The sequence below is a fragment of the Vibrio zhugei genome, assembly GCF_003716875.1.
In the GTDB taxonomy this organism is placed as follows: domain Bacteria; phylum Pseudomonadota; class Gammaproteobacteria; order Enterobacterales; family Vibrionaceae; genus Vibrio; species Vibrio zhugei.
The window spans coordinates 2,364,530-2,595,215 of record NZ_CP033078.1 but is presented as its reverse complement, the minus strand read 5'-3'; the positions used below and the strand labels follow the sequence as shown (position 1 = coordinate 2,595,215).

Sequence of the window (230,686 nt, the reverse complement as noted above, 5' to 3'; positions counted from 1 at the left end):
AGCGTTCATGACGAACGTATCGTTAACAGAAACACAAAGAATGTCATCAACACCGTATTGTTTAAACACGGAATGCAGCTCGTTGTAACGTGGTAGGTGGCTTGATGAACACGTTGGCGTGAAGGCACCCGGTAAGCTAAATACAATAACGGTTTTGTCTTTAAACAGCTCATCGGTGGTAACATTAACCCATGCGTCACCTTGACGAGTTGGGAATGTAACTTGAGGTACAGCTTGGCCTTCTTTAGCGATAGTCATATATTGGTATTCCTATAATGTAGTCTTCGAACGTAGAGCGTATCTTGTGTCGGCTCGTTTTGATGTGACTAATGTAGAACAAATCTTTTGATAGTTATAATCGTTTAATGCTATTGTTTTGATAGGTTTGTTCTATGTGGAGAAGAAATGAATATTCGCGATTTTGAATATCTAGTGGCCTTGGCGGAGCATCAACATTTCCGCAAAGCCGCGGAAGCGTGCTTTGTGAGCCAACCAACGTTGAGTGGGCAAATTCGTAAACTTGAAGATGAGTTGGGCAGCGTTTTATTAGAGCGTAGCAGTCGTCGCGTGCTATTTACTGATTCAGGATTAAAGCTTGTTCATCAAGCCAAACGTATCTTAAATGAAGTCAAAGTGTTTAAGGATATGGCCAGTGAGCAGGGGGGCACCATGAATGGCCCGATTCACATCGGTTTTATTCCCACCTTAGGGCCGTATTTATTACCGAAAGTGGTACCGGAATTAAAGCAACAATTTCCTGAACTGGAGCTTTATCTGCATGAAGCCCAAACACACCAATTGGTCAGCTTACTCGAAGAAGGGAAGCTCGATTGTCTTGTGCTGGCCTCGGTACAAGAAACTGAGCCTTTTAAAGAAATTGAATTTTACATTGAGCCGCTCAGTATTGCGGTTCCAGCAGAACATCAATGGGCAGAGTGTAATGAAATTTCAATGAAAGAATTGAAAGGCCATACGGTGCTATCTCTTGGCGATGGCCACTGTTTACGCGATCAAGCGTTAGGCTTCTGCTTTGCGGCTGGCGCGAAAGACGATGAAAGTTTCAAAGCCACCAGCTTAGAAACACTGCGTAATATGGTAGCAGCAGGGGGCGGCATCACGTTATTACCGGAATTATCGTTGCCTGAAGCCAAGCAAAAAGATGGGGTGGCGTATGTGAAGGCTATCGATCCCGTTCCATCACGACGCTTGGTGGTGGTGTATCGTCCGGGCTCACCATTGAAAGATCGCTTTGAACGCTTAGCGGAAGTGATGGAGCAGCGTTTATATGGTTTGCGAAAGCAAGCCGCGGAGAAATAAAAAAAAGCTGACCCATTAGGTCAGCTTTTTTATGCGGTGCCAATCCGTTAGAACAAGCTTTCACCACCACTCGGTGACGTGTAGATGTTATCTGAGTGGCTATCAGACACATACTGGGTTGGCTGAGTCCCATCAATGAAATACTCGAACATCGACGTGTAGTCAGACTTATTGGTCAATAGCCCCGTCGCTCGGTCAATACGTACACGGACAATGTCGTCGGGTACCTGCTTGTGTTGAGCAGGGACATCGGCAAGCGCTTGCTTCATAAAGCTGATCCAAGCGGGCTGTGCTGTTTTCGCCCCAGACTCACCGCCATGCATATCATCTTTGATATTCGGGTTTGCAGTGGTGTGGCCGAGGTTACGACTATGATCATCGAAGCCAACCCAAGCGGTTGCCACGAGATCCGGTCCAAAGCCGTCATACCACGTATCTTTGGAATCGTTCGTGGTCCCTGTTTTACCACCGATGTCACGGCGATGGAGAGTTTGTGCTCGCCAGCCGGTCCCATTCCAACCCGTGCCATGGCTCCAGTTACCACCACCCCAAATATTGCTGTACATCATTTCGCGAACCAGAAATGCATTTTGTGCTGAAATCACACGAGGGGCATAATGCGTTTCACTATCGGCGTCCTGCTCATCAAAGCCGTCTGTTGAGGCATTTTTCTGGCAATGTTGATTACAGATAATGTTGGGCTTAGCTTCATATTCTGTTTTACCAAATGGTCCTTCGACTTTCTCGATAAAGAAATGGTGAACGTAGTAACCCCCGTTGGCAAACACAGAGTAGCCTTGCGCTAATTTCATCGGCGTTAGGCTACCCGCACCGAGAGCAATCGCTTCTGAGCGTGGCAGTTTATCCAAATCAAATCCGAAACGGGTGAGATAGTGACGCGCTTTGTCTAATCCCACTTCACGTAATGTTCTCACTGCCATGACGTTTTTCGATTGTGCTAAGCCAATGCGAATGCGTGTCGGACCCCGATAACGTGGAGGTGAGTTTTGTGGTCGCCATGCGGTCCCTTGGCTCTTATCCCATCGGTTAATCGGTGCATCATTGACGAGGGTCGCTAGCGTCATACCACTGTCTAATGCTGCCGAATAAATGAAAGGCTTGATACTTGAACCGACTTGACGTACCGATTGCGTTGCGCGGTTAAATTTATTATGGACAAAGTTAAATCCGCCCACTAAGGCCTTAACCCCACCGTTTTCTGGATTCATGGCGATAAATGCCGTGTTGGCACTTGGTACTTGGCTGAGTTTCCAGTGACTGAATTGCTGGCGGTCCAGTTGGCTTGGATCTTCAGACGAGAGATCATCGGGTTGATCTGCGCCAGGAAGCGGTTGCACCCAGATTTGATCGCCTTGGCTTACAATGTCGCTGGCGCTTTGCGGTAATGGTCCTTGGCGATCGTCAGTAATGTAGCGACGTGCCCAGTTCATGTCTTGCCAAGCGATCACTTGTGTTCCGTGATTTTTAACGACGACGGTGGCCGTCTTATCCGCCACTTTCGTGACGACCGCAGGATACAGCTCACCATAGGTTGGAACATCACTGAGGTAATCGTCCAGTTTATCCTTATCCCATGCGTCATCCGGCGTTTTCCAAAGCTGCTTGATTGCACCGCGGAAACCATGGCGCTCATCATATGCCAATAGGTTATTGACGGCGGCCTTGTTAGCGGCTTCTTGCAGTTTGGAGTTGATGGTGGTGTAGACTTTTTTACCCGATGTATACACATCATCACCGTAGTGTTTCACCATCCAAGAACGGGCCATCTCTGCCACGTAAGGAGCATTGAGCTGCACTTCTGCGCCATGATATTTCGCGACAATTTTTTCAGATTTCGCTTCGTCATATTGTTCGCGAGTGATGTAGTGTTCATCCAGCATACGAGCTAAAACGACATTACGACGGTGCGTGGCTCGGCTGAGCGAGTAAATGGGGTTCATGGTTGAGGGCGCTTTCGGTAACCCAGCAATGGTTGCCATCTCACTCAACGTTAAGTCTTTTACTTTTTTACCAAAATAGACTTGTGCTGCGGCACCTACACCGTATGCACGGTAGCCCAAATAGATTTTATTGAGGTATAAATCGAGGATTTCATCTTTCGTTAAGAGTTGCTCAATATGAACTGCGATGAAAATCTCTTTAATTTTGCGAATGATTTTTTTCTCATTCGACAGGAAGAAATTTCGCGCCAATTGCTGAGTAATCGTACTGGCCCCTTGCGAAGCGCTCCCTGAAATCATCACGGCGACCGCTGCACGAGCGATGCCAATCGGATCGAAACCATAGTGTTCGTAAAAGCGCGAATCTTCCGTCGCAATAAAGGCATCGATCAACTCTTTTGGCATTTGATCGATTTTTAAAGGTATGCGCCGTTTTTCACCAAACTGAGCGATCAGTTTGCCGTCTTGGCTGTACACCTGCATTGGAGTTTGTAGTTTTACATCTTTTAATGTTGCGACATCAGGCAGTTCAGGTTTTACGTATAAATAAAAACCGAAAACCGTCGTAGCTCCAAGAACGATGCAAATTAATGAGAATATTAATAAACGCTTTATGAACTTCACCGGAGAATCCCTGTTTAGTAGAGGCTGCTATTGAGCAAACCCTTGTACTCTAGTGTTCTAGTCAGCTTGAAGCAATCATTTGTGTGTAAACTTTCATGCGCAAGCAAGCTGGACACCATAAATCACTGGAGTGGAGCTGCATGGGTATATCATCACGAGTTACAGGTGTCGATTTCAGTCACCATAGTATCAAAGCGGTGACATTAACTCCGTCACACGAGCATACCTATGACATTGTCGCATGCTCTGAGTTACTCGTTAGCAATGACATTTTCGCTGATAATGACATGCTGGATTATCAGAAAATTGTAAAGAAACTCAAAGAACTAAAAAAGACTTTCCCACTATTTAGCCGCAAAGTGGCCGTGACGTTGGCGGATTCATCGATAATTACTAAGGAATTACAAGTAGATAGCTACGAAAATCCCCACCAAATTTTGTCAGCGATGATGAGCGAACAATGTGGTATTAACGTGTCTGAATTGGCGATTGATTATTGTGCACTGCCTTTTGAGCCGTCGGTGACTCATTCTCGACCAACGTATCGAGTGTTTGCGGCTCGGAAAGCCTTGATTACTGAGCGGGTTCGTGTGTTAAAAGCGGCCGGACTTACGCCATTTTTCATGAACAGTCAGGCGCAAGGTCTACTGCAAATTTATGCGCGTCTGATGGCCTGTTCGTCGATGTCTGGCGCATTGCTGTTTCATGTCGATCATAAACAGGCCACGCTCTGTTATAGCACAGGGTCGCAAGCGCCACTTTTCCATACCTTTTCTTATCCCCCGCTTGAGTTGCAGGGCGCGTCGCTTTTTCCCTCAGACTGGATTCGTCGAGTCATGCTCGCGATTCAACGTTTTCAATCACTCTATCTACCATCATCCCCCTCTTGTGTTTGGATGACGGGGATGGGCACTCATGATGCGCAAGCCGTGTCTCAACTGGGTCAACAGCTGGGTTGGCCTTGTCGCGTATTATCGTGGCAAAGCGTGCTAAGTGAAACAGGGGATTCCCAGCCAGAGTGTGATGGGCGTTTTGCGGGCGCGGTCGGTATTGCCATACAAGGATTGATGTGGCGGGAGCAGGGGCATGCATGAAGTGGTCAACCTATTTCCTTGGCGGGACGTCTATCGACGGTTTGCTATCGTCCGCTTAGTCGGAATGCTGATGGCGCTCATCGGGGGGAGTTTGGTGAGTATTTACCTGCCATATGCTTGGTATCAACACACCAGTCAGGATATGGAGAGCCGACAATTGCAGTGGCAGCAAAAGCTCCACCGGCAGCAACCGATTTATGCGAAGTGGCAAAACATCTCTAAACACGATCAGCACGTTGAACGAACATTTAAAACATTATCGCAGCGTATTCGCCGCCATAATCAACCCATGATTCTTATGAACGTCGTGCCAAGTCTATTACCTCAAGAGACTCAGCTTGACAGCATGCGGTGGTTTCAACAGCAAGTAGAGATAGTCGGACGAACAGACAATAAAGCGGCTTTGGGAGCGATAGTGACGGCTTTTCAAACCGTTGAGCCATTGACGAGTATTGCTTTATCTTCCGTTATGGTGACCCAAAAGGAACCGGTAGCGCACATTTTTAAACTGAGTATAGGATTCACCCGTGAGGACGATGATGAGTCACATTAAGCGCAGCCTCGACACTCTGTTAACGTGTTATTCGTGGCGCCAGCAGCTTGCTGGTTTAGTTTTGATTGGGTGCGTTGTTCAGGGGGCGATCGTCGCGCTCGTGTGGCGTCCTGCCTATCAACACATCCATACTCAAAAGCAGTCCTTACATCGCATCCAGCAGCAGTTTCATCAGCAGGCCCGAGACATTGCCACATGGCGACAGGTCCATCAACGCGCGGTGACCATGCAAACCCAACTAGACAGGGTCAGCCGAGTCACCCCTGTCGATGATGCGGTTGCTTGGTTTACTGAGCAAGCTCAGTCCATGGGTCTTGTGGTAGAGCAGGTGATGTGGGCTGGCGAGGGTCATGGTGATAACCGATCCGAGATTCGTTTTAGAGTTCTAGGGTCTTACGCCCAAATCGGCGGATTTCTGAATATATTAAGCCAATATTTATATGACCTGTCTTTGCTCGAACTGCAATGGCAAGCCACTCATGAGCGCGATCACACCATTCGATTCTCTGGCCGTATACACATCGTAGCGAGAGGTGAGGAGATGGAGCATGACTAGGTACATTTTGGTTTTTTTGATGATGTTGGTCATTGCAGAGCGTGGGGGAGCAGCCTCTCTCAAGGTACCTGAAACGTCCGTTACCCCTCAAAACCAGACCGTATTTGATAGGCCGATTCACCTGCCGCGCATCCAGCGTATTGTGACCGAGCGTTCGCCTTTTTCATTAAGAGAGCCAGTAGCGCTCCGCAAGCGCCAGACAGCCGATTGCCTCTCTCATCTTGCCAAATCTGAGCGAGGGTCTTCAGGAATAAGCCGCGTCGCTTTACGAGGAATTGTGCAAGAAAATGGCGAGCACAAAGCGATCGTTAAACTCGCCACTCAGCAGTTACGCTGGGTGAGCGCTGGAGATCGGCTATTACAAGGACGAACTATCATCCATACCGTGACCGCCAAGGGCATTGAAGTGTTTGAACGAACCAATGACGGGCGCTGTTATCGCTCATGGTTGTCCCTCTCAGAGGAGCGTCGTAATGAACAATAAATTACTTGGCTTATTTTTGATAATGGGATGCTGTGCACTTTTTAGTGCTAAGAGTGCCTTCTCTGAGGTAATGAGGACACCAGCCCAAAGAGAGCCGTCATCGTCATCATTGTTGTCGTTACAATTTCAGTCAATTGATGTGCGACGAGTCCTAACACTATTGGCAGAAAAACAAGGTCTAAATGTGGTAATCGATGAACGAGTATCAGGTAGCATTTCTGTCAATTTACAGCAGGTTTCTTGGCAAAACGCACTGGAAGTCATTTTACGCATGAAAGGTCTAGGCTATCAGACGCGTCATAATGTGTTATGGATAGCGCCATTGAGCGTGATTAAGCAGCAACAAGGGGCAGTCAGTTCACTGACGGAAACAATGCATTACCATCGGGTGCCGGTGCATTACGCGAAAGCCACCGAGCTTCTCACCTTGATCACCGCCAAGAATGGGCAGTCCATGCTCTCTGAGCAAGGGAGTGTTCAAGTCGATAAGCGCACCAATTCTTTGTTGGTCTACGATACTGACCAACACACGAAACGTATTAAACAGCTGGTTGCCATTGTGGATGTTCCCATGAAGCAAGTGGTGATAGAGGCACGCATTGTGACTATGAATCAAGGCGAACTCGCGGACATCGGGGTGCGTTGGGGGGCAGTTCAAGGCCCGCGCAGTGCACGGATATCCGGTACGCTCGAAGGGCTGAATGGGAAAGAGGGCGACAGTATTGCAAATGACCTTAGTGTTCAAATCCCCAGTGCCACTCCCCGTGCGGCAAGCTTGGCCTTTCAGGTGGCAACGCTGGGCTCTAATACGTTATTAGATTTGGAATTGTCAGCGTTACAGAGTGAGTCGAAAGCGGAAATTATTTCCAGTCCTCGGTTACTCACCACCGATGAAAAACCGGCTTACATTGAGCAAGGGACCGAAATTCCTTATTTAGAAGCGGCGTCGAGCGGAGCGACCTCAGTGTCATTCCGTAAAGCCGTGTTGAGCTTAAAAGTGACGCCACACATTACGCCAAGTAACCGGTTAATTTTAGATTTGAATGTCACACAAGACCGCCCTGGTAGCTCCGTTGCGATTGGCACGGGAGACGCTGTAGCCATTCAAACTCAACGGATTGGTACTCAGGTCATGGTGAATGATGGAGAAACGATCGTTTTAGGTGGCATTTATCAACATAGCTTAACCAAAGGGGTGGAAAAAGTCCCACTCTTGGGAGACTTGCCGCTCCTTGGGCAACTGTTTCGCCGCAGTTATGAAGAAAAAGGCAAAAATGAATTAGTCATCTTTGTGACTCCAAAGGTTATTATTCAATAACTTAGCAAAATAAATTCAACAATCTTTAAAATTAAAGTTGCATTACTGGAGTCAGATCTAGATAATTTCGGGTCTTATCACGAAATATCTGTGAGGAATAGGTGCCGCAAGCATTCCTATCGTTTTATTCTGTCTGGATTATCTTGCGGCGATGTCATTGAATTAACGTTGTAAATTACTGCTAAACATGGCTGAGAAACGCAATATTTTCCTTGTTGGGCCTATGGGCGCTGGCAAAAGTACAATTGGTAGACACCTTGCTCAACAACTCCATATGGACTTTGTTGACTCAGATACAGTTATCGAAGAGCGCACTGGTGCGGATATCTCTTGGGTATTTGATGTCGAAGGTGAAGAAGGTTTCCGCAAACGCGAAGAAACTGTTATCAACGACCTAACGGAGCAGCAAGGTATTGTGCTCGCAACTGGTGGTGGCTCAGTGATGAGCAAAGAAAACCGCAACCGCCTGTCTGCGCGTGGGATTGTGGTCTACTTAGAAACCACAATAGAAAAACAGTTAGCCCGCACAAACCGAGATAAAAAACGTCCATTGCTGCAAACGGATCAACCACGCGAGGTATTAGAGGCACTAGCGGAAGAACGTAATCCGCAGTATGAAGAAGTCGCAGACATTGTCGTGCGTACTGATGATCAAAGTGCAAAAGTGGTAGCCAACCAGATTGTAAAAATGCTAGAAGAACATTAATAAAGTTCTTTTTTGCACAGGAGTCGATCCCATGGAACGGATTACGGTCAATTTAGGTGAACGTAGTTACCCAATCTCCATCGGCGCTGGATTGTTCAATAATCCAGCGCTACTTTGTTTGTCTGAAAAACAGAAAGTGCTCGTGATCAGTAATGTGACCGTTGCACCCTTATACGCAGATAAAATTGTCTCGATGTTAGATTCATTACAGTGTGAATCTTCCGTGTTAGCCTTACCTGATGGCGAGCAGTACAAAAGCCTCGAAACCTTTAATACCATCATGACGTATTTGCTTGAGCATAACTACAGCAGAGATGTGGTGGTGATTGCCTTAGGCGGTGGTGTGATCGGGGATTTGGTCGGGTTTGCTGCCTCTTGTTATCAGCGTGGTGTCGATTTTATTCAGATCCCAACGACATTATTGTCGCAGGTGGATTCCTCTGTCGGTGGAAAAACCGCGGTGAATCATCCTATGGGCAAGAACATGATTGGTGCTTTTTATCAGCCTCAATCGGTGCTCATTGATACCGAGTGCTTAAAAACCTTACCTCAACGTGAACTTGCTGCGGGCATGGCTGAAGTCATCAAATACGGCATCATTTATGATGGCGAGTTTTTTTCATGGCTAGAAGACAACATGGATGCACTGTATGCGCTTGATGAACAAGCTTTAGCGTATGCAATTGCACGTTGCTGTTCTATTAAAGCGGAAGTGGTTGCCAAAGATGAAAAAGAATCGGGCATTCGTGCTTTATTGAATCTTGGTCATACGTTTGGTCACGCTATTGAAGCCGAGTTGGGCTATGGTAATTGGCTGCATGGCGAAGCCGTTGCTGCCGGCACGGTTATGGCTGCACGTACTGCACAGCTCGAAGGGTTGCTCCTCGCCGAGCACGTTGAGCGAATTATTGCTATCTTTAAGAAAGCGCAACTTCCTGTTGAGACGCCGGCAAGTATGTCATTTGACGATTTTATTAAGCATATGATGCGCGATAAAAAAGTATTGGCAGGAGAACTGCGTTTGGTCCTTCCTACACGCATAGGATGTGCCGAGGTAGTGAAAGGGGTCTCAAATGAGGTAATGGCTAAAGCAATTGAGCTTGGACGTTAACCCAAACTCTGTCATTATTGGTAAGACGCTGTTAAATCAATAGGATGACTCGATGAACTTGGCGCATGAACTGGAATTAGATTCGCAAACCGAATTGTTGGAGCGGTTACAACTGCTCACAAGGTTTGGTTCCAATTTAGTGAATGTCTATGGGAGCCAAGGGGCTGGCAAATCTTGGTTAGCGCAGCGCTATCTTGAAGAGTACGCCGATGATACCAACCAAGCGTTGGTATTATGTCATCCGCAGCAAACCGACGAACAGCGTCGTACTACCATTCTTTCCCAACTCGTCTCAGAACCTCTGTTTAATCCCAAAGACTCTCTTCTTGACAGTTTCTCTGCCCTATTTGCCGACCGTGACTGCAATATTGCGGTGGCGATCGATGACGCCCATTTATTGTCAGAAACCTTAGTGTCTGAGTTGTGGATGTGGATCCTAGAATGTCAGGATAATCCGGCTTGGACGATCAATGTGATTTTATTCGTTGAGTCTAATCGCTTAGAAGCGTTACTGACACGTCTGACCTATGGGCAAGAATTAAAACCGATTGATCTTGAAATTGAGCACTTGAGCGAAGAAGAGGCCGATAGGTTATTTGAAAATAGAGTCATGCGTTTTATTGAGGATGCGATGGAAAAACGCGTCCGTAATGCGTATAAAAAAGTCCAACGCACTCCAGGAGCAATTATGGCATTGGCTGAGAAAAAAACTGAAAAACGCGTCGTGGTACGTTCTATTGTGGGTTCACCGTTCAATATTGCTCTGGTCGTGATCATCATTACTTTACTGATTGGTGCCGGCTATTGGTGGATGCTGTCGCAACCGCAACCCGGTGAACAGAGCGGCGAGCCGACACAACAAGAAGCATCGAGTTCACTAGAGCAAACGGCGATTCCTACGCTACCCACCAACGCTCAGTCTGGTGCGAACGGCGTATCGGATCCCATGACTGCTCAGCCGCAAACACCGCGCTCATCGACCACGGTCGGGACTCATGCACAGCCACAAACTGACGATAGTCTCCCAAATGATGACGCGGCAGCATTGCCCCCTGAAGTGAAGGAAGACATGACTGGGGTTGGTCAAACACCACAAAATAATGAGAACCGTGTTGTGATCAATTCGGATGTGGTGGATGCGCTAGTCGATGATGAAAAACAACCCCAACCGAGTAATATGGCACAAGCGCAACAACAAGCCGAGCAACAGCAGGATGCGCTATCTCAGTCGTTCGATGCCGCTCGAGCGGACCTGAATGCGATGTCACCCCGTAGCTATACATTACAGTTAGCCGCGGTGAAATCGTTAGATGAAGTGCGTAAATTTTTAAATGAGTATCAACTAGATGGCCAAGTTAACGTGTATCCAACTGATCGTAGTGGGACAACGTGGTACATCGTGACGTACGAAAATTATCCGACGATTCAAATGGCTAGAGATGCGGTGAGCACATTACCTGGACGTTTACAATCGTTAGGCCCTTGGGCGAAGTCTCTGCGTCAGGTGCAAAGAGAGCTTACTCGGACGAAATAAACCTGAGCTTCGCGTGAAAATATGTTACATTCCGCCACCTTATTTGGTGGCGATTGAATTAGAGCAGTAGATGAAAAAGCAGCGTGCCTTTCTAAAGTGGGCTGGCGGTAAATTTGGTTTGGTAGAAGATATTCAGCGTAACCTACCAGAGGCTGATCAGTTAGTGGAACCCTTTGTTGGTGCAGGATCTATTTTCCTGAACACAAATTATCAACAATATCTGCTCGCCGATATTAACCCAGATTTAATCAATCTATACAATCTAATCAAAACTGAGCCTGAGCGTTATATCACTGAGGCCAGAAAATGGTTTGTGCCTGAAAATAATCGCAAAGAGGCGTATTTAGAGGTAAGACAAACCTTTAATGCCACCGATGATGTCTTCTACCGCTCATTAGCCTTTCTTTATATGAATCGATTTGGTTTTAATGGTTTATGCCGTTACAACAAGAAAGGGGGCTTTAATGTGCCTTTTGGTTCGTATAAAAAACCGTATTTCCCCGAAAAAGAACTGTGGTTTTTTGCTGAAAAAGCGCAAAAGGCCGAGTTTGTCTGTTCTACGTACGAAAACACGTTTGCTCAAGCTGCTGACAACAGTGTGGTGTATTGTGATCCCCCCTACGCGCCCTTATCAACAACCGCGAATTTTACCTCGTATTCCGGCAATGGTTTTACGCTGGATGACCAAGCCAAGCTTGCCGATGTCGCGGAACGAACGTCATTGGAACGTGGTATTCCCGTTTTAATCTCCAATCATGATACCTTGCTGACACGCCGTCTTTATCATGGTGCTCGGTTAGATGTCGTGAAAGTGAAACGAACCATTAGTCGTAACGGTGGTGGACGGAATAAGGTGGATGAATTACTTGCCTTGTTTGATGCGCCGCTCCACAAGAAATAAACGCCTCATCACCTTGAGCACACCGGTGTGTGTTTGACTAGGATCTTTTCGTTCCGTTATGTAGAATGATCGAACATTGATTGATAAGCGTGCATGATTGCTCGAGAGGTTAGGAATGAAAGATTTCATTATTGCTCCATCCATCTTATCTGCGGATTTAGCCCGACTAGGTGAGGATGTTGAACGGGTTCTTGCTGCAGGAGCCGATGTTATCCATTTTGATGTTATGGATAACCATTATGTTCCCAACCTGACATTCGGCGCTCCTTTATGTAAAGCGTTGCGAGATTACGGAATTACAGCTCCGATTGATGTTCACTTAATGGTGAAACCTGTTGATCGTATTATTCCTGATTTTGCCAAAGCGGGCGCCTCTATGATCACGTTTCATGTGGAAGCGTCAGAGCATGTTGATCGCACATTACAACTGATTAAAGAGCAAGGTTGTAAAGCGGGGGTAGTGATTAATCCCGGCACGCCATTGCATTATCTTGATCATATTATGGATAAACTCGATATGATTTTGCTGATGTCGGTGAACCCCGGTTTTGGCGGTCAATCCTTTATTCCTCATACCTTAGAAAAACTCCGAGCGGTTCGCCAACGTATTATTCATAGTGGTTACAATATTCGTTTAGAAATTGATGGTGGCGTAAAAGTCGATAATATCCGCGAGATTGCCGAAGCAGGCGCGGATGTGTTTGTGGCGGGATCCGCGATTTTTGGCCAACCAGATTACGACTCGGTAATCCAAGCGATGCGTGATGAATTGGCCCATGTGACGAAGTGTAAGCAACAAATATTACCCGAGCGTTCTTAACATCCAGTAAGTAGTAGGATCAATATTGTGACAATTAAGCTGATAGCCTTCGATTTAGACGGTACGCTTTTAGATAGCGTGCCAGATTTAGCTGTGGCAGCGGATCAAACGGTACAAGCCTTGGGGTTTGCAAGTGTCGCGGAAGATCAAGTTCGTGATTATGTGGGAAATGGCGCAGATTTATTGATTGGGCGGGCGCTCAGTCAAAGCATGCAAGTCTCACCAGAGCTCAGTCCTGAATTACTCAAGCAAGCACGTGTGTTATTTGATGATAACTATGGTAAGACTGGCCATAAAAACAGCCATTTGTATCCTAATGTCCGTGACACGTTACACGCGCTGCATCAAGCCGGTTATATCTTAGCGGTGGTCACCAATAAACCGTCGCAATTTGTCCCTGATATTCTTGCTCAACATGATATTGATGGGTTTTTCTCTGAGGTGTTAGGTGGAGATGCGTTTGCGGAGAAAAAGCCGAATCCGATGCCACTGAACTATTTGCTGGATAAATACGAGGTCACCGTTGAGCAGATGTTGATGGTGGGCGACTCTAAGAATGATATCTTGGCCGCCAAAAATGCGGGGTGTGCGTCTTTGGGATTAACCTATGGTTATAACCATGGTGAGCCGATTCAACAGTCACAACCAACGTATGTGGCGGATAACGTGAGTCAGCTGTGTGAGATTCTTAACGTGGGCGCGTAATTTTATACATTCCCCCCCTAGTAAAATACTTGCTAATGAGTACACTGGATAATCGCGTGGAATGTGTTCCATGCGGTTTTATTATTTTTGACTGTCTCTCATTTTTGGTAACAAGGAAATCATTCTCATGAGCAAGCCCATCGTATTTAGTGGTGTTCAACCATCAGGTGAACTTAGTATCGGTAACTACTTGGGTGCACTCCGTCAGTGGCAGCAAATGCAAGATGATTACGATTGCCAATACTGTGTGGTGGATCTGCATGCGATTACGGTTCGTCAGGATGCAAAAGCTCTGCGTGAAGCGACATTGGATGCTTTAGCTATTTGTCTGGCGGTTGGTATTGATCCTAAGAAAAGTACGTTGTTTGTACAATCTCATGTGGCAGAACATACACAACTTGCGTGGATTTTGAATTGTTATACGCAAATGGGTGAGTTAAGTCGTATGACTCAATTTAAAGATAAATCCGCGCGCTTTGCCAATGACGTGAACGTGGGTTTATTTGATTATCCGGTGCTGATGGCGGCGGACATTTTGTTGTACGGTACCAATCAAGTGCCAGTAGGCAGCGATCAAAAACAACACCTTGAATTGGCGCGCGATATCGCAACTCGTTTTAACAATATTTATTGTCCAGACGCGCCGATTTTCACGGTTCCAGAGCCGCACATTGCTAAAGTTAATGCGCGTGTAATGAGTTTACAAGATGCGACTAAGAAAATGTCCAAATCGGACGATAACCGTAAAAATGTGATCACCTTGCTCGAAGATCCGAAATCGATTATTAAGAAAATCAATAAAGCACAAACGGATGCTCAAACACCGCCACGCATTGCTCATGATATTGAGAATAAAGCGGGGATTTCGAATTTAATGGGGCTATATTCTGCCGCAACCGGTAAGAGTTTTGCGGAAATTGAAGCAGACTATGCCGGAGTTGAAATGTATGGCCCATTTAAGAAAGACGTTGGTGAAGCGTTAGTCGCTATGTTAGAGCCTGTACAAGCGGAGTACCACCGTGTTCGTCAAGATCGTGCTTACTTAGAGAGTGTGATGCGTGAAGGTGCGGCTAAAGCCTCTGAAAAAGCGCATAAGACACTGATGAAAGTGAGAGAAGCCGTGGGTTTCTTGCCTTGCCCATAATGCGGTAAGTACAACCTATAGAATGTGAAAAAAGCCTCAGCGTTGCTGAGGCTTTTTTTATTCCGTGGTGTTTGTTGCGCTGCATAAATTTCGTGAATTACATCCAAATTTGGAAGGAAAAGTCGGTTTTTAAAATCTCGGCCGATCGCTTATAAGTCAATGTCTTACCATTGTAACGTGACAATTGTATACCGATGAATACTCTCACTATTACTCAGGAAGAGACAACCATGAATCAACGATATCAATTACTGTTATGGGGTGGATTAGCCACATCGCTCGCCTTTCAGGTTCAGGCCGATGTGCTTATCTCAGAATACATCGAAGGCAGTGGCTATAACAAAGCGATCGAGATAACCAATACGGGCGAGCAGTCCGTCAGTCTTGATGGCTATACATTGCAAAAAGCGACCAATGGTGCGACATCTTGGCGCAATACTCTGTCATTAGCGGGTTATGAACTTGCTTCGAAGCAAACGCTTGTGGTGGTGAACAGCCGTGCAACGGATGAATTGCTGAGCAAAGCCGATATCACCAACAATACGATAACTGGCTTTAATGGCAACGACCCAATAGGCTTATTTTATAACGGTGCTCTGCACGATGTGATTGGCGTGGTTGGCAGTGACAGCTATTGGGGGCAAGACGTCACGTTAGTGCGTCAGACGACACAAGCGAGTCGCGATTATCAGCCCGATCAATGGCAAGAATATGGAAAAGATGAGTTTGCTGATTTAGGCGCATGGACGCCACCTAGTGATGGTGGGACCGATCCTCAGTTTACGTGTCGATTACCGAGTGGTGCGTTCCCGAATTTCACGGCGATTCATGCGATACAAGGTCCGGGGGATCGCTCACCTTTTGTCCCCAGTGGGGCAACTCAGTCACCGGATGACTACTATGTGAAAGGCGTGGTAACGGCGGTTACCGGGAATATAACCAAAGGGTTTTATTTACAATCATTACAAGCCGATAGCGACATGCGTACTTCTGAAGGCTTGTTTGTCTTTACCGATCAAGCGCAAACGAATCTTAACCCCGGAGATGTGGTGTGTGTTCATGGGAAAGTGAGAGAGTATTATCAACTCACTGAATTTGTCCCTAACGAGGACCAGTGGCGCGTGGTTGATCAGCAGCAAGTCCCAGCCGCTCAAGCGGTCCATATCTCGGCCGATGACGCCTCTTTTGCCCAGACATTGGAGCGCTATGAAGGGATGCTTGTCCGATTACCGCGTTCTTTAGACATGCGAGTCACACGAGTGTTTGGGTATGATTACGATGCCTATCGCAACAACATGGCGTTATCGCAAGGGCAAGTGAATTATCATCCCAATCAATTTGATCCGGCAGGATCGGCGCAGAGCAAACAGGTTCAAGCTACGAATCAACAACGTGTGCTGGTGGTGGAAACCGATAAACCGGCGCCAGATGGTGTGATTCCTTATTATCCAGATTTTGCTCGAACCGATGGCAACCAAGATGGCTCCGCGGATGATTATCTGCGTATCAACGACACGCTCTTCAATCTGGAAGGCATCGTGACTTACACATATTCGAATTATCGCTTATTAGCGACCAATACGATTGATGGCCAAGACATTGTTCATAATACGCCGCGTACAGAGTCACCACAGGTAAACGCGGGGGATTTACGTATTGCGTCGTTTAACGTGCTGAACTACTTTAATTCGCCGTTTAATGGCGATGCGAACCGATTTGGTGACAATCGTGGAGCGAGTAGCTATGGTGAGTTTGAATTACAGCAGGAAAAAATTGTGACGGCATTGGATCACTTGGATGCCGATATCGTAGGCTTGATGGAAATCGAAAACAATGGATTTGGTCAAGGTGCGGCCATTCGTCAGTTGGTGGAGCAACTGAATCTACGCCAAAATGAGCAAGACAAATATACGTTTGTGACCATCGACTCGAACCAAGATGGAATGATGGATGAAGACGATTCGGTCGGCACAGATGCGATAGCCGTTGGCTTGATATATCGTCCTAGCAAAGTGGCGCTGCAAACCAAGCGGGTGATTGCGATGCCAGAACAAAAAGCGCCACCGATATACGATGCAAATGGTGAGCTCATTGATAATGGCAAGCATCAACAGCGTGATTCTTTAGCGGCCACTTTCCGAGTCACCACAACGGGTAATGAGTTAACCGTTGCCGTTAATCATTTTAAATCCAAAGGCTCGAAGTGTTGGGAAGATAATGCTCCAGTCAGCCAAGGAGGGCAAGCGGGGCAGGATCCGGATCTACAAGGTTCCTGTGAGGACTTTCGTGTCGCGGCAGCGGTTGCGCTGGGCAAGGCTTTACAAAACATGCCAGGGGATAAAGTCATCCTCGGCGATTTAAACTCGTATGCGAAGGAAGACCCTATTTTGGTTTTAACGGATTACTCTCCTGAGCATTATGACAAGGTGATTCATGCGGCTCGCAACACCTACATTGACGGACAGCTGCAATTTGGCGATGAAGGTGCCCAGATCACGCACAGTTATGGGTATCTGAATGCGGTGCCGATGTTCCATCCTCTCAGTTGGAGTTACTCATATAACAATGAGGTCGGAAACTTGGATCATGTGTTGATTAGTAAGCACTTAGCCCCATTTGTGGTGGATGCCAATGAGTGGCATATCAATGCTGACGAGTCGACCTTGTTTGATTATCGTGATGAGTATAAAGGCAGCAACTTGCCCCGTTACGGTGATCAATTCCGTTCCTCGGATCATAATCCCGCCGTGCTGGAATTGCGCTTTTCCCAGTAGTATCGCGTGAAAGGCTGAGTCATTCTCATAATAAAGGCAAGCGATAGGCTTGCCTTTATCTTTGCCTGCGGCACAATATCCGTTCATTTCAATTGAGCGATTAGGGAATCTCTCCGTGCTATTAATTATCGATAATTACGACTCGTTTACGTATAACCTGTATCAGTATTTTTGTGAGTTAGGTGCAGAAGTGAACGTTGTCCGCAATGACGAGGTAACCCTTGATGACATCGCCGAGCTAGCCCCAACTCACTTGGTGATTTCTCCCGGTCCATGTACGCCTGATGAGGCCGGGATTTCTTTGCAAGCGATTGAACCGTCATTCCGCAGCCAATTTCAGAATTAAAACAATGTGATCCAGTGATCGTTTACAAATGTTAGTGCGACAGACCTCTTGACCGCGATCCCCAGTTTTGATCTATTACTGTTATTTAACGGTCACTTTATTATGTCTGCTGCTCAACCTGTCATTAAACGCCTAGATCACTTAGGGCTGATCGCTGCTTTCTGCCATGAAATCGGTTTACCTGGTATTATTGATCGCATCATTCCCAAGTACTCGGATCACAACGTTTCACATGGCGATGCGGTCTTGGCGATGATTCTCAATGGTCTTGGCTTTCACAGCAGAACGCTGCATATGTTTTCTGACTTCTTCGAGACGAAGCCTGTTGCCAAGTTGCTTGCTAAAGATATTGAAGCTCACCATTTAACGGACGATGTACTCGGACGCACGTTAGATGCTTTATATGAAGCAGATGTCTCCGCACTTTATCAAGCGATAGCAGAGCATGTCGTTGATAAGCTAGGACTTAAAACAGACTCTGTCCACCTTGATATCACTAGCTTCCATGTCGATGGTGAATACGCCCAGGACGAAGATCTTAATGCCATCAAGCTGGTAAAAGGCTACAGCCGAGACCACCGTCCAGAGCTAAATCAAGTGGTCCTTGAGTTGATTTGCGAAAACCAAGCTGGCCTGCCTGTTTACATGCAAGCGCTTAGTGGCAACACCAACGATGCTAAGGCATTCTCAGAGGTCACTAAACGGCATATTCATTGCCTGAAGGCAGCTCAAAACAGTCGCTACTTCATCGCCGATGCCGCTTTGTACACCGAAGAGAGCATTCGTTCACTGGATGAGCAACAACAGAAGTTTATTACGCGTGTTCCAATGACCATTAAATCAGCCAAAGAGGCCTTAATGAACCTTGAGCCCGAGCAGCTGAGCCATATCGGCAATGGCTACTCGGGTTGTTGGGTTGACGCTGATTATGGCTCGGTATCTCAGAAGTGGCTGTTGATTCATAGTGAACAAGCAACCAAGCGAGAACAGGTAACGTTTTATAAGAACTTAGACAAAAATATCACCAAAGAGCTGAAAGCGCTGGGACAACTAAAGAAAAAGCAGTTTGCTTGCGCAGTGGATGCCGAGCAAGCAATGAGCGACTTCGCCAGCCAGTGTCATTTGCTTGGCTTCGCGCAATCAACCATCGTTAAAGAGCCAATTTATTCAGGTCGTGGTCGGCCGAAGAAAGATGAAAAGCCAACGGGATACCACTATTTGATAGATGCTACGCCTTATACCGATCTAGAAAAGGTGAAACTGGCCAAGCTTAAAGTAGGTATGTTTATTCTCGCCACCAACGATACTGACAACACCGACCTAACAATGGCTGCATTGCTTGAACATTACAAGTCTCAGCAAAAGGTCGAGCGCGGCTTTCGCTTTTTGAAAAGCCCTGAGTTCTTAACATCATCAATTTTCCTGAAGAAACCTCAGCGAATCGAGGCACTACTGATGATCATGACGCTGAGCCTACTCGTTTACGCGAGCTTAGAGCACAAAATCCGAGAGAGTCTCACTAAGACCGAGGAATTCTTTCCTAGCATGGTAAAGAACAAGACGACAACTAAACCGACGGCACGTTGGGTATTCTTAAAATTCGAAGGTATCGACACACTCGAATTTGGCGGCCAAAGCTTCATAACGGGTGTTCAAGAGCATCAGACTCGGCTGCTTAAGCTTCTTGGTGTACTGTATGAAGCAGTTTATTCCTAAATTGGCTGCGGAATCTCGGATTGAACGTTTTGCCGGTCAGATACCGATATTGGGTGTGTGTTTGGGACACCAAGCCATTGCTCAGGCTTTTGGGGGTAAGGTGGTGAGAGCCAAAGCGGTGATGCATGGTAAAACATCGCCCATTCGTCATACAGGGACAAGCGTCTTTGTGGGTCTGGCGAATCCATTGACGGTCACGCGCTATCATTCATTGATCGTGGAATCCGCGTCTTTGCCTGAGTGTTTTACTGTGACGGCTTGGACGGAAAATGACCTTGGGGAATGCGATGAAATTATGGGATTTGAACATCGTACCTTACCGATCGCAGCGGTACAGTTTCATCCTGAATCGATTAAAACCCAGCAAGGACATGCTTTATTAAACAACTTCTTAGCTCGTAATAGTTCGGTTTAGTCATCGACGTTGGCGTCATGATCCCGATTGAGATCACTTTTCCTCATCAATCTGTCCCTATTTTTGCGCATAATAGCGAATGCACAATTATGCGCCATATTTTTAACTATGCATATCAAGCTCTCTTACCAACTAAAATTGCCATGATTTAAAAACCATTTCTTAAATTTAAAATAAATATTTTATCATTTTAAGTGAATAAAAAATCAAAAATAGTTAAGGTAGAGCGGTGCGCTTTTGCGATTACAGCAGAAGCTACTATTGAAAACAAAAAATATTTATCAATACAATGTGGATAGTTCTTGAGCGCCATGTGAAATCTTATGGTTGATCTAAACTATAGGTAATTGTTCATGATACCGCATGTGTACCTTAAGGGGATGTGCAATGACAACGGAAATGAAAGTAGATCGTAGTGTATTTGACGAGGTGATGGTGCCTTGTTACAACCCAATGGAGTTTGTTCCCGTTGAAGGTAAGGGCTCTCGCGTATGGGATCAGCAGGGCAACGAATATGTTGATTTCGCAGGCGGAATCGCGGTGAGTTGTCTTGGTCACTGTCATCCAGCGATGGTGAATGCACTGACAGAGCAAAGCAAGAAATTATGGCATTTGAGTAATGTCATGACCAATGAGCCAGCATTACGTTTGGCCAGCAAGTTAACCGAGCATACGTTTGCCGAAAAAGTCTTTTTTGCAAACTCAGGCGCCGAGGCGAACGAGGCCGCGTTGAAATTGGCTCGTCGTTATGCGGCCGATGTTTATGGTCCTGAGAAAACAGAAATCCTCGCGTTTGTGCAAGGGTTTCATGGACGAACATTTTTCACTGTCACCGTGGGCGGACAGGCCTCTTACTCGGATGGTTTTGGTCCGAAACCCGCTGACGTGACGCACATTCCATACAATGATATTGCGGCATTGAAAGCGCATTTGTCGGAAAAAACCTGTGCTGTGATGATGGAACCGTTGCAAGGTGAAGGCGGAATTGTGTCTCCGGATCCGGATTTCGTACAGCAAGTCCGTCAATTGTGTGATGAACACAATGCTCTGCTGATTTTCGATGAAGTGCAGACGGGCAACGGGCGTACGGGTGAGCTGTATGCGTATCAAGGCTTGGGAGTGACACCGGATATTTTGAGCACGGCAAAATCACTGGGCGCGGGGTTCCCGATTGGGGCAATGCTGACGACCACCGAGATTGCGAGCCATTTTAAAGTGGGCGTGCATGGTTCAACCTATGGCGGTAATCCTCTTGGGTGTGCGGTCGCCAACGCCGCGTTGGAGATTATTACTCAACCTGAAACGCTGGCGGGTGTGAAAGCGCGCGAAGCATTATTTAAAGCGGGTTTAGCACGTATTAACGAAAAATATCATATATTTAAAGATATCCGCGGAAAGGGATTATTAATTGGCGCCGAATTAAATGACGCATGGCAGGGACGTGCTCGTGAAATATTGGTGGCATCAGGGAAACAAGGCTTAATGTTACTCGTCGCTGGTGCGAACGTGGTCCGTTTAACGCCTTCATTAATCATTCCAGAGCAAGATATTGAAGAAGGTTTAGCTCGCCTAGATAAAGCAATTGCCACCCTAGTGTGAGTGGGTATTGCCATCTCGTTTGATGCCGAGTGCAGAGCGTGTGGTGATAAATGAAGTAGGGGCCCGCGAAGGGCCCTTAGCATCTGGAGGGAATGTTGATGCTAGTAGTTCGCCCTATCGCAATGTCAGATTATGAAGCACTTCACCGATGTGCCGTCGAATCAGGACATGGGTTTACCTCATTGCCTGTCAATGAAGTGTTATTGAAAAATCGTATTCAACATTCTGAAAACAGTTTTGCGAAAAGCGGTGTTTGCCAACCAGGAGATGAAGGGTATCTCATGGTGGCTGTGGATTCAGAAACCGGTGAGGTAGCCGGAACCACGGGGATTGAAGCGGCCGTAGGCTGGGATGTCCCGTTTTACTCCTATCATATCAGTACCATTGTCCATTCTTCTCGACGCTTGAACGTCAATAATGTGGTCAAGGTGTTAACCTTTGGTAATAACTACACCGGGTGTTCGGAAATTTGCACGCTGTTCTTAAGGCCACAATTTTGTGGTGGTTTGAATGGGCGGCTGTTGTCTAAATGTCGCTTGTTGATGCTTGCCCAGTATCCAGAGCGGTTTTCTCGTACCATTTTCGCTGAAATGCGCGGCGTATCCAATGCAGAAGGGCACTCGCCATTTTGGCAGTGGCTACAGCAGCATTTTTTCTCAATCGATTTTACTATGGCCGACTATCTAACCGGGACGGGTAAGAAAGGCTTCATTGCCGACCTTATGCCCAAGCTGCCAATTTATGTCAATTTATTAAGCCCAGAAGCGCAAGCTGTGATTGGCAAAGTCCATGAAAACACCAAACCAGCTCTACGGTTATTAGAGCAGGAAGGGTTCGTGTGCCGAAATTACATTGATATTTTCGATGGGGGACCAACGGTTGAATGTGATCGAGAGCATATTGAGTCGGTGAGGCAGTCACAGTGTTATTCGGTGGAAGTGGCAGAGCATACCAGTTGTAAAGACTATTTGCTGATCAATACCGAATTTCAACGTTTCCGAGCAACCGCCGCGAAAGCCGCGATCAATGTTGAAAATCACAGTGTGATTTTAGCGCCGGATGTGGCTCAAGCGTTATTGGTGACCACCGGAGATCTCGTCCGTGTATTAGCATGTTAGGTGAATAAGGACATATAAGGGAGACATCATGACACATTGGATTGCAGGAAAATGGCTGAGCGGTGAAGGCGCGTCGCTTTGTTCTAAGACGCCTTACGATGCGAGCATACTATGGGAGGGGAAAGGTGCCACGGCTCAACAAGTGGCGTCCGCGGTGGCGGCCGCGCGCGCGGCATTAGTCGACTGGCGACAATCCACGTTTGCTGAGCGAGAAGCTTATGTCTCGGCGTTTGTTGACGTCGTCAAGCAAAATAAAGAGCACATCGCCCAAACCATTGCTCAAGAGACAGGCAAACCCTTGTGGGAAACGCGCAATGAAGCGGCGGCCATGGTCGGTAAGGCGACCATCTCGGCTCAAGCGTATCATGAGCGCACAGGAGAGCATGCGAAAACCGTGAATGGTAATCAAGTGGTCCTTCGCCATCGCCCTTTGGGAGTCATGGCGGTGTTTGGTCCTTATAACTTCCCTTGTCATCTCCCCAATGGGCATATTATTCCAGCATTATTAGCTGGCAATACCATTGTATTTAAGCCTTCAGAACAAACCCCTTTATGTGGTGAATTAATGGTGCGTCTGTGGCAGCAAGCGGGCTTGCCTGACGGTGTCCTGAATTTGGTGCAGGGCGCGAAAGAAACTGGCATAGCATTGGCCGAGTCGAAAGGGATTGATGGGCTCTTGTTTACTGGCAGCGCGCAGACTGGACAGCTTTTGCATCGACAATTTGCCGGACAGCCGGGGAAAATGTTAGCTCTGGAAATGGGGGGCAACAATCCTTTGGTAGTTTCAAACCATTATGGTGATGTCGAAGCGACGGTTTATACGATTGTTCAATCGGCTTTTTTGAGCGCAGGTCAACGTTGTACCTGTGCACGTCGCTTATATGTACCAGAGGGGGCACATGGTGATGCGTTATTAGAGCGTTTAATTGAGGTGACTCAACGGCTTGTTATGGGCACTCCGTTCGCAGAGCCGGCGCCATTTATGGGGCCGCTGATTTCTCAAGCCGCGGCAAAGCATATCTTGCACGCGCAAGCCAAGCTCCAATCTCAAGGAGCGAGCGCGTTACTTGAGGCGCAGCAAGGAAGCCATGCGTTTGTCTCGCCGGGCATTATTGATGTCACCAAGGTGGCCGATTTACCGGATGAAGAATATTTTGGTCCTCTCTTGCAAGTGATTCGTTACCAAACCTTACCGCAGGCGGTTGATCTTGCAAATGACACTCGCTTTGGCCTGTCTGCCGGATTGATTTCTACTGAGGATAAGGAGTGGGAGTTTTTCATTACACATATTCGAGCGGGCATTGTTAATCGCAACCGAGCACTGACTGGGGCGAGCAGCGATGCGCCATTTGGTGGACCAGGAGATTCCGGTAATTTACGGCCGAGCGCTTATTATGCTGCGGATTATTGTGCGTACCCAATGGCTTCAATGGAAGGTGCGTGTACCGTACTGCCCGAGCAAAAAAGCCCAGGTCTCTCTTTCTAGCGCCGATCTCAACCTAAGGAGGCACCATGCACATCCATGATGTATTTGACGCTTTGTGGCAAGACTATACGACACGCTTATGTCCTTCTGCATTGCAAGTTCATGCTTTGTTACAAGAAGAGTCGCCCTTGATTAATGACCATATTGCTTTGCGTACTTTTGCCCATCGCGACATTGGCTTAGAGGTGCTAGCGAAGCCTTTTTTAGACTTGGGATACCAAGCTGAAGGGGATTATCATTTTGAAGCGAAGCATTTATACGCCAAGCATTTACGTCATCCCGACGCAACGCTACCTAAAGTGTTCATCAGTGAGTTGCATCTCGATGAATGCAGTCAAGCACTGCAGGCTATTGTGGCACGCTTGATTGGGCAGATTGACGATTTGCCTTGGTCAACGCCTGAGTTCTTATGGCAAGGCCGTCCTTGGGATGTGAGCTACTCGGAATACTTCGAGCTTTCTCAGGAGAGTGAGTACGCGGCGTGGGTTGCGGCTCATGGGTATGGGGCGAATCATTTTACTGTGAGTGTTAATCAATTATCGCGTTTTGCCAGCGTGGAGTCGCTTAACGATTACTTGGAGGAACAAGGTTTTACCCTCAATGATATTGGCGGCACAGTGAAAGGAACGCCACAGGTGTTACTCGAACAGTCCTCGACGATGGCGGACGAGGTCGGTGTGATCTTTTCCGACATGGATGCGAGTATTCCCGGAGGATTTTATGAGTTTGCGAAACGCTATCCGCAAGCCGATGGGCAGTTGTATCAAGGGTTTGTCGCCGCGAATGCGGATAAAATTTTCCAAAGTACTGACCGTAAAAGTTAGCGATATTACAGGCATAAAAAAACCACCGTGTAGGTGCGGTGGTTTTGATTCTACGAGATGCGTTAAAACTTAACGAGTCCCGTACACAACAATGGTTTTACCGTGGGCAGAAATCAAGTTCTGCTCTTCTAGCATTTTTAGTATACGGCCCACTGTTTCGCGAGAACACCCGACGATCTGACCGATCTCTTGGCGTGTAATCTTGATTTGCATTCCGTCTGGGTGCGTCATTGCATCAGGTTGTTTTGCTAGGTTAAGTAGCGTTTGCGCAATACGACCGGTCACGTCTAGGAAAGCGAGATCGCCCACTTTCTGACTGGTGACTTGAAGACGACTTGCCATTTGCCCAGATAGACGCATCAGAATGTCAGGGTTAACCTGAATTAACTGACGGAATTTCTTAAATGAAATTTCAGCCACTTCACAAGGTGACTTAGCACGAACCCAAGCGGTACGTTCTTGTCCTTCCTCAAAGAGACCAAGCTCACCAATAAAGTCACCTTGGTTTAAGTAGGAAAGGATCATTTCCTTGCCTTCTTCATCTTTAATCAATACCGCCACTGAACCTTTTACAATGTAGTAAAGAGTTTCAGCCTTCTCACCCGCATGAATTAACGTGCTTTTAGAAGGGTACTTATGAATGTGACAATGTGAAAGAAACCACTCTAAAGTTGGGTCGGTTTGAGGTTTACCTAGAACCATAATATCTCACTTCCTCTGCAGGGTACGCTTGCCGCTATCCATGTTTAATTTAGCGAAGCCTCATGACTTCCTAGAATAAGAAGAGTTTGGATTCACCGCAAGTTTTCTTGTGTTTCCGTTATGAAATAGTATCCTTTTTCACGCGGAATTTCTTGATTTAAATCGCTTACAAAGGGGGATTTACTGCGCAAAAACGTGCTTATGATCACGGTATGAAAAGTAAGCGGCATTTGAACAGAATGAATCACCCAATTTTTCCACTTTCGATTAATTGTTGTAGGATCGGTCGAACAATCAGTTCCATAGCAAAACTCATTTTTCCGCCCGGTACAACAATCGTATTATGCTGTGACATAAATGAACTATCAATCATAGAAAGCAGATAGGGAAAGTCGACGTGTTTGATACCGCGTAGACGAATGACCACAAAACTTTCGTCTAAACTTGGAATCCCTTTGGCATTCAGAGGGTTGGATGTGTCCACCGTCGGAACACGCTGAAAGTTGATGTGTGTACGTGAAAACTGCGGCGTGATGTATTTGAGATAGTCGTCCATAGAGCGGACAATGGAGTCCATCACCGCTTCGCGCGAATGGCCGCGGTCGCGTGTGTCACGCACGTACTTCTGAATCCATTCCAAGTTAACAATGGGGACCATGCCAATCAGAAAGTCGACGTGTTGTGCCACGTTAATATCCCCATCGACTACGCCGCCATGCAGACCTTCATAAAACAGCACATCGGTTTGTTCGGGGATGTCTTGCCATGGGGTAAATGTGCCCGGCATTTGGTTATAGGGAACCGCCTCATCAAAGCTGTGCAAATAGCGACGAATTTGTCCTGAACCATCTTTACCATACTGACGGAAAAAGTCGCCAAGCGCGGCAAAGTTATTGGCTTCAGGGCCAAAGTAACTGATATGACGGCCTTGTTCGCGCGCTTTGCGGATCGCGACGTCCATTTCAGGTCGGGTATAACGATGAAAACTATCACCTTCTACCCATGCGGGTTTCACTGACATCATATTAAACATTTTGCGAAATGCTTCGGATGTCGTTGTTGTGCCGGCTCCTGAGGAACCGGTAACGGCAATGATGGGATGTTTCGCTGACATGACAAACCTTGTCTTTTGATTCCTGATTGATAACGATGCGAATGAATCGCGTTGGATTTACTATAGCACGGAAAAACGCTCTGTCCCTGAGCACTGTTTAGAGGTCGCGTTTGATATCGACCGTTTCATGAAGTTCGGAGTACACCACAACCGCATCACCGGATTGTATTTGCTGCTTCACTTGTTGCACTTTTTGATCGAGCGTCACTTCTTGTGAGCCGTAATCCGTTCCTTCACGTAGGACAAACTCACGGATTAGATTGTCGAGTGTGTCGGCATCGATTTGTTGCCAAGGGATGATCATAATAGCCTCATAGGGAACTGAATATCACGATAGTATGTCACGATGACACACGGTTTTCAGCATCGGCGGATGCCGTGTCGTTAAGGAAATGGGCGTAATAACTCGGTAAATGTTCCTCTAACCAATAACGGGGATGTCGCCAATCACCACTGATGAAGCCAACATGTCCGCCATGCTTGGTCAGACAATAATGCAGATGACTGGGCAAGGCAAATTGCGGAATGACGGCTTCATTCATGAAAGGATCGTCTTTGGCCTGAATAAAATAGGTTGGCACCGTGATCTCGGTTAAACGCTGCATGCCCGAACATTGATGATAATAGTCAGCGGCACTCTCAAAGTGGTGTAATGGCGCCGTAATCAATTCATCAAAGTCACTGAGTTTACGAAGCTGTTTAATCGCGCGCGCCTCAATGCCCAGTCGTGGCCGCAGTAAATCGATTTTTAGCAATGCATTACGCTTTAATGAGCCCATCAGGTAACGGCGATAGACACGAGACATTCCTTGCTCGATACGCTCAGAACAAGCGGCGAGATCCAGAGGCGCTGAAATGACGGTGGCCGCATCGACAATCGGGTCTTCACGAAATCGGGCTAAATAATTGGTCAACATATTGCCCCCTAAAGAGACCCCGGCAGCGATAATGGGGCGATTGGGGCATAATCGCTTCACATGCTCAAGCGTTAATCGAGCATCGTCGGTTTCTCCGGAATGATAGGCTCTTGCCTGTAGATTGGGTCGGCCACTGCAGCCACGAAAATGCATTAGGACGGCGATCCATCCTTGTTGTTGAAAGGCGTGCATCAGTCCGTTGGCATACGGGCTCTCAAAGCTGCCCTCGAGACCGTGGAACAACACAAACACCGGTTTATTCGAGGCGCTGACATGACGATAATCCATGCTCCAAGCGAGATCGAGAAAATCGCCATCCGGTGTGTCGATGGTTTCTCGGTAGGGAGTAAATAGCGGCTGACGGCGGAAATAACGCGGTAATATGGTTTGCAAATGGGGGTTGGTCAGTCCGGCCGCTGGAGTAAACACGTCCATGATATTAAGCACCTTAGGTTAAGGGGTGTGATAATGAGCCTGTACGGGTTGTATAAAAATACGGGCTAAACGTTCTGCACCTAATTGTAGACAATATTGCTCGACGAGTTGTGGCGTCTCACAGGGATTGAGCTCTAACGTATTGATACAGTTGACGAGCGCCGTTTGTTGCTGCTTCTCCAGTTGCAGTTCGAAATGGAGGGTTTCTTTATATAAAGCATCACTCACTTGTGCTTTGAGTTTACGTCTAAGATCACGATAGTCTCGCAGTAACGCGTCAATATGTGTCAAACTGTGGGTCAGTGTGCTCCAATCTTGGGGAGCGAACGTCAACTGTGCTTCATCAAGCCATTTGAGTGTGAGTAGCAAGTTGACGTTACCATGGAAATGATTTTGTAAGTGTAAACAGGCCTCTTTGATCTCTCGCGCACTGTAATATTGCAAGCTGAATTGCCAAAGTTGATCCAGTGTTAAAAGAGGTCGCGTCTGTTTATTCATTACTGATTGTATTCCTTCTCCATGGCCTCAAGGGCTTCTTGTTGCATCATCCACTCCATCTCGACTTCTTCCAGCGCCGATTTACTGGTGGCTTGTTGGGCGAGAATGTCGGTCAATTTGGCTTTATTTGCAACGTCATACAGTTGTGCATCAGACAGCGCTTCTTCAGCGTCCGCTATTTGTGCATTCAATGTATCGAGCTTGCTTTCCAGTTGTGTCAGCTTTTTGCGAATTGGCCCGGTTTGTTTACGAAACTCGGCATCGCGACGTTTCTGCTCTTTTTTCGCCGCGGCGCTATTGCCCGTGTCTTTATCGGGGTTACTGTTGGAATCCGCGACTTCTTTGCGCGCGATTTTTTGTTGGTCGGTGAGCCATTTGTAGTAATCATTCAAGTCCCCATCGAATGGGACCACTTGTTGATCATGGACAAGATAGAGGTCATCCGTAGTGGCTCGCAATAAATAGCGATCATGGCTAACGATCACCATTGCCCCTTCATAACTTTGCAACGCCATCGTAAGAGCTTGACGCATGTCCAAATCTAAGTGGTTAGTCGGTTCATCGAGCAATAATAAGTTGGGTTTTTGCCAGACTAACAAGGCCAAGACTAAACGCGCTTTTTCTCCGCCAGAAAATGGGCCAACCGGGTCTAACGCTTTGTCTCCCTGAAATCCAAAGCTTCCCAGATAATCACGCAATTGCTGCTCGGTGTGATGGCTGGCGATTTGCATCAGGTGCTGTAACGGCGTTTCTTCAGGATGCAATGTTTCCAGTTGATGCTGAGCAAAATAGCCAATTTTGACCCCTTGAGAATAACTCAATTCGCCCGCTTGAGGCGCTAGGTCATTGGAGAGTAACTTGATGAGCGTGGATTTACCGGCGCCATTGCGTCCGAGTAACCCAATTCGGCTTCCTGGGACTAAGTTAAAACGAATATTTTTGAGAATCAGTGTATCGCCATATCCTGCATGCACTTCGTCCATCATGATAATAGGATTTGGCAGCGCATCCGGTTCGCGAAACTCGAAGGTAAAGGGATTATCGAATTGGGCGGGTAACACTTTTTCCATTTTTTCGAGGGCTTTAATACGACTCTGAGCTTGGCGAGCTTTAGACGCTTTATAGCGGAAGCGGTCAATGTAGCTTTGCATATGCGACATTTGCTTCTTTTGTTTCTCGTACATGGCTTGCTGCAGCATCAGTTTTTGCGCACGTTGCGTTTCAAACGACGAGTAGTTACCGGTGTACTCATTGAGTTGTTGGTTCTCGATTTGCACAATACGGTTAACAATGGGGTCAAGAAAATCTCGGTCGTGAGAAATAATGATGAGCGTACCTGGGTAGTTTTGTAGCCAGCGTTCCAGCCACATGACGGCATCCAGATCCAAGTGGTTGGTTGGCTCATCGAGCAAGAGAAGATCCGAGCGACATAACAAGGCTTGTGCGAGGTTGAGTCGCATCCGCCATCCGCCCGAGAATTGAGTTAAATGCCATTGCATTTTCTCTTGGCTAAAACCGAGGCCATCAAGTAATTCGGCTGCGCGGGCATTGATGCTGTAGCCGCCAATGGTTTCCATCTTGCCGTGCAGCTCAGCAACACGGTGGCCGTTATTTTCGAGGTTCGCTTGTTCCAGATCTTGCTCTAGACGACGATATTCGCGATCGCCATCGATCACGTAATCGAGCGCGGTACGTTCTAATGCAGGGGTTTCTTGCGCAACCCAAGCCAGTTCCCATTGTGTAGGTTGGCTTAAGCTCCCGCCATCGAGAGATAATTCATCTTTGAGTAAGGCAAATAATGTGGATTTACCACAACCGTTCTTGCCAACAAGGCCGACTTTGTCGCCGGGATGAATGGTGGCAGATGCCCCATCAAGCAGCGGTTTACCGCCACGAAGTAACTGTATGTCTGAGAAGATAATCATATAGGTTGCTTGTCCTCGAAATTGCGCAAGGAATAGTAGGGGTTCTCAGGATAAATGTCGATCATTATACAAATTGAGTTATGATACAAATGACTTGAAAAACATGTTAGGGAAAGGGAATTAGGTATGACTGAGTCGCACTCTTCGGCAAAACCTTTGCCAAAAATACTGATCATCTATGCTCATCCTGATCCGGATCAGTCTGTTGCGAATAAAATATTGATTCGCAAAGCACGTCAGTTAGAGCATGTCACGATCGTTGATTTGTATGCGACATATCCCGATTTTTTTATTGATGTGCACACCGAGCATCAACGGCTCTTATCTCATGATGTGATTGTGTTCCAACACCCATTGTATATGTACTCATGTCCATCGCTATTGAAAGAATGGATTGATTGTGTCCTTGGTAAAGGGTTTGCGTTTGGTGACTACAGTGCGCTGCAAGGTAAATACTGGCGCCATGTGATCACCACTGGTGGACGGGAAGACGCCTTCAGTACTAGGGGTTATAACCGCTTTACCATCCATGATTTATTACGTCCGTTTGAAATTACCTCTGCATTATGCCGAACTCATTGGATTGAACCTTTTGTTTTATATTGGGCGCGTAATGTCTCCGATCTGGAACGTTACCAACAAGCCGAGCGTTATAAAAGTTGGCTCGATAACCCTGAATTGATCTAGGAGAGAGAATGGCAACATCAACAACAGAGTTGCTCCAAAGCGGCTCGATTTTTTTAGCCGCGGCCGTTATTGCTGTGCCGTTTGCACAGCGCTTGGGGTTAGGTTCGGTCATTGGCTATCTATTGGCTGGAGTGGCGATTGGACCGTGGGGGCTGAGCCTTATCAGTGATGTCGAAGCCATTCTGCATTTTGCTGAATTTGGCGTGGTCTTATTGTTATTTCTCATTGGATTGGAATTAAACCCGAAACAGCTATGGAAAATGCGGATTCCTATTCTTGGGATGGGCGGCGCGCAGGTTGTCATTACGACTGGGGTCTTGTCGAGTATTGCTTACACCGTCGGGTTAGATTGGCGTACCAGTTTAGTGATTGGTATGGGCTTGGCGTTATCCTCGACTGCGATTGCCCTGCGAGTGATTGATGAACAAGAATTATCGCGCACAGAGACCGGACAAACTGGCTTTTCCGTCTTATTGTTTCAAGACATCGCGGTCATCCCGATGCTGGCTTTGATGCCGGCGTTAGCTGGCGTCGAGGGCGGAAGTTGGTTAGATGGTTTGTGGATGATTCTCGGCATTATTGGCTTGATGGTCGGTGGCCATTATCTATTGAGTCCGATTTTTCGCTATATCATCGTGACTGGGGTTCGTGAGCTCTTTACCGTCGCATCGTTATTGTTGGTCATCGGCATTGCGCTCATGATGGAACAACTTGGTTTGTCTATGGCATTAGGCGCCTTTATTGCCGGTGTGCTACTGGCTGAAAGCGAGTTTCGTCACGAGCTTGAAGTCGCGATTGAACCCTTTAAAGGCTTGCTCTTAGGGCTGTTTTTTATCGCGATTGGTATGTCAGTCGATCTCGGGTTGCTATTGGTTCATCCGTGGATGATTGTGTGCTCTGTGCTGCTCTTGGTTGCGATCAAAGGGGGCGTTCTTTATCTTCTGGCTCGAATCGCAGGAACCGGCTCAGGGGCGCGAAGTAAAATGGCCGCGATTTTGAGCCAAGGCGGAGAATTTGCTTTTGTTATCTTTACTGCGGCCCAAGCGAACCATTTGCTCTCGAAAGACCAGGTGGATTATTTGCTCGTGATTGTGAGCCTATCCATGGTTACCACTCCGTTACTGCTCAAAGCTCAACAATATTGGTTATCACGCCAACTCAATCACCAAGATGACAATGATCTCTACCACGATGTGCAAGATAAAGAACCTCGTGTCATCATTGCGGGATTTGGCCGTTTTGGTCAGGTGATTGGTCGTCTATTGTACGCCAATAAAATTAAGCTGACGGTTTTAGAAAGCGATGCTGGGCAGATCAAATTATTACGTAAGTTTGGTTATAAGGTGTTCTATGGGGATGCCTCAAGCTTAGAGTTATTACGTGCGGCGGGGGCCGACAAGGCAGAGGCGATCATTATTTGTACCGATGTGCCTGAAGAGGTACTGAATATCGTCAACTTATGCCAACAACATTTCCCGAACTTAAAAATATTAGCGCGTGCTCGCAGTCGGGTTGAGGCCTATCAGTTGATCAATCGGGATGTCTCTGGATATTCACGAGAGACTTTTCTCGGTGCGCTTGATTTAGGTCGTAAAGCTCTGATTGCATTAGGGATGCACCCATATCAAGCGCGGCGTGCGGAAAATCACTTTGAACGTCTTGATACTGCGATGTTGACTCAATTGTTACCTCATCAGGACGGAGACAAAAAAGTGTCACTACGAGCCAAAGCGGCACGCAAAGAGTTGGAAGAAATTTTTGGGCGTGAAATGGAAAGTGATCGCCGTGCTTTTGGTCAATGGGATGAGGAGTAAAGAGACCATGACATTGAAAAAACGTTTTATTGCTGGTGCTAATTGTCCGAGTTGCCATGCTCAGGATACGCTGCAGTGGTGGATAGAAAATAATATAGAAATGGTTGAATGTGTCGAATGTCACCATCGAGATCAGCGTGTTCCTAAACAAGCACAGGGCTCGAAACACACTCAAGAGCACATGATTGGGATTTTTAAGCCAGAATAATTGAGATTCTTGTGAGGATCTTCATAATACCCTTTATCTAATCTATGCTTTAGCTGACAATGAAGGCTAAACAAAAAATCGACTCTTTGGAGCTGTTATGAAAATTGAAAACGATGTGGTAGCAAGTCTGGCTTACCAAGTAAAACTCGAAGACGGTGTGGTTGTGGATCAATCAACAACGGAAGCTCCATTGGATTACCTACACGGTAAAGGTAATTTAATCGTTGGTCTAGAACGTGAACTTGAAGGTAAACAAGCAGGGGACTCATTCTCTGTCACTATTTCACCTGAAGATGCGTATGGTGAGCACAGCGACATGCTTGTACAACGTGTTCCTGCCGATGTATTCCAAGGCGTTGATGAAATCGAAGTGGGCATGCGTTTCCTAGCTGATACTGACCAAGGTCCAGTGCCTGTTGAAATCACGGAAGTGGATGGTGACGAAGTGGTGGTTGATGGTAACCACATGCTGGCAGGTAAAACACTGACATTTGATGTGGAAGTGGTCGCGGTACGCGCTGCAACAGAAGAAGAAATCGCTCATGGTCATACTCACCAAGATGGTGGCCATGTACACGATGAAAACTGCTCTCACTAATGATTGATAGCGCGCGCCTTCTGGGCCGTGTTGTTATCTGAATGAGTCAGAGATGAAGCGCAAACGAGCTTGGCTTAGTTTGCGCTTTTTTTATAGATAAACCGGATTCGATGAATAGGACGTGATGATGGCAAAACCTTTTTCTATTGCGATTCACGGTGGGGCTGGCACCATCCTTCGCGAAAAAATGACCCAAGCGCTGCACGATGAGTTTCTATTGCAATTGGAAGCCTCGTTGTGTGCGGGCCAAGCGGTATTAGCGCAAGGTGGTAGCGCGGTGGATGCCGTGGTCAGTGCGGTCACTGTATTAGAAGATTCGCCTTTATTTAATGCGGGTAGAGGATCTGTGATGACCAGTCAAGAAATGGTCGAGATGGATGCGGCCATAATGGAAGGACGTGCGCACAATGTTGGTGCCATTGCTGGAGTCAGACATATCAAAAACCCGATACAACTGGCTCGGCAAGTCATGCAAGACAGTGAGCATGTCTTTTTGATAGGGGATGGCGCGGAAGCCTTTGCATTCAAGCAAGGGTATGTCTTTACCGAACAAGATTACTTTTTTACCGAGCGCCGATATGAACAGTTAATGAGAGTGCGGCAGGCCGGTCAATGTGCGCTTTCTGAATCTGAATACCCAGATGATGATAAACATGGCACGGTTGGCGCTGTCGCACTTGATCAGCAAGGCAATTTGGCAGCAGCGACAAGCACGGGCGGTATCACCAATAAACAGTATGGACGGGTGGGGGATTCTCCCCTGATTGGCGCTGGCACTTTTGCAGAAAATGGCAACGTGGCCGTGTCTTGCACGGGAATGGGCGAATTCTTCATACGTAAAATGGTGGCTGGGGATGTGGCCGCCCGCATGCGCTATTTAGGGGAAGATGTGGCGACCGCTTGTGATTCCATCATACACGGTGAATTGAAACGCATGGGGGGGGAAGGGGGCTTAGTGGCGATGGACGCCAATGGCCAGGCACATTTTTCGATGAATAGTTCAGGAATGTATCGTGGCGCAATCGATACCCTTGGAAATATGGTAATAAAAATCTATGCAGATGAATAAGTTACCAAAACATAACCAAAAGTAATAAATAACGTGTTTTTATGACTTATTTTTGCTTAAAAAGTGACTGCATCGCCTATCGATCAGTGCTAGAATCCTTTTTTAACTAGCAATCAGACTGGAAAAATGGGAAATAATGTAGTCGTCCTCGGCACTCAATGGGGTGACGAAGGAAAAGGAAAAATCGTTGATCTTCTCACCGAAGATGCGAAATACGTCGTTCGTTATCAAGGAGGCCACAATGCGGGTCATACACTTGTTATCGATGGTGAAAAAACCGTCCTCCACCTTATTCCATCAGGTATCCTTCATAAAAACGTAAAATGCATTATCGGTAATGGCGTGGTTGTATCGCCAGATGCCATGTTGCATGAAATGAAAGAACTTGAAGAGCGTGGCGTTCCTGTCCGTGAAAACCTTTATATTTCTGAAGCCTGCCCGTTAATACTGCCATATCACATAGCCTTAGATCAGGCTCGTGAAGCGGCGTTAGGTAAGAAAGCGATTGGTACAACTGGACGTGGTATCGGCCCTGCCTACGAAGATAAAGTGGCTCGTCGTGGTTTACGTGTTGGCGATCTGGCTAACAAAGAAACCTTTGCTGAAAAGCTAAAAACGGTGATGGAATATCATAACTTCCAACTTGAACACTTCTATAAAGTGGCGCCAGTGAGTTATGAAGAAGTCCTTGAACAAGCGATGAGCTATGCGGATTTATTGACATCCATGGTTATTGATGTGACCGATGAACTGGATGGTGCTCGTAAACGTGGTGATAAAATCATGTTTGAAGGCGCGCAAGGAACCTTGCTTGATATCGACCACGGTACTTACCCTTATGTAACATCGTCAAATACCACCGCTGGTGGCGTTGCTGCTGGTTCAGGTTTTGGTCCTGCGCATTTAGGTTACATTTGCGGTATCGTAAAAGCGTACTGTACCCGTGTTGGTGCTGGTCCATTCCCAACAGAATTATCCGATGATGTTGGCCATCACTTAGGAACTAAAGGTGCCGAGTTTGGTGCGACAACTGGCCGTCAACGTCGTTGTGGTTGGTTTGATGCGGTAGCACTACGTCGTGCCGTGCAAATTAACTCAGTGACGGGTTTCTGCTTAACTAAGCTTGATGTACTCGATGGTTTAGAAGAAGTGAAAATTTGTACTGGCTACCAACTTGAAGACGGTACGGTGCTGGAAGTGTCTCCACTTGCGGCTGATGCATACGAAAACATTACTCCGATTTATGAAACTCTGCCAGGTTGGTCGGATACTACGTTTGGTGTGACATCTATTGACGGACTTCCTCAAGCAGCGCTAGATTATATCAAGCGCATTGAAGAACTCACTGGCGTTCCTGTAGATATGATTTCTACTGGCCCAGACCGCCGTGAAACCATCATTAAGTTCCACCCATTTGACGCTTAATGAGACGTTCATTTAACAAAAACCGACTTACGAGTCGGTTTTTTTGTCACTATACTTAGGATCATTGGTTACGAATGGCAAAGAATTGCCGCCAAACGACAAGTTTTGCCTAAAGAGATGGCCAGTTTGGTCGATAAAAGTAACAGGTTAGCCAGTATGCCATCGCATACTTTAAATCAAAGGCTAGTTATGAACTAAGAGTGCAGCAATGAAGCTACGATTTGTCGCGGCTTCGCTGATGTTGGGCCTGTACGTCTCATTATCGGGTGCGAAAGCAAACGAAATCGGTGATGTCGGTAAGCCGGTACCAATCTACAGCGAATCTGAGCTCATCAGATTGATTGAGCAGAATAAACACTTACAACGTGTCAAAGCGGATAAATGCCAATTGGTCGAGGATATTATTGCTCGCGCCACGCGCATCAATTTGCCCTCGTATGAGTTCCTGTATGGCGATATGTTGTCGTGGGGAGTATGCGTTGATAAGAATGTCGAACTCGGATTGTATTACATCAAAAGTGCTGCGCATCAAGGTTTGCCTGCGGCATTAGAACGTGTGGGCAGTTATTACGCGCATGGTACGTTTGTGCAGCAAGACCGTGAACGGGCCATCCCCTATTTAAGGGAAGCCGCCGGAATGGGGGATCTCAATGCGAGAATTCAGTTGGCTGAGCTGTTACTGCGTGATTACGGCAGCCCGCTGGACTATGAAGATGCGTATCGTTGGTTATATAACTCAGTGACAGATAATCAGCGTCAACACAAGCGGATTGCTTTACTGCGCCAAGGGTTGGAGCAGCGCATGCCACAGAATATTATTGCCCGCGCGAAACGCGAACAAACCTATTGGTAGTTAGCAGGGATTCGGCCCTGCTAACGACAACATTTCCCATGTTTTTTACTGTGAATTACCCCGCCGCTAACGCGACTTTTTGCTCTTGCTGTTGCAGTTCATACATCGCCCGGTAACGACCGTGTTCAATCGCCATCAAAGCTTGGTGATCCCCTTGTTCAATCAGCTCTCCATCGTCTAATACGAGAATGGTATCCGCATTTCGAATGGTTGACAGGCGATGTGCCACGACAATCATCGTGACGCGACCATACAAATTATTTAACGCCTTTTGTACCACTTGTTCGGTTTCACTATCGACGTTGGCGGTGGCTTCGTCGAGTAATAAAATTTTCGGAGAGGCGACCAGCGCACGTGCGATGATTAACTGTTGTCGCTGACCGGTAGAGAGGCGCGATCCTCCCTCACCAAGATGGGTTTGGTAGCCATCAGGCATGGCGACAATCACCTCATGCAAGTGTGCTTCTCGAGCGGCGACTTCGACTTGTTGCTGAGTAAATTCTCTTCCCATGGAAATATTCTCGAAAATGCTCGCAGAGAGAATAAACGGATCTTGGGGAATAAATCCCACTCCTTGTCTTAGCATGTCATGACTGAATTCTTGCAACGGGTGACCTTCGATTCGAACACTGCCCGTTTGTGGCTGATAAAAATTCAACAACAAGCTAAGTAAGGTACTTTTACCGCTGCCCGTATGCCCGACCACGGCAAAAAATTGCCCAGCAGGAATGTCGATATTGATATCTTTAAGTACGGGCTTATCCGGGTTATAGCCAAAGGACACCTGATTAAGAGTGATGTGTCCCTGAGTCAGTTGAGCATGCGAGTCAGGATTTTCTAGCAGCGTCGGCTCGCTAAGCAGGGTGTTGACACGGCTGCCTGCGACCATCGCTTGTTGATACAAACTGAACTGCTGCGCGATCTCCATCAGAGGTTGAGTAAATCGGCCGAGATAATTGAGATAGGCGTACAACACCCCAATTTCCGTCACTCCTTGCACGACTTTGATACCAAAAAACCAGACAATCGCAGCCGTCACCACCACACTCATGAGGTTGATGGCGGGTCGCAATAAGAAGCTGGCGATGGTCATGGTTTTCAAGCGGGTGCGATAGTGACGATCGTTAATACGATTGAATTGTTTGAGTTTAGGATCTTGTTGATTGGTCGATTGAATCACCGCCATACCGCCAATCGATTCGCTAATGGTCGCGTTGATATCGGAACGGAGTTGACGGCTTTCTGCGACGACGTCCCCACTTAAGCGTTGATAGATATAAATGATCAAAGCCACGGCTGGCATTAACGCTAAAGCAACCAGCATGAGCTGTACATCCAAGATGGCCATGGCAACTAAAATACCAAATAGCATGATGACGTTGGAGACAACGTTGGAGAGAAATTGCACATACACATCTTTGATCGATTCAGTGTCATTGGTGATGCGACTGACTAATTGGCCGGTACGCGCATAATCAAAATAGGCCATCGGCAAACTTAACACGTGATGAAATGCCCGCTTACGAATATCCAATACCGCATTCAGCGCTAAATCGACAAACTTCAGAGTTTGCTGATATTTGAGCAGAGTGGACAGCACAATGCTCAATACATACAGCAGCGTAATGCCAATCACCGGCCATTTGGGGTAGGTGTCGGGGATGATAAAATTATCAATAAATACTTTGGATATCATTGGGCCAACCACATCCAGCGCGGTGGCAAATACCACCAGTGTTAATGCTTTATATAATAGGGGTTTGTCTTGAAACACATAGCCGATCAGTAAGCTAAACGCTCCGGAAGTGTGTTTTCCATGATTATTCTTCGTCATGATAGTCCTTATCTAACGCTTGCTTCATTTGTTGATACGCGACCATTTGAGAATACCAACCATTGCTTTGACTGAGTTGTTGATGGGTGCCCCGTTCGGCAATTCTACCGTGGGAGAGCACGATAATTTCATTGGCGTGTTCAATCGCAGAGAGGCGGTGAGTCACGATGATGACACTTTGCGATTCCCGTTGTTTTAAATGGCGAATAATGGTCTGCTCGGTACCCACATCGACGGCGGATAACGCATCATCCAAAATTAGAATGGCGGCGTCACTGATGAGAGCACGCGCAATCGAGACACGTTGTCTTTGCCCGCCAGATAACGTGACACCTCGTTCGCCGACTAAGGTGTGATAGCCTTCTGGAAACTGCACAATGTCATCATGAATGGCGGCTAGCCTAGCGGCTTCATAGATGTCTTCGTCACTGGCGTCAGGTTTCCCCATCCGAATGTTTTCTAAAATTGAGGTACTGAATAAAAAGGCATCTTGTGGCACGTAGGCAAATTGTTCGCGCAGCGCATGTAACGAGAGTTCTCGCAAAGGGATGTCGTTGAGTGTGATCACGCCGTTTTCGACTTCCCAATAACGCATTAATAATTGTAATAAGGTCGACTTACCTGCTCCGGTTGGCCCCGCAATGCCCAGAACCCGTTGCTCTGGTAGTGTGACATTGATATCGACCAAGCTGGGTTGCCGAGTCTCGGGATAGGTGAATGTCAGCGACTCAATGGCGATTTCATGGCCATGCGGAGTAAGTTGACCAGTATCTTCAATCGTATCGGGCAGTGACAGTAGTTCGTATAAACGGCCGATTGCGGCGTTGCCGCGCTGGAGAATATTCATGAGCCAGCCAAAGGCAAACATCGGCCAAATCAATTGTGATAAATACAAACTAAAACTGGTTAGTTGCCCGACGGTTAACTGATCTTGATGAATCAGCCACCCGCCCATTAGCAGGGTCAGTAGCATTGAGGAGCCCAAGCTGACTTGAATCACGGGATCAAATTTAGCTTCTGAGCGCTCCACATGATAATTGCTGTGTGCCGCTTGCTCAGCGATATGATCAAATTGCTGCTTTTCAATTTCTTCACGACCCATCGCTTTGATCATTCTCACTCCCACGATGGCTTGCTGAGTTTGTTCGTTCAACGTCGAGAATTTATCTAGGGTATCGCGAAATTGATGATGAATCGTGCTGGATAAACGATAGAAGAAAACGCCCATGAAGGGGAAAGGGATCAATGCGACTGTGGCTAAACGCCAATCAATAAAGACAAACATCATAATGACGACGAGAATGAACGTACTCATACCATCAAAACCAGAGAGTATTCCTTCCCCGGCCGCCGACTCCACCGCATCGATATCATTGGTGGCTCGAGCCATTAAATCGCCGGTTGAGTGGGCACTATAAAAGGCTTGGCCTTGCTTGGTTAATCGTTGATAAAACTGCCGACGGAAAAGGTTAGCGAGATGAAAAGAGGTACCAAATAAAAGTCGTCGCCATCCATAGCGCAGTAAGTAGATCGCAATACCACAGAGTAAAAGAATGATGAGGTAGTGTCGGGTATTGTCCATGCTGTGGGTCGCAAGAATTTGATCCACTGAGCGGCCGATGACCCAAGGGATTGCCATATTCAGCAGTCCGACGATAAATAGCATCGTGAGCGCGAGCGAATAGGTATGCCAATAGCGCCGGAAAAACCAGCCTAAGCGTTGGAAAAGTAGCATAAGGTGTCCATTCCTTCGATAAGATGTTATTGTAGTCAGTTAGATGTAGCACCACCATAGATATGAATTTGAGTATTCGCCCACGGGTTTCAACATCATGTTTCGACACCGACATAGGCATTTAAGTGACTATGGTATGCTAGTTAGAGTAACATTTTTTATACAGCTGTATCAGGTTTTTCTATCAGTAACTGTAGCTTAGGCATTGACTCAGATATACTAACAACAGCTTCCTTCCTATCAAGCACAATTAGGCCAATCTATGTCAGAGAAGACCAATCAAGACCCATTTGCTGAGCGCGAATCGCAGAATTACGAGAACCCTATTCCAAGTCGAGAATACATTCTTGAATTCTTAAGACAGGCGAACGTTCCCATGAACCGCAACGATCTCTTTGCCGCATTAGAGCTGCAAGGGGAAGATCATTACGAAGGTTTACGCCGTCGTTTACGCGCCATGGAGCGTGATGGGCAACTGGTGTTCACTCGTCGCCAGTGTTACGTCTTACCAGAAAAACTCGAGCTGGTTAAAGGCTATGTCATCGGACATCGTGATGGTTTTGGCTGGGTACGTCCTGAGGGCAGCATTGGTAAAGACAACGACATTCTACTGCCGCACCACCAAATGAAAACCATTATCCATGGCGATTATGTTTTGGTTCAGCCATCAGGAACGGATAAACGAGGTCGTAAAGAAGGTCGCTTGATTCGAATTTTGGAAGCCAGAAATGGACAAATTGTTGGACGTTTCTTCTTCGAACAAGGCTGCTCATATGTTGTGCCAGATGATTCACGTATCCATCAGGATATTTTGATCCCCGATGAGAAACGCGCGGGTGCGCGTATGGGCAATGTGGTGGTGATAGAGATCACCGATCGTGGTGCACGTAATCGCAGCATGATGGGGAAAGTTGTGGAAGTGCTTGGCGAAAATATGGCGCCAGGGATGGAAACTCAAATTGCGATTCATACCCATCAGATTCCGTGTGAATGGCCCGAGGAAGTGACCAAGCAAATCGCCCATCTTGGTGAAGAGGTTCCGGAAGAGGCGAAGAAAGGCCGAGTAGATTTACGTGATTTACCCTTAGTCACGATTGATGGTGAAGATGCGCGCGATTTTGATGATGCGGTGTATTGTGAAGCGAAAAAAGGCGGTGGCTGGCGCTTATGGGTCGCCATCGCTGACGTGAGTTATTATGTTCGTCCTGGGACGGCACTTGATAAAGAAGCGATCAACCGGGGTAACTCAGTGTATTTCCCTTCACAAGTGGTCCCTATGTTGCCTGAAGTGTTATCCAATGGCTTATGTTCATTGAATCCGCAGGTCGACCGTTTGTGTATGGTGTGCGAAATGACCATCTCTGAAGCGGGCAAACTTTCTGGTTATAAGCATTACGAAGCCGTCATGAATTCTCATGCACGCCTGACGTACAACAAAGTGTCGCACATCTTGCAAGGTGATGAAGACCTGCGTGAGCGCTATCAATCGGTTGTGCCTCACTTAGAAGAGCTCTACCGTATGTACGGTGTGTTGAAAAAAGCCCGAGATGCTCGCGGTGCGATTGAATTTGAAACGGTCGAAACGAAATTTATTTTTAATGCTGAGCGTAAAATTGATCGTATCGAGCCCGTGGTTCGTAACGATGCGCATAAGATCATCGAAGAATGCATGATTTTAGCCAATATCGCGTCTGCCTCTCTCGTCGAAAAAGCCAAAGAACCGGCGTTATATCGAATTCATGAATCTCCCGGAGAGCAACGCTTGGTCGGGTTCCGTGACTTTTTGAGCGAGCTAGGACTGAACTTGGCGGGAGGCTTGGAGCCATCGCCAACCGATTATGCGGACTTAATGCATCAAATTGGCGAACGTCCAGATAAAGAATTGATCCAAACGATGCTGCTGCGCTCAATGAAGCAAGCGGTGTATAATGCCGACAATTGTGGACACTTTGGATTGGCGTTGAAACGGTACGCGCACTTTACTTCGCCGATTCGTCGTTACCCTGATCTCTTATTGCACCGTGCTATCAAATATCTGATTGCCAAGGAAAAGGGACAGAACCAAGACCGTTGGACGCCAACAGGCGGGTATCATTACTCATTTGATGATATGGACTTCTATGGGGAACAGTGTTCAACAACAGAGCGCCGTGCTGACGACGCCACTCGCGATGTGTCCGATTGGCTGAAATGTGAATACATGCAAGACCACGTCGGTGAAGTTCTTGATGGGGTGATTGCCAATGTGACAGGATTTGGCTTTTTCGTCCGTTTGTCTGAACTCCATATTGATGGCTTAGTGCATATCTCGTCACTGGCGAACGATTACTATCATTTTGATCCAGTAGGACAGCGACTAAAAGGTGAGTCATTTGGTGCCATTTATCGCTTAGGGGATAGTGTCAAAGTGAAAGTCCAAGCGGTGAACCTCGATGACCGCCAAATTGATTTCGCGCTGGAAGGCACGGAACGTAAAGCGCGAGGCGAGGGGAAAACCGCGAAGAAACGGGTGGCGGAAGCCAAAGCCAAAGCGAAAAATAAGAAAGTCGCTTCTAAAGGTAAAGCGGTACCGGCAGTCGAGCCACCAAAGCGCCCAGAAGATAACGCCGAACGTAAGCGTAAAAAAACGAAAGCCTCAAAAGCTCGAAAAAATAAAGCCCGCAGTAAGCCGGCAAAGCAAGCAAAGAAATAGGTAAACGATGAGTAACGAACTGATTTATGGTATCCATGCCATTAAAGCGGTATTAGAGCGTGATCCCGCACGTTTTATTGAAGCATATGTTTTAAAAGGCCGTCAGGATGATCGTCTATTACCCGTACTAAATGAGCTCACAAGTATTGGTGTCTCGATTCAAGAAATGAATCGTAAGACACTTGATGATCGTGCCAAAGGCGCGAATCACCAAGGCGTTATTGCAAAAGTGAAGCCGGCGAAGGTATTGAATGAAAACGACTTAGATACCATTCTAGCGACGCAGCCGTCCCCTTTACTGTTAGTTCTCGATGGCGTTACCGATCCACACAACCTCGGTGCTTGCCTGCGTAATGCGGATGCAGCAGGGGTTGCAGCCGTCATTGTACCGAAAGATAAATCAGCGCCATTGAATGCGACCGTCAGCAAAGTTGCCTGTGGCGCAGCTGAGACGGTTCCTTTGATTCGTGTCACCAATCTCGCTCGGACAATGCGCGCCTTACAAGAGCAGGGTGTGTGGTTTGTCGGAACCGCTGGTGAAGCGACACACGATGTGTACCAGACTGACTTAACTGGGTCTTTAGCCATCGTTATGGGGGCAGAAGGCGACGGTATGCGTCGGCTGACTCGTGAAACGTGTGATGACTTGATTAAGATCCCGATGGCGGGCACGGTATCAAGCTTAAATGTCTCCGTTGCCACGGGTGTGTGCTTATTTGAAGCGGTACGTCAACGCTCAGCGTAGCTTATTCGGTCTTTATCGAGCACAAACAGCGCGATGTCTCATCGCGCTGTTTGTGGTTAATAGAAGAGATAACAATAAGATTCGTATATTTTTCACACACCGCTTGCAAGCCAGATCGATATCTGTATAATGCACCGCACTGGCTTAAGTCAGTTGTGAACCAATGAGCGGCGAGGAGCCATATAATCTCAGTATTTATTGGGTAATGTATACTCTGCTTAAGTTCGCAGTTAATAATTACTAGATAACTAACTTATCTTTTTTTGTTAGCTGACAATGTGTCCAATTAGGACGCTACGGTTTCACATAAATCAATCGACATTCTCTCACGCTAAGTGGGTTAGAGTGGCGATATTGTTTGTGTAATTTTTATAAATATTGGAGCTCTGTCTCATGCAGAACCAACGCATCCGTATCCGCTTGAAAGCTTTCGATTACAAACTAATCGACGCTTCTACCGCGGAAATCGTTGAAACAGCTAAACGTACCGGCGCACAGGTTCGTGGTCCTATTCCACTGCCTACTCGTAAAGAGCGTTTCACTGTTCTTACTTCTCCACACGTAAACAAAGATGCGCGTGACCAGTACGAAATCCGTACTCACAAGCGTCTGATCGACATCGTTGAACCGACTGACAAGACTGTTGATGCTCTGATGCGTCTTGATCTTGCTGCTGGTGTAGATGTTCAAATCAGCCTAGGTTAAGGGGAGTTAGAATAATGATTGGTCTAGTCGGACGTAAAGTGGGTATGACCCGCGTATTTACTGAAGAAGGCGTTTCTATCCCAGTAACAGTAGTTGAGGTTGAAGCGAACCGTGTAACTCAAGTGAAATCACTTGAAACAGATGGTTATGCAGCAATCCAAATTACTGCTGGTGATAAGAAAGCTAGCCGCGTATCTAAGCCTGAAGCTGGTCACTTTGCGAAAGCAGGTGTTGAAGCTGGCCGCGGTCTTTGGGAATTCCGTTTAGAAAACGGTGAAGAGTTCGAAGTTGGTGCTGAACTGACTGTTGAACTGTTCAATGAAATTAAAAAAGTAGACGTTACTGGTTCATCTAAAGGTAAAGGTTTCCAAGGCGCTGTTAAGCGTTGGAACTTCCGTACTCAAGATGCGACTCACGGTAACTCCTTGTCTCACCGCGCTCCTGGTTCTATCGGTCAATGTCAGACTCCAGGTCGTGTATTTAAAGGCAAGAAAATGGCAGGTCAAATGGGTAATGAGCGTGTAACGACTCAAAACCTAGAGATCGTACGTGTTGACGCTGAGCGTAACTTACTTCTTATCAGAGGTGCAGTTCCAGGCTCAACAGGCGGTAACGTGATCGTAAAACCAGCTGTAAAAGCATAACGTCTAGGAGTAAGTAATGGAATTGATGGTTAAAGGTGCTGATGCACTAACTGTTTCCGAAACTACTTTCGGACGTGAGTTCAACGAAGCTCTTGTACACCAAGTAGTTGTTGCGTATGCAGCAGGTGCTCGTCAAGGTACTCGTGCTCAAAAGACACGTTCAGAAGTTTCTGGCGGCGGCGCTAAGCCATGGCGTCAAAAAGGTACTGGCCGTGCTCGTGCTGGTACAATCCGTAGCCCGATCTGGCGTACAGGTGGTGTTACTTTTGCTGCGAAACCACAAGATCACAGCCAAAAAGTAAACAAAAAAATGTACCGCGGTGCTATGAAGAGCATTCTTTCTGAGTTGGTTCGTCAAGAGCGTTTAATCGTTGTTGATAACTTCACAGTAGAAGCTCCAAAAACTAAAGAGCTAGTAGCTAAGCTTAAAGAACATGAGCTTAACGACGTTCTTGTCGTTACTGGCGAAGTAGACGAGAATCTATTCTTAGCTGCTCGTAACCTTTACAAAGTTGACGTGCGTGACGTTTCTGGTATCGATCCGGTAAGCCTAATCGCATTTGACAAGGTTCTAATGACTGCGTCTGCAGTTAAGCAAGTTGAGGAGATGCTGGCATGATTCGTGAAGAGCGTCTACTAAAAGTTTTGCGTGCTCCGCACATCTCTGAAAAAGCTACTATGGCTGCAGAGAAAGCGAACACTATCGTTTTCACAGTTGCAATTGACTCCACTAAAAAAGAAATCAAAGCTGCTGTAGAAAAACTATTTGAAGTTGAAGTTAAGTCTGTAAACACTCTTATCACTAAGGGTAAGACCAAACGTCAAGGTCTACGCCAAGGTCGCCGTAGCGACGTTAAAAAAGCGTACGTTACTTTGAATGAAGGTCAGGATCTTGACTTTGTTGGCGGCGCGGAATAACAGGAGTAGTTGAAAAATGGCTATTGTTAAATGTAAGCCGACTTCGGCTGGTCGTCGTCACGTTGTTAAAATCGTAAATGCTGACCTTTACAAAGGTAAGCCTTACGCACCTCTTTTAGAGAAAAACTCTAAAAACGGTGGTCGTAACAACAACGGTCGAATTACAGTTCGTCATATCGGTGGTGGTCACAAGCAACATTACCGTGTGATTGATTTTAAACGTACTAAAGATGGTATCCCTGCAACGGTTGAACGTATTGAATACGATCCAAACCGTAGTGCGAACATCGCTCTAGTACTATATAAAGACGGTGAACGTCGTTACATCATTGCACCTAAAGGCGTAAAAGCTGGTGACCAAGTTCAATCTGGCGTTGATGCACCAATCAAAGCGGGTAACGCTTTGCCAATGCGCAACATCCCAGTAGGTTCAACAGTACATAACGTTGAACTAAAACCTGGTAAAGGTGCACAGATCGCACGTTCAGCTGGTGCCTATGTACAAATCGTTGCTCGCGACGGTGCGTATGTAACACTTCGTCTACGTTCTGGCGAAATGCGTAAAGTTCTGTCTGAATGCCGTGCAACTATCGGTGAAGTAGGCAACCACGAACACATGCTTCGTGAACTTGGTAAAGCTGGTGCTAGCCGCTGGCGCGGTGTTCGTCCTACCGTTCGCGGTGTGGTAATGAACCCTGTTGATCACCCACACGGTGGTGGTGAAGGTCGTACTTCTGGTGGCCGTCATCCAGTATCTCCATGGGGTGTTCCTACTAAAGGCTTTAAGACCCGTAAGAACAAACGCACTGACAAGTACATCGTACGTCGTCGTAATAAGTAATCTATTAAAGAGGATAAGCCATGCCACGTTCTCTCAAGAAAGGTCCATTTATTGACCTACACTTGCTGAAGAAGGTAGAGAAAGCGGTGGAAAGCGGAGACAAGAAGCCTTTAAAGACTTGGTCCCGTCGTTCAATGATCATTCCACAAATGATTGGTTTGACCATCGCTGTCCATAATGGTCGTCAACACGTGCCAGTTTTCGTAACTGACGAGATGATCGGTCACAAACTGGGCGAATTCGCACCTACTCGTACTTACCGCGGTCATGCTGCGGATAAGAAAGCTAAGAAGAAGTAAGGAGTAAATAATGGAAGCTTTAGCTAAACATAACTTTGCTCGCATTTCTCCTCAGAAAGCTCGCTTAGTAGCAGATCTTATTCGCGGTAAAAGCGTAGATCAGGCTCTAGAAACGCTAACTTTCAGCAACAAAAAAGCGGCTGAATTAGTGAAAAAAGTTCTAGAGTCAGCAATCGCTAACGCGGAACACAACGAAGGTGCTGACATTGACGATCTACGTGTCGCTAAAATCTTCGTAGATGAGGGCCCTATCATGAAGCGTATTATGCCTCGTGCTAAAGGTCGTGCGGATCGTATCTTGAAGCGTTCAAGCCACATTACTGTGGTTGTCGCAGATCGCTAAGAGACTAGGAGAGTAAGCAATGGGTCAGAAAGTACATCCAAATGGTATTCGTCTTGGCATCGTTAAGCCTTGGAATGCTACATGGTTTGCTAATACCAATGAGTTCGCTGACAACCTAGACGGCGATTTCAAGGTACGTCAATTCCTCACTAAGGAATTGTCAAAAGCGTCTGTATCACGCATCGTTATCGAGCGTCCTGCGAAGAGCATCCGTGTGACTATTCACACTGCTCGTCCAGGTGTTGTTATCGGTAAGAAAGGCGAAGACGTTGAGAAGCTACGCACAGCTGTAGCTAAAATCGCAGGTGTACCAGCGCAAATTAATATCGCTGAAGTACGTAAGCCTGAATTAGACGGTCAACTAGTTGCTGATGGCATCGCCTCTCAGCTAGAGCGTCGTGTTATGTTCCGTCGTGCTATGAAGCGCGCGGTACAAAATGCAATGCGTCTAGGTGCTAAGGGTATCAAAGTTGAAGTAAGTGGTCGTCTAGGCGGCGCTGAAATCGCACGTACAGAATGGTATCGTGAAGGCCGTGTGCCTCTACATACTCTGCGTGCAGACATTGATTACGCGACTTCTTCTGCTCACACTCAATATGGTGTGATTGGTGTTAAAGTTTGGATCTTCAAAGGTGAGATTCTAGGCGGTATGCCAGTTGCTGAACCTAAGAGTGAAAAGCCTAAGAAGCAGCGTAAAGGCCGTAAGTAAGGAGTCGACAGATGCTACAACCTAAACGTACTAAATTCCGTAAGGTTCAGACTGGTCGTAACCGTGGTCTAGCTAAAGGTACTGAAGTATCATTCGGTACTTTCGGTTTAAAAGCTGTTGGCCGTGGTCGTCTGACTGCTCGTCAAATCGAAGCGGCACGTCGTGCAATGACACGTCACATTAAGCGTCAAGGTCAAATCTGGATCCGTGTGTTCCCAGATAAGCCTATCACAGAAAAACCACTTGAAGTTCGTCAAGGTAAGGGTAAAGGTAACGTTGAGTACTGGGTAGCCCAAATCCAACCTGGAAAGGTTATGTACGAAGTTGATGGTGTACCTGAAGAGTTGGCGCGTGAAGCGTTCCGCCTAGCGGCTCGTAAACTGCCATTCAAAACCACATTTGTAACTAAGCAGGTGATGTGATGAAAGCACTAGATCTACGCGAGAAAAGCGTTGAAGAGCTTAATGCTGAGCTACTGAATTTGTTGAAAGAACAGTTCAACTTGCGTATGCAAGCTGCTACTGGTCAGCTACAACAAACTCACACTCTAAAAGCTGTACGCCGTGATATCGCACGTGTGAAAACTGTTTTGACTGAGAAGGCAGGCGCATAATGAGCGACAAAATTCGTACTCAACAAGGTCGCGTTGTTAGCAACAAAATGGACAAGTCTATTGTTGTTATCATTGAACGTTTCGTAAAACACCCAATTTACGGTAAGTTCATGAAACGCACCACAAAACTGCACGCTCACGATGAAAACAACGAATGTAGCCAAGGCGATATCGTTGAAATCAAAGAGTGTCGTCCACTGTCTAAGACTAAGTCTTGGACATTGGTTAAAGTTGTAGAAAAAGCGAAAATTTAATTTTCTTTTTCTATAAATAAAATAAGCGGCTACGGGAAATTTTTCGAGCCGCTTGTTTTTTGACTACCCTTTCTAAAAAAAGGGTGGTACAATTCGCGTCCCTTTTAAAGAGGCAGCCCGACCCGAGATGGGTCTAGTTTTTTTATATTTAGCGGAGCACTAACATGATCCAAATGCAAAGTATGCTGGACGCAGCTGATAACTCAGGCGCTCGCAGCGTAATGTGTATTAAGGTTCTGGGTGGCTCTCACCGCCGTTACGCTCATGTGGGCGACATCATCAAAGTTACTGTTAAGGAAGCAATTCCTCGCGGTAAAGTAAAAAAAGGTGATGTAATGAAGGCAGTGGTAGTTCGCACCCGTAAAGGCGTACGTCGTCAGGACGGTTCTGTCATTCGCTTCGACCGTAATGCTTGTGTATTGTTAAATAACAATACTGAGCAACCAATCGGTACACGTATCTTTGGTCCAGTGACGCGTGAACTTCGTAATGCGAAATTCATGAAGATCGTTTCACTGGCTCCAGAAGTTCTGTAAGGAGCGGCAAACAATGGCAGCTAAAATCCGTCGTAACGACGAAGTAATCGTTCTTGCTGGTAAAGATAAAGGCAAGAAAGGTAAAGTAAGCAAGGTTCTTGAAACTGGTAAAGTTATCGTTGAAGGTATCAACCTAGTTAAGAAGCATCAAAAACCTGTTCCAGCTCTTGGTACCCAAGGTGGTATTGTTGAGCAAGAAGCAGCAATCGATGCATCTAACGTGGCTATCTTTAACGCAGCTACTGGTAAAGCGGACCGTGTAGGTTTCCGTTTTGAAGAAGGCGCTAAAGTGCGTTTCTTCAAGTCTAACGGTGAAACAATTAAGTAATTTGGAGTTCTACTATGGCGAAACTGCATGATTACTACAAGTCGTCTGTAGTCGCTGAACTGACCAAACAGTTCGGTTACACAAGCGTCATGCAAGTCCCTAGAATTGAGAAGATCACCCTCAATATGGGCGTTGGTGAAGCAATCAACGATAAGAAACTGCTAGAAAATGCAGCATCTGATATGGCTATTATCTCAGGTCAAAAACCTTTGATTACTAAAGCTCGTAAATCTGTTGCAGGTTTCAAAATTCGTGAAGGCTACCCAATTGGTTGTAAAGTAACCTTGCGTGGCGAGCGCATGTGGGATTTCTTTGAGCGTTTGATTTCTATCGCTCTACCACGTGTACGCGATTTCCGCGGTGTTAGCGCTAAGTCTTTTGACGGACGCGGTAACTACAGCATGGGCGTTCGCGAGCAAATCATCTTCCCGGAAATCGACTACGATAAAGTCGATCGAGTACGCGGTCTTGATATCACTATCACGACTACAGGTGCTACCGATGAGGAAGGCCATGCTCTGCTGGCTGCCTTTAACTTCCCATTCCGTAAGTAAGGTGAAGGGTTACTGTTATGGCTAAACAATCAATGAAAGCACGTGACGTTAAACGTGCCAAGCTAGTAGCAAAGTACGCTGAAAAGCGCGCAGCGCTTAAAGCTATCATCAGCGATGTAAACGCATCAGAAGAAGATCGTTGGAATGCAGTACTTAAACTGCAAACTCTTCCACGTGATTCAAGTGCATCACGTCAGCGCAACCGTTGTAACCAAACTGGTCGTCCACACGGTTACCTACGTAAATTCGGTCTGAGCCGTATCAAAGTTCGTGAAGCTTGCATGAAAGGCGAGATTCCTGGACTTCGTAAGGCTAGCTGGTAATTGCCACTTAATCATTTGGAGTAAAGTTTATGAGCATGCAAGATCCGATTTCGGATATGCTGACCCGTATTCGTAACGGTCAGGCAGCACAAAAAGTTGCTGTTACAATGCCTTCTTCAAAGCTTAAAGTTGCAATTGCTGCACTACTTAAAGCTGAAGGTTACATCGTAGACTTCGCAGTAAACAGCGAAGTTAAACCTGAGCTAGAAGTGACTCTTAAGTACTTCCAAGCTAAACCTGTAATTGAGCAAATCCAACGTGTTTCACGTCCTGGTCTGCGCGTCTACAAGAAAAAAGACGAGCTACCATCTGTGATGGGCGGTCTGGGTGTTGCCGTAGTTTCTACTTCCAAGGGTCTTATGTCAGACCGTGCCGCGCGTAAAGCCGGTCTTGGTGGTGAAATCATTTGCTACGTAGCGTAATTTAAGGAGTAGGATATGTCTCGTGTTGCTAAAGCACCTGTCGCTATTCCAGCTGGCGTAGAGGTGAAACTAAACGGCCAAGAGATCACCGTAAAAGGTGCTAAAGGTGAATTGACTCGCGTTCTTAACAACCTAGTTGTTGTTGGACAAGAAGACAATGCCCTTACTTTCGGTCCAGTCAACGAACGTGTTACTAACTCTTGGGCGCAAGCAGGTACTGCTCGTGCACTAGTTAACAACATGATTCTTGGTGTTACTGAAGGCTTCACTAAGAAGCTAACTTTGAAAGGTGTCGGTTACCGTGCTGCTGTTAAAGGCAACGCTGTAGCTCTAACTCTAGGCTTCTCTCACCCTGTTGAGCATGAATTGCCTGCAGGTATTAAGGCTGAATGTCCTAGCCAAACTGAGATCGTTGTAACTGGTTGTGATAAGCAATTAGTTGGTCAAGTTGCGGCAGATATTCGTTCTTACCGTGAACCTGAACCTTATAAAGGTAAAGGTGTTCGTTACGCAGATGAAAATGTGCGTACTAAAGAAGCTAAGAAGAAGTAAGGTAACGCTATGGATAAGAAAGCATCTCGCATCCGTCGTGCCCTTCGTGCACGTCGTAAGATTGCAGAACTGGGTGCAACTCGCCTAGTAGTACACCGTACTCCTCGTCACGTGTACGCACAGGTGATTGCAGCTAATGGCTCTGAGGTTATCGCAGCAGCTTCTACTGTAGAAAAAGCGATCCGTGAGCAGGTTAAAAACACCGGTAACATCGATGCTGCAAAAGCAGTAGGCAAAGCTATTGCTGAGCGTGCGCTTGAAAAAGGCGTGACTGCAGTTGCATTTGATCGTTCTGGTTTCCAATACCACGGTCGAGTAGCGGCGCTAGCAGAAAATGCTCGCGAAGCTGGTCTGAAATTCTAAGGTAGGGTTGGAAGATGGCTAAAGAACAACAACAAGCTAATGATTTGCAAGAAAAGCTAATCGCCGTTAACCGCGTTTCTAAAACGGTTAAAGGTGGTCGAATCATGAGCTTTACTGCACTAACTGTAGTTGGTGACGGTAACGGTCGTGTAGGTTTCGGATACGGTAAAGCCCGTGAAGTACCTGCAGCGATTCAAAAAGCAATGGAAAAAGCGCGTCGTAACATGGTTACTATCGCACTTAACGAAGGCACTCTTCACCATCCGGTGAAAGGTCGTCACTCGGGTTCTAAAGTTTACATGCAGCCTGCTGCAGAAGGTACGGGTGTTATCGCCGGTGGTGCGATGCGTGCTGTACTAGAAGTGGCTGGTGTACATAACGTACTATCAAAAGCGTACGGTTCAACTAACCCAATCAACGTTGTTCGTGCAACAATCGATGCATTGGGTAGCATGAAGTCACCTGAAATGGTTGCTGCTAAACGTGGTCTGACTGTTGAATCTATTTCGGAGTAAGAACACCATGGCAACTATTAAAGTAACTCAAACTAAAAGCTCAATTGGTCGCCTACCTAAGCATAAAGCTACTTTGCGTGGACTAGGCCTTCGTCGCATCAACCATACAGTTGAACTGGAAGACACACCATGTATTCGTGGTATGGTCAATAAAGTTCACTACATGGTTAAAATTGAGGAGTAATCAGAATGCGTTTGAATACTCTATCACCGGCTGCGGGTTCTAAACCTTCGAAGAAGCGTTTAGGCCGTGGTATCGGTTCGGGCCTTGGTAAAACAGGTGGCCGTGGTCACAAAGGTCAAAAATCGCGTTCAGGCGGTTCAGTTCGTCCAGGTTTCGAAGGCGGTCAAATGCCATTGAAACAACGTTTGCCAAAATTCGGCTTCAAATCTCGTAAAGGATTTGTATCTGCTGAAGTTCGCTTAAGCGAATTCGCAAAAGTAACTGGCGAAGTTGTTGATTTAAATAGCCTTAAAGCAGCAAACGTTGTTGCTAAGAACATCGAAAATGTTAAAGTTGTTCTTTCTGGCGAGATCAATAAAGCAGTGACTGTAAAAGGTCTACGCGTGACTAAAGGCGCTAAAGCTGCGATCGAAGCTGCAGGCGGTAAAATCGAGGAATAATCTCGAGGATTGAGGTACAGATGGCTAAGAAATCAGGAAAAGATTTTCGTAGTGCTCAAGGCGGCTCAAGTGAACTAAGGTCGCGCTTATTATTCGTAATATGTGCACTTTTAGTGTTCCGAGCGGGCTCCTTTGTGCCTATTCCTGGGATTGACGCTGCTGTACTCGCCGATTTGTTCGAACAGCAGAAAGGCACCATCATTGAAATGTTTAATATGTTCTCTGGTGGTGCACTTTCGCGTGCATCTATATTCGCGCTGGGCATTATGCCGTATATTTCGGCATCAATTGTTGTTCAGCTGTTGACTGTGGTTCATCCCGCGTTAGCCGAACTCAAGAAAGAGGGTGAGGCAGGCCGAAGAAAAATCAGCCAATATACGCGCTACGGCACGCTTGTACTTGCAATATTCCAAGCTATTGGTATCGCAACTGGCTTACCAAACATGGTCCCTAATCTGGTCGTTATCGACCAAACCATGTTTACGCTAATTGCAACCGTAAGTTTAGTAACCGGCACCATGTTCTTAATGTGGTTAGGTGAACAGATTACAGAGCGAGGAATTGGTAATGGTATTTCATTACTGATTTTTGCAGGTATTGTTGCTGGATTGCCTAAGGCAATCGGACAAACTATCGAGCAAGCGCGTCAAGGTGAATTGCATGTTCTTCTTCTGTTGTTTATTGCAGTAATTGCTTTTGCCACTATCTACTTTGTTGTTTTCATGGAGCGTGGTCAACGTCGTATCGTCGTTAACTATGCAAAACGTCAACAAGGTCGTAAGGTATTTGCTGCGCAGAGTACTCACTTGCCATTGAAAATTAATATGGCCGGTGTTATTCCTGCGATTTTTGCCTCAAGTATAATCCTTTTCCCTGGCACATTAGCTCAGTGGTTTGGTAAGAGCGGTAACCCAGCATTCAGCTGGTTGACCGATGTCTCATTGGCGTTAAGCCCGGGACAGCCGCTTTATGTTATCTTGTATGCAGTTGCAATTATTTTCTTCTGTTTCTTTTATACAGCGTTGGTGTTTAACCCACGTGAAACAGCAGACAACTTGAAGAAGTCAGGTGCGTTCGTACCCGGTATCCGCCCAGGTGAACAGACAGCGATGTATATCGACAAGGTAATGACCCGCCTTACATTGGCAGGAGCGTTATACATTACCTTTATCTGTCTGATTCCCCAGTTCATGATGTCAGCATGGAACGTAAGGTTCTATTTTGGCGGCACCTCACTACTTATCGTAGTAGTTGTAATCATGGACTTTATGGCACAGGTACAGACTCATATGATGTCAAATCAATATGATTCTGTGTTGAAAAAGGCTAATCTTAAGGGTTATGGTCGTTAATAAATACCTCCATACCGTTTTGATTGATTTTACGGAGTTTAGCAATGAAAGTTCGTGCTTCCGTTAAAAAAATCTGCCGTAACTGCAAAGTTATCAAACGCAACGGTGTTGTGCGCGTAATTTGTAGTGAGCCAAAGCACAAGCAGCGCCAAGGCTAATAAGCAGAAATTTTTACTTGAAAAAGAAGGTAGTGTCGAGTATATTTCTCGACCTACCTTTTGCGTGCAAAAGAAGTAGTATACCGCAGCGTATCCTCAACGGGCTCTGCTGCGGATAATTCTTTATATAAAGTACCTAGGAGTGAATAGTGGCCCGTATAGCAGGCATTAACATTCCTGATCAAAAACATGCTGTGATTGCTTTAACATCAATCTACGGCGTTGGTAAAACTCGTTCTAAGTCTATTTTGGCTGAAGTGGGTATTGCTGAGAATGTTAAGATCAGTGAACTAACTGAAGAGCAGATCAATCTACTGCGTGATGGTGTAGCTAAGTACACTGTAGAAGGTGATCTACGTCGTGAAGTTTCCATGAACATCAAGCGTCTTATGGACCTTGGCTGTTACCGTGGTCTTCGTCATCGTCGCAGTCTACCACTACGTGGACAGCGTACTAAAACCAACGCACGTACCCGTAAGGGTCCGAGCAAGCCGATCAAGAAATAGTCGGGAAGGGTAGAGTACAATGGCAAAACAACCAAGTCGCGCACGTAAGCGCGTCCGCAAGCAAATTGCAGATGGTATAGCGCATATCCACGCATCTTTCAACAACACAATCGTGACCATTTCTGACCGTCAAGGTAACGCTCTAGCATGGGCTACTGCAGGTGGTTCAGGTTTCCGTGGTTCTCGTAAATCTACACCGTTCGCAGCACAAGTTGCAGCAGAACGTTGTGCAGAGATGGCTAAAGAATATGGCCTAAAGAACTTGGAAGTTATGGTTAAGGGTCCTGGTCCAGGTCGTGAATCTACTGTTCGCGCACTGAATGCCGCTGGTTTCCGTATCACAAACATCGTTGATGCGACACCAATCCCTCATAACGGTTGTCGTCCACCTAAGAAACGTCGCGTATAACGTTTCTGGGAACATTGGAGAAAGATCATGGCAAGATATTTGGGTCCTAAGCTGAAGCTTAGTCGCCGCGAAGGTACCGACTTATTCCTTAAGTCAGGTGTTCGCGCGATTGATACCAAGTGTAAAATCGATAACGCCCCAGGTGTACACGGCGCACGTCGCGGTCGTCTATCTGAATATGGCGTTCAGCTTCGTGAGAAGCAGAAAGTACGTCGTATGTATGGCGTATTAGAAAAACAATTCCGTAACTACTACAAAGAAGCAGCTCGCCTTAAAGGTAACACTGGTGAGAACTTACTTCAGCTTCTAGAAGGTCGTCTAGATAACGTAGTTTACCGCATGGGCTTTGGTGCAACTCGCGCAGAAGCACGTCAGCTAGTTAGCCACAAAGCTATCCTAGTAAACGGTAAAGTTGTAAACGTTCCTTCTTTCAAAGTTGCGGCAACCGACGTTGTTGCTATCCGTGAGAAAGCTCAAAAGCAATCTCGCATCACAGCGGCTCTAGAAGTTGCTGAACAACGCGAAAAACCAACTTGGATTGAAGTAGATGCTAGCAAGATGGAAGGAACATTCAAGCGTATGCCTGAGCGTTCTGATCTGTCAGCTGACATCAACGAACAATTGATCGTCGAGCTTTACTCTAAGTAAGGTTTAAACTAAAGAGAGGACACAATGCAGGGTTCTGTAACAGAATTTCTTAAGCCACGTCTAGTTGACATCGAACAGATCAATGAGACACACGCAAAAGTAACTCTTGAGCCGTTAGAGCGTGGTTTTGGCCACACTCTGGGTAATGCACTTCGCCGTATTCTTCTATCTTCTATGCCTGGCTGTGCAGTCACGGAAGTAGAGATTGAAGGCGTACTTCACGAATACAGCACCAAAGAAGGTGTTCAAGAAGATATCTTAGAGATTCTTCTTAACCTGAAAGGTTTAGCTGTTCGCGTTGCTGACGGTAAAGATGAAGTGTTCATTACACTGAACAAATCAGGCTCGGGCCCTGTGGTTGCAGGTGACATCACCCATGATGGTGATGTAGAGATCGTAAATCCTGAGCACGTTATTTGTCATCTTACCGATGATAACGCTGAGATCGCTATGCGTATCAAAGTTCAACGTGGTCGTGGTTACGTTCCAGCTTCAGCCCGTATCCATACTGATGAAGATGAGCGTCCAATCGGTCGTTTGCTTGTTGATGCAACCTATAGCCCAGTAGACAAAATTGCCTACTCAGTGGCTGCAGCGCGTGTTGAACAGCGTACAGACTTGGACAAACTTGTTATCGATATGGAAACTAACGGGACTCTAGAACCTGAGGAAGCTATCCGTCGTGCAGCAACAATTCTTGCTGAACAATTGGATGCGTTCGTAGATCTTCGTGATGTACGTGTTCCAGAGGAAAAAGAAGAGAAGCCGGAATTCGATCCTATCCTACTCCGTCCTGTAGACGATCTTGAACTAACAGTTCGCTCTGCTAACTGTCTAAAAGCAGAAGCGATTCACTACATCGGTGATCTTGTGCAACGTACCGAAGTTGAGCTTCTGAAAACGCCGAACTTGGGTAAAAAATCTCTTACAGAGATTAAAGACGTTCTTGCATCACGCGGGCTTTCTCTTGGCATGCGCCTAGAGAATTGGCCACCAGCGTCGATTGCAGAAGATTAATCGATATTAGTTAGAAGGATTAGGTCATGCGCCATCGTAAGAGTGGTCGTCAACTCAACCGCAACAGCAGTCATCGCAAAGCGATGTTCAGCAATATGGCTAGCTCTCTAGTACGTCATGAAATTATCAAGACTACAGTGCCAAAAGCTAAAGAGCTACGTCGCGTCGTTGAGCCTTTGATTACACTAGCTAAGACTGACAGCGTTGCAAACCGTCGTCTAGCATTTGCTCGTACTCGTGATAACGAAGTTGTAGCAAAACTATTTAACGAACTAGGTCCACGTTTCGCTGCACGTCAAGGCGGCTACACTCGTATTCTTAAGTGTGGTTTCCGTGCTGGTGATAAAGCTCCAATGGCTTACATTGAGCTTGTAGAACGTTCAGCAGCTGAAGAAGCCGCTGAATAATCAGTTCGAAATAAGAGAAAAACCGAGCATGTAATGTGCTCGGTTTTTTTGTGCCTATCAGATATTAAGAATTGCTTCCCCATAAGCCACTCAATGAATCAATTAAGCTATTGCTGGCATTGTGCTGAGTTAAATACTGCAGCACAATCGGAACGAACTGGCTGATCATCGCTGGATCCAATCCTAACTTAGTAAAAATGGCATTCACTTGGCTGAGCGAATTGATGTTTGACCCTAATTTAGAGCTTCCACCCAGATTTAAGTTTGTAAGCTTGTCGATACCTGGAACCAGTTGATTGAGTTCCTGTTTGTTTTGCATGCCAAGTTTGTTTTGTGCCAATGCGAGTAATGCGCCAGCACCGCCTGCGGCTTGCTTGGGCTTAACATCCAACTGTTGGCTTATATTCGATGTCAACTGGCTGGTTGCCTTCACTTGGTTTAATGCTCCATTTAAGGTTTTTGTGATGCTGTCATCACTGTTACCAAAGTTGAGAAATGCGTGGCTTGGAGCGCTGATGAGCGTGGCACTGATCGCCAGTACGCTAACTAGGGAGCGTTTCATCATAGATGTATTTCCTCGTAAAGTCGTGTTGGTGTCCTGCCTACTTTAGATCAAAAAAAGCGGCGCAATGCGCCGCTTGATGTTAAATCTTTGCGAATTTTCTTACAGGATATCGAGAAGTTCTACTTCAAATACCAATGCTGCGTAAGGAGGGATCGCTGCACCAGCACCGCGTTCACCGTAGGCCAAGTCTTGTGGCACATACAGTTTCCATTTAGAGCCAGCAGGCATCATTTGTAGGGCTTCAACCCAACCTTGAATCACACCTGTTACTGGGAACTCAACTGGTTCGCCACGTTGTACTGAGCTGTCGAATACCGTGCCATCAGTCAATTGACCATGATAGTGAACACGAACTGTTTTATCTGAAGTTGGAACGTCACCCGCACCTTCGGCGATGATTTCGTATTGTAGGCCAGAGTCCGTTACCGTCACTTCAGGGCGTAGTGCATTGTCTTTTAGAAATGCTTCGCCTTCCGCTGCCGCCGCTTTTGCTAACTCTTGACGAGCTTCTTCAGCACGTTGATGAATGGCTTGCAGTGCTTGGTTGATTTCATCGATAGCAACCGCTGGTTCTTCACCTTTGAGTGCAGTTGCGATACCAGCTGCGATTGCATCGACGTTTAGGCCTTCTAAACCACTACCCGCAAGTTGTTGGCCCATTTGAATACCAATGCCGTAGCTGGCTTTTTTCTCTAATGTTTCGAATGTTACTTCAGACATAAACGTTACTCTTTAGCATAAATAAATAAAGTCGAAAGCATACCAGTTTAGCGCGAGTGATGAAACGGCTCATAGTAAATACCTTTATAAAGGTGTTAAGGTGTGACTAACCGCATTCAATGGTGAGACAATGACTTGAATTTCATTAATAACATTCAGAAATACGGATAATTTCTTATACAATAACTACAGTCACTTTTTCTAGATTAGCCCTAGGTATGGGACGGAAATATGAATCGCCGCAGACGCAAAAAAAGTAAACCTGACAATGATTTTTTACAGAGCTGTCAGCAACGGTTGGCCAGTATTAATTGGTCAGGCGTACCTTCTCGTGCTCAGCATGAGTGGCAAGCGATGCCAAGCAAGCATCGTTTATGGCTAAAGATCTTAACGCCAGTCGTTATTATTGTGGCGCTAGTGCCATTACCGCAACAGACACAGCAGCCTGAGCAGGCTCAATCTGTTAGTGTGAATGTCAATAGTGTGGGATTGAGCCGACAAGTCGGTGATGATCATCGCGCCCCACAAGCTCCGAAAGTTTGGCACCAGTATATCGTGAAGCAAGGGGATACCTTAGCAGCGGTGTTTCGTGAGAATGATCTTTCATTAGCCGACTTACATGCACTCGTGTCGGTTGAAGGTGCGGATAAACCACTAAGCCGCATCCAAAAAGGTCAGATTATTCGTTATAAACTGACCAATAATCAGAAGCTTGATATTCTCCAAGTAGAGAAAAGTGATCAATCGGTTATGTTTTTTCGTATGGCCGATGGGTCATTCGGACGTAGTGACTAGCGGATTGTTGCGCGTAAGGGACGCAAACCGTCCCTATGCAAGTAGCATCTCGATATGAGCAATACCATCGAGGTCAAAGGGGGCAGACTGCGTAACAAAACCGTGGTTTTGATAAAAGCGCTCAAGGTGAGCTTGCGCCTCGATACTGATGGTTTTCCCCAACCAAAAATGCTGATTATATTGAATCGCCATCTTCATTAATTGATCGCCAACGCCTTTCTTCCTGACTACTGGCTTAATTAATACCCGTCCAATACTGCTTGAGTTCGCAAAGCTGCTTCCCGGTGGGAGCAATCGCGCATAAGCGACCAGTTCATCCCCTACATACCCGAGCAAATGTTTGACCCCTTGCATGCGATCTTTATTGTCTAATTCGTTATAAGCACATTCTTGCTCGACAACAAAGACGTCTACCCTGAGTTTCAGCACATCGTATAACTGATCGGTAGAAAGCTGAGTAAAGTCTACGCATAACCATTGGATATCCATTTGGTGGGCCCTTTTGGTGAGTAAATAAAAATCATAACATGGAAAATCTTCGGCGCAAGATCTTACTCCGTTCGATGATTACGCCGCCGACAGCCGGTTTAAATATAACCATTGGATCTATCACCTAACTATATCTCGATAAAACGATAGCTTTGATGAGGTGTAGATGGAGCTTATTATGGTTAATATTTCAATATATTTTAATTTAATTAATATTTTTCAATTAGTTATATTTTATTGTTTAGACTGCATATTCATTTCCCGCTTTATCACGCCGCTTCTTATCAGTTTTTCGCATAAAAAATGAAATTATAGAATTTCATGTAATATTTATGACTCCGCATAATGCGGCCATGAACGAACGTAAAGGACGACACACATGGCTGATGTAATCGATGTGGCAAAATTGGCTGACCGACGAGAGAAAGCTCAGGCTTATCAAGGAACGGATAAAAACATTCAGCATGTTTTTGCCAATATGACCTCTTCGACGCTGCTACCAGGGCAAGTGGCATTGGTTGGCGCTGGACCCGGCGATCCTGAGTTACTGACCATGAAAGCGTTGAGTTTTTTGTTGCAAGCGGATGTGGTGTTGTTCGATTACCTTGTGTCTGAAGACATTATGGCATTAGTGCCGGATGACACCATCTGTGTTTGTGTTGGTAAACGTGCTGGGCATCACAGTGTGCCACAGGAAAAAACCAATCAGTTACTGGTTGATTTTGCCAAGCAAGGTCATCGGGTCGTGCGCATCAAAGGCGGGGATCCCTTTATGTTTGGGCGAGGGGGTGAAGAGCTGGAAGTGCTTTTTCAAGCGGGCGTGTCTTTCCAAGTCATTCCCGGAATTACCGCGGCCGCCGGAGCTACCGCATATGCGGGCATCCCTCTGACCCATCGCGATTACGCTCAATCGGCATTATTTGTGACTGGCCACTGCAAATCCGGTGGCGCTGTACAGGACTGGCAGACATTAGCTCGTGCGCACCAGACATTAGTTATCTATATGGGCTTAATGAATGCCCAGACAATCCGCGATCAGTTAATGGCACACGGTCGCAGTGGAACCACACCTATCGCCATTATCGAACGTGGCACGCAAGCCTCACAACGAGTCAATGTGAGCACGCTAGATCAACTGCCTGTTATCGCCTCTTCTGCTCAGTCTCCGGCTTTAATCGTCGTCGGGGAGGTGGTCGAACTGGCCGATAAACTGCAATGGTTTACTTCTCAATCTCAACATTCCCAACATTATCGTACAGCATAGTGGCGTTAAGCGAACGCTGCTATTTGGACAACGAAAGGACGTGGTGACATGGACCAACAACGCTTAACTCATTTACAACAGCTTGAAGCCGAAAGCATTCACATCATTCGGGAGGTAGCTGCAGAATTTTCCAATCCCGTCATGATGTATTCGATTGGTAAGGACTCTTCTGTCATGTTGCATCTTGCACGCAAAGCTTTCTACCCAGGAAAAATTCCATTCCCACTGTTGCATGTGGATACGAATTGGAAGTTTCAGGAGATGATTCGCTTTCGTGATGACACGGCGAAAAAGTACGACCTTGATTTAATCGTACATAAAAACCCAGAAGGATTGGCGATGGGGATCAGTCCTTTTGAGCATGGTTCTTCCAAACATACCGACATAATGAAGACTCAAGGGTTGAAACAAGCCCTAAATCAACACGGATTTGATGCTGCTTTCGGTGGCGCAAGAAGGGATGAAGAAAAATCTCGTGCCAAGGAACGGGTGTATTCATTTCGAGATCGTCATCATGGATGGGATCCTAAAAATCAGCGTCCTGAATTGTGGCATACCTATAACGGTCAAGTGGATAAAGGCGAAAGTATTCGTGTCTTTCCATTGTCAAACTGGACGGAATTGGATATCTGGCAATACATTTATTTAGAAAATATCGATATTGTTCCTTTGTATTTCGCACAAGAAAGGCCCGTAGTTGAGCGTGATGGCATGTTAATCATGAAAGATGATGACCGAATGCAATTACGCGAGGGGGAAACACTCGAGTATCGAAAAGTGCGTTTTCGTACACTGGGTTGTTATCCACTGACTGGGGCGATTGAATCACAAGCGCAGACACTGCCAGACATTATTGAAGAAATGTTAGTGACGACATCGAGTGAACGACAGGGACGAGCGATCGACCATGATCAGTCAGGATCGATGGAAATGAAAAAACGTCAAGGGTACTTTTAGGGAGCACGACATCGTATGAACAGCGTAGTACAAGCTCAACTCGACGAGCTAGGCATTGAAGGGTATTTACATCAGCATCAGCATAAATCTTTGCTTCGGTTATTAACCTGCGGCTCGGTGGATGATGGTAAAAGTACATTAATCGGACGTTTACTGCATGACTCTCAACAAATTTACGAAGATCAATTAGCGGCTGTTCATACTGACAGCCAGAAAGTGGGAACAACAGGGGACCGCCCAGATCTCGCATTGCTTGTCGACGGTTTACAAGCCGAACGTGAACAAGGCATCACGATCGACGTTGCGTATCGGTATTTTTCGACCAAAAAACGTAAGTTTATTATTGCCGACACGCCAGGACATGAACAGTACACACGGAATATGGCCACGGGGGGCTCCACTTGTGATTTGGCTGTCATCTTGATTGATGCACGTAAAGGCGTTTTGGATCAGACTCGCCGTCATTCCTTTATCGCCAATTTATTGGGCATCAAACATTTTGTTGTGGCCATCAATAAAATGGATTTGGTCGATTACTCTGAACTGAGTTTCCAACAAATCAAACAGCAGTACTTATCGTTCTCGAAACATCTCGATGATGATATTCATATCACGCTGGTCCCGTTATCGGCCCTTGAAGGGGATAATGTGGTGGATGCCAGTCAAAATATGCCTTGGTATCAAGGTCCGGCTTTATTAGATATTTTGGAAAACTCGGAGATTGATGCGCTCAAAGGCAGCGGTGAGTTTCGTTTTCCGGTGCAATACGTGAACCGTCCGCATCTTGATTTTCGCGGATTCGCTGGCACCGTGGCGGCAGGCCAAATTCAAGTGGGTGATACCATCGTCGCGCACCCGTCGGGTAAGTCGTCTACGGTTGAACGCATTGTCACGTTTGATGGTGATTTAGAACGAGCCCAAGCAGGACAAGCGATTACGCTGACACTCACCGATGAAATTGATATCAGTCGTGGTGATTTGATCACAAAAGAGGGCGCCCATATTGCACATACCAGTCAGTTTCTGGCGGATGTCGTGTGGATGGGAGAAGCTTCGTTGGATCCGCTACGCGATTACGATATTAAGATCGCAGAGAAGAAAACCATCGGTCGGGTCGAGAATATTCGTTATCAATACGATATCAATAACTTAGATACCTTTCATACCGAGCAATTACCTCTCAATGGTATTGGTATGTGTGAGTGGTCACTTACCAGCAAGCTTCCGATTGACCACTATCGAGCGTGCGCTGATACCGGCGGGTTCATCATTATTGACCGCCTGACCAATGTCACTGTCGGAGCGGGGTTGATTAGAGAAGCCCTAGAAAGCCGCCAGTCAACTCAGGAGTTTAGTGCTTTTGAGTTAGAATTAAACGAACTCATGCGTCGTCATTTCCCTCATTGGGAAATCAAAGATTTACGCAAGTTGCTCGAATAATGGAGGCAAGTGTGAGCGAACAAGAGACGATTGTATGGCATCAGCATACGGTCACCAAAGCCTCCCGAGCGGCACTGAAACAGCAAAAGCCTGCCGTTCTATGGTTTACGGGGTTATCTGGCGCTGGTAAGTCCACCATTGCCGGAGCGCTAGAAGGGAAACTGGCAGAACTGGGTTATCATACCTATTTATTAGATGGGGATAATGTGCGTCACGGCTTATGCCGTGACTTGGGTTTCTCGCAACAGGATCGCCGAGAAAATATTCGTCGTATTGGTGAGCTGGCGGCCTTGATGGTGGATGCGGGGTTGATTGTACTCACCGCGTTCATATCTCCGCATCGTAGCGAGCGAGACTTGGTGCGACACATGCTTCCTGAAGGCGAATTTATCGAAGTGTTCGTGAATACGGATTTAGCGGTGTGCGAAGCGCGCGATCCGAAGGGGCTCTATCAACGTGCTCGCCGTGGTGAAATCACGCAATTTACAGGGATTGATTCCGTTTACGAAGCGCCGCTCAATCCGGACATTGATTTGCCTGCTGGTGAAGAAACGTTGGACCAGTTGGTGCAACGTTGCTTAGAGGCATTACACCAGCGGGGGATTGTCGCCACATCCTAGGGTTACACCGTATGATGCATACTGCTTGTCGCGTCGGTTTGCACCGTAAACCGCTGACCAAGTAACGCGATCAGTTGGTCGTAGTAGGTCATATTGGGTTTGTTTCCCAATAGACGACACAATTCATGCCCTGTGGGGGTAAAGCGATAGTATAACAATCGCACTCCACGGGCATTGGTTTGTAAGGATAAATGCTTGCCTTGATAATCCAATGTTAAAGGCGGCTCTTGTTCTATTTCCCCTGACTCGAGTTCGGAGCCATGTAACAAGCCCAATTCAATTAATACCAATAAACTGGAGTAGGGCAGATGGAAGTTACCAATGTTAATGGTCGCGGTCATACTGCGTTTGCCAAAACGGAATATACTGCCGTTTTGCATCTTCAATCCAAACAATAGTTTTAAACTAGGGTCACTCCCATAGCTGCACGCCAAAGCAGCAGCACGCTGCATGGTTTGCGCTTCTTTCGGGGTCATATCTTGCAGCACTTTGAGTGCTTTCATGGATGTAAAACCTGGGTTTGTGACTTCCCTTTTGAGTACTTGAGCCCATAAGCGCTGCATTGATGAATTGTGTATATCCTGTGCCATATCAAAAAAGCGATGCAACCAGTCTTGATCGGGATCCCCTGCAATTTCATTATGGCAAGCGCCAAACGCCAGCTTCATGATTTTTTCTAAATTACGTTGGCGCACCTCTTTACGTTGCTGTTCACGTGAAAGGGCTCGTTGCAATAGGGTTGTGTCTGGTTTGGTGTCTGCAAGTAATGCATCTAATCCTTGTTGCCGTGCGATATAGGCAATCCGGCTGGCACTGTCTTTACTCTTTGAGTGCTTCTTTTCATGTGACGATGCTGTGTCATCACTCATAGGAATGACATGATTAATGACTGCAGGCTGTTTGTTCGTAGACATAGGTTCCCTAAAAACGGATGCATATCGATGGTATAAAATGTACTCGTTTATTGAAGTAGGAGCCAGTAAAACTCGACAAAATTTACCTACCGGAAATGATAATTTTTTGTTAAAATTGTTAAATACTGTGGGGGTAACAATGAAAAATATATTCAAAAAGAGAAAGCATTTTTCTGTCGGTGTGCTGGTATTGTCTTATGTGGGTGTGCTCATTTATTTAGCGCGTTATATTGCGTAACGGAGCCGAGTCGGGCTAGAACTCGGATCTTTTTTGGCTATTATTCTCTGCATTTGGGCCTTTCAAACACTCATTTTTCTCACTATTCGGTGTCCTTCCGTTTTTCGTATGTGAGTACTTACTTTCTTCCTGTTGTTTTAAAACCTTGATATTGATTATCAACTAGCGCTGCAGCAACTGTGCGACGATATGTATGAGCACATTGATGTTGTGATAGCTTAGCGTTCCATGTTTGAGGTATCTGACGACCCCCTGTTTGTCGACGACCAGAGTTGCGGGTTGATGATGCGCCAGCTGCCAATGCTGCGCAACTTGCCCATCTTCATCATAGATAATGCTCATCCACGGGTATTGTTTTTTCAGTGCTATCGCGGACGATTTCACAAACATTCCTGTTCCCCAAAACGCATCACTGGCATTGATAATTGCGGTGGTTTGATACTGCGTGCTATCAAAGTCTGCTCGAGCGATCGCATGCAAAAGATGCGGATTCAAGATGCGAGCCTCCGCTTTGCCGGGAACCAATTCAATAATACGGACTTTGCCAAGTAAGATATGACTGGACCAGGGAGAAAATACGCCCTGCTGTTGTTGCAGAGTAATGGCGCCTTTGTCCGTGACCGAGACGAGAGGAATGCGATGTTGAACGGAGACCATCTGCGCTTGCGCAGCACATGATAAGAGAATCAGACTTGCGAGGAGTCCGGCGCGTGCAAGAAGTGAAGCGTTGCCAAGCCAAGTAAACACAGAATCATTATTATCAGTGAAGAGGACGATACCGTTTAGGCAATACCTTGCTGAAAGAGTTCCAGCAAGGTCACGGATTAATTAGTCTTGTCGATTAGGTGGGAAACACACTCCGGTCCCGCCGATCCCGCAGTACCCTTGCGGATTTTTGGCTAGATATTGCTGATGGTAAGTTTCAGCGTAGTAATAAGGCCCAGCCGGTTCGATGGTCGTGGTAATGACATCATAATCATTGGTCGAGAGTAGTGCTTGATAGTCTTGCTTGGTCTTTTCGGCGATCGCGTGTTGCTGTTCATTAAAATAATAAATGGCAGAACGATATTGTGTACCAATATCATTGCCTTGGCGCATACCTTGGGTGGGATCATGACTTTCCCAAAAATGATTCAGTAGCTGCTCGGTGGATATTATCGCCGTATCGTAGATGACGCGCACGGCTTCGGTATGTCCGGTTTGTCCTGAACAGACTTCTTGGTAGGTTGGATTTGGCGTGTAGCCGCCAGTGTAGCCTACCGATGTTGAGACGACGCCGTCCAATTGCCAAAATAGACGCTCAGCTCCCCAAAAACAGCCCATCGCGACGATGATCGCCTCTTGCCCCGCTTTAGGTTGGGCGGTTAATGGGGCTTGATTGACAAAATGAGTATTACCCACGTCTAAAGGTTCAGAACGCCCAGGAAGCGCATTGTCAGCCGTGATCATCATAAGTTTTTCCCGCATGTTATATATCCTCAGTTGTTGACGTGTCTCTAAGCCTGAGCCCGTAATAAAGTAAGATTCTTGACTGTTTTCATACAGACTGATTTAGTGTTTATCGGTATGATGACAAACACCTATTTGGAATCCAATTAATTACGGTGCCCTTAATTAAGCATGAGAAGCCCATCTTTTCCAGCGTTAATCTTACTCGCGCTTTTTTCTGCGCCCTCCCTGGCCGATGTGGAGCTTGAACTCCAAGGCTTAGATGGCCCATTAAAAAAAAATGTCGATACTTATCTGGCGTCAATTCCAGAAAAAGACTATGCCACGACACTCAGGTTCCAGTCTCGCGTCAAAAAAGAGGTGGTGCAAGCGCTGAATGCTCTCGGGTATTACCATCCCAATGTACGATTTTCTGTTTCGGAGTCTCAGGATGAGTTAGTGATTCATGTGAGTGCTGGGCCTGTCACGACCATCAAAAAACTCGATATTGATATCAGCGGCGAAGCCAAAGATGACGAAGATTTCCAAGCTCTCATCAAAAACAGTGGATTAAAAGTCGGTGAGGATTTAAACCACGGCCAGTATGACAACCTGAAAAGCGATATCAGTAGCTTGGCATTACAAAAAGGCTATTTCAATGGCCATTATACGGCCAACCGACTTGGCGTCTCTCCTCAGCTCAATGAAGCTGAGATCACACTGCATTTTGATAGTGGTATTCGCTATAACTTTGGCAAAACGACCATTACGGGAAGTCAGATTGAGATGCAGCGGGTCAAGTCTTTGCAGCCTTATCATGAAGGGGAACCTTATGATGTGCGTAAAGTGGGTCGGTTTAATCAAACGCTTTCCAGTACTCAATGGTTTTCCTCTGTCTTGGTTGAGCCTGATTTATCGAATTTAGATACAGAGCGTGATTTACCTGTCAAAGTTTCCTTGGCGCCGCAAGCTCGTAATCAGATTGAAACGGGGTTAGGTTATTCCACCGATGTTGGTGCTCGTGCGACCCTCAGTTGGAAACAGCCATGGGTGAATAAATACGGACACAGCTTCGATAGCCGTTTTTCCTTATCTGGCCCAGAACAAGCCATTACCTTGGGTTATAACATTCCTTTAGAAGACGTGGCACATCAATACTATCGCTTATCTTACGGGATGAAGCATGTCGATGACCGAGATACGAAAAGTATCGAGTCCAATCTTTCGATAGAGCGGCATTGGCGTTTTGACAACGGGTGGCACCGTACCCTGTTCACTCGTTATTTAATCGAAAACTATCAACAAGGTGAGCTTGATGATGTTGGGCATTTCGTGCTACCTGGTATGACTTTTACTCGGACGCGAACACGCGTTACTGACTCGTTAATTACGTGGGGTGATAAGCAAAGCATCACCGTCGAATATGGTGATCCGACGTTATTTTCGGAGACACAAATTTTACGTGTGTTAGCCGGAACATCGTGGATTCGCAGCTATGGTGACAATCATCGAGGTTTACTGCGCGTCAATGGTGGCGCCAACTTAGCGCAGAATTTTGATCGTGTCGCGCCTTCTTTGCGCTTTTTTGCGGGTGGTGATAACAGTATTCGAGGGTATGGCTACGAATCCATTTCACCACGCGATTCAACTGGCGCTCTGGCTGGGGCGAAATATATGGTCACCAGTAGCTTAGAGTACCAGTACCGAGTGACAGGTGATTGGTGGGCGGCGTTCTTTGTCGACTCTGGGGATGCGTTTGATACAACGCCCAACTGGAAAACCGGCACCGGTTTTGGTTTACGCTGGGTCTCCCCCGTAGGGCCTCTTCGACTGGACTTCGCGTGGGGGCTTGATAATGACCCCGGTGATCAATTTCGCATCCATTTCACCTTAGGACCTGAGCTATGATCCATGTGGCCTTAAAGTGGACCAAGATCCTCTCGATGTTTACCGCGATGCTGCTGCTGATCGCCGTCTGTTTGGTGGGCGGATTATTACTGACTAATACGGGGCTAGATTTGGCCTTATACGGCACCCAACAGTTTGTACCACAGTTAAAAATTGGCAAAACAGAAGGGGCCCTTTTTCCTGATTTTACCTTACATGATGTCCGGTATGCCGATGATAAGCTCGGCATTGATTTTCAAGCAAAAACCGTTCAATTGGGCATTAAAGTCGATTGCTTTATGGATGCCGCCTTGTGTATTAAGCAACTGAATACCCAAGGTCTGACATTGAAAGTGACTGACACACAACCGGCTACCACGCCTCCCCCTAACAATGACGGCCCACTGAATATAGCGACACCGATTCCGGTCTATATTGGTGGACTGAAAGCCGATAATACCGATCTTGATATTATGGGCACCCGTCTGCAATGGCAGCATTTAGCGTTACGTGCGTTTATGAGTGGCAATTCGTTGCATTTAGATCAGTCTGAGTGGAAAGGCATTCGGTTGCGACTCCCTAAAAGCGAGAAGCCGTCTTCGCCTCCTCAGGCAAACCGCAAACCAATAAAACCTCAGGATATTCGTTTAGCGCTTGAGCGAATTACGTTGCCGCTTAATGTGTATGTTAAGCAACTGGACGTCTACGATTTCCAGTGGTTAACGGATGCGCCTTTGGTGGTCAATCATTTGGGCTTAAGTGGTAAAGCGGTGAACGATCGAGTGACCATTCATGCGTTGTCACTCAAGACGCCTCAAGGCCATGCACAGCTTAATGGCGATGCACAGTTATCGGGAAACTACCCACTTAATATTGCTTTGAAAGGAAAAACCCAAGGTCAGCCGTTAGATGGACAAGGCTTTGATATTAAAGCGTCGGGCAGTCTCGCGCACCTCAACGTTGTGGCGAATTTGCAAGGTCCACTGACGGGGGATATCAATGGTAAAGTCGCATTAATGAGTGCGGCGATGCCCTTTGACCTCAGGCTCAAAGACGTGAAAGGCAATTGGCCACTGCAAGGTGCTGCCGATTATCATGTGCATTCTTCCAATTTAACGGCCAGAGGTGATTTAACGGACTACCAGTTTACGCTGCGAGGTGGAGTGACCGGGGCTACCATTCCTGCGACCAAGCTGACGATGAGCGGTGCTGGGGATCTCTATCAGGTCAAGGTGACGCGTCTTTTGATGGATACCTTGAAAGGACAGTTGTCTGGTGCTGTCTCCGCGCATTGGAAACAGGCGGTGAATTGGCAAGGACAGTTTGAGTTCAAGGATATTCATCCGGGAGAACAATGGCCTGATGTGCCGGGTGTCATCAATGGTCAACTGCAAACCTCCGGTCAATTGACCGAGCAAGGCGGATGGAAAGTCACGATTCCTACTCTTGAATTAGATGGAGAGTTACGTCAATCCCCATTGAATGTTCAAGGGCAGTTAGCGGCTAGTGATACTCAAGGGAACGGTGATGTGACGATTGATACCGAAGGGTTATCGCTATCCCACGGCAATAATCACGCAGATATAACCGGATCGTTAAGTGACCATTGGGATATGACGGTTGCGTTAAATATTCCTGATCTCCATGAATCTTTGCCACAAGCTCAAGGATCGGTGGTGGGCAAGCTGCAATTAAAGGGCGCGATGAAGCAGCCGAAGATCCAATTGAATCTGCAAGGGAAGGCGATTGAATGGCAGCAGCTAGCAGCGTTAGATCGTATTCAATTATCCGGTTCCGTGGCGCCTTTAGTCGATCCAACCGTGGATCTGACCTTAAAAGCCTCAGGATTAACCTATCAACAACAGCATGTGTCTAGCTTGACGTTGGCAGTCTCTGGGACGGAAAAGCACCATCGTATTACCTTTGATACCGTGGCGGATAAGCCTCAGATACAAACACACTTGGCGCTATCAGGCTCACTCAAAGATAGACAAGCTCTGCTTTGGAAAGGGAAAATATCCCGTTGGACGATTCAAGCCCATAAGAGTATTTGGCGACTGAGTGATGCGCTTCCCATCACCATCAATGGGGACAAACCCAGCTTATCGCTTGCCGCTCATTGTTGGCGACAGGGTGAGGCGTCTATTTGTTTAAATAAAGACACGACGATTGGCAAGCAAGGCAGCGTGGATGTTGCGATCAACCATGTCAATTTTGCCGACTTGGACGACTTTCTGCCCAAGGGAACACGGTTACAAGGAGAAGCTCAAGCGCAACTTAAGGCTAAGTGGGGGACCGAGCAAACACCGCAAGTGAATGCGGATATTGAGTTAACGTCAGGACAGGTCGTTCAACAGCTCAATCATCCGATGACATTAGGTTGGAACAAGGTCGATGTCAAAGCGACGCTGGCTGATAATCAATTAAAAGCCCATTGGCTTATAGACGTGACCGATAATGGTAAGCTTTCTGGGGATGTGACCATTCCTGATGTCACGCAAACGGATAAAACCATGCAAGGTCACCTCAAGTTGACGCCGTTTAATCTCGACTTTTTAGCCAATCAATTTGGTCAATACAGTCGTGTTGCTTCATCGATAGAGACGGATTTATCCTTTTCTGGGGATGTCTTGCATCCCAAAGTGACTGGCAAGCTGTCTGTGAATGATATCGAAGTTCATGGTGATATTTCACCGGTTGAGGTGGATGACGGTCAGTTCGGGGTGGATTTCAATGGGTATACCGCACAGTTAAATGCCAATGTCTCCACCAAAGAAGGCCAATTGCTTGTGGATGGCGAGGCGGATTGGCATGACATGGCGAATTGGTTCGTCAATGCACATGTCGGAGCAAAAGGGAGCTTGAAGGTCACCGTGCCGCCGATGTTCAGTGCCGATATTATTCCTGATCTCAAGTTAGCCCTGCACCCTGATGAAGCGAAAATTACCGGTCAGGTGCATTTACCAAGCGGTCATGTCAAGGTTGAAAAACTGCCACCAAGCGCAGTGAATGTTTCAAAAGATCAAGTGCTGTTAAATAAAGAAATGCAGCCTATCGATCCGCAACAAGGTCTGCCATTCAAAGTGGAAACGTCGATCTTGGTTGATATTGGCAAGGACTTCGACTTGGATGCATTCGGCTTAAAAGCTGGACTGAATGGGCGATTGAAAGTGACCCAAAATGACAAAGGGCCGTTTGTGAGTGGCGAGGTCAACTTAACCGATGGTACTTACCGCTCATTTGGGCAGGATCTGCTGATTAAAGAAGGCAAAGTCATGCTCAATGGCCCGATCGATAAACCGTATTTGTCGATCACCGCGATCCGTAATCCTGAGAACACCGAAGACGATGTAACAGCGGGCATCAAAGTGACGGGCTCAGTGGACATGCCGAAGGTGACGATTTTCTCCGAGCCTGCAATGCCACAAGCCAACGCGCTCTCTTATTTATTGCGTGGTCAAAATATTGATGGTCAAGATGGGGGCGATCCGATGACGGCGACGCTCATAGGGTTGAGTCTGGCGCAAAGCGGTAAGTTAGTCGGAGAAATTGGCAATGCGGTTGGTGTTCGTGATTTACAATTAGATACCAAAGGCTCTGGCGATGAGTCTCAGGTTACCGTGAGCGGTTATATTTTACCCGGTTTGCAAGTGAAGTATGGAGTGGGTATTTTTAACTCAGTGGGTGAATTTACCATCCGTTATCGTTTGATGAAGGATTTATATATTGAGGCGGTATCAGGGCTCAGCAGTGCCGTGGATGTATTGTATCAATTCGAGTTTGATTAGGGAGCGACGATGCAACAACATTTGGTGTTCGTTTATGGCACTTTGCGCCATGGAGAAGTCAATCACGAATATTTGGCCAATAGTCAGTGTTTGGGGACGTTTGATACTAAGCCAGAATATACGTTATATGATTTAGGTGATTATCCTGGGCTGGTGGAAGGACATAATACGATAGCTGGGGAAGTGTATGTGATTGATGATGCGACTTTAGCTCAGCTCGATATTTTGGAAGAGGTGCCGATTGAGTATCGCCGAGAGCAAATAGAAACACGCTATGGAGATGCGTGGATTTATTTGTATCAAGAGCCACATGAGCTGCAGCATGAAATTGCCTCAGGAGATTGGTTGCAGCGCAGTCGGCGTTAAGTCTGGCTGTATTGGGTGCACATCAATCAAATCAGCCCAGCTTACTGTGCAAACTGGGCTGATTGGATCAGTCTTGAGGATCGGGATGCGAGGCTAAGAAATCTTGGACCGTTTTGACCATATTGGTCGATCCGAGAAATAGCGGAGCACGTTGATGCAGTTCATCTGGAACGATATCTAATATACGAGTGTTCCCATCGGTGGCGATTCCCCCAGCTTGTTCGACAATGAACGCCATCGGGTTGCATTCGTACAGTAAACGCAGTTTCCCTTGTGGGTGGCTCAGTGTACTTGGGTATAAATAGATGCCACCTTTGATAAGATTGCGGTGAAAGTCTGAGGCTAGCGAGCCAATATAACGTGATGTATAAGGACGGTTGTCCTTTGGTACATTTTCTTGACAATGCTTAATGTATTGTTTCACGCCTTGTGGGAAGCGAATATAGTTTCCTTCGTTGATCGAATAAATCTTACCATCTTGCGGTATGGTCATATTTTCATGAGAAAGACAAAATGTCCCAATCGAAGGATCGTAGGTGAACCCGTTAACGCCATTCCCTGTGGTATACACTAGGATGGTTGACGAGCCATACACGACGTAGCCAGCGGCGACTTGACGATGACCTGGTTGGAGGAAGTCAGCATCAGTCGGTGGTGTCCCAACTGGAGATAAGCGCTCATAGATACAGAAAATCGTGCCCACAGAAACGTTAACATCGATATTGCTCGAGCCGTCGAGTGGATCCATTAGCACCACATATTTGGCATTTTGGTTGAGTTTTTGGGTGAAAATGACCGCTTCGTCTTCTTCTTCGCTTCCCACGCCGCAGACTTGATCTCGGGCTTCTAATGCGGCTTTGAACTGTTCATTCGCATACGCATCCAACTTTTGTTGTTCTTCCCCTTGGATATTATCGACACCAGTAGCGCCGGTAATATCGACCAGTCCGGCTTTATTAATTTCTCTGTTGACTATTTTAGCAGCCAAACTAATGGAAGAAAGTAATGAAGAGAGTTCACCACTGGCATGTGGGAAATCGTGCTGTTTTTCAACAATGAACTCGCCCAGTGTTCGTAATTTAGTCATCGCGTATCCTTGTATGATGAGAAAAGAGAGAGCAATCATGCGCCATCTCTATCGAGAGTGGTTAGTTTACAATATTAGACCAATGATGCTTGGTCAAGTGCCTTGCTGATCTCTCACTTTACGACTTCAATACGATGAAATGACAGAGTTCTGAAAAACCTTTACTCGCAATTGTTGAGTGGATCAGGATAATGAATGCAGAAGTAACAGTGGCTTGTGAGGCTCAATTATTATGCACATTCATATTTTAGGCATCTGCGGTACCTTTATGGGAGGGCTTGCCGTTCTGGCCAAACAACAGGGACACCATGTGACCGGTTGTGACGCCAATGTATATCCTCCTATGAGTACGATGCTAGAGGACCAAGGGATCGAGATCATCGAAGGTTTTGATCCTGAGCAACTGAAGCCACATCCAGATTTAGTGATTATCGGCAATGCATTAAGCCGGGGCAATCCGTGTATCGAATATGTGCTAAACCATAATCTGCGTTATACCTCGGGCCCACAATGGCTCCAGGATCATTTATTGTGTGACCGTTGGGTGTTGGCTGTGGCGGGTACCCATGGCAAAACCACGACAGCCAGTATGTTGACATGGATTCTTGATGATTGCGGCTGTCAGCCCGGTTTTCTTGTCGGTGGGGTGCTGGGTAATTTTGGCGTGTCGTCGCGTTTGGGCGAGAGCATGTTCTTTGTGGTTGAAGCCGATGAATACGATAGCGCCTTTTTTGATAAGCGCTCTAAGTTTGTGCATTATCATCCCAGAACACTCATTATGAATAACTTAGAGTTTGATCATGCGGATATTTTTGACGATCTAGAAGCGATCAAGCGACAGTTTCATCATCTTGTGCGTACCGTGCCTGGTCAGGGACGCATATTCTCTCCTCAAGCTGATGAGGCGCTGGAGGATGTGTTACAGCGTGGCTGTTGGAGTGATCAGGAACAGGTCGGCGAGCAATCTCAGTGGCAAGCCATTAAACAGACGCCAGATGCCAGCCATTTTCACGTGTACTTTGCCGGTGAGTATGTTGGTGAGGTGACATGGTCCTTGGTCGGCGATCACAATATGCATAATGGGTTGATGGCCATTGGCGCCGCTCGACACGTTGGGGTGACGCCCGATCTTGCTTGTGAAGCTCTCGCTAAGTTTGTGAATACCAAGCGCCGATTAGAATGGAAAGGCGAGGTGAACCACGTCACTGTATACGACGATTTTGCCCATCATCCGACGGCGATCCAACTGACCCTTGAAGGGTTACGTAACAAAGTCGGTAAGCAACGCGTCTTAGCTGTTCTTGAACCACGCTCCGCAACCATGAAATTAGGCGTGCATAAAGCGGCGATTGCCGATGCGTTGGCGCAAGCGGATGAAGTTTTCTTATTCCAACCGACGAACATTGCGTGGCAAGTGCAAGATATCGCCGACCATTGCCGACAACCTGCGTATACCAGTGACGATATTGATCAGCTCGTTAAGCAAATTACACAACATGCGCAGCCCGGTGATCATATCTTAGTGATGAGTAATGGCGGATTTGGTGGCATTCATGACAAGCTATTGGCGGCATTGAGTGAATCAGTGCAAGAGGTAAGAGCGCATGACACAGTATAACAAGCAGATTACGCTAGCGTGGACTGGCGCTTCTGGGGCGCCATATGGACTGAAATTGCTAGAATGTTTATTGGGGCAAGATTACCAAGTCTATTTGCTGATTTCATCAGCCGCACGAGTGGTATTAGCGACCGAACAGGGGCTCAAATTACCAGCGGGACCAGAGGCGGCACACAAGGTATTGGTTGACTATTTTCAGTGTGATGCTGAGCAGTTAATCGTCTGTGGCAAAGAAGATTGGTTTTCTCCGGTGGCCTCAGGCTCCGCTGCGCCCAAACAAATGGTGGTCTGCCCCTGTTCTGCCAGTTCGGTGGCGTCCATTGCCTATGGCATGTCAGATAACCTCATTGAACGCGCCGCTGACGTGGTGTTGAAAGAGCGTGGCCAGCTACTTCTGGTTGTGCGAGAAACGCCTTTTTCTACGATTCATTTGGAAAATATGCACAAGCTTTCGCAAATGGGGGTCACAATTATGCCGGCGGCCCCTGGGTTTTATCATCAACCTCAAACGATTGATGACCTAGTGGATTTTATGGTCGCGCGGATTTTGGATCACCTTGGCGTCGAGCATCACTTGGTCGGACGCTGGGGCTACAATAATAAGCGTCCAGAGTAGCTAAATTTTTCATTTGCCTTTACAATTTGCGTACTCATCGGGGAGCACACCCACTGAATAGTGGCGCTGAGATTGGACGATACGTCCAGAACCCGTTAATCATGACATGATTAGACACCTGAACCAGATAATGCTGGCGTAGGAATTGAGTGCGGTTGTAAAAATCGATAGCGTGATTCTCACATCCCCCCTCAAGCCTGTGCCGCTCACACTATGGAGAGCGAGCCTTGAAACACCATACTTTTACTATGTTGACCGCGAGTATTGCAATACTGGCGTCCGTTCCTGCATTGGCGAAAAATCCAACTTTAACCGTGTATACCTACGATTCCTTCACCTCAGAGTGGGGCCCCGGGCCACAGGTAAAACAATCCTTTGAGAAACAGTGCGACTGTACTTTGGAGTACGTGCCTTTGGAAGATGGGGTGTCGATACTCAACCGAGTGCGCCTCGAAGGGTCACATACTAAAGCGGATATCGTGCTCGGGTTGGACAATAACCTTATTGCAGAAGCACAGAAAACACAGTTATTTGCCCCCAGTCCAGTCTCGCTTTCTCCGGTAAATGTGCCTAACGGCTGGGATAATCAGACATTTATCCCATTCGATTATGGTTACTTTGCCTTTGTGTATAATAAAAATACGCTGAAAAATCCACCGCAAAGTTTGCACGATTTGGTCGAGAATTATCCAAAACTGAAGATCATTTATGAAGACCCGCGTACGTCAACGCCCGGGCAAGGATTATTGCTATGGGTGAAATCAGTTTACGGTGATCAATCCGAGCAGGCTTGGCATCAATTAGCGAAGAAAACAGTCACGGTAACCAAGGGGTGGTCTGAGGCGTATTCGATGTTCCTGAAAGGGGAAGCGGATATGGTGCTGTCTTATACCAGCTCACCGGCTTATCACATTATTGCTGAGAATAAGCACCAATACGCCGCGGCCAACTTTAGTGAAGGGAATTATTTACAAGTGGAAGTGGCCGCCAAAGTCAAAGGCACGCCACACGCTAAGCTGGCCGATGAATTTTTACACTTTATGCTGACGCCCGCTTTTCAGTCGCTGATCCCCACAACAAACTGGATGTATCCCGCGACTAATGTCGCGCTTCCCAAAGGTTTTGAGCAGTTGACGTTACCTAAGCACGCTTTAATGTTCTCGCCTGAGCAAGTTGCCGAGCATCGTCGTAGTTGGGTTCGTGAGTGGCAGCGTGCGGTCGCGTATTAAGGGGAAGATGTGAATCGAATTCCCAAAGTTGGGGTGGGCATGGCGGTCTTGGTGATCGCTTTTGTCATCTCCGCGGTCTGCGCCTTATTATTTCAAACCTCGACGATGCCTTTGAGTCGTATCTGGCACGATCCCTATTATTTGCACGTCACGGGTTTTAGTTTTTACCAATCAAGTTTATCGACATTGATCAGCATCATCGGGGCGATTCCCGTTGCTCGAGCTTTGCATCGACGCCAATTTAAAGGGCGTAATGTATTATTAAAGCTCTTTTCTATGACATTAGTACTGCCTGTGCTGGTGGCGGTGTTCGGTTTATTAGCGATTTATGGTCGCAGTGGATGGTTGGCGACAATTCTCCATGAATTTGGATTGGCACTGCCATTTAATATTTATGGCTTGGGTGGCATTCTTTTAGCACACGTGTTTTTTAACTTACCGTATGCGAGTCGTTTGTTATTACAGAGCTTGCAAGAGATCCCAGAAGATCAGCATAAATTGTGTGCCCATTTAGGGATGAGCGGCTGGCAGAAGTTTTGTTTAGTCGAATGGCCACGTTTACGTCAACAATTGCCGCATGTGGGGGGCCTGATCTTTATGCTGTGCTTCACCAGTTTTGCCACGGTGATGGCCTTGGGAGGCGGACCTAAATCCACGACAATCGAATTGGCGATTTATCAGGCGATCAAATACGACTTTGATCTGCAAACTGGCGCGCTCTTAGCGGTTTGGCAAATGCTGTTGTGTTCTTCTCTGTACTTTGCGTTGCATTATTTTTCACGCGTCATGCCCGTGGCCAATGGCTCGATTTCCTCCGCTCAGATGTGGAGCCAAGACAGCCGTTTTAGCCGGTTATGGGATAGTCTGTGGATTGGACTGGTGATTATCTTTACTGTACCGCCTTTTATCATGGTGGTAGGCAGCGGCGTCAATTCCTCTCTGGCAGATGTTTTAACGAGTTCGGCTTTTTGGCACGCCCTGACCACTTCGGTACGCATCGCGGTGTCGGCGAGTGTGGTGGCGTGTACGATTGGCGTGACGATTTTATTGTCCAGTCGTCATTTAAGACTGCGGCAGCATAATACGTCAGCGAATGGGTTAGAACTGATTGGTACCATCATATTGGTCACCCCGGGTCTTGTGATCAGTACCGGCTTATTTTTGTTGTTACGCCAATGGGTTGACGTGTTTAGTCATGCCTATTGGGTCGTGGTCGTGGTGAATGCCCTGATGGCTTTGCCTTATGTGATTAAAACGTTGAGTCAGCCGCTGTTGCACATCGAACAGCAATATCAGTTCTTATGCGCCAGCTTGGGAATGCAGGGGTGGCAGCGCTTTAAGATGGTTGAGCTGAAAGCGTTAAAAGGGCCGCTTGCCCAAGCATTCAGTTTGAGCTTTTTGTTATCACTGGGGGATTTGAGTGCCATTGCTTTGTTTGGTAATCAAGATTTTCGTACGTTACCGTTATACCTGTATCAGTTATTAGGGTCATATCAAACTGATGCCGCTGCGGTCGTGTCGTTGACCTTATTGCTATTTAGCATTGGAATTTTTTATCTTGTGGAAAAAGTGTTCAGTTGGCAAGGCCGGAGTGAAACATGTTAGTGGTAGACCAAGTACAATATGAATATCAAAGTGATTGGTTTGCTTTTGATGTGACGTTACAACAGGGTGTGATTTTAGCGTTGATGGGGCCAAGTGGGTCTGGGAAATCAACGTTATTAAGTTTAGTGGCAGGCTTCATTGAACCGAATATGGGAGATATTCGTTTTCAAGATAAGTCATTGCTTGGATTGCCACCTTATCAGCGGCCCTTTTCCATGTTGTTTCAAGAGCATAATCTTTTTGCTCATTTGTCTGTTCGACAAAATATTGGCTTGGGTTTGCATCCTGGATTGAAGCTCTCCGCGCTGCAGAAAGCCAAAGTCGTCGAGGCTGCTGAGCAAGTGGGGTTATCTGCCGTATTGGATCGTTACCCAGAACATTTATCGGGCGGGCAAAGACAGCGTGTTGCACTGGCGCGTTGCTTTGTGCAATCGCATCCCATCTGGCTTTTAGATGAGCCATTTTCCGCGCTCGATCCGGTGTTAAGAGAAGATATGTTGGCGCTAGTACAACGGTTAGCCCAAGAACGTGGTGCCAGTGTACTGATGGTGACACATCATATCTCCGATGCAAAAGCCATTGCGACGGATTTTGCCTTTATGGCCCGAGGAAAAGTGCAGCGAGTGGCCCCCATTGCACAACTGAGCAGTACACACCCCGATCCTGAATTGGCCGCATTTGTAAGAGCGGGCAGCAGCGAGTGATAAAAAAGCCAGAGACAGTCTCTGGCTTTTTTTATTCCAGCGGATGAGACAATTAATTAAAACTCTTCATCTTGTTTGGCTTTCAGGGTCTGAAAAATTTCACGCGAGGCTTTTGGACTTTTCTGAGCTGCCTTTTCTTTACGAGCTTGGCGAGACAGATGGCGTAGCCGTTGGCGATCCAAATCGGGATACTGCGCCATTGCTTCATCAATCGCTTTATCCCCATCAGAAATAATGCGGTCACGTAAGTCTTCTAACTTGTGCAATGCGGCCGTCGATTGGGCATGTTTATTGTTGAATTTGTCCAACGCCGCTTGGATTGGTTCGTGATCAATTTGACGCATCAGCTTACCAATGTATTGCAATTGACGACGGCGAGCTTCCGTTTTAAAGCGTTGTGCATCGGCGACCGCTTCGGCCAGATCGTCTGGTAATGGGAACTTCGCTAATACAGACGGTTTCAACGTAACGAGCTCTTCTCCCAATTTTTGCAGTTCCGTCATGTCGGTTTTGAGTTCAGTTTTACTGACCCAAATAATTTCTTCTTCTTCTTCCCATGGAGCTTTTTGATTTTTACGAGCCATTTTCTTCACTAATAAAGTTATTTATATCTGCTATTTTAGCAAGAATCGTGGGGAGAAAGCGAAATTCTTGTTATCCTACTGAAACAAATGCCGAAGAAGATGGATTAAGTATGGATGTGAAACAGCAAGTCGCTCAACAAAGAGTCGATTTAGAAGCTGCCGTTGCCAAAGCGCTGGAGATGGCCGCGCACGGCGCTGACGCCGCAGAAGTCGCCATTAACAAGAGTACAGGCCTGAGTGTCTCGACACGTATGTGTGAAGTTGAGAACGTTGAATTTAATAGCGATGGTGCCCTAGGGATTACCGTTTATAACAAAAATAAAAAAGGCAGTGCCTCAACGTCTGATCTCAGCGAAAAAGCCATTCATGAGACGGTGAAAGCCGCTTTAGATATCGCTCGTTATACTTCTGAAGATCCGTTTGCTGGCCCGGCGCCGGCGGAACTTATGGTGAAAAATATTCCCGATCTCGATCTTTTTCATCCTGATGAACCGGATCCAGATAAAGCCGCATCGATTGCCATTCGTGCTGAGCAAGCCGCGTTAGAATACAGCGATAAGATCAAACAAAGTGATGGCGCGAGTTATGATAGCCACTATGGGGTTCGCGTTTATGGCAACAGCCATGGTTTGCTCGCCAGTTATGCTTCGAGTCGCCATAGCACGAGCTGTAGTGTCATTGGCTTAGGTGCGAATGGCGAAATGGAGCGGGACTATAGCTATACGCTCGCTCGCCATAAGGATGAGTTATGGGCGCCTGAGAAAGTCGGGCTTCAAGCAGCGGAAAAAACCGTGCGCCGTCTCGATGCTCGTGCGTTAAAAACGGGGACGTATCCGATATTGTTTGAGCGTGATGTCGCGACAGGGCTGATGGGACACCTTGTAATGGGGATCAGTGGTGGCAATCTTTATCGCCGCTCATCATTTTTGGTCGATAAGTTGGGTGAGACAATTTTTCCTGAGTGGTTCAATATTAGCGAGCGCCCACATATTCAGCGTGGTTTGGCCTCGAGTCCGTTTGATAGTGAAGGTGTCGCCACTAAAGATACTGACATTATTACCGACGGTAAACTGGCGACCTATCTGTTGACTAGCTATGCTGCTCGTAAAATGAACATGACGCCAACCGGGCATGCGGGGGGAATTCACAACTGGTTTGTCGGCTCTACGGGGCAAGATTTTGAACACATGCTGCAAGCGCTAGGTACGGGCGTACTTGTGACCGAAGTGATGGGGCAAGGCGTAAATATTGTCACGGGCGATTATTCGCGTGGGGCCGCTGGATTCTGGGTCGAAAATGGGGTGATTCAATACCCGGTCTCTGGATTTACTATCGCTGGCAATCTACAAGATATGTTCCAGAAAACGATCGCTGTCGGTAGCGATATTGAAACGCGCTCGCAAATTCAGATGGGCTCGTTGTTGATTGAAAGTATGAAAGTCGCGGGTGAGTAACACTTAGCGAGGTATACTGGAGTATCAATAAAAAGCCGAACTCGTTGAGTTCGGCTTTTTTATGTCTTATCGGCTAGTGAATCATCAGGGTTGCCAGTTCTAAAAAGGCGAATAAGCCGACGACATCGGTGACGGTCGTCAATGCCATTCCCCCAGCGAGCGCCGGATCAATATTGATTTTTTTCATTAATACCGGGATTAATACGCCAGCAATACCTGCCACAAATAAGTTGGTCAGCATGGCGGCAGAAAGGATGGCACCGAGTTCAATATTGCCTTTCCAGACCATCACAATGACGCCAATCAGTACGGCCCATAAAATACCATTGAGCAGACCGATCGCCGCTTCTTTGTACAGCAACTCTTTTTTGTTACTTTCACCAATGTGGCCTAAAGCGAGACCACGAATGACCAAGGCGACCGTTTGGTTACCAGCCACTCCCCCCATAGAGGGGACGATGGTCATTAATACGGCGATGGATGCCATGGCTTGTAGTGTATCTTCAAACATGTTGGAGACAGACGCTGCAGCTAAGGCCGCAAGCACATTGGCTCCGAGCCAAATACTGCGTTTACGAGCCGATTTGATCACGGGGGCGAAAGTATCTTCATCGTCATCCATCCCCGCCATGCTCATCATTGAGTGTTCGGCATCTTCACGAATGACATCGACAACGTCATCAATGGTGATCCGTCCAACCAAGGTGTAATTGTGATCGACCACTGGGGCTGAGACCCAATTACGACGTTCGAACAAACTGGCGACATCAGAGTCGGTGGTGTCGACGCTGATGGCATCGTCCGCATCGTCCATGACTTCACTGACGAGCACATCCGGTTGCGAGGTTAACAATACCGTTAAGGGTAAATGACCGATTAACTTACTATGTTCATCAATAACATATAAGGAATCGGTGACATCCGGTAAGTCTCCTTTCATACGTAAATACCGCAGCACAACATCGACAATGACATCACTACGGATGGTGGTGACGTCGGTGTTCATCAAGCCACCGGCACTATCTTCAGGGTAGGATAAGGCTTTCTCAACTCGTAGTCGATCTGCCGTATCCATCTGCGCTAAGACTTCTTTCGATAAGGTGTTAGGCAGGCTTCGTAACACATAGGCTACGTCATCGGTGTCCATGCCTTCAGTGGCTTCGGCGAGTTTCTCCGGCGCCATTTTAGAGACAAGCGCATCTTTAATATCCTCGGATAATTCATCGAGGATTTCCCCATAATCTTCCGGGTCAGTCAGATGCCAAAGTACTTCGCGAGATTTACGTGGTGAGGCTTCTAATAGGATCGCAATATCTTCAGGCTCCATGTCCTGAAGCTGACGACGAACGTGGACAAAACGACCATTCTCTAGTGCTTGAGTGATTTCATGGAGGGTTTGGTGAGCTTGATCAAATTCAATTTGCTCTGCCATAAAGGCCCCCTAATACAAAGTTGATAAGGAAAAAAAGGGTAGTGGGTTAGTGTTATGGTGAATAGGGACTATCGATATTCGCTGCCGATGTCAGCGCTCGCTATTCCTCTTCATCAAATTTATCTTCAATAAGATGGCACGCGGCAGCGAGTGCTGGCTCGGCATCAGGGCCCGATGCCGACAGCGTAATATGCTGTCCCTGTGCTGATTGCAACATCAGCAGACCAATGACGGTATCCGCAGTGGCTTCGTTACCATCTTGCGCTTGAATTGTCAGTATGGCATCAAACGATTGAGCAAGTTCCACTAATTTTACGGCAGCACGAGCGTGCAAGCCCAATTTATTTTGAATCAGAACAGTGCGAGTTACGTTCGTCATAGCAAGAGACTCTTATGATAAATTATTGTCGAGCGTATTATGCTGAATTTTGACTTTATTTCCTAAGTCAGAGAAGTACTCGCCCAATTGTTGTGCAATATACACGGAGCGATGTTTGCCACCGGTACATCCGATGGCGACAGTAAGATAGCTGCGGTTATTTTTTTCTAACATGGGCAGCCAATACTCAATGAACTTCTGGATTTGCAGTTTGAGCTCCATCACTTCAGGGAAAGCGGATAAAAAGGAGCGAATTGGGGCATCTAAACCTGTCATTGGGCGCAAGTTAGGCTCCCAATGAGGATTGGGAAGAAAGCGCACATCGAACACAAAATCGGCGTCACTGGGCACTCCATACTTAAAGCCGAATGACTGAAACACCATGACCAGTTTTTTGCGTTCGTTGCCTTCCACATACATGCGGACACGTTCACTGAGTTCATGAATCGAACGCTTGCTGCTGTCGATGATATGGTCGGCATGCTCTTTGAGAGGCTTCAGAGTCTGTTTTTCCAGCTCGATCGCATGAGACAATGAGGGATTATCATCGGCCAGCGATAACGGGTGAATTCTGCGAGTTTCACTGTATCGCTTCAGTAACACTTCTTCAGAGGCATCAAGAAACAATACGCTGACTTCGACGTCACTGGATTTCAAACGATCCAAGGCGGGTTCAATTAAGCCTGGATCTTTGGGAATATTACGTATATCAATACTGACTGCGACGTTTTGATTGCTGTCTTTGACCGATTGCACGAATTCTTGCAAAAGATTGATGGGCAAGTTATCGACACAATAATACCCTAAATCTTCCAACACCCTTAAGGCGACACTTTTTCCCGCCCCAGACTGACCACTGACAACAATCAAACGCATTGTTATTTATTCCTGTTCTTGATGGACCATAATGTTGTAGAGCTCTTGATCAGTATGAGCATTGCGCAGTTGTTTGAGGACTTTTTTGTCTTTCAAACGCTCTGCCATACTCGCCAGAGTTTGCAGATGTTCTTTACATTGTTCCTCAGGTACCAATAAAGCAAATAACAGGTCGACTGGGCGATTATCGATGGCATCGAAATCGATCGGTGCTTCGCATTGCAGCAGAACCGCAACCGCAGAGTGATTGTCCGCCATTCTGGCGTGCGGAATCGCAATCCCGTTACCGATACCAGTACTGCCCACTTTTTCTCGGCTGAGCATGCATTCAAACAGCGAGGTCGCATTTTGGCCAGTGTGTTGAGCCGCGACTTCGCTAATGATTTCTAATGCTCGTTTTTTACTAGAACACTGGACTGCACTTTTCGTGCAGTCCAGGGTCAATACTTCGCTTAATTGCATGATTAATGGCTACTTAGCTTTTCTTTATGCTTATTGAGTTGTCGTACGAGTTTATTCACCAACTCATCGATGGCCGCATACATGTTATCACTTTCTGCGGTCGCATGAATCTCACCTTGACTCACATGGAGCGTAGCTTCCGCGATTTGACGGACTTTTTCAACACGTAAAATAACTTGAACGTTATTTATTTGGTCAAAAAAGCGCTCTAGCTTTTGAAATTTAGCGTGAACATAGTCTTGCATTGAATCTGTCAGATCAATGTGGTGGCCATTAATATTGATTTGCATAGACTTTCCTTCTCGGTTTGGCCTTTATAGCAGGCGTTTACGCTGACTTGAAGGGGCTATTCCCAATGACTCTCGGTACTTAGCTATCGTTCGTCTTGCGACTTTGATTCCTTGGTCAGCTAGTAACGCCGCAATTTTGCTATCACTGAGAGGCTTAGCAGGCGTTTCTGCCGATACCAGTTTTTTAATCAGTGCGCGTATTGCGGTCGATGAACATTCTCCGCCATTGTCGGTACTCACATGACTGGAGAAAAAGTACTTCAACTCGAATATGCCTCTTGGCGTATGCATAAACTTCTGAGTCGTCACCCTTGATATGGTCGACTCATGCATGTCCACAGCAAGTGCAACATCATTCAGCACCATGGGTTTCATGGCTTCTTCACCATATTCGAAGAAATCGCGCTGATGTTCAACAATACATTTCGCAACTTTTAGTAACGTTTCATTGCGACTTTCCAAACTTTTAATCAGCCACTTGGCTTCTTGTAAGTTGCTCCGAATATAATTACTTTCTGCATTATTACCTTTAGCTAATCCCGCATATTGTTGATTGACTTTGAGCTTGGGAACACTGTCTGGATTGATGGAAACCACCCATTTGCCGTGATCTTTAAAGACGGACACATCTGGTATCACATACTCCGCGTGAGTTTCCGTGATCCTGTTTCCTGGCCGAGGATCGAGATCCTGAATTAAGTGTAATGCTTGTCGTAGCTCATCTTCTTTGAGTTTAGACTCTTTTAAGATAAGTTTGTAATCCCGATTACCAAGCTGATCAATATACTGAGAAAGGATGAGTTTGGCTTCTTCTAGCCAAGGCGTTTCGGCTGGAAACGTCGCCAGCTGTAAGAGTAAACAGTCTTGTAAATTGAGTGAAGCAACCCCGAGAGGGTCAAATTGCTGGATACGCTTTCGAACGGCTTCGATTTCTTCAAGATCGACATCATCATGATCGAAGTTATCACGAATCTCTTCCAGCGAGGAGGTTAAGTACCCATAATCATCGATAGCATCAATGATGGCTACCGCAATGGTTTGATCTAATTCACTAAAAGGGGTTAAGTCCAATTGCCACAGCAAATAATCTTGGAGAGATTGAGTGGTCTCCCCTTGATAGACGGGCATGTCATCATCCATGGCCACGCCGGTATTTCCCGTATTGGCACTGTAGATGTCATCCCATGTGGTGTCTATTTCGAGATCGGAGCTGATTTCTGATTTTTCGAATACATCAGAACTGTCTTGTGGCTCAGGTTCCGCTGCCACATCCGCACTGGGTTCTTTTTCCTCATTACGGTCGTTCTCTTTGCGTTCATCAGTATTAGCAACATCTTCGGCGTTTTCATCCACATCCAACAAAGGATTAGAGTCTAAGGCTTCCTGAATCTCTTGTTGTAAGTCGAGCGTAGACAATTGCAGTAAGCGGATAGCTTGCTGCAATTGCGGTGTCATTGCTAATTGTTGACCTAGCTTGAGCTGTAATGAAGGCTTCATTCAGTTTCCAACTACCTTATCTTAAAAATCTGGAGTCCTTCCATTTATCATAGACGGAATTGTTCTCCTAGATAAACCTGTTTCACCTGTTCGTTGTTCAACACTTCTTTAGGAGTGCCTTCTGCAATTAGGTGTCCTTGACTTACAATATAAGCTTTTTCACAAACATCCAATGTTTCTCTCACATTGTGGTCAGTGATAAGAACGCCCAAACCGCGATCACGCAGATGTTCAATAATTTTTTTGATATCGATAACGGAGATTGGATCAACGCCCGCAAAAGGTTCATCCAAAAGGATAAATTGTGGGTTTGCCGCCAATGCTCGCGCAATTTCTACCCGACGACGCTCGCCACCCGATAAAGACATCCCAGTATTTTTACGAATGTGCTGAATACTGAATTCGTCGAGGAGATCTTCCAGTCTGTCTTGTCGTTGTTCTCGACTCAGCTCACTGCGTGTTTGCAGTACCGCGAGAATATTATCTTCGACCGAGAGCTTACGGAAAATGGAGGCTTCTTGCGGTAGATATCCAATCCCCAACCGAGAGCGACTGTGCATTGGTAACACACTTATATCCATGTCGTCTATGGAGATTTTTCCCTCATCGCGGGCGACCAGTCCTACTATCATATAAAACGAGGTTGTTTTACCCGCGCCATTTGGGCCGAGCAAACCGACGATTTGTCCTGATTCAACCGCAAGACTGACATCTGAAACGACTTTGCGTTTTTTATAACTTTTGGCTAAATGTTGCGCTTTCAATACAGACATAATGAATTACTTCTGATTATTTTCGGTCATTTGTGGTTGCAAAACGGTAGACACGCGTCCTTTTCCGTTACTATCGGCAATCAGTTTTTGTTGCGAAATTTTATAGCGAATTTTCTTACCACGAATTTCACTGTCATCTTGCGATAGCATGGCGTTATTGGTCATAACGAGTTCATCTTGCGACATTTTATAGTACAGTTCTTCTGCTTCACCGTGTAAGGTTTTGCCTTCATCGGTCAGCTGAGAAAAGGTAGCGAGTTTGCCATAACCTCTAATGTCTTCAATTTTTCCTGTCTCTTCGTTACGAACGACAATCAGTTTATCCGCATTAATATTGATGCTGCCTTGTTTCAGCTTTACATCACCGATGAAGGTCACTCGATTGCTTTTCATATCGAGTTGTTGGCTGTCTGAATCAATATAAACCGGTTGTTTACTGTCAGTAGACAAAGCAAAACACTGGCTACTGACCAGAAGGCTTGCTACCAGCGTGAGGTGTGAGATTTTCATATCGACCTTGTACATGCTTGTATAGGACCGCGGTATTATCAGCAAAATTGCCTTTCATCGCTTGTCCATGAGTTTCAAATTGAGGACCTTTCAGATCCACTGGATTATCAGCCCAAAAATCTCGGCTATCGAGTTTAATGTTCAGCTTCGCCGTCGTCATTTTCTCAAAGCTAGATTGTCGCAGTAAATTTTTGGCGACGACGTCATCATAGAGTGTTAATACTTGCTTTTTTGAAAGGACTGCGCGTTGCGCGGTCACTTGCCACTCTTGCTTCGTCCCTTGCTGATAGACTTTTAAAATCGGGCTTTGGAAAATGGTATCGCCACTTTTAGCATAATAATCAAGGTGTTTAGATTGTATAACGTAACTACGTATACCTTGATCATTATACGATACATTGTTCAGGTTATTTCCGCTAAACATAGGCAGTTCTGTATTCGGCTTGACCTGAATATCTACTTTGTCTTGGCTCTCAAGCAGATAATAAAGCGAGGTCAGTGACACCAATATTAACACCGCGTATATGACACGGGATACACTCATATACTTAGACCTTTATATGCGTCAAGTTCATTCCTAGCGTGTAAAATCAAATCACAGACCTCGCGCACGGCACCGTGTCCCCCCTTAATGTGGGTGACATAGTTTGCGCGCTGAGCTAGCAAGGGGTGTCCATCAGCGACACACACTCGCAAAGCGACTTGTTCCATTACAGGCCAATCTATTAAATCGTCCCCAATATACCCGGTTTCTTGAGGGGCAATCGCCAGTTTTTTGCAAATATCACGGTACGCTTTGACTTTATCATCTTGTCCTTGATAGACAAGTTTTATGCCCAATGCGTTCATTCTATTGGTGACAATCTTTGATTCTCTTCCGGTAATAATCGCAATTTCGATTCCGGCATTCATGAGACTTTTGACCCCATAACCATCACGAGTGTGAAAGGTTTTGAGCTCTTCGCCATTGTTACCCATATACACTAAGCCGTCTGAAAAAACACCATCCACATCGCAAATCAACAGTTTGATGGATTTGGCAATCGTGAGGATATCTTCGTCTACTTTGCCATACAGTGTGTCCACTTGTTGTGACATTACATTACTCCGGCTTTCAATAAATCATGCATATTTAATGCGCCCACCAGCTTTCCGTCATCGGTCAGCATTAAACCGCTAATTCGTTTGTCTTGCATCAAATTAATCCCTTCTACCGCGAGTAAATGAGGTGAGGCCGTGGTCGGGGAGGTCGTCATAACGCGTTCGATAGGGGTATTATGAATATCAATGCGCTTATCTAAAATACGACGTAAATCGCCATCAGTAAAAATACCGAGCAGCGTGTTATGTTGGTCGGTAATCGCTGTCATTCCCAACCCTTTTTGACTGATCTCTAGCAGAGCGTCACGAATGAACGTGTTAGGGCTCACCTGAGGCAGTTCATCGCCCGTATGCATAATGTCACTGAGCTTAAGTAGCAGTTTGCGACCCAGTGCGCCACCTGGGTGGGACATTGCAAAATCCTCTGAGGTGAAGCCACGAGCGCGTAATAGGGCGATAGCCAGCGCGTCGCCCATTACCAGTGTCACGGTGGTACTGGTCGTTGGAGCCAGTCCCAGTGGGCAAGCTTCTTGAGGCACGCTGATCTGCAAATGTATGTCGGACAATTGTGCCATCGTGGACGTCGGTTGGCTGGTAAGACTAATAATACTCACGTTTAAGCGCTTCAATACGGGAAACAGGCTGAGTATTTCCTCGGACTCGCCCGAGTTTGAAATGGCTAGCACCACATCCTGAGCGGTTACCATACCTAAATCGCCATGTGAGGCTTCACCAGGGTGAACAAAAAATGCCGACGTTCCGGTGCTGGCTAATGTCGCGGCAATTTTTCGGCCAATATGCCCTGACTTACCAATCCCCATCACCACCACTTTGCCTGAGCAGTTATTTAAAATGAGCTCACACGCCTTGGCAAAAGCGTCGTTAAAGAAAGGCTTTAATTGCTCTAACCCTTCAACTTCTATCGCCAGCACTTCTTGAGCCGCGGCTTGGTAGTTAAATTCAGATGCCATGATGTCCCCCAGCTTTTACGCACTCATATTCATGAATAAATACACTTGATACGCAATGAAAATGATAAATAGTATGCCACCTTCAAGGCGATTTATGCGACGTGATTTGCCTAAAGCCATCACCACCAACAACAGTGAAATGCCTAACATGACCCAAAAGTCGCGACCCATTGCATATTCACTGAGATAAGAAGGTTGGATGATACCCGGTAGCCCCATCACGGCTAAGATATTAAAAATATTTGAGCCAATAATATTGCCCACGGCCATGTCATCTTCCCCCTTTAATACCCCAGCAAGAGAGGCGGCAAGTTCTGGCAAGCTTGTGCCAATGGAGATGATGGTTAAGCCGATGACGAGATCACTCATACCAAATGCTTTGGCGATAATCACCGCATTGTCAACGAGTAGGTTGGCGGCAATAGGCAGTAATACCAATCCGAGAATGACCCACAGTGCGGCTTTGACGTTAGGCACATCTTGAGGGATGTCTTCCTCATGCGTATCAATGACCGCCTTACCTTGTTGTTTTTCTCGACGACTGATTTGTTGCATGCCGAGAATAAAAACGATAAATAGCCCTAATAAAAGCACCCCTTCACCATAGCCGAGATAATCGTCTTTCAAGAGAATACCTGCTAGGATGGTTATGGCGATCATGAGTGGCATTTCTCGGCGCAGAACAGTTGTGCCGATACTCAATGGCTTAATCATGGCTGTTATACCAAGAATGAGGGCAATATTAGCGATATTAGAACCCAGCACATTACCAACTGCAGTGTCGGTTTTATTGGCCATCGCAGCGGTAGCAGACACCATCATTTCTGGTGCTGAAGAGCCCATCGCGAGTATTGTCATGCCAATGATCATTGGAGATACTCCGAAGTTTTTCGCAACGGCAGCCGCACCAAAAACGAGCTTATCTGCACTCCATACTAGGAGAATAAGGCCTAGAATAAGTAATCCAACTGCTTCTAACATGAACAATCCTGCTTTAAGTGACAATCGTGGTATAAAAACGGGTAATTTTGACCTGTTGGTCAATAAAAGGGAAGCCGATTATCAGAAATATTGTTCTATTTTATGTGAGATTACACTGTTGTGGTTCACTTTATGCTAGGTAGCCAAAAATTTTAACATGAGAGCCCGGTTTATTTAAGAGGGGCGTGCGTAATAAATTGTGTCAGAAACTTTGATGTGCTTTGACAAAAAGACAATTTCCCTCTGTTCTAATTGAACGGTGCTTTATATTTTTTCTTAATCTGCTTATGATTGCGCTTTCTTCTCGATGAAGGGAGCCAAAGGGCGAATCAATAGTATGTCTAACAATGACTTAGTAATCATTAATAACCTGACTTTTTCTCGCTCGGGTCGCAAGATCTTTGACAATGTCAGTTTACGAGTTCCAAAAGGAAAAGTCACCGCTATTATGGGGCCATCGGGCATTGGTAAAACAACGCTGTTGCGGCTTATTGGTGGTCAAATACACCCTGAAGAGGGCGAAATATGGTTTGACGGGGATAATATCCCTGCGTTATCTCGCAAACAATTGTACCAAGCACGCAAAAAAATGAGCATGCTGTTTCAATCTGGCGCACTATTTACCGATTTAAATGTGTTCGACAATGTCGCCTTTCCGTTACGTGAGCACACGGAACTGGATGAAGACCTGATTCGTACCTTGGTGATGTTGAAGCTTGAAGCGGTGGGGTTAAGAGGCGCGTCCCAGTTGATGCCAAGCGAACTTTCTGGCGGGATGGCTCGGCGTGCAGCACTCGCCCGCTCGATCGCATTGGATCCTGAACTTATTTTGTATGATGAACCTTTTGTTGGTCAGGATCCCATTACGATGGGGGTGCTGGTCGAGTTGATTCATAATCTGAACGAAGCTCTTGGCGTCACCTCCGTCGTGGTTTCCCATGACGTGCCGGAAGTCATGAGTATTGCTGATTGGGTCTATATCTTAGCCGATGGCAAAGTCATCGCTGAAGGCACGCCGAAACGGTTGTCGTTAGAGCGTAACCCCAAAGTGCAACAGTTCTTGAAGGGCAATGCTGATGGGCCGGTTCCATTTCGTTATCCTTCGCAACCGATAGAAAAGGACTTGTTTGATGTTGGCTAACCTAGAACAGTGGGTCAGTAATTTAGGTCGTCGCACGCTGTCATTCTGTGTGACATTGGGACGAGCAACGTTGATGTTAGTGGGGGCTCTAGGCGGTAGGCCAAGGCCGATTAAAAACTTCCCATTATTGATTAAACAGCTCCATAGTGTCGGGGTGCAATCACTCGCTATTATCGTTGTCTCCGGCTTGTTTATTGGCATGGTCTTGAGCTTACAAGGCTATGTGATCTTAGTCGATTACGGCGCCGAGGGCAGTTTAGGACAAATGGTGGCTCTGTCTCTGTTGCGAGAATTAGGTCCCGTGGTCACGGCTCTGCTATTTGCTGGCCGAGCAGGGTCGGCGTTAACCGCAGAAATCGGTTTGATGAAAGCCACGGAGCAGTTATCCAGTTTAGAAATGATGGCGGTTGACCCGCTTAAGCGCGTCATTGCACCACGCTTTTATGCCGGATTAATTTCATTGCCCTTGCTATCGATGATTTTTATGACGGTCGGTATTTGGGGCGGTCAAGTTGTCGGCGTTGACTGGAAAGGCATCGATGCGGGGAGTTATTGGTCCGCGATGCAAGCTTCTGTCGAGTTCGGTAAAGATATTGGCTATAGTGCAATCAAGTGCGTGATATTTGCCATTACTGTCACTTTTATTGCTTTATTTAATGGTTATGACGCTATTCCTACTTCTGAAGGGATTAGCCGAGCAACCACAAAAACGGTAGTGCATTCTTCTCTGGCGGTTCTAGGGTTAGATTTTGTACTGACTGCATTGATGTTTGGGAATTAAGTATGCAACAAACACGAAAGTTAGAATTATGGGTTGGTGGTTTTGTTCTCGCGGGAATTTGCGCAATCCTAGTCATGATTTTTCAAGTCGCTGACGTTAAAGGTATCGGTTCAACGGATACTTATACCCTGACGGCAGAATTTGATAACGTTGGATCCTTGAAAGTGCGTTCACCCGTCAAGGTCGGGGGCGTTGTGGTTGGCCGTGTGGATAGCATCGCATTAGATCAAAAAACGATGTTACCTAAAGTAACGATGGAAATTGATAGTCAATATAATCAGTTTCCAGACAACTCAAGTGCGCAAATCTTAACCTCTGGGCTGATTGGTGAGCAGTACATTGGCTTAGTTCCCGGCTTTGTTTATGATGGTGAAGGCACCATGCTAAAAGACGGGGGCCGTATCGAAGATACGAAGTCTGCTCTTGTACTTGAAGATTTAATTGGTCAGTTCCTATATGGTTCTGGCGACAAAGATAAAAACAGTAACGGGGAAAAATAACCAATGTTGAAGCGATATTTTATTCTCGTATTGAGTTTGGTTTTATCTTGGGCAGTACATTCTCAAGAAGTCGCACAAACTCAACCTTATACTATGATGAAGCAGGTGGCTCAGCAGGCGTTTAACCGCTTGAAAAATGAACAGCCTAAGATTCATCAGGATCCCGAGTATTTAAAAACCATCGTAGAGCAAGAACTCATGCCCTATGTGAATGCTAAATATGCGGCATTAAAGTTATTGGGTCCGAATTTACGTGGCGCGAAACACAGTGATGTTGAAGCGTTCATCAAGGCATTTCGTGCCTATTTAGTGACCAACTATGCACAGGTTCTGACGCAATATACCGATCAAAGTATTCGATTTGGTCCTGAGAATGACATCGCCGATGATCGTCGCATTACCAGTGTCCGTGTCGATATTGTTGATCATTCTCGCCCAAACATTAAACTCGACTTCAAATTACGCAAAGAGAAGTCAGGCGAGTGGAAAGTATACGATATGGTAGCTGAAGGCGTGAGTATGTTATCGAGCAAGCGTTCGGAGTGGAGCAGTAAAATCCGCAACGAAGGTATTCTTGCGGTATCGAAGGATCTACAACGTCTCGCCGATAATAAAGTGCATTTTGAGAGTGACTCAAAATGATCGATTCACAATGGCATCTTGTTAGCCCTGAACAAGCCGAGTTGTCTGGGGCTTTAGATCGCGAGACTGTCCCTTCTCTTTGGCGTTCGCTGAAGTTATGGCAGCCAGACGTGAAGCAAGTGACGGTTTCCTTAGCGTCGGTTGAGCGGGTTGATTCTGCAGGTATGGCGATGCTCATTCACTTAATTGAGAATGCAAAACGTCAAAACTGTCATATAATGCTCTCTTTTGTGCCTGAACAATTAGGCATGCTGTTTCAATTGAGCAATATTGAGCAGATGATGAGTCAACATATCAAGCAAGCAACAGAGGTGACCCGTGGATAGCTCACAAGTACAACAGATTTTAGAACAAGCGCTCAATCTTGAAGAAATTCATGTGAAAGGCGAAGGCAGTCACTACGAAGTGATCGCCGTTGATGGTTGCTTTGATGGCATGAGCCGAGTGAAGAAGCAGCAAATGATTTATGCGCCTCTTACGGAGTTGATACAGCGGAATGACATCCACGCTGTATCCATCAAAGCTTATACGCCGGAAGAGTGGGCTCGCGATAAGAAATTGATGTCGCTGTAAGGTTAATTAATGGATAAGTTTCGAGTTATTGGTTCACCTTCACCATTACAGGGTGAAGTACGAATTTCAGGGGCGAAGAATGCTGCCCTACCGATTTTGTTTGCGTCTATTTTGGCTGAAAAGCCGGTAGAGGTGGCAAATGTTCCTCACTTACGTGACATCGATACCACGATGGAATTGTTGGCGCGGTTGGGGGCCAAAGTGGAACGTAATGGCTCTGTACATGTTGATCCCAGTAACATTGATCAATATTGCGCGCCTTATGATTTGGTGAAAACCATGCGCGCCTCTATATGGGCGTTAGGTCCACTCGTGGCACGATTTGGTCAAGGACAAGTGTCTTTGCCTGGGGGTTGTGCCATTGGCGCTCGCCCAGTCGATCTGCACATTCATGGTTTAGAACAGCTCGGTGCGACCATTACTTTAGAAGATGGTTATGTGAAAGCCGAAGTCGATGGACGCCTGAAAGGCGCTCATATTGTCATGGATAAAGTGTCGGTTGGGGCAACGATTACCATCATGTGTGCAGCAACGTTAGCCGAAGGGACGACCATTCTGGATAACGCGGCGCGCGAACCTGAGATTGTTGATACCGCAGAGTTTTTAAACCAAATAGGGGCAAAAGTCTCTGGCGCCGGAACGGATACGATTACCATCGAAGGGGTAGAGCACTTAGGTGGTGGTAAACACTCTGTGGTGGCTGACCGTATCGAAACGGGAACTTTCCTTGTTGCAGCCGCAGTCTCTAAAGGGAAAATTGTTTGTCATAACACGGATGCGCGTCTGCTAGATGCTGTTCTCGCAAAGCTTGAAGAAGCCGGTGCGGATATAGAATTTGGTGACGATTGGATCAGTCTGGATATGACGAAAAACGAGTTGAAAGCGGTGTCTATTCGCACAGCGCCACATCCTGGCTTTCCTACTGATATGCAAGCACAGTTTACGCTGTTAAACATGATGGCGAAGGGCAGTGGTGTGATTACTGAAACGATTTTTGAAAATCGCTTCATGCACGTGCCTGAGTTATTACGTATGGGAGCCAAAGCGGAAATTGAAGGGAATACGGTGATTTGTGGTGATACGACTCAATTGAGCGGCGCACAAGTCATGGCTACCGACTTACGAGCTTCGGCAAGTCTGGTCATCGCGGGTTGTATTGCCAAAGGCGAGACTATCGTAGATCGCATTTATCATATTGATCGCGGTTATGAAAAGATCGAAGATAAACTGTCTGCGCTGGGCGCAAATATTGAGCGTATTAGCGAAGCAGGGTAAACTCTTCTTCTATAAAGCTTAGTTAGTGGCCGAAACAACAAAGTTTCGGCTTTTTTATTCCGACTCCTTTGGAGAAATCGATGATCGCACTCCTTCGTATCTTTGCTGTAGCGTTATTTGCTATCGTCATGTTTGTATTTGGTTGTGGGTACTGTTTATTATCCCCACGCAATCCAAAACATGTATTCACGTTTGGACGCTTTTTTGCTGCGCTTGCCCCTGTGTTTGGTATTAAATTGATTCTGCGTGCTCCCGCTGATGCCTATGAACGCGGTCAGCATATTTATATCGCCAATCATCAAAGCAACTGGGACATGTTTACCGTCTCGCGCGCGGTGACACCGAATGTGGTGACCGTGGGTAAAAAAAGTTTGGCTTGGTTACCTCTTTTCGGGCAGTTGTATTGGTTAACCGGCAACATTTTGATCGACCGAGCCAATAAAGCCAAAGCCAAGGGCACGATTGACCAAGTGGTGAACAGCATTAAAAATAGCAAAGTCTCGGTATGGATGTTTCCTGAAGGGACGCGTTCACGTGGCCGTGGCTTGCTGCCATTTAAAACCGGTGCCTTTCATGCTGCGATTGGTGCTAATGTGCCAGTGGGGCCGATTGTCTGTAGCTCGACCAATCATATTAAGTTGAATCGCTGGAATAATGGCCATGTCATTGTGGAAATCTTGCCATCGATCAGCACGGATGATTACGCCAAAGAAGATGTCCGCAAGTTATCGAAGCATTGCCATGCCTTGATGAAAGACAAATTGGCAGAACTGGATGCCGAAGTGGCAGAGCTTAATAAAAAATAAGTATCGCACCGCGTCTGTCGGTTTGAACTGAATATAAAAAGGGTTGCCATTGGCAACCCTTTTTCATGATATCGATAGCGCTTATTGACGTACTGCAATCGCTTCGATTTCAATCCCCACATCTTTCGGCAAACGTGCGACTTCCACACATGAGCGTGCAGGGTAGTTCGCCACACCATGGCCATCAAAGAAATCACCGTAGACGGTGTTGATGGTCGCGAAGTCATTCATGTCTTTCACAAATACAGTTAGCTTAACGATGTCATGCACTGTCAGCCCAGAGGATTCCACGACGGCTTTGACATTATCTAAAGATTGGCGAGCTTGAACGGCAATATCGTCTGCCACCTCTCCCGTTTCGGGATTAACCGGGATTTGTCCGGAAGTGAGCACCATATTGCCCAAATCCACGCCTTGGACATAAGGGCCGATTGCGGCTGGTGCAGACTCTGTCTGTAGTACTTTTGTCATGATTATCTTCCACTAATATTATATTCGACAAGTGTTTAGTTTGCCTGTAACCCTCTCGAAGGTAAAGGGCTACTCGGACACGGCATCATACCGATTAAGCATTTCGCTCTGTCACAATATCGCGAGCAAACACTTTTTCACAGTATTTACATTTTAAACGAATATCGTGCAGTTTTTCCGTGATGGTAAAGCTACTTTCGACCGGTTCGTTATGAGAAATGCAGTTGCTGTTTGGACAAGCAAACACATTATTGATTTTGTTCGGCAATTCGAGTGGCAGTTTTTTCACCACTTCATAGTTTTCAATGCGATTGACGGTCGCATGTGGGGCATATAACGCCAATTTATTGGCTTGCTCTGCATTAATGAAAACATTTTCGATTTTAAGTAAATCTTTATGGCCAAGAGCAGAAGACGGCAGATTAAGGCCAATCGTTACTTTTTCATTGGCATTGTGCATATCAAACAGTCGTAACACTTTGATGCCGACTTTCGCGGGGATATGATCGATAACAGTGCCGTCTTTGATGGCTTCAACTTGTAATTGAGTGTCTTTAGTCATGATATTCCCTTAAAGTGATTCGTTCAAAACGAGCGCAAGTAATGCTTCTCTGGCGTACACGCCATTGCCCGCTTGTTGGAAAAAATAGGCATGGGGGGTGCTATCCACGTCAGTGGTGATTTCATCAACCCGTGGTAATGGGTGTAGCACTTTCATATTGGCACGAGCATGGGTGAGGTGCGCCGCCGTCAGCACAAAGGCCGATTTTATGTGCGCATACTCGGACTCATCAAAACGCTCTTTTTGCACTCGTGTCATGTAGAGAATGTCGAGTTCAGGAATGACCGTCTCCATATCTTGATGTAGGCTGTAGGCAATCCCAGCGTCATCCAGCTCTTCACAAATGTAATCCGGCATCGCCAGCGCGTCCGGAGCAACAAAATAAAACCGCACGTTGGTGAATTTTGATAATGCTTGGGTTAGGGAGTGAACCGTACGTCCATATTTGAGATCCCCAACAAAGGCGACATTGAGGTTATCTAACCGACCTTGGGTTTCGTAAATGGAAAATAAATCCAATAAGGTTTGTGATGGATGCTGATTTGAACCATCGCCAGCGTTAATAACAGGAATGCCATTCGAGAATTCTGAGGCTAAGCGAGCCGCGCCTTCCTGTGGATGACGCATCACAAAGGCGTCGACATAATTTGAAATGACTTGTACCGAATCAGAGAGGGTTTCGCCCTTTTTGGCGAGTGATGTGTTGCCGCCGTTATCGAATCCAATCACGCTGCCACCAATACGCTGTATGGCGGTTTCAAAAGACAACCGCGTGCGCGTCGATGGCTCGAAAAAGCAACTGGCGACGACCTTGTGCTTAATGAGTTCCGGTTGTGGCTGCGCTTTTAATTGGCCAGCGGTATGTACGATCAACTCGAGCTCAGCTCGCGAGAGCTCAGAAATTGAAATGATGTGCTTTTGATACAGCGAGTTCACCATAGTTTTGTCCCTATATTTTCTTTCGGCCACAAAAAAGCCTCCCGATCTGGGAGGCTTTAAAATTCGTTATTCATCAGTGAGGAACGCAAAACCCAGTAAGTATTGGCACTTACTTAAATGATATGTGGTAAATCGACAATAACCGATCATTTTAAGGTATCCCCAGAGACAAATTGCAGCAAATTATACCCCTAACAAAAAAGAGTGCAAGCGATTACATGACACTCAATCGGACGTTATTAACGGTCCGTTCTACCACTAACCCAGAGTCGCCACCATAATGGCTTTGATCGAGTGCATACGGTTTTCTGCTTCATCAAACACGATCGAATAGCTCGATTCAAACACTTCATTGGTGACTTCCAAGCCATCCATGCCATATTTTTCAGCAATTTGCTTACCGACCACGGTTTCATCGTCATGAAAGGCGGGAAGACAGTGCATAAATTTCACATTCGGGTTATTGGTGGCTTGAATCATTGCCATGTTGACTTGATACGGTTTCATGATGGCAATGCGTTCATCCCAAGCTTCTGGTGGTTCACCCATCGATACCCAGACATCCGTATATAAAAAGTCGCAGCCGTTCACGCCTTGTTGGACGTCTTCGGTTAGCGTAATCACGGCTCCCGATTTTTTCGCCAATGCTTGGCATTGTTCAACCAAGCTCGCTTCAGGCCAGTAGGATTTTGGGGCGACTAAGCGAATGTCCATCCCCATTAATGCTGCACCGACCATCAGTGAGTTGCCCATGTTATTGCGGGCATCTCCAAGGTAAGCAAACGAGATATCGTATAAATGTTTGCCACGACTGTGTTCTTGCATCGTTAAAAAATCGGCGAGAATTTGCGTGGGATGGAACTCATTGGTTAATCCATTCCATACGGGAACGCCGGCATATTCCCCTAATTCTTCAACAATGTCTTGTCCATGGCCACGATATTGAATGCCGTCATACATGCGTCCGAGTACGCGGGCCGTATCTTTCATCGATTCTTTATGGTCGATTTGGGAGCCCGATGGGCCAATATATGAAACATTGGCCCCTTGGTCATGGGCGGCGACTTCAAACGCACATCGTGTACGAGTAGAGGACTTTTCAAAAATGAGTGCAATATTTTTACCCAAGAGATTTTTTTGCTCAGTACCTGTGTACTTCGCTTGTTTTAATTGCGTCGAGAGATCGAGGAGAAACTGAATTTCTTTTGCAGAAAAATCCAGTAGCTTGAGAAAATTGCGGTTACGTAGATTGAAAGCCATATCTCGGTCCTTATCATTCGAGAGTCGAAAACAATAAAGATCAGTAAAACATAAAAATGCATGTAAAGTGAATTATTATTTTTAAAAAGCGAGGCATTTTTAGATGCCTCGCGTAGTATGACTATAAGTTTTCTTCCGCAAACTCAGCAAGGCGACTGCGCACCACACCATTAAGATGGATATTGGCACTGCCTTCAAAGTTTTTAAAGCGCTCGACTAAATAGGTCAGTCCGGAGGTCACCGGCGTCAGGTAGTGAGAGTCTATTTGTGCTAAGTTACCAGAACAAATAATTTTTGTCCCTTCTCCACAACGCGTCAATATAGTTTTAATTTGTGAAGCAGTGAGGTTCTGACATTCATCAAGCAGCACTAATGCCCCTTGAATCGAACGTCCTCGCATAAAGTTAATCGATTTAAATTGAATGTTGGCTTTATCACAGATGTATTTTAACGATCCATCGGTGCAGTGATCGTCTTTATGCAATGCCTCCAATGTATCCGTCACAGAGGCAAGCCAAGGCAGCATCTTCTCTTCTTCTGTTCCAGGGAGGAAGCCGATCGATTCACCAATATCTGGTGTATTCCGTGTGACAATGATTTTATCAAAGCGATGATTTTCAACGGTTTGCTCTAAAGCGGCAGCCATCGCGAGTAGGGTTTTACCACTGCCTGCTGCGCCAGTTAAAATGACAACGTCAATATCAGGGTCCAGTAATGCATCGACGGCCATCGCTTGATAGATATTCTTAGGGGACACGCCCCATACTCGGCGATGCATCATTCGCTCGCGACTCATGTCTTTGAGCACTAAGCGATTCTCTTCGATTTTTTCTACACGAGCGGCAAAATCGCTGTCTTCATCAATAATGTATTGATTCAAATAGGTGGGTTCGAAAGGTTCGCGGTCTAATGCATGATATGTCTGACCGTGAGCATTGTAGGAATCAACATCGTCAACGGACTCCCAAAAAGCCCCAGGACGTTGCTGAAAGCCTTTGGTTAAGTATTGCACATCATCGATCAACTGGTCGGTACGATAATCTTCTACGTAGAGCACGCCAGCCCCTTTGGCTCGCAACCGCATATTAATGTCTTTAGTGACTAAGATGACGGCGCGAGGTGCTCGCTTATTTTGTAAGTAGAGCACCGCATTGAGAATCCGGTTGTCGCCTTCTTTATCGGTGAAGGCTTTGAAGGTATCAACCAACTCATAGTCGGCGAGAATCGAGATTGAGCCACAGGTTGGGCTGTCTTTGATTAAAGGAATACCATCAGTGATTTCATCAGGAGTGGCCTCATGGAAAAGGTTTTCTAGAGAGCGAATGGCAACACGGGCATCACGCGCCACATCGCGCTTACTGTCTTTGATTCTATCGAGTTCTTCTAGTACCGTCATGGGAATGACGACGTCATGTTCTTGGAAGGAGTAAATGGCCTGAGGCTCATGAAGTAAAATGTTGGTATCAAGGACAAACAGTTTTCGTTCGGTATCGCCCATACGCGTCTCCTTGCTACAAAGTAGCTTGCTATGCAAAAGTTAGCTTGCACCCAAGTTACCAAGCATCCTCAACGTCAAGCGCAAGAACGCTTATCACTGACTGCAAAACTGGTTTGATACTTACTGTTGTGTGACGGAGCAAATTATTGAGAAATAACCCACACCAGCCTCATAATCAGTATAGCAACATAACTAGAAATGCCACGCTAAGATGACATTTTTATGTCGAAACCAAAAACACGAAAAAACTTGAGCTTTACAGCGGATTGCTCGTGACCTGTATCACAGCTTCAAGTAAGATTAGCGACCTTTTCTACGCAGCGGTTTAATCACGCTCATAATAGAGCTTGCTCAATTCGCCGTTCAATGACGTAACAAATAGAAATCCAATCCAAATTAATGAGGTAGTCGATTCATGACTTTTGCTTTGGGGCAACGCTGGATAAGCGATACAGAAAGCGATTTAGGTTTAGGTACAGTCGTCGCGATTGACGCACGAACGGTTTCTGTGATGTTTGCAGCATCAGAAGAAAACCGAGTATACGCGCGCCACGACGCACCTGTCACAAGAGTTACCTTTAATGTGGGGGATGTGATCGATAGCCAAGAAGGTTGGCAATTACACGTCGAAGAGATCAGTGAAGACCAAGGCGTACTTACCTATATGGGGACGCGCTTGGATACGAAAGAATCGAATATATCACTGCGTGAAATTTTCTTAAGTCACCAAATACGCTTTAACAAGCCACAAGACAAGTTGTTTGCTGGGCAAGTGGACCGTATGGATAACTTTGTTTTACGTTATCGAGCTTTACAGAACCAGTATCAACAACAAAAGAGTCCGATGCGCGGTTTGTGTGGGATGCGCGCAGGTTTAGTGCCTCATCAGCTTTATATTGCCCATGAAGTGGGCCGTCGACATGCTCCTCGCGTATTACTCGCCGATGAAGTGGGCTTAGGGAAAACCATTGAAGCGGGCATGATTATCCACCAGCAAGTGTTGTTAGGCCGAGCGGAACGAGTACTGATTGTGGTGCCAGAAACTCTGCAGCATCAGTGGTTAGTGGAAATGATGCGCCGTTTTAATCTGCATTTTTCTATTTTTGATGAAGAACGTTGTGTCGAAGCATTTGCCGAAGCAGAAAACCCGTTTGATACCCAGCAATTTGTTTTATGTTCGCTAGAATTTTTACGTAAAAGCCGCCGTCGTATTGAGCAAGCGGTGGATGCTGAGTGGGATCTGCTGGTGGTGGATGAAGCCCATCACCTTGAGTGGAGTGAAGAGAAACCGAGCCGTGAGTACCAAGTCGTTGAAGCGTTGGCTGAACGTACGCCCGGTGTCTTATTGTTAACGGCAACCCCAGAGCAGTTAGGCCGGGAAAGCCATTTTGCGCGTTTACGCCTGCTTGATCCGGATCGTTTCTATGACTATCAAGCGTTTGTTGCAGAAGAAGAGCAATATGCCCCAGTGGCGAATGCGGTGACGACACTGTTCTCAGGGCAAACATTAACGACGGCAGAGAAAACGCAAATTACCGCTATCCTGGGTGAATCACGAGTTGCGGAAATTTTCGCGGTTTTAGACAGCCAAGCGGATGAGCAAGAAAAAGCGCAAGCCCGTCAGTCGTTGATTGATAGTTTGATGGATCGCCACGGAACAGGTCGCGTACTGTTTCGTAACACTCGCTCCGGTGTTGAAGGGTTCCCAGAGCGGAATGTCCATTTATTACCGATGGAGATTCCATCACAATACACGACCTCAATGCGTGTCGCAGGCATGATTGGCGGTAAGATGAGTGCGGAAGCTCGAGCGGTTAAGATGCTTTATCCCGAAGAAATCTTCCAAGAGTTTGAAGGCGAAGAATCGAGCTGGTGGCAGTTTGATCCGCGGGTGAATTGGCTGCTCGATAAAGTCAAAGATAAGCGTAGCGAGAAGATTTTGGTGATTGCTTCGCGTGCCAGCACTGCGTTGCAGTTAGAACAAGCCTTACGCGAACGCGAGGGCATCCGAGCGACGGTTTTCCATGAAGGTATGTCCATTTTAGAGCGTGATAAAGCAGCGGCCTATTTCGCTCAAGAGGAAGGCGGTGCGCAAGTTTTAATTTGTAGTGAAATTGGTTCAGAAGGTCGTAACTTTCAGTTTGCCAATCAACTGGTCATGTTTGATCTGCCATTTAACCCCGATCTTTTAGAGCAACGAATTGGGCGTTTGGATCGTATTGGGCAGCGCCGAGATATTGATATTTATGTGCCTTACTTGAAAAGCACATCACAAGAGATCTTAGCGCGTTGGTTCCATGAAGGGTTGAATGCGTTTGAAGAGACGTGTCCGACAGGACGCCTTGTTTACGATGAGCACAGTGACGCTCTCATCGAGCAATTGGCTGCGGCCAATTCCGAGGGGCTTGAGGCAATTATTGCCGATTCTGCGGCGATGAATGCGACCTTGAAAGCTCAGATGGAGCAGGGGCGTGATCGCCTGCTAGAGATTCATTCTAACGGGGGTGACAAATCCCAGCGTATTGCTGAGCAAATCGCGGCAACGGATGAAGATACGAATCTCGTAACGTTTGCACTGAGCTTATTTGATACGGTTGGTGTTAATCAAGATGACCGTGGTGATAATGCGATTGTCTTGAAACCGACGGAACATATGATGGTGTCAAGCTTCCCTGGTTTACCTGATGAGGGAACGACGGTCACATTTGATCGTGATACCGCGCTCGCGCTCGAAGATGTAGAGTTGATCAGTTGGGAGCACCCGATGATCGATGGTGGTATGGAAATGCTCATGAGTGAAGGTGTCGGGACATCCGCGGTGTCGCTACTCAAGAATAAAGCCTTGCCCGTTGGGACAGTATTATTGGAATTGGTGTTCTTAGTGCAAGCACAAGCACCAAAACGCAGTGGTATTCAGCGTTTTCTCCCGCCAACACCGATTCGGGTATTACTGGATGGGCGTGGTAATGATCTGTCGTCACAGGTGGATTTTGATAGTTTCAATCGTCAATTAAGCCCGGTGAACCGCCATGTGGCCAATAAGTTGGTGACATCGGTGCAGAAGCAGGTTCATGATTTGATTGATGCTGGCACTCCAGTGGTGGAAGCGCAGTTGGCAACGATCCGAGATCAAGCTTTGCAAGAAATGCATCAGCAATTGGGCGCAGAGTTAGAACGCATGCAGGCGCTAAAAGAAGTGAATCCGAACATTCGTGAAGAGGAGCTTGTCGCGCAGCAAACGCAAATTGAGGAACTCGATCAATTGATCAAGCATGCTCAATATCAGCTTGATTCATTGCGCGTTATTATGGTCGCTCATAACTAAGTTCGTCAGTGGTGATGACTTGATAGAAAAAGCCTTCATTTGAATGAAGGCTTTTTTTTTGCACGCTTTATTGGTTTTTTCATCACGGTAAAGCGTGATATTTACATCAACCACTTCCACCAAATGAACAGTGCCAGAAACCCAAATAGATAAATCAAACCGATAATTGCGAGCGATTTAAGTTTTACGCCCATGGTGAGTGCTTTGGGGAGCGGTGTGCGGGTCACAAGAATGTAATTCAGCAAAGCAAAGAAGGGAGTGGTGATAAACGCCATAATCATCGCGAAGTTTAACATTGGAAGTAAGGCGGACGTCCAAAATAGGATAATACCTAGAGCTAAAGTAGAGACCACCGCCATCCATGGTTTGAAGTAGCGTTCCGCGCTGATGTGTTGTGGATTCTTTTTAAATAAACGTACCGATTCGGCTAGCACACGTGAGTAGCCATCAATGACAGTAATGGTGCTGCCAAAAATACAGAAGAACGCAATCACGGCAATTAAGTAGCGTGACCATTCTCCAATGGTTGAAGCATACAAGCCGATCAACTGGTGGGTGAATCCGGTGCCGGATTGGGCGATTTCGGTGCCTGTTCCATTGAGCACGAGTGCCCCTAAAGCGAGAAAGACAACGGCAAGCAGTGCGGTCGTGATATAGCCGATATTAAAATCAAACAATGCCGATTTCGGTGTCACGTCCATGTGTTCATTTTGGGTTTTTAACCACATTGAACTCAAGCTGGAGATCTCAATAGGGGCAGGCATCCAGCCCATTGTTACCACGATAAATCCTATGGCGGCCAGTTGCCATGGAGAGGGCGTTTCTACCGTGTGTACCACTGCGCTGGATCCTCCCGCGGCAATGGCGACAGCCACCAATGTACTGAGCGTTAACACGGCCATAATCAGTTTGGACAGTCCGTCTAACGCTTTGTATTGTCCCGCGAATAAAATGACCAAGCAGGTCGTGAGAACGAGGACACTTAATAGGCCAATCGATAATTGAAATGGAATGAAGTAGCTCAGCAAGCTGGCACTAAATAACAATAGCGCCGCCGTATTGATCACTGCCGAGATCGAGCACAGTGCGAAAAAGGCATATAAATACGGTTTACCTAAGTTGGCATAGCCTTCCACCAAGCTTTTTCCTGTCCCAACGGTATATTGAACGCCTGCTCGGAAAAAAGGGTATTTAAAAAGGTTCACGAGCAGAATAAGCGCCGCAAGGTGCCAGCCGTAAATCGCCCCCGCTTTTGTTGATGCCACTAGGTGAGAGCCTCCGACCGCAGCGGCAGCGGCCATAATACCCGGCCCTAATGATTGAATTGATTGACCGATCCCTCTCTGAGGGGAGCGTGATACTGATACGGCGCTGTCCATAGTACGTCCTTGTGTTGTGCTGAAATACATTCAAAAATGAACCTTTAGAGGTTTCTTATTTTGTCAATATTATTGATCATTATATGCATTAGTTTTTATGTCAAATTTTATTTACATTTATGGACAGATATTTTTACTTTTTTAGTGTTTACCCCTATTAAAACCGTTGTTGGTTAAGACGTGGCGTGTTGTATGACTTAGATAAAGACAGAGTTGAGCATGGGACGCACTTGAACATCGTGGCCGTTGTTCGAGGAATGATGAACGCGGAGAGAATTGGCTACTGCGAAGCCATGCGCTTACGTATATAATGCGGCGTTTTTAGCGGAATAGAGCAGCGCATGGCAATGACAGAGTACACACCGCCGACCGAACCTTGGATCGAAGTGGTGTATGAAGACGACAACCTCTTAGCAGTAAATAAGCCTGCAGGGTTACTTTCAGTCCCCGGTCGCTTGCCGGAGCATTACGACAGTATGTGGAGTCGTGTTGTCGAGCGTGATCCTGACATTCAGGTGATTCATCGTTTGGATATGGCAACGTCTGGATTGATGCTACTTGCCAAAGACAAAGCGAGCGAATCCGCATTAAAGAAACAATTTCAATATCGCCTGACGCATAAAATTTATTATGCCCGAGTATGGGGACATCCACCGCAACAAGGTGAAGTGGACCGCCCACTGATTTGTGACTGGCCCAATCGTCCGCGGCAGAAGGTGTGTGAAGAGCACGGTAAACCGTCATTGACTCATTATCAGGTTGTGGAATATGAAGAGCACACCAGTGTGGTTCGTCTACTCCCAGTTACCGGACGTTCTCATCAGATCCGTGTGCACATGCAGGTGATTGGTCATCCTATCGTGGGGGACGAGTTTTATGCTCATGCTGACGCCTTCGCATGGAGTGATCGCTTGCAGCTCCATGCAGCGGAACTCAGTTATTATCATCCTGCATCGCAGCAACTTGAATCATTATTTGTCCCGTGTGACTTCTATCCCCAAGCGAGTGCCTGTATCTTTGAACATTTTACGCCAAGCGCTGAATTACCGGATTATAAAATGTTGCCCAAGTGCTAAAAGAGACAATGAGTCAGTAGAATCATCATAAAAAAAGCAGCGCCTGAGCGCTGCTTTTTGCTTATACACACCATCATCAACTTATAGGTTAGCGATGGTCACTTTTTGCTCTTCCAGTTTAACCAAGGTTGCTTGGTAACCTTCAAGCTTCTCACGTTCTTTGGCGACAACCGCTTCCGGCGCTTTCGCAACGAAGCCTTCGTTATTTAACTTGCCTTCAATGCGCTTAATTTCACCTTGAGTTTTGCTGATCTCTTTCGATAAACGGTCAAGTTCTGCCTCTTTATCAATCAAGCCAGCCATTGGAATCATTAACTCAGATTGAGCAACCAGTGCCGTCGCACAAGCGGGAAGTGTGTCGGCATCAGTGATAATGCGTACACTTTCTAGTTTAGCCAGTGACATCAGTACCGGTTTGCACGTCTCTAAGCGATTGGCGTCGGTCTCATTGGCCGCTTTTAACATCACTTCCAACGGTTTACCTGGGTTGATGTCGTATTCCGCGCGTAAGTTACGGATACTGGTAATAAACGCTTTTACCCATTCAATATCGTCCAAGGCTTCTTGGTGAACATTATTTTCATCATACTGTGGCAAGGCTTGCAGCATGATGGTATCGCCAGAAATGCCGTCAACCAGTGGCTTAACACTTTGCCAAATTGTCTCTGTGATGTAAGGAATCACAGGGTGAGCAAGACGTAAGGTTTTTTCTAATACTGTAATCAGCGTACGACGTGTCGCGCGTTGCTGTGACTCGGTTCCTTTCCATAGAACGGGTTTAGTCAGCTCTAAGTACCAGTCACAGAATTGGTTCCAAATGAATTCATACAGTGTATTGGCCGCCATATCTAAACGGAAATTATCAATATGGTTGTTGAATGCTTTGGCCGTCAACTCAAATTGAGATTCGATCCATTTATCCGCTAACGAATATTCCAGCTCGGCACCGGCAGCAAAACCACAATCGTGCTCTTGAGTATTCATGAGTACGTAACGGCTCGCGTTCCACAGCTTATTACAGAAGTTACGGTAACCTTCAAGACGCTTCATATCCCAGTTGATATCGCGACCGGTTGAGGCCATCGCCGCAAGCGTAAAGCGCAAGGCGTCGGTACCGTAAGCTTCAATTCCGTTTTCGTAAGCTTTACGTGTGGTTTTTTCAATCTTCTTAGCAAGCTGTGGCTGCATCATGTTGCCAGTACGCTTTTCTACTAAGGCTTCAAGATCAATACCATCGATCATATCGATAGGATCAAGTACGTTACCTTTTGATTTCGACATTTTATCGCCATTTTCATCGCGAATAAGGCCGGTCACATAAATGGTTTTGAACGGAACTTGCGGTTTATTCTCGTCATCTTTGATGAAGTGCATGGTCATCATGATCATGCGTGCAACCCAGAAGAAGATGATGTCAAAGCCAGTGACGAGAACATCGGTTGGGTGGAACGTTGCAAGATCAGGCGTTTTTTCTGGCCAACCTTGTGTGCCGAACGTCCATAGCGCGGATGAGAACCAGGTATCAAGGACGTCATCGTCTTGTGACAGCACAACATCAGCCGCTAAACCGTTTTCTGCACGCACTTCGTCTTCATCACGGCCGACATAAACATTACCTTGCTCATCATACCAAGCAGGAATGCGATGACCCCACCAAAGCTGACGAGAGATACACCAATCTTGCAGTTCGTTCATCCAAGAGAAGTACATGTTTTCGTACTGTTGTGGAACGAATTGAATGTCGCCATCTTTAACCGCTTTAATCGCAGGTTCAGCGAGAGGAGCAGTACGGACATACCATTGGTCGGTCAGCATAGGCTCAATCACCACGCCACCACGGTCACCATATGGGACAGTGAGGTCATGATCTTTCACCTCTACCAAGAGACCCAATTGTTCGAGTTCTGCAACAATGGCTTTACGGGCGGCAAATCGCTCTAACCCTTGGAATTGTTCTGGAATATCCGTTGCATACGCTGTACTTGGCTCACCTTTCGTGGTGTACACTTCGGCGCTTGGCAAAATATGGGCATCCATTGTCAGGATGTTGATCATTGGTAGGCTATGACGTTTACCTACTTCATAGTCATTAAAATCATGGGCAGGGGTAATTTTCACACACCCTGTGCCTTTTTCCATATCCGCATGCTCATCACCGACAATCGGGATTAAGCGATCAACCAGTGGCAAACGCACAAATTTGCCAATCAAATCTTTATAACGAGGATCTTCTGGGTTTACTGCGACACCAGTATCACCTAAAACAGTCTCAGGGCGGGTTGTCGCGACCACAATATGATCGTGACCATCAGCCGTAGTGACGCCATCGGCCAGTGGATAACGGAAGTGCCACATATGGCCTTTCTTATCAATGTTTTCCACTTCAAGATCAGAAATCGCGGTGTGTAGCTTTGGATCCCAGTTAACGAGACGCTTACCACGATACAGTAAATCTTCTTTATAAAGACGTACAAACACCTCTTTCACGGCGTTGGAGAAGCCTTCATCCATGGTAAAGCGTTCACGATCCCAATCGACAGACGCACCAAGACGACGTAGTTGGCGTGTGATATTACCGCCTGACTCGTTTTTCCATTCCCAAATTTTATCGATAAAGGCATCGCGACCATAATCATTTTTGGTTTTGCCTTCTTCCGCGGCAATTTTACGCTCGACGACCATTTGCGTTGCGATACCAGCATGGTCCGTTCCGACTTGCCATAGGGTATTATTCCCTTTCATACGTTGGCAGCGTGTCAATGTATCCATGATGGTATCTTGGAAAGCGTGACCCATATGCAGGCTACCCGTGACGTTCGGCGGCGGGATGACAATGCTATAAGCGGGTTTCGATGTGTCGCCGTGAGGCTTAAAATAGCCTTGCTCTTCCCAAGTCTGATACAGACCTTGTTCGATAGATGTTGGGTTATATGTCTTTTCCATAGTGCTCTTAAATGGATACGTAAATGGTTAATCAGTTCGTCTTTATAAGTGAACTCTCGTGGTAAAGAGCTTAACTATAAAGGAGGAACAACTAAGGGTATTGAATCTCGATAGTTTGCAGTTGATACCCTGCTTGGCGATAGCGTTTATACCGCGCTCGAGCTCGCTGTTTAGCATTTTCTTCGCAATGTACGAAGTCTATCACTTCCGTTAAGTTTTGCGCAAAGGTTGTCTGATTATCCGCCAGATTTATTGCCAATTGTCGATGAAAAGAGGCGCGTACGCCAGGGTGGCCAATTTCGACATGGGTGCCATATCGGGGTCCTTCACCAACGAGGTTATGTCCAATAAATGCGTCGGGTTCGGCTTGCCATAAGTGTTCAGCAAATTCTTCAGCATGAGCTTGGTCATTACATTGCAGATACACTTTCGCGCCTTGTTTGACAAAGTGACGGATGAGAAATAACACATACTCTTCAAACCCCGCCTTATTGGCTTGTGGACTGTCAGCCTTGACGATATAGAATGTCGCGGTTGCCATAGCTTACCCTTACGTCGATAGAAGAAAATAAAAAAGGACCCTGAGGCCCTTTTTTTGAGGTTGTTATTCCTCAGTGTCTAGGCCACTTCGATTGAGTAAGAACTGGACCAGCATTGAGACAGGGCGCCCAGTCGAGCCTTTTGCCGCGCCAGATTTCCATGCGGTACCTGCAATATCAATATGTGCCCAATTATACTTTTTAGTAAACTTAGACAAGAAGCAACCAGCCGTAATGGCACCACCTGGGCTACCACCGATGTTGGCCATGTCAGCAAACGGACTTTTCAATTGCTCATGGTACTCATCGGTCATCGGTAATCGCCATGCACGGTCACTGGCTTGCTCTGATGCATTCACCAACTCGTGAGCTAATGGGTTGTGGTTCGCGACAACGCCACTGATGTGGTGTCCTAAAGCGACGACACACGCTCCCGTCAATGTTGCAACATCAACCACGCAATCGGGTTCAAAGCGTTCAACGTACGTTAAAGCATCACATAATACCAAGCGGCCTTCAGCATCAGTATTTAAGACTTCGACAGTTTGACCAGACATAGTGGTAAGGATGTCACCTGGACGATAGGCGTCGTTTCCTGGCATATTTTCACAGCCAGCTAAAATGCCCACGACATTGATGGGTAGGTTCATTTCGGCCAAGGCTTTCATGGCACCAAATACAGAGGCCGCGCCACACATGTCGTATTTCATTTCATCCATATTCGCGCCTGGCTTCAATGAAATACCGCCTGAGTCAAACGTCAGGCCTTTACCAACTAAGACAATTGGATTGGCTTCTGAGTTGGGATTACCTTTGTACTCAATCACGGACATCATCGATTCGTTTTTCGAACCGCGACCGACTGCGAGGTAAGAGTACATGCCCAACTTATCCATTTCTTCTTCACCAATGATTTTGGTTGAAACGGTTGAGTAGTCGTCCGCAAGGCGACGTGCTTGTGAAGCCAGATAAGCCGGAGTGGCAATATTGGGTGGCATATTACCAAGGTCTTTACATGCTCGAACGCCTGATGCGATCGAAAGACCATGATTAATCGCTTTTTCCCCGAGCGTCAATTCGCGGCGTGTGGGTACATTAAACACCAGCTTGCGTAATGGACGACGAGTTTCTGGCTTGACCGATTTGAACTGATCAAATGTGTACAAGCTGTCTTGTGTTGCTTCCACGGCTTGACGAACTTTCCAGTACGTGTCGCGGCCTTTAACATGAAGTTCTGTTAAAAAGCAGACCGCTTCCATCGAGCCGGTTTCATTAAGATTACTAATGGTTTTTTGAATAATTTCTTTATACTGGCGCTCACCCAGTTCGCGTTCTTTACCACAACCAACAAGCAATACGCGCTCAGACAGTACGCCAGGAACTTGATGCAAAAGTAGCATCTGGCCTGGTTTACCCTCTAAATCACCGCGACGTAGTAGTGAGCTTAAATAGCCATCACTGATCTTATCGAGTTGTTCTGCCACTGGAGAAAGACGGCGCGGTTCAAAGACACCGACGACGATACATGCGCTACGCTGCTTCTCTGGGCTGCCACTTTTTACACTGAACTCCATGCGTACTCCTACATCCTAAAGACAAATAGAACTAAATGTTAGATAATGAACTCTTACTTATTGGATCCTTATAAGGTTCTACCTTTTAATGTAGAATGCTAACACTTAGCTAAAATTTCGAAAATAAAAGGTTCAACGAGAAATTATAGTGATTCAACTAAAAAAACAAGTTTTGTATAGGTAATTTCAGCGTGATTATTGTCCGATATTTGATCAGAGAGGCATTAAAGAGTCAGCTAGCCATCTTTTTTGTGCTCTTTCTAGTATTTCTGAGCCAGAAGTTTATTCGTGTTTTAGCGGAAGCTTCTGATGGTGAGATTCCTGCACGAATGATTTTGTCTATCGTGGGGTTGAACATGCCTGCGATGGGATTACTCATGCTACCGTTGAGTTTGTATATTGGTATCTTGCTCACCTTCGGGCGTTTGTACGCAGAAAGTGAAATTACCGTAATGAATGCAACGGGCATTGGTAATAAATTTTTAATTCAGGCCGCCCTAGCACTGGCTCTGATCACGTCTGGTGTGGCGGCGTTTAACTCGTTTTGGTTGTCGCCATGGGGCCAAGATAAAGTCGCGCAGTTAATGGAAAAGCTGTCATCAGAAAACAGCGTTGATTTATTGCAAAAAGGGCAATTTCAGCGCTCTCCAGATGGCTCATCGGTGGTGTTTATCGATGATATCAATAACCATAAGTTATCCAACGTGTTTGTCGCCCAATTGACGCCTAAAGATTCGGTGATGCCCAGTGTGATGTTTTCCGATTCTGGCGAAGTCAAAGATTTGAGTGATGGTCGCCAAGTGATCTCCATGCATAATGGGACACGCTATGAAGGGGTGCCGACACGCGTGAATTATATGATCACGACCTTCGATCAATATCAGGGCTTAATTGGGCAAAGAAAGGTCAAGCACGAAGACCGCGATTGGGAAGCGATTCCAACACTACAGCTATTGCATAATGCGCACCCGAAAGCGCAAGCGGAATTGCAGTGGCGTATTTCACTGGTGGTGTGTATTCCACTGCTCACGATGCTGGTGGTCCCGCTGTCGGCGGTCAATCCACGTCAAGGTCGCTTTGCTAAAATGGGACCTGCGATTTTAATTTATTTGGCTTATTTCCTTGCGATCAGTGCCACGAAGTCCGCCATTGAAGATGGTTCGATTCCGACCGCATTAGGCATGTGGCCAATCAATGGATTACTGTTGCTTGCCGCCTTGGCGATTAACTCGCTAGATAGTGTCGCGGTCAGAAAATTCAAAGATAAATTCAGAAAGAGAAAGGTGGCGTAAGTCATGTTTAAGATTTTAGACTTTTATATTGGTCGAACCATCATCTCTACATCAGCGTTAGTGCTGGTGACCTTTGTTGGGTTGTCGGGCATCATTAAGTATGTTGATCAGCTACGCAAAGTCGGTAAAGGGACGTACGACCTTTTACATGCGCTGTACTTTGTGATTTTGAGTATTCCACGCGATATTGAAATGTTCTTTCCACTCGCGGCCTTACTGGGCGCATTGATTGGGTTGGGCATGTTGGCGTCAAGTTCTGAACTGGTTGTCATGCAAGCGGCCGGCTATTCAAAGCTACAAATTGGTTTGTCAGTGTTAAAAACCGCGATTCCATTGATGTTGCTCATTACTTTATTGGGCGAATGGGGCGCGCCTCAAGCGCAAAAATTAGCGCGTGACATGCGAGCGTTTGAAACGTCTGGCGGTAAAATATTATCGGTGCGCAGCGGGGTGTGGGCTCGCGATGCCAATGACTTTATTTTTATCACGAAAATCAACGATGATAAGTTATATGGTGTCAACATTTGGCGTTTTAATGACAATAAGAAACTGACTGAGGTTGTGTTTTCTAAAGAAGTGGATTATGACAGTGGTCATCATTGGACCATGAAAAACGCCATCCTCACCAATATGAAAAATAATGTAGAAATTTCTAAAAAGGTGATTCCATCGTATCAATGGGACACGACCTTAGAGCCGGATAAGTTGAAAGTGGTGACCGTGAAACCCGAAGAATTGTCTTTGAGTGGGCTGTATAGTTACGTGGGGTATTTGAAATCATCGGAACAAGATGCCTCACGCTACGACTTAGCATTCTGGCGTAAGGTGACTCAACCATTCTCAATTGCCGTTATGATGTTAATGGCACTGTCGTTTATTTTTGGCCCATTACGTAGTGTCACCATGGGGGCGAGAATTTTATCCGGAGTGATCGCTGGCTTTTCTTTTTATATCTCCAGTGAGTTCTTTGGACCGTTGAGCTTAGTTTATGGATTCCCCCCAGCGCTCGGAGCAACGGCGCCTAGTTTGGTCTTTTTGACCGTGGCCCTGATTTTAATGCGGCGCAAAGCCTAGACCTGTCTAATTTGCCATCGTCACAGTTTAAGAAGAGAAAACGCTCAGCGTTTTCTCTTCTTTTTTTGTATAAACCAAAGAGCAGCGCCAATTAATATAGATGAATATGCTTTAGATCAAAGAATCAAAAAAAAGTGCGCGGTATCATATGCAATAAATTTACTAGATAACAATTTGTTAGATCATTAAGGAGCAACACATGGATATGACTCCACGGACAGTCACCTCACCGAAGAAGTTTGTGATTGGCACCAATTTACTCGCTCAGTTACCCGATTACGTAAAAGATTTTGGTAGTAACGCATTTATTATCTGTGATGAATTTATCCTTGAGAGAGTGCAACAAGAAGCGATTTCTTCGATTGAAAAAACGCAGGGGTTGACCGCAACGGCTGAAAAATTTCAGTATGAGTGCACGCAAAAAGAAGTCGATCGTAATATTGCGTTGGCGAAAGAAACACAGGCCAATGTGATTGTCGGTGTTGGTGGCGGTAAAACATTAGATACCGCTAAGGCCGTTGCATATCATCAAAAATTACCGGTTATCTTGTACCCGACGATTGCCTCTACCGATGCACCATGTACCGCTCTTTCTGTGATTTATAAAGAAGATGGAGAGTTTGACCATTATCTATTCTTACCGCAAAACCCAGATGCAGTGATTGCTGATACTGATATCCTAGCGGGCGCTCCAACACGCTTCTTTGCTGCTGGGGTGGGGGATGCGTTAGCGACGTATTTCGAAGCGCGTGCATGTTATCAATGTGATGGTGTGAATTTGGTATTGAAAAAACCATCACGCACGGGTCTAGGCTTAGCACGTTTGTGTTATGACGTATTGAGTGAAAATGTTGAAGCCGCTATGGATGCGCTCAAAAATAAAGTTTCGACGCCAGCGCTTGAACAAACCATAGAAGCAACGATTTATTTAAGTGGTGTCGGGGCAGAGTCTGGTGGACTTGCCGCTGCTCATGCCGTTAATAATGGTATGTCAGCCGTTCCGGATCTACATAAAGCACAACACGGTGAGAAAGTGGTATTTGGGTTGCTGACTCAACTGGTGTTAGAAAACGCACCGAAAGAAGAAATTGACAATGTTGTCCGTATTATTAAAACCGCAGGCTTGCCATTAACGCTTGAAGATATGGGCTTACAAAAATTTGTTGAGTCTGAATGGCGTAAAGTGGCCGCGATTGCTTGTGATAAAGATGACACCATGGGGAACATGGTCAAAGCAGTGTCTGAAACAGACGTGTATAATGCTATGGTAGCGGCCAATAACATGGCGCATCGTTACAAAGCGCAAGATTAGTCGTGGTGTGAACCATTAAGATCTGGCCTTTATGATAAGTCTTGGCCCTCTGTGGAGAGGGCCAAGTGAGTTATCAAGGGGGAGCATCCAAATTTTTGGCTTTTGTATTGCCGGTTTTGCCTGAAAAATATCCAGTTTTAGATGTTGGTGAATAAATAACGAGCAGTTGATTGATTAAATTGAAATTTTTATTGCACACCCTCGATTCTTACGTATAATGCCAGTCAACAAGTAAGGGGGAGCCCCCTGAAAATGCCACTGTGATGGAATTGGTAGACATGACGGATTCAAAATCCGTTGCCTTCGGGCGTGGCGGTTCAAGTCCGCCCAGTGGTACCAAATTAACAAAAAAAGCCTCAACGAATGTTGAGGCTTTTTTGTATCTGTCGAATACCTTCCAGCGATCATGCTCAATAACGTCTCGCCCAACACTGATGCTATAAATGTTGTTCCTTGCAGGATACCGTTATGTACCCGTCCCAGTGCTAAGGCTATATATCTTTATATGAGTGTACTGAGCCAATACTCGCGACGCGTTCCTTACGAATATGTCATTGCTCGCCCGCAAATTCCTGAACAGAGTAGTGGTACTGATGCGTTTCTTGCGTCATATTGTATAGACGAAAGATAAAAATGTGTGTGATGGTATAAAAGAGTGGCCAGTATTAAAATCAATGTTAATCGACTCCAGCCTGGTTTGCATATTCGTCTGCCTGTGAAGTGGAACGACCACCCTTTCCTTCTGAATAGCTTCAAATTGAAATCACAAGAGCAGATTACCCTAATTAAGCATTTAGGGATTGAGTACGTGTTTTTAAATCCTAATCAAAGCTCGGTGGAGCCTGTACCACCCCCGAAGCAGGAAGAAATAAGAGAGAATACCGAAGAAGAAAACCAAGCGATGAGTGCAGAGGTCGATAAACTCTGGCTGGAGAAGCAAGAGCGTATCGAAAAGCTCAATGCGTATCGTCGTCGTATTAAGGTTGTTGAGCAAGAATTTGAGCGTTCGCTTGCCAGAATGCGTTCCGTGATGAATAAAATTCGCAGCCGTCCAATGGATGCGGTAAATGAAGCGACGGTCTTGGTTGAAGATGTTGTCGATACGTTACTCAGTGATGAGCATGTCACATTGCATTTAATGAATAGCGACAGTGAATTTGAAGACATTTACTTTCATTCATTGAATGTCGCGATTATTGCGATGATGATCGGTAAAGCGAAAGGCTATTCGGCAGAGCAGCTTAAAGAACTCGCCTTTGCCTGCTTATTCCATGATATGGGAAAAGTCAGAGTACCCACGGCTATTTTGCGTAAAACCACACCACTTAATGGCCCAGAAACTAACTATCTCAAGTTACATACCAAGTATGGCTTAGAGATCGCAGATAACATTGAAGGGTTTTCACCTGTCGCGCGTACCGTAATAGAGCAGCATCATGAGCTTAATGATGGTTCTGGATATCCCAACGGATTGCGAGAAGAGGAGATTGATGAATTGGCTAAAGTGGTAGCGGTAGCGAATACCTTTGATAACTTATGCCATTCGCAAGTGCCAAGCGAACAGAAAATTCCGTATATCGCACTATCGTACTTATTTAAGAACTGCAAGCATCTCTATGATCAAGAGAGCTTAGCCATACTCGTGAAATTCATGGGGGTTTATCCACCTGGTACGGTTGTACAGTTGTCTAATGGTACGGTGGGGTTAGTGATCTCAGTAAATAGCAATAACCTGCTTTTTCCAAATGTACTGATTTATGATGCTTCCGTGCCTCGTCATCAGGCGCCCATCATTGAGTTAGCAGGTAAAGACATTAAAATAGTTAAAGCGATTTTACCGGCTAAACTCCCAGAAAACATTCGAGAGTACCTAAATCCAAGAGCCAGAGTATCGTATTTCTTTGAAAGTGATTCATAGTTATCCACAAGGAAAAGTGGATAAGGTGTATAAAAACTCTGAGTATTTGAGTATAAGAAAAGGGTTGTTGTTTTATTGGTCGGTCGTGCTTTTTTTATTAAAAAAATACCAACTTTTGCTTGCCAACTTTTATTATCTCCCTATAATGCCCAACCACTGACACGGCAGACGCCACAAGGCTTCAGTCAAGGTCGATGAGGATAAGACATCCTAAAAAAGAAAATTGAAAAAGTGTTTGACACGCTCAATTAAATCTTTAGAATGCACCTCCGCTCTGAAAGAAAACTTCTTTTAAAGCAACGCTCTTTAACAATTTAAACCTATCAATCTGTGTGGGCACTCGTTGATGATAATCAATAGCTTCTTAGGAAGCACAATTGGTTTCAATGAACTGAGTGACCAAAGCTATTAAGAAACAGCCTTGAGCGGTTTTGATTTTACTTTTTCAAAAGTAAAAATAATAGCGGCACAGTCAATTCATTATCATTCTGTTGGAATGATAATAGCTTTAAAATTACGTTCATCTTCGGATGAATTTTAGTTTTGAAGTCAGTATTCATTGAGCCACAAAAAACTTTAATTGAAGAGTTTGATCATGGCTCAGATTGAACGCTGGCGGCAGGCCTAACACATGCAAGTCGAGCGGTAACAGAAAGAAAGCTTGCTTTCTTTGCTGACGAGCGGCGGACGGGTGAGTAATGCCTGGGAAATTGCCTTGATGTGGGGGATAACCATTGGAAACGATGGCTAATACCGCATAACGCCTTCGGGCCAAAGAGGGGGACCTTCGGGCCTCTCGCGTCAAGATATGCCCAGGTGAGATTAGCTTGTTGGTGAGGTAAGAGCTCACCAAGGCGACGATCTCTAGCTGGTCTGAGAGGATGATCAGCCACATTGGGACTGAGACACGGCCCAAACTCCTACGGGAGGCAGCAGTGGGGAATATTGCACAATGGGCGCAAGCCTGATGCAGCCATGCCGCGTGTATGAAGAAGGCCTTCGGGTTGTAAAGTACTTTCAGCAGTGAGGAAGGGGTGGTGTTTAATAGACACCATTCTTGACGTTAGCTGCAGAAGAAGCACCGGCTAACTCCGTGCCAGCAGCCGCGGTAATACGGAGGGTGCGAGCGTTAATCGGAATTACTGGGCGTAAAGCGCATGCAGGTGGTCTGTTAAGTCAGATGTGAAAGCCCGAGGCTTAACCTCGGAATAGCATTTGAAACTGGCAGGCTAGAGTACTGTAGAGGGGGGTAGAATTTCAGGTGTAGCGGTGAAATGCGTAGAGATCTGAAGGAATACCAGTGGCGAAGGCGGCCCCCTGGACAGATACTGACACTCAGATGCGAAAGCGTGGGGAGCAAACAGGATTAGATACCCTGGTAGTCCACGCCGTAAACGATGTCTACTTGGAGGTTGTGGCCTTGAGCCGTGGCTTTCGGAGCTAACGCGTTAAGTAGACCGCCTGGGGAGTACGGTCGCAAGATTAAAACTCAAATGAATTGACGGGGGCCCGCACAAGCGGTGGAGCATGTGGTTTAATTCGATGCAACGCGAAGAACCTTACCTACTCTTGACATCCAGAGAACTTAGCAGAGATGCTTTGGTGCCTTCGGGAACTCTGAGACAGGTGCTGCATGGCTGTCGTCAGCTCGTGTTGTGAAATGTTGGGTTAAGTCCCGCAACGAGCGCAACCCTTATCCTTGATTGCCAGCACTTCGGGTGGGAACTTCAGGGAGACTGCCGGTGATAAACCGGAGGAAGGTGGGGACGACGTCAAGTCATCATGGCCCTTACGAGTAGGGCTACACACGTGCTACAATGGCGCATACAGAGGGCAGCCAACTTGCGAAAGTGAGCGAATCCCAAAAAGTGCGTCGTAGTCCGGATTGGAGTCTGCAACTCGACTCCATGAAGTCGGAATCGCTAGTAATCGTGGATCAGAATGCCACGGTGAATACGTTCCCGGGCCTTGTACACACCGCCCGTCACACCATGGGAGTGGGCTGCAAAAGAAGCAGGTAGTTTAACCTTCGGGGGGACGCTTGCCACTTTGTGGTTCATGACTGGGGTGAAGTCGTAACAAGGTAGCGCTAGGGGAACCTGGCGCTGGATCACCTCCTTACTACGAATGATTATTGCGATGAGTGTTCACACAGATTGATACGGTTTAGAACGTTAAGAGCACCTTAGTGGGTCTGTAGCTCAGCTGGTTAGAGCGCTCGCCTGATAAGCGGGAGGTCGGTGGTTCAAGTCCACTCAGACCCACCAAAATTTCCAGTAACGGCGTTGTTTATTTCGTCGTGTAGCGAACTACACGTCCTCAATAAACGCCTAGTTCCTGAAAATTTTCATCTAGATGGGGCTATAGCTCAGCTGGGAGAGCGCCTGCCTTGCACGCAGGAGGTCTGCGGTTCGATCCCGCATAGCTCCACCATCTTTAAGCATATTGCTGTGCAGTGTTCTTAAAAATGGTGTCTTTGTAAAAAGATACACATTGCTCTTTAACAATTTGGAAAGCTGACAACATACTCTTTTAGAAGAGTATTTGTAAAAGTTCTCAATTGTCTGATTGTCTTTTAATAGAACGGTCAGACAAACAAAAACACATTCAAGTGTTCTTGGATTCACTGTTTTCAGTGAATATTCAAAATTGAGTCCGGCAATATCGAGTCTGCAACATGTCCTTTTTGTCTTCACTTTTCAAAGTGAAAGCAAAGAGTTATGCAGACAAACCTTGGTGATTTGATTCATCAATCCAAAACTTTTTTGGGTTGTATGGTTAAGTGACTAAGCGTACACGGTGGATGCCTTGGCAGTCAGAGGCGATGAAGGACGTACTAACTTGCGATAAGCGTAGATGAGGCAGTAAGAGCCACTTGAGTCTACGATGTCCGAATGGGGAAACCCACCTGCATAAGCAGGTATCATTAACTGAATACATAGGTTAATGAGGCGAACCGGGAGAACTGAAACATCTAAGTACCCCGAGGAAAAGAAATCAACCGAGATTCTGGAAGTAGCGGCGAGCGAAACCGGATTAGCCCTTAAGCCATTTATGCGTCAGGTGAAGTGTCTGGAAAGGCACGCGATACAGGGTGATAGCCCCGTAACCGACAACGCATTTGTGGTGAAATCGAGTAAGGCGGGACACGTGATATCCTGTCTGAATATGGGGGGACCATCCTCCAAGGCTAAATACTCCTGACTGACCGATAGTGAACCAGTACCGTGAGGGAAAGGCGAAAAGAACCCCTGTGAGGGGAGTGAAATAGAACCTGAAACCGTGTACGTACAAGCAGTAGGAGCCTCCTTTGTGGGGTGACTGCGTACCTTTTGTATAATGGGTCAGCGACTTATATTCAGTGGCAAGGTTAACCGTTTAGGGGAGCCGTAGGGAAACCGAGTCTTAACTGGGCGCACAGTCTCTGGATATAGACCCGAAACCGAGTGATCTAGCCATGGGCAGGTTGAAGATTGAGTAACATCAATTGGAGGACCGAACCGACTAATGTTGAAAAATTAGCGGATGACTTGTGGCTAGGGGTGAAAGGCCAATCAAACTCGGAGATAGCTGGTTCTCCCCGAAAGCTATTTAGGTAGCGCCTCGGACGAATACTACTGGGGGTAGAGCACTGTTAAGACTAGGGGGTCATCCCGACTTACCAACTCTTTGCAAACTCCGAATACCAGTAAGTACTATCCGGGAGACACACGGCGGGTGCTAACGTCCGTCGTGGAGAGGGAAACAACCCAGACCGCCAGCTAAGGTCCCAAATTATTACTAAGTGGGAAACGATGTGGGAAGGCTCAGACAGCTAGGATGTTGGCTTAGAAGCAGCCATCATTTAAAGAAAGCGTAATAGCTCACTAGTCGAGTCGGCCTGCGCGGAAGATGTAACGGGGCTAAGTAATAAACCGAAGCTGCGGCAATGCGATTTATCGCATTGGGTAGGGGAGCGTTCTGTAAGCCGTTGAAGGTGGATTGAGAAGTCTGCTGGAGGTATCAGAAGTGCGAATGCTGACATGAGTAACGATAATGGGGGTGAAAAACCCCCACGCCGGAAGACCAAGGGTTCCTGTCCAACGTTAATCGGGGCAGGGTAAGTCGACCCCTAAGGCGAGGCTGAAAAGCGTAGTCGATGGGAAACGGGTTAATATTCCCGTACTTCTTACAATTGCGATGGGGGGACGGAGAAGGCTAGGTGGGCCTGGCGATGGTTGTCCAGGTTCAAGTGCGTAGGCTGAGTATTTAGGTAAATCCGGATACTCAAGGCTGAGACACGACGTCGAGCACCTAAGGGTGTGAAGTCATTGATGCCATGCTTCCAGGAAAAGCCTCTAAGCTTCAGATTGTAAGGAATCGTACCCCAAACCGACACAGGTGGTCGGGTAGAGAATACCAAGGCGCTTGAGAGAACTCGGGTGAAGGAACTAGGCAAAATGGTACCGTAACTTCGGGAGAAGGTACGCTCTATATAGGTGAAGAGACTGGCTCTTGGAGCCGAAAAGAGTCGCAGATACCAGGTGGCTGCAACTGTTTATTAAAAACACAGCACTGTGCAAAATCGTAAGATGACGTATACGGTGTGACGCCTGCCCGGTGCCGGAAGGTTAATTGATGGGGTTAGACTTCGGTCGACGCTCTTGATCGAAGCCCCGGTAAACGGCGGCCGTAACTATAACGGTCCTAAGGTAGCGAAATTCCTTGTCGGGTAAGTTCCGACCTGCACGAATGGCGTAATGATGGCCACGCTGTCTCCACCCGAGACTCAGTGAAATTGAAATCGCTGTGAAGATGCAGTGTACCCGCGGCTAGACGGAAAGACCCCGTGAACCTTTACTACAGCTTGGCACTGAACATTGAACCTACATGTGTAGGATAGGTGGGAGGCTTTGATATACAGACGCTAGTTTGTATGGAGCCGTCCTTGAAATACCACCCTTGTAGTTTTGATGTTCTAACTTGGTTCCCTTATCGGGAATGAGGACAGTGCCTGGTGGGTAGTTTGACTGGGGCGGTCTCCTCCCAAAGAGTAACGGAGGAGCACGAAGGTGGGCTAATCACGGTTGGACATCGTGAGGTTAGTGCAATGGCATAAGCCCGCTTAACTGCGAGAATGACAATTCGAGCAGGTGCGAAAGCAGGTCATAGTGATCCGGTGGTTCTGAATGGAAGGGCCATCGCTCAACGGATAAAAGGTACTCCGGGGATAACAGGCTGATACCGCCCAAGAGTTCATATCGACGGCGGTGTTTGGCACCTCGATGTCGGCTCATCACATCCTGGGGCTGAAGTCGGTCCCAAGGGTATGGCTGTTCGCCATTTAAAGTGGTACGCGAGCTGGGTTTAGAACGTCGTGAGACAGTTCGGTCCCTATCTGCCGTGGGCGTTGGAGAATTGAAAGGGGCTGCTCCTAGTACGAGAGGACCGGAGTGGACGAACCTCTGGTGTTCGGGTTGTGTCGCCAGACGCATTGCCCGGTAGCTAAGTTCGGGATCGATAACCGCTGAAAGCATCTAAGCGGGAAGCGAGCCTTGAGATGAGTTCTCCCTGGCGCTTTAAGCGTCCTAAAGGGTTGTTCGAGACTAGAACGTTGATAGGCAGGGTGTGTAAGCGTTGTGAGGCGTTGAGCTAACCTGTACTAATCGCCCGTGAGGCTTAACCATACAACACCAAAAAGGTTTTGTAACGGACTCAAATGAGTACTTGAGTGTGTGAGAACGGCTTTGTAGAAGTCATAAAAACAGCTTTCCAGATTGCATGAGTATCGCGTAAGCGGTAGTCATAAAGAATTTGCTTGGCGACCATAGCATTTTGGCCCCACCTGATCCCATGCCGAACTCAGAAGTGAAACGAAATAGCGCCGATGGTAGTGTGGGGCTTCCCCATGTGAGAGTAGGTCATCGCCAAGCTTTAATTTTTTGAAAGAGCCCGTGTCAAGCACGGGCTTTTTTAATAAAAACAATGCTGATATAGCTCAGTCCGGTAGAGCGCATCCTTGGTAAGGATGAGGTCCCCAGTTCGAGTCTGGGTATCAGCACCACGAATACAATTTACTAGGTTATCATACGTAGTAATAAAGAATTTGCTTGGCAACCATAGCATTTTGGCCCCACCTGATCCCATGCCGAACTCAGAAGTGAAACGAAATAGCGCCGATGGTAGTGTGGGGTTTCCCCATGTGAGAGTAGGTCATTGCCAGGCTTGATTTTGAAAATCCCAGCTTTTAGCTGGGGTTTTTTCGTTTATGACACTTTGCAGAGTTTATAACCCTAACATGGCCATAGTTTTCTTTGTGTTGATATGTTGTCTTTGAGAGCAGCTCAATGTGCGAAAGGATGTGTGACTAGGTGGTGACATAAAAAAAGCTGCGAGGTCATCGCAGCTTTTTGATTTGAGGGATTAGCGCAGAAAAGCAGGAATACTGGCTTCAAACGCGGCAATCTCATCGGCATGTTGCAGAGTTAGCCCAATACTGTCGAGACCATTGAGTAAACAGTGGCGACGAAACTCATCAATTTGAAAGGTATAGCTTTTTTCGGTGGTATTTACCGTCATACTTTCCAAATCAACCGTCACTCTGGCGTCGTGATGCTTCTCCACGTAAGCAAACAGTTCGTCTACTTCGTCGTCAGAGAGCTGTACGGGAACCATTTGATTATTGATGGCATTTCCGTAAAAAATATCGGCAAAACTAGGCGCGATGATCACTTGTATTCCGTAATCAGCCAGCGCCCAAGGAGCATGTTCACGCGATGAACCACAACCAAAGTTCTCACGCGCAAGCAAAATACTTGCCCCTTGATACTGTGGTTTGTTTAAGACGAACTCTGGGTTCGGTTGTTGCCCAGCATCATCCAGAAAACGCCAATCATGGAATAGATGTTTACCAAATCCAGTCCGGGTGACTTTTTGCAAAAATTGTTTCGGAATGATGGCATCAGTATCAACGTTCGCTGCATCGAGAGGGACAACCAACCCTGTATGTTGTTTAAATCCTGACATGTTAGAAATCCTTGTTAGTGAATGCTACGAATATCGACAAAGTGACCGGCAATCGCTGCGGCTGCAGCCATGGCAGGGCTGACTAGGTGCGTTCTTCCCGCACGTCCTTGACGACCTTCAAAGTTGCGGTTAGACGTTGACGCACAACGTTCTCCGGGACCCAAGCGGTCATTGTTCATGGCTAAGCACATAGAACAGCCGGGTAGGCGCCATTCGAAGCCCGCAGCCAACAAGATTTTATCTAACCCTTCCTGTTCTGCCTGAGCTTTGACTTGCTCAGACCCCGGAACAACCAATGCTTGTACATGGTCTGCTACACGCTTGCCTTTCGCTACGGCCGCCGCAGCGCGAATATCTTCAATACGCGAGTTAGTACATGATCCGACAAATACTTTATCGATAGGGTATTCGGATAGCTTAGTGCCTCCTTTCAATCCCATATACGTTAACGCTTTCTCAGCAGACGCTTTTTCGACTGGATCGGAGAAGTCATCGGGGGATGGAATGATGCCATCGATTAACATGACTTGTCCTGGGTTGGTCCCCCACGTGACTTGAGGTCGAATATCTTTGGCATCCAATGTCACAACGTGATCAAACTGTGCATCATCATCTGTTTTCAATGTTTTCCAGTAATCAACTGCGGCCTGCCAGTTTTTGCTATCCGGGGCATAACGACGGTCTTTAATGTAATCAAACGTGGTTTCATCAGGGGCGATCAGTCCGGCTTTCGCGCCTAATTCAATCGCCATGTTACACACGGTCATACGACCTTCCATAGAGAGATCACGAATGGCCTCACCACAGAATTCCACCACATATCCGGTTCCACCGGCCGAGGTGGTTTTGCCTATGATGGCTAGAACGATGTCTTTTGCTGTGATGCCTTCGGCGACTTTGCCTTTCACTTCAATTTTCATTGTTTTAGCACGCGCTTGCTTCAATGTTTGTGTGGCAAGAACATGCTCCACCTCGGAGGTCCCAATACCAAATGCTAGCGAGCCGAATGCTCCGTGTGTTGCCGTATGGGAGTCACCGCAGACAATTGTCATTCCCGGTAGCGTAATACCAAGCTCTGGTCCCATAACGTGGACAATACCTTGATACTTATGATTGATATCAAACAGCGTCACACCAAACTCTTCACAGTTTTGCGACAAGGTTTCCATTTGGATACGAGCCATTTCACCTGAGGCATTGATGTCTTTTGTAGTGGTGGAAACGTTGTGATCCATCGTCGCAAAAGTTTTGCTAACTTGGCGAACAGGACGTCCTTTTTCACGCAACCCATCGAATGCTTGTGGGGAAGTCACTTCATGAACTAAGTGACGGTCGATGTACAGAATTGGGTTTTCACCCTCCGCTTCGACGGCAATATGCGCGTCGTAGATTTTTTCATAAAGTGTTTTTGCTTTTGACATTGCTGTATTCCTTTAACTCGCAGAACTTCGGGCAACTAGGTTGCCCTGACTGATTATTCGTTCGAAATATAGTTGGCGATGATGTCGCCCATTTCACTGGTAGACAGTGCGGGTTTATCACCAGCAAGATCGCCTGTTAATTGTCCTGCTGCGAGCGCTTTGCCCACCGCGGCTTCAATATCTTGAGCCGCTTGCTCTTCACCTAAGCTGTAACGCAGCATCAATGCGGCCGATAGAATTTGTGCAACTGGGTTGGCAATGTTCTTCCCAGCAATATCTGGGGCGCTGCCACCCGCGGGCTCAAATAGTCCAAATTTGCTTTCGTTGATGCTGGCTGAGGGCAGCATTCCCATCGAGCCGGTAATCATCGCACACTCATCAGATAAAATGTCACCAAACAAGTTTGAACACAGCACCACATCAAATTGTGCCGGGTCTTTGATTAACTGCATGGTCGCGTTGTCGATGTACATGTGGGTAAGTTCGACATCGGGGTACTCTTTAGCAATGTTCGTTACCACTTCACGCCACAATATTGAGCTTTGCAGCACGTTGGCTTTGTCAATGGAGCACACCTTCTTTGTTCGTAATTGAGCGGATTCAAACGCAATGCGAGCAATCCGTTCAATCTCATAACGATGGTACACCTCGGTATCAAATGCTTTTTCGTCGGCCCCTGAGCCTTCACGACCTTTAGGTTGTCCGAAGTAAATACCACCAGTCAGCTCGCGAACGACCACAATATCAAAGCCTGCTGCTGAAATATCGGCACGCAGAGGGGAGAAGCTCTCTAACCCAGTGTGAATTTGTGCTGGACGTAGATTACAAAACAACTGGAAGTGTTTACGTAACGGTAATAATGCCCCTCGTTCAGGCTGATCATTGGGCGGTAAATTTGCCCACTTAGGCCCCCCGACGGAACCAAATAGAATGGCATCCGATTCTTCGCAGGCAGCAAGCGTGCTATCTGGAAGCGGTTTACCGTGGTTATCAATCGCAATGCCGCCGATGTCATATTCAGTGCGCTCGAACGTCAGTTGATATTTGGTTTCTATTGCGTCCAAAACTTTGTTCGCTTGCTGCATTACTTCTGGGCCAATCCCGTCTCCCGGCAAAACGGCGATTTTATGTGTTGTGTTTGTCATGCGAATCCTATTCGTCGTAATGGTTTTTTATTTTTATGCTTCAGTGCATTGGCGCTGTTTAATCTGCTCGATTTCATCAGCACGGTGTAAGCTGTTAATGACATGCAATAGCGCTTCCCCTGCGGCCTCAACAATGTCTGTTGAGACGCCAGTTCCATGATATTTGCGTCCTTTATAGTTAGCAATAATATCCGCTTGACCCAGCCCATCTTCGCCTTCACCTTTCGCAGTCAAATCGAACTTATCTAGGGTGATGTCGTAGCCCGTGACACGATAGATACATTGGTATAAAGCATCTACCGGACCATTTCCGACTGCCGCTTCACACTTCTCTTCATCACCACACTGTAGCTTAATGCTGGTTGTCGCCATTACACTACCAGATTGCACACTCAAATAGTTCAATTTAAAGAAATCATCTTCATCACGTAGGTTGGAGAAGTACATCAGTGATTCAAGATCGTAATCAAAGACTTGGCCTTTTTTATCGGCAAGTTTCAGGAAGCTTTCGTACAAAGCATCCAAATTATAGTCGTCATCTTTATAGCCAAGAATGTCCATATGATTTTTTACCGCGGCTCGACCGCTGCGACTGGTCAGGTTGAGACCTTGATTCTTCAGACCAATCGATTCTGGGGTCATAATTTCATAGGTATTCTTATTCTTTAACATGCCATCTTGGTGAATACCTGAAGAGTGGCTGAATGCATTGGCACCCACAATGGCTTTATTACTTTGAATGGGCATGTTGCACAATTGGCTGACTAACTTACTTGTGCGACTGATTTCTTTGGAATTGATATTGGTTGAAGCAGAGAAGATATCCGCTCGCGTTTGAAGAATCATCGCGACTTCTTCTAGGGCGGTATTACCAGCACGCTCACCCAGTCCGTTAATGGTGCCTTCTACTTGACGTGCGCCTGCTTGCACGGCCGCGATGGAGTTGGCAACCGATAACCCCAAATCATCGTGACAATGGACGGAAATGACCGCTTGATCGATATTGGGAACGCGATTGAAGAGTTGTTCAATAATATGGCCAAACTCGCTAGGAATGGTATAGCCGACGGTATCTGGAATGTTGATGGTTTTCGCGCCTGCGCTGATCGCGGCTTCAACGATACGGCATAAGTTATCAATTGGCGTCCGACCCGCATCTTCACAGGAGAATTCGACATCATTGGTATACTTAAGCGCATGCTTAATCGATTTTGTCGCCATATCGAGTACATCATCAAAGGTACGACGTAGCTTGTCTTGCACATGAATGGTTGAGGTCGATAGGAAGGTATGAATACGAAATTCATCGGCCACTTTCAACGCTTCAGCAGCGGCATCAATGTCTTTCTCAACGGCACGAGCAAGAGCACAGATACGGCTATCTTTGATATTTTCCGCAATGGTTTTTACCGAGTTAAAATCGCCCGGTGAGGAGACGGGAAAACCGGCTTCAATAACGTCAATCCCAAGGCGCTCTAGCGCAAAGGCAATTTGTAATTTCTCTTTGACGGTTAGGCTGGCGGATAGTGCCTGCTCACCATCACGTAGCGTTGTATCAAATAATATGACCTGATCGTTCATGTTCGCGTCCTCGTTGAGAGTTGTCGTGTACTTCCTGAATTTAGTTATAAAAAAACCCGCTTTTGAGCGGGTTTTTATTATTCTGTTTAGTGGCGTTTCTCGCCCACAGCCTACCCGCGCGATATTTTCACGATAAGGAGGAGGTTGAGGAGTTGAGAAAAACGAATTGTCATAGCTGATCAATATTCCACAAAATTTATTTACTAGATTAGTACCGCACTCTGTTTGCTACGTCAACCCTAGAGGTGTTTTTTTGTTCATATATTTATTCATAATGAGATCATTTCCTTGCATGAGTTATCGAAGACTAAGCGTTCTTAACATGATGAATAGGCTGATATAATCAGGGTGAATGAACGGAAATAGGCCTAAAAGTACAAAAAATTCAGAGAGTAAGCTTCATCACTTCGACAAAAAAGAGTCACGGGTTTGTCATATCCATTCACTAACGTTAACGATGTGGTTTCCACATTTGCTATGTTTGGAAAGGAGAATACCAATCATGAGAGTGATTCAGCCTATTGCTAAACTCGACTTGGTCTTGTCATCTTTTTGTTTACAACATCGTTATAGCCATACCATGGCACGCTTTAGTCGAGCAATTTCGCATACGGGAGATGGCCACTTGTACGTCATGTTCGCCATACTTGCTTGGCTGCTTGATGCGGCTCAAGGTCATACCTTTGTGACGGTTGGGCTACTGGCTTTTGCCATTGAACTGCCACTGTATTGGATTCTCAAAAACAGTTTCCAGCGTCGTCGCCCCCAAGAGTTATCGCCGTTACTGCCTACTTTCATTACACCTTCTGATCGCTATAGCTTACCCTCGGGTCATACCGCCGCGGCATTTCTCATGGTCACGGTTATTAGCCATTTTTATCCTGAACTCACCTTATTGATGGTGCTGTGGGGAGGCTGCGTTGGCGGCTCTCGTATTTTACTCGGCGTGCATTTTTTAAGTGATGTCATTATTGGTGCGTTGCTTGGTCATGTCTGTGCGTTGTTGTCGCTGCTTGTTTTGGAGAGCAGCGTATGAAAATTCTGTATGGGGTACAGGGCACAGGTAATGGGCATATTGCGCGAGCGCGAGCGATGAACCAAGCGCTGCGCCGACATGAGCAGGTGGATGTCGACTTCTTATTTACCGGGCGCGACGCTGATAAGTATTTTTCCATGGAAGAATTTGGCGAATATCAAACTCGGCAGGGACTGACGTTTGCCACCCAGAATGGCAAAATCGATTATGGAAAAACCGCGATAAATAACAATCTGCTGCGCGTGTATCAAGACATGCAAGCGCTGGACCTTTCCTCATACGACTTGGTGCTTAACGATTTTGAACCGATTTCTGCTTGGGCGGCAAAAAAGCAGAACATCCCCTCAATTAGTATCAGTCATCAAAATGCATTTCGTTATAACGTACCACTGAAAGGCGCCAGTTGGATGGATAAAATGATCATGCAAAATTTTGCTCCAGCTGATCACCATATTAGCCTGCATTGGTATCACTTTGATCAGCCGATTCTACCGCCGATCATTCATACGTCGTCGTTACCGCCATGTGTGGACAATTTTATTCTGATTTATTTGCCGTTCGAATTGCTGACAGAGGTCATCAACTTAGTTGAACGTTTCTCTCATGAACACTTCATTTGTTACCATCCCGATGTCACCGAGGTGAGCACCTTCAGAAATTTACAGTTACGACCGCTATGCCGAGATGGGTTTCAAGAGCATTTACGCTCATGCGCGGGCGTGATGGCGAATGGTGGCTTTGAGCTGGCCTCAGAAGCCTTATCATTGGGTAAAAAAATGCTACTTAAACCCTTGAGTGGCCAATTTGAACAACAGAGTAATGTTGCCACCTTAGAACACCTCGGGTTAGCCTCCAGCATGGATTACTTAGACCCGTCGGCCGTTCGGCAGTGGCTGGATGAGGCGCCTGGTGAGCGAGTGATCTACCCTAATGTGGCATTCGCGATTTCTGACTGGATCGTGGCCGGAGATTGGGCGCATCAAGACGGACTGTTTCACTCCCTATGGCAGCAAGTTAACTTTCCTCACCGAACGGATTTACACGGTGATTTTGTCTTGAGTTAAGCGTGGTGAGAGTGAGTGTGACCATCAATATCATGCTGTGTTTATTCGAGGTATTGTTTGCCTGAATGTGTTTTATTGCCTTTCTGATTCTCCTTTCTTACAGAAAAATCGCTATGAATTTGATTGTACTCACAATTTATATTTTTTTACAAATTGTTAACTTTATGAATTAAATAACATTTAATTGATGTTGTTATAAAATAACATGAGTTTTTATCAATCGTCTTGCCATTCGTATACGAATTAGTTGATAGTAAGCTCCAAAGTTAATTCATCCAATAAATAATACTGACTCAGGTTATCTATTCGCATTTTACGTTCGGATCTTGTATCCATCGTCCCTAGTTGATGAACGCGAGTTTCTCAACCTTCCCGAGAGAGGCGTAGCCCAGTTATGTTAGAAAAAGTAGAAAATCAGGATGCGATGAGTGCCATCGCGAGCTATCGAATGGAAAGCACGTTACGAGGTGTCGATTTAAATTTATTAACTGTGTTTGATGCGGTGATGCAGGAACAAAATATTACCAGGGCCGCCCATAACTTAAATATGTCGCAACCTGCGGTCAGTAATGCCGTGGCGCGTTTAAAAGTCATGTTCAATGATGAATTGTTCATGCGTCAAGGCCGAGGGATTCAGCCAACCCAGCGAGCGCGTCAGTTGTTTGGACCTATCCGACAAGCGCTGCAATTGATCCGTAATGAGTTGCCGAGTTCGGTTTTCTCACCAGAGACTTCAACACGGCTCTTCAAGTTGGCGATATGCAGTCCCTGTGACATTCGTTTTGCACCTAAAATCATGTCGTCATTACAAGAACAAGCCCCGCACGTTCAATTGCATCTCGATGCCGAGTTTGATCGGCAAATTGCCGAACGTATGCGTTATCAAGAAATCGACTTTGTGATTGATTATGCACGCTTTGACGATCAAGGTTTTTCAAGTGTGGAAATCTTCCGTGATGAGCTTGTCGTGGTGGCATCGAAACATCACCCAAGAATTCATGGCAATATCACCCGTGAAGCATTATTTACTGAAAAGCATGCCAAGCTATCGAAGGTGCATGGACAGCGTAGTTTCTCTGAACAAGCTTATCGGTCACTGGATTGTCGTGTCAGTTATGAAGGAACCAGTTTGAGTAATGTTCTATATGTCGTTAGTCAATCGGAACTGGTGACGATTGCTCCGCGTTGGATGGTGGAACATTCCGAGAATAAAGAACAACTACAAGTGGTGCAATGTCCGTTTGACAATGTGAATATCAGTGGCTATTTAAGTTGGCATGAATCGAGCGAAAAAGACAAAGGCCATATTTGGTTACGCGATCAGTTGATGGTCGTTTGTGGTGACGTCGTCGCGAACGACTGAAGTAATGTCAATATTGTGATTTAGCCCAAGTACCAGAGCGGTACTTGGGTTTTTTTACTTTATAATTCCGTGTTCGCTATGGACACACGTTGCCTTTTTAGACTGTCTCTGTAAACTGTGCCGCCTTGTGATGCCTGTCTTATAGGCCTCTATGGTAGAAATGAGATGACTGAACCAGATTTTCATATTGTAAAAAAAATCCGCCAACATGTACGCGACCATGCCGATCGTAGTGCCATGCAATATCTGCGGGCGCATGAGTGGCGTGATATCTCTTGGACTGACGTTGGAGCACAGCTCGATTCACTGTCATTAGCGTTACTGAGTGCGGGAATCCAAGTTCAAGAAAAAATTGGCATCATGGCGACGAATGAGTCTCGTTGGACACTGACGGATATTGCCGCCATGCAAATCCGCGCCGTTGTGGTACCCATTTACCCAACCAGCCCACGGGATCAAGCGGCATACATTGCCAACAATGCCGATATTAAAATCATGTTCGTCAATGGCCAAGAGCAGCTTGATATGATGTTAGCTTTGTTTCCGACATTACCAATGTTGGAACGCATTGTGCTGATGAGTGATGAACTCGCTTGTCCCGATGTTGATCATGTGCAGAGCTGGCAGTCTTTTATTGATATGGGGCAATGGGGTAAGACTGAGGAGCTGAATGCTCGCTTAAACGCACTGCAACCAACCGATCTTTTTACCCTGATTTATACCTCTGGGACGACAGGGGAGCCGAAAGGGGTGATGCTCAATCACCATAACCTTAATGCCCAGTTGCTGGGCCATGATGAACGCGTCAGCATAACCGAGGACGATGTTTCTTACCGTTATCTCATGTATTTGAGCGCGCTTGGAGCTTATACGTTCTGTATAAAGGGGCAAAGAACTGTTACTTACAAGATGTGCGTTTGGTTCGTGAGGCTCTGCAGCAAGTTGCCCCTCATGTGATGTGTGCAGTGCCTCGCTTCTACGAAAAAATCTATTCTGCGATTCATGAAAAAGTCTCTCAGTCGTCTTGGCTAAAAAGAACCTTGTTCCATTGGGCGCTGAACGTCGGTGGCCAGTTGAGTGCGATGCAAAACAAGCAGCGCCGCCCAAGCCTTTGGCTTGCGCTCAATCATGCGCTTGCTGATCGCCTTGTACTGCGTAAGTTACGTGATTTACTGGGCGGACGGATACGTATGATGCCGTGTGGTGGGGCTAAGTTAGAAGCGGAAATCGGGCGGTTTTTTCATGCCATCGGCATCAACGTAAAGCTCGGCTATGGTATGACGGAAACCACGGCGACGATTTCATGTTGGCCAGACCAAGGATTTGATGCTCATTCCATTGGGGATATCATGCCAAATGTCGAGGTGAAAATTGGCGATGAGAATGAAATCTTGGTCAAAGGTCCTATCGTAATGCAAGGATACTACAAGCTGCCCGACGCGACTCAGAACGCGTTTGATGCACAAGGCTATTTTAAAACTGGCGATGTTGGCCATCTTGCTGACGATGGCACGTTATTTATCACTGATCGCCTGAAAGAGTTGATGAAAACCTCAGGTGGGAAGTACATCGCGCCCCAAAAAATTGAAGGGAAGCTCGGTCAGGATCATTTCATCGAGCAAGTAGCCGTGATTGCCGATACACATAAATTTGTTTCTGCTTTGATTGTTCCGTGTTTTGAAGCCTTGGAAAACTATTCTAAGTCTTTGAATATTCGTTACCATGATCGTTTAGACTTACTAAAGCATCATCAAATCATTGGGTTGTTCGAACAAAGATTGGAGCAACTACAAGCCGAACTGGCGGGCTTTGAACGCGTTAAGCGGTTCACTTTATTGCCGAAAGAGTTTTCACTCGATTTAGGCGAGCTAACCCCCACTCTTAAGCTGCGGCGCAAGGTGATCTCCCTCAACTATGAGGCTGAAATTCAAGCCATGTATCGATAAGGACTCAGTGAAGCTGGCCAAGGGCCAGCTTTTATTTTTCTCGCCTTCCTAGGTTGTAACCGACGAGACGATTGATTCTCACGTCACAATATTTAATGTCATTTTTATCGGATAAAACTGGCATAAATATCACTATGCATTTCATTTTTAGCGGTTTCATTCGTTTTATAAAGCTTACATAGCGCTTTATCTATTTTGTGCGCTGGAGCACGTTAGACCCCCATACGTTTAATCGTTACAGTAACCTCTCTTCCCTAGCGTTATGACGTTGGGGACCATAGCCGAAAACGAACGTTTTTCATTTAGGCTAAAAATAAGCCCTAAACTATGTAATGCACTGATGATGACAGACCAAGTTATCTAAGGTGTCGTGAGGAGATAATATGGCAATGCTATCTGGCGCAGAGATGATCGTGCAATCTCTGATTGAAGAGGGAGTCGAGCAGATCTTTGGCTACCCAGGCGGATCGGTTTTAGATATCTACGATGCGCTACACGAAAAAACGGATCAAATTAAGCACGTATTAGTTCGGCACGAGCAAGCCGCTACCCATATGGCGGATGGTTACGCACGAGCAACAGGTAAAACCGGTGTTGTTTTGGTGTGTTCAGGCCCGGGGGCCACGAATACCGTGACCGGTATTGCAACCGCTTATATGGACTCGATCCCTATGATCGTGATCTCCGGTAATGTACCTAACAACTTAATCGGCAATGACGCTTTCCAAGAGTGTGACATTGTCGGTGTATCCCGTCCCATTGTGAAACATAGCTTTTTGGTCAAAAAAGCGGAAGACATTCCTGAAATTGTAAAAAAAGCCTTTTATATTGCCTCAACAGGTCGTCCAGGGCCGGTTGTTATCGACCTTCCAAAAGATGTGATGAACCCGCAGGTTAAGCTGCCTTACCAATACCCTGATGAGATTAAAATGCGTTCTTATAACCCGACAACAACGGGACATAAGGGGCAAATCAAGAAAGCGTTAAAGGCACTGCTTGAGGCGAAAAAACCCGTTTTGTACATTGGCGGTGGCGCGATTATTTCAGAAGCCGATAAACAGATCCTTCGGTTGGCTGAGGCGCTTAATCTTCCCGTTGTCAGTACTCTTATGGGATTAGGTGCGTTTCCTGGTACCCATAAAAATGCATTAGGCATGTTAGGCATGCACGGGGTGTATGAAGCGAATATGGCGATGCATAATGCGGATCTGATTTTTGGTATTGGTGTGCGATTTGATGATCGCACCACCAATAACCTTGAAAAGTATTGCCCTAATGCCAAAGTGATGCACATCGATATCGATCCTTCGTCGATCTCTAAAAATGTCCCGGTCGATTTACCGATTGTTGGCTCGGCTGATCAGGTGCTCGACACCATGCTAAAATTATTGGCCGACAGCAAAGCCACGAACGATCCAGCTGCTCTTGAAAGCTGGTGGCAGGAGATTACGCAATGGCGTCAACGGCAATGTTTGTCTTATAACACACAAAGTGATCGTATTAAGCCTCAACAAGTGGTGGAAACTCTCTATCGTTTGACGAAAGGGGATGCCTATGTTGCCTCTGATGTGGGTCAACATCAGATGTTTGCCGCGCTCTATTATCCGTTTGATAAGCCAAGACGTTGGATCAACTCTGGCGGTCTAGGTACGATGGGATTTGGACTGCCAGCAGGAATGGGGGTGAAGTTTACTCATCCTGATGAAGAAGTGGTGGTGATTACCGGTGATGGCAGTATTCAGATGAATATTCAAGAGCTCTCGACCGCGTTGCAATATGATATCCCAGTCAAAATTATCAATCTGAACAACCGTTTCCTTGGTATGGTTAAGCAATGGCAAGACATTGTGTATCAAGGCCGTCACTCAAACTCATATATGAGTTCTGTTCCCAACTTTGTTGCCATAGCAGAAGCGTATGGACATGTTGGTATTCGCATTACCTCTCCGGATGAACTGGAATCTGGCTTACAACAAGCATTGGATATGAAAGATCGTTTGGTCTTTGTTGATATCAGTGTGGATGAGACTGAGCATGTTTACCCGATGCAAATCAAAGGGGAAGGGATGGATAAAATGTGGCTAAGCAAAACGGAGAGAACGTAATGAAACATATCATTTCACTACTATTAGAAAACCAACCAGGAGCCTTATCTCGCGTCGTTGGTCTGTTTTCTCAGCGTGGCTACAATATTGAAAACCTTACGGTTTCACCCACTGAAGATGACACGCTATCACGTTTGAATATCACCACTGAATCCGATGATTTACAACTCGAGCAGATTCAGAAGCAACTGCACAAATTAATTGATGTCCTCAAAGTGCAGGATGTGAGCGAGTTTGATCATATTGAGCGTGAGTTAATGTTGGTGAAAGTTAGGGCATCCGGTTCGGTGCGTGAAGAAGTCAAAAGCATGGCCGATATTTTTCGCGGGCAGATTGTCGATGTGACCCCCTCGCATTATACCGTGCAGATGACGGGCGATGGTGAGAAGCTGGATGCCTTTGTCGAATCTGTCGCTAAGTTTACCGAAGTGGTTGAAGTTGCACGCAGTGGTATTGTCGGTATTGCGCGAGGTGACCGCTCGCTGAAAAGCTAGCGCTGTCTGCTTGTGTCTAAGAAATAAAAAACCAGCCTGAGTAGGCTGGTTTTTTTATTGGCGATACTTAGAACAAAATCCGCGTACGAATGGTTCCGTCGATTTGTGCGAGCTTTTCTAAGACATCTTGAGAGTGTTCCGATTCCACATCGACGACCACGTAACCCATCGTAGGCGTAGTTTGCAGGTATTGTGCGGCAATGTTGATGCCATCTTCTGCAAAAATGGTATTGATCTTATTCAAAATACCAGGGCGGTTCTCGTGGATGTGTAGCAGACGAGAACTGTTACGTTGTTCTGGTAGTGAGACTTCAGGGAAGTTGACACTGGAGAGCGTTGAGCCGTTATCTGAGTATTTAGCGAGTTTACTGGCCACTTCCAAGCCAATGTTTTCTTGAGCTTCTTGAGTTGAGCCACCAACGTGTGGGGTCAAGATAACATTATCGAATTTGGTCAGTGGAGACACAAATTCTTGGGCATTCGATCCTGGTTCGACAGGAAAGACGTCCACCGCTGCGCCAGCAAGGTGTTTACTTTCGAGTGCGTCACACAAGGCCGGAATATCCACCACGGTGCCGCGTGCCGCATTAATGAAGATTGAGCCTGGTTTCATGCGTGAGAATTGCTCTGCTCCCATCATGTTTTTCGTCTCATCGGTCTCGGGGACATGCAGTGTGATCACATCACACATGTTGAGAAGCTCACTCATGTTTTGTACTTGAATGGCATTACCCAATGACAACTTATTTTCAATGTCATAGTAATAAATCGACATACCCAGACCTTCAGCGAGAATACTCAGCTGTGTACCAATGTGGCCGTAACCGATAATGCCTAATTTTTTGCCGCGTGCCTCAAAGGAGTTATCGGCACTTTTTTTCCAGATACCACGATGTGCGAGCGCATTTTTTTCCGGCACGCCACGCAGTAGAAGAATGATTTGTGCGAGTACCAGTTCCGCCACACTGCGTGTATTTGAGAACGGTGCGTTGAAGACAGGGATACCGCGCTCAGAGGTCGCGTCAAGATCCACCTGATTTGTGCCAATGCAAAAACAGCCGACGGCGACCAGCTTATCCGCCGCTTCAATAACTTGACGAGTGAGGTGAGTTCGGGAGCGTAGACCAACGAAGTGTGCATCTTTGATTGCCTCAAGCAACTGTTCTTCAGGCAGAGCACCTTTGTGATATTCGATATTGGTATAGCCTGCGGCTTGTAATGCTTCAACGGCGGTTGAATGCACGCCCTCAAGGAGCAGAATTTTAATTTTATCTTTTTCCAGTGAAACTTTAGCCATTCTTCTCGTCCTTAAATATGGTAAGGGAAAAAATAAGATATTTTGATTTTTTGAGGAAATGTTGTGTTTTTATTCTACGCAAACGTTTTCCTTAAGTGTCTACGACTCATAAATTAACAAAAAAAACGGCGTTTGGGTAAGAAAATTACGGAATAAGACAGAAATAAAATCGTTGCCATGCAGAAAAAAGCGGCACTAAGTGGTGCCGCCTTGGAGAGCGCTTCTTAGACGACTACTGAATGATGCGCGTGCCTTGAGGGGAGCCTACGATGACAATATCGGCTCCGCGTGCGGCAAATAACCCATTGGTCACGACACCAGGGAGAGCATTCAATTGACGCTCTAATTCTTTAGGATTGGCGATGTTCATATTATGAATATCAATAATGATATTACCGTTATCGGTAATCACGCCTTCACGGTAGGCCGGATCACCGCCGAGTTTAACGATCTCTCGACCAATATAGGAACGAGCCATTGGGATCACTTCGACAGGCAGTGGAAATTGCCCAAGGATATCGACGGTTTTAGAGTCATCGACAATGCAGACAAATTTATCGGCAATGGCGGCGACAATTTTTTCACGAGTCAAGGCTGCACCACCGCCTTTGATCATGTCTTTATAGGGATTAATCTCATCAGCACCGTCGACATACACATCTAGATGAGATACTTGGTTACAATCGAACACTTCAATGCCTAACGCCTTCAATTTTTCTGTTGAGGCTTCTGAGCTAGACACGGCACCTTCAATATCGTCTTTTATCGAGCCAAGCGCATCAATGAAGTGATTCACGGTTGAACCTGTGCCTACCCCGACAATACTGCCTTTTTCTACGTATTGTAGAGCGGCCCAACCCGCGGCTTTTTTCATTTCATCTTGCGTCATATCCATCTCCTGATCACGAATAAATAGGTGCGAAGCGCTGATTATATACTGAAAAAGATTGTGATGACGAGGGGCACGTCGCGATGTCTGTTCTCACCGCGTCTTCGTGATCTATTGAGCGAAGGAGGCTGGTGTCTAGGCTTACCAAATTGTGGTGGGCGTTATGATGGTTGGCAACGGAATATCCCAAGGTTCCACTGGCACGTGTTCAATACGTTGGCAGTCATGAGCGAGACCTACGGGTTTAGCGCCTTGTCCGGTTTCGAACCATGGACGCAGTGTGCGGTCATAATAGCCGCCTCCCATGCCTAAGCGTTGGCAGTGACGATCAAACGCGACCAGTGGTGTACAAATAAGGTCTAACTGAGCGGCGGGAAGAATGTCGCGTTGGTCGAGCTTTGGCTCAGCAATACCAAAGCGATTGTTCACCATCACGCTATCTTGCGTGTAGTGCAGAAAAAGTAAGTGTCCAGCAGAGAAAGGGTGAAGTACAGGTAAATAGAGGTGTTTGTCTTGCTGCCATAATGCATGAATGAGCGGTGTTGTATCTAACTCGCCATCATTGCTTAAGTACAGGGCGATATGTTGGCTGTTGAGAAACGCAGGCATTGCTAAGCATTGTTGAGCGAGTGTATGAGCCGCTTGCTGTTGAAAGTCAGGAGTGAGCTGTTGGCGCTGCTGTCGGATATGAGAGCGAATATGTTGTCGAGACTGTTGCATGAAGGGTACCCCAGAGTGCCGTTTAGGATTTTGACCCTTGAACCAGTAGGTTCAAGGCGGGTTGGCACTGATAACCGTAGGCTTCTCGATGCGAGCCGAGCTTGCTCAATAGCTACCAAATACAAACCCTTTTTTGTTGCTTATCGGCTCAGGGACGTAAATCCTAGTCACGTACACCCCAGGGTAAATTCTTTGTAGTGTCGGCGTTTGCTATCCTTGCTTGACCTTACTCAGTGCGTCTTCCAACGCTTCAGCGAGTTGCTCCATTCGCTGTTGCATTTTTGCATTATCGCTTTGTTCTTGCTTAGCTGCGTTGAGCTCATAGCTAATATTCAATGCGGCGATAGTCAGTAACTTCACTTCATTAGTTACTTTAGTACGTTCAGCCATTTCTTTCAATCGTTGATCGAGATCCATAGCGGCATTAATCAATGAATCTTTTTGCCCTTCCGGACAATTAACTCTAGTGATTTTTCCTAAAATTTCAACGTCAACCGCTTGATTACTCATGATTAATGACTCTGTTAGCGTACATCAAAATGCTATATGCCGAATAACACCGAGAGGGAACTATAGGAAAAGCCGACCTAAGATTCAAGCCTTTAACCCAGTTAAGTTGATATTAAGGTCATAAAAACTCAGTTATTGGACAATTTGAGTAAAACCTAAACATAATTGGTGACGTGGTCATTTCAGCACGATCCGTGAAGTGGTAGGATAGACATTATTTTTGCGAAAAAGATCCGATTATGAGTGATAATAAACTGCCTGATTACAACCTTCTTACTGCAGAGCTAAAGCAAGCTAGTATTGCGATTAATGCGGCTGAGCTGCATGGCTTGTTAACTGGAATGCTTTCTGGGGGGCTGGTTGTGACAGACAAAACCTGGCAAGCCGTGTTGTTTGATTATACCAATGACGGTATGGCTTGGCCGAGTCAACTTTTGAAGCAAGCGGAAACGTTGTTGGAACTGACTCATGAAGAGGTGAGTGAACTCAGTTTGTCACTCAGCTTGCTGATCCCTGATTCTGATGATAGCGCTGATGTGATGATCGTCGCGGACGGTGTCGCCGATTGGGTGAGTCACTTTATTTCAGGTTTGGGTTTGAGCAAAGCGGAAGTGAAGAAAGGGTCGGCAACGGCGAAAGAAGCGTTGGGCGACCTTGAAGAGATCTCGAAGCTCGGCGTCGATGAAGAAGATGACTTGAAAGAACAAGCGGAATTGTTGGAACATGTGATTGAACACGTTAAAGCGTGTGCACTAGCAATACACGCGGAATTTGCTGTGCGCGCTCAAGAACCAACGCAACCCACATTGCATTAATTTGAAGGGGAGAATCTAGGGTGAAAACATTTGATGTAGTCATCGCTGGTGGCGCCATGGCGGGAGGAACGCTTGCTTTGGCGATTAGTCAATTGAGTCATCAAACCTTGTCTGTTGCTGTGATTGAAGCTTATCAGCATGATAATCAAGCTCACCCCGGATTTGATTCTCGTGCGATTGCTTTATCGCATGGCACGGCTGAAACCTTAAAACAATTTGGGATATGGCCACATTTATCAGAGGTGGTGACACCGATTAAACACATCCATGTTTCTGACCGTCATCATTTTGGTATGACGGAGATTGATCACAATGATGTTGATTTAGATGCGTTAGGCTATGTTGTTGAGTTAATTGATGTGGGTAACGTCTATCGTCAGCAGTTGTCACAGCATGACAACATTACTGTGTTTTGCCCTGACAAGGTTGAAGAGGTCGAACGTCATCAAGACCATGTGACCGTCTCTTTATCGAGTGGTGAGACGGTCAAAGGTCAATTATTGGTGGCCGCTGATGGGGCGTTTTCAACATGCAGCGACTTGATTGGGCTTGATTATACCGATCACGATTTTGAACAATATGCGGTAATCGCCAATGTTGTCCCCAGTGAACCGCATCTCGGCCGAGCCTTTGAGCGATTTACGGAAAATGGACCGATTGCAATGTTGCCGATGAGCGATAATCGTCTGTCTCTTGTGTGGTGTGTCCCTGCCGATAAAGTGGCGGAGTTGATGACCGAGTCTGACGACGAGTTTCTGGCCGAGTTACAACAGGCTTTCGGTTGGCGATTAGGCGAGTTTCAGCGTGTCGGGCAGCGCGCGAATTATCCGTTGCAACTGCGAGTGCGCGATAAGAATATCAGTCATCGTTTTGCGATCGTGGGTAACGCGGGGCAAACCTTGCATCCGATCGCAGGCCAAGGCTTCAATCTTGGTATTCGTGATGTGGCGACATTAGCGGAAGAAATTACGGCCACTGAGCAGATCGGTGAATATGCACAGTTGGTGCGTTTTCAGCGTCGCCGCGAGCAGGATCGCCACGCCACAATATCTTTGACGTCTTCATTAGTTCATCTCTTTTCAAATCAATGGTTAACGTTAGCGTTGGGCCGTAACTTGGGCCTATTCACCGTCGATAATTTCCCTCAGTTGAAAACGCCGTTATTAAAGCGCACGTTAGGGATCGTTAACCGATAAAAGGTAATCAAATTATGATGCAAAGTGTGGATATTGCGATAGTGGGTGGTGGTATGGTTGGGTTAGCTTTGGCAGCAGCCTTTAAACATACTGATCTGAGAGTGGCAGTCATCGAAGGTACTGTGCCCAATGACACATTGAGTGACATGCCGGATGTTCGAGTTTCGGCATTAAGTCGTTCTACCGAGATGATTTTGCGTAACCTTAATGCTTGGAATGGGGTGATGGCTCGTCGAGCGGCACCTTATCAAGCAATGGAAGTGTGGGAACAAGACAGTTTCGCACGCATTGAATTCAGTGCAGAGCAAATGATTCAACCTAACTTGGGTCATATTGTCGAGAATAGAGTGATTCAATTATCCCTGCTCGAGCAAGTCAAAACGCAAGCGAATGTTTCTTTATACATGCCCGCAACAGTGACGTCGTTGGCGATCGGGGAAAGCGAATCGTGGTTGTCACTCGATGACGGTCAGGCGATCACTGCCAAGTTGGTGGTCGGAGCGGACGGTGCCAATTCTTGGGTACGCAAACAACTCGATATACCATTAACGCATTGGGATTATGGACACAGTGCGGTTGTGGCGAATGTGCGCACGAGTACGGCTCACGATTCGGTTGCTCGTCAGATCTTTACCCCTGATGGTCCATTAGCCTTTTTACCCTTTGCCGATCCCCATTTAAGCTCGATTGTTTGGTCAACCGATCCAGTGCGAGCTGAGCGTTTGCTTGAGATGAGTGATGCCCAATTCAATAAAGTACTAACGGCTGAGTTTGATGTTCGGCTTGGTGTTTGTGAGGTAGTTGCTGAGCGCCAAGCCTTTCCGTTGAAAATGCGTTATGCCCGCGATTTCGTTGTTGATAGAGTGGCACTGGTGGGAGATGCGGCGCATACCATTCATCCATTAGCTGGTCAGGGCGTGAATTTAGGCCTGTTGGATGCGGCCAGTCTTGCACAAGAAGTGATCGCGATATGGGAAAATGGGCAAGATATTGGTGCAAAACGCCACTTACGCAACTATGAGCGTTGGCGTAAAGCCGAAGCCGCGAAAATGATTACCGCAATGCAAGGGTTCAAAGATTTGTTCGAGGGAAATAATCCAGCGAAGAAATTAATTCGTGGTTTGGGAATGCGTCTGGTTGGTCAGCTACCAGGGGCGAAAGATGAAATTATGAAGCGTGCACTGGGTCTCAAAGGTGAGTTACCTGATTTAGCGAAAGGTCTTGTTAGCGTGCATCACTGAATCGTTGGCAAATACCGTTTTAAAGGGCTGATAGGTATCAGCCCTTTTTATATATCAGTTAGATACAGAGCAGCGTAGTTTTTTTACTTCTTGGTTGATTTCATTGACTGCTTGATAATGTCGAGTATCTGCACACGATGGAAGGATGAGTTTGCCATTATCAAACTCAAATTTACCGATATCATTAATGTAGATGTTTCCTTTAAAAAGCCGAGTGATATGTTTAGCAATCATACTAGGAGCGTAGTGCGTAAACAGTCTCATTACAGGGATCCTTCTAATTCTTAAGCCAGAGTAAGACTAGCTGATTTTCTAAATTGTACTGAGAAAATCGTTGAGCAATCGTGAAGAAAATACAAAAGTGTGTGGTGATAGGCACTTTTCTGTTTTCATCTTATGCAATATATCTTCCAACTTTTAATTTGACGAATGAATATCTAACAACTGAGTGGTTTATAGAGGTTGGGGGTGAATCACTACGTTAGCTAAGTCAGGGGAATGGTTGGATAAAAAATGCCCGCAATAGCTGCGGGCCAATAGTCACAGATGCATTACACAAAAAGTGGATTACTGATAAGTTCAGTCGACTCACTTTTGATCGTTGGTTGACTCAATCTTCATTGTGCTGACCAACAAATCCAGACTACTTTAAAAAAAAGCGTGTGACTATTTATGTTTTTAATTTGATTACATATTCATGATGAAATGTGATTATTTGTGATTTGAATCACGTAATCATGTAACTGCTGTGTGTTTTGTGGCGATTATTTCGATGTTGACGTGATTTAGACATGAGCGATTTTGATAAGTTATTCATTGTTAAACTTATCTGAATCGATGGTTGGTTCGTTCTATTCGCTTGGTGGATAAAAAAGCAGCAGTTTAGCCTGCTGCTTTTACATTTGAGATCGCTTGATTCGTTGAATTATTCAGTGTCGTCCAATGAATAGGGGAGTGGCTCAATGCGCCAGCGAGTATCTGGTTGTTCGGCGATACGCAGTACGGTATCAGCCTCCAAATTGTTGGGTAGAATCATGAGCCCTATTGCGCGATTATCGTTGAAGCTGTAATGGGTTAATAATGTATTGGCACTGCGCCAGTTGTCGCCAACGGCTCGCTCCATGGCAATGGGGTCTTGCGTATTGAGCGGAGCGCTAATATTTCCAGAAACGATATACATGGCACGTTTATTCGTGCCGCGGAATTTAGCGCGCGCAACGGTCTCTTGTCCGGTGTAGCACCCTTTATTGAAGCTTATGCCTTGCAGTGCGTGTAGGTTAAGCGCTTGCGGGATGTGAGCATTCTGATTGTGTGCATCGAGAACGGGACGTGCTTCTTCGATATCGTAACGCGTCCATATATCGTCGGTGACCACTTTACCATGAAAGTTATCAATAAAGCCTTCGGCGTTATCTGGTGCCACCAGTAATAACCAACGCTGGTCGGAAACCTTGACCGCCGTGCCCCCCGCGATCGCACGGACATTGCCTTGAGTGTCTGGTGTGATCTGATCAATCCATTGTTGGGCTCCTTCGCCCATGATACCCAATGCGACATCTTGTGTTTGTTCAATGGTCACTTTTGAAAAGACCGCGTACTTTTTGATTTCTTTCAGTTCGGTTTCGAGTCCCGATAACGGTTGAAAAAGCGCGTAGCCACCGCGATGATGAAATAACCGAAAGATGGACCATACTTTTCCTTTTGGATCACAATGTGCGCCTAAGCTACTCTCCTGCGTTGCTAAAGCCGCGACATCGCAGGTCACCTGACCTTGCAAATAGCTGGTTTGATCGTCACCTAACAGTGTTATCGCACTCCATGACGTCAGGGGGGCGATCATAAGTTCAGGAAGACGCTCTTGCGTGGAAAGTGATAGCGGTGTCACTGGTGTTGTCATAGTCATAATGGAACCACCCGAATGAGTAAATAGTATTGCTATGGTAATCGTCTGCGTTTTTTTTGTCAGCTTGAAGTGACTCTTTGATTTATGTCACTGGCTGAGTGTTATAACCCTTGTTACACTGGCAGCATACAATAATTCTAGGGATTGGGGAAAACGATGTATTCTGTAGAACAAAAAGCTCGAATTAAATGGGCATGCCGCCGCGGGATGTTAGAACTCGATGTGGTCATGATGCCGTTTTTTGATGAGTGTTTTGATAGCTTGACGCTAGATGAAAAAAATAACTTCGTGTCTTTGTTAGAATGTGATGATCCCGACTTATTTCAATGGATTATGGGGCACGGTCGCTCTGATAACCTGAAACATGCTGCTATGGTTGATAAAATTGTCGCCTACAACCTCAGCAAAACACGTTAAGTTCGCACTCCAACCATCTTTTCATTGTCTTGTAACCGCGTATACCAGTGCTTTGCTGTTGCTATGGGCGGTTACTATCTCCACGATACCTCTTGTGGCCAGCTCGGTCTGTTTTATCTTACTTTGGACATATTGCCGACCCAGCCGATTACTGCATCAGTCGTTACTGGGTGAGACGCGCTTTGTGCCTGAGCAACGGCTGATTGAGGGGCATCGCTTGATTGCCTACCAGCATGCGGATCTCAGTTATGCCCCGTTGGTGCTGATTTTCACTGAAACAAAGCGCAAGAAGTGGCTGTTATGGCGCGATGCATGCCAAGATCGCGAGTATCGGCAGTTACTTGTGCTGCTTAAACGAGAGCAGCAAGGCTCTCGTTATGCGCGTTAGTTTAGTGGGGTGGGGTTAGAATCGTCGGGCCGCTCTCGGCCAGTTTTTCAGGGTAATCGAGCGTGTAATGCAGCCCACGACTTTCCTTCCGCTTCATGGCGCATTGCACCATTAAGTCAGCAACTTGCAGCAGGTTGCTCAGTTCGATAAGGTTATTCGAGACACGGAAATGGCTATAGTATTCATGGGTTTCTTTTTGCAGCAGTTGAATACGGTGCAGGGCACGCTCAAGGCGCTTATCGGTACGAACAATGCCCATGTAATCCCACATAAACAAGCGCAATTCATGCCAGTTATGTTGGATGACCACTTCTTCATCGGAGCACGACACCTGACTTTCATCCCAAGGAGGTAAGGCCGTTGGCATGGCGACATCGGCTAAACGGTTAACGATATGTTTAGCGGCAGACCAAGCGTAGACCACACACTCGAGTAACGAGTTGGATGCCATACGGTTGGCACCGTGTAATCCAGTGTAGCTGACTTCACCTATCGCATATAAATTGGCGATATCGGTATGACCATTACGATCAACCACAACGCCACCACAGGTGTAGTGAGCAGCAGGCACGATAGGGATCGGCTCTTTGGTCATATCGATGCCTAAATCCATGAGACGAGCATGAATCATCGGGAAATGTTTCTCAATGAACTCGGCGGGTTTGTGCGTGATATCTAAGTACATGCAATCCGCGCCAAGTCGCTTCATTTCGTAATCGATCGCTCGAGCGACGACATCACGTGGCGCCAATTCGGCACGCTCATCAAAGTCCAACATAAAGCGCGAGCCATCGGGACGGCGTAAATAGGCCCCTTCTCCACGCAACGCTTCGGTTAAAAGAAAGTTGCGTGCATCTGGGTGGTATAAACACGTGGGATGAAACTGATTGAATTCTAAATTGGCCACTCGACATCCCGCCCGCCATGCCATCGCAATACCATCGCCAGAGGAGATGTCAGGGTTTGATGTATATTGATAGACTTTTGAGGCACCGCCCGTGGCGACAACGACAAATTTGGCTTTGATGGTTTCTACATGTTCATCGTGGCGGTTCCACACGTAGGCGCCTCTGACTGTTTTTTCACCAGCGACGGTTTCGGTGATCAGATCCAGCACATTATGGCGTTCGAAAACATCGATATTATCTTGTTTCTGAACGTTATCTTGCAGTGAAGATTGTAACGCCATTCCGGTTGCATCCGCGGCATGAAGGATGCGTCGATGACTGTGTCCACCTTCGCGAGTTAGGTGATAGCGGGGAGTGTTATCGTGTTGGTTGTCGAGGCGATCAAATGGAACACCACCGTCGATGAGCCACTGGACACATTCGCGAGCATTCTCGGCGATGAAGCGAACGCTGGCTTCTTCACATAAGCCATCTCCGGCAATGAGAGTATCTTGAACGTGGGAGTCAATGCTGTCGTCTTCATCAAAGACCGCCGCAATGCCTCCTTGCGCGTAATAGGTGGATCCCTCACTAAGAGGCCCTTTACTTAATACGATGACATGGCAGTTTTTCGCAAGACGTAATGCCAAGGATAAACCCGCTGCACCACTACCGACCACTAACACATCACACTGATGTTCACGATTAGCGCTCATAAAAGACTCATTTTGACTGTTCAAATAATCCGAGTAGTGTAAGCGACCTGCGGTCTGGATTCTATCGCTTTATGGTGTTCGTGATGAGGATGAGAGAAATTTGTCGACCATTTCAAGAAACATTAATGGTAAAGTGTCGATTGTTGAGCTTTTGAGTTTCTTTAGCCAATCTTTTACACTAAAAAATCATGATAGATATGACCTAGGTTTGGTGAGATTCTATGATGAAAAATTGACAAAAAATTGAACTTTATTTTAACTACTGGGTCACAATAGTGCTCATATAAGCAGTGGTATCAGAAAAATAACCTGCATAATTAATACCCATACCTGTGAAGGTAAGGGTTTATAACAATAGGAGTGACCGCTCGAATGAACGAGCAACTGACCGATCAAGTATTGATTGAGCGAGTTCAGAACGGAGATAAACAGGCTTTCAATTTGTTAGTGCTACGCTATCAAAACAAAGTATGTAATCTTATTTCTAGGTATGTGAGCAATTCGGGAGACGTTGCCGACGTCGCGCAAGAAGCGTTTATTAAAGCGTATCGAGCGATACCGACCTTTCGTGGAGATAGTGCGTTTTATACCTGGCTGTATCGCATCGCTGTCAATACTGCTAAAAATCATATTGTGGCTCAGAATCGCCGCCCACCGGCCAATGATGTTGATGCGGAAGATGCTGAGTTTTATGAATCAGGAAGTGCTTTAAAAGAAATTTCGAACCCTGAAAACTTAACGCTGTCTAAAGAGTTAAAGAAGGTGGTGTTTGGAGCGATAGAAGCCTTACCTGAGGATTTAAAAACGGCAATGACGTTACGTGAGCTTGATGGTTTAAGCTATGAAGATATTGCTCAAGTGATGGATTGCCCTGTAGGCACGGTACGCTCGCGTATTTTCCGTGCTCGTGAAGCGGTAGAGAAGAAGATAAAACCTTTGCTCTAAACCGATATTAGCAACGATTATGGTGGAAATAATGGCTGACAAAGAAAAACTATCAGCATTAATGGATGGAGAAATGATCGATAAATCGCTGATCCAAGAATTGGAAGCGGATCGTGATGCTCTCGACACCTGGAAACATTATCATTTGATTGGTGATGTTTTACGTGGTGATGCTCCGGAAACCGTGGAGTGGAATATTGCTGAAAGTGTCGCACTTGCGTTGGAAAACGAACCTGCGCATAACGCTTATCACAATAGCCAAAGCGATGTTGTTCCTCTTGAGGCGCAACCGAAACCCGTCAAGGCTCGCCGTCAGTTACCAACTTGGCTAAGTCAGTTAGGGCAGGTCGGTGTGGCTGCTTGCGTATCGCTGGTGGTGATTCTTGGGGTGCAGCAATATGGTAGCGAAGATCAAGCAGCGTCTGCCTCACAAAATGATCAGATTCCAGTATTACAAACCATCCCTTTATCTGGTACTGCTGAGCCCGTTAGCTTGACGCGTAATTCTATTCATCGTCAAGGTAGTGAAGACAACATGCAGGTGCAACGTCGCCGAGTGAACGCGCTGTTGCAAGATTATGAACTCCAACTGAGGTTGAATAGTGAGAGGCAGAGTGCGTCTCATGATGCTCAATAAATCGGTAATTGAATGAAAAAGTTTCTGATCAGTGTTGTGATGCTGCTCGGTTTGAACTCAACAAATGCCTTTGCGGATACTGTGTCTGCCAAGGCATTGTTGCATCAAATGAGTCAAGCCAGCCAACAGCTTAATTATGAGCTGTCTTATATCTTGATTAAGAAAAACAGTATTGAACCACTGCTCTATCGTCATGCTCATGAAAAGGATCAGCAGTTTGCTCACTTGCTGTATCTCAGTGGACCTGTCCGAGAGGTCATTCGTCGCGGTAATGAAATCAGTTATATTGAACCCGGCGTGAAGCCTTTTACGATTGTTTCTCACCACATGGTTGCGCCATTAATCCCGATGCTCAATAGTAAAATTGACGAACTCAGTGACTATTATGATTTCGTCAACATCGGTCGCGATCGCGAAGCGGGAACGCCATGTAATGTCATTCGTATTGTGCCGAAAGATGGTCTACGTTATTCCTATGTGCTTTGGGTTGGCGAACACAGCCATTTACCGTTGCGTGCTGATTTAGTCTCGCGCGATGGCGAAGTTCTTGAACAGTATCGAACCATTTCATATTCAGTCAGTGACAAGCTGGTTAAAATTATGTCTGGTTTAGAAAATGTGCATCTGCCAGCTGTATCGGATATTCCCAATAGCCGTGTCGAGCAAGCACCTTGGAAGGTTACTTGGGTACCCGATGGCTTTAAGTCACTCGAGATTAATCGCTATCGTATGGTGATTACTGATCGAGTGGTCGAAAATCAAATGTTCTCAGACGGGCTGTTTAATTTTTCGGTATATGTATCGAAAAAAGACGAACATTCCTTGAGTAATCAATTGATTCGTCAAGGGCGTAGAACGCTACAAACGGTCACTCAAGGTCAATATGAAATATCTGTCGTTGGCGATTTACCTCCTAGAACCGCACAACGTATTGCGAAGTCTGTGACCTTCACGACTCAAAAGGCGAATTAGTATGATGACGGCGTTAGCCACCGTACAGGGTGTCGAATCACACTCAGGTGAATACCAAATTCAATTGAGTTGTGAGCAAAAAACCAGTTGCAGCAGTTGCGCCTCTAAAAGCAGTTGTGGGACGGGATTGGTGTCCAGTGCCGTCAAAACAAAAGCGCTTCTATGGCAATTGACCACAGATAAACGTGTCCAAGCGGGACAGATTGTCGAAATTGGCTTTCCTGAAAAAAGCCTACTTCAATCGGCGGCGTTGGTGTACATCGTTCCTCTGATTATGATGATGCTCGGCACGGCGGTTGGGAGCTATTGGTTCGCACCGTTGCTGGCTGGTGGTGAAGGGATTGTTATCTTATCGGCGTTTGTTTTCATGGCGTTGGGAATTGGCTTTGCAAAATATTTATCCCCGAGGTTGGAGCTGCGCTCGCAGCAGGAAGTTGTGTTGCTGAGAGTGCTTGGAGAACCTATTGTTTAAATAAGGTGCGAAGTGTAGTGAAATTCGTTAGAATCGCCCAACTCGAAGGAATCGCTATATCATTGAGCGTTTCTATGTCTCAAATTTACCAGAGTTAAGTCATCCCGAACCTATGAAGCACATTCGTAACTTTTCGATTATCGCCCATATCGACCACGGTAAGTCGACACTATCTGACCGCCTTATTCAAGATTGTGGTGGATTGAGCAGCCGTGAAATGGCGGCGCAAGTTCTAGATTCTATGGATCTAGAGCGTGAACGTGGTATCACCATCAAATCTCAGAGTGTGACTCTTGATTATAAAGCGAAAGATGGCGAAACCTACCAACTGAACTTCATCGATACACCGGGACACGTTGACTTCTCGTACGAAGTATCACGCTCTCTTGCTGCGTGTGAAGGTGCCTTGCTGGTGGTGGATGCAGGACAAGGTGTTGAAGCGCAAACATTGGCAAACTGTTACACCGCGATCGACATGGATCTTGAAGTCGTTCCAGTGCTTAATAAGATCGACTTACCCGCAGCGGATCCTGACAGGGTTGCTGAAGAAATTGAAAACATCGTGGGTATTGATGCCATGGATGCTGTGCAGTGTTCTGCAAAAACTGGCCAAGGTATCCAAGATGTTTTAGAAAATATTGTTCGTTCTATTCCTGCTCCGAAGGGGGATCCTGATGGTCCGTTGCAGGCGTTGATCATTGACTCATGGTTTGATAACTATTTAGGTGTAGTGTCTTTAGTTCGTATCAAAAATGGTTCTTTGAAGAAGAATGACAAGATCAAAGTGATGAGCACTGGCCAAACTTGGGGTGTGGATGGCATTGGTATCTTTACGCCAAAGCGTGTACCGACTGAAGGGCTCAATACCGGTGAAGTGGGCTGGGTTGTCTGTGGTATCAAAGATATCTTAGGCGCTCCCGTGGGTGACACGTTGACACATGCCAAAAATGGTTGTGCTGAGCGAGTTCCTGGCTTTAAAAAAGTGCGTCCGCAAGTCTACGCGGGACTGTTCCCCGTGTCTTCTGATGACTATGAAAGTTTCCGTGATGCTTTGGGCCGCTTATCGCTCAATGATGCCTCATTGTTTTACGAACCAGAATCTTCTGCTGCATTAGGCTTTGGTTTCCGTTGTGGCTTCCTTGGTATGCTGCATATGGAAGTGATTCAAGAACGCTTGGAACGTGAATACGATCTTGATTTGATTACCACCGCGCCGACGGTAGTGTACGAAGTGGTCCAAAATGATGGCACGATCATTTACGTGGATAGCCCTGCGAAGTTACCGTCCGTTTCCGATATCGATGAGATTCGCGAGCCCATTGCACGTTGTAATATTTTAGTGCCGGACGAATATTTGGGCAGCGTTATCACTCTGTGTGTTGAGAAGCGTGGTGTTCAGGTCGATATGGTGTATCACGGCAAACAAATCGCGTTAACCTATGATATCCCGATGGCGGAAGTGGTCTTAGATTTCTTTGACCGTTTGAAGTCGACCTCACGCGGTTACGCATCACTTGAATACAACTTCGAGCGTTTTGAAGCCTCTGATATGGTACGAGTTGATGTTCTTATGAACGGTGACCGTGTGGATGCGTTGGCGATTATTACTCACCGTGATATCGCGCAAAGCCGTGGCCGTTTACTGGTTGAGAAAATGAAGGAATTCATTCCTCGCCAGATGTTCGACATTGCGATTCAAGCCGCCATAGGATCACACATTATCGCACGTTCCACGGTGAAACAATTACGTAAGAACGTTATTGCCAAGTGTTACGGTGGTGACGTGAGTCGTAAGAAAAAACTCTTGAAGAAACAGAAAGAAGGTAAGAAACGCATGAAGCAAATTGGTAACGTTGAGTTGCCTCAAGAAGCGTTCCTCGCCATTTTACATGTTGGTAAAGATTAAGCGTTGTACTGTTATTCTTCATGTATCCATCGTATAAGTGAAAGAGCTCTGCTCTTTCACTTTCGTATTTTTAGATAAGGAAAGTCATGGCCAATCAATTCTCACTTTTTCTGGTTATTTTTACGCTCGTAACCGGTGTTATTTGGGTCTTAGAAAAGTTTGTCTGGGCAAAAAAACGCCAAGAAAAATTTGAAAAGCTACAGGCAGAAACGAATGGCCTTGACCCTGAATTAGCGGATAAGCTTGATCCTCAACCTTGGTGGGTGGAAAATAGCGTTTCGCTGTTTCCAGTGATTGCATTTGTGTTGATTTTGCGGTCATTCATTTTTGAACCGTTTCAAATTCCATCAGGCTCCATGATGCCAACCTTATTGGTCGGCGATTTTATTGTGGTTGAAAAATATGCCTATGGCATCAAAGATCCGGTATGGCATAAAACGCTTATTAAAACCTCGGAACCTAAGCGTGGTGATATTGTGGTTTTCCGTTATCCATTGAATCCGAGTGTCGATTACATTAAACGTTTAGTTGGCTTACCCGGGGATACGATTCGCTATAGTCGCACTAAACAGGTTTGTATCCAGCCTAAAGGGCAATCAGAATGCAAACCCGTGCCACTGAGCGATGTGCAAAAAAGCCAATTTGTACAAGGGGGCGTTCCCTTAATGCAATTGGATGAACAATTAGGTAAAGTGCAACACAAAATTTTGCTCAATCCGCTGCATGCTGATCGTGTGAGTGATTACCGTCCTCGCCCTGGCGTGAATGAGTGGGTTGTGCCTGAAGGACATTATTTCATGATGGGTGATAATCGTGATAATAGTGCCGATAGCCGCTTCTGGGGTTTTGTACCCGAAGCCAATTTAGTGGGTAAAGCCGTTGGGATTTGGATCAGTTTTACTTTTGATCGCAAACCTGACTCTCTATTGCCTACTTGGGTTCCAACCGGTGTACGTTTTAACCGTATCGGTGGAATAGAATAGTCTAGAACCTCTAGCATTAACGCATCGAGAGAGTATGAATTCTCCAATTTATCAATTAGAAAAAAAGATCGGTTACTCGTTTCAGAGTGCCGATCTCATGACCTTAGCGCTGACACACCGTAGCGCGAATGGAAAACACAATGAACGTCTTGAGTTTCTGGGCGATTCAATTTTAAGTTTTGTCATTGCCGATGATCTTTACCACCGTTTCCCTAAGGTGAATGAAGGGGATATGAGTCGCATGCGTGCGACCTTGGTGAGAGGAAATACCTTGGCTGAACTAGGCCGAGAGTTCGGTTTAGGAGATTACTTAAAATTAGGTCCAGGTGAATTGAAAAGCGGCGGTTTTCGTCGTGATTCGATATTAGCGGATGCGGTTGAAGCTATTATCGGTGCAGTTTACCTTGATAGTGATCTAGAAGTGGTGCGTGGCATCATTTTAGGTTGGTATCAATCTCGCTTAGAAAGCATTGAGCCGGGAGTGTCACAAAAAGATCCGAAAACACGTTTGCAGGAGTTTTTACAAGGCAGACGTAAGCCACTTCCGGTCTATACTGTTAGTAACATTAAAGGTGAAGCACACAACCAAGAGTTTACGGTTGCATGTGATGTGGCAGGCATTGGAGAGCCTGTTATTGGAAAAGGTACCAGTCGTCGCAAGGCAGAACAAGCGGCCGCTGAGTCAGCGTTAGAGCAATTGACCAATGTCTGAAGATAACGAATTTGATATTGATGCATTCTTTGCATCCCCAGAAAAAGCGCCGACGTCTCCTGAAAATCAGCACTGTGGTTTTGTGGCGATTGTTGGTCGTCCCAACGTCGGTAAATCGACGTTGTTGAATAACCTGCTGGGACAAAAAATTTCCATTACGTCACGCAAACCGCAAACGACGCGTCACCGGATCATGGGCGTTGACACAGAAGGCGATTACCAAGCCATTTATGTGGATACCCCAGGACTTCATATTGAAGAAAAGCGTGCGATTAACCGCTTAATGAACCGTGCGGCAAACAGCTCCCTTAGTGATGTTAACCTTGTCCTATTTTTGGTTGATGGCACACACTGGACGGCTGACGACGAAATGGTCTTCACCAAGTTACAAAAAGCGAATTTCCCCGTTGTTTTATGTATCAACAAAGTGGATAACGTGAAAGAGCGCACTGAGGTGATGACGCACATGCATGAGTTATCACAGCGATATGACTTTGTCGATGTGGTTCCGATTTCTGCAAAACATGGCACCAATGTCGATGTGCTTCATAAGCATGTTCGTCAGCATTTACCGAAAGCGGTGCACCATTTTCCCGAAGAGTATGTGACGGATCGTTCGCAACGTTTTATGGCGTCGGAAATCTTACGTGAAAAACTGATGCGTTTTACGGGCGAAGAACTGCCGTATTCGGTCACGGTAGAAATCGAACGATTTGATTACAATCCAGATACCGACGGTTTTCGTATCAATGCGTTGATTTTAGTTGAGCGTTCTGGTCAGAAGAAAATGGTGATCGGCACCAAAGGCGAGAAAATCAAAACCATTGGACGCGAAGCTCGCCTTGATATGGAAGAGTTATTTGGGCGTAAAGTGTATTTAGAAACGTGGGTAAAAGTGAAATCTGGCTGGGCCGATGACGAACGCGCCTTGCGCTCTCTTGGTTACATCGACGATTTATAAATTTACGCAACACCGAGCCGTACCAAGGTACGACTCGGTATTTTCCTTCTTCTGGTATGTGCTAGGCTGTCATTGGGTAAAAAACTATGACTGACGGTTTACAGCGTTGCTTTGTGCTTCACCGACGGCTATACAGTGAAACGAGCTTAATTCTTGACGTGTTCAGTGAAGAGTATGGGCGTTTATCGATCATGGCCAAAGGGGCGAGAAGTAAGCGTTCGAATTTGAAGGGCGCATTACAACCTTTTACTCCCTTATTGCTAAAGTGGTCAGGGAAGGGCTCAATGAAGACCCTGCGACAAGCCGAGCCAATCAGTTTAGGCATTCCACTTACGGGCATTAATCTCTACTCAGCGATGTATATCAATGAGCTGGTTGATCGTATCCTCTCGCCTGAAAGTCCTTATCCTGAATTGTTTCACGATTATCTATTGGCGCTTACGGAACTGGTGCAATGCTCCAACCCTGAACCCCCATTACGACGTTTCGAACTGGCGTTGTTATCGTCACTGGGCTACGGCGTGGATTTTTTGCATTGTGCGGGGAGCGGGGAGCCCGTGGATCCCACAATGACTTACCGTTACCGCGAACAAAAAGGCTTTATTGCTTCCGTCAGAAAGGATAATCTCACTTTCTTGGGGGATGAACTGATTGCCATCAGCGAACGACGTTTTCAAACCCCCGCGCAATTACAAGCCGCTAAGCGTTTCACTCGAATAGCCTTAAAACCGTATCTTGGCGGTAGACCCTTAAAAAGCAGAGAACTGTTTAGACGAACAGTTATACCCAGAGCACGGAGTACTGAGAAATGAGCTCAATTTATCTAGGTGTCAACATCGATCATATTGCTACGTTACGTAATGCTCGTGGCACAAAATACCCAGATCCGGTACACGCCGCGGACATCGCCGAGCGCGCCGGAGCGGATGGCATTACGATACACTTGCGAGAAGACCGTCGTCATATTCAAGATCGTGATGTGCGTTTGTTACGTGAAACACTGCAAACCCGCATGAACTTAGAGATGGCCGTGACTGATGAAATGGTTGAAATTGCGCTCAATGTTCGACCGGAGTATGTGTGTTTGGTCCCTGAAAAGCGTGAAGAGCTCACCACCGAAGGCGGATTGGATGTTCTCGGACAGCAAGACAAAGTGCAAGCGGCGACGCAAAAATTAACTGCAGCGGGTGTTCGTGTTTCGTTGTTCATTGATGCCGATCGGGAACAAATCGATGCGGCTAAGGCGTGCGGCGCGCCCTTTGTCGAGTTGCACACTGGGCATTACGCGGACGCGGAAAATGAAGAAGAGCGTCAGGCGGAATTGAAAAAAATCTCAGCCGCCGCGAGCTATGCCGCGGATCTTGGACTGACAGTTAATGCGGGACACGGTCTGACGTATCATAATGTCGCGGCGATTGCGAAAATCCCAGAAATTTATGAATTGAATATTGGCCATTCAATTATGGGACGGGCGATGTTTGATGGGCTAGCACAAGCCGTCATTGATATGAAACAGGCCATGGTTGAGGCGCGACGTTAATCGTTATGGTGATTGGTTTAGGAACGGATATTTGCGAGATTGAGCGCATCGAGCGTGTCTTAGAGCGCACAGGACAAGCTTTCGCGGCGCGTATTCTTACCCCCAATGAACTCGAGAGTTTTACTCACAGTAAACAGCCAGCACGGTATTTGGCCAAGCGTTTTGCCGTCAAAGAAGCCGCATCAAAAGCACTGGGTACTGGCATCGCGAAAGGCGTCTCTTTTCAGGATTTTGCCATTCGGCATGATGAGCTTGGCAAGCCTATGTTAGTGGTTTCTGGCGCTGCTGAGCGATGGTCCACAAGCAAAGGGATTGTTCACTACCATGTGTCGATTTCTGATGAAAAACAGTATGCCGTTGCGACAGTTATTGCCGAGTCTGCGGGGGCTTAATGTCCATTTCACGCGCCATTAGCCAATAAAAAACGACGCCCCGGCGTCGTTTTTTATTGCACTCAATAGTGGTGGCTTGATACACCTCCATCATGACGAAAGGTGTTGCTGCGCAGCGGCAATGACCTTGTCCATTTCATCTTGTAGTTCAAACAATTCTGGCTCAATATCGGCCAGATTGGCACTGGCCCTGAGCGCATTTTCGATCGTTGCACATAATGCTTGGAGACGAGGCACCCCGCTATACGCACAGCTACCGTGCAGTTTATGAATATGGTGAAGCAGATCTTCTACTGAGTATTGATCATCGGCCAGCGCCTCTTCAACTACCTGTGAAACTTGCGGAATATACTCGATGAGCATGCGTAGCATGTCTTGTGCGAGATCGGTTTTGCCCGCCGCTTGTTTGAGTGCCGTTTGCCAATTGATGGCGGTATCGGTAGAAGTGATGATGGGGGAAGTCTCAGGCGAGGCATCGAAACGCACCGCTTCCAAGAGTTCAGGATCTCGTTGTGGATTCCAGTTGCTGAGAACTTGTTGGAGAACATGTTCTTCAATGGGTTTGGTTAGGTAGTCATCCATTCCTGCTTTTAATAGTCGATCTCGTTCCCCACTCATTGCGTGTGCGGTAACCGCGATGATCGGTGTTTGGCTATTGATGTCTGTGGCGCGGATTTTTTTACTTGCCGTCACGCCGTCCATATGGGGCATCTGAATATCCATCAAAATAATATCAAAGTGATGTTGAGACGCTTCTTGTACCGCATCCATACCGCTCTTACAGCTAATAACGCTAGCGACGCGCTCTTTTAGTAAAACGGTGATCAGTTTCAGGTTGGCAGGGTTGTCATCAACGGCCATGACCGTCAATGGGAGTCGATCCATCACATTAGGTGGACTGAGTTCTTTGAACGTGACAGGGCGGTGTGTGAGTAGAGCGTTGAGCAGTTTCTTGCGTGATACCGGTTTGGTCATGCTCACTACGCCATGATCTTGTACCAGTTCATCGGCTAACGCGATTTCGGTACTCGGAACCCCGACGACCACCTGACCACCCATGGCTTTCAAACTGGCTAATTGTGTATGCAGCTCAGAGCGATTGATTTCCTGTCCCGGTGATAAGTTATATAAAATAAAATCGTAATGCTGCTGATGTTGTGGAACGCTGGAGCGATAAGTGACGTTTATGCCACATTGAGAGAGCGAATATTGCACCACGGAGGCCGCTTGGCGGTTGGGTTCGATTAAGAGCAAAGATTTACCTTGTAGGGCGTCAAGTTCTAAGTAGCTGCTGCTCATCGGCATATCTGTTTGCTGTAGGCGCAGCGTAAACCAGAAGGTGGATCCTTGGTGCAAACGGCTGGTTAAACTGATTTCCCCATCCATTTGGTTAACGAGTTTTTGGGTGATGACCAATCCGAGCCCTGTGCCGCCATAACGGCGTGAAATACTGGCATCCGCTTGACTAAAGGCTTGGAAAAGCTGAGCTTGTTGGCGTTCAGATATACCAATCCCTGTGTCGCGAACCATGAATTGTAGTTCGACATAATCGTCATGCTGAGAGCGCATTTCAACACTGATATCAATGTTGCCATGCTCCGTAAATTTGATGGAGTTGCCCATCAAGTTAGTGAGAATTTGCTGAATTCGAAGAGGATCGCCAACCAAGCCTGCAGGGATATTGCTGTCTACTTTAAGCGTTAATTCTAGGCCCTTTTCATGCGCGGATGTCGCTTGCAAGTTGATGACTTCTTCGAGGGTATCTTGAAACTCAAATGGGATGTTTTCTAAGGCTAACTTACCGGCTTCAAGTTTCGAGAAGTCTAAAATATCGTTGATAATATTGAGTAGGTTATTGGCCGATTTTTCGATAGTTTGTAGATAATCTTTTTGACTATTGGTCATTTGCGTTTTGAGCATCTGACGGGTAAAGCCAATCACACCATTGAGCGGTGTGCGTAGCTCGTGTGACATATTGGCAAGAAACTCTGATTTAATCCGTGCCGCTTCTTGGGCGCGTTTTTTGGCAATATCTAACTCGACGTTCTGAATTTCTAATTGCTCGAGGGTTTCGCGCAAATCGGAGGTGGCTTGATCAATGCTGTGCTGCATTTCCACATGGTATTCAGACAGTGACATTGCCATGGCATTGATGCCTTTTTTTAAATCATCAAGCTCACCGTGTAGGGTGCCTTCAATACGCACATCAAGATGTCCTCGGCGGATTTTGTCGACCACATTTTTCATATTGGTAATCGGCTTGGTCACATCGTGCATCAAGTGCACGGCGAAAATCCCCGAAAGAATTAAGCCTATCAGCAAGACGATACAGGCGGAGAAGATTTCTTGATATTGCTGTAAACGCAGTGAGGAAAGATCTAATTCAATCGCTATATAGCCTAAAACCGGCGCTGTGGTTTCATTGAGATTACTATCGATCAAGCGGCTTTCATCGAGAATTGGGGCCCGTAAGATCAGTGTATTATCATCAAGCAGTGAGGTATTCAGTGTGGGAATGGGTTTACCCTTGGGGTACATCATCTTTTCAAAGTTAGGATGATAGTTGGAAGTGACAAATAATTCGTTGTGGGCATCGAATACCGCAATACTGCGTACAAAGTTGGAATTTTTACGGTGAGCATAGCTAATGATACGTCTTACCGCTTCACGGCTGTTGTGGCGTAATGAGTCTTCACTGGCGATGGATAAGGGCTCAATGATGTTCGAACCATCTTTGACTACCTGATTTTCCAAGTCGTGATAGCGATTGAAAGAGAACAGTGCACTCAGCAATAATCCAATGATCAGCGTCGGTGCAAGAGTTAGCGTGATCACGCGCGCGCGTAAGCCATATCGAGATTTAATCATTATTATCTAAATGTTGTGCTGTAGACATGGAAAAATAGCCAACCATGTCACGGCTCTGGCTATTCGAGAAGCACTTAGCTTAATCAACTCAATTCGATTCGACAATCTTTCCTAAGCCGAATAGTGATACACGGGCAAAAACAACCAAAAAAAAGGTGAGCATTGCTCACCTTTTTCTCTCAATACCTGACGTTTACTCAGAGACGAACGTCATCACTGCCCAGCCATCGGCATAAGCGGTAAAGCGATTATTACTCACTTGGTATTTACCCCCATAAACAACATTCTTAGAGGCAGAGGTCACGTACTTGGTCATTGACCCTACGGTACCATTTTGTAGCGTGAAATCGAGGCGTTTAGAAGAGCCACTGCGGTTCACAACCGCAATCACGAGTTTACCCGAGTTGTTTTTATAGGCGGTGACATAGACATTGGCCTCTGGGCTCTCTGTTGCATCAATTCGTACATCACCCGGACGAATGAATTTAGAGAATTGTGACATCACATAACCACGTTTACTCACATTGCCATCTTCGGTCAATAGGCCGTAGCTACGACGAATATACCACCAGATGTAGGCGCTGTAGTTTGCCACCATGCTTTGGTGAAGCTCAAGACCCACGTCCATCGCTTTATTCCAATCGTTTGCATTATCGGTATCGGTATAGTGCTCTGTCATCCAGAGTTTTTTACCTTTTTGCAGAGCGAGTGGATAATTTTTCGGTTTCACTCCATATAAGTGGCCACCGATAATATCGACATTGCGGCTCGCGGTAGGGTTATTCAAAATTTGGTCAGCAAGGACGGGGTTAAAGCCCAAGGATTCCGGTGCCACAATTTTTAGTGAAGGATCTAAGCGCGAACCTTGACTGTTCAAGTAATTGACAAAATCTGAACCTGACCAATCACAGGACTCATAGTCAGGGTGCCAGTCCGGTTCATTTTGGATCGACAATGCATAAATGGGGGCGTTATTGCTACCCATATAGCTGGCAAAGTCCATCAAGTGATCGGTATAACCCCAATAATGTTGCGTTTCCAATTTACCGCCATTGTTCACATTATTGTTGGTTTTCATGTAAGCCGGTGGTGACCAAGGTGTGGCTAATAATTTCGCTCCGTAAGAATACGCCAATTTTGCGGTCGGCACTTGCTTGTACCACTGGTTCGAATCTGGAGAGATGCGCATGCGCATGATCGATAAACCGATTTGACCGTTACCATTTCCGAATGCTTTGGTTGCTTGTTCTGTGGTTAAATCGGCCACCCACCCTGGGGCGTTCATGCCACCAAAGCCATCGATTTGCTGATGCGGATTATTAAAGTTGACGTATACAGAGCTAGCATAGACATTTAAACTCATTGCTCCGAGTATTAAAGCCGTTGAAATCCTAATGATTTCTTAATTTCCATATCATTTTACCCTTGTTTAGATAATGTGAATGATTTGGCGGATACAGACTGCCAAGGTTGCTCACCAAGTTTCATACCTCTTTGGTTGTATATAACGTAGTCAAAGCAATCTGCAAATTCAAATATCGATTAAATAAATTTGTCTATTTTTATTATTTCATTGCTCCATATCACTTTATGGTTTTTTTAATAAATTCTTCATTATTATTAACAAATGTAATGGATTAATTTATTTGCTTTATAATCATAAAGTTAATTTATTTTTTATTTAAAGGTTTCATGGATTTGGAATATATAAAACTGGTAACCGTTCACCAGTAGGTACTTGATTTGCTCGCTATAGGTTGAACACGTTGGGATAGGGTTGGCGTGCGGTGACCGCTTGTACTATCTCAGAGAGTACTGCATACGTTGATAGTCCGCGTTTTTTACACGTCTCAACAAGCGAGTGGATGCGACCTCTAAATTTATCACCCGCATCGGATGTCGTTCCATAGCTGATTTTTCTCTGAATGACGCAACCACGTATGCGCCTCTCCGCTTCATTATTTGTCAGCGGTATTGAGGTATCGTTCAGGAACAACCATAAGCTTTGCCTATGCTGCTGCAATTTTTCGCATCGTCCTTTATATCTTTGGACTATCAGTGTACTGCCTTTTTCAAGCCAGTCATCGAGGGATTTTTGCAGTCGTTGCATTCGCCGAAGATATTGACCGTGCGTGATTTCCTTTCTTTCAAGACGATGACGAATACGGAAAATCATATTGGCAATCAGAGTTAAACGACGGCCGACGTAAGCGGTATATCCTCCGCCACTATAGTCCGCTATTTGTTGAAGGTTACGTGTGACATGCGACCAGCAGAGTTGATGTTTTTCTGGGTTTATCCAGTTGTAGCTTGGGCATTGGTCACTCACAACGAAGCCTGAGTAATGTTCACCAAGCACCGTTTTCGCAGAATGCATGGAACGAGAGAATAAGATTTTCTCATAAACAAGGTTTTCACTGGCCACAAGCCAGCACCATCGAAGCCCTTCTTCGTCATTACGAGGATGAGAGGTTTCATCAACATGTACCAGTGGTGCGGTTTGGATACTATCTCGAATGGCTTGGTGGAGTGGCGTTAACATCGAAGCGACTTTCGTTTGCGCTTCGCTAATGGCTCCAATAGAGAATGTGGTTCCAAATTGCTCTTTCAGAAGTGAGCGGGTTTTACGGATACTTAAATGGTACTGACCGGCTAATACCGCAATATAGCTGAGAAGATTCGGCCCCATGATCCCTTGAGAAACATGGTCAGGTTTCTTTGCTCTGAGCAGTTCATTGCAGTGCTGGCATTGTCCTGAATACAGTCGGTACTCAGTAATATCTATCGTTGGTTTAGGAATTTCATGGACCTGGTGACGATAAAAAGGCGTGTCATGAACCGTGACGTCAGTGTTACCGCAACATGGACAAGTTGAGTCAGGAAAGCAATCAACCACGACATCACTGTCTTTTAGTTCTGAGAGTTGTCGTTGATGCCCTGAGTGACCCGGTTTAGCTCCGCGCGAATGGCGACCACCAGAGCTTTGAGCTTTTTTCTTTCAGCTCGCTCTTTTGGCCCATCGGTTGAAGGAGGTTTTGAAGAGTTGGAGCAATTGGTCTTGAGTTTATCTTCATAAAAACGCAGTTGTTCCCACAGCTCTTGAATGAGTGCGTTAGCTTCTTTGATATCAGAAGCCACAGGTGGCGCTTCTGTGAATTTGGATTTTTTCATTTTCATGCAAACAGGATGACGCTTAGAAATGATCACTCAACAGTAAAATGTGGATCCAGTGCTGTTGATCACATTTGATATGTCAATGGGGGGCTGGTGAACGGTTACTAAAACTGCGTACCTTAAAATCGGTTATTTATTTTGAATAATGATCACTGTTTCTCAAGGAAATAATTGAAATAGCCAATTAAAGATTTTTTAGGGTGCGATTCTAATTAAGAGGCAGAGGGGCCTGTCCCGCGAGATCGACATTTCCCGATTATTACCTAAACATTGTGCGGTGGATGTGGGAAAATGGTGCTTGTATGGCAGTGCAGCGGTGGTTAAATGCACAACGTTGATGACGTTGCGGTCATTTCGCCATCACTCTGACGCTCAAGAGTGAGAAGTGGGTGACATCATCCCCCAATAACATAGGTAGTTAATATGGCGCGGTTTTATCAACCGAAGAAAAACACCACAATCAATAAAAAGCATCAGTCGGTTTTGATTGAAAAGTTGGATCACCAAGGGGCGGGGATCGCTTTCTTGAATAGAAAACCCGTTTTTATTGATGGCGCGCTACCAACTGAAACCGTATTAATGCAGCTTACTGAAAGCAAAAGTAAATACGCGCGTGGTCAGTTGATCAAGGTTCAGCAACCGAGTGAACAACGTGTCAGTGCTTTTTGTCCTCATTATCAAGTATGTGGGGGCTGTGATTTGCAGCATTTAGAGCGTCAAGCTCAGGTGGATTACAAACAGCAGACACTGTCGCAATTGATGACGAAGTTTTCCGGAGAGTCTTTATCACTATCCGCTCCAATTATTGGAAAAGATGTTGAGTACCGTCGCCGAGCTCGCTTCAGTCTCTTTTGGAATAAGTCGCAGCAGCAACTGTATTTTGGCTTTCGTCAACGGCAAAGTAAGCAAATTGTGAATGTGACCGATTGCCCAGTACTTACGCCGGCATTGAATCGTCACCTCTTACCACTTAAAGCATTGTTAGCAACGTTTGAACGTCCTGATAAACTAGGTCATCTTGAGTTGGTGGAAGGCCGTAATGGCGTTGCTGTCTTATTACGTTATCTGTCCACACTGAGCGGTGAAGATGCCAGCAAACTGCGCAGTTATGCCCAAAAAGAGCAACTGACATTATATTTCATGCCTGAAAGTAATGAAGTAATTCGAGAGGTGGGTGACGAACTTTATTATGATGAAAATGGGGCGACAACCCCATTTACGCCCGTTAATTTTATTCAGGTCAACCGGGATGTGAATGAAAAAATGGTCGCTCAAGCGATTGACTGGCTTGAACTCACCAGTGATGACCACGTACTAGACTTATTTTGTGGCTTGGGTAATTTTAGTTTACCGATCGCGCAGCAGGTTAAGCATGTGACGGGCATTGAGGGCGTGGATGATATGGTATTAAAAGCTCAAGACAACGCTCGCATCAATCAGTTGGAGAATGTGAGATATTATCAGTCCAATTTAGCGGATGATTTCACTGACCAAGCATGGGCTCAGCAAACATTCGATAAAATCTTGCTGGATCCTGCTCGCGCAGGAGCGCCAGGATTGATTGAGCAAATGGGACATTTTGCAGCACAACGTATAGTGTATGTTTCCTGTAATCCTGCTACGCTTGCCCGAGATAGCCAAAGTCTGTTGGCACAAGGGTATCAGTTAGCGAAGCTGGGTATGCTTGATATGTTTCCCCATACCAGTCATTTAGAGTCAATGGCATTATTTATTAAATCATGATGATGAGCCTTTATCACTAAGCCTGACTATGCTCGGCTTATCATCACCAAGACATTAGGACGATATCCATGGTTGCGGTACGGAGCGCACACTTAAATCCCGAGAAGCAGTTTGAGTTGGACACTTGGGTTGCGAGTTTAGGACTCGAGCCTACCATCACTCAACGGTTAACAGAAGTTTATCGCCAGTGTGAAGTCTTATTGGAAGGCAACGCACAAGGGGGATTATTACTGTGGCGTGGGCGAGAAATGATCGAAATTTTGATCACGCTCTCGATGGATAAACCCTCACTCGTGGCTGCTCTTCTTTTACCGATCGCGACCAGTGGTGTGTTAGAGGAAGAAGAAATTACCGAGGTGTACGGTAAAGAAATTCTTAAGCTCATTATCGGGGTCGAAGAGATGGCCGCCATCGGTCAGCTGAATGTGACCTTGCATGGCAGTGAAGCGTCAGCACAGGTTGATAACGTCAGACGCATGCTACTCGCCATGGTCGATGACTTTCGTTGTGTGGTGATTAAGCTTGCTGAGCGTATATGTAATCTCCGTGAAGTCAAAGATGAGCCGGACGAAGTGCGCCGAGCGGCCGCGAAAGAATGTGCCAATATTTATGCTCCGCTTGCCAACCGCTTGGGTATTGGTCAGTTGAAGTGGGAAATCGAAGATTACGCATTCCGTTACCAACAACCAGATACCTACAAACAAATCGCGAAGCAGTTATCTGAACGCCGTATTGTACGAGAACAGTATATCCGTGAATTCGTCGACGATCTGCATCAAGAAATGCAGGCCTCAAACATCAATGCTGAAGTCAGCGGACGTCCGAAACATATTTATAGCATTTGGCGCAAAATGCAGAAAAAGAATTTGGCGTTTGATGAGCTGTTTGATGTGCGAGCTGTCCGGATCATTGCTGACCAACTGCAAGATTGTTACGCCGCACTGGGGGTAGTCCATACTAAATACAAACATTTGCCCAATGAATTTGATGACTACGTCGCGAATCCAAAACCCAATGGGTATCAATCTATCCATACTGTCATTTTAGGCCCAGAAGGTAAAACGATTGAGATCCAGATTCGTACCAAGCAAATGCACGAAGACTCGGAGCTTGGCGTTGCGGCTCACTGGAAATATAAAGAAGGAACGACAGCGGGACGCAGTGGTTATGATGAAAAGATCACTTGGCTACGCAAGCTGATTGATTGGCAAGAAGAGATGTCCGATTCTGGCGAAATGCTGGATGAACTGCGCAGCCAAGTATTCGATGATCGTGTTTATGCCTTTACGCCACGTGGTGATGTGGTCGATCTCCCTATGGGCTCAACGCCATTGGATTTTGCTTATCATATACACTCTGAAGTGGGGCATCGTTGTATCGGCGCTAAGGTGGGGGGCCGTATTGTCCCCTTTACCCATAAATTACAAATGGGTGATCAGGTCGAGATCATCACCTCGAAAGAACCTAACCCTTCTCGTGATTGGTTAAATCCGTCTCTGGGGTTTGTTCACTCTGGACGCGCTCGCGCCAAAATTAATGCTTGGTTCCGTAAGCAAAGCCGCGAGAAAAACTTGGAAGCAGGGCGTGACATTCTTGATTCCGAGTTGAATAAAATTGGGGCGACGCTCAAAGATGCGGAGCATACGGCGCTGAAGCGTTTTAACCTCAACAGTCTGGATGAATTGTTTGTTGGTGTCGGAAGTGGTGATTTAAGAATCAACCAAATAATTAACTATATCAATGCATTAGTTAATAAGCCGACAGCGGAAGAAGAAGATCAACTCGCATTAGAGCGCTTACAGCAAGATGAAGCGAAAGCGCAAATTGCCCAACAATCGAAAAAAGATGCGGTTGTGGTCGAAGGGGTCGATAACTTGATGACCCACTTAGCGCGCTGTTGTCAGCCTATCCCTGGTGACGATATTCGTGGCTATATTACCCAAGGCCGTGGTATTTCCGTGCATCGCAGTGATTGTGAGCAATTAGCTGAGCTGCATCATCATGCTCCGGAACGGATCATCGATACAGTTTGGGGGGGTGGATACGTCGGTACGTATATTCTCACCATGCGGGTGGAAGCGATGGAACGTAGCGGTTTATTGAAAGATATTACGTCCTTACTTGCCAACGAAAAGATCAAAGTGACCAGCATGAAGAGTCGCAGTGATTATAAGCGACAAATGATCGTGATGGATTTTGATCTGGAAGTGAAAAATATTGAGATCTTAGGGCGCGTCTCTAAGCGTATCGAACAAGTTAAAGATGTCATGCAGGTCAGTCGCTTAGGATGATTCAAAACGAATCATCCTTGACGAAATGCTGGATGGTTAAGCCATTAAAGTCGGTAGTATAGTGTTATGTCGAAATCGTCATTGAATGCCATTGAGCAATTACAGAACATCATGGAGCAGTTACGCGATCCGCAACACGGCTGCCCTTGGGATAAACAGCAGACGTTTCATTCGGTCATTCCGCACACCATTGAAGAAACCTACGAGGTGGTGGATGCGATTCATAAGCAAGATTGGCCGAATTTGCGAGAAGAGCTCGGCGATTTACTGTTTCAAGTGATTTTTTACAGCCAACTGGCAAAAGAAGAAGGCTTGTTTGACTTTAACGATGTGGTGGCAGAAGTGAACGACAAGTTAGTACGTCGTCATCCGCATGTGTTTGGAGAACAACACTTTGTCACACAAGAAGAACTCGACGCCAACTGGAACGCGCAAAAACAGCGCGAGAAACAGAGCCAGGGAATTGAGCAGCAAAGCATCCTCGATTCCGTCCCTGACGCGCTGCCTGCTTTAATGCGCGCCAATAAAATCCAAAAAAAATGCAGTCAATATGGCTTTGATTGGGGCGAACTTGAGCCGGTGGTCGATAAAGTGCGTGAAGAGTTGGATGAAGTCGTTGAGGAAGCCGTTCAAGTGCCGAATAACTCCGAGCGGGTGCAAGAAGAAGTCGGTGACTTGCTCTTCTCAGTGGTCAATTTATCTCGTCACTTAGGCATTAATCCAGAATTGGCTCTTGGAGCTGCCAACCACAAATTTGTGCGACGCTTTAAAGGGGTTGAACACCATGTAGAGCAGCGCAATAAGTCGTTGTCTGAGTGTTCGTTGAGCGAGTTGGATGGGTATTGGAACGCGGTGAAAGCGGCAGAAAAAGGCCAAGTTTCTGAAAACACGTAACGGATACTGAATGTAAACCAGAGCGTCGACATTGCAGCACTGGAGTTTGATTTAAAGCAATAAAGAAAAAACTGAGTGTGATAGATTTCACGTTGTGGCAGTAAGTGGGTTCTGGTATCATTTCATCCCGTCCAGAAGAAATTCATTTCCCTCTTTCAACCAATTTCAGGTTAAACATGACGACAAATTATATTTTTGTTACTGGCGGGGTTGTATCCTCCCTAGGTAAAGGTATTGCAGCAGCATCATTGGCAGCGATCTTAGAAGCACGTGGTCTTAAAGTGACGATTATGAAGCTTGACCCGTACATCAACGTCGATCCCGGTACTATGAGTCCGACACAGCACGGTGAAGTGTTTGTGACTGAAGATGGTGCCGAAACAGACCTCGACCTTGGTCACTACGAGCGCTTTATTCGTACCAAAATGACCAAACGTAACAACTTTACGGCGGGTCGTGTTTACGCTGACGTTCTGCGCAAAGAGCGTCGCGGTGATTACTTAGGAGCAACGATTCAAGTCGTTCCTCATATCACCAACTCAATTAAAGATCGTGTTATCTCTGGAGCGGAAGGATACGATGTCGTCTTGGTTGAAATCGGTGGTACAGTGGGGGATATCGAATCTCAGCCATTCATCGAAGCGATTCGTCAATTAGCCATTGAAGTTGGCCGTGAACATACTATGTTCATGCACTTAACCTTGGTTCCTTACTTAGCCGCTGCTGGTGAAGTAAAAACCAAACCAACACAGCATTCGGTGAAAGAGTTACTGTCGGTGGGTATTCAACCTGACGTATTGGTGTGTCGTAGTGATCGTGTGATTCCAGCCAACGAACGTAAGAAAATTGCATTATTCTGTAACGTTGCTGAAAAAGCCGTGATTTCAATGAAAGACGTGGATTCTATTTATAAGATCCCTCAATTGATCAAATCACAAGGCTTGGATGATTTAGTTTGTCGTCGTTTTGGCATTGATGCGCCAGAAGCGGATTTGTCTGAATGGGAACAAGTGATTTATGAAGAAGCGAACCCAACAGGTGAAGTCACTATTGGCATGGTGGGTAAATACGTCGAATTACCGGATGCTTACAAATCCGTCAACGAAGCCCTCAAACATGCTGGACTCAAGAATCGCTTAAGTGTCAAAATTCAATTTGTTGATTCGGAAGACATTGAAAGCAAAGGCACCGAAGTTCTCGAGAATTTGGACGCAATCTTAGTTCCAGGTGGTTTCGGCGATCGTGGTGTTGAAGGTAAAATCCTCGCCGCGCAATACGCCCGTGAAAACAAGATTCCATACCTTGGCATTTGTTTAGGTATGCAAGTCGCATTGATTGAATACTCACGTAATGTCGTGGGCCTGACCGATGCGCATTCAACAGAATTTAACAAACAGACCAAACACCCTGTGGTAGGATTAATCACTGAGTGGGTTGATGAAGAAGGCAAAGTAGAAGAGCGTAGCGAAACCTCGGATCTTGGTGGTACTATGCGTCTAGGTTCTCAGCTATGCCACTTGACAGAAGGGACGAAAGCGTACGAGTTGTATGGTAGTGCTACCATTCATGAGCGTCATCGTCACCGCTATGAAGTGAATAATGTTCTACGTCCTAAGATTGAAAAAGCGGGTTTGAAAGTATCCGGTTTATCAGCAGATAAAAAATTAGTCGAGGTTATTGAGAACCCTGCACACCCTTGGTTTGTTGCGGCTCAATTCCACCCAGAATTCACGTCAACCCCTCGTGATGGACACCCACTGTTCTCTGGATTTATTAAAGCAGCGGGTCAATACCAGCGTGGCGAGTTGGAGTAAAAGGATACGGGGGCACTGATGATAGTTAGTGACCCCTTTAGTTTTGACATTTAAATTCAATGAGAGGAAACATTAATGTCTAAGATCGTTAAAGTTCTAGGTCGTGAAATCATCGATTCACGCGGTAACCCAACAGTAGAAGCAGAAGTACACCTAGAAGGTGGTTTCGTGGGTATGGCTGCTGCACCATCAGGAGCATCGACGGGTTCTCGTGAAGCGCTTGAGCTACGTGATGGCGACAAATCTCGTTTCCTAGGTAAAGGCGTGACGAAAGCAGTAGCAGCTGTTAATGGTCCTATCGCTGAAGCTGTGACTGGTAAAGATGCAAAAGATCAAGCATCTATCGACCAAATCATGATCGACCTTGATGGAACAGAGAACAAATCTCAGTTCGGTGCGAACGCTATCCTAGCGGTTTCTCTTGCAAACGCAAAAGCAGCAGCGGCATCAAAAGGCATGCCTCTTTACGAGCACATCGCTGAATTGAATGGCACTCCTGGCCACTTCTCTATGCCTCTACCAATGATGAATATTCTTAACGGTGGTGAGCACGCAGATAACAACGTTGATATCCAAGAGTTCATGATTCAACCTGTTGGCGCGCCTACTTTCAAAGAAGCGGCTCGCATGGGTTCTGAAGTTTTCCACAACCTAGCTAAAGTACTAAAAGCGAAAGGCCTTAGCACAGCGGTTGGTGATGAAGGTGGTTTTGCTCCTAACCTAGATTCTAATGCTGAAGCACTTGCTGTGATTAAACAAGCGGTAGAAAAAGCAGGCTACGAGTTAGGTAAAGACATCACGCTAGCAATGGACTGTGCTGCTTCTGAGTTCTACGACAAAGAAGCTGGCAACTACAACATGAAAGGCGAAGGTAAAGTATTCTCTTCTGAAGAATTCAACCATTACCTTGCTGAGCTAACTAACCAATACCCAATCGTCTCTATTGAAGACGGTCTAGACGAATCTGATTGGGATGGCTTTAAGCACCAAACTGAACTTCTAGGTGATAAAATCCAATTGGTTGGCGATGATCTTTTCGTAACAAACACTAAGATCCTGAAAGAAGGTATCGAAAAAGGTGTTGCGAACTCAATCCTAATCAAATTCAACCAAATCGGTTCTTTGACTGAAACATTGGCTGCGATCAAAATGGCGAAAGATGCTGGCTACACAGCGGTTATCTCTCACCGTAGTGGTGAAACAGAAGATGCAACGATTGCTGATCTTGCTGTTGGTACAGCTGCAGGTCAAATCAAAACTGGTTCTATGAGCCGTTCTGACCGTGTTGCGAAATACAACCAGCTAATCCGTATTGAAGAAGCGCTGGGTGAACGTGCAGCATTCAACGGTCTTAAAGAAGTAAAAGGCCAAGCATAATTTAAGCTTGCTCTCAATATGATATAAAAGCGCCTCTCCGGAGGCGCTTTTTTGTTTAATCAGGTTAAACGAGAGTATTTAGGCTACATATTCCTGTTTAAATTTCGCGACCGCTGCGATTCGGCGGCGGTTCTGTTCTTCACTGATATCCTTACCGACAAAACCGTCTTTAATGACATCTTGGGCATTGATTTGTGCCGCGATATGAAAGGCTGCAGTGACGTATTCGGCCACTCGGTACTCTAAGTTCTCGAAGCCTAAACGGCCTTTATGGTCGGCCGCACAAGCGAGTAATACCTGTTCTAAACGTTGTGGTTGACGCCATAATTTTAGCTGATTAAAGAGTCGCACTAAGGTGGCGGGTTTGAGTTGCAAAGCATTATGAATATTGGTGTGCTGCTGACAGACATCGAGTGCTAAATCACGAAATTCATTAGGTGCCCGCAGCCTGTTACACAGAGCTTTAATCAGTTTGATGCCAGTATGGCAATGACGTTTATGACTTGGCCATTCTTCTTTGGGCGTGACCGCTTTACCGAGGTCGTGGACTTGAGCTGCGAAACGCACCAGTGGGGAATCACTCAGTTGTGCTGCTTGCTTTGCGACCATTAACGTGTGAAGGCCAGTATCGATTTCCGGATGCCATTTTTCTGGTTGCGGTATGCCAAAGAGTGCGTCAATCTCGGGTAATACATGGGCTAACGCGCCACAGTTTTTTAGAACTTCAAGGAATGCATGGGGCGTTGGTGTGGTCAGAGATTTGTGCCATTCTTGCCATACTCGCTCCGGCGTTAGATGATTTAATTCCCCAGATAGGGTAATTTGGCGCATCAAGTCCATGGTTTCGTCGGCGACGGAAAACCCAAGATGATGGAGTTTCGCGGCGAAGCGTGCGACTCTTAAGACTCGTAGGGGGTCTTCGGTAAACGCATCAGAGACATGGCGTAATTGGCGTTGCTTGATATCATCGACACCATGATAAGGGTCGATGAGGTGGCCTTGCCCATCTTGCGCGATGGCATTGATGGTCAAATCTCGACGCATAAGATCTTCTTCGATCGTGACCTCTGTTGAAAAATAACAGTCGAATCCGGTATAGCCGAGTCCGGTTTTGCGTTCAGTTCTTGCGAGCGCATACTCTTCTTTGCTGGTGGGGTGAAGAAATACGGGGAAATCTTTGCCAACGGCTTGGTAGCCAGCATCCAGCATGGCTTGGGGCGTTGTGCCAACCACTACCCAGTCTCGATCGTGGACGGGAAGGTTAAGCAGTTGATCGCGGACTGCGCCGCCGACGAGATAAACTTGCACTTAAAAACCTCAGTACTTGGGGATGAATTTACGCATAAACACAAAGAGTGATGATACGTTGCTCCTTGTTGTAATGATAGAGAACGATACATGTATCATGAATTTTTTGGCTTGCACGAATTACCGTTTTCCATAGTACCTAATTCTCGCTACTTATTTCTCAGCCATCGTCATCAAGAGGCGATGATGTATCTCCAATCTGGACTTGGTGATGGGGGCGGTTTTGCCATGTTGACTGGCGAAGTCGGTACCGGAAAAACAACGGTCGCCAGAGCGGTCATGAGTGAGCTTTCCGAGCAAACCTCGTGTGGTTTCTTGTTAAACCCCACCTTTTCTTCTCAAGAGTTATTGGCTGCTATTTGCGATGCGTTTTCGATTACTTACCCAGACCATGCGTCGTTAAAACAACTGAGTGACCGGATTCATCATTTTCTGCTTGAGCAAGATGCTCAGGGTAACAGCACGCTGCTAGTGATTGATGAAGCTCAACATCTTGCCCCCGATGTGTTGGAACAATTGCGTTTGTTGACTAATTTGGAAACGGAGCAACGTAAGCTACTCAAGGTATTGCTGGTAGGGCAGCCTGAACTGCAAGATAACCTGCAATTGCCTCAACTACGGCAATTAGCACAACGCATCACCGCTCGTTATCATATTTTGCCTTTGGATGAGAATGAAGTCAGTCAGTACATACAATTTCGACTGCAGCGTGCTGGTGGCGATGCCAATGTATTTCCCATGCCCGCAATACGTTGGATCGCCAAATATTCCCATGGAATTCCGCGCTTAATCAATCTTATCTGTGATGCGGCACTTAAACATGCCTATCAGCACGGCAAGCGGACGATTGAGCTTGGCGATGTCAAACAGGCCACAGCACAAGTCATGAGTTTCCAATCGACCGTGTATCAGCAGCCGAGGGCTCGTCGTAATGAAGGTCGCGGCTTATTTTGGCAAGCACTACGCTATGTTGGCCTAGGGGGACTGATCGCACTCCTCATTGCTACCAGTTGGCAATGGACGGGACAAGCCCTGCTTGAGCGGATGTTGCCACTGCCTCAACCTCCAGCAGCCAAGGTGAAAACGGTGTTGCCAAACCCAATAAAACAGGCGCTAAGTGTTGCGACGGACAGAGAAGAGGCATTGACAACATTATATGCATTATGGGGCTATCAGGCCTCGATTAGCGATACGCTATGTCAGTCCGATGAGCACAAGGCATTACGCTGCCAAATGATGCACTCCGATTGGGCGAGCATTAAGACTTATAATCGACCCGTGGTATTGGTCTTAACCATCGCAGACACCACAGTGTATGCCACATTACGCCACATCGATGGGGAGATGATCGATATTTTAGTCGGCGGTCAAGCGTACCAACTGAATGCGAAATGGCTGTTACCGTATTGGCATGGGCAGTACGTGAGTGTTTGGCGTCATCAATTTACCAGAACTTTGAAGCAAGGCATGCAGGGAAGCGATGTTAGGCAACTAAATCAAATACTTGCTGTGTTGTTACGTGAGCCAATCAGTGCGTCCTCGACTTATGATGAGCAACTGAAACAAAAAGTCATGACATTCCAACATTGGCAGGACATGACGGTAGATGGTGTGGCTGGCATGCAGACGTTACAGCGCATTGAACGGCTCAATCCAATGGAGGCGCCACAATTAACCTCGTCGCAACCAGACGCATTATCGCAAGAGAAGGGAGAAACGGATGCACAATAATGTGACCATTCCGACGTGGCAAAAAACGTCGTTAGTGCTTATTCCTGTGGTACTGGTGATTGCGGGAATGGGGATGAATACTTGGCAGACCCGGCAACACAGTATTGTGGAGCGTTTGCAATTAAAGCCTGCGGTGAGCATCAAGCAAGCGGAGTATCAGGTTTTAACGTATCCGCGCTTTGACGATTTAAATACCATCCCCAGTCTACCCCTAGAGGCGACACAGAAGTCTGGACAGGACAATACTCTGGTGAGTGATACAACGCAGGCGTCGCAAAATCAGACCTCTCCATCCGCGGCTGAGAGTGAGTCTGCGATTACGCCAGAGCAAATTAAACAAGCGATAGCCAGTGCCAAACAGCATCAATCCACGCGTCAGTCTGAAGGTGAAGACCGAACGCAGCAAGGGGATGACGCTCTGCGCCATTTAGATTTGAGTCAGTTGTCGCCGTCAATTCAATCTCGCGTACAAGCCGCGTTAAAAAGCGAAACCGCCGCGCAGCAACATGGTGAATCGCTAGATGCCATGGACATTCGTCAGCATATTGATGAGTTTAAGGGGCAATTGCCACCATTGAACTTTCAAAGTCATGTGTACACCACCGATGTGATACGCCGCTGGGTAAAAGTCAATGGGGTGGAGTATCGGCAAGGGGATAACCTGGGGCCGGGTATTCAGTTATTGGATATCAAGCCGCAAAGTACGATACTTAAGTTTCAGGGTAAGTTGATAGAAATTCCCGCGTTATACGACTGGAAAGGATAAAAAAAACGGCCAACTGGCCGTTTTTTTTATATTCATAGTACCCGAGAGGTTTACGCCCAACCAGAAGGGGAACGCTTACGACGTGGAATGATGTGTGGCAGGATAAGACCGAGCAGTAAGCCAATACCAGCAACACCGCCGCCATACATAAAGTATTTCAGTAATAGATCTTCTTTTTGAGTATCGAGCTTAGCGCGCAATTGACGAACTTCCGCTTGCGATTGTGTCAATTTATGGCTGATGTCACTGTAGTTCTTCTCAAGCTCTGAGATTTGTTTATTACGAACTTCCAACGATTGTGCTAAGCCGGCTTTTTCTTCATCTGCGGTTTTTTGTGCGGTCGCGAGTTTACTTTTGACAACGGCTAACTCTTTTTCCAGTTTAGGCATGCGAATCGCACGGCTTTCTGTGGTTGTCACATAACGGCTTTGTACCCAACCAGTACGACCTTTTTCATCGACAACTTTAGTAAAGCCTGACTCTTTATTTTGATCCAGCAGTCTTACTTTTTCGCCAGCGTTGACGCTACCAATAATACGATATTTATTCGTCGGACCTGAGTGCATGTAAGTAAACAATTCATCCGAAATATAATGTTCCTGTGCTAATAGCGGTGTCGCAATCAGAGACAGAAGTACCATGCAGAGCAGTTTTTTCACAGTAAATCCCTTCGCGTTTTTTTGAATGTTGTTTCAATAGAGTTTGATACGATGCCTTGATAGTAAAAATTTTCAGGCTTCGGTGCAACAAAGAAGGGAGGCTAAGCCTCCCTTTATGTGTATTTATGTCAGAATTGACGCCTCACTAACAGAGTTATGACGCGGCTCGCTAACTGAATACACCTTGAATGGCGTAGAAGAAGACCACGGAGAGCAGCGCACCGGCTGGAAGCGTAATGATCCACGACGCCACAATATTACGGACCACACCTAAGTTCAGAGCAGCAATACCACGTGCAAAACCGACGCCCAAAACGGCACCTACGAGTGTCTGTGTGGTTGAGATAGGTAAGCCTGTACCTGACGCTAAAACAACGGTACAAGCGGTCGCTAGCTGTGCAGCAAAGCCTCGGCTAGGCGTTAATTCTGTAATGCCAGTACCGACGGTAGCCATCACTTTATGACCTAACGTCGCCAAGCCGACCACAATACCCACGCCACCTAATGGTAAAATCCACCAAGCGATATCACTTTTTGCGCCGATCTCACCCATGTTTTGTACGGTAGCCACGACCGCTGAGAGAGGACCGATCGCATTCGCAACATCGTTTGAACCATGGGCAAACGCCATAGCACAGGCGGTGATCACCATAAGGACACTAAAGATACTTTCAACGCTATTTGAGCCGTCATTGTTATCACGATTGGAAAAACGCTTGGCGATGTAGATGTAGCCGCCCACCATTACAATGGTCGAGACCAAAATAGACCACATCCAAGCTTCAAGAGACGTGAGGTTCAGACCCACGTGGCTCAACCCTTTTTTAATCGTAACTAGGGCGATCACTATGGTCGTGATGAACATATATACGGGCACAAACCGTTTGGCATTGAGTAGCGGGGTGTCAGTGTCGAAGATGAGGCGTTGGGCGCTAATAAAAATAAGATATGCAAAGAAACCAGAAATGATTGGTGTCACAATCCAACTGCCGACGATGCCTTGAACAGAAGACCAATCAACCGCTTGCGTTCCCACGGAAATGCAGGCGAAACCGATGATTGCCCCAATAATGGAGTGAGTGGTTGAAACGGGCCAGCCCATATAGGATGCGACAAGAAGCCAAGTTCCCGCTGCGAGTAGGGCAGAAAGCATACCGTAGATCAATACCTCTGGGTGTGCGGTGAATAAAGACGTTTCAATCACGCCTTTACGAATGGTGTCAGTCACTTCACCACCGGCTAAATACGCACCAGCAAACTCAAAAATCATCGCGATGACGATCGCTTGTTTTACCGTTAATGCTTTTGAGCCTACGGAGGTTCCCATCGCATTAGCTACATCGTTTGCACCGATGCCGATTGCCATTAATAAACCAAAAGCTGCTGCGACTAAAATCAGGACAGTGCCGTAGTTCGCAAGGATATCCATCGTAATACCTAGTTGTTGATAACAAGCGGAGCATTCGTGTTTTTCAACACGCATCTAGCCCGTTGGCGTAATCTATGTCTGCGCCTAAGTCGGGCTGAGTTCGTGAAATACTCTTTGTTATTGGGTTAACTTTTATACCTATGAGCGTGAAAGCATTACTTCCAAACGAGCACCTACGCGCAACGCTTGGTCTGCAATACCGCCGACCCATTCAAAAATTTTATAAAGAAAAATAACATCAATAGGGTTCAAGTCTGCTTCCATCGCTAACAGCTGTTGGCGCAGATTGATTTGCATATTGTCAGTATCGTCTTCAATTACATCCAGTTGATTGATCATTTCTGCAACTAATGTGACTTCACGTCCTTTAAACCCAGCTTCGAGTAATTCATCAAGCTCATTAATGACTTTTTCAGCTTGTGATGCAGCGTCGAGGCAGCGTTGCACATAGAGAATAAAATTCTCTTGTATGGATTCGGGAATGCCTAGTTGTCGACCGAGTACTCGGCCTGAAATGTCTTTGGCAAGGTTGGCGAGTTTATCTTGTTGCGTTAATAGCTCTAACATGTCAGTACGATCGACTGGCATGAACAAGCCACGAGGCAACTTAAGACGAATCTCTCGTTTTAGGACATCTGCTTCTTTCTCTAAATGAGAAATTTGCGAACGAAGTTCTGCTGCCTTCTCCCAGTCTCCTTTGTTTGCTACTTCAAAGAAATTGACAAGGTGAGAACAACATTCGTTCACACAGACTACATGTTGCTGCAAAGGCTTTATAGGGGACTTTGCAAATAACCCCATTATTGTATTTACTGGCATGGTCATTCAACCCAATTGCTATAACCTAAATTAAACATACGTCATTTATGGCGAAATGTTGAGCGTTGGCTATAAAGGCGCGCATGTTAACCCATTCGGAGCGGCATTAAAATAGTTTAGATCATCAAATGCTCGATATTTCTCACTTGCTCAAGGCTTGAATAGGCAATATCCTGTCGTCATCTTCTTCGAAAGGTATAGCTATGGAAACCGAGATAGAACTGAAGTTTTTTGTTTCTCCCGAATTTTCAGATATTTTACGCGAAAAAATCTCCGATGCTCGAGTACTTCAGCACAGTTGTCGTGATTTAGGCAACACCTATTTTGATACACCAGATAATTGGCTACGTAATCATGATATCGGTTTACGTATTCGTCGTTTTGATGATGTGTATATTCAAACGGTGAAGACCGCCGGTCGCGTGGTTGCAGGGTTACATCAACGGCCTGAATATAATGCCGATCACACCAGTAATGACCCTGATCTCACGTTGCATCCCGATGACATTTGGCCAGACGGGAAAACCGTTACAGAGCTACAAGCAGAGCTAACCCCTTTGTTTGTGACTGACTTCAATCGGGAAACTTGGTTGATTGCCATGCAAGATGGCAGTCAGATAGAAGTGGCGTTTGATTGCGGGGTTGTGACTGCGGGTGACTTATCAGAAGATATCTGTGAAGTGGAATTAGAGCTAAAATCTGGGCAAGTTGATGCGTTATTTACTTTAGCTCGTCACATCAGTGAACATGGTGGCATGCGTTTAGGCAACCGCAGTAAAGCTGCGCGTGGTTACCGCTTAGCGTATCAGCAGCCTATTGATGCGGTACGCACGCTTGAGCCCGTGGTCACGTCCTCCCAAGATACCGTGGAAATTTGTTTTATCAAATCGTTAGAGCATGCATTATCCCATTGGCAACGTCATGAACAAATTTATGTCGAGCAAGATAACCATGAAGCCCTCAATAAGATTCGCTCCTCAGTTTGCTTCATTCGCCAAATCCTAACCGTCTTTAGCAGTATTGTGCCACGTCGAGCCAGTGCCATTTTACGTCAAGAGTTGAAATGGCTAGAAGATGAATTACGTTGGTTGCTTGATGATGATTACCTGAATCGGTTGCTGGACGATAAAGGTTATGCATTGCGTAAATTGGACGCCCGCAAGCGTTTAGTCGGAGAGCTTAAAGAATTACAAGCGGCGTTGCCGACTCGAGAAGAAACGCTTGCCTTGATTGATTCGAGCCGTTACACCGCGTTACTTTTGGATCTCAGTCGTTGGATTTTAACGCGTGGTTGGCAGCCGTTTTTGGACGACAACGCGCAAGAGCAGATTGATCGCCCTGTGATGGACTTTGCGGTGCAACAGCTCGATCGTTCTTGGGCCGAGTTAGTTGAAGCGTTCCCGCCAGAACAGGTGTTGAGTAAACAAGATTACATTGCTCAGCAAGCGCATTTAACACGTAATTTGTATACGGGGATGTGTTTTGCTCATTTGTTCGAGAATGAAGAGTGCCAATCGTTCCGTTTACCGTGGGAAGATTTGCTGGATGGTATTGATGATCTTCGGATGCTACAACCGATTGAGGATCTCAAGTATAAGCTTGAGGACAGTGATCAACACGCTCAATTACTGCGTTGGATCACCCGTCAAGAGCATTCCATTTTGCACGCAATGGATCAGTCACGTTTCAGTGGCTTTCAGGCTTCTCCCTATTGGCGAGATTGATTCACTCTATTGTGTCTGTTTAAAAAAGAAGCCAACGGCTTCTTTTTTTGTATGCTGTCACAAAATTGTGTTGGCAGTAAAAACATTTGCTCAAGATTAAGATTCTGTGGGCGATCACATATTCATGGATTACCCCTAAACCAAGTAAGCTCATTCTTATAGATTTTGTTAATATCACGTAACTTATTTGAAATTGATTCAAAAACTATAATTACAAATGTAATAACTATTCGGAGAATAACAATGACAAAAATGGACTTTACGCCATGGGAACGGATTATCACGGACGTCCGGCTAGTTCCCAGAATGATTATGCTTATGGTGTTCAGTACTATATTAATCATTGCCAAGCAGTTGTGGGATGCCCACACCTTTTATCAAGCACTACTTGTCGCCACCAAAAGTTCCGAGATTGCTCAGAAGCATTATGAAGACTACTTAGTACAAGTCGCTTGGCAAACCAGTATCATGATTGTTGTCTTTGTGATTCTGCTCTTATTTGCTGCACGAGTGATGCTTAAGCAAACTCAGTATTTAAGTTCTGTCATTAAGCGTATGGCGCAGCGTGACTTGTCGCAACCTATTGCGATGGAATGTAAAGATGAGTATGGCGATGTTGCGCGCGAGCTAGAGAAAACGCGTCAGCAGCTGAATGATTTGATTAAAAACCAGATAGAATCTTCCAATGAATTAACGGAGATTACGAGCGTGATGTCGGTCAGTATGGCTGAAACCAAAGAATCTGCTCAGGATGAATTTAATGAAATCGATCAGCTCGCGACGGCAATGAGTGAAATGACCTCGACCGTCCAAACGGTGGCAGACAACGCACACAGTGCGTCGACATTAACCGAAAGTACGTCACAGCAAGCGAGCTCAGGCCAAGAGTTCATCAATAGCACTGTGGTGAAAATGCGTGCGTTATCTCAAGACATTGCTGAGTCGGCGCAGGCTATTAACCAAGTAGAAGAGCGAGTCGACGTTATTGGCAGTGTGATTGATACCATCCGAGGTATTTCTGACCAAACCAATTTACTGGCCTTAAATGCGGCTATCGAGGCTGCGCGTGCGGGGGAATCTGGCCGTGGATTTGCGGTTGTTGCCGATGAAGTGAGAAATCTGGCGCAAAGTACTCAGAATGCGACGGTCGATATTCAGAACATGATTGAACAGTTGCAGCAAAGTGCCAATCAAGCGGTGTCTCTGATGGAAAAAAGTGTGGTTGAAGCCGCCGATGGGGTAGAGTTGGTCAGTAATGCGGGAGCAGAGCTTGATAATATCGTGAATCATGTTCAGCAAATCAATGATATGAACTTCCAAATTGCGAGCGCGGCAAGTCAACAAAGTACGGTTGCCGAAGAAATGAATCAAAACCTGACCAATGTGAAAGAGTTGGTCGAAGTGTCGGTAACGGTCATTGGCGAGTTACAAGAAACCTCGCAAGCCCTTGAACTCAATGCGAAGACGTTAGATGAAAAAATCATGAGGTTTACCGTCTAAGCTTGGCGTTTTTTATCTTTAAGCACCAATGTGATTGGTGCTTTTTTTATGTTTTCGATTCACTCTTTTTCGGCATTCAGCTAGGCGCACTTTTCTCATTTCAGTATACTGATTTTAGCCCTCTCTTGAGTACGTATATAAGGATATGACATGCCGCTCCCCTTGCCTCTTCAATCACTCGCGACACACGAATTTTCTCAGTTACTTGACGTGCTCCCTCAGGTCGCTCAATGGCCAGAGCCGTTACAGCAGCAAACGCGTGACGTGATGGGCTTGAGTCCTTTTATCGCAGAAACATTAAAACGTGGTCCTGAATGGGCTTTGAGCTTGCCGCAACGTTTGCCTTTCGATGCGGCCAAGCCAGTGGTCTATCGGGAGCGATTGTCAGAAAAGCTCTTAGGATGTGAGTCTGAAGCTCAAGCCATGGCAACGTTGCGCCAGTTCCGTCAAGAGGAAATGACGTTAATTGCATGGCGAGATTTTCATCAGCTGTGGCATATTGAGGACAGTTTGCATCATTTGTCAGAGCTTGCTGAAGCGATCATTTTTGAAGCTTACCATTGGCTTTACCAAATGTGTTGCCGCGAGTGGGGGACACCAATGAGTCCGGATGGACTCCCTCAATCGATGCTGATCATTGGTATGGGAAAATTAGGGGGAGGAGAGCTGAATTTTTCCTCAGACATAGATCTGATTTTTACCTATCCAGAAAACGGTGAGACTCAAGGGACGCGTCGCGCCATTGCCAATGCCCAATTTTTTACTCGTTTAGGACAGCGGTTGATTAAGCTTCTGGATCAGCCCACGGTTGACGGGTTTTGTTATCGAGTGGATATGCGTTTACGCCCATTTGGCGACAGTGGTCCATTAGTGATGAGCTATGCGGCGCTTGAAGATTATTATCAAGAGCAAGGTCGTGATTGGGAACGCTACGCCATGGTGAAAGCGCGCGTGATGGGGCGTGAGATGTACGCCCATTATCAAGAACTTCGCCAAATGTTACGCCCATTTGTGTTCCGTCGTTATATCGATTTTAGTGCGATTCAATCGTTGCGCCGCATGAAAACCATGATTCGTAGTGAAGTGCGCCGCCGAGGCTTGCACGACAATATTAAACTTGGTGCCGGAGGGATCCGTGAAATTGAGTTTATCGTGCAATCTTTTCAATTAATTCGTGGTGGACGTGAGCCGGATCTGCGAGAGCGGGGGTTACTCCCTGCCTTAGCGGGCATCAAGCGACTGGAACTCTTACCTGCTTCTGATATTTCTCAATTAGAAAACGCCTATGTGTTTCTGCGCCGTTTAGAGAATCTTATTCAAGCGATTGACGATAAACAAACCCAGACGTTACCTCAAGAGGCCAATCATCAATTACGGTTGGCGTATGCATGTGGGTTTACTGATTGGCAGGCGCTCGTCGGGCAGTTACAGCAGCACATGCACAATGTGCATCAGATTTTTAATCAGGTGATTGGCGAAGAGGAAGAGCAGGCATCACCGTGTGTGGCGGCCTGCTATCAAGAATTATGGCAACTGACAGACGATGCGCAAATGGCCAAACAAATTCTGCATGAGGAGCTGTCGGTGCCAAGCGATGTGAACTTGCATCAACAGTTAGTTAGCTTTAAGGCTGAATTGGATAAAAAGACCATTGGGCCTCGTGGGCGAGAGGTATTACATCATCTCATGCCCAAAGTTTTGCAGGCAATCTTCGCGCATCCCGGTGCTCAATTTGGTTTTGCCCGCGTGTTATCGCTACTCAATCATATTGTCACTCGTACCACGTATCTGGAACTCTTAGATGAACACCCCGCGGCTTTAACGCAATTAGTCAACTTGTGTACGGCCAGTCCGATGGTCTCAGAGAAGTTGTCACGTTATCCGATCTTATTGGATGAATTGATTGATCCTGAGCAGTTGTACCATCCTATCGATGTCTCAGACTATCACTGCCAATTACAAGATTTTATGGCGCGCATTCCTGAAGATGATATGGAGCAGCAAATGGAAGGGCTGCGACAATTTAAACAAATCGCCATCTTACGAATTGCTGCCGCCGACATTACGGGAGTCTTACCAGTGATGAAGGTCAGTGACCACCTGACCTCATTAGCCGAAGCCATCATTGCATGTGTGGTTAAGCAAGCGTGGAAGCAAGTGACAGAAAAGTTCGGTCAGCCGACTCATCTGTCTCAGCGAGAGGGGCTAGGATTTGCTGTCTTGGGGTACGGCAAAGTGGGCGGATGGGAATTAGGGTATAATTCAGACTTGGATTTGGTTTTCTTACATGATTGCCCAGACAACGTGGTGACTGATGGAGCCAAAGAAATTGATGGCAAACAATTTTATTTACGTTTGGCACAACGAATTACGCACCTCTTTTCTACGCGTACGCCGACCGGCATTTTATATGATGTCGATACGCGGTTGCGGCCATCCGGTACCGCAGGATTGTTGGTCAGTCCATTAACCTCATTTGAAGAGTACCAAAAAGAAAATGCCTGGACATGGGAGCACCAAGCGCTGGTGCGAGCTCGGATGGTCTATGCTGATGAGGCATTAGCACAAGGATTTACTCGCGTGCGCCAAGCTATCTTAACCATGGAGCGCGATGAGCCTGATCTGAAACAAACGGTGGTTGAGATGCGCAATAAAATGCGCCAACATCTTGCTGGTAAGAAAGCCAATCGTTTTATGCTTAAGCAAGATGCCGGCGGAATTACGGATATTGAGTTTTTGGCGCAATATTTGGTGTTACGCTACAGCCACGCAAAGCCAGCGCTGACACGATGGTCTGATAACGTGAGAATTTTTGAAACGTTAGCCGAGCAGGGCATACTCAGTGTTGCACAAGCAGAGTCATTAATTCATGCCTATACGACGTTACGCAATCAGATTCATCGTCGTAACTTGCTCAATTTGTCCACGGATGTGGACCCGTCGCGCTTTGTGGCCGAGCGAGATCAAGTGATTGATCTTTGGAATACTTGGTTGGGCTGAGAGAGTTTTTGTCATTGTCATGCTTGTGGTAGACTTCACGGCATAGCGAAAATTGGAGAACCATGAATGAAGCCAATCCTACCTGATTACAACGATGCAGGTGTATTGATCATCGGTGATGTTATGCTCGACCGGTATTGGTATGGTCCAACTGGACGTATCTCGCCAGAGGCCCCCGTACCAGTAGTGAAAGTAGAACAAAATGAAGAACGTCCAGGTGGTGCAGCCAACGTTGCGATGAATATTGCTTCTTTAGGTGGCCGTGCCCACATTGTCGGCCTGACTGGTCAAGATGAGCCAGCACAGGTGCTGACTGAAAAACTCAGCTCATTGGATGTGCATTGCGATTTTGTTGCGCTACCCGATTACCCAACGATTACCAAATTGCGCGTATTGAGCCGTGGACAACAACTGATTCGTTTGGATTTTGAAGATACGTTCGAAAATACCGATGCCAACCTGATTTTAGAACGAATGGATGCCGCCTTACCTCATGTGCGAGCGTTGATCTTATCGGATTACGCCAAAGGGGCGCTCGAGCATGTGCAGCAGTTTATTCAAAAAGCGCGTGCAGCTAAGGTGCCTGTGCTTATTGACCCCAAGGGGGCGGACTTTGAGCGCTACCGTGGTGCCACCATTTTGACGCCCAACATGTCTGAATTTGAGCAGGTTGTGGGTAAAGTCAAAAATGAAGAAGAGCTGGTGGAAAAAGGTCTAGCGCTCATCGAGCAATTTGATTTTGAAGCGTTGCTCGTGACTCGTAGTGAGCATGGCATGACGCTATTACGTCGTGGTGAAGCGCCTTTCCATCTGCCGACGTTAGCGAAAGAAGTGTACGATGTCACTGGCGCCGGGGATACGGTTATATCGGTCTTGGCCGCTTCCGTTGCCGCAGGGAAAGCGCTGGATGAAGCCTGTGCGTTAGCGAACGCCGCGGCGGGCATTGTTGTTGGTAAATTGGGAACATCGACAGTATCGACGGTTGAACTGGCGGAAGCGATCCACGATTCTCGTGATACAGAGTATGGCGTCACCACAGAAGCCGCGCTGGTCGATGCAGTGAAACGCGCCAAACGTCATGGTGAAACGGTGGTCATGACCAATGGGTGTTTTGATATTCTGCATGCGGGTCATGTGTCGTATCTCAATAATGCCGCACAATTAGGCGATCGTTTGATTGTTGCGGTTAACTCCGATGAGTCGGTTAAACGGCTTAAAGGACCTGGTCGTCCTGTGAATACCTTAGAACGACGTATGGCCGTACTCGCTGGGCTCGAAGCTGTCGATTGGGTGGTCCCATTTAGCGAAGATACGCCACAGCGCTTGATCGCTGAAGTACTACCGTCGTTACTGGTTAAAGGTGGGGATTATAAACCAGAAGACATTGCCGGCGGAAAAGAAGTGATTGCCGATGGTGGCGCTGTCAAAGTACTGAACTTTGAAGATGGTTGCTCAACGACTAAAATCATTGAAGCTATCAAGAAAAATGAGCAATAAATCGCTCGTACATTGATGAGCGGTAATAAAAAACGCCGATGATCTCGGCGTTTTTTTTTCAATAACGGCCAGCCTATTCGCTATGCTGGTCATTGGCTTTTTTCAGCCCAGCATTGATATCCAAGATATCTTGTTCGCTTAAAGTACCAGTCGCTTTACGTAACTTTAATACATTAATAATGTAGTCGTAGCGTGCGTCCGCTAAATTCTTTTTCGCGTTATAGAGACGGCGTGTAGAATCCAGTACATCCACAATGGTGCGAGTACCCACTTCGAAACCGGCTTGTGTCGCTTTCAGGGCTGATTTCGCAGATACTAATGATTGTTGGTATGCATTGACGGCGCCCACTGAAGCATTAATGTTGTTGTGGAACGCATGTACTTGTTTGACAACTTGACGATATTGGGCTTCTAAATTTTGGCTCGCTTGAACGTAACTCAGCTCTGCTTGTTTACTGAGTGACGAAATGTTACCCCCGGTATAAAGTGGGACTGAGAGGTTGATTCCGACATTCAAATCCTTCGTATCGTGGTTATCGAAGGCATTGTATTTGGCGTAATCACTATCGTATTCGCGGTTATATTTATAGCCGCCATCCAAGGTGAGAGAAGGCAGATTTTTTGAGTCAGCCAGCGCGATTTTATCTTTAGCGATATCTTTGTTAATCCGTCCTGCGAGCAAATTGAGGTTCTTTTTCTCGGCTTCTGTGAGCATTTTTGTCATGCTATCTTGAGGACGAGTCGTTGAAAAACGTTGTTTATCGAGGACGCTGAGATCCGTCGGCTGTTGGCCTGTAATTTCACGTAAAGATTCATAACTGTTATCCAGTTTATTCTTCGCCATGATTTCATCGGCTAACACCGCATCGTATTGCGCTTTTGCATCATGCACATCGGTAATGGCAGAAAGGCCTACATCAAAACGTTGCTTGGTTTGATCCAATTGATGAGAGACGGCATTCTTTTCTGATTGTACGAACGCTAAGTTATCTTTGGCTCGTAAGACATTAAAGTAGGCTTCTGATACGCGCATTATGAGTGATTGTTGGGCTAACGCATAATTGGCATCGGCGACACGCGCTTCTTTTTCTGTGGTATTGAGGGATAGCCAGCTTGAACGATTATAAAGTTCTTGGCTAAAGGAAACCCCCGCAGAAAGCGCTCGACTATTACGTACCGACTCATCACTGCTGTTGATCGTGTAGCCGCCCGTTAAATTAATTTGTGGTAATAATGCACTTCTACTTGAATTGATAGTTTCAAACGCGCGGTCGCGTGCGGCTTCTTGACCTAGAAGCTGAGGATCATTCTTTTTTGCTAAATCATATATTTGGGCAAGATTGTCCGCCCAGGTGAAAGCCGAAAAGCTTCCTAATGCTGCACTAATAATAATAGGTAGCAGTTTGTTCATTGGTTTTTTTCCTGCCGTTTTTAAGCCATAGTTGGCTCAGTTTACCGTAAAATGAGATCAATTGATGCCCGAAGGTTATACATTTTTTGTAGACACTGTACAAGTCCACAGCGGTGAGTGACTTGTCAATAAATAAAAATTTAAATTTTATAGTAAAAGTTGAACCCTGTCCTTGGTACTTTCAAACGGTCATGAGTAGACTATGGGATTCGATTTGGAGGTGGTATGGCAATGGATCCAAAAAAACGCGCGAATTTTTCCGCTCAAGATCTGGAAATTCTGTCAAAAGACACACTATTTAGTGGCTTTTTTAGCATGGTGAAATATCGCTTTAAGCATCGGTTGTTTGCTGGAGGCTGGAGTCAGCCTATTGAGCGCGAGATGTTTGAGCGCGGGCGAGCTGCCGCAGTGCTCCCTTACGATCCAGTACGCGATGCCGTCGTGTTGATTGAGCAAATTCGTGTCGGGGCGATAGAGCATGAAAACCCTTGGCAACTAGAAATTGTGGCGGGCGTGTTTGATAATAACAATGAGAGTGCCGAAGACGTTGTGAGACGAGAGTCCCAAGAAGAAGCGGGCCTTACCTTGCAGGAATTGGAAAAGATAACCTCATTTTATCCCTCCGCAGGTGGCTGCTCGGAACGTTTAGATGTCTTTGTGGGGCAAGTCGATAGCGCATTGGCGACAGGCGTTCATGGTCTCGAGGAAGAAGGCGAAGATATTCAAGTTCACGTGGTGAGTCGAGAAGAGGCTTACCAACTGGTGAAAGACGGGCAATTAGAGAACGGAGCCTCGATTATTGCGTTGCAATGGTTGGAACTTAATTACAAAGTGTTACAAGAACAATGGCAGAGTTAGCAATCCGAAAAACATACCATGTTGATTTTCCAGAATTAATGCGGCTTTACGAAACCAACTATGTGAAGCTTAATGCCTTATTACCGGCAAAAAGTGAAGCCGGTCATACGCGCTGCTATGAAGCGGTCAGCATGATTTATCAGCTGCATATCTTGGAAACAACCAAATACACGACTTTGATCGAAATTTGTCAAAGTGATCAAGTTGCTGTATTTCCTTTACCAACGATGTCTGTCAGGCTATACCATGACGCTCGGGTTGCTGAAGTGTGTTCAGCGGATCAATTAGGTCGTATCAAAGCGCGTTACGACTATCCGAATGTAAAAATGGTACAGAGAGATGAAAAAGCGCAAATTAACAGGTTTTTAGGTGACTGGCTTACCTTTTGTCTGAGACATGGTATCAGTCGGACGCCTCTTAATATCCGTCATCCATAATAACTTAGGTTTATTGATTTTGAACGTGTCGTCTAGCAAAGACAATTCAACCAGCATCCATCTGTTACAACTAACGGATACGCATTTATTTGCGCCAAAGGATGGGTGTTTACTCGGTGTAAATACCGCAGAAAGTTTTTCCGCTGTTGTCGAAGATATTATCAACACTCATGTCGAATTTGATGCCATTCTTGCCACTGGAGATATTTCTCAAGATCATAGTCATGAATCGTATGTTCGCTTTGTTGAGGGCATCAAGCCTCTGAAGCAGCGCTGCTATTGGCTGCCGGGCAATCATGATTATAAGCCAGAAATGTTCAGTGTGTTGCCAACGCCGCAAGTGGTGTGTGAGCCTCACGTGGTGCTCAATGATCATTGGCAGGTCATTATGCTCGACTCTCAAGTCTCTGGTGTGCCGCATGGGCGTCTCAATCATGAGCAGTTAGCGTTACTGGATAACGCCCTGCAACAGCACCCAGATAAATGGTCGTTGATCATTTTGCATCATCATCCTGTTTTGGCGGGCAGCCAGTGGTTGGATCAACATACTTTAAAAGATAGCCAAGACTTTTGGGATGTGGTGACGCGTTACGATAAAGTGAGTGGGGTGTTGTGTGGGCATATTCATCAAGAACTCGACGTGATGCGCGAAGGCGTACGTGTATTAGCGACCCCATCTACTTGCGTGCAGTTTAAGCCTCAGTCGAGCCAGTTTTGTGTTGATACGCGCTCACCGGGATGGCGAGAAATCGAATTGTGTGCTGACGGTCAGATCCACACCGAGGTGAAACGGTTGACGCATGGGCGGTTTTTACCCGATTACAGTGCCAGTGGATATTAAGGTATGAAGCCGAGTTTACTCATTTACGTTCACGGGTTTAACAGTTCACCAGGATCGCATAAAGCGTCAGTCATGATGCAATACTGTGCTGAGCATCGCCCTGATATTCGTTTAATCATCCCTCAGTTGCCTCATTTTCCAGAGCAAGCGGCAGGGCAACTGGCTCAACTGATCGAGACGTATCGAGACGACTATCAGATTGGTCTCGCAGGAAGTTCTTTGGGGGGGTACTTTTGTACTTGGCTGCATGCAACCTATGGTTTACCTGCGGTATTAATTAATCCTGCTGTCAAGCCTTATGAGTTGCTCGTTGATTATCTTGGCGTGCAAACCAATCCATACACACACGAATCGTATACGCTTCATTCCAGCCATATTGAAGAACTCAAGGCCATTGATGTGGACACTTTATCGTGCCCTGATGATATTTGGGTATTATTGCAAACAGGCGATGAAACCCTCGACTACCGTCAAGCGGTAGAGAAATATCAACAGGCTCACCTATCAATTGAGCCAGGAGGGGATCACAGTTTTATAGACTTTGAACGCTACCCAGAGCGTATCATTCAATTTCTAAATCTTTGAGTTTTGCGCGTAGACAGTGTAAGAATATTCATTGATTACTGAGTAATGTCACTTGACATCAACTAGTCTTATCCAGACTATGTGCTCCTTAAACTTTCATCGTTCGACCCTATGACAGTGCTGTCGGTGTATAGACCACAGTTTGAGGAACGAGAGCTGCGTGTCAGATTCATGCAGTACAGTTAACTTATTTTTTATCGATATAAGCATTCCGTATTATGACAGAACAATATAATGCTGGAGCCATTGAGGTTCTTAATGGCTTAGAACCAGTACGTCGCCGACCAGGGATGTATACGGATACCACGCGTCCTAATCACTTGGGACAAGAAGTCATCGATAACAGCGTCGATGAAGCGTTGGCAGGGTATGCAACCAAGGTACAAGTTATTCTTCATGCTGATCAATCGCTAGAAGTGATTGATGATGGACGAGGGATGCCTGTGGATATTCACCCAGAAGAAAAGGTCTCTGGGGTAGAGTTAATTCTTTGTAAGCTACATGCTGGCGGTAAATTCTCAAATAAGAACTATCAATTTTCAGGCGGTTTGCATGGGGTTGGTATTTCGGTTGTGAATGCTCTCTCCGATCGCGTAGAAGTAAAAGTGCGTCGTGATGGCCAAATTTATGGCATTGCATTTGAGCAAGGTAACAAAGTTGAAGACTTAACCGTGATTGGTACGTGTGGCCGAAAAGCAAAGGGCACCAGTGTTCATTTTTGGCCGCAAGCGAGTTACTTTGACTCTGCCAACTTCTCGGTTAGCAAACTCGTTAACAATTTACGAGCCAAAGCCGTACTTTGTCCGGGGCTAGAGATTACTTTTTCGGACAAAGTGAATGGTAAAGAGTACCAATGGTATTATGAAGATGGCTTAAAAGATTACCTGTCTGAAGGCGTGAAAGGCTTTGCGTTATTGCCAGAAGAACCGTTCACTGGCCAGTTTAAATCCGAGACAGAAGTGGCTGATTGGGCGCTAATTTGGCTACCTGAAGGTGGCGATCTGATCACAGAAAGTTACGTGAACTTGATTCCGACTCCGCAAGGAGGCACGCACGTCAACGGCTTGCGTCAAGGGCTGCTTGATGCCATGCGTGAGTTCTGTGAGTACCGTAACCTATTACCTCGTGGCGTCAAACTGACTGGGGATGATATTTTTGAACGATGTGCTTTCGTGCTTTCGGTCAAAATGCAAGATCCTCAATTTGCGGGTCAAACCAAAGAACGCCTGTCATCACGTCAAGCGTCTGGATTTGTCGCAAGTGGTGTCAAAGATGCCTTCAGTTTGTGGTTAAATGGCCGTCCTCAGTTAGCTGAATTACTGGCTGAAGTGTGTATTGCCAATGCACATCGACGAATGCGTGCCAGTAAAAAAGTGGTCCGTAAAAAAATCTCATCCGGTCCAGCACTACCGGGCAAGTTGACGGATTGTTCTCAGCAAGATTTAAGTCGTACTGAACTCTTTCTTGTCGAAGGGGACTCCGCGGGCGGCAGTGCCAAACAAGCGCGCGATCGTGAATTTCAGGCGATCATGCCGCTGCGAGGTAAAATTCTTAACACGTGGGAAGTGGCTTCAGATCAAGTCCTCGCCTCTCAGGAAGTTCATGATATCTCGGTGGCATTGGGGATTGACCCCGATTCAGAATCGTTAGAAGGATTACGCTACGGTAAGGTGTGTATTCTTGCCGATGCGGACTCGGATGGTTTGCATATCGCAACACTCTTGTGTGCCTTGTTTACTCGCCACTTCCGCGGATTAGTGACCGGAGGCCATGTCTATGTTGCCATGCCGCCACTCTTTCGTATCGACTGTGGTAAAGAAGTTCACTACGCCTTGGATGAGCAAGAAAAAGCGAGCATTTTAGAACGCTTGAGTAAGAAAAAAGCCAAAATCAATGTTCAGCGCTTTAAAGGGTTGGGTGAAATGAACCCACTGCAGCTACGAGAAACCACCATGGATCCTAACACGCGTCGCCTCGTGCAATTAACGATGGACGATCGTCAAGAAACGGAAGAAATGATGGATATGTTATTAGGTAAAAAACGCGCTGATGATCGCCGCCAATGGTTGCAAAACAATGGTGATTTGGCAGAAGTTGAGGTGTAGTTAATGTCAACGGAAATCAATTACGATGGCGTAGAGCAGTTACCATTACGACGGTTTACTGAAGACGCGTATCTGAACTATTCAATGTACGTGATTATGGATCGTGCATTACCTTATATCGGCGACGGTTTGAAACCCGTGCAACGCCGGATTATTTATGCCATGTCGGAGTTGGGATTATCCGCCGCGGCAAAATACAAGAAATCGGCACGTACGGTCGGTGATGTATTAGGTAAATACCATCCGCACGGTGACTCAGCATGTTATGAAGCCATGGTGCTTATGGCTCAGCCTTTCTCTTATCGTTATCCTTTAATCGATGGGCAGGGCAACTGGGGTGCGCCAGATGACCCGAAATCTTTTGCCGCAATGCGTTATACCGAAGCAAAATTATCGAAATTTGCTGAAGTTCTTCTCAGTGAGTTGGGTCAAGGCACCGTAGATTGGCAGCCAAACTTTGATGGCACCATGAAAGAGCCTAAAATCCTGCCGGTTCGTCTGCCTCACATCTTGCTCAATGGCGTCACGGGCATTGCCGTGGGTATGGCAACGGATATTCCACCTCACAATGTGCGTGAAATTGCCCACGCCGCGATTCATTTGTTGGATAACCCTAAGTCCGAACTGGCCGATTTAATGGAGTTCGTTAAAGGGCCTGATTATCCAACAGAAGCGGAAATTATCTCGCCGCCAGCGGATTTAAAAAAGATTTACACCACCGGGCGCGGCAGCGTCAAAATGCGTGCGTTGTGGCATAAAGAAGATCATGAGATTGTGATCACCGCATTACCGCACCAAGTCTCCGGTTCCAAGCTTTTAGAGCAGATCGCTAATCAAATGCGAGCGAAGAAGCTACCAATGATTGAAGACTTGCGAGATGAATCGGATCATGAGAACCCCACACGGTTTGTCTTGGTCCCTAAATCCAATCGCGTTGATTGTGATGTGGTCATGAATCACTTATTTGCTTCAACCGATCTTGAGCGTAACTACCGCGTCAACTTGAACATGATTGGTCTTGATGGTCGTCCGCAAGTGAAAGGGTTGGTGACGATTCTTGCTGAATGGCTTGAATTCCGCCGCCACACAGTAAGAGCCCGTTTACAGCATCGTTTAGACAAAGTCTTAGCTCGCCTCCATATTTTGGAAGGCTTATTGATTGCTTATCTCAATATCGATGAAATTATTGAGATTATTCGTACTGAAGATGAACCTAAACCTGTTCTGATGTCTCGCTTTGGTATTTCAGAGATCCAGGCGGATGCGATACTGGATACGAAATTACGTCACTTGGCGAAATTAGAAGAAGTCAAAATTCGTGGTGAACAAGCGGAATTAGAGAAAGAACGTGACAAGTTGGAGCAGTTACTCGGCTCAGAACGTCGTTTGAATACGTTACTGAAGAAAGAGCTCAAAGCGGATGCTGAGAAATACGGCGATGACCGCCGTTCACCGTTAGTTGAGCGAGCCGAAGCTCGAGCGTTAACCGAGCGAGAACTCTTGCCTAGTGAAGCCATTACGGTGATCTTGTCTGAAAAAGGTTGGGTTCGCCAAGGTAAAGGGCATGAAATAGATTGCCAAAAACTGAATTACAAAGCGGGTGATCAATATTTGGCGCATGCGCGTGGCAAGAGTAACCAGCCAGCGGTGTTCCTTGCCAGCGATGGGCGAAGCTATTCTTTGGAATCGCACACTCTTCCTTCTGCACGCAGTCAGGGAGAGCCGATTACTGGCCGTTTAAATATTGCAGATGGCACCTCGATTCGCCAAGTGATTATGGGGGAAGAGGAGCAGCTGTGGTTGGTTGGCTCAGATGCAGGCTATGGGTTTGTATGTAAAGGGTCTGATTTATTATCGAAGAATCGCAGTGGTAAAGCACTGGTCAATTTACCAGAGAAGGCTGAAATATTAACACCGAAACCGATCGAACACGTGGAGCAAGATGAAATTCTGGCGATAACTGATCAAGGCCGAATGCTGATTTTCCCAATTCGTGACTTGCCGCAGTTGAGCAAAGGCAAAGGCAATAAGATTATTAATATTCCTGGTGCCAAAGCCAAAGCGCGTGAAGAAGTCGTCTCTCATTTATTGGTATTACCGATGGGCGCCTCGTTAACCTTATATGCAGGTAAACGTAAATTAGGACTCAAGCCTTCGGATATGGATAATTATCGTGGAGAACGTGGCCGACGTGGTGGCTTACTGCCCCGAGGCTTACAGCGTGTGTCTGATATTGAAGTGCATCTTGAGGATGCTGAATAGCGAGCAGTCCCCAGCGCAATAAAAAACGGAGCCTCATTAGGCTCCGTTTTTTATAGAGTGGCAGATGTCGGTGCTTAGTGTTCGCTGTCCGACCAACCTTCCGCATCTGAGAGATCGGGGGCGCCAGGGATGTGTTTTTCTTCATTTGCCCATTCACCAAAATCGATCATTTGGCATTTCTTGCTGCAAAAAGGACGATATGGGCTTTGCTCTCCCCATTCAACGGGGTTGCCACATTGAGGGCATTTCACGATAGTTGGTTTGTTGGACATAGTGGCTTCCTAAATGGTGTCTAGTTACATACTGCGATTTGAAAGGCAATATCTTGAGTGCTGGCTTGGCCGGTGTCAAAGTTGAGAAACTTGATTGCAAAGCGGTTTTTATGCCCAGAGATCATAGGATAGACGCCATCGTCCATCTCGAAAGTGAGTCGAATAATATGGGCGTCGGTTGCTTCGCCCTGATAAAAACCATTTTTAGCCATTTGCTGCTGGTAGCTTCCCGTTTCCCGTGTGAGACGCAGCCATAAATGCAGCGCATCAGAAAGGGGTTGGAACGCGCTTATCCAATGTTTGGTGTCTTTTTGCTTCGCTTCTGCGGGTAAGTGTAACCAATAATGCAGGGCTGGTAAGTCGAAGCAACAAGCCCCTCCTGGCAAATTAAAGCGTTGTCGAATGGCACTTAAAAACCGGTCGTTTTTCAATGAGAGGCCAAAGCGTTCAGCATTCATCAGGCTACGATGAATGCCATCGATGTCTTGCAGAAGAGCGCGCAACGTCGCTTGGTCGACGCCATCGACATTTAACCAACTGCGATACATTTGCCGTTGTTTTTCGATGTCTTTGGCTAATTCACTCTTCAGTTGAATTTGTTCAAAAATCTCTAAAAGATCAAACAGAGCTCGGAAAAAAAGCTGGTATTGAATACCAGAAGGATGCTGTGCGGCGTCAAGCAATTGGGCAAGCAAAGCTTCAACGCGCAGATAGATCCGCGTTTTTTCGTTGAGTGGATGTTCGAACTTATGTGTTGTCATTTAATGACCCTTTCCTATTCTACTCTGACGTTGTTATCACTGATTGCTCAAAGCAAGGTAGGCTTGATGCAATTGTGTCACTTGAGGCAAGAGTGGATTGCCCGGTAAATGATTCTGAATGACATCATCGGCATGAGATAAACGTTCTTCTCGCGTCGCTTGAGAAGCGAGTATTGCCTGCGCTTGTTCTGCCGTAATGCCATCTCTTTGCATGGTTCGTTCTATTTGCACCGCTTCAGGCACATCAATCACCAAAATACGTTGCACTAATGATTGTAATTGATTTTCAATCAGCAAAGGGACCACTAACAACGCATAAGGCGATGTGACTTCCCTGAGTCGCTCTTGCATGCGCTGGCGTATCATTGGATGCAGTAATTGGTTGAGCCATTGTTTTTCATGTTCGTTGGAAAAAATACAATCTCGCAACCGGGCGCGATTGAGAGAACCGTCGCCATGTAATATCTGTGAACCAAAATGTTCTGTAATCTGTGTTAAACCGTCACTGCCAAGTGCAACCACCTCGCGTGCAACGACATCGGCATCGACAATATCAATCGCAAACTGTTCGTGAAATAGGTTGGCAACCGTGGTTTTTCCACTGGCTATGCCACCCGTGACACCAATAACTAACGCCATATTACCCGCCTAAAAATGTGTGTAGGTACCAAGCAATGATCGTATCTCCCCACATCAGACTAATCCAGCCCGCTATTGCCAAGTAAGGTCCAAAAGGAAATGCGGCATCGATGCCTTTTTTTTGTAAGCGTAATTGTACCAGCCCAAAAACGACTCCGACGATAGAAGAAAGTAAAATAATCGTCGGGAGTTGCTGCCAACCAAGCCAAGCACCGAGGGCGGCCAGTAATTTGAAATCACCATAGCCCATGCCGTCTTTACCTGTGAGCAGTTTAAAGCTCCAATACAAGCTCCACAATATTAAATACCCAGCCATCGCTCCGATCACCGAATCCGCTAAACTGATGGGTGAGTAACCGAGCAATGCTAGGCTAATCCCTGCCCATAATAAAGGGAGTGTAAGCTGATCGGGTAAGAGCAATGTATCAAAATCAATAAAAGTCGCCGCAATGAGCACAAAGGTGAAAAAGAGAGCGGCGATGCCATAAGGCGTCATGCCTAAGTGATAAGCCACCGCTGCACTCATGATGGCACTCAGTGCTTCAATTAAGGGGTAGCGACAAGAAATGGGGGCTTGGCAATAATGGCAGCGTCCCTTAAGTACGAGCCAACTGACCAATGGAATATTATCAATAATTCGTAATGGTTGGTGACAATGACGGCATTGTGAGCGGGGCATACTGAGGCTGATGGTCTCTGTCGGAGGGGTAATCCCGTATTCAGGGAAACTATCGGCGCAGTCTTGTCGAAATTCTTGCTTCATAATTTTGGGCGTACGGTAAATCACAACATTGAGAAAACTGCCAATGATTAAACCAAATAGCGTGGCAAAAAAGAGATAAAGCCAAGGATAGTAAAGAAAAATAGTCACAATTAAGGCGCGCCCAGTGAGAGAAACCATGGATAATGAGAGTCAGTTTAACTCAATATGCCAGCGAGATTAAATATTGGTAAGTACATGGCAATAATTAATCCACCAATGAGTGTTCCGATCATCAAAATCAGAACCGGCTCGAGCATTTTTTCAAGTCCCTCGATATTGCGTTGCACGGCCTGTTGATAATTGCGCGAAATTTTATGCAGCATCTCATCGAGTTGCCCACTTTCCTCTCCAATTGTGATCAGCTGGATAAAGGTGTACGAGAAAATAGCGCGGTTGGTTAACGAACGATAAATAGGATGACCACTGGCTGTCCGTTCGATGATGGGGGCAAATTGTTGTGAGAGATAAGCATTGCCCGTGCTTTTGGCTCCGAGGTGAAGCGCTTTGAGAATCGGTAACCCAGCGGCCAGACAGGTCGCCGTGGTTTGACAAAAACGCGCCAAAGCCGCCCTTTTGATGGTGTTGCCAATGAACGGACAGCGGAGTAAGCAATAACTGGCCACATAGTGTAAGCGTGAAGAACGTTTCATCATAGAGTAGCCGCCGCCGACTACACTCATCGTTAATACGATTAACGCCTCTCCCCATTGCTTTAGCCAAGCGGAGCTGGCAATCACCGCTTGTGTCATGGCGGGGAGCTGCGCATCAAAACTGGCAAACAATTGTTCAAACTCAGGAATGACCATCACTAACATGAGATAAGTGACGATAAGGGCGACACAGAGGACGAGGAGCGGATACAGGGCCGCTTTGATAATTTGCCGTTTCAGCGCATCACTGCGTTCGCGGTACTGACTTAACGTGGTAAAGACTTCCGCCATTTTCCCATGGTATTCGGCCGATTCAATCAGGTTGATGTAGAGAGCATCAAAATGAGTTCGATACGCTCTTAATGTGTGTGACAGCGTTTCACCGGAGGCCAAAGATTCGCTTAACGCATAAAGTAACGAGCGCATGGCAGGCTTTTTTTGATGGGATTGAAGTAATTCCAGCGCTTGGGAGAGCGATAAACCACTCTCCAATAATGTTGCCATTTGGCGCGTCCAGAGAGAAATATCATGGCGCTGAATGGTGTGTCTGCGATACCAGTGGCGAGACATCGACTGTCGCTGAACAGTGAGTAAGCGAATGTGTCGTTGTTGCAAGTAGGCGCGAACTTCTTGAGGTTCTAAGGCGGTATAGCGACCTGTATGCGAGACGCCATGCTCATCAATGCCTGTCCAGATAAAGTGAGAAAGAGAACGCTGAGATAAGCTCATGCGCTTGTACCTTGGCGAGAGCGGATCACCCGCTGGCATTCTTGGAGTGAGGTGTCTCCTTGCACAATATGGCGGGTGGCGGATTGCAGCAAGGAGATCATGCCAGTCTCGGCCGCGATACTCGCCAAATCACGAGCACTTTTTTGTTGGTGTATTGCGGCACACAGTGCGTCATTGCTCGGCAATAACTCAAAAATTGCGAGGCGACCTTTGTAACCATGATGACACCTTGGGCAGCCATGTTCATTCGCCCGATATAGCGTTGGTTGCTCGGTTAGCCCAAGTTGGGCGCATTCTTGTGGCGTTGGGTGGTAGGGTTGTCGGCATTCAGGGCAAAGACGGCGTACAAGTCGCTGGGCGACAATTAATTGCAATGAGGCACTGACTAGATAACTGGCGACGCCCATTTGTTGTAAGCGCTGTATGGCTTCTGTGGTTGAATTGGTATGCAGCGTGGCGAGAACCAAATGGCCCGTTTGCGCGGCATTGATGGCAATGTTCGCGGTTTCCTCATCGCGTATTTCACCGATAAGAATGACATCGGGATCTTGCCGCAGTAGGGCACGCAGCACCGTCGAAAAAGTGAGTTGAACTTTGGGGTTAACGGCGACTTGATTGATGTCTGGTAGACTGATTTCAATGGGGTCTTCCACACTGGAAATGTTCAGAGAAGGATGATTGATGTGCATGAGCGCCGAGTAGAGTGTTTGGGTTTTACCACTTCCGGTTGGACCCGTTACGAGAATAAACCCTTGTGGTTGATGCAAGGCGTGATGGAAGGCTTCAAATTGTCTTGTCAGCAATCCTAAATCGGCAAAATCAATTGGGCGCTGTGCTGGCAGTAAGCGCAGGACGATGGTTTCTCCCCATTGAGTTGGTAATATGGAGACGCGGATATCGACGCTTTCTGTCGGGTGGTTTGGATAATGGATACGGCCATCTTGTGGTAACCGGCGCTGAGCGATATCGAGCTGAGCCATGATTTTTAAACGGGCAGCAAAACGGCGATGTAACGTTACCGGAAGACGTTGGTATTCGACTAACAGTCCATCACAGCGAAAGCGGATTCGGTAGGTGTCTTGATACGGTTCGAAATGAATGTCCGACGCTTTTTGATCAATGGCGGCGCAGACAATGTCATCAATGACGTGACTGACTGGCGATTGATTACTGACAAGTTCTTCTTGTTCTAATTGTTCATTTTCTGCAACGAGTGACGACAATGCGTGTTCGGTTTGTGTCACTGTGTTTGGTTCGGGCACTTGACCATAGAGCTGTGTAATCGCTGCTTGGAGGTGATCGTGACGCGATAACACCAATTGCACATTGAGTCCGGTTGAGAACTGAAATTCATTTTGTAAATGATGATCGGTCGGATCGGCGACCGCTAGAGTCAGTTCATGATCCACTTTTGCCACCGGAATGGCCTGATAATGCATAATCGGTTCTTTAAGGTGCAGCTCATGGCACAGTGTGGGATAGTCATAATCTTCAATGTTGGCAATGGGCAAATGCAGAAGTGTACTGATATGAGACAATAAGGCGTCATAGGAACAAATGGCTAGTGTCTGTAATGCGTCATGCGGGGAGAGCTGTTTTTGCTCACAGAGTTCGGCAGCGGCTTGCGCTTGTTCATCGGAAATTACATCGGCATGGCGCAGCAAGGTGAGTAAGGCATGCATTATCGGCACCCCGCTGGGATATATTCGGTCAGTTGTGTATTCGTTAAGGTCATTTCACATTGCCAGCCCAGTTGATGATCGCGAGACAATGTGGCAACTGCGCCATTCGGTTGATGGAAATGAAAAGTCAGATCGCCTTGCTCAATCTTAAGGGTCCCTAATGGTGACTTATCTGGGGAAACCCCGAGTTGAGCCAGATCGGTGCTCTCATCAAGAGAACCGTGCTCTTGCAGGTAGAGTTCGGCGGGGGTGACAAGACTATTGAGAAATGCGACCCCAGCAGTGAGTTGGCTTTTGAGTACATAATTATGATACGCCGGAATGGCGATGGCCGATAAAGTCGCGATGATCGATACTACGATCATGAGTTCTATTAAGCTAAATCCCTGTGTGTAGCGACGTGCATAAGTCATAGTCTGTCCTTCGATAAGCGAGTGGGTTTAAAGAGAACCGTAAAAATTATGATGACAGGACGCGAGTGGCGATAAGTGAGCTTGCGAGAAGGGAAATAACAATCGAGGTATGGCTTGTAAATCGCCGAGTGTTTTTCTGAGGTGAGTCGAAAAGTAGCAAAAGGCAGTCTCACAACCGTGTGCGACTGCCTGTGTCGGTGAGGATTTAGATCACGCGCATTGATAAATCCAAAGCACGAACATGTTTGGTCAGCGCACCGACCGAGATGTAGTCGATCCCCGTGGCGGCATAGTCACGCAGCGTTTCTAGTGTAATGTTGCCAGAGTTCTCTAACGCCGCTCTACCTGCGTTGATGGCCACCGCTTCGCGAATCATGTCGAGAGTGAAATTATCCAGCATCACGATATCAGAGCCGGCATCAATGGCTTGTCGTAATTCCTCTAAGCTTTCGGTTTCCACTTCCACAGGTTTTCCGGGGTTGAGCTTTTTCGCCGTTTCAATGGCCGCTTCAATACCGCCACAGGCCATAATGTGATTTTCTTTGATGAGATACGCATCGAACACGCCAATACGGTGGTTAAAACCGCCGCCACATGCCACTGCATATTTGAGGGCATTACGTAGCCCGGGAATGGTTTTACGCGTGTCGAGCAAACGGCAATCAGTGCCTTTGAGCTGCTCTACATAGCGTGCAGTTTCTGTCGCACATCCGGATAACGTTTGAATAAAGTTCATGGCATTCCGTTCGCCCGTTAGTAAAATACGCGCGGGACCTTGTAACGTGCACAATGCTTGATCCGGTTGAACGGTATCACCATCGTTGACATGCCATTCAATGTGGACGTCGCCACCGAGTTGGGTAAAGACTTCATCGGCCCACATTTGGCCACAAAAGATGCCATGCTCACGAGTGATAATGGTGGCTTTACTGAATTTATCACTTGGAATTAAACTGGCAGTGATATCCAAGCTGGGATCAACACTGCCGCCTAAATCTTCTTTGAGGGCTTCTGTGACGGCTCGGGTGACATCGTGCTTGAGTTGACTCTTGAGGTAGTCTAAACGCTGTTGAGTAGTATGCGTGTCTTTCATCGTATTGGTCTAATTAAATGGCAAAAGTTCGGCCAATAATACGATCCTCACCAAAGGATTTCAGCCACTATTCTCGCTTTTATGGATGAGATAGATAAAATGACCGTCACAACAGATGTTAGGAACTGAACATGATCGATAACGATGGTTGGTTAAGTTGCGCCAAGCTGGTACCTTCTCCGTTTTACGACGAGCGCCCTAGTGATTCGGCGATCTCTTTGCTGGTGGTCCATAATATCAGTTTACCACCGGGAAAATTTGGCGGTCCTTATATTGAACAGTTCTTTACTGGGCATTTAAATGCCAGTGAGCATGAGTTTTTTGCGGTCATTCAAGCGATGAAAGTCTCGGCTCATTGTCTGATTCGTCGTGATGGGGAAGTGGTGCAGTTTGTTCCTTTTACCGCGCGAGCTTGGCACGCCGGGCAATCGTCTTTTGCAGGGCAGGCGCGTTGCAATGATTATTCTATTGGTATTGAATTAGAAGGCACGGATTTTGTAGCTTACACCGAGGCTCAGTATCAATCCTTAACCGAGTTGACACAGCAGCTGATGAAACATTATCCCGCGATCACTGTGCCAAGAATTACAGGTCATCAATACATAGCGCCACAGCGCAAAACGGACCCCGGCTTAAGTTTCGATTGGCAACGATTTCGACGGGGTCTTTCATCGGTTTAGCGTACGCTAAAGTGTGTCATGATATTCGACTAAGATTTGCTCCACCCAGCTGGCAATGCGTTCATCGCTGAGTTCATACTGTGAGTCTTCATCTAAAGCGAGCCCCACAAATTGTGTGCCGTCTTCGGTGAGGGCTTTGGATGCATCAAAATCATACCCATCGATGGACCAATAACCTAAAATCTGTGCCCCGAGTTTTTTGACCTCATCGTGCAATAAGCCCATGGCATCAAGAAACCATTCGCCATAACCTTCTTGGTCGCCCAAGCCAAATAACGCCACGGCTTTACCTTGGAGCGAGAGGGTATCAATGTGTTCCCAAATCTCAAGCCAGTCTTCTTGAATCTCCCCAAAGTCCCACGTAGAGATCCCTAAAATAAGAAAATCATAATCATTCATCAATGTGAGAGAGGTGTCTTTGACATTGTGGATATCGACGATGTCGTCACCGATCATTGCGCGAATTTTCTCTGCCGCCATTTCGGTGTAGCAAGTCGTTGAACCATAAAATAGACCGATTTTCATAATTACCTAGTACCGATTGTGATTTGAGAGAGAATTTTAACCATAAATCGTCATGAGTTGCATCGGTTATCGTAAAAATGATACGAAAGTAAATAAGATATTTAGCAAAACCTGAAAAACGTGGCACACTTTCACAAGTTGGTGTGTTTCTCCCTATGCGGCTTGGGCACACTAAAAATTTGTGATATTACAGAGTGAGTAAGAACCTTTGTGTGAGGAGAGGATGTGACTGAGGTTATTTCGCCCGATCAAGGATTGGTTGAGCAATTTTTAGATGCAATGTGGATGGAAAGAGGATTATCCGAAAACACATTATCATCTTATCGAACTGATCTTAACAAGCTTCTTAATTGGATGAAAAGTCACAATTATCGCCTCGACTTCATTAGTGTTAGTGGCTTACAAGAGTTTCAATCTTGGCTGGTGGATTGTGAGTACAAACAAACTTCACGGGCGCGAATGATATCGGCGATTCGTCGATTGTTTCAATATTTGCACCGGGAAAAAGTGCGTGGTGATGACCCGAGCGCCTTGCTTGTTAGTCCAAAACTGCCAAAACGGTTGCCTAAAGATTTATCAGAGCAACAGATTGACGCTTTATTAGAGGCGCCTGATCCCAATGATCCCCTAGAGTTGCGTGATAAAGCCATGTTAGAGCTGCTGTACGCGACGGGCCTACGTGTGACCGAGTTGGTGTCGTTAACGATGGAAAACATCAGTTTACGACAAGGCGTGGTCAGAGTGGTGGGTAAGGGGGGCAAGGAGCGTCTTGTCCCGATGGGAGAAAGTGCCATCGACTGGATCGAAACATTCTTGCAGCAAGGTCGCATTCACTTATTAGGGGAGCACTCTTCTGATGTGGTTTTCCCCAGTCGAAGAGCGAAGCAGATGACGCGTCAAACATTCTGGCATCGGATAAAGTATTATGCGATTAAAGCTGAGATTGATGTGGAGCTGTTATCTCCTCATGTGTTGCGTCATGCTTTTGCCACTCATCTGCTGAACTATGGGGCGGATCTTAGGGTCGTACAAATGTTACTGGGTCATAGTGATTTATCCACAACGCAAATCTATACGCATGTCGCGACCGAGCGGCTAAAACAACTCCATCATGAGCACCATCCAAGGGCTTGATATTATATTTGAGGTGATTTGAATGATTTTACTCCGTCGACTGTTTATTGTAGCGCTCCCCATCTTGGCACTCTTTGCTGTGCCTGCCAGCATGGCCGCCAGCCCATCAAATGGTGTGATGAAACACGCCAATGTTGATAAGCAAGCACTGCAAGCACGCTTAGGTCAATTAGGGATTAAAGTTTTGGATATTCAGCCTGCTGACATCGATGGTTTAGTGGAAGTGCATACTAATGGTGGCGTGTTGTATGCGACTCCCAATGCGGATAAATTCATTGCAGGCACGCTTTATGGCCTCGATAATTCAGGTAACTACGTGGATCTGCTCGCGAAACGTCAAGCGCCTTTGAATGCGAAGAAAATTGCGGCGGAACGTGACAACATGATCGAGTATAAAGCGGATCATGAAAAGTATGTGGTCACGGTGTTTACCGATATTACTTGTGGTTACTGTGCTAAACTGCATAGCCAGATGAAGCAATATAATGATGAAGGCATTACGGTTCGCTACCTAGCGTTTCCTCGCCAAGGACCTCATGGTGAAGTGGCAACGCAAATGGCCTCCATTTGGTGTGCTAAAGATCCAGTCGCCGCCATGGATGAAGCTAAGCAATCGCATCGTTTACCAGAAGCTGGTGATAACATCGCACAATGCAAGCAAGAAGTGGCGCATCAGTTTCAGCTAGGACAATCACTCGGAGTAAACGGGACGCCCGCTATTTTCTTGCCTAATGGCGAAATGATCGGAGGCTACTTACCTCCTAAGCAGTTGTTATCTCGTTTGCAACAATCGTAAGACACAATAATGGATTGGGGTTTCCTCAGGGGAACCCACTAAACCTATGATAGAAATACGCAGAAGACCTGATCCCGACCTTTCACAATTACCCGATTCGATTCCCGAATTGTTACGCCGTTTATACATTAACCGCGGTGTTACGCAGCCAGAGCAGTTAGATACCAGCACGAAAAGCCTTCATTCTTATCAACACTTATTAGGGATTGAACACGCGGTTGGTTTGTTATTTGACGCCATACGTACGCATAAACGCATTATCATTGTTGGTGATTTTGATGCCGATGGTGCGACCAGCTCAGCGCTCTCTGTGCTTGCTTTGCGTATGTTGGGTTGTCACAACGTCGATTATTTAGTCCCCAATCGTTTTGAAGATGGTTATGGACTGAGCCCTGAAGTGGTCGAGCAAGCAAAAGACATGGGCGCGGAAGTGATCATGACGGTGGATAACGGTGTGTCTTCGATAAGTGGGGTTGAGCGTGCGAAACAATACGGGATGACCGTAATTGTAACCGACCACCATTTACCAGGAGAAGCATTGCCCAATGCGGATGCCATCGTCAATCCTAACTTGCAAACCTGCCACTTTCCCTCCAAAGCGCTGGCCGGTGTTGGTGTCGCGTTTTATTTGATGATGGCGCTGTGTGTGCACATGCGTAAACATCAGTGGTTCACCGAGCAAGGCATGACAGAGCCTAAATTGATGGAGTTGATCGATTTAGTGGCATTAGGAACGGTGGCGGATGTCGTGCCATTAGACGAAAACAACCGAATCTTGGTTCATCAAGGCCTACAACGTATTCGTGCGGGCAAGGCTCGGCCAGGTATTCAAGCACTGATCGAAGTCTCCAAACGCGACTCGCGCCGCTTGGTGGCTGCGGACTTTGGATTTGCCTTAGGTCCTCGCATCAATGCGGCCGGTCGTTTGGATGACATGTCGTTTGGGGTTGAGTTGCTGATGAGTAACAATATTCACGCTGCGCGTCGCATGGCATCGGAGCTGGATGGGCTCAACCATACTCGGCGTGATATTGAAGCCGGCATGAAACAAGAAGCGATGGCGTTCTGTGAGCGTCTGCAGCTCGGAGGCGAACAATCGTTACCTTATGGATTGGTTCTGTTCCAGCGCGATTGGCACCAAGGCGTCATTGGTATTCTGGCCTCTCGAGTAAAGGATCAGTTTCATCGCCCTGTGATCGCATTTGCCGATGGCGGAGAGGGGACGCTGAAAGGGTCGTGTCGTTCTGTACCGGGCTTACATATGCGTGATGCACTCGACCGTTTGGACAAGCAAGCACCAGGTATGATTCTCAAGTTTGGCGGGCATGCGATGGCGGCAGGCTTGACGATTGTCGAATCTGAGTATGACCGTTTTTCTCGCTTGTTCGATGAGATTGTGCGTCAAGAACTCGATGAAAGCCAGCTCAAAGGCATCATTCTCAGTGATGGGGAGTTATTGCCTGAGCAATTATCTATGACGGTTGCACAAATGCTACGCTCTGGCGGGCCATGGGGACAAACCTTCCCTGAGCCAATTTTTGATGGTGAGTTTAAGGTATTACATCAGAAACTGGTGGGTGAAAAACATTTGAAGTTAATGCTTGAGCCTTTATATAAAGGTCACCCGACCCAATTAATGATGGATGGAATCGCATTTAATGTCGATTTACGCCGTTGGCCAGATGCGTCGGTGAAGACTGTGCATATTGCCTATCGGCTGGACATCAATGAGTTCCGCGGCAATCAGTCCTTACAGTTGATGATTGAGCATATCGAACCACGATGATCGTTTCGTCGCCGTCGACCGAGAAAGAGCAACCATTAAGTTGCTCTTTTTTATTGGTTTTTCAAAACAGCAAGGTTGTCACTTTTTGTTTACAATTCTGTGCAAAAATCGCTAAGAATGACGTGCTAATGGCGGCCTTATGAAATTGGTATGACCAATTTGTTAAGCGTTTTTGACTTGTTAGGTTAACAAGGTGTTGTGACCTGTTCCGTTCTATGATTCTGGTCAACTTTTGGCTGGACATAACCGTTTAATTTATGTTAATTTCCCCGCAATTAATTTAATTGGTATTACCAATTACCTGCACAAATAAAAGAGCGTAGAACAATAAATTATGGCTTATCAAAGGATTCGTCAGCCAAAACTTTCTGATGTCATTGAACAAGAGTTAGAAAGGCTGATTGTCGAAGGTACGCTTGCTCCCGGACACCAGTTGCCTCCTGAGCGTGAGCTGGCCCGACAATTCGATGTATCTCGACCATCCGTAAGAGAAGCTATTCAACGTTTAGAGGCGAAACGCCTTTTGATCCGCCGTCAGGGTGGGGGAACGTTTGTGAGCGAAAATTTGTGGCACAATTTTTCCGACCCTCTGATCAATTTATTGTCCAGTCACCCGGAGACTCAGCTCGATTTGTTGGAAGCACGGCATGCTTTAGAAGGCATCGCCGCTTATTTTGCAGCGTTACGGGGTACCGAAGAAGATTTTGCTGTGGTTAAAGCTTGTCTTGCTAAAATTGGTGAGATTAAAGACGACCGAGATGTGGATTTAGAAACGCCTGTGGTTATGGAGTTTTTAGTTGCCATCGCTGAAGCGGCGCATAATGTCGTTTTATTGCATATTATTCGCAGTTTGTCGCCTCTATTAGAGCAAAATATCGCACAAAACTTTAAGCTATTACGCCGACGCCCTGAGGCGTTGGAGAATGTAAGTAAACACCGAGCTAATATTGTTGATGCGATCGTTTCTGGGCAGCCTGAAAAAGCTCATGAAATGTCTCATTCGCACTTAGCTTATATTGAAGAAACATTGTTGGATTTGGGTCGGGAAGAGTCTCGTCGAGAGCGTTCTCTACGTCGAATTCAGCAGGGTAATGAGTCGCAATAGCGACCATTGCGATTCTATTAATCCAACCAACAGAAGGATAGATCGCCATGTCTGATATGAAGCATGACGTAGATGCACTGGAAACTCAGGAGTGGTTAGAATCTCTTGAGTCAGTTGTACGTGAAGAAGGCGTAGAGCGTGCTCAGTTCTTACTAGAAGAAGTACTAGGACAAGCTCGCCGTGACGGTGTTGACATGCCAACAGGCACAACAACGAACTACATTAACACCATCCCGGTAGACCAAGAGCCGGCATATCCTGGTGATAAGACTCTAGAAGGTCGTATTCGCTCAATCATTCGCTGGAATGCGATCATGATCGTACTGCGTGCTTCTAAAAAAGACTTGGAATTGGGCGGTCACATGGCGTCTTTCCAATCTTCAGCGGCGTTCTATGAGACGTGTTTTAACCATTTCTTCCGTGCTCCAAATGAGAAAGATGGTGGCGATCTCGTTTACTACCAAGGTCACATCTCTCCTGGTATCTACTCACGTGCCTTTGTTGAAGGTCGTTTGACTGAAGAACAACTGGATCACTTCCGTCAAGAAGTGGACGGTAAAGGTATTCCTTCATACCCACACCCTAAATTGATGCCTGAATTCTGGCAATTCCCAACGGTTTCTATGGGTCTTGCTCCAATGGGATCAATCTACCAAGCGCGTTTCTTGAAGTACCTAGATGGCCGTGGCCTGAAAGATACCTCTGAACAGCGTGTATACGCGTTCCTTGGTGACGGTGAGATGGATGAGCCAGAATCACGTGGTGCGATTTCATTCGCGGCTCGTGAAAAACTGGACAACCTATGTTTTGTGGTTAACTGTAACCTACAGCGTCTAGACGGCCCTGTTATGGGTAACGGTAAAATCGTTCAAGAACTGGAAGGTCTATTCCGCGGTGCGGGTTGGAACGTAGTGAAAGTTCTATGGGGTAACAACTGGGATTCACTCCTAGCGAAAGACACCTCAGGTAAACTGCTTCAATTGATGAACGAAACCATTGATGGCGACTACCAAACCTTCAAATCTAAAGACGGTGCTTACGTACGTGAACACTTCTTTGGTAAATATCCAGAAACAGCGGCGCTGGTTGCTGATTGGACTGACGAAGAAATCTTCGCGTTGAAACGTGGTGGTCATGAAACATCTAAGATGTACGCGGCCTTCAAAAACGCACAAGATACCAAAGGCAAACCAACGGTTATCCTTGCTCAAACTGTAAAAGGTTACGGTATGGGTGATGCAGCTGAAGGTAAAAACATCGCGCACCAAGTTAAGAAAATGGACATGAGCCATGTTCTACAAATGCGTGATCGCCTAGGCCTACAAGATCTTGTTTCTGATGAAGAAGTGAAATCACTTCCTTACTTGAAACTGGAAGAAGGCTCTGCAGAGTACGAATACCTACACGCACGTCGTAATGCGCTACACGGTTATACGCCTCAGCGTCGTACTCACTTTGACGAAAAACTTCAAGTGCCTGAATTAGAAGAATTCAAACCACTTCTTGAAGAACAAAAACGTGATATTTCATCAACCATGGCATTCGTGCGTACGTTGAACACGTTATTGAAAAACAAGAGCATTGGTGAGCGTGTTGTGCCGATCATTGCAGATGAAGCGCGTACGTTTGGTATGGAAGGTCTATTCCGTCAAATCGGTATTTATAACCCGAATGGCCAAGAATACACACCAGAAGACCGTGGCGTTGTGTCTTACTACAAAGAAGCGACATCAGGCCAGGTTCTACAAGAAGGTATCAACGAGTTAGGTGCGATGTCTTCATGGGTTGCTGCGTCAACGTCATACAGCACCAACAACTTGCCAATGATTCCGTTCTACATCTACTACTCTATGTTCGGTTTCCAACGTGTTGGTGATATGGCATGGATGGCAGGTGACCAACAAGCACGTGGTTTCCTAGTAGGTGGTACAGCTGGTCGTACAACATTGAATGGTGAAGGTCTACAGCACGAAGATGGTCACAGCCATATTCAAGCGAATACGATCCCTAACTGTATCTCTTACGATCCAACATTTGCTTACGAAGTTGCGGTAATCGTTCAAGATGGTATTCGTCGTATGTACGGTGAAGATCAAGAAAACGTGTTCTACTACCTAACACTAATGAACGAAAACTACCCAATGCCAGCAATGCCTGAAGGTGCTGAAGAAGGGATTCGTAAAGGTATCTACAAACTAGAAACCTACACGGGCGCTAAAGGTAAGATTCAGCTAATGAGCTCAGGTACTATCATGAATGAAGTCCGTAAAGCTGCTCAGATCCTAAGCGATGATTACGGCGTGGCGTCTGACATTTACTCAGTGACGTCATTCAACGAAATCACTCGTGAAGGTCAAGCGGTTGAGCGTCATAACATGCTTCACCCAGAAGCTGAAGAGCGAGTACCATACATTGCGCAAGTTATGGGTACAGAACCAGCAATTGCTGCGACTGACTACATGAAAAACTACGCAGAGCAAGTTCGTGCTTTCATTCCTGCTGAGTCTTATAAAGTGCTTGGTACTGACGGCTTCGGTCGTTCAGATAGCCGTGAAAACCTACGTCGTCACTTCGAAGTGAATGCTGAATACGTTGTTGTTGCAGCACTAAGTGAACTTGCAAAACGCGGTGACGTTGAAAAATCTGTGGTTGCACAAGCCATTAAGAAATTCAACATCGACGTAGAAAAAACGAATCCACTATACGCTTAATCAAAGGTAAAGAAGCAATGGCAATCGAAATTTACGTACCAGATATTGGTGGGGATGAAGTAGACGTTACTGAAATCCTAGTTAACGTGGGTGACAAAGTTGAAGAAGAACAGTCACTGATTTCAGTTGAAGGCGACAAAGCTTCAATGGAAGTTCCAGCACCTCAAGCGGGTGTGGTTAAAGAAATTAAAGTATCAGAAGGCGATAAAGTGTCTACTGGTAGCTTCATCATGGTTTTTGAAGAAGAAGCAAGTGCAGCGGCTCCTGAAGCCCCTGCGGCTGAATCAGCCCCGGCTGCTGCGCCAGCTGCATCTTCTGCAACGCAAGAAGTTAACGTGCCAGATATCGGTGATGACGAAGTCGATGTGACTGAAATCATGGTTAAAGTTGGCGATACAGTAGAAGAAGAGCAATCGCTTATCTCTGTAGAAGGCGACAAAGCGTCGATGGAAGTGCCAGCACCTTTCGCAGGTACTGTGAAAGAAATCAAAGTCTCTGAAGGCGATAAAGTGAAAACTGGTTCGTTTATCATGGTCTTTGAAGTGGCGGGTAGTGCAGAATCTGCACCTGCTCCAGCGGCAGAAGCTGCGCCAGCCGCACCGGCTGCTGCTTCAGCAAAAGACGTGAATATTCCTGATATCGGTGACGACGAAGTTGAAGTTACTGACGTTATGGTGAAAGTTGGTGACACGGTAGAAGAAGAGCAATCGCTTATCACCGTGGAAGGCGACAAAGCGTCGATGGAAGTGCCAGCACCTTTTGCAGGTACCGTGAAAGAAATCAAAGTTTCTGAAGGCGATAAAGTGAAAACTGGTTCGTTTATCATGGTCTTTGAAGTGGCTGGCGCAGCGCCAGCAACTGCTCCGGCTCAGTCTGCAGCACCAGCACCAGCTCCAGCACCGAAAGCAGAAGCGCCTAAAGCGGCAACACCGGCTCCAGCCTCGGGTGAGTTTGAAGAAAATAATGAGTACACACATGCAACACCTGTTGTACGTCGCCTTGCTCGCGAATTTGGTGTGAACTTAGCGAAAGTGAAAGGAACGGGTCGTAAGAACCGCATCCAAAAAGAAGACGTACAAAACTACGTTAAGAACGCACTTAAGCGTCTTGAATCTGGTGCTGCGGCATCAGGCAAAGGTGACGGTGCGGCTCTTGGTCTTCTTCCTTGGCCAAAAGTGGACTTTAGCAAATTCGGTGAAACGGAAGTTAAAGCCCTTTCTCGCATTAAGAAAATCTCTGGTGCTAACCTGCACCGTAACTGGGTGATGATCCCACACGTTACACAATGGGATAATGCAGATATCACTGAGCTAGAGAAGTTCCGTAAAGAACAGAATGCGATTGAAGCGAAGAAAGAGTCAGGCATGAAGATCACACCACTTGTGTTCATCATGAAGGCAGTCGCGAAAGCGTTAGAAGCATTCCCTTCATTCAACTCATCACTTTCTGAAGATGGTGAAAGCCTAATTCTTAAGAAGTACGTGAACGTTGGTATTGCCGTGGATACACCAAACGGTCTTGTGGTTCCTGTCTTTAAAGATGTGAACAACAAAGGCATTCACGAGTTGTCTGACGAACTGAAAGCAATGTCTAAGAAAGCGCGTGACGGTAAGTTGACGGCGTCTGATATGCAAGGTGGCTGTTTCACTATTTCTAGCCTTGGCGGCATTGGTGGTACAGCGTTTACCCCAATCGTTAACGCGCCAGAAGTAGGTATCCTAGGTGTATCTAAATCTGAAATGAAGCCAGTATGGAATGGTAAAGATTTCGTTCCTCGCCTGCAGCTTCCTCTGTCACTGTCATACGATCACCGCGTGATCGATGGTGCAGAAGGCGCACGCTTTATCACTTACTTGAATGGTTGTCTAAGCGATATTCGTCGTCTAGTTCTTTAATAGTAAGTTTAAGATAAACAAGGCGGCGAATACGCCGCCTTGGTTTAATTTATCTTGTCAATTCAGTTCGGGGATAAAACCCTAAAATGATTTGTCGTCTAGCTCACAGGCTGCATGGATTTTCCTTTCAACGTGTTACCGTAGCGTTAAACTATTAACACTTGCATAGGCTTCGCTTTACATACTATGGATAGCGCCCCTTCACAGCCTGTTAGGGATATTGACTACAAGAGGTCGAAATGAGCAAAGAAATAAAAGCCCAAGTTGTTGTACTTGGTGCCGGTCCTGCTGGATACTCCGCCGCCTTCCGTTGCGCAGACTTAGGTCTAGATACGGTTCTCATCGAACGTTATAACACCCTAGGTGGTGTTTGTCTTAACGTTGGTTGTATTCCTTCAAAAGCATTGCTTCACGTTGCAAAAGTGATCGAAGAAGCAAAAGCGCTTTCTGAGCACGGTATCGTGTTCGGTGAACCATCGACGGATATTAATAAAATTCGTCTATGGAAAGAAAAGGTGATTAACCAACTAACTGGCGGTCTTGGCGGTATGGCTAAGATGCGTAAAGTTAACGTTGTCAACGGTCTTGGTCAGTTTACTGGTCCGAATTCAATCGAAGTTGAAGGTGAAGACGGTAAAACCGTAGTGAACTTTGACAATGCGATTATTGCGGCGGGTTCTCGCCCAATCAAACTGCCTTTCATTCCACATGAAGACCCACGTATTTGGGATTCTACGGATGCTCTAGAACTGAAAGAAGTACCGGAAAAACTGCTTATCATGGGTGGTGGTATCATTGGTCTAGAAATGGGTACCGTTTATGATGCGCTAGGTTCACAAGTGGACGTTGTTGAAATGTTCGATCAAGTGATTCCTGCGGCCGATAAAGACGTCGTTAAAGTCTTCACGAAACGTATTTCTAAGAAATTCAACTTAATGCTAGAAACGAAAGTGACAGCGGTTGAAGCGAAAGAAGACGGTATTTACGTGTCTATGGAAGGCAAAAAAGCGCCTGCTGAAGCTGAGCGCTATGATGCGGTTCTTGTGGCTATCGGTCGTTCACCAAACGGTCAATTGCTTGCGGCTGATAAAGCGGGTATTGAAGTGGACGAGCGCGGCTTTATCAACGTTGATAAGCAAATGCGTACTAACGTTCCTCACATCTACGCGATTGGTGATATTGTTGGTCAACCTATGTTGGCTCACAAAGGTGTGCATGAAGGTCACGTTGCCGCAGAAGTGATTGCTGGTAAGAAACATTACTTCGATCCGAAAGTGATTCCATCCATTGCCTACACTGATCCAGAAGTGGCGTGGGTAGGTAAAACAGAGAAAGAAGCGAAAGCGGAAGGCATTAATTACGAAACTGCCGTTTTCCCATGGGCAGCTTCAGGCCGTGCGATTGCCTCAGACTGTTCTGATGGTATGACCAAGCTTATCTTTGATAAAGAGACACATCGTGTTATTGGTGGTGCCGTAGTCGGTGCCAACGGTGGTGAACTATTAGGTGAAATCGGTCTTGCGATCGAAATGGGTTGTGATGCTGAAGATATCGCATTGACTATCCATGCTCACCCAACACTGCATGAATCAGTAGGTCTTGCTGCTGAAGTGTTTGAAGGTTCAATTACTGACCTACCAAATGCCAAAGCGAAAAAGAAATAAACCTCTTAACGCTTGGTAATAAAAAAACCGCTGTTTACGAACAGCGGTTTTTTATTGTCTCTAGCCTACTCACGCTAACATCTCGGTTGAGTATCAAGCGTGTATTAGCTTGCTTTAGCGTAGATGCATAGCATATCGAGATAGTTATCAACTAATTGATGCACGCTATTTTCATTTGGAACTCGGTTGGTCTGTACAAACAGTGAGTAACAAAGTCCATGGAACAGTGTCGCCATGTCTTCAGCATCGTAGCGGTTATCTAACTCACCGCGTTCAATGCCTTTGGTGAACATGTTTTTCAGCAGAAGTTGATTGGTGTGGTTTGATGAAACAAACAGTGGCCATACTTCTTCACGCGTTGATGCGCTCCATTCAAACCAGACTTTCAGCCAGTGGCAGTCGTCATTAGCCAAGTCAACAATGCCATTGGCAATGTTTCTAAGGTTTTGGCGAGCATGGAGATCTAGATCGATGTTGTCGGTTAAGAAGTTCGAGTATTGACGAACAACGAAGGTGAGTACGTCGTCGACTAAGTCTTCTCGGGTTGGAAAGTAGTTAAAAACGGTCGCCACTGACACTTGGGCAATTTCGGCGATATCCGCATGACCACCACGTCCAATTCCTCGTTTTGCAAAAACTTCGAGCGCAATTTCCATTAATTGATGTTTGCGCTTTTGTGGAGATAAACGGGTACGCGGCCGCCTTTCAATAGAAGCATCCATATGATTAATCCTTTGCCTTGATTACTAACGTTGTTATTTTTTGAATATTAGAACTAGTGATTATTTTATTTTTAGTCCCAACAAGAGTGTACTGATGCATATTTGACAGGTCAATGAAATAAACATTATCGTCAGTTTTTTCATCGAAGTTTGTCTCATTTATCAGTCATTATCACCCTGTTTCTGGTGTTCAAAGAGGAAATAATTTCCTCATAAGAACGAGAATGATACTATAGAGCCCTCAATCTTTGGAGTTATTTTAGGCAACTTCCTTTCCCTATGGTGGTCAAAGGTAGCTTCTAGCCCAATCAAACGAGAACAGAATGAAACATAAAGTTGAAGTCATGATTTCTGAGCAAGAGGTTCAGAAGCGCGTTCAAGAGTTGGGGAAAGAAATTTCTCAGCATTATAAAGATAGCAACAATTTAGTCCTCGTGGGATTATTACGTGGATCATTTGTGTTTATGGCCGATTTGGCCCGAGCTATTGATATTAATCACCAAGTGGATTTCATGACGGCTTCTAGCTATGGCAATGGCATGGAAAGCTCTCGTGACGTACGTATCCTGAAAGATCTGGATGATGACATCCAAGGGAAAGACGTTTTGCTGGTTGAAGATATCATCGACACTGGCAATACCTTAACGCGAGTGAAAGAGTTCTTGATGTTAAGGGAACCGAATTCCATTGATATATGTACGCTACTGGATAAACCTTCCCGCCGAGAAGTTGACGTGGACGTCAGTTGGGTTGGTTTCTCTATCCCGGATGAATTTGTGGTGGGTGTCGGGATTGATTATGCACAGAGCTACCGTCATTTACCTTACATTGGTAAAGTAGTGCCGCTAGAGTAGTGGGGAATTCTGCAGCCATTAAATTATTAATGGCTGCAGTGAGTTATCGACACAACAGAGCGTGGTCTTTGTTGAGAATACTCAACATCGCCTGATGGTAGCTATCGTTGACGGTTTCCGGTGAGTTTGAGCGTACGCCTAAATATTCTAAGTGACCATCTTCAATGCCATAGACCACGCCATGTAGCTCAACATCTTGGCCTTGCTCCCAAGCACTTTGTAGTATGGTTGAGTTGCCCAAGTTATAGACTTGTTCCGCGACATTGATTTCCGCTAATTTATCCGATTGGTCCATGCCTGACATTTCATCTAAATAGGTGCGATGCTTAAAGTACAAATCGCGAATATGCAGTAGCCAATTATTGATAAGCCCTAATTTGGGGTTATCAATGGCAGCGGTGATGCCCCCACAGCCATAGTGTCCACAGATAATGATGTGCTTGACCTTCAATACGTCGACGGCGTATTGAACGACAGATAGACAATTGAGATCGGTATGTATCACTTGATTGGCGACGTTACGGTGCACAAAAAGCTCACCGGCAAAAAGGCCTGTTAAACGTTCGGCAGGCACGCGGCTATCGGAGCACCCAATCCATAGAAAATCGGGATTTTGTCCTTGTGCCAAGGTCGAAAAATATTCAGGTGTTTTCGCTTTTAGTGAGGCTGACCATTTAGAGTTGTTGTCGAATAATTGCTTTAATTCTGGCATGTTACTTCCCTCTTTAATGCGTCAACTATACACAATCTCTGCATCGCAATCTGTAATTATTCATCTTGTGTCACTAATTTAGCGAGATTTTACGCAGATATTTTTGCTTTGGATTAATCTTTGTGCTTTTTTATCTGGCAACGTAGAATCTATCCATAATCCATTGAAACCGATTATAGTAGATACTCTGTCGAGTCGGAGTTCCATTCATGAACAATGAGAGTGATATGTACGCTTTAGAATTAGAACAATTGCGTAAAACGTATTCTGGCGGGTTTGAAGCTTTAAAAGGCGTCAGTCTAAAAGTAGAAAAAGGCGATTTTTACGCATTATTAGGGCCTAACGGTGCAGGAAAATCGACCACGATTGGTATCATTTCTTCCTTGGTGAATAAGACATCAGGACAAGTAAAAGTGTTTGGTTATGATATTGACCAAGACTTAGAACTGGCAAAACAAAAAATAGGGTTGGTTCCTCAAGAGTTCAATTTTAATCCTTTTGAAACCGTTGAGCAGATTGTCATGCAGCAAGCGGGATACTATGGGGTTAAAAAAGCGTTAGCGCAAGAACGGGCCAAGACCTATCTGTCTCAGTTGGATCTATGGGGTAAGCGCAATGAGCGAGCTCGCAATTTATCTGGGGGCATGAAACGTCGGTTAATGATTGCACGGGCATTGATGCATGAACCTGAGCTGCTCATTTTAGATGAGCCGACCGCGGGCGTGGATATCGAGTTACGTCGTTCAATGTGGGAATTCATAGAGCGAATTAATCGCGATAACGGTATTACGATTATTCTAACGACCCACTATTTAGAAGAAGCGGAAAGCCTCTGTCGTCATATCGGTATTATTCATCATGGTGAATTGATTGAAAATACCACGATGAAAGCGTTACTTGGCAAGCTAGCGGTAGAAACCTTCATTTTGGATGTCGATAATATTGACGCATTGGGTGAGCTAGATGGCGTACGTAAACAAACCATTACTGACGGTTCGATTGAAATAGAATTAGAAAAATCTCAAGGCTTGAATCATGTATTTGCACAGCTTACTGAGAAAAATATTACTGTGTTATCAATGCGTAATAAAGCGAACCGTTTAGAAGAATTGTTTGTCGGTATTATTAACGGAGAAAGGTAGTCAGCGTTATGTATCAAATATATTGGACTGCTTTTTGCAGTTTATTACGAAAAGAAGTGAAGCGTTTTATGCGTATATGGGTACAAACGATTGTACCGCCAGCGATTACCATGACGCTTTATTTTATCATTTTTGGTAATTTGATTGGCTCTCGTATTGGGCAAATGCATGGTTTTAGCTATATGGAATATATTGTTCCTGGTTTAATCATGATGTCAGTGATCACCAACTCCTACTCGAATGTGGCTTCATCCTTTTTTAGTGCTAAGTTTCAGAAAAACATAGAAGAACTATTGATAGCTCCGGTTCCAACCTATGTCATTATTTTGGGGTATGTGATGGGCGGCGTTTGCCGAGGATTACTGATTGGTATATTGGTCACAGGGGTGTCATTGTTTTTCGTTGATCTCCAAGTTCAGCACTGGTGGATCATTGTTGCGACGGTGTTTATGACGTCCGTTGTGTTTGCTCTCGGTGGTCTCATCAATGCGATTTTTGCCCGTTCGTTTGACGATATTTCGATTGTGCCTACCTTCGTGCTAACACCATTGACGTATTTGGGAGGGGTCTTTTACTCGATCAGTCTATTGCCAGAGTTTTGGCAAGGGGTTTCCAAGATCAACCCAATTGTGTATATGGTCAATGCTTTCCGTTACGGATTTCTAGGTGTTTCTGATGTGGCGATTAGCACTTCCTTCGGTGTATTGGTCATGTTTGTTATCGCGCTATACAGTGTGTGTCACTACTTATTGGCAACCGGACGCGGTATTCGTAGCTAACCTAATGTCGCAATGATAAAAAAAGCCACCTTATAAGGTGGCTTTTTTAGTTTATGCGACACACATTACGCACTAGCGGAAGGCGCGTCAGTCTTTGTTTCAGAATTTAAATCAATGACTTGGTTATCGATTAAACGAACGTTGCTAAGGTAAGCGGACATCAGAATCACGACTTGCGTACTCGCATCGGTTATCGGCTCTAATGTTTTCGCATCGCGAATATGAATTTCGTCCGGTTCGATATCAGCCGCACGCAATTGGTCTTGTGCATCTTCTATCAAGGAGGCAAAATCTCGGCGACCACCGCGTACTGCATTGCATACCCAACGCATCGTCCGAGAGATAGCAGGAGCACGTTGTCGGTCATCAATCGATAAGCGGTTATTCCGCGAGCTCATGGCTAATCCATCAATTTCACGTGCCGTTGGCACATTAATGATGGTGATGTCCATACAGAGATCGGTCACCATTTGGCGAATAATTGCCAGTTGTTGATAGTCCTTTTCACCAAAGCACGCAACATCGGGTTGGACAATATTGAACAACTTGCCAACGATGGTCGTTACCCCACGAAAGTGCCCAGGTCGAGCGGCGCCTTCCAATATAGAGGATAGGCCAGGGACATCAATATAGGTTTGTTTGTCCATGCCTTGTGGGTACATGACCTCAGGGGTTGGGGTAAAGACTAAGGTTGCACCAGAGTGCTCCAACTTGTTTAAATCGTCTTCAAGCGTGCGAGGATAGCGATTCAAGTCGTCTTTATTATCAAACTGCATTGGGTTCACGAAGATACTGACGATGACAATATCAGCTTGTTCATGGGCCTTTTTGACTAAATTTAAATGGCCTTCATGCAGGTTACCCATGGTGGGAACCAAGGCAATACGGTGTCCATCTTTTTTAAAGCGTTTGATTTGTTCACGCAGGGCTGAGATTTCAGCATAAGTTTGCATGCATGACTCCTTAAGCTAGGGTATGTTCAGCGTCAGGGAAAATCCCTTGTGCTACTTCATCAATGTATTGGGCAACGGCTTTTCTCATATCACCACTTACCGCAAGGTAGTTTTTGGAAAACTTAGGGATATAGTTAGCCGAAATGCCGAACATGTCATGCATCACGAGAATCTGTCCGTCAGTATGACTGCCTGCACCGATACCAATGACTGGAATGGTTAAGGCTTGAGTGATGGTTGCTGCTAAACTGGCTGGTACGCATTCAAGCACCAGCATTTGTGCCCCTGCTTTTTCAAGCGCCAGCGCATCATTTAATAAACGCTCTGCTTGTTCTTGTTCTTTGCCTTGAACTTTATAGCCACCATAAATATTGACAGACTGGGGCAATAATCCTAAGTGAGCACAGACAGGAACCGAGCGTTGGGTCAGGGTAGTAATTGTCTCGGCGAGCCAGGCTCCTCCTTCCATTTTTACCATATTTGCCCCCGCTTGCATGAGCGGTGCCGCATTTTGGCAGGCGTCTTGAGGGGTGGCATAACTCATAAATGGCATGTCTGCCATTAATAAGCAATTTGGACTGCCTTTTCTGACAGCACGAGTATGGTAAGCAATGTGCTCAATGCTGACCGATAACGTGTCATTTTGTCCATGCAATACCATACCAAGTGAATCACCGACAAGAATGACAGGCATTGCTTGGCTTTCAAAAAGTTGCGCAAAGCTTGCGTCGTAGGCGGTGACGCTGGCAAATTTATGCCCCTGCGTCTTCCATTTGCGCAGGTCATTAATTGTGATTGGTTTCATGATGTTTGATCCTTACTCGTTGGCGAAATTAGTCACGCCAAATACTCAAACCATTACGCGGTACTGTTGCTAGTACAGATTGGAGTGAGACGCCATCAGGAAGTTGTAATTCAGGGGCAATTTCAGCCAGTGGATAGAGAACAAACTCCCTTTGTTTCATTCCATAATGCGGAACGGTTAACCGTTCATTGTCGATCGTCTGCTGTCCATAGAGAATAATATCTAGATCCAGAGTTCGTGGGCCCCACCGTTCATCTTTACGTACTCGGCCATGTTCCAACTCAATAGACTGAGTACAATTTAACAATTCAAGCGGTGATAAATCGGTTTTGATTTCCACAACGGCGTTGATGTAATTCGGCTGATCTTGTGGGCCCATTGGGGTACTACTGTACAGGGAAGAGGCCTGCATAAACTGCGACTGAGGCAGAGTTTTTAATGCTTCAATCGCGTGTTGAGTTTGTTGTACGGGATGATTTAAGTTACTGCCGATAGCAATGTATACAGTGATCATGAATCGGTTTTACTCTTTTTCTTTTTATGCGGTGTTTTACGACGACGAGGACGGCTCTTGTTGGATTTGCCTTTACCAAGGTCGTTCACCATGCTGTCACGCACTGTGCGTCCTGATGATTGAAAATGATCCCACCATTTGGCCAGTTCTTGCGTTTCGCCCCCTTCAATTTCGCCACGCATTTGTAGGAAATCAAAGCCTGCACGGAATTTGTTTAATTCCATCAAGCGGAAGGCACGTTTACCATTACGGCGAGGCAGACGTAGTTGTAATTGCCAGATTTCTCGAATGGTTGATGTGTGACGACGTGGAATCGCGATGCTTTTGACCATACGGTCAAGAATGCGGTTGCTGGCTTCCATCACGGCATCATAATGATTGAGTTCGTTCTCATCGATCAATTGCTGAGCTTGTTCCATCATCGGATACCACAGCATCGCGGCAAACATAAACGCTGGATTGATGCGCTTGTTATCTTCAATGCGTAAGTCGGTAGAGTCGAGAGACAAATCCAACATTTGTTCGGTTAGGCTTTCATGCTCTTCGGTAAAGTGCTCAGCAACGACCGGGAATAACTGTTGAAACAACTGGTATTCACGCATCAAGTGATACGTTTCTAATCCATGACCTGACTGCAACAGTTTCAACGACTCTTCGTACAGGCGTGCGGACGGAATGTCACGTAACAATGATGCCAAGCGTTCAATCGGCTCTGCGGTGTCTTCTTCAATATCAAAATCGAGTTTCGCCGCAAAGCGAATCGCACGCAGCATCCGCACGGGATCTTCACGGTAGCGCGTTTCAGGATCGCCAATTAAGCGAATAAGACGATCTTCAAGATCTTCTACGCCACCGGCATAGTCATGGATACTGAAGTCAGCAATGTTGTAATACATGGCATTAATGGTGAAATCGCGACGTTCTGCATCTTCGTCTTTGGTGCCATAGACGTTGTCGCGAAGCAGCATACCTTGCTCTGATTGAGAGGAAATCTGCGGTGTATCTTGTTCAACATGGTGACCGCGGAATGTGGCGACTTCGATAATATCGCGGCCAAACATGATATGCGCTAAACGAAAGCGACGACCAATAAGACGACAGTTACGAAAGAGCTGACGAATTTGCTCTGGAGTCGCATTGGTGGTCACATCGAAATCTTTGGGGGTCCCGTTCAGCAGGAGATCGCGGACACCACCACCCACTAGGTATGCTTCATATCCAGCGCCATGCAATCGATAAAGCACTTTTAGGGCATTTTCACTGATTGACTTGCGTGACACGCTATGTTCTTCACGTGTGATTATGTTCAACGCTAAGTTGGGATAAACGCGATGTTCGCGAGTTTGTAAATCTTTGTTATTCATCTGTATTCAGCAATGATTAATAGGGCGGATTTCACGTCTCTGACTCAAATGCATTGTGACGGAAACGGCGCGAATTAGTGGCTAATAATAGCCTAGTCAAGCCCATTTGAGAATCATACGATAATGTGGTTCTCTGCGGGTAATTGTTGTATGCACCAGTGATGGATGCCCCATTGAAGCATCTGCTCAATAGTGCCGCTTTGAAAATTTTTTGGTAAATCAAAACCTAAAAATGTCATAGCACGCATTAATGTGGATTTTGCTTTGTTTGGATCAATGGGTTGTGCGTGATTTTGTTTGGAAAACTTTTTTCCACTGTCATCCATCGCTAAGGGTAGATGAAGGTAACGAACCGGCGATTGTCCCAGTGTGTGATACAAGCTGATCTGCCGTCCTGTTGGTTCGATTAAATCTGCACCACGTACAACTTCCGTGACCCCTTGCGCAATATCGTCGATGACGACGGCAAGATTATAGGCAAAAAGACCGTCACGACGCTTAATGATAAAATCTTCGTGAGCGAGCTGTTTAGGAATGCTGACGTTTCCTTGATGTAAATCAGAGAACGACTCTACAGGATTCTGCATAAATAAGCGAATGGCATGATGCTGCGAAGGGGGGAGAGCTCGTTGTCGGCAGAGCCCGGAATAGAACCCACCATTAGCTTTAATTTGTTTTCGCGTGCACTGACAATAGTAGGCTTGACCGTTTTTTAGCCATTCATCTATTTGTGCTTGATAGTGTGCATGACGCTGGCTTTGATAGACGACCTCCCCATCCCATTCAAGACCAAATTGTTCTAGAGTCTGAAGAATATGCGTCGATGCGCCAGGCATTTCTCGCGGAGGATCGAGGTCCTCGATTCGGATTAACCATCGCCCTTGATTTGCCTTCGCTTGAAAGTAACTGCCTAGTGCAGCGATAAGCGATCCAAAGTGGAGCAAACCGGATGGAGATGGAGCAAAGCGACCAACGTAATTCATAACTTGTACTGGAGAATAAAGACAACCAAGGGCCCATTATAGCGGAACACGCGTTGAGGTGCAGCTATCGTACGTTCTCATAAGAAAAATGGGAGCCTGAGGCTTAATGCTTGTAAGTTAAGAGGCATTTAACATCTTTTAGAAGGCCTGGTCGCATAGCGACTGGGCCTTCTTTTTACTGCTCTTGGATAGCTTCGTTCTCTCCTTTCTGGCAGCGTAAAACTCTCAGCCATATCTAAGATGTAATTCATCACCTCCGGGACCCTTCCCGGTGCCACTGACGGCAGTTGCTGTAATTGCCCTATTAAGAACAACGAAGCTTGTTTGAACCCTATCTGGTAAGGCATGACCTTGTTTTGATCGTAAGCCATTTGGCACATCAAGAACCTAAGTAAGTTGTAAGCCAGCAGCATGCCCCATAATTCTTGTTCTACTAGCTCAGGCTTTTTACTTCTTAGGGTTAGGGTGTTTTGCAGCATATATTGCTTCATTTCTCGATAACCAAGTTCGATTTCCCACCGATGGCTATATAGCTCGGCTATGTCTTGCCCTGGGTAACGCAAGGGATCTGTCATTGAGGTTAATAACCGAACTTCCTTCCCCTTTATCGTCTTGGTGATTAATCGAGCCTCGAGTGTTTCTGGTGCATCGTGCCACTTCTTCTTCGCTTGTGGGGATAGCGTTAACTCAACCAGCTCTTGACCACGTCCTAATTGGCGAAGTGTCGTGTATTGCGCCCCTTTACGCATGGGAATTAGCCAATGTCTTTCTGTCCCTGTTGTCTGCCAACGGTGTAAAAGCCCTAGCGCATAAAAACCTCTATCGAAGATAGTCAGGCTATTATCTGGTGATTGCTCTATGAGCTCCGTTGTTAGGTCCACTTCACTTGTTGATGTGGAATCGAACGAAGCGCTATTTAGAAGATGACTAGTCAGTTCCATGTGGCAGACCATGCGCACTTGAGGATATTCGGACGAGCACTTTTGATTCCGAGTCCGACTGAATGTCTCACCGTTTTCTTTCGTATCTGGCGTTCGCCAGACGACGCCGTCGACAGCATGAAGCGTGAGTCCATGCCAGTCTGGATGAGGCGTTTTATCATGCCAAATCTTCTGTGTTTGAGTAAAAACGGATTTCATGACATCGGAGCCCAACCGTTGTCTGGCTTGGATGACGGCACTTGGAGCAACAAATGGCTTCTTACCTGGAAGGAGGATATCCAGTTTCGACACAACTTTCTCCATAGACAAGTGACGATATAAAGACATCCCAACGACACTCCATACCATCATCTCCATAGGCAATCTTCGTCTACGAACTGTGGTAATTCCGGTATCTTCTAAACATTGCGAAATGAGTTCAGGGGAAAGTAGGTCAGATAACCCCGAAAGTTGTTCAGCAGAAAATTTGTGTACTTGGTTAAGTGCTTGTCTTAAAAACATAAAAAAATCCGAGTGCATGAATACACTCGGATTTTGACACGTTAGATGGATCCTTCAACCGATCATTTTAGTCTTAACTGATCGGCATTAGAGCCTGAGGCTCCCATTTTTCTTTGGTGATTAACCTAACATTTGCTTTTCTTTAATTTCAGCCAATGTTTTACAGTCAATACATAAATCTGCGGTTGGTCGTGCCTCAAGACGACGCACCCCAATTTCGACCCCACATGACTCACAGAAGCCAAAGTCATCTTCGGTAATTTTATCGAGTGTTTTCTCGATTTTCTTAATCAGACGACGTTCGCGATCGCGGTTACGCAGTTCTAGGCTAAATTCTTCTTCTTGTGATGCACGGTCAACAGGATCTGGGAAGTTGGACGCTTCATCCTGCATATGGTGCACGGTGCGATTGACTTCAGCTCTTAATTGGTCACGCCAAGCTTCGAGAATTTTTGTAAAGTGAGCTAATTGTTCAGGTGACATGTACTCTTCACCTGGTTTTTCTTGGTATGGCTCAACACCAGCAATGGCTAGGATGCCTAGCGTTTTCTTTTTGGACTCAAGCATAAAGCATCTCCTACTAACACCTAGTCAACTGCATAAGCAGCATTATTTAAGGCGGGTATCTATAGCAAAAAGAAGATGGAGTAGCAATTACTCATTTTCAAATTTGTTGCAGGTGTGAACCTATTAACAAGTTTTTGGTATACGAGTCATGAATTCTAGCGGAGAAACTAACGTGATTTCATCCTGCGAGAATATGGCTTTGTAACAAAGCACCTCAACACCAGCTTCTAGTGCCATTAATAATAATTGTGAATAATCCGCGTCTATATGGAGCGCAGGAGAGACTTTTTCAATCCCTGAATGCAAAACAGCATACAAAAGTACGGCTCTGCTTCCATTTTTTGCCACTTCCATGAGTTCACGTAGATGTTTTTGTCCCCGCTTCGTTACGCTATCAGGGAAAAAACCTTGGCCTATAGTGTCGTCTTTGGGGGCGTTTGCCAAATTATTTTCGTCAAGAAGAGTCACACTTTTCACTTCTACGTAGCAAGGGGCGCGATTTTCATCGGTTAATAAGATATCGATGCGACTATTTTCCTGACCATAGCGGACTTCTGTGGCCAACTTATCGTAGCCTTGTAATTCGGTAATGGCGCCATTATGAATGGCTTCCACCACTAAGTGATTGGCTAGGCTCGTATTGACGACAATATGATGGCCATCAAGGGTCTCGGTAATTTGCCAACTGTTAGGGTACTTGCGTTTTGGGTTGTCTGAGGTGGAATACCATACGGTCGAGCCTGGCTCTGCGCAGCCCGTCATAGCACCGGTGTTGGCACAATGCATGGTGAGTGATTGCTGCTCTTCGGTGACAACATCGGCAAGGAAGCGTTTATAACGTTGGATGAGTGTTGCGCGCTGTAATGGGGGCGAGAAATGCATAATTGAGTCCAGTGGCTGTATTTATACTGTTTTTCTGTACAATAGTCTGGGTATTTAATCACAAGGAGTTTGACTTGTCACAGTTGCCGATTATTGACGTATTGCCAAAGTTGTTGACCGCCTTGTCTCAGTCATCTCAAATTATTTTAAAAGCGCCTCCGGGGGCGGGGAAGTCCACCCACTTTCCTTTATCTTTGCTTGAGAGCGAGATAATCAGTGGCAAAATTATTATGTTGGAGCCGCGTCGCTTGGCTGCTCGTAACATTGCTCACTACCTCGCATCGCAACTCAATGAAACCATTGGCGAACGTGTTGGGTACCGGATGCGGGGGGAACAAAAAACGGGGCCCAATACTCAGTTAGAGATTGTCACGGAAGGTGTGATGACGCGTCTGTTGCAAAACGACCCTGAATTGACCGGGATCGGGTGCCTGATTTTCGATGAGTTTCATGAGCGCAGCCTACCAGCGGATACCGTGCTGGCCTTTAGTCTGGAATCTCAGGCCGTATTTCGTGATGATCTGAAAATTGTTGTCATGTCTGCCACGCTTGAACAATCGGAATTTCAACAGGTGCTGCCTGATGCCACCTATATCGAATCGCAAGGTCGACAGTTTCCTGTCGATGTTCATTATCGCCCTGTCAAAGCCAATGAACGGTTATTGGCCGTGATGGCGAATCAAATTCAGCAATGGATGCAGAGAGAGTCGGGCTCTTTGTTAGCATTTTTACCGGGTGTCGGTGCGATTCGTCATTTACAAGAATTACTCACCGAGCGCTTATCGAGCGACATTGACGTGTGTCCTTTGTACGGTCAACAGTCGCTACAAGCACAGCAACGGGCTATCGCTCCGGCCGCGTCATCCCGGCGTAAAGTGGTATTAGCCACCAATATAGCGGAAACATCTCTGACCATTGAAGACATTCATATGGTTGTCGATAGCGGTTTAGAAAAAGTGGCCCGTTTTGATTTACGTACTGGCATGACTCGCTTAGAAGAAGTCTCGATTGCCCAATCGTCGGCTCAACAAAGAGCCGGGCGTGCAGGCCGCTTGGCGGCCGGTCTTTGTGTGCGTTTGTATAGTGAAAGTCACTATCAGCAACAGCCGTCCATGCCAGTTCCTGCTATATTACAAAGTGATCTCAGTAGTTTAGCGCTTGAGCTTGCACAATGGCGCGCCGCCACGCCCCATGAACTTGCCTGGATCAATCCTCCGCCTGATACGGCATTTGACTACGGACGCGCTTTACTGCGTCGCTTAGGCTTGATGACGGCGGATAACCAATTAACCGCGATGGGACAAGATGCGCAGCAGTTGGCTATGGAACCGCGTATTGCCGCGATGTTACTGAAATCGCAAGGTACAGAGTTATTGGGAAGCGCCATTGCATTAGCGGCACTTTTAGAAGAGCCAGAAAAAAACACCTTGGATATGCGTGATAGTTTTCTGCGATGGCGCGATGGCGCGCACCTCAAGCAGGCCCGTGTACAGGCGAGAGCGAAGCAGTTATCCGCTTTGCTCGAGTGCGACTTTGTTTTGGCCGATATAGAGGCCGAGTCATTGGCTGTGGTGGCGTGTTTGGCCTTTCCAGATCGTATTGCGCAAGCACGCGGGGCTCAAGAGGGGCGTTTTCTTTTAAGTAATGGTCATGGTGCTGAGCTTGCCAATCGAGAGTATGTTAACGAGGCCGACTATTTGGTTGCTCTTGATGTGATGCGCTTAGCACACGTAACACGACTGGTCAGTGTGATTCGGCTGCCCATCGAGAGACTTACGATGACCTATCCAGAGTTATTTACTCTGGTGGAGTCTGTTGATTGGGATGAACAGCGTGGCAAGTTGTATGCGGAAGAGCAATATCGGTTAGGAAAACTGATCATTGACAGAAAACGTTTGCCTGAGCCTGGGCAAGAAAAAATGACGCAAGCTTTGCTTAATTATGTCGCGCGCCAAGGCTTGAATGTATTAGAGTGGGACGAGCAAGCGACAACCTGGTTGAGCCGAGTTCGTTGTGCCATTGCATGGTTACCACAAGAAAATTGGCCTGATATGAGTGATGAGGGCTTGCTGGCTGACCTTGATGAATGGCTTGCTCCCTATTTGTTGGGGATAAGCAGCGCGGCTCAGTTAAAGCGCGTATCTGTTCATCAAGCGTTACAGGCGCGTTTAGGCTGGGCATTGAGTCAATCTCTTGATCACTGGTTACCGCCTTTTCATTGCGTGTCGACTGGCCATCGTTATCCGATTCGCTATCAGGAAGGGCAGCCTCCGATACTCTCGGTGCGTATCCAAGAAGTTTTCGGGGAGCAAGCGTCACCCGTCATCGCTCAGGGCACGCAAACGGTCGTAATGGAGTTACTCTCACCAGCACGAAGACCCATACAAATAACGCGAGACCTTGCCGGCTTTTGGCAGGGCTCGTATCGCGAAGTACAAAAAGAGATGAAGGGACGTTATCCCAAGCATATATGGCCAGATGATCCTGCTCATCATGTAGCCACAACGAAAACTAAACGACAATTGAATTCATGACTAAGAAACCGACTCCGAAAAAAAAGAAATCTCCCACAACCCTGGCTTCGTCTCCCTCTCGTACTCAGTCTTCACGACGTCAATGGCTATGGGGTTTTACGTGGAAATTTGCCATCGCAATGGCGGCCATATTGTTTTTTGCTGGTTTGTACTTAAACAGCATCGTGAAACAAAAGTTCAGTGGCCAATTATTTCAGATCCCAACCGTGGTATACGCGCGTATTCTCACCTTAGAGCCTGGGATGAATATCAGTTTAAAAGAAGTGCGTAATGAGCTGGATGTTTTAAAGTATCGAAAAGTGCGCCATCCTCGTTACCCTGGGGAATATTCGGCCTCATCCACACGACTGGAGATGATCCGCCGACCGTTTGAATTTTCTGATGGCCCAGAACCATCTCGTCATGTCATGTTGGCCTTTAATGATAGTGGGTTAACGCACATTAAATCATTGGAAAAGCGCGGTGAACTGGGGTACTTGCGTCTGGATCCTAAGATGTTAGGTATGCTGGAAAAAAATACGCCGGAAACGCGCCTTTTCTTGCGCCGTGACCAATTTCCAGAGCTGATGGTTGATGCGCTGCTGACGACCGAAGACCGCAATTTCTATAAGCATGATGGTGTTGCGCCACTGGCGATTTTACGCGCCTTGATTGCCAATGTGCGGGCAGGGCATACCGTGCAAGGTGGGAGCACCTTGACTCAGCAATTAGCGAAGAACATTTTCTTATCGAGTCATCGTACATTATGGCGTAAATTACGTGAGGCCTATATGGCACTCATCATTGATTACCGCTATAGCAAAGACCGTATTTTGCAGGCGTACATGAATGAGGTGTACATGGGGCAAAATGGTCGGGAAGCGGTTCACGGCTTTGGGTTAGCCTCACGCTTGTATTTTGGCCAGCCATTGCAAGAATTGCGTATTGATCAGCTCGCGCTGCTCGTGGGGATGGTGAAAGGGCCGTCTTACTACAATCCGATTCGCTATCCAGAACGTGCTCATGAGCGCCGCGATTTGGTGCTTAAATTGATGATGGAACGCAACATTTTGTCAGCGCATCAATATGAGCAGGCGGTCTCTCGCCCATTAGATGTGCAAAAGCATCCACACATTGCCAGTCGACAGCCCGCTTACTTTGAGCAATTGTCTCGGGAATTACGTGATAAAGTGGGGAACGCTTATAAGAAGGAAACGGGAATTCGGGTGTTTACATCTCTCGATCCGGTCTCTCAAGTGGATCTTGAGCGAGCGATCGCCCACAAAGTTCCCACACTGACAAAACGTAACGGTGATCAATTAGAAGCGGCCGCCGTTGCGGTGGATCGAAAAACGGGCGAAATCCGTGCTATGGTTGGCGGCAAACGTGTGGGGTATGATGGCTTTAACCGAGCACTGAATGCAAGCCGACAGATTGGCTCACTGGCGAAAGGCGGCGTGTATTTAACGGCTCTCGCTCAGCCCGAT

General features: G+C 46.2%; 214 protein-coding genes, 4 tRNA genes, 4 rRNA genes, 1 other RNA gene and 3 pseudogenes (2 of these 226 cut by a window edge). 147 read left to right on the top strand and 79 right to left on the bottom strand.

All coding sequences use genetic code 11. The features are described from left to right. A protein-coding gene (locus EAE30_RS17210) for a glutathione peroxidase (RefSeq protein ID WP_123017019.1) crosses the window boundary here: on the bottom strand, positions 1–258 show its 5' portion. Its footprint begins 471 nt before the window's first position; 258 of the gene's 729 nt are visible here — the first part of the coding sequence; the start codon lies at positions 256–258; the stop codon falls past the left edge of the window. Between the two features lie 147 nt (positions 259–405). On the opposite strand from EAE30_RS17210, the gene oxyR reads away from it, so the two are divergent. Further along, on the top strand, positions 406–1,317 hold the full coding sequence (oxyR, locus tag EAE30_RS17205; protein WP_123017018.1) for a DNA-binding transcriptional regulator OxyR: 912 nt from the start codon (positions 406–408) through the stop codon (positions 1,315–1,317). 47 nt (positions 1,318–1,364) lie between these two features. Here oxyR and EAE30_RS17200 read toward each other — a convergent pair whose 3' ends face one another. Beyond that, a complete protein-coding gene (locus EAE30_RS17200) occupies positions 1,365–3,902 on the bottom strand; it encodes a penicillin-binding protein 1A (RefSeq protein ID WP_123017017.1) in 2,538 nt (845 codons plus the stop codon). Between the two features lie 140 nt (positions 3,903–4,042). On the opposite strand from EAE30_RS17200, the gene pilM reads away from it, so the two are divergent. The 20 genes and pseudogenes from pilM (at position 4,043) to EAE30_RS17100 (ending at position 25,106) form a co-directional block, all read left to right on the top strand. Beyond that, the gene (gene pilM / locus EAE30_RS17195) at positions 4,043–4,996 is read left to right on the top strand and encodes a pilus assembly protein PilM (RefSeq protein ID WP_164711886.1); all 954 of its coding nucleotides are present in this window, start codon (positions 4,043–4,045) and stop codon (positions 4,994–4,996) included. Then, positions 4,989–5,549 carry a PilN domain-containing protein gene (locus EAE30_RS17190; protein ID WP_123017015.1) on the top strand — a complete coding sequence of 187 codons (561 nt, stop codon included), beginning with the start codon at positions 4,989–4,991 and terminating at the stop codon, positions 5,547–5,549. Before pilM ends, EAE30_RS17190 begins: the two co-directional genes overlap by 8 nt. Continuing rightward, complete coding sequence (pilO, locus tag EAE30_RS17185) at positions 5,533–6,105, top strand: type 4a pilus biogenesis protein PilO (protein ID WP_123017014.1); 573 nt, start codon at positions 5,533–5,535, stop codon at positions 6,103–6,105. The genes EAE30_RS17190 and pilO overlap by 17 nt, the downstream gene beginning before the upstream one ends. Further along, a complete protein-coding gene (locus EAE30_RS17180; RefSeq protein WP_123017013.1) occupies positions 6,098–6,589 on the top strand; it encodes a hypothetical protein in 492 nt (163 codons plus the stop codon). Before pilO ends, EAE30_RS17180 begins: the two co-directional genes overlap by 8 nt. Then, positions 6,579–7,907, top strand: coding sequence for a type IV pilus secretin PilQ (locus EAE30_RS17175; RefSeq protein WP_164711885.1), 1,329 nt, complete (start codon positions 6,579–6,581; stop codon positions 7,905–7,907). The genes EAE30_RS17180 and EAE30_RS17175 overlap by 11 nt, the downstream gene beginning before the upstream one ends. Positions 7,908–8,094: 187 nt before the next feature. After that, positions 8,095–8,613, top strand: coding sequence for a shikimate kinase AroK (gene aroK, locus EAE30_RS17170; RefSeq protein WP_077314121.1), 519 nt, complete (start codon positions 8,095–8,097; stop codon positions 8,611–8,613). 31 nt (positions 8,614–8,644) lie between these two features. Continuing rightward, a complete protein-coding gene (aroB, locus tag EAE30_RS17165) occupies positions 8,645–9,724 on the top strand; it encodes a 3-dehydroquinate synthase (protein WP_123017011.1) in 1,080 nt (359 codons plus the stop codon). Between the two features lie 52 nt (positions 9,725–9,776). After that, the gene (locus EAE30_RS17160) at positions 9,777–11,258 is read left to right on the top strand and encodes an SPOR domain-containing protein (protein ID WP_123017010.1); all 1,482 of its coding nucleotides are present in this window, start codon (positions 9,777–9,779) and stop codon (positions 11,256–11,258) included. A gap of 70 nt (positions 11,259–11,328) precedes the next feature. Next, the gene (locus EAE30_RS17155; RefSeq protein WP_123017009.1) at positions 11,329–12,159 is read left to right on the top strand and encodes a Dam family site-specific DNA-(adenine-N6)-methyltransferase; all 831 of its coding nucleotides are present in this window, start codon (positions 11,329–11,331) and stop codon (positions 12,157–12,159) included. Positions 12,160–12,274: 115 nt separating this feature from the next. Beyond that, positions 12,275–12,979 carry a ribulose-phosphate 3-epimerase gene (gene rpe, locus EAE30_RS17150; RefSeq protein ID WP_123017008.1) on the top strand — a complete coding sequence of 235 codons (705 nt, stop codon included), beginning with the start codon at positions 12,275–12,277 and terminating at the stop codon, positions 12,977–12,979. Positions 12,980–13,003: 24 nt separating this feature from the next. Beyond that, positions 13,004–13,684 carry a phosphoglycolate phosphatase gene (locus EAE30_RS17145; protein WP_123017007.1) on the top strand — a complete coding sequence of 227 codons (681 nt, stop codon included), beginning with the start codon at positions 13,004–13,006 and terminating at the stop codon, positions 13,682–13,684. Between the two features lie 127 nt (positions 13,685–13,811). Then, entirely contained in the window at positions 13,812–14,828 is a 1,017-nt protein-coding gene (gene trpS, locus EAE30_RS17140) for a tryptophan--tRNA ligase (protein ID WP_123017006.1), read from the top strand. A gap of 230 nt (positions 14,829–15,058) precedes the next feature. Further along, positions 15,059–17,602 carry an ExeM/NucH family extracellular endonuclease gene (locus EAE30_RS17135; protein WP_123017005.1) on the top strand — a complete coding sequence of 848 codons (2,544 nt, stop codon included), beginning with the start codon at positions 15,059–15,061 and terminating at the stop codon, positions 17,600–17,602. Positions 17,603–17,717: 115 nt separating this feature from the next. Continuing rightward, positions 17,718–17,918, top strand: a pseudogene (locus EAE30_RS17130) (glutamine amidotransferase-related protein); the annotation flags it as partial. 132 nt (positions 17,919–18,050) lie between these two features. Next, positions 18,051–19,664, top strand: a complete 1,614-nt coding sequence (locus tag EAE30_RS17125) for an IS1634 family transposase (protein WP_123014954.1) — start codon at positions 18,051–18,053, stop codon at positions 19,662–19,664. Positions 19,665–19,683: 19 nt separating this feature from the next. Then, positions 19,684–20,079 (top strand): annotated as a pseudogene (locus EAE30_RS17120) (anthranilate synthase component II); the annotation flags it as partial. 387 nt (positions 20,080–20,466) lie between these two features. Continuing rightward, the gene (locus tag EAE30_RS17115) at positions 20,467–21,678 is read left to right on the top strand and encodes an aspartate aminotransferase family protein (protein WP_123017003.1); all 1,212 of its coding nucleotides are present in this window, start codon (positions 20,467–20,469) and stop codon (positions 21,676–21,678) included. 98 nt (positions 21,679–21,776) lie between these two features. Beyond that, positions 21,777–22,796 (top strand): arginine N-succinyltransferase, encoded by a 1,020-nt coding sequence (gene astA, locus EAE30_RS17110; RefSeq protein ID WP_123017002.1) that lies wholly within the window; start codon positions 21,777–21,779, stop codon positions 22,794–22,796. A 28-nt stretch (positions 22,797–22,824) separates the two neighbouring features. Next, positions 22,825–24,282 (top strand): succinylglutamate-semialdehyde dehydrogenase, encoded by a 1,458-nt coding sequence (gene astD / locus EAE30_RS17105; protein WP_123017001.1) that lies wholly within the window; start codon positions 22,825–22,827, stop codon positions 24,280–24,282. Between the two features lie 26 nt (positions 24,283–24,308). Beyond that, a complete protein-coding gene (locus tag EAE30_RS17100) occupies positions 24,309–25,106 on the top strand; it encodes a DUF1338 domain-containing protein (RefSeq protein WP_123017000.1) in 798 nt (265 codons plus the stop codon). 69 nt (positions 25,107–25,175) lie between these two features. On the opposite strand, the gene crp is transcribed toward EAE30_RS17100, so the two are convergent. The 6 genes from crp to EAE30_RS17070 all read right to left on the bottom strand — a co-directional run bounded on the left by crp (position 25,176) and on the right by EAE30_RS17070 (position 30,697). Further along, positions 25,176–25,808 carry a cAMP-activated global transcriptional regulator CRP gene (crp, locus tag EAE30_RS17095; RefSeq protein ID WP_077314098.1) on the bottom strand — a complete coding sequence of 211 codons (633 nt, stop codon included), beginning with the start codon at positions 25,806–25,808 and terminating at the stop codon, positions 25,176–25,178. Positions 25,809–26,052: 244 nt separating this feature from the next. Beyond that, the gene (locus tag EAE30_RS17090) at positions 26,053–26,922 is read right to left on the bottom strand and encodes a phosphoribulokinase (RefSeq protein WP_123016999.1); all 870 of its coding nucleotides are present in this window, start codon (positions 26,920–26,922) and stop codon (positions 26,053–26,055) included. 97 nt (positions 26,923–27,019) lie between these two features. Continuing rightward, positions 27,020–27,226 carry a YheU family protein gene (locus EAE30_RS17085; RefSeq protein WP_123016998.1) on the bottom strand — a complete coding sequence of 69 codons (207 nt, stop codon included), beginning with the start codon at positions 27,224–27,226 and terminating at the stop codon, positions 27,020–27,022. Positions 27,227–27,263: 37 nt separating this feature from the next. Continuing rightward, positions 27,264–28,274, bottom strand: coding sequence for a hydrolase (locus EAE30_RS17080; protein WP_123016997.1), 1,011 nt, complete (start codon positions 28,272–28,274; stop codon positions 27,264–27,266). 18 nt (positions 28,275–28,292) lie between these two features. Beyond that, complete coding sequence (locus EAE30_RS17075) at positions 28,293–28,772, bottom strand: TIGR02444 family protein (RefSeq protein ID WP_123016996.1); 480 nt, start codon at positions 28,770–28,772, stop codon at positions 28,293–28,295. Further along, positions 28,772–30,697, bottom strand: a complete 1,926-nt coding sequence (locus EAE30_RS17070; RefSeq protein ID WP_123016995.1) for an ABC transporter ATP-binding protein — start codon at positions 30,695–30,697, stop codon at positions 28,772–28,774. The genes EAE30_RS17075 and EAE30_RS17070 overlap by 1 nt, the downstream gene beginning before the upstream one ends. Before the next feature lie 126 nt (positions 30,698–30,823). On the opposite strand from EAE30_RS17070, the gene kefG reads away from it, so the two are divergent. From kefG to motX, 7 genes are all read left to right on the top strand, one after another. After that, complete coding sequence (gene kefG, locus EAE30_RS17065; RefSeq protein WP_123016994.1) at positions 30,824–31,384, top strand: glutathione-regulated potassium-efflux system ancillary protein KefG; 561 nt, start codon at positions 30,824–30,826, stop codon at positions 31,382–31,384. An 8-nt stretch (positions 31,385–31,392) separates the two neighbouring features. Further along, a complete protein-coding gene (gene kefB / locus EAE30_RS17060) occupies positions 31,393–33,198 on the top strand; it encodes a glutathione-regulated potassium-efflux system protein KefB (RefSeq protein ID WP_123016993.1) in 1,806 nt (601 codons plus the stop codon). Between the two features lie 7 nt (positions 33,199–33,205). Next, the gene (locus tag EAE30_RS17055) at positions 33,206–33,406 is read left to right on the top strand and encodes a YheV family putative zinc ribbon protein (protein WP_123016992.1); all 201 of its coding nucleotides are present in this window, start codon (positions 33,206–33,208) and stop codon (positions 33,404–33,406) included. Between the two features lie 97 nt (positions 33,407–33,503). Beyond that, positions 33,504–34,004 (top strand): peptidylprolyl isomerase, encoded by a 501-nt coding sequence (gene slyD, locus EAE30_RS17050; RefSeq protein WP_123016991.1) that lies wholly within the window; start codon positions 33,504–33,506, stop codon positions 34,002–34,004. Between the two features lie 127 nt (positions 34,005–34,131). Continuing rightward, entirely contained in the window at positions 34,132–35,073 is a 942-nt protein-coding gene (locus EAE30_RS17045) for an isoaspartyl peptidase/L-asparaginase family protein (RefSeq protein ID WP_123016990.1), read from the top strand. A gap of 126 nt (positions 35,074–35,199) precedes the next feature. Beyond that, the gene (locus tag EAE30_RS17040) at positions 35,200–36,498 is read left to right on the top strand and encodes an adenylosuccinate synthase (RefSeq protein ID WP_123016989.1); all 1,299 of its coding nucleotides are present in this window, start codon (positions 35,200–35,202) and stop codon (positions 36,496–36,498) included. Between the two features lie 208 nt (positions 36,499–36,706). Then, complete coding sequence (gene motX, locus EAE30_RS17035) at positions 36,707–37,351, top strand: flagellar protein MotX (protein ID WP_123016988.1); 645 nt, start codon at positions 36,707–36,709, stop codon at positions 37,349–37,351. A gap of 55 nt (positions 37,352–37,406) precedes the next feature. On the opposite strand, the gene EAE30_RS17030 is transcribed toward motX, so the two are convergent. Then, positions 37,407–39,185: an ABC transporter ATP-binding protein gene (locus tag EAE30_RS17030; RefSeq protein WP_123016987.1), complete on the bottom strand. Its 1,779-nt coding sequence runs from the start codon at positions 39,183–39,185 to the stop codon at positions 37,407–37,409. Continuing rightward, entirely contained in the window at positions 39,172–40,920 is a 1,749-nt protein-coding gene (locus EAE30_RS17025) for an ABC transporter ATP-binding protein (RefSeq protein WP_123016986.1), read from the bottom strand. Before EAE30_RS17025 ends, EAE30_RS17030 begins: the two co-directional genes overlap by 14 nt. A gap of 262 nt (positions 40,921–41,182) precedes the next feature. Here EAE30_RS17025 and rnr point away from each other — a divergent pair, with 262 nt between their 5' ends. From rnr to rplQ, 30 genes are all read left to right on the top strand, one after another. Continuing rightward, a complete protein-coding gene (gene rnr / locus EAE30_RS17020) occupies positions 41,183–43,612 on the top strand; it encodes a ribonuclease R (protein ID WP_123016985.1) in 2,430 nt (809 codons plus the stop codon). Positions 43,613–43,619: 7 nt separating this feature from the next. Continuing rightward, entirely contained in the window at positions 43,620–44,357 is a 738-nt protein-coding gene (gene rlmB / locus EAE30_RS17015; RefSeq protein ID WP_123016984.1) for a 23S rRNA (guanosine(2251)-2'-O)-methyltransferase RlmB, read from the top strand. Between the two features lie 393 nt (positions 44,358–44,750). Continuing rightward, positions 44,751–45,062 carry a 30S ribosomal protein S10 gene (rpsJ, locus tag EAE30_RS17010; protein ID WP_004736761.1) on the top strand — a complete coding sequence of 104 codons (312 nt, stop codon included), beginning with the start codon at positions 44,751–44,753 and terminating at the stop codon, positions 45,060–45,062. Positions 45,063–45,076: 14 nt separating this feature from the next. Beyond that, positions 45,077–45,706: a 50S ribosomal protein L3 gene (gene rplC / locus EAE30_RS17005; protein WP_123016983.1), complete on the top strand. Its 630-nt coding sequence runs from the start codon at positions 45,077–45,079 to the stop codon at positions 45,704–45,706. Positions 45,707–45,722: 16 nt separating this feature from the next. Next, a complete protein-coding gene (gene rplD / locus EAE30_RS17000; protein WP_123016982.1) occupies positions 45,723–46,325 on the top strand; it encodes a 50S ribosomal protein L4 in 603 nt (200 codons plus the stop codon). Continuing rightward, positions 46,322–46,624: a 50S ribosomal protein L23 gene (gene rplW, locus EAE30_RS16995; protein WP_077314066.1), complete on the top strand. Its 303-nt coding sequence runs from the start codon at positions 46,322–46,324 to the stop codon at positions 46,622–46,624. The genes rplD and rplW overlap by 4 nt, the downstream gene beginning before the upstream one ends. Before the next feature lie 16 nt (positions 46,625–46,640). Beyond that, a complete protein-coding gene (rplB, locus tag EAE30_RS16990; protein ID WP_123016981.1) occupies positions 46,641–47,465 on the top strand; it encodes a 50S ribosomal protein L2 in 825 nt (274 codons plus the stop codon). 20 nt (positions 47,466–47,485) lie between these two features. Then, on the top strand, positions 47,486–47,764 hold the full coding sequence (gene rpsS / locus EAE30_RS16985) for a 30S ribosomal protein S19 (RefSeq protein WP_026959667.1): 279 nt from the start codon (positions 47,486–47,488) through the stop codon (positions 47,762–47,764). Between the two features lie 10 nt (positions 47,765–47,774). Then, positions 47,775–48,107: a 50S ribosomal protein L22 gene (gene rplV / locus EAE30_RS16980; RefSeq protein ID WP_077314062.1), complete on the top strand. Its 333-nt coding sequence runs from the start codon at positions 47,775–47,777 to the stop codon at positions 48,105–48,107. Between the two features lie 19 nt (positions 48,108–48,126). Then, a complete protein-coding gene (gene rpsC, locus EAE30_RS16975) occupies positions 48,127–48,816 on the top strand; it encodes a 30S ribosomal protein S3 (protein WP_123016980.1) in 690 nt (229 codons plus the stop codon). A gap of 11 nt (positions 48,817–48,827) precedes the next feature. Further along, positions 48,828–49,238 carry a 50S ribosomal protein L16 gene (gene rplP, locus EAE30_RS16970; RefSeq protein WP_077314058.1) on the top strand — a complete coding sequence of 137 codons (411 nt, stop codon included), beginning with the start codon at positions 48,828–48,830 and terminating at the stop codon, positions 49,236–49,238. Next, positions 49,238–49,429 carry a 50S ribosomal protein L29 gene (gene rpmC, locus EAE30_RS16965; RefSeq protein WP_004728606.1) on the top strand — a complete coding sequence of 64 codons (192 nt, stop codon included), beginning with the start codon at positions 49,238–49,240 and terminating at the stop codon, positions 49,427–49,429. The genes rplP and rpmC overlap by 1 nt, the downstream gene beginning before the upstream one ends. Further along, positions 49,429–49,683, top strand: coding sequence for a 30S ribosomal protein S17 (gene rpsQ / locus EAE30_RS16960; RefSeq protein ID WP_123016979.1), 255 nt, complete (start codon positions 49,429–49,431; stop codon positions 49,681–49,683). The genes rpmC and rpsQ overlap by 1 nt, the downstream gene beginning before the upstream one ends. A gap of 164 nt (positions 49,684–49,847) precedes the next feature. Beyond that, entirely contained in the window at positions 49,848–50,219 is a 372-nt protein-coding gene (gene rplN / locus EAE30_RS16955; RefSeq protein ID WP_123016978.1) for a 50S ribosomal protein L14, read from the top strand. A 13-nt stretch (positions 50,220–50,232) separates the two neighbouring features. Continuing rightward, complete coding sequence (gene rplX, locus EAE30_RS16950) at positions 50,233–50,547, top strand: 50S ribosomal protein L24 (RefSeq protein ID WP_123016977.1); 315 nt, start codon at positions 50,233–50,235, stop codon at positions 50,545–50,547. Between the two features lie 14 nt (positions 50,548–50,561). Next, positions 50,562–51,101, top strand: a complete 540-nt coding sequence (rplE, locus tag EAE30_RS16945; protein WP_123016976.1) for a 50S ribosomal protein L5 — start codon at positions 50,562–50,564, stop codon at positions 51,099–51,101. Positions 51,102–51,118: 17 nt separating this feature from the next. Continuing rightward, a complete protein-coding gene (rpsN, locus tag EAE30_RS16940; RefSeq protein WP_123016975.1) occupies positions 51,119–51,424 on the top strand; it encodes a 30S ribosomal protein S14 in 306 nt (101 codons plus the stop codon). Positions 51,425–51,453: 29 nt separating this feature from the next. Next, positions 51,454–51,846 (top strand): 30S ribosomal protein S8, encoded by a 393-nt coding sequence (rpsH, locus tag EAE30_RS16935; RefSeq protein WP_077314047.1) that lies wholly within the window; start codon positions 51,454–51,456, stop codon positions 51,844–51,846. 15 nt (positions 51,847–51,861) lie between these two features. Beyond that, entirely contained in the window at positions 51,862–52,398 is a 537-nt protein-coding gene (gene rplF, locus EAE30_RS16930; RefSeq protein ID WP_123016974.1) for a 50S ribosomal protein L6, read from the top strand. 9 nt (positions 52,399–52,407) lie between these two features. Next, positions 52,408–52,761, top strand: coding sequence for a 50S ribosomal protein L18 (gene rplR / locus EAE30_RS16925; RefSeq protein WP_123016973.1), 354 nt, complete (start codon positions 52,408–52,410; stop codon positions 52,759–52,761). A gap of 14 nt (positions 52,762–52,775) precedes the next feature. Continuing rightward, entirely contained in the window at positions 52,776–53,276 is a 501-nt protein-coding gene (gene rpsE, locus EAE30_RS16920; RefSeq protein ID WP_123016972.1) for a 30S ribosomal protein S5, read from the top strand. A 7-nt stretch (positions 53,277–53,283) separates the two neighbouring features. Then, positions 53,284–53,460, top strand: a complete 177-nt coding sequence (rpmD, locus tag EAE30_RS16915) for a 50S ribosomal protein L30 (protein WP_123016971.1) — start codon at positions 53,284–53,286, stop codon at positions 53,458–53,460. Positions 53,461–53,465: 5 nt separating this feature from the next. Continuing rightward, complete coding sequence (rplO, locus tag EAE30_RS16910) at positions 53,466–53,900, top strand: 50S ribosomal protein L15 (RefSeq protein WP_123016970.1); 435 nt, start codon at positions 53,466–53,468, stop codon at positions 53,898–53,900. Positions 53,901–53,920: 20 nt separating this feature from the next. After that, a complete protein-coding gene (gene secY, locus EAE30_RS16905) occupies positions 53,921–55,252 on the top strand; it encodes a preprotein translocase subunit SecY (protein ID WP_123016969.1) in 1,332 nt (443 codons plus the stop codon). 44 nt (positions 55,253–55,296) lie between these two features. Next, the gene (gene rpmJ, locus EAE30_RS16900) at positions 55,297–55,410 is read left to right on the top strand and encodes a 50S ribosomal protein L36 (RefSeq protein ID WP_000868186.1); all 114 of its coding nucleotides are present in this window, start codon (positions 55,297–55,299) and stop codon (positions 55,408–55,410) included. A gap of 149 nt (positions 55,411–55,559) precedes the next feature. Beyond that, a complete protein-coding gene (gene rpsM / locus EAE30_RS16895; RefSeq protein WP_123016968.1) occupies positions 55,560–55,916 on the top strand; it encodes a 30S ribosomal protein S13 in 357 nt (118 codons plus the stop codon). Between the two features lie 19 nt (positions 55,917–55,935). Continuing rightward, positions 55,936–56,325: a 30S ribosomal protein S11 gene (rpsK, locus tag EAE30_RS16890; protein WP_077314034.1), complete on the top strand. Its 390-nt coding sequence runs from the start codon at positions 55,936–55,938 to the stop codon at positions 56,323–56,325. Between the two features lie 27 nt (positions 56,326–56,352). Next, positions 56,353–56,973, top strand: a complete 621-nt coding sequence (gene rpsD, locus EAE30_RS16885) for a 30S ribosomal protein S4 (RefSeq protein WP_123016967.1) — start codon at positions 56,353–56,355, stop codon at positions 56,971–56,973. A 24-nt stretch (positions 56,974–56,997) separates the two neighbouring features. After that, on the top strand, positions 56,998–57,990 hold the full coding sequence (locus EAE30_RS16880; protein ID WP_123016966.1) for a DNA-directed RNA polymerase subunit alpha: 993 nt from the start codon (positions 56,998–57,000) through the stop codon (positions 57,988–57,990). 26 nt (positions 57,991–58,016) lie between these two features. Then, the gene (rplQ, locus tag EAE30_RS16875) at positions 58,017–58,397 is read left to right on the top strand and encodes a 50S ribosomal protein L17 (protein ID WP_123016965.1); all 381 of its coding nucleotides are present in this window, start codon (positions 58,017–58,019) and stop codon (positions 58,395–58,397) included. Positions 58,398–58,461: 64 nt separating this feature from the next. Here rplQ and EAE30_RS16870 read toward each other — a convergent pair whose 3' ends face one another. Beyond that, the gene (locus EAE30_RS16870; RefSeq protein ID WP_241967689.1) at positions 58,462–58,962 is read right to left on the bottom strand and encodes a DUF2780 domain-containing protein; all 501 of its coding nucleotides are present in this window, start codon (positions 58,960–58,962) and stop codon (positions 58,462–58,464) included. Between the two features lie 99 nt (positions 58,963–59,061). Continuing rightward, entirely contained in the window at positions 59,062–59,682 is a 621-nt protein-coding gene (locus EAE30_RS16865) for a BamJ family beta-barrel-assembly machinery protein (RefSeq protein ID WP_123016964.1), read from the bottom strand. A gap of 231 nt (positions 59,683–59,913) precedes the next feature. On the opposite strand from EAE30_RS16865, the gene EAE30_RS16860 reads away from it, so the two are divergent. Beyond that, a complete protein-coding gene (locus tag EAE30_RS16860; protein ID WP_123016963.1) occupies positions 59,914–60,477 on the top strand; it encodes a LysM-like peptidoglycan-binding domain-containing protein in 564 nt (187 codons plus the stop codon). 33 nt (positions 60,478–60,510) lie between these two features. On the opposite strand, the gene EAE30_RS16855 is transcribed toward EAE30_RS16860, so the two are convergent. Further along, on the bottom strand, positions 60,511–60,966 hold the full coding sequence (locus EAE30_RS16855; RefSeq protein WP_123016962.1) for a GNAT family N-acetyltransferase: 456 nt from the start codon (positions 60,964–60,966) through the stop codon (positions 60,511–60,513). A 379-nt stretch (positions 60,967–61,345) separates the two neighbouring features. Here EAE30_RS16855 and cobA point away from each other — a divergent pair, with 379 nt between their 5' ends. The 4 genes from cobA to cysC are packed head-to-tail and all read left to right on the top strand — an operon-like array spanning position 61,346 to position 65,247. Next, on the top strand, positions 61,346–62,230 hold the full coding sequence (gene cobA / locus EAE30_RS16850; protein ID WP_123016961.1) for a uroporphyrinogen-III C-methyltransferase: 885 nt from the start codon (positions 61,346–61,348) through the stop codon (positions 62,228–62,230). Between the two features lie 48 nt (positions 62,231–62,278). Further along, on the top strand, positions 62,279–63,187 hold the full coding sequence (cysD, locus tag EAE30_RS16845) for a sulfate adenylyltransferase subunit CysD (protein ID WP_123016960.1): 909 nt from the start codon (positions 62,279–62,281) through the stop codon (positions 63,185–63,187). A 15-nt stretch (positions 63,188–63,202) separates the two neighbouring features. After that, complete coding sequence (gene cysN, locus EAE30_RS16840; protein WP_123016959.1) at positions 63,203–64,627, top strand: sulfate adenylyltransferase subunit CysN; 1,425 nt, start codon at positions 63,203–63,205, stop codon at positions 64,625–64,627. Positions 64,628–64,638: 11 nt separating this feature from the next. Beyond that, on the top strand, positions 64,639–65,247 hold the full coding sequence (gene cysC, locus EAE30_RS16835; RefSeq protein WP_390258121.1) for an adenylyl-sulfate kinase: 609 nt from the start codon (positions 64,639–64,641) through the stop codon (positions 65,245–65,247). Positions 65,248–65,249: 2 nt separating this feature from the next. Here cysC and EAE30_RS16830 read toward each other — a convergent pair whose 3' ends face one another. From EAE30_RS16830 to msrA, 3 genes are all read right to left on the bottom strand, one after another. Then, positions 65,250–66,161, bottom strand: a complete 912-nt coding sequence (locus EAE30_RS16830; protein WP_123016957.1) for a TIGR03899 family protein — start codon at positions 66,159–66,161, stop codon at positions 65,250–65,252. Positions 66,162–66,561: 400 nt separating this feature from the next. Then, on the bottom strand, positions 66,562–67,146 hold the full coding sequence (locus EAE30_RS16820; protein ID WP_123016955.1) for a YtfJ family protein: 585 nt from the start codon (positions 67,144–67,146) through the stop codon (positions 66,562–66,564). 81 nt (positions 67,147–67,227) lie between these two features. Then, on the bottom strand, positions 67,228–67,866 hold the full coding sequence (msrA, locus tag EAE30_RS16815; RefSeq protein WP_123016954.1) for a peptide-methionine (S)-S-oxide reductase MsrA: 639 nt from the start codon (positions 67,864–67,866) through the stop codon (positions 67,228–67,230). Between the two features lie 153 nt (positions 67,867–68,019). Here msrA and tamA point away from each other — a divergent pair, with 153 nt between their 5' ends. From tamA to EAE30_RS16800, 3 genes are read left to right on the top strand one after another with little or no spacing between them, the layout of a single operon-like run. Continuing rightward, positions 68,020–69,735: an autotransporter assembly complex protein TamA gene (tamA, locus tag EAE30_RS16810; RefSeq protein WP_123016953.1), complete on the top strand. Its 1,716-nt coding sequence runs from the start codon at positions 68,020–68,022 to the stop codon at positions 69,733–69,735. Next, positions 69,732–73,502, top strand: coding sequence for an autotransporter assembly complex protein TamB (gene tamB / locus EAE30_RS16805; protein ID WP_123016952.1), 3,771 nt, complete (start codon positions 69,732–69,734; stop codon positions 73,500–73,502). Before tamA ends, tamB begins: the two co-directional genes overlap by 4 nt. 9 nt (positions 73,503–73,511) lie before the next feature. After that, positions 73,512–73,868: a gamma-glutamylcyclotransferase family protein gene (locus EAE30_RS16800; RefSeq protein WP_123016951.1), complete on the top strand. Its 357-nt coding sequence runs from the start codon at positions 73,512–73,514 to the stop codon at positions 73,866–73,868. 67 nt (positions 73,869–73,935) lie between these two features. Here EAE30_RS16800 and fbp read toward each other — a convergent pair whose 3' ends face one another. Further along, positions 73,936–74,955: a class 1 fructose-bisphosphatase gene (gene fbp, locus EAE30_RS16795; protein ID WP_123017406.1), complete on the bottom strand. Its 1,020-nt coding sequence runs from the start codon at positions 74,953–74,955 to the stop codon at positions 73,936–73,938. A gap of 232 nt (positions 74,956–75,187) precedes the next feature. Here fbp and mpl point away from each other — a divergent pair, with 232 nt between their 5' ends. The 5 genes from mpl to thiQ all read left to right on the top strand — a co-directional run bounded on the left by mpl (position 75,188) and on the right by thiQ (position 80,727). Next, positions 75,188–76,573 carry a UDP-N-acetylmuramate:L-alanyl-gamma-D-glutamyl-meso-diaminopimelate ligase gene (gene mpl, locus EAE30_RS16790; RefSeq protein ID WP_123016950.1) on the top strand — a complete coding sequence of 462 codons (1,386 nt, stop codon included), beginning with the start codon at positions 75,188–75,190 and terminating at the stop codon, positions 76,571–76,573. Then, positions 76,560–77,189: a flavin prenyltransferase UbiX gene (locus EAE30_RS16785; RefSeq protein ID WP_123016949.1), complete on the top strand. Its 630-nt coding sequence runs from the start codon at positions 76,560–76,562 to the stop codon at positions 77,187–77,189. Before mpl ends, EAE30_RS16785 begins: the two co-directional genes overlap by 14 nt. Positions 77,190–77,437: 248 nt before the next feature. After that, positions 77,438–78,418 carry a thiamine ABC transporter substrate binding subunit gene (gene thiB / locus EAE30_RS16780; protein WP_123016948.1) on the top strand — a complete coding sequence of 327 codons (981 nt, stop codon included), beginning with the start codon at positions 77,438–77,440 and terminating at the stop codon, positions 78,416–78,418. A gap of 9 nt (positions 78,419–78,427) precedes the next feature. Beyond that, positions 78,428–80,023 carry a thiamine/thiamine pyrophosphate ABC transporter permease ThiP gene (thiP, locus tag EAE30_RS16775; protein WP_123016947.1) on the top strand — a complete coding sequence of 532 codons (1,596 nt, stop codon included), beginning with the start codon at positions 78,428–78,430 and terminating at the stop codon, positions 80,021–80,023. Next, entirely contained in the window at positions 80,017–80,727 is a 711-nt protein-coding gene (gene thiQ, locus EAE30_RS16770; protein ID WP_123016946.1) for a thiamine ABC transporter ATP-binding protein, read from the top strand. Before thiP ends, thiQ begins: the two co-directional genes overlap by 7 nt. A 56-nt stretch (positions 80,728–80,783) precedes the next feature. Here thiQ and yjgA read toward each other — a convergent pair whose 3' ends face one another. Next, positions 80,784–81,311, bottom strand: coding sequence for a ribosome biogenesis factor YjgA (gene yjgA / locus EAE30_RS16765; protein WP_123016945.1), 528 nt, complete (start codon positions 81,309–81,311; stop codon positions 80,784–80,786). A 110-nt stretch (positions 81,312–81,421) separates the two neighbouring features. Here yjgA and pmbA point away from each other — a divergent pair, with 110 nt between their 5' ends. Next, positions 81,422–82,765, top strand: coding sequence for a metalloprotease PmbA (pmbA, locus tag EAE30_RS16760; protein WP_123016944.1), 1,344 nt, complete (start codon positions 81,422–81,424; stop codon positions 82,763–82,765). A 73-nt stretch (positions 82,766–82,838) separates the two neighbouring features. On the opposite strand, the gene mgtE is transcribed toward pmbA, so the two are convergent. The 12 genes from mgtE to EAE30_RS16700 form a co-directional block, all read right to left on the bottom strand. Continuing rightward, complete coding sequence (gene mgtE, locus EAE30_RS16755) at positions 82,839–84,197, bottom strand: magnesium transporter (protein ID WP_123016943.1); 1,359 nt, start codon at positions 84,195–84,197, stop codon at positions 82,839–82,841. Positions 84,198–84,297: 100 nt separating this feature from the next. Next, positions 84,298–84,576 carry an HPr family phosphocarrier protein gene (locus EAE30_RS16750; RefSeq protein WP_123016942.1) on the bottom strand — a complete coding sequence of 93 codons (279 nt, stop codon included), beginning with the start codon at positions 84,574–84,576 and terminating at the stop codon, positions 84,298–84,300. Positions 84,577–84,588: 12 nt separating this feature from the next. Next, positions 84,589–85,452: an RNase adapter RapZ gene (rapZ, locus tag EAE30_RS16745; RefSeq protein ID WP_123016941.1), complete on the bottom strand. Its 864-nt coding sequence runs from the start codon at positions 85,450–85,452 to the stop codon at positions 84,589–84,591. Positions 85,453–85,458: 6 nt separating this feature from the next. Then, on the bottom strand, positions 85,459–85,914 hold the full coding sequence (gene ptsN, locus EAE30_RS16740) for a PTS IIA-like nitrogen regulatory protein PtsN (protein ID WP_123016940.1): 456 nt from the start codon (positions 85,912–85,914) through the stop codon (positions 85,459–85,461). A 2-nt stretch (positions 85,915–85,916) separates the two neighbouring features. After that, a complete protein-coding gene (hpf, locus tag EAE30_RS16735) occupies positions 85,917–86,204 on the bottom strand; it encodes a ribosome hibernation promoting factor (RefSeq protein WP_123016939.1) in 288 nt (95 codons plus the stop codon). 24 nt (positions 86,205–86,228) lie between these two features. After that, complete coding sequence (locus EAE30_RS16730) at positions 86,229–87,701, bottom strand: RNA polymerase factor sigma-54 (protein WP_123016938.1); 1,473 nt, start codon at positions 87,699–87,701, stop codon at positions 86,229–86,231. 47 nt (positions 87,702–87,748) lie between these two features. Continuing rightward, positions 87,749–88,474, bottom strand: a complete 726-nt coding sequence (lptB, locus tag EAE30_RS16725; RefSeq protein ID WP_123016937.1) for an LPS export ABC transporter ATP-binding protein — start codon at positions 88,472–88,474, stop codon at positions 87,749–87,751. Between the two features lie 6 nt (positions 88,475–88,480). Beyond that, complete coding sequence (gene lptA / locus EAE30_RS16720) at positions 88,481–88,984, bottom strand: lipopolysaccharide transport periplasmic protein LptA (RefSeq protein ID WP_164711884.1); 504 nt, start codon at positions 88,982–88,984, stop codon at positions 88,481–88,483. Beyond that, on the bottom strand, positions 88,938–89,528 hold the full coding sequence (gene lptC, locus EAE30_RS16715) for an LPS export ABC transporter periplasmic protein LptC (RefSeq protein ID WP_123016935.1): 591 nt from the start codon (positions 89,526–89,528) through the stop codon (positions 88,938–88,940). The genes lptA and lptC overlap by 47 nt, the downstream gene beginning before the upstream one ends. After that, positions 89,525–90,082, bottom strand: coding sequence for a 3-deoxy-manno-octulosonate-8-phosphatase KdsC (gene kdsC / locus EAE30_RS16710; RefSeq protein WP_123016934.1), 558 nt, complete (start codon positions 90,080–90,082; stop codon positions 89,525–89,527). Before kdsC ends, lptC begins: the two co-directional genes overlap by 4 nt. Beyond that, positions 90,082–91,056, bottom strand: a complete 975-nt coding sequence (gene kdsD / locus EAE30_RS16705; RefSeq protein ID WP_123016933.1) for an arabinose-5-phosphate isomerase KdsD — start codon at positions 91,054–91,056, stop codon at positions 90,082–90,084. Before kdsD ends, kdsC begins: the two co-directional genes overlap by 1 nt. A gap of 15 nt (positions 91,057–91,071) precedes the next feature. Beyond that, positions 91,072–92,037, bottom strand: a complete 966-nt coding sequence (locus tag EAE30_RS16700; RefSeq protein WP_123016932.1) for a calcium/sodium antiporter — start codon at positions 92,035–92,037, stop codon at positions 91,072–91,074. A gap of 337 nt (positions 92,038–92,374) precedes the next feature. Between EAE30_RS16700 and mlaF the strand changes: the two genes are divergently transcribed. From mlaF to EAE30_RS16660, 8 genes are all read left to right on the top strand, one after another. Beyond that, positions 92,375–93,178: a phospholipid ABC transporter ATP-binding protein MlaF gene (gene mlaF, locus EAE30_RS16695; protein ID WP_123016931.1), complete on the top strand. Its 804-nt coding sequence runs from the start codon at positions 92,375–92,377 to the stop codon at positions 93,176–93,178. After that, positions 93,168–93,959 (top strand): lipid asymmetry maintenance ABC transporter permease subunit MlaE, encoded by a 792-nt coding sequence (gene mlaE, locus EAE30_RS16690; RefSeq protein WP_123016930.1) that lies wholly within the window; start codon positions 93,168–93,170, stop codon positions 93,957–93,959. Before mlaF ends, mlaE begins: the two co-directional genes overlap by 11 nt. Before the next feature lie 2 nt (positions 93,960–93,961). Then, positions 93,962–94,459, top strand: a complete 498-nt coding sequence (gene mlaD / locus EAE30_RS16685; RefSeq protein ID WP_123016929.1) for an outer membrane lipid asymmetry maintenance protein MlaD — start codon at positions 93,962–93,964, stop codon at positions 94,457–94,459. Between the two features lie 3 nt (positions 94,460–94,462). Beyond that, the gene (gene mlaC / locus EAE30_RS16680; RefSeq protein ID WP_123016928.1) at positions 94,463–95,101 is read left to right on the top strand and encodes a phospholipid-binding protein MlaC; all 639 of its coding nucleotides are present in this window, start codon (positions 94,463–94,465) and stop codon (positions 95,099–95,101) included. Beyond that, positions 95,098–95,427, top strand: a complete 330-nt coding sequence (locus EAE30_RS16675; RefSeq protein WP_123016927.1) for an STAS domain-containing protein — start codon at positions 95,098–95,100, stop codon at positions 95,425–95,427. Before mlaC ends, EAE30_RS16675 begins: the two co-directional genes overlap by 4 nt. Next, positions 95,420–95,674, top strand: coding sequence for a BolA family iron metabolism protein IbaG (gene ibaG / locus EAE30_RS16670; RefSeq protein ID WP_123016926.1), 255 nt, complete (start codon positions 95,420–95,422; stop codon positions 95,672–95,674). The genes EAE30_RS16675 and ibaG overlap by 8 nt, the downstream gene beginning before the upstream one ends. 9 nt (positions 95,675–95,683) lie before the next feature. After that, on the top strand, positions 95,684–96,949 hold the full coding sequence (gene murA, locus EAE30_RS16665; protein ID WP_123016925.1) for a UDP-N-acetylglucosamine 1-carboxyvinyltransferase: 1,266 nt from the start codon (positions 95,684–95,686) through the stop codon (positions 96,947–96,949). 80 nt (positions 96,950–97,029) lie between these two features. Continuing rightward, complete coding sequence (locus EAE30_RS16660; RefSeq protein WP_123016924.1) at positions 97,030–97,755, top strand: 1-acylglycerol-3-phosphate O-acyltransferase; 726 nt, start codon at positions 97,030–97,032, stop codon at positions 97,753–97,755. A gap of 81 nt (positions 97,756–97,836) precedes the next feature. Here EAE30_RS16660 and EAE30_RS16655 read toward each other — a convergent pair whose 3' ends face one another. From EAE30_RS16655 to EAE30_RS16635, 5 genes are all read right to left on the bottom strand, one after another. After that, the gene (locus tag EAE30_RS16655) at positions 97,837–98,226 is read right to left on the bottom strand and encodes a RidA family protein (protein ID WP_123016923.1); all 390 of its coding nucleotides are present in this window, start codon (positions 98,224–98,226) and stop codon (positions 97,837–97,839) included. A gap of 94 nt (positions 98,227–98,320) precedes the next feature. Beyond that, positions 98,321–98,788, bottom strand: a complete 468-nt coding sequence (pyrI, locus tag EAE30_RS16650) for an aspartate carbamoyltransferase regulatory subunit (RefSeq protein WP_123016922.1) — start codon at positions 98,786–98,788, stop codon at positions 98,321–98,323. A gap of 9 nt (positions 98,789–98,797) precedes the next feature. Beyond that, a complete protein-coding gene (pyrB, locus tag EAE30_RS16645; RefSeq protein WP_123016921.1) occupies positions 98,798–99,727 on the bottom strand; it encodes an aspartate carbamoyltransferase in 930 nt (309 codons plus the stop codon). A gap of 258 nt (positions 99,728–99,985) precedes the next feature. Next, the gene (gene argF / locus EAE30_RS16640; protein WP_123016920.1) at positions 99,986–100,987 is read right to left on the bottom strand and encodes an ornithine carbamoyltransferase; all 1,002 of its coding nucleotides are present in this window, start codon (positions 100,985–100,987) and stop codon (positions 99,986–99,988) included. A gap of 121 nt (positions 100,988–101,108) precedes the next feature. Further along, positions 101,109–102,485 carry a PhoH family protein gene (locus EAE30_RS16635; protein ID WP_123016919.1) on the bottom strand — a complete coding sequence of 459 codons (1,377 nt, stop codon included), beginning with the start codon at positions 102,483–102,485 and terminating at the stop codon, positions 101,109–101,111. Positions 102,486–102,900: 415 nt separating this feature from the next. On the opposite strand from EAE30_RS16635, the gene rapA reads away from it, so the two are divergent. Then, complete coding sequence (gene rapA, locus EAE30_RS16630; RefSeq protein WP_123016918.1) at positions 102,901–105,810, top strand: RNA polymerase-associated protein RapA; 2,910 nt, start codon at positions 102,901–102,903, stop codon at positions 105,808–105,810. 101 nt (positions 105,811–105,911) lie between these two features. Here the strand turns inward: rapA and EAE30_RS16625 are convergent, their stop codons facing one another. After that, entirely contained in the window at positions 105,912–107,189 is a 1,278-nt protein-coding gene (locus tag EAE30_RS16625) for an NRAMP family divalent metal transporter (protein WP_123016917.1), read from the bottom strand. A gap of 341 nt (positions 107,190–107,530) precedes the next feature. Here EAE30_RS16625 and EAE30_RS16620 point away from each other — a divergent pair, with 341 nt between their 5' ends. Then, on the top strand, positions 107,531–108,265 hold the full coding sequence (locus EAE30_RS16620) for a pseudouridine synthase (RefSeq protein WP_123016916.1): 735 nt from the start codon (positions 107,531–107,533) through the stop codon (positions 108,263–108,265). A gap of 81 nt (positions 108,266–108,346) precedes the next feature. On the opposite strand, the gene EAE30_RS16615 is transcribed toward EAE30_RS16620, so the two are convergent. The 3 genes from EAE30_RS16615 to pepA all read right to left on the bottom strand — a co-directional run bounded on the left by EAE30_RS16615 (position 108,347) and on the right by pepA (position 113,321). Further along, positions 108,347–111,208 (bottom strand): valine--tRNA ligase, encoded by a 2,862-nt coding sequence (locus EAE30_RS16615; RefSeq protein ID WP_123016915.1) that lies wholly within the window; start codon positions 111,206–111,208, stop codon positions 108,347–108,349. A gap of 91 nt (positions 111,209–111,299) precedes the next feature. Continuing rightward, a complete protein-coding gene (locus EAE30_RS16610; RefSeq protein WP_123016914.1) occupies positions 111,300–111,749 on the bottom strand; it encodes a DNA polymerase III subunit chi in 450 nt (149 codons plus the stop codon). A 63-nt stretch (positions 111,750–111,812) separates the two neighbouring features. Further along, on the bottom strand, positions 111,813–113,321 hold the full coding sequence (gene pepA / locus EAE30_RS16605; protein ID WP_123016913.1) for a leucyl aminopeptidase: 1,509 nt from the start codon (positions 113,319–113,321) through the stop codon (positions 111,813–111,815). A gap of 191 nt (positions 113,322–113,512) precedes the next feature. On the opposite strand from pepA, the gene lptF reads away from it, so the two are divergent. The 12 genes from lptF to rrf (EAE30_RS16545) all read left to right on the top strand — a co-directional run bounded on the left by lptF (position 113,513) and on the right by rrf (EAE30_RS16545) (position 125,121). Continuing rightward, on the top strand, positions 113,513–114,613 hold the full coding sequence (gene lptF / locus EAE30_RS16600; RefSeq protein ID WP_123016912.1) for an LPS export ABC transporter permease LptF: 1,101 nt from the start codon (positions 113,513–113,515) through the stop codon (positions 114,611–114,613). Positions 114,614–114,616: 3 nt separating this feature from the next. After that, entirely contained in the window at positions 114,617–115,687 is a 1,071-nt protein-coding gene (lptG, locus tag EAE30_RS16595) for an LPS export ABC transporter permease LptG (RefSeq protein WP_123016911.1), read from the top strand. Positions 115,688–115,886: 199 nt separating this feature from the next. Further along, the gene (locus EAE30_RS16590; protein WP_123016910.1) at positions 115,887–116,999 is read left to right on the top strand and encodes a glycerol dehydrogenase; all 1,113 of its coding nucleotides are present in this window, start codon (positions 115,887–115,889) and stop codon (positions 116,997–116,999) included. Positions 117,000–117,253: 254 nt separating this feature from the next. Then, positions 117,254–117,338 (top strand) — tRNA-Leu (locus tag EAE30_RS16585). Positions 117,339–117,654: 316 nt separating this feature from the next. Beyond that, positions 117,655–118,917, top strand: a complete 1,263-nt coding sequence (locus tag EAE30_RS16580; RefSeq protein WP_123016909.1) for a cyclic di-GMP phosphodiesterase — start codon at positions 117,655–117,657, stop codon at positions 118,915–118,917. A gap of 577 nt (positions 118,918–119,494) precedes the next feature. Next, a 16S ribosomal RNA gene (locus EAE30_RS16575) occupies positions 119,495–121,038 on the top strand. Between the two features lie 69 nt (positions 121,039–121,107). Beyond that, positions 121,108–121,184 (top strand) — tRNA-Ile (locus tag EAE30_RS16570). Positions 121,185–121,274: 90 nt separating this feature from the next. After that, a tRNA-Ala gene (locus EAE30_RS16565) sits at positions 121,275–121,350 on the top strand. A gap of 343 nt (positions 121,351–121,693) precedes the next feature. Beyond that, positions 121,694–124,583 (top strand): 23S ribosomal RNA (locus EAE30_RS16560). A gap of 130 nt (positions 124,584–124,713) precedes the next feature. Further along, positions 124,714–124,829, top strand: a 5S ribosomal RNA gene (gene rrf, locus EAE30_RS16555). 54 nt (positions 124,830–124,883) lie between these two features. After that, positions 124,884–124,960, top strand: a tRNA-Thr gene (locus EAE30_RS16550). A 45-nt stretch (positions 124,961–125,005) separates the two neighbouring features. After that, positions 125,006–125,121: ribosomal RNA gene (rrf, locus tag EAE30_RS16545) — 5S ribosomal RNA — on the top strand. The 16S, 23S and 5S rRNA genes sit together here with 3 tRNA genes alongside, the layout of an rRNA operon. 198 nt (positions 125,122–125,319) lie before the next feature. On the opposite strand, the gene leuD is transcribed toward rrf (EAE30_RS16545), so the two are convergent. The 4 genes from leuD to leuA are packed head-to-tail and all read right to left on the bottom strand — an operon-like array spanning position 125,320 to position 130,069. Next, positions 125,320–125,922, bottom strand: coding sequence for a 3-isopropylmalate dehydratase small subunit (gene leuD, locus EAE30_RS16540; RefSeq protein WP_123016908.1), 603 nt, complete (start codon positions 125,920–125,922; stop codon positions 125,320–125,322). 14 nt (positions 125,923–125,936) lie between these two features. Then, the gene (leuC, locus tag EAE30_RS16535; protein ID WP_123016907.1) at positions 125,937–127,343 is read right to left on the bottom strand and encodes a 3-isopropylmalate dehydratase large subunit; all 1,407 of its coding nucleotides are present in this window, start codon (positions 127,341–127,343) and stop codon (positions 125,937–125,939) included. Positions 127,344–127,396: 53 nt separating this feature from the next. Further along, positions 127,397–128,488, bottom strand: a complete 1,092-nt coding sequence (leuB, locus tag EAE30_RS16530) for a 3-isopropylmalate dehydrogenase (protein WP_123016906.1) — start codon at positions 128,486–128,488, stop codon at positions 127,397–127,399. Positions 128,489–128,521: 33 nt separating this feature from the next. After that, complete coding sequence (leuA, locus tag EAE30_RS16525) at positions 128,522–130,069, bottom strand: 2-isopropylmalate synthase (protein ID WP_123016905.1); 1,548 nt, start codon at positions 130,067–130,069, stop codon at positions 128,522–128,524. A gap of 502 nt (positions 130,070–130,571) precedes the next feature. Here leuA and EAE30_RS16520 point away from each other — a divergent pair. The 7 genes and pseudogenes from EAE30_RS16520 (at position 130,572) to ilvN (ending at position 138,077) form a co-directional block, all read left to right on the top strand. Next, entirely contained in the window at positions 130,572–131,105 is a 534-nt protein-coding gene (locus EAE30_RS16520; protein ID WP_123016904.1) for a phosphatase PAP2 family protein, read from the top strand. Then, positions 131,102–132,169 carry an MJ1255/VC2487 family glycosyltransferase gene (locus EAE30_RS16515; protein ID WP_123016903.1) on the top strand — a complete coding sequence of 356 codons (1,068 nt, stop codon included), beginning with the start codon at positions 131,102–131,104 and terminating at the stop codon, positions 132,167–132,169. Before EAE30_RS16520 ends, EAE30_RS16515 begins: the two co-directional genes overlap by 4 nt. A gap of 394 nt (positions 132,170–132,563) precedes the next feature. Next, the gene (gene leuO / locus EAE30_RS16510; protein WP_123016902.1) at positions 132,564–133,532 is read left to right on the top strand and encodes a transcriptional regulator LeuO; all 969 of its coding nucleotides are present in this window, start codon (positions 132,564–132,566) and stop codon (positions 133,530–133,532) included. A gap of 165 nt (positions 133,533–133,697) precedes the next feature. Then, positions 133,698–134,899 (top strand): annotated as a pseudogene (locus EAE30_RS16505) (AMP-dependent synthetase/ligase); the annotation flags it as partial. Then, complete coding sequence (locus tag EAE30_RS19270; protein ID WP_453891958.1) at positions 134,882–135,478, top strand: hypothetical protein; 597 nt, start codon at positions 134,882–134,884, stop codon at positions 135,476–135,478. The pseudogene EAE30_RS16505 and the gene EAE30_RS19270, both read left to right, overlap by 18 nt. A 383-nt stretch (positions 135,479–135,861) precedes the next feature. Beyond that, the gene (locus tag EAE30_RS16500) at positions 135,862–137,583 is read left to right on the top strand and encodes an acetolactate synthase 3 large subunit (protein WP_123016901.1); all 1,722 of its coding nucleotides are present in this window, start codon (positions 135,862–135,864) and stop codon (positions 137,581–137,583) included. Next, positions 137,583–138,077, top strand: a complete 495-nt coding sequence (ilvN, locus tag EAE30_RS16495; protein ID WP_123016900.1) for an acetolactate synthase small subunit — start codon at positions 137,583–137,585, stop codon at positions 138,075–138,077. The genes EAE30_RS16500 and ilvN overlap by 1 nt, the downstream gene beginning before the upstream one ends. 67 nt (positions 138,078–138,144) lie before the next feature. Here the strand turns inward: ilvN and serA are convergent, their stop codons facing one another. The 5 genes from serA to zapA all read right to left on the bottom strand — a co-directional run bounded on the left by serA (position 138,145) and on the right by zapA (position 141,493). After that, positions 138,145–139,374 (bottom strand): phosphoglycerate dehydrogenase, encoded by a 1,230-nt coding sequence (gene serA, locus EAE30_RS16490; RefSeq protein WP_123016899.1) that lies wholly within the window; start codon positions 139,372–139,374, stop codon positions 138,145–138,147. Positions 139,375–139,606: 232 nt separating this feature from the next. Further along, positions 139,607–140,263 (bottom strand): ribose-5-phosphate isomerase RpiA, encoded by a 657-nt coding sequence (gene rpiA, locus EAE30_RS16485; RefSeq protein WP_123016898.1) that lies wholly within the window; start codon positions 140,261–140,263, stop codon positions 139,607–139,609. A 141-nt stretch (positions 140,264–140,404) separates the two neighbouring features. After that, positions 140,405–140,983 carry a 5-formyltetrahydrofolate cyclo-ligase gene (locus EAE30_RS16480; protein ID WP_123016897.1) on the bottom strand — a complete coding sequence of 193 codons (579 nt, stop codon included), beginning with the start codon at positions 140,981–140,983 and terminating at the stop codon, positions 140,405–140,407. A 3-nt stretch (positions 140,984–140,986) separates the two neighbouring features. Beyond that, a non-coding RNA gene (gene ssrS / locus EAE30_RS16475) (6S RNA) lies at positions 140,987–141,171 on the bottom strand. 22 nt (positions 141,172–141,193) lie between these two features. Beyond that, on the bottom strand, positions 141,194–141,493 hold the full coding sequence (gene zapA / locus EAE30_RS16470) for a cell division protein ZapA (protein ID WP_123016896.1): 300 nt from the start codon (positions 141,491–141,493) through the stop codon (positions 141,194–141,196). Between the two features lie 239 nt (positions 141,494–141,732). Here zapA and EAE30_RS16465 point away from each other — a divergent pair, with 239 nt between their 5' ends. Genes EAE30_RS16465 through EAE30_RS16455 form a run of 3 tightly spaced genes read left to right on the top strand, consistent with a single transcriptional unit; the run spans position 141,733 to position 144,745 of the window. After that, complete coding sequence (locus tag EAE30_RS16465) at positions 141,733–142,308, top strand: YecA/YgfB family protein (protein ID WP_123016895.1); 576 nt, start codon at positions 141,733–141,735, stop codon at positions 142,306–142,308. 20 nt (positions 142,309–142,328) lie between these two features. Further along, a complete protein-coding gene (gene ubiH / locus EAE30_RS16460) occupies positions 142,329–143,504 on the top strand; it encodes a 2-octaprenyl-6-methoxyphenyl hydroxylase (protein WP_123016894.1) in 1,176 nt (391 codons plus the stop codon). A gap of 14 nt (positions 143,505–143,518) precedes the next feature. After that, positions 143,519–144,745 (top strand): FAD-dependent 2-octaprenylphenol hydroxylase, encoded by a 1,227-nt coding sequence (locus tag EAE30_RS16455; RefSeq protein WP_123016893.1) that lies wholly within the window; start codon positions 143,519–143,521, stop codon positions 144,743–144,745. Positions 144,746–144,799: 54 nt separating this feature from the next. On the opposite strand, the gene EAE30_RS16450 is transcribed toward EAE30_RS16455, so the two are convergent. Together EAE30_RS16450 and ygfZ are read right to left on the bottom strand one after the other, a co-directional pair. Then, positions 144,800–145,009: a DUF1107 domain-containing protein gene (locus tag EAE30_RS16450; protein ID WP_123016892.1), complete on the bottom strand. Its 210-nt coding sequence runs from the start codon at positions 145,007–145,009 to the stop codon at positions 144,800–144,802. A gap of 661 nt (positions 145,010–145,670) precedes the next feature. Continuing rightward, the gene (gene ygfZ / locus EAE30_RS16445; protein WP_123016891.1) at positions 145,671–146,648 is read right to left on the bottom strand and encodes a tRNA-modifying protein YgfZ; all 978 of its coding nucleotides are present in this window, start codon (positions 146,646–146,648) and stop codon (positions 145,671–145,673) included. 156 nt (positions 146,649–146,804) lie between these two features. Between ygfZ and EAE30_RS16440 the strand changes: the two genes are divergently transcribed. Next, positions 146,805–147,065: an FAD assembly factor SdhE gene (locus EAE30_RS16440; protein ID WP_123016890.1), complete on the top strand. Its 261-nt coding sequence runs from the start codon at positions 146,805–146,807 to the stop codon at positions 147,063–147,065. A gap of 94 nt (positions 147,066–147,159) precedes the next feature. Then, the gene (locus EAE30_RS16435) at positions 147,160–147,453 is read left to right on the top strand and encodes a hypothetical protein (protein ID WP_123016889.1); all 294 of its coding nucleotides are present in this window, start codon (positions 147,160–147,162) and stop codon (positions 147,451–147,453) included. Between the two features lies 1 nt (position 147,454). Here EAE30_RS16435 and nadB read toward each other — a convergent pair whose 3' ends face one another. Next, the gene (gene nadB, locus EAE30_RS16430; RefSeq protein ID WP_123016888.1) at positions 147,455–149,056 is read right to left on the bottom strand and encodes an L-aspartate oxidase; all 1,602 of its coding nucleotides are present in this window, start codon (positions 149,054–149,056) and stop codon (positions 147,455–147,457) included. Between the two features lie 372 nt (positions 149,057–149,428). On the opposite strand from nadB, the gene rpoE reads away from it, so the two are divergent. From rpoE to acpS, 11 genes are all read left to right on the top strand, one after another. Next, a complete protein-coding gene (gene rpoE, locus EAE30_RS16425; protein WP_123016887.1) occupies positions 149,429–150,001 on the top strand; it encodes an RNA polymerase sigma factor RpoE in 573 nt (190 codons plus the stop codon). A 31-nt stretch (positions 150,002–150,032) separates the two neighbouring features. Beyond that, the gene (locus EAE30_RS16420; RefSeq protein WP_164711883.1) at positions 150,033–150,638 is read left to right on the top strand and encodes an RseA family anti-sigma factor; all 606 of its coding nucleotides are present in this window, start codon (positions 150,033–150,035) and stop codon (positions 150,636–150,638) included. 12 nt (positions 150,639–150,650) lie between these two features. Continuing rightward, entirely contained in the window at positions 150,651–151,610 is a 960-nt protein-coding gene (gene rseB / locus EAE30_RS16415; protein WP_123016885.1) for a sigma-E factor regulatory protein RseB, read from the top strand. A 1-nt stretch (position 151,611) separates the two neighbouring features. Next, positions 151,612–152,082, top strand: coding sequence for a SoxR reducing system RseC family protein (locus tag EAE30_RS16410; RefSeq protein WP_123016884.1), 471 nt, complete (start codon positions 151,612–151,614; stop codon positions 152,080–152,082). 112 nt (positions 152,083–152,194) lie between these two features. Continuing rightward, positions 152,195–153,988, top strand: coding sequence for a translation elongation factor 4 (lepA, locus tag EAE30_RS16405; RefSeq protein ID WP_123016883.1), 1,794 nt, complete (start codon positions 152,195–152,197; stop codon positions 153,986–153,988). A gap of 86 nt (positions 153,989–154,074) precedes the next feature. Continuing rightward, entirely contained in the window at positions 154,075–154,971 is an 897-nt protein-coding gene (lepB, locus tag EAE30_RS16400) for a signal peptidase I (RefSeq protein ID WP_123016882.1), read from the top strand. Between the two features lie 34 nt (positions 154,972–155,005). Beyond that, complete coding sequence (gene rnc / locus EAE30_RS16395) at positions 155,006–155,683, top strand: ribonuclease III (RefSeq protein ID WP_123016881.1); 678 nt, start codon at positions 155,006–155,008, stop codon at positions 155,681–155,683. After that, entirely contained in the window at positions 155,676–156,644 is a 969-nt protein-coding gene (gene era / locus EAE30_RS16390) for a GTPase Era (RefSeq protein ID WP_123016880.1), read from the top strand. The genes rnc and era overlap by 8 nt, the downstream gene beginning before the upstream one ends. Positions 156,645–156,730: 86 nt before the next feature. Continuing rightward, on the top strand, positions 156,731–157,456 hold the full coding sequence (gene recO, locus EAE30_RS16385) for a DNA repair protein RecO (RefSeq protein ID WP_123016879.1): 726 nt from the start codon (positions 156,731–156,733) through the stop codon (positions 157,454–157,456). Beyond that, positions 157,453–158,184 carry a pyridoxine 5'-phosphate synthase gene (pdxJ, locus tag EAE30_RS16380; RefSeq protein ID WP_123016878.1) on the top strand — a complete coding sequence of 244 codons (732 nt, stop codon included), beginning with the start codon at positions 157,453–157,455 and terminating at the stop codon, positions 158,182–158,184. The genes recO and pdxJ overlap by 4 nt, the downstream gene beginning before the upstream one ends. 5 nt (positions 158,185–158,189) lie before the next feature. Then, a complete protein-coding gene (gene acpS / locus EAE30_RS16375) occupies positions 158,190–158,576 on the top strand; it encodes a holo-ACP synthase (protein WP_123016877.1) in 387 nt (128 codons plus the stop codon). A 90-nt stretch (positions 158,577–158,666) separates the two neighbouring features. Here the strand turns inward: acpS and barA are convergent, their stop codons facing one another. The 4 genes from barA to EAE30_RS19210 all read right to left on the bottom strand — a co-directional run bounded on the left by barA (position 158,667) and on the right by EAE30_RS19210 (position 164,615). Further along, positions 158,667–161,444: a two-component sensor histidine kinase BarA gene (barA, locus tag EAE30_RS16370; protein ID WP_123016876.1), complete on the bottom strand. Its 2,778-nt coding sequence runs from the start codon at positions 161,442–161,444 to the stop codon at positions 158,667–158,669. A gap of 193 nt (positions 161,445–161,637) precedes the next feature. Next, positions 161,638–162,807, bottom strand: a complete 1,170-nt coding sequence (locus EAE30_RS16365) for a glycoside hydrolase family 30 beta sandwich domain-containing protein (protein ID WP_123016875.1) — start codon at positions 162,805–162,807, stop codon at positions 161,638–161,640. Positions 162,808–163,194: 387 nt separating this feature from the next. Beyond that, positions 163,195–164,340, bottom strand: coding sequence for an IS66 family transposase (gene tnpC, locus EAE30_RS16360; protein ID WP_315972111.1), 1,146 nt, complete (start codon positions 164,338–164,340; stop codon positions 163,195–163,197). A 14-nt stretch (positions 164,341–164,354) separates the two neighbouring features. After that, positions 164,355–164,615 carry a DUF6444 domain-containing protein gene (locus EAE30_RS19210; RefSeq protein WP_315972110.1) on the bottom strand — a complete coding sequence of 87 codons (261 nt, stop codon included), beginning with the start codon at positions 164,613–164,615 and terminating at the stop codon, positions 164,355–164,357. Positions 164,616–165,041: 426 nt separating this feature from the next. On the opposite strand from EAE30_RS19210, the gene rlmD reads away from it, so the two are divergent. From rlmD to eno, 5 genes are all read left to right on the top strand, one after another. Beyond that, positions 165,042–166,361, top strand: coding sequence for a 23S rRNA (uracil(1939)-C(5))-methyltransferase RlmD (rlmD, locus tag EAE30_RS16355; protein WP_123016874.1), 1,320 nt, complete (start codon positions 165,042–165,044; stop codon positions 166,359–166,361). A gap of 68 nt (positions 166,362–166,429) precedes the next feature. Beyond that, positions 166,430–168,652, top strand: coding sequence for a GTP diphosphokinase (gene relA / locus EAE30_RS16350; RefSeq protein ID WP_123016873.1), 2,223 nt, complete (start codon positions 166,430–166,432; stop codon positions 168,650–168,652). A gap of 66 nt (positions 168,653–168,718) precedes the next feature. Continuing rightward, a complete protein-coding gene (gene mazG, locus EAE30_RS16345; RefSeq protein ID WP_123016872.1) occupies positions 168,719–169,546 on the top strand; it encodes a nucleoside triphosphate pyrophosphohydrolase in 828 nt (275 codons plus the stop codon). Between the two features lie 176 nt (positions 169,547–169,722). Further along, positions 169,723–171,360 (top strand): CTP synthase, encoded by a 1,638-nt coding sequence (locus EAE30_RS16340; RefSeq protein WP_123016871.1) that lies wholly within the window; start codon positions 169,723–169,725, stop codon positions 171,358–171,360. A 75-nt stretch (positions 171,361–171,435) separates the two neighbouring features. After that, positions 171,436–172,737 (top strand): phosphopyruvate hydratase, encoded by a 1,302-nt coding sequence (gene eno / locus EAE30_RS16335; protein ID WP_123016870.1) that lies wholly within the window; start codon positions 171,436–171,438, stop codon positions 172,735–172,737. Between the two features lie 78 nt (positions 172,738–172,815). On the opposite strand, the gene EAE30_RS16330 is transcribed toward eno, so the two are convergent. Continuing rightward, positions 172,816–174,045, bottom strand: a complete 1,230-nt coding sequence (locus EAE30_RS16330; protein WP_123016869.1) for a multifunctional CCA addition/repair protein — start codon at positions 174,043–174,045, stop codon at positions 172,816–172,818. 90 nt (positions 174,046–174,135) lie between these two features. On the opposite strand from EAE30_RS16330, the gene EAE30_RS16325 reads away from it, so the two are divergent. Continuing rightward, the gene (locus EAE30_RS16325) at positions 174,136–175,776 is read left to right on the top strand and encodes an ExeA family protein (protein ID WP_123016868.1); all 1,641 of its coding nucleotides are present in this window, start codon (positions 174,136–174,138) and stop codon (positions 175,774–175,776) included. Continuing rightward, positions 175,766–176,542: a general secretion pathway protein GspB gene (locus tag EAE30_RS16320; RefSeq protein WP_123016867.1), complete on the top strand. Its 777-nt coding sequence runs from the start codon at positions 175,766–175,768 to the stop codon at positions 176,540–176,542. Before EAE30_RS16325 ends, EAE30_RS16320 begins: the two co-directional genes overlap by 11 nt. Before the next feature lie 50 nt (positions 176,543–176,592). Here EAE30_RS16320 and EAE30_RS16315 read toward each other — a convergent pair whose 3' ends face one another. The 3 genes from EAE30_RS16315 to EAE30_RS16305 form a co-directional block, all read right to left on the bottom strand. After that, positions 176,593–177,201: a TIGR04211 family SH3 domain-containing protein gene (locus EAE30_RS16315; RefSeq protein WP_123016866.1), complete on the bottom strand. Its 609-nt coding sequence runs from the start codon at positions 177,199–177,201 to the stop codon at positions 176,593–176,595. A gap of 169 nt (positions 177,202–177,370) precedes the next feature. Next, complete coding sequence (locus EAE30_RS16310; RefSeq protein ID WP_123016865.1) at positions 177,371–178,630, bottom strand: inorganic phosphate transporter; 1,260 nt, start codon at positions 178,628–178,630, stop codon at positions 177,371–177,373. A gap of 138 nt (positions 178,631–178,768) precedes the next feature. Further along, a complete protein-coding gene (locus EAE30_RS16305) occupies positions 178,769–179,449 on the bottom strand; it encodes a TIGR00153 family protein (RefSeq protein WP_164711882.1) in 681 nt (226 codons plus the stop codon). A gap of 203 nt (positions 179,450–179,652) precedes the next feature. Between EAE30_RS16305 and EAE30_RS16300 the strand changes: the two genes are divergently transcribed. From EAE30_RS16300 to hldE, 4 genes are all read left to right on the top strand, one after another. Further along, a complete protein-coding gene (locus EAE30_RS16300; protein ID WP_123016863.1) occupies positions 179,653–181,173 on the top strand; it encodes a CYTH and CHAD domain-containing protein in 1,521 nt (506 codons plus the stop codon). A 243-nt stretch (positions 181,174–181,416) separates the two neighbouring features. Next, positions 181,417–182,673 (top strand): methyl-accepting chemotaxis protein, encoded by a 1,257-nt coding sequence (locus tag EAE30_RS16295; RefSeq protein WP_123016862.1) that lies wholly within the window; start codon positions 181,417–181,419, stop codon positions 182,671–182,673. A 150-nt stretch (positions 182,674–182,823) separates the two neighbouring features. Beyond that, complete coding sequence (glnE, locus tag EAE30_RS16290) at positions 182,824–185,673, top strand: bifunctional [glutamate--ammonia ligase]-adenylyl-L-tyrosine phosphorylase/[glutamate--ammonia-ligase] adenylyltransferase (RefSeq protein ID WP_123016861.1); 2,850 nt, start codon at positions 182,824–182,826, stop codon at positions 185,671–185,673. 66 nt (positions 185,674–185,739) lie between these two features. Continuing rightward, on the top strand, positions 185,740–187,170 hold the full coding sequence (hldE, locus tag EAE30_RS16285; RefSeq protein WP_123016860.1) for a bifunctional D-glycero-beta-D-manno-heptose-7-phosphate kinase/D-glycero-beta-D-manno-heptose 1-phosphate adenylyltransferase HldE: 1,431 nt from the start codon (positions 185,740–185,742) through the stop codon (positions 187,168–187,170). A gap of 73 nt (positions 187,171–187,243) precedes the next feature. Here hldE and tolC read toward each other — a convergent pair whose 3' ends face one another. After that, positions 187,244–188,581, bottom strand: a complete 1,338-nt coding sequence (gene tolC / locus EAE30_RS16280) for an outer membrane channel protein TolC (RefSeq protein WP_123016859.1) — start codon at positions 188,579–188,581, stop codon at positions 187,244–187,246. Positions 188,582–188,806: 225 nt separating this feature from the next. Between tolC and nudF the strand changes: the two genes are divergently transcribed. The 6 genes from nudF (at position 188,807) to parC (ending at position 195,669) form a co-directional block, all read left to right on the top strand. Then, complete coding sequence (gene nudF / locus EAE30_RS16275; protein ID WP_123016858.1) at positions 188,807–189,439, top strand: ADP-ribose diphosphatase; 633 nt, start codon at positions 188,807–188,809, stop codon at positions 189,437–189,439. Then, positions 189,427–189,876, top strand: coding sequence for a DUF1249 family protein (locus tag EAE30_RS16270; protein ID WP_123016857.1), 450 nt, complete (start codon positions 189,427–189,429; stop codon positions 189,874–189,876). Before nudF ends, EAE30_RS16270 begins: the two co-directional genes overlap by 13 nt. 19 nt (positions 189,877–189,895) lie before the next feature. Beyond that, the gene (gene cpdA / locus EAE30_RS16265; RefSeq protein WP_123016856.1) at positions 189,896–190,717 is read left to right on the top strand and encodes a 3',5'-cyclic-AMP phosphodiesterase; all 822 of its coding nucleotides are present in this window, start codon (positions 189,896–189,898) and stop codon (positions 190,715–190,717) included. A 3-nt stretch (positions 190,718–190,720) separates the two neighbouring features. Continuing rightward, positions 190,721–191,302, top strand: coding sequence for an esterase YqiA (gene yqiA, locus EAE30_RS16260; RefSeq protein WP_123016855.1), 582 nt, complete (start codon positions 190,721–190,723; stop codon positions 191,300–191,302). Positions 191,303–191,520: 218 nt separating this feature from the next. Beyond that, positions 191,521–193,407: a DNA topoisomerase IV subunit B gene (parE, locus tag EAE30_RS16255; protein ID WP_123016854.1), complete on the top strand. Its 1,887-nt coding sequence runs from the start codon at positions 191,521–191,523 to the stop codon at positions 193,405–193,407. Positions 193,408–193,410: 3 nt separating this feature from the next. Further along, positions 193,411–195,669 (top strand): DNA topoisomerase IV subunit A, encoded by a 2,259-nt coding sequence (gene parC, locus EAE30_RS16250; protein WP_123016853.1) that lies wholly within the window; start codon positions 193,411–193,413, stop codon positions 195,667–195,669. Between the two features lie 74 nt (positions 195,670–195,743). Here parC and yacG read toward each other — a convergent pair whose 3' ends face one another. The 8 genes from yacG to nadC form a co-directional block, all read right to left on the bottom strand. Further along, on the bottom strand, positions 195,744–195,941 hold the full coding sequence (yacG, locus tag EAE30_RS16245; RefSeq protein WP_123016852.1) for a DNA gyrase inhibitor YacG: 198 nt from the start codon (positions 195,939–195,941) through the stop codon (positions 195,744–195,746). A 20-nt stretch (positions 195,942–195,961) separates the two neighbouring features. Then, the gene (gene zapD / locus EAE30_RS16240; protein WP_123016851.1) at positions 195,962–196,702 is read right to left on the bottom strand and encodes a cell division protein ZapD; all 741 of its coding nucleotides are present in this window, start codon (positions 196,700–196,702) and stop codon (positions 195,962–195,964) included. Between the two features lie 36 nt (positions 196,703–196,738). After that, entirely contained in the window at positions 196,739–197,341 is a 603-nt protein-coding gene (gene coaE, locus EAE30_RS16235; protein WP_123016850.1) for a dephospho-CoA kinase, read from the bottom strand. A 1-nt stretch (position 197,342) separates the two neighbouring features. After that, positions 197,343–198,212, bottom strand: a complete 870-nt coding sequence (locus tag EAE30_RS16230) for a prepilin peptidase (protein WP_123017405.1) — start codon at positions 198,210–198,212, stop codon at positions 197,343–197,345. Between the two features lie 47 nt (positions 198,213–198,259). Beyond that, positions 198,260–199,483: a type II secretion system F family protein gene (locus EAE30_RS16225; RefSeq protein ID WP_164711881.1), complete on the bottom strand. Its 1,224-nt coding sequence runs from the start codon at positions 199,481–199,483 to the stop codon at positions 198,260–198,262. Next, positions 199,480–201,165 carry a GspE/PulE family protein gene (locus EAE30_RS16220; protein WP_123016848.1) on the bottom strand — a complete coding sequence of 562 codons (1,686 nt, stop codon included), beginning with the start codon at positions 201,163–201,165 and terminating at the stop codon, positions 199,480–199,482. The genes EAE30_RS16225 and EAE30_RS16220 overlap by 4 nt, the downstream gene beginning before the upstream one ends. Then, positions 201,165–201,578, bottom strand: coding sequence for a pilin (locus EAE30_RS19160; protein ID WP_123016847.1), 414 nt, complete (start codon positions 201,576–201,578; stop codon positions 201,165–201,167). Before EAE30_RS19160 ends, EAE30_RS16220 begins: the two co-directional genes overlap by 1 nt. 205 nt (positions 201,579–201,783) lie before the next feature. Next, positions 201,784–202,671 carry a carboxylating nicotinate-nucleotide diphosphorylase gene (nadC, locus tag EAE30_RS16210; protein WP_123016846.1) on the bottom strand — a complete coding sequence of 296 codons (888 nt, stop codon included), beginning with the start codon at positions 202,669–202,671 and terminating at the stop codon, positions 201,784–201,786. Positions 202,672–202,802: 131 nt separating this feature from the next. On the opposite strand from nadC, the gene ampD reads away from it, so the two are divergent. After that, complete coding sequence (gene ampD, locus EAE30_RS16205) at positions 202,803–203,351, top strand: 1,6-anhydro-N-acetylmuramyl-L-alanine amidase AmpD (RefSeq protein WP_123016845.1); 549 nt, start codon at positions 202,803–202,805, stop codon at positions 203,349–203,351. 6 nt (positions 203,352–203,357) lie between these two features. On the opposite strand, the gene fldB is transcribed toward ampD, so the two are convergent. Beyond that, positions 203,358–203,876 carry a flavodoxin FldB gene (gene fldB, locus EAE30_RS16200; RefSeq protein WP_123016844.1) on the bottom strand — a complete coding sequence of 173 codons (519 nt, stop codon included), beginning with the start codon at positions 203,874–203,876 and terminating at the stop codon, positions 203,358–203,360. 225 nt (positions 203,877–204,101) lie between these two features. Here fldB and xerD point away from each other — a divergent pair, with 225 nt between their 5' ends. The 7 genes from xerD (at position 204,102) to lpdA (ending at position 214,967) form a co-directional block, all read left to right on the top strand. After that, entirely contained in the window at positions 204,102–205,010 is a 909-nt protein-coding gene (gene xerD, locus EAE30_RS16195) for a site-specific tyrosine recombinase XerD (protein ID WP_123016843.1), read from the top strand. Between the two features lie 22 nt (positions 205,011–205,032). Continuing rightward, entirely contained in the window at positions 205,033–205,806 is a 774-nt protein-coding gene (dsbC, locus tag EAE30_RS16190; RefSeq protein ID WP_123016842.1) for a bifunctional protein-disulfide isomerase/oxidoreductase DsbC, read from the top strand. 46 nt (positions 205,807–205,852) lie between these two features. Beyond that, the gene (gene recJ, locus EAE30_RS16185) at positions 205,853–207,592 is read left to right on the top strand and encodes a single-stranded-DNA-specific exonuclease RecJ (protein ID WP_123016841.1); all 1,740 of its coding nucleotides are present in this window, start codon (positions 205,853–205,855) and stop codon (positions 207,590–207,592) included. A 334-nt stretch (positions 207,593–207,926) separates the two neighbouring features. After that, positions 207,927–208,697, top strand: a complete 771-nt coding sequence (pdhR, locus tag EAE30_RS16180) for a pyruvate dehydrogenase complex transcriptional repressor PdhR (RefSeq protein WP_123016840.1) — start codon at positions 207,927–207,929, stop codon at positions 208,695–208,697. A gap of 47 nt (positions 208,698–208,744) precedes the next feature. Further along, entirely contained in the window at positions 208,745–211,408 is a 2,664-nt protein-coding gene (gene aceE / locus EAE30_RS16175) for a pyruvate dehydrogenase (acetyl-transferring), homodimeric type (protein ID WP_123016839.1), read from the top strand. 17 nt (positions 211,409–211,425) lie between these two features. Further along, on the top strand, positions 211,426–213,303 hold the full coding sequence (gene aceF, locus EAE30_RS16170; RefSeq protein ID WP_123016838.1) for a pyruvate dehydrogenase complex dihydrolipoyllysine-residue acetyltransferase: 1,878 nt from the start codon (positions 211,426–211,428) through the stop codon (positions 213,301–213,303). Between the two features lie 239 nt (positions 213,304–213,542). Beyond that, positions 213,543–214,967 (top strand): dihydrolipoyl dehydrogenase, encoded by a 1,425-nt coding sequence (gene lpdA, locus EAE30_RS16165; protein ID WP_123016837.1) that lies wholly within the window; start codon positions 213,543–213,545, stop codon positions 214,965–214,967. Between the two features lie 104 nt (positions 214,968–215,071). Here the strand turns inward: lpdA and EAE30_RS16160 are convergent, their stop codons facing one another. Then, on the bottom strand, positions 215,072–215,689 hold the full coding sequence (locus EAE30_RS16160) for a LuxR/HapR/OpaR family quorum-sensing transcriptional regulator (RefSeq protein WP_123016836.1): 618 nt from the start codon (positions 215,687–215,689) through the stop codon (positions 215,072–215,074). Positions 215,690–216,012: 323 nt separating this feature from the next. On the opposite strand from EAE30_RS16160, the gene hpt reads away from it, so the two are divergent. Beyond that, entirely contained in the window at positions 216,013–216,543 is a 531-nt protein-coding gene (hpt, locus tag EAE30_RS16155) for a hypoxanthine phosphoribosyltransferase (protein WP_123016835.1), read from the top strand. Between the two features lie 43 nt (positions 216,544–216,586). Here hpt and can read toward each other — a convergent pair whose 3' ends face one another. Further along, positions 216,587–217,255, bottom strand: coding sequence for a carbonate dehydratase (gene can, locus EAE30_RS16150; protein ID WP_123016834.1), 669 nt, complete (start codon positions 217,253–217,255; stop codon positions 216,587–216,589). A gap of 227 nt (positions 217,256–217,482) precedes the next feature. Here can and EAE30_RS16145 point away from each other — a divergent pair, with 227 nt between their 5' ends. Beyond that, positions 217,483–218,397: an ABC transporter ATP-binding protein gene (locus tag EAE30_RS16145; protein WP_123016833.1), complete on the top strand. Its 915-nt coding sequence runs from the start codon at positions 217,483–217,485 to the stop codon at positions 218,395–218,397. A gap of 8 nt (positions 218,398–218,405) precedes the next feature. Then, entirely contained in the window at positions 218,406–219,176 is a 771-nt protein-coding gene (locus EAE30_RS16140) for an ABC transporter permease (RefSeq protein ID WP_123016832.1), read from the top strand. A gap of 65 nt (positions 219,177–219,241) precedes the next feature. Here the strand turns inward: EAE30_RS16140 and panC are convergent, their stop codons facing one another. The 8 genes from panC to sfsA all read right to left on the bottom strand — a co-directional run bounded on the left by panC (position 219,242) and on the right by sfsA (position 226,686). Beyond that, positions 219,242–220,129, bottom strand: a complete 888-nt coding sequence (gene panC / locus EAE30_RS16135) for a pantoate--beta-alanine ligase (protein ID WP_123016831.1) — start codon at positions 220,127–220,129, stop codon at positions 219,242–219,244. A gap of 10 nt (positions 220,130–220,139) precedes the next feature. Continuing rightward, positions 220,140–220,934 (bottom strand): 3-methyl-2-oxobutanoate hydroxymethyltransferase, encoded by a 795-nt coding sequence (gene panB, locus EAE30_RS16130; RefSeq protein WP_123016830.1) that lies wholly within the window; start codon positions 220,932–220,934, stop codon positions 220,140–220,142. A 28-nt stretch (positions 220,935–220,962) separates the two neighbouring features. Next, complete coding sequence (folK, locus tag EAE30_RS16125) at positions 220,963–221,448, bottom strand: 2-amino-4-hydroxy-6-hydroxymethyldihydropteridine diphosphokinase (protein WP_123016829.1); 486 nt, start codon at positions 221,446–221,448, stop codon at positions 220,963–220,965. Beyond that, positions 221,445–222,812: a polynucleotide adenylyltransferase PcnB gene (pcnB, locus tag EAE30_RS16120; RefSeq protein WP_123016828.1), complete on the bottom strand. Its 1,368-nt coding sequence runs from the start codon at positions 222,810–222,812 to the stop codon at positions 221,445–221,447. Before pcnB ends, folK begins: the two co-directional genes overlap by 4 nt. Positions 222,813–222,925: 113 nt before the next feature. Then, positions 222,926–223,795, bottom strand: a complete 870-nt coding sequence (gluQRS, locus tag EAE30_RS16115; RefSeq protein WP_123016827.1) for a tRNA glutamyl-Q(34) synthetase GluQRS — start codon at positions 223,793–223,795, stop codon at positions 222,926–222,928. A 128-nt stretch (positions 223,796–223,923) separates the two neighbouring features. Next, complete coding sequence (locus EAE30_RS16110; RefSeq protein ID WP_123017299.1) at positions 223,924–225,237, bottom strand: IS4 family transposase; 1,314 nt, start codon at positions 225,235–225,237, stop codon at positions 223,924–223,926. A 120-nt stretch (positions 225,238–225,357) separates the two neighbouring features. Beyond that, positions 225,358–225,804 carry an RNA polymerase-binding protein DksA gene (dksA, locus tag EAE30_RS16105; RefSeq protein ID WP_123016826.1) on the bottom strand — a complete coding sequence of 149 codons (447 nt, stop codon included), beginning with the start codon at positions 225,802–225,804 and terminating at the stop codon, positions 225,358–225,360. A gap of 123 nt (positions 225,805–225,927) precedes the next feature. Continuing rightward, positions 225,928–226,686, bottom strand: coding sequence for a DNA/RNA nuclease SfsA (gene sfsA / locus EAE30_RS16100; protein WP_123016825.1), 759 nt, complete (start codon positions 226,684–226,686; stop codon positions 225,928–225,930). Positions 226,687–226,760: 74 nt separating this feature from the next. Here sfsA and hrpB point away from each other — a divergent pair, with 74 nt between their 5' ends. Continuing rightward, positions 226,761–229,220 carry an ATP-dependent helicase HrpB gene (gene hrpB / locus EAE30_RS16095; protein ID WP_123016824.1) on the top strand — a complete coding sequence of 820 codons (2,460 nt, stop codon included), beginning with the start codon at positions 226,761–226,763 and terminating at the stop codon, positions 229,218–229,220. Further along, positions 229,217–230,686 carry the 5' portion of a penicillin-binding protein 1B gene (mrcB, locus tag EAE30_RS16090; RefSeq protein ID WP_123016823.1) on the top strand. The gene runs 861 nt beyond the window's last position, so 1,470 of the gene's 2,331 nt are visible here — the first part of the coding sequence; the start codon lies at positions 229,217–229,219; its stop codon lies off the right edge, out of view. Before hrpB ends, mrcB begins: the two co-directional genes overlap by 4 nt.

What these genes read in the sequence shown, in the direction of transcription:
- oxyR (WP_123017018.1), top strand. Translation starts at nt 406, where the DNA reads ATGAATATTCGCGATTTTGAATATCTAGTGGCCTTGGCGGAGCATCAA.
- pilM (WP_164711886.1), top strand. Translation starts at nt 4,043, where the DNA reads ATGGGTATATCATCACGAGTTACAGGTGTCGATTTCAGTCACCATAGT.
- EAE30_RS17190 (WP_123017015.1), top strand. Translation starts at nt 4,989, where the DNA reads ATGCATGAAGTGGTCAACCTATTTCCTTGGCGGGACGTCTATCGACGG.
- pilO (WP_123017014.1), top strand. Translation starts at nt 5,533, where the DNA reads ATGATGAGTCACATTAAGCGCAGCCTCGACACTCTGTTAACGTGTTAT.
- EAE30_RS17180 (WP_123017013.1), top strand. Translation starts at nt 6,098, where the DNA reads ATGACTAGGTACATTTTGGTTTTTTTGATGATGTTGGTCATTGCAGAG.
- EAE30_RS17175 (WP_164711885.1), top strand. Translation starts at nt 6,579, where the DNA reads ATGAACAATAAATTACTTGGCTTATTTTTGATAATGGGATGCTGTGCA.
- aroK (WP_077314121.1), top strand. Translation starts at nt 8,095, where the DNA reads ATGGCTGAGAAACGCAATATTTTCCTTGTTGGGCCTATGGGCGCTGGC.
- aroB (WP_123017011.1), top strand. Translation starts at nt 8,645, where the DNA reads ATGGAACGGATTACGGTCAATTTAGGTGAACGTAGTTACCCAATCTCC.
- EAE30_RS17160 (WP_123017010.1), top strand. Translation starts at nt 9,777, where the DNA reads ATGAACTTGGCGCATGAACTGGAATTAGATTCGCAAACCGAATTGTTG.
- EAE30_RS17155 (WP_123017009.1), top strand. Translation starts at nt 11,329, where the DNA reads ATGAAAAAGCAGCGTGCCTTTCTAAAGTGGGCTGGCGGTAAATTTGGT.
- rpe (WP_123017008.1), top strand. Translation starts at nt 12,275, where the DNA reads ATGAAAGATTTCATTATTGCTCCATCCATCTTATCTGCGGATTTAGCC.
- trpS (WP_123017006.1), top strand. Translation starts at nt 13,812, where the DNA reads ATGAGCAAGCCCATCGTATTTAGTGGTGTTCAACCATCAGGTGAACTT.
- EAE30_RS17135 (WP_123017005.1), top strand. Translation starts at nt 15,059, where the DNA reads ATGAATCAACGATATCAATTACTGTTATGGGGTGGATTAGCCACATCG.
- EAE30_RS17125 (WP_123014954.1), top strand. Translation starts at nt 18,051, where the DNA reads ATGTCTGCTGCTCAACCTGTCATTAAACGCCTAGATCACTTAGGGCTG.
- EAE30_RS17115 (WP_123017003.1), top strand. Translation starts at nt 20,467, where the DNA reads ATGACAACGGAAATGAAAGTAGATCGTAGTGTATTTGACGAGGTGATG.
- astA (WP_123017002.1), top strand. Translation starts at nt 21,777, where the DNA reads ATGCTAGTAGTTCGCCCTATCGCAATGTCAGATTATGAAGCACTTCAC.
- astD (WP_123017001.1), top strand. Translation starts at nt 22,825, where the DNA reads ATGACACATTGGATTGCAGGAAAATGGCTGAGCGGTGAAGGCGCGTCG.
- EAE30_RS17100 (WP_123017000.1), top strand. Translation starts at nt 24,309, where the DNA reads ATGCACATCCATGATGTATTTGACGCTTTGTGGCAAGACTATACGACA.
- crp (WP_077314098.1), bottom strand. Translation starts at nt 25,808, where the DNA reads ATGGTTCTAGGTAAACCTCAAACCGACCCAACTTTAGAGTGGTTTCTT.
- EAE30_RS17090 (WP_123016999.1), bottom strand. Translation starts at nt 26,922, where the DNA reads ATGTCAGCGAAACATCCCATCATTGCCGTTACCGGTTCCTCAGGAGCC.
- EAE30_RS17085 (WP_123016998.1), bottom strand. Translation starts at nt 27,226, where the DNA reads ATGATCATCCCTTGGCAACAAATCGATGCCGACACACTCGACAATCTA.
- EAE30_RS17080 (WP_123016997.1), bottom strand. Translation starts at nt 28,274, where the DNA reads ATGGACGTGTTTACTCCAGCGGCCGGACTGACCAACCCCCATTTGCAA.
- EAE30_RS17075 (WP_123016996.1), bottom strand. Translation starts at nt 28,772, where the DNA reads ATGAATAAACAGACGCGACCTCTTTTAACACTGGATCAACTTTGGCAA.
- EAE30_RS17070 (WP_123016995.1), bottom strand. Translation starts at nt 30,697, where the DNA reads ATGATTATCTTCTCAGACATACAGTTACTTCGTGGCGGTAAACCGCTG.
- kefG (WP_123016994.1), top strand. Translation starts at nt 30,824, where the DNA reads ATGACTGAGTCGCACTCTTCGGCAAAACCTTTGCCAAAAATACTGATC.
- kefB (WP_123016993.1), top strand. Translation starts at nt 31,393, where the DNA reads ATGGCAACATCAACAACAGAGTTGCTCCAAAGCGGCTCGATTTTTTTA.
- EAE30_RS17055 (WP_123016992.1), top strand. Translation starts at nt 33,206, where the DNA reads ATGACATTGAAAAAACGTTTTATTGCTGGTGCTAATTGTCCGAGTTGC.
- slyD (WP_123016991.1), top strand. Translation starts at nt 33,504, where the DNA reads ATGAAAATTGAAAACGATGTGGTAGCAAGTCTGGCTTACCAAGTAAAA.
- EAE30_RS17045 (WP_123016990.1), top strand. Translation starts at nt 34,132, where the DNA reads ATGGCAAAACCTTTTTCTATTGCGATTCACGGTGGGGCTGGCACCATC.
- EAE30_RS17040 (WP_123016989.1), top strand. Translation starts at nt 35,200, where the DNA reads ATGGGAAATAATGTAGTCGTCCTCGGCACTCAATGGGGTGACGAAGGA.
- motX (WP_123016988.1), top strand. Translation starts at nt 36,707, where the DNA reads ATGAAGCTACGATTTGTCGCGGCTTCGCTGATGTTGGGCCTGTACGTC.
- EAE30_RS17030 (WP_123016987.1), bottom strand. Translation starts at nt 39,185, where the DNA reads ATGACGAAGAATAATCATGGAAAACACACTTCCGGAGCGTTTAGCTTA.
- EAE30_RS17025 (WP_123016986.1), bottom strand. Translation starts at nt 40,920, where the DNA reads ATGCTACTTTTCCAACGCTTAGGCTGGTTTTTCCGGCGCTATTGGCAT.
- rnr (WP_123016985.1), top strand. Translation starts at nt 41,183, where the DNA reads ATGTCAGAGAAGACCAATCAAGACCCATTTGCTGAGCGCGAATCGCAG.
- rlmB (WP_123016984.1), top strand. Translation starts at nt 43,620, where the DNA reads ATGAGTAACGAACTGATTTATGGTATCCATGCCATTAAAGCGGTATTA.
- rpsJ (WP_004736761.1), top strand. Translation starts at nt 44,751, where the DNA reads ATGCAGAACCAACGCATCCGTATCCGCTTGAAAGCTTTCGATTACAAA.
- rplC (WP_123016983.1), top strand. Translation starts at nt 45,077, where the DNA reads ATGATTGGTCTAGTCGGACGTAAAGTGGGTATGACCCGCGTATTTACT.
- rplD (WP_123016982.1), top strand. Translation starts at nt 45,723, where the DNA reads ATGGAATTGATGGTTAAAGGTGCTGATGCACTAACTGTTTCCGAAACT.
- rplW (WP_077314066.1), top strand. Translation starts at nt 46,322, where the DNA reads ATGATTCGTGAAGAGCGTCTACTAAAAGTTTTGCGTGCTCCGCACATC.
- rplB (WP_123016981.1), top strand. Translation starts at nt 46,641, where the DNA reads ATGGCTATTGTTAAATGTAAGCCGACTTCGGCTGGTCGTCGTCACGTT.
- rpsS (WP_026959667.1), top strand. Translation starts at nt 47,486, where the DNA reads ATGCCACGTTCTCTCAAGAAAGGTCCATTTATTGACCTACACTTGCTG.
- rplV (WP_077314062.1), top strand. Translation starts at nt 47,775, where the DNA reads ATGGAAGCTTTAGCTAAACATAACTTTGCTCGCATTTCTCCTCAGAAA.
- rpsC (WP_123016980.1), top strand. Translation starts at nt 48,127, where the DNA reads ATGGGTCAGAAAGTACATCCAAATGGTATTCGTCTTGGCATCGTTAAG.
- rplP (WP_077314058.1), top strand. Translation starts at nt 48,828, where the DNA reads ATGCTACAACCTAAACGTACTAAATTCCGTAAGGTTCAGACTGGTCGT.
- rpmC (WP_004728606.1), top strand. Translation starts at nt 49,238, where the DNA reads ATGAAAGCACTAGATCTACGCGAGAAAAGCGTTGAAGAGCTTAATGCT.
- rpsQ (WP_123016979.1), top strand. Translation starts at nt 49,429, where the DNA reads ATGAGCGACAAAATTCGTACTCAACAAGGTCGCGTTGTTAGCAACAAA.
- rplN (WP_123016978.1), top strand. Translation starts at nt 49,848, where the DNA reads ATGATCCAAATGCAAAGTATGCTGGACGCAGCTGATAACTCAGGCGCT.
- rplX (WP_123016977.1), top strand. Translation starts at nt 50,233, where the DNA reads ATGGCAGCTAAAATCCGTCGTAACGACGAAGTAATCGTTCTTGCTGGT.
- rplE (WP_123016976.1), top strand. Translation starts at nt 50,562, where the DNA reads ATGGCGAAACTGCATGATTACTACAAGTCGTCTGTAGTCGCTGAACTG.
- rpsN (WP_123016975.1), top strand. Translation starts at nt 51,119, where the DNA reads ATGGCTAAACAATCAATGAAAGCACGTGACGTTAAACGTGCCAAGCTA.
- rpsH (WP_077314047.1), top strand. Translation starts at nt 51,454, where the DNA reads ATGAGCATGCAAGATCCGATTTCGGATATGCTGACCCGTATTCGTAAC.
- rplF (WP_123016974.1), top strand. Translation starts at nt 51,862, where the DNA reads ATGTCTCGTGTTGCTAAAGCACCTGTCGCTATTCCAGCTGGCGTAGAG.
- rplR (WP_123016973.1), top strand. Translation starts at nt 52,408, where the DNA reads ATGGATAAGAAAGCATCTCGCATCCGTCGTGCCCTTCGTGCACGTCGT.
- rpsE (WP_123016972.1), top strand. Translation starts at nt 52,776, where the DNA reads ATGGCTAAAGAACAACAACAAGCTAATGATTTGCAAGAAAAGCTAATC.
- rpmD (WP_123016971.1), top strand. Translation starts at nt 53,284, where the DNA reads ATGGCAACTATTAAAGTAACTCAAACTAAAAGCTCAATTGGTCGCCTA.
- rplO (WP_123016970.1), top strand. Translation starts at nt 53,466, where the DNA reads ATGCGTTTGAATACTCTATCACCGGCTGCGGGTTCTAAACCTTCGAAG.
- secY (WP_123016969.1), top strand. Translation starts at nt 53,921, where the DNA reads ATGGCTAAGAAATCAGGAAAAGATTTTCGTAGTGCTCAAGGCGGCTCA.
- rpmJ (WP_000868186.1), top strand. Translation starts at nt 55,297, where the DNA reads ATGAAAGTTCGTGCTTCCGTTAAAAAAATCTGCCGTAACTGCAAAGTT.
- rpsK (WP_077314034.1), top strand. Translation starts at nt 55,936, where the DNA reads ATGGCAAAACAACCAAGTCGCGCACGTAAGCGCGTCCGCAAGCAAATT.
- rpsD (WP_123016967.1), top strand. Translation starts at nt 56,353, where the DNA reads ATGGCAAGATATTTGGGTCCTAAGCTGAAGCTTAGTCGCCGCGAAGGT.
- EAE30_RS16880 (WP_123016966.1), top strand. Translation starts at nt 56,998, where the DNA reads ATGCAGGGTTCTGTAACAGAATTTCTTAAGCCACGTCTAGTTGACATC.
- rplQ (WP_123016965.1), top strand. Translation starts at nt 58,017, where the DNA reads ATGCGCCATCGTAAGAGTGGTCGTCAACTCAACCGCAACAGCAGTCAT.
- EAE30_RS16870 (WP_241967689.1), bottom strand. Translation starts at nt 58,962, where the DNA reads ATGATGAAACGCTCCCTAGTTAGCGTACTGGCGATCAGTGCCACGCTC.
- EAE30_RS16865 (WP_123016964.1), bottom strand. Translation starts at nt 59,682, where the DNA reads ATGTCTGAAGTAACATTCGAAACATTAGAGAAAAAAGCCAGCTACGGC.
- EAE30_RS16860 (WP_123016963.1), top strand. Translation starts at nt 59,914, where the DNA reads ATGAATCGCCGCAGACGCAAAAAAAGTAAACCTGACAATGATTTTTTA.
- EAE30_RS16855 (WP_123016962.1), bottom strand. Translation starts at nt 60,966, where the DNA reads ATGGATATCCAATGGTTATGCGTAGACTTTACTCAGCTTTCTACCGAT.
- cobA (WP_123016961.1), top strand. Translation starts at nt 61,346, where the DNA reads ATGGCTGATGTAATCGATGTGGCAAAATTGGCTGACCGACGAGAGAAA.
- cysD (WP_123016960.1), top strand. Translation starts at nt 62,279, where the DNA reads ATGGACCAACAACGCTTAACTCATTTACAACAGCTTGAAGCCGAAAGC.
- cysN (WP_123016959.1), top strand. Translation starts at nt 63,203, where the DNA reads ATGAACAGCGTAGTACAAGCTCAACTCGACGAGCTAGGCATTGAAGGG.
- EAE30_RS16830 (WP_123016957.1), bottom strand. Translation starts at nt 66,161, where the DNA reads ATGTCTACGAACAAACAGCCTGCAGTCATTAATCATGTCATTCCTATG.
- msrA (WP_123016954.1), bottom strand. Translation starts at nt 67,866, where the DNA reads ATGCGGGAAAAACTTATGATGATCACGGCTGACAATGCGCTTCCTGGG.
- tamA (WP_123016953.1), top strand. Translation starts at nt 68,020, where the DNA reads ATGAGAAGCCCATCTTTTCCAGCGTTAATCTTACTCGCGCTTTTTTCT.
- tamB (WP_123016952.1), top strand. Translation starts at nt 69,732, where the DNA reads ATGATCCATGTGGCCTTAAAGTGGACCAAGATCCTCTCGATGTTTACC.
- EAE30_RS16800 (WP_123016951.1), top strand. Translation starts at nt 73,512, where the DNA reads ATGCAACAACATTTGGTGTTCGTTTATGGCACTTTGCGCCATGGAGAA.
- fbp (WP_123017406.1), bottom strand. Translation starts at nt 74,955, where the DNA reads ATGACTAAATTACGAACACTGGGCGAGTTCATTGTTGAAAAACAGCAC.
- mpl (WP_123016950.1), top strand. Translation starts at nt 75,188, where the DNA reads ATGCACATTCATATTTTAGGCATCTGCGGTACCTTTATGGGAGGGCTT.
- EAE30_RS16785 (WP_123016949.1), top strand. Translation starts at nt 76,560, where the DNA reads ATGACACAGTATAACAAGCAGATTACGCTAGCGTGGACTGGCGCTTCT.
- thiB (WP_123016948.1), top strand. Translation starts at nt 77,438, where the DNA reads ATGTTGACCGCGAGTATTGCAATACTGGCGTCCGTTCCTGCATTGGCG.
- thiQ (WP_123016946.1), top strand. Translation starts at nt 80,017, where the DNA reads ATGTTAGTGGTAGACCAAGTACAATATGAATATCAAAGTGATTGGTTT.
- yjgA (WP_123016945.1), bottom strand. Translation starts at nt 81,311, where the DNA reads ATGGCTCGTAAAAATCAAAAAGCTCCATGGGAAGAAGAAGAAGAAATT.
- pmbA (WP_123016944.1), top strand. Translation starts at nt 81,422, where the DNA reads ATGGATGTGAAACAGCAAGTCGCTCAACAAAGAGTCGATTTAGAAGCT.
- mgtE (WP_123016943.1), bottom strand. Translation starts at nt 84,197, where the DNA reads ATGGCAGAGCAAATTGAATTTGATCAAGCTCACCAAACCCTCCATGAA.
- EAE30_RS16750 (WP_123016942.1), bottom strand. Translation starts at nt 84,576, where the DNA reads ATGACGAACGTAACTCGCACTGTTCTGATTCAAAATAAATTGGGCTTG.
- rapZ (WP_123016941.1), bottom strand. Translation starts at nt 85,452, where the DNA reads ATGCGTTTGATTGTTGTCAGTGGTCAGTCTGGGGCGGGAAAAAGTGTC.
- ptsN (WP_123016940.1), bottom strand. Translation starts at nt 85,914, where the DNA reads ATGCAATTAAGCGAAGTATTGACCCTGGACTGCACGAAAAGTGCAGTC.
- hpf (WP_123016939.1), bottom strand. Translation starts at nt 86,204, where the DNA reads ATGCAAATCAATATTAATGGCCACCACATTGATCTGACAGATTCAATG.
- EAE30_RS16730 (WP_123016938.1), bottom strand. Translation starts at nt 87,701, where the DNA reads ATGAAGCCTTCATTACAGCTCAAGCTAGGTCAACAATTAGCAATGACA.
- lptB (WP_123016937.1), bottom strand. Translation starts at nt 88,474, where the DNA reads ATGTCTGTATTGAAAGCGCAACATTTAGCCAAAAGTTATAAAAAACGC.
- lptA (WP_164711884.1), bottom strand. Translation starts at nt 88,984, where the DNA reads ATGAAAATCTCACACCTCACGCTGGTAGCAAGCCTTCTGGTCAGTAGC.
- lptC (WP_123016935.1), bottom strand. Translation starts at nt 89,528, where the DNA reads ATGAGTGTATCCCGTGTCATATACGCGGTGTTAATATTGGTGTCACTG.
- kdsC (WP_123016934.1), bottom strand. Translation starts at nt 90,082, where the DNA reads ATGTCACAACAAGTGGACACACTGTATGGCAAAGTAGACGAAGATATC.
- kdsD (WP_123016933.1), bottom strand. Translation starts at nt 91,056, where the DNA reads ATGGCATCTGAATTTAACTACCAAGCCGCGGCTCAAGAAGTGCTGGCG.
- EAE30_RS16700 (WP_123016932.1), bottom strand. Translation starts at nt 92,037, where the DNA reads ATGTTAGAAGCAGTTGGATTACTTATTCTAGGCCTTATTCTCCTAGTA.
- mlaF (WP_123016931.1), top strand. Translation starts at nt 92,375, where the DNA reads ATGTCTAACAATGACTTAGTAATCATTAATAACCTGACTTTTTCTCGC.
- mlaE (WP_123016930.1), top strand. Translation starts at nt 93,168, where the DNA reads ATGTTGGCTAACCTAGAACAGTGGGTCAGTAATTTAGGTCGTCGCACG.
- mlaD (WP_123016929.1), top strand. Translation starts at nt 93,962, where the DNA reads ATGCAACAAACACGAAAGTTAGAATTATGGGTTGGTGGTTTTGTTCTC.
- mlaC (WP_123016928.1), top strand. Translation starts at nt 94,463, where the DNA reads ATGTTGAAGCGATATTTTATTCTCGTATTGAGTTTGGTTTTATCTTGG.
- EAE30_RS16675 (WP_123016927.1), top strand. Translation starts at nt 95,098, where the DNA reads ATGATCGATTCACAATGGCATCTTGTTAGCCCTGAACAAGCCGAGTTG.
- murA (WP_123016925.1), top strand. Translation starts at nt 95,684, where the DNA reads ATGGATAAGTTTCGAGTTATTGGTTCACCTTCACCATTACAGGGTGAA.
- EAE30_RS16660 (WP_123016924.1), top strand. Translation starts at nt 97,030, where the DNA reads ATGATCGCACTCCTTCGTATCTTTGCTGTAGCGTTATTTGCTATCGTC.
- EAE30_RS16655 (WP_123016923.1), bottom strand. Translation starts at nt 98,226, where the DNA reads ATGACAAAAGTACTACAGACAGAGTCTGCACCAGCCGCAATCGGCCCT.
- pyrI (WP_123016922.1), bottom strand. Translation starts at nt 98,788, where the DNA reads ATGACTAAAGACACTCAATTACAAGTTGAAGCCATCAAAGACGGCACT.
- pyrB (WP_123016921.1), bottom strand. Translation starts at nt 99,727, where the DNA reads ATGGTGAACTCGCTGTATCAAAAGCACATCATTTCAATTTCTGAGCTC.
- argF (WP_123016920.1), bottom strand. Translation starts at nt 100,987, where the DNA reads ATGGCTTTCAATCTACGTAACCGCAATTTTCTCAAGCTACTGGATTTT.
- EAE30_RS16635 (WP_123016919.1), bottom strand. Translation starts at nt 102,485, where the DNA reads ATGGGCGATACCGAACGAAAACTGTTTGTCCTTGATACCAACATTTTA.
- rapA (WP_123016918.1), top strand. Translation starts at nt 102,901, where the DNA reads ATGACTTTTGCTTTGGGGCAACGCTGGATAAGCGATACAGAAAGCGAT.
- EAE30_RS16625 (WP_123016917.1), bottom strand. Translation starts at nt 107,189, where the DNA reads ATGGACAGCGCCGTATCAGTATCACGCTCCCCTCAGAGAGGGATCGGT.
- EAE30_RS16620 (WP_123016916.1), top strand. Translation starts at nt 107,531, where the DNA reads ATGGCAATGACAGAGTACACACCGCCGACCGAACCTTGGATCGAAGTG.
- EAE30_RS16615 (WP_123016915.1), bottom strand. Translation starts at nt 111,208, where the DNA reads ATGGAAAAGACATATAACCCAACATCTATCGAACAAGGTCTGTATCAG.
- EAE30_RS16610 (WP_123016914.1), bottom strand. Translation starts at nt 111,749, where the DNA reads ATGGCAACCGCGACATTCTATATCGTCAAGGCTGACAGTCCACAAGCC.
- pepA (WP_123016913.1), bottom strand. Translation starts at nt 113,321, where the DNA reads ATGGAGTTCAGTGTAAAAAGTGGCAGCCCAGAGAAGCAGCGTAGCGCA.
- lptG (WP_123016911.1), top strand. Translation starts at nt 114,617, where the DNA reads ATGTTTAAGATTTTAGACTTTTATATTGGTCGAACCATCATCTCTACA.
- EAE30_RS16590 (WP_123016910.1), top strand. Translation starts at nt 115,887, where the DNA reads ATGGATATGACTCCACGGACAGTCACCTCACCGAAGAAGTTTGTGATT.
- leuD (WP_123016908.1), bottom strand. Translation starts at nt 125,922, where the DNA reads ATGTCAGGATTTAAACAACATACAGGGTTGGTTGTCCCTCTCGATGCA.
- leuC (WP_123016907.1), bottom strand. Translation starts at nt 127,343, where the DNA reads ATGTCAAAAGCAAAAACACTTTATGAAAAAATCTACGACGCGCATATT.
- leuB (WP_123016906.1), bottom strand. Translation starts at nt 128,488, where the DNA reads ATGACAAACACAACACATAAAATCGCCGTTTTGCCGGGAGACGGGATT.
- leuA (WP_123016905.1), bottom strand. Translation starts at nt 130,069, where the DNA reads ATGAACGATCAGGTCATATTATTTGATACAACGCTACGTGATGGTGAG.
- EAE30_RS16520 (WP_123016904.1), top strand. Translation starts at nt 130,572, where the DNA reads ATGAGAGTGATTCAGCCTATTGCTAAACTCGACTTGGTCTTGTCATCT.
- EAE30_RS16515 (WP_123016903.1), top strand. Translation starts at nt 131,102, where the DNA reads ATGAAAATTCTGTATGGGGTACAGGGCACAGGTAATGGGCATATTGCG.
- leuO (WP_123016902.1), top strand. Translation starts at nt 132,564, where the DNA reads ATGTTAGAAAAAGTAGAAAATCAGGATGCGATGAGTGCCATCGCGAGC.
- EAE30_RS19270 (WP_453891958.1), top strand. Translation starts at nt 134,882, where the DNA reads ATGCCAAATGTCGAGGTGAAAATTGGCGATGAGAATGAAATCTTGGTC.
- EAE30_RS16500 (WP_123016901.1), top strand. Translation starts at nt 135,862, where the DNA reads ATGGCAATGCTATCTGGCGCAGAGATGATCGTGCAATCTCTGATTGAA.
- ilvN (WP_123016900.1), top strand. Translation starts at nt 137,583, where the DNA reads ATGAAACATATCATTTCACTACTATTAGAAAACCAACCAGGAGCCTTA.
- serA (WP_123016899.1), bottom strand. Translation starts at nt 139,374, where the DNA reads ATGGCTAAAGTTTCACTGGAAAAAGATAAAATTAAAATTCTGCTCCTT.
- rpiA (WP_123016898.1), bottom strand. Translation starts at nt 140,263, where the DNA reads ATGACGCAAGATGAAATGAAAAAAGCCGCGGGTTGGGCCGCTCTACAA.
- EAE30_RS16480 (WP_123016897.1), bottom strand. Translation starts at nt 140,983, where the DNA reads ATGCAACAGTCTCGACAACATATTCGCTCTCATATCCGACAGCAGCGC.
- zapA (WP_123016896.1), bottom strand. Translation starts at nt 141,493, where the DNA reads ATGAGTAATCAAGCGGTTGACGTTGAAATTTTAGGAAAAATCACTAGA.
- EAE30_RS16465 (WP_123016895.1), top strand. Translation starts at nt 141,733, where the DNA reads ATGAGTGATAATAAACTGCCTGATTACAACCTTCTTACTGCAGAGCTA.
- EAE30_RS16455 (WP_123016893.1), top strand. Translation starts at nt 143,519, where the DNA reads ATGATGCAAAGTGTGGATATTGCGATAGTGGGTGGTGGTATGGTTGGG.
- EAE30_RS16450 (WP_123016892.1), bottom strand. Translation starts at nt 145,009, where the DNA reads ATGAGACTGTTTACGCACTACGCTCCTAGTATGATTGCTAAACATATC.
- ygfZ (WP_123016891.1), bottom strand. Translation starts at nt 146,648, where the DNA reads ATGACTATGACAACACCAGTGACACCGCTATCACTTTCCACGCAAGAG.
- EAE30_RS16440 (WP_123016890.1), top strand. Translation starts at nt 146,805, where the DNA reads ATGTATTCTGTAGAACAAAAAGCTCGAATTAAATGGGCATGCCGCCGC.
- nadB (WP_123016888.1), bottom strand. Translation starts at nt 149,056, where the DNA reads ATGAGCGCTAATCGTGAACATCAGTGTGATGTGTTAGTGGTCGGTAGT.
- rpoE (WP_123016887.1), top strand. Translation starts at nt 149,429, where the DNA reads ATGAACGAGCAACTGACCGATCAAGTATTGATTGAGCGAGTTCAGAAC.
- EAE30_RS16420 (WP_164711883.1), top strand. Translation starts at nt 150,033, where the DNA reads ATGGCTGACAAAGAAAAACTATCAGCATTAATGGATGGAGAAATGATC.
- rseB (WP_123016885.1), top strand. Translation starts at nt 150,651, where the DNA reads ATGAAAAAGTTTCTGATCAGTGTTGTGATGCTGCTCGGTTTGAACTCA.
- EAE30_RS16410 (WP_123016884.1), top strand. Translation starts at nt 151,612, where the DNA reads ATGATGACGGCGTTAGCCACCGTACAGGGTGTCGAATCACACTCAGGT.
- lepA (WP_123016883.1), top strand. Translation starts at nt 152,195, where the DNA reads ATGAAGCACATTCGTAACTTTTCGATTATCGCCCATATCGACCACGGT.
- lepB (WP_123016882.1), top strand. Translation starts at nt 154,075, where the DNA reads ATGGCCAATCAATTCTCACTTTTTCTGGTTATTTTTACGCTCGTAACC.
- rnc (WP_123016881.1), top strand. Translation starts at nt 155,006, where the DNA reads ATGAATTCTCCAATTTATCAATTAGAAAAAAAGATCGGTTACTCGTTT.
- era (WP_123016880.1), top strand. Translation starts at nt 155,676, where the DNA reads ATGTCTGAAGATAACGAATTTGATATTGATGCATTCTTTGCATCCCCA.
- recO (WP_123016879.1), top strand. Translation starts at nt 156,731, where the DNA reads ATGACTGACGGTTTACAGCGTTGCTTTGTGCTTCACCGACGGCTATAC.
- pdxJ (WP_123016878.1), top strand. Translation starts at nt 157,453, where the DNA reads ATGAGCTCAATTTATCTAGGTGTCAACATCGATCATATTGCTACGTTA.
- acpS (WP_123016877.1), top strand. Translation starts at nt 158,190, where the DNA reads ATGGTGATTGGTTTAGGAACGGATATTTGCGAGATTGAGCGCATCGAG.
- barA (WP_123016876.1), bottom strand. Translation starts at nt 161,444, where the DNA reads ATGATTAAATCTCGATATGGCTTACGCGCGCGCGTGATCACGCTAACT.
- EAE30_RS16365 (WP_123016875.1), bottom strand. Translation starts at nt 162,807, where the DNA reads ATGAGTTTAAATGTCTATGCTAGCTCTGTATACGTCAACTTTAATAAT.
- EAE30_RS19210 (WP_315972110.1), bottom strand. Translation starts at nt 164,615, where the DNA reads ATGAAAAAATCCAAATTCACAGAAGCGCCACCTGTGGCTTCTGATATC.
- rlmD (WP_123016874.1), top strand. Translation starts at nt 165,042, where the DNA reads ATGGCGCGGTTTTATCAACCGAAGAAAAACACCACAATCAATAAAAAG.
- relA (WP_123016873.1), top strand. Translation starts at nt 166,430, where the DNA reads ATGGTTGCGGTACGGAGCGCACACTTAAATCCCGAGAAGCAGTTTGAG.
- mazG (WP_123016872.1), top strand. Translation starts at nt 168,719, where the DNA reads ATGTCGAAATCGTCATTGAATGCCATTGAGCAATTACAGAACATCATG.
- EAE30_RS16340 (WP_123016871.1), top strand. Translation starts at nt 169,723, where the DNA reads ATGACGACAAATTATATTTTTGTTACTGGCGGGGTTGTATCCTCCCTA.
- eno (WP_123016870.1), top strand. Translation starts at nt 171,436, where the DNA reads ATGTCTAAGATCGTTAAAGTTCTAGGTCGTGAAATCATCGATTCACGC.
- EAE30_RS16325 (WP_123016868.1), top strand. Translation starts at nt 174,136, where the DNA reads ATGTATCATGAATTTTTTGGCTTGCACGAATTACCGTTTTCCATAGTA.
- EAE30_RS16320 (WP_123016867.1), top strand. Translation starts at nt 175,766, where the DNA reads ATGCACAATAATGTGACCATTCCGACGTGGCAAAAAACGTCGTTAGTG.
- EAE30_RS16310 (WP_123016865.1), bottom strand. Translation starts at nt 178,630, where the DNA reads ATGGATATCCTTGCGAACTACGGCACTGTCCTGATTTTAGTCGCAGCA.
- EAE30_RS16305 (WP_164711882.1), bottom strand. Translation starts at nt 179,449, where the DNA reads ATGCCAGTAAATACAATAATGGGGTTATTTGCAAAGTCCCCTATAAAG.
- EAE30_RS16300 (WP_123016863.1), top strand. Translation starts at nt 179,653, where the DNA reads ATGGAAACCGAGATAGAACTGAAGTTTTTTGTTTCTCCCGAATTTTCA.
- EAE30_RS16295 (WP_123016862.1), top strand. Translation starts at nt 181,417, where the DNA reads ATGACAAAAATGGACTTTACGCCATGGGAACGGATTATCACGGACGTC.
- glnE (WP_123016861.1), top strand. Translation starts at nt 182,824, where the DNA reads ATGCCGCTCCCCTTGCCTCTTCAATCACTCGCGACACACGAATTTTCT.
- hldE (WP_123016860.1), top strand. Translation starts at nt 185,740, where the DNA reads ATGAAGCCAATCCTACCTGATTACAACGATGCAGGTGTATTGATCATC.
- tolC (WP_123016859.1), bottom strand. Translation starts at nt 188,581, where the DNA reads ATGAACAAACTGCTACCTATTATTATTAGTGCAGCATTAGGAAGCTTT.
- nudF (WP_123016858.1), top strand. Translation starts at nt 188,807, where the DNA reads ATGGCAATGGATCCAAAAAAACGCGCGAATTTTTCCGCTCAAGATCTG.
- EAE30_RS16270 (WP_123016857.1), top strand. Translation starts at nt 189,427, where the DNA reads ATGGCAGAGTTAGCAATCCGAAAAACATACCATGTTGATTTTCCAGAA.
- yqiA (WP_123016855.1), top strand. Translation starts at nt 190,721, where the DNA reads ATGAAGCCGAGTTTACTCATTTACGTTCACGGGTTTAACAGTTCACCA.
- parE (WP_123016854.1), top strand. Translation starts at nt 191,521, where the DNA reads ATGACAGAACAATATAATGCTGGAGCCATTGAGGTTCTTAATGGCTTA.
- parC (WP_123016853.1), top strand. Translation starts at nt 193,411, where the DNA reads ATGTCAACGGAAATCAATTACGATGGCGTAGAGCAGTTACCATTACGA.
- yacG (WP_123016852.1), bottom strand. Translation starts at nt 195,941, where the DNA reads ATGTCCAACAAACCAACTATCGTGAAATGCCCTCAATGTGGCAACCCC.
- zapD (WP_123016851.1), bottom strand. Translation starts at nt 196,702, where the DNA reads ATGACAACACATAAGTTCGAACATCCACTCAACGAAAAAACGCGGATC.
- coaE (WP_123016850.1), bottom strand. Translation starts at nt 197,341, where the DNA reads ATGGCGTTAGTTATTGGTGTCACGGGTGGCATAGCCAGTGGAAAAACC.
- EAE30_RS16225 (WP_164711881.1), bottom strand. Translation starts at nt 199,483, where the DNA reads ATGAGCTTATCTCAGCGTTCTCTTTCTCACTTTATCTGGACAGGCATT.
- EAE30_RS16220 (WP_123016848.1), bottom strand. Translation starts at nt 201,165, where the DNA reads ATGCATGCCTTACTCACCTTGCTGCGCCATGCCGATGTAATTTCCGAT.
- EAE30_RS19160 (WP_123016847.1), bottom strand. Translation starts at nt 201,578, where the DNA reads ATGACTTATGCACGTCGCTACACACAGGGATTTAGCTTAATAGAACTC.
- nadC (WP_123016846.1), bottom strand. Translation starts at nt 202,671, where the DNA reads ATGAAAGACACGCATACTACTCAACAGCGTTTAGACTACCTCAAGAGT.
- ampD (WP_123016845.1), top strand. Translation starts at nt 202,803, where the DNA reads ATGATCGATAACGATGGTTGGTTAAGTTGCGCCAAGCTGGTACCTTCT.
- fldB (WP_123016844.1), bottom strand. Translation starts at nt 203,876, where the DNA reads ATGAAAATCGGTCTATTTTATGGTTCAACGACTTGCTACACCGAAATG.
- dsbC (WP_123016842.1), top strand. Translation starts at nt 205,033, where the DNA reads ATGATTTTACTCCGTCGACTGTTTATTGTAGCGCTCCCCATCTTGGCA.
- recJ (WP_123016841.1), top strand. Translation starts at nt 205,853, where the DNA reads ATGATAGAAATACGCAGAAGACCTGATCCCGACCTTTCACAATTACCC.
- pdhR (WP_123016840.1), top strand. Translation starts at nt 207,927, where the DNA reads ATGGCTTATCAAAGGATTCGTCAGCCAAAACTTTCTGATGTCATTGAA.
- aceE (WP_123016839.1), top strand. Translation starts at nt 208,745, where the DNA reads ATGTCTGATATGAAGCATGACGTAGATGCACTGGAAACTCAGGAGTGG.
- aceF (WP_123016838.1), top strand. Translation starts at nt 211,426, where the DNA reads ATGGCAATCGAAATTTACGTACCAGATATTGGTGGGGATGAAGTAGAC.
- lpdA (WP_123016837.1), top strand. Translation starts at nt 213,543, where the DNA reads ATGAGCAAAGAAATAAAAGCCCAAGTTGTTGTACTTGGTGCCGGTCCT.
- EAE30_RS16160 (WP_123016836.1), bottom strand. Translation starts at nt 215,689, where the DNA reads ATGGATGCTTCTATTGAAAGGCGGCCGCGTACCCGTTTATCTCCACAA.
- hpt (WP_123016835.1), top strand. Translation starts at nt 216,013, where the DNA reads ATGAAACATAAAGTTGAAGTCATGATTTCTGAGCAAGAGGTTCAGAAG.
- can (WP_123016834.1), bottom strand. Translation starts at nt 217,255, where the DNA reads ATGCCAGAATTAAAGCAATTATTCGACAACAACTCTAAATGGTCAGCC.
- EAE30_RS16145 (WP_123016833.1), top strand. Translation starts at nt 217,483, where the DNA reads ATGTACGCTTTAGAATTAGAACAATTGCGTAAAACGTATTCTGGCGGG.
- EAE30_RS16140 (WP_123016832.1), top strand. Translation starts at nt 218,406, where the DNA reads ATGTATCAAATATATTGGACTGCTTTTTGCAGTTTATTACGAAAAGAA.
- panC (WP_123016831.1), bottom strand. Translation starts at nt 220,129, where the DNA reads ATGCAAACTTATGCTGAAATCTCAGCCCTGCGTGAACAAATCAAACGC.
- panB (WP_123016830.1), bottom strand. Translation starts at nt 220,934, where the DNA reads ATGAAACCAATCACAATTAATGACCTGCGCAAATGGAAGACGCAGGGG.
- folK (WP_123016829.1), bottom strand. Translation starts at nt 221,448, where the DNA reads ATGATCACTGTATACATTGCTATCGGCAGTAACTTAAATCATCCCGTA.
- pcnB (WP_123016828.1), bottom strand. Translation starts at nt 222,812, where the DNA reads ATGAATAACAAAGATTTACAAACTCGCGAACATCGCGTTTATCCCAAC.
- gluQRS (WP_123016827.1), bottom strand. Translation starts at nt 223,795, where the DNA reads ATGAATTACGTTGGTCGCTTTGCTCCATCTCCATCCGGTTTGCTCCAC.
- EAE30_RS16110 (WP_123017299.1), bottom strand. Translation starts at nt 225,237, where the DNA reads ATGTTTTTAAGACAAGCACTTAACCAAGTACACAAATTTTCTGCTGAA.
- dksA (WP_123016826.1), bottom strand. Translation starts at nt 225,804, where the DNA reads ATGCTTGAGTCCAAAAAGAAAACGCTAGGCATCCTAGCCATTGCTGGT.
- sfsA (WP_123016825.1), bottom strand. Translation starts at nt 226,686, where the DNA reads ATGCATTTCTCGCCCCCATTACAGCGCGCAACACTCATCCAACGTTAT.